This window comes from Pleionea sp. WD8-19 (assembly GCF_055326765.1).
Map to the genome: position 1 here is coordinate 115,344 of NZ_JBUZOU010000004.1, position 187,125 is coordinate 302,468.

General features: G+C 44.2%; 155 protein-coding genes, 1 pseudogene and 1 riboswitch (1 of these 157 cut by a window edge). Of the genes and pseudogenes, 108 read left to right on the forward strand and 48 right to left on the reverse strand.

Annotation, left to right across the window (positions count from 1 at the left end; all coding sequences use genetic code 11):
* Positions 1 to 858: the 3' portion of a GGDEF domain-containing protein gene (locus ACTUJY_RS06440; RefSeq protein ID WP_463615245.1), read on the forward strand. Its footprint begins 159 nt before the window's first position; only the last 858 of its 1,017 coding nucleotides appear in the window; its start codon lies beyond the left edge, outside the window; its stop codon occupies positions 856 to 858.
* Between the two features lie 30 nt (positions 859 to 888).
* Here ACTUJY_RS06440 and ACTUJY_RS06445 read toward each other — a convergent pair whose 3' ends face one another.
* The 5 genes from ACTUJY_RS06445 to dnaA form a co-directional block, all read right to left on the reverse strand.
* Positions 889 to 1,056, reverse strand: a complete 168-nt coding sequence (locus tag ACTUJY_RS06445; RefSeq protein WP_463615246.1) for a hypothetical protein — start codon at positions 1,054 to 1,056, stop codon at positions 889 to 891.
* Positions 1,057 to 1,280: 224 nt separating this feature from the next.
* Positions 1,281 to 3,704, reverse strand: a complete 2,424-nt coding sequence (gene gyrB, locus ACTUJY_RS06450) for a DNA topoisomerase (ATP-hydrolyzing) subunit B (RefSeq protein ID WP_463615247.1) — start codon at positions 3,702 to 3,704, stop codon at positions 1,281 to 1,283.
* A 17-nt stretch (positions 3,705 to 3,721) separates the two neighbouring features.
* Entirely contained in the window at positions 3,722 to 4,825 is a 1,104-nt protein-coding gene (gene recF / locus ACTUJY_RS06455) for a DNA replication/repair protein RecF (RefSeq protein ID WP_463615248.1), read from the reverse strand.
* 9 nt (positions 4,826 to 4,834) lie between these two features.
* Positions 4,835 to 5,941 carry a DNA polymerase III subunit beta gene (gene dnaN, locus ACTUJY_RS06460; RefSeq protein WP_463615249.1) on the reverse strand — a complete coding sequence of 369 codons (1,107 nt, stop codon included), beginning with the start codon at positions 5,939 to 5,941 and terminating at the stop codon, positions 4,835 to 4,837.
* A gap of 15 nt (positions 5,942 to 5,956) precedes the next feature.
* Positions 5,957 to 7,315 (reverse strand): chromosomal replication initiator protein DnaA, encoded by a 1,359-nt coding sequence (gene dnaA / locus ACTUJY_RS06465; protein ID WP_463615250.1) that lies wholly within the window; start codon positions 7,313 to 7,315, stop codon positions 5,957 to 5,959.
* 763 nt (positions 7,316 to 8,078) lie between these two features.
* Here dnaA and rpmH point away from each other — a divergent pair.
* From rpmH to ACTUJY_RS06500, 7 genes are all read left to right on the forward strand, one after another.
* Entirely contained in the window at positions 8,079 to 8,213 is a 135-nt protein-coding gene (gene rpmH / locus ACTUJY_RS06470) for a 50S ribosomal protein L34 (RefSeq protein ID WP_109764645.1), read from the forward strand.
* Between the two features lie 48 nt (positions 8,214 to 8,261).
* The gene (rnpA, locus tag ACTUJY_RS06475) at positions 8,262 to 8,633 is read left to right on the forward strand and encodes a ribonuclease P protein component (protein WP_463615251.1); all 372 of its coding nucleotides are present in this window, start codon (positions 8,262 to 8,264) and stop codon (positions 8,631 to 8,633) included.
* Positions 8,618 to 8,866, forward strand: a complete 249-nt coding sequence (yidD, locus tag ACTUJY_RS06480; RefSeq protein ID WP_463615252.1) for a membrane protein insertion efficiency factor YidD — start codon at positions 8,618 to 8,620, stop codon at positions 8,864 to 8,866. Before rnpA ends, yidD begins: the two co-directional genes overlap by 16 nt.
* A gap of 17 nt (positions 8,867 to 8,883) precedes the next feature.
* Positions 8,884 to 10,566 (forward strand): membrane protein insertase YidC, encoded by a 1,683-nt coding sequence (gene yidC / locus ACTUJY_RS06485; protein WP_463615253.1) that lies wholly within the window; start codon positions 8,884 to 8,886, stop codon positions 10,564 to 10,566.
* Positions 10,567 to 10,593: 27 nt separating this feature from the next.
* Complete coding sequence (gene mnmE, locus ACTUJY_RS06490) at positions 10,594 to 11,964, forward strand: tRNA uridine-5-carboxymethylaminomethyl(34) synthesis GTPase MnmE (RefSeq protein WP_463615254.1); 1,371 nt, start codon at positions 10,594 to 10,596, stop codon at positions 11,962 to 11,964.
* A gap of 138 nt (positions 11,965 to 12,102) precedes the next feature.
* Positions 12,103 to 13,344, forward strand: a complete 1,242-nt coding sequence (locus tag ACTUJY_RS06495; protein WP_463615255.1) for an HD-GYP domain-containing protein — start codon at positions 12,103 to 12,105, stop codon at positions 13,342 to 13,344.
* 16 nt (positions 13,345 to 13,360) lie between these two features.
* On the forward strand, positions 13,361 to 14,674 hold the full coding sequence (locus tag ACTUJY_RS06500; protein ID WP_463615256.1) for a putative bifunctional diguanylate cyclase/phosphodiesterase: 1,314 nt from the start codon (positions 13,361 to 13,363) through the stop codon (positions 14,672 to 14,674).
* A 42-nt stretch (positions 14,675 to 14,716) separates the two neighbouring features.
* Here the strand turns inward: ACTUJY_RS06500 and ACTUJY_RS06505 are convergent, their stop codons facing one another.
* Complete coding sequence (locus ACTUJY_RS06505) at positions 14,717 to 15,949, reverse strand: hypothetical protein (protein WP_463615257.1); 1,233 nt, start codon at positions 15,947 to 15,949, stop codon at positions 14,717 to 14,719.
* 180 nt (positions 15,950 to 16,129) lie between these two features.
* Here ACTUJY_RS06505 and mnmG point away from each other — a divergent pair, with 180 nt between their 5' ends.
* The 25 genes from mnmG to ACTUJY_RS06630 all read left to right on the forward strand — a co-directional run bounded on the left by mnmG (position 16,130) and on the right by ACTUJY_RS06630 (position 48,602).
* Positions 16,130 to 18,019 (forward strand): tRNA uridine-5-carboxymethylaminomethyl(34) synthesis enzyme MnmG, encoded by a 1,890-nt coding sequence (mnmG, locus tag ACTUJY_RS06510; protein ID WP_463615440.1) that lies wholly within the window; start codon positions 16,130 to 16,132, stop codon positions 18,017 to 18,019.
* Positions 18,019 to 18,642: a 16S rRNA (guanine(527)-N(7))-methyltransferase RsmG gene (rsmG, locus tag ACTUJY_RS06515; protein WP_463615258.1), complete on the forward strand. Its 624-nt coding sequence runs from the start codon at positions 18,019 to 18,021 to the stop codon at positions 18,640 to 18,642. Before mnmG ends, rsmG begins: the two co-directional genes overlap by 1 nt.
* 24 nt (positions 18,643 to 18,666) lie before the next feature.
* Positions 18,667 to 19,461 carry a ParA family protein gene (locus ACTUJY_RS06520; protein WP_463615259.1) on the forward strand — a complete coding sequence of 265 codons (795 nt, stop codon included), beginning with the start codon at positions 18,667 to 18,669 and terminating at the stop codon, positions 19,459 to 19,461.
* Positions 19,462 to 19,484: 23 nt separating this feature from the next.
* The gene (locus tag ACTUJY_RS06525; protein ID WP_463615260.1) at positions 19,485 to 20,393 is read left to right on the forward strand and encodes a ParB/RepB/Spo0J family partition protein; all 909 of its coding nucleotides are present in this window, start codon (positions 19,485 to 19,487) and stop codon (positions 20,391 to 20,393) included.
* Positions 20,394 to 20,525: 132 nt separating this feature from the next.
* Entirely contained in the window at positions 20,526 to 22,337 is a 1,812-nt protein-coding gene (locus ACTUJY_RS06530) for a protein kinase domain-containing protein (protein WP_463615261.1), read from the forward strand.
* A gap of 153 nt (positions 22,338 to 22,490) precedes the next feature.
* Complete coding sequence (locus tag ACTUJY_RS06535; protein ID WP_463615262.1) at positions 22,491 to 25,061, forward strand: zinc-dependent metalloprotease; 2,571 nt, start codon at positions 22,491 to 22,493, stop codon at positions 25,059 to 25,061.
* Positions 25,062 to 25,360: 299 nt separating this feature from the next.
* Positions 25,361 to 27,712: a S8 family serine peptidase gene (locus ACTUJY_RS06540; protein ID WP_463615263.1), complete on the forward strand. Its 2,352-nt coding sequence runs from the start codon at positions 25,361 to 25,363 to the stop codon at positions 27,710 to 27,712.
* A gap of 505 nt (positions 27,713 to 28,217) precedes the next feature.
* A complete protein-coding gene (locus ACTUJY_RS06545) occupies positions 28,218 to 30,137 on the forward strand; it encodes a S8 family serine peptidase (protein ID WP_463615264.1) in 1,920 nt (639 codons plus the stop codon).
* A 381-nt stretch (positions 30,138 to 30,518) separates the two neighbouring features.
* Positions 30,519 to 30,899, forward strand: a complete 381-nt coding sequence (locus ACTUJY_RS06550; RefSeq protein ID WP_463615265.1) for an ATP synthase subunit I — start codon at positions 30,519 to 30,521, stop codon at positions 30,897 to 30,899.
* A 28-nt stretch (positions 30,900 to 30,927) separates the two neighbouring features.
* Positions 30,928 to 31,758 (forward strand): F0F1 ATP synthase subunit A, encoded by an 831-nt coding sequence (atpB, locus tag ACTUJY_RS06555; RefSeq protein WP_463615266.1) that lies wholly within the window; start codon positions 30,928 to 30,930, stop codon positions 31,756 to 31,758.
* A 58-nt stretch (positions 31,759 to 31,816) separates the two neighbouring features.
* On the forward strand, positions 31,817 to 32,080 hold the full coding sequence (gene atpE, locus ACTUJY_RS06560) for a F0F1 ATP synthase subunit C (RefSeq protein WP_463615267.1): 264 nt from the start codon (positions 31,817 to 31,819) through the stop codon (positions 32,078 to 32,080).
* Between the two features lie 48 nt (positions 32,081 to 32,128).
* The gene (gene atpF / locus ACTUJY_RS06565) at positions 32,129 to 32,599 is read left to right on the forward strand and encodes a F0F1 ATP synthase subunit B (protein ID WP_463615268.1); all 471 of its coding nucleotides are present in this window, start codon (positions 32,129 to 32,131) and stop codon (positions 32,597 to 32,599) included.
* A 12-nt stretch (positions 32,600 to 32,611) separates the two neighbouring features.
* Complete coding sequence (locus tag ACTUJY_RS06570; protein ID WP_463615269.1) at positions 32,612 to 33,148, forward strand: F0F1 ATP synthase subunit delta; 537 nt, start codon at positions 32,612 to 32,614, stop codon at positions 33,146 to 33,148.
* Between the two features lie 14 nt (positions 33,149 to 33,162).
* Positions 33,163 to 34,710 (forward strand): F0F1 ATP synthase subunit alpha, encoded by a 1,548-nt coding sequence (gene atpA / locus ACTUJY_RS06575; RefSeq protein ID WP_463615270.1) that lies wholly within the window; start codon positions 33,163 to 33,165, stop codon positions 34,708 to 34,710.
* A gap of 58 nt (positions 34,711 to 34,768) precedes the next feature.
* Positions 34,769 to 35,629, forward strand: a complete 861-nt coding sequence (gene atpG / locus ACTUJY_RS06580; RefSeq protein ID WP_463615271.1) for a F0F1 ATP synthase subunit gamma — start codon at positions 34,769 to 34,771, stop codon at positions 35,627 to 35,629.
* A 38-nt stretch (positions 35,630 to 35,667) separates the two neighbouring features.
* Positions 35,668 to 37,044, forward strand: a complete 1,377-nt coding sequence (gene atpD, locus ACTUJY_RS06585; RefSeq protein WP_463615272.1) for a F0F1 ATP synthase subunit beta — start codon at positions 35,668 to 35,670, stop codon at positions 37,042 to 37,044.
* 28 nt (positions 37,045 to 37,072) lie between these two features.
* The gene (locus ACTUJY_RS06590) at positions 37,073 to 37,498 is read left to right on the forward strand and encodes a F0F1 ATP synthase subunit epsilon (protein ID WP_463615273.1); all 426 of its coding nucleotides are present in this window, start codon (positions 37,073 to 37,075) and stop codon (positions 37,496 to 37,498) included.
* Between the two features lie 145 nt (positions 37,499 to 37,643).
* Complete coding sequence (glmU, locus tag ACTUJY_RS06595; protein ID WP_463615274.1) at positions 37,644 to 39,008, forward strand: bifunctional UDP-N-acetylglucosamine diphosphorylase/glucosamine-1-phosphate N-acetyltransferase GlmU; 1,365 nt, start codon at positions 37,644 to 37,646, stop codon at positions 39,006 to 39,008.
* A 25-nt stretch (positions 39,009 to 39,033) separates the two neighbouring features.
* Positions 39,034 to 40,863: a glutamine--fructose-6-phosphate transaminase (isomerizing) gene (gene glmS, locus ACTUJY_RS06600; RefSeq protein ID WP_463615275.1), complete on the forward strand. Its 1,830-nt coding sequence runs from the start codon at positions 39,034 to 39,036 to the stop codon at positions 40,861 to 40,863.
* Between the two features lie 3 nt (positions 40,864 to 40,866).
* Entirely contained in the window at positions 40,867 to 41,472 is a 606-nt protein-coding gene (locus ACTUJY_RS06605) for a thiol:disulfide interchange protein DsbA/DsbL (protein ID WP_463615276.1), read from the forward strand.
* A gap of 141 nt (positions 41,473 to 41,613) precedes the next feature.
* The gene (locus ACTUJY_RS06610) at positions 41,614 to 42,381 is read left to right on the forward strand and encodes a DUF2884 family protein (protein WP_463615277.1); all 768 of its coding nucleotides are present in this window, start codon (positions 41,614 to 41,616) and stop codon (positions 42,379 to 42,381) included.
* Positions 42,382 to 42,481: 100 nt separating this feature from the next.
* Positions 42,482 to 43,393: a lysophospholipid acyltransferase family protein gene (locus ACTUJY_RS06615; protein ID WP_463615278.1), complete on the forward strand. Its 912-nt coding sequence runs from the start codon at positions 42,482 to 42,484 to the stop codon at positions 43,391 to 43,393.
* Entirely contained in the window at positions 43,390 to 44,265 is an 876-nt protein-coding gene (locus tag ACTUJY_RS06620) for a lysophospholipid acyltransferase family protein (protein ID WP_463615279.1), read from the forward strand. The genes ACTUJY_RS06615 and ACTUJY_RS06620 overlap by 4 nt, the downstream gene beginning before the upstream one ends.
* Positions 44,266 to 44,624: 359 nt before the next feature.
* The gene (locus ACTUJY_RS06625) at positions 44,625 to 45,014 is read left to right on the forward strand and encodes a hypothetical protein (protein WP_463615280.1); all 390 of its coding nucleotides are present in this window, start codon (positions 44,625 to 44,627) and stop codon (positions 45,012 to 45,014) included.
* A 3-nt stretch (positions 45,015 to 45,017) separates the two neighbouring features.
* Complete coding sequence (locus ACTUJY_RS06630; protein WP_463615281.1) at positions 45,018 to 48,602, forward strand: hypothetical protein; 3,585 nt, start codon at positions 45,018 to 45,020, stop codon at positions 48,600 to 48,602.
* A 93-nt stretch (positions 48,603 to 48,695) separates the two neighbouring features.
* Here the strand turns inward: ACTUJY_RS06630 and ACTUJY_RS06635 are convergent, their stop codons facing one another.
* From ACTUJY_RS06635 to trkA, 3 genes are all read right to left on the reverse strand, one after another.
* Positions 48,696 to 52,157 (reverse strand): M36 family metallopeptidase, encoded by a 3,462-nt coding sequence (locus tag ACTUJY_RS06635; protein ID WP_463615282.1) that lies wholly within the window; start codon positions 52,155 to 52,157, stop codon positions 48,696 to 48,698.
* Positions 52,158 to 52,401: 244 nt separating this feature from the next.
* Positions 52,402 to 53,850 (reverse strand): TrkH family potassium uptake protein, encoded by a 1,449-nt coding sequence (locus ACTUJY_RS06640; RefSeq protein WP_463615283.1) that lies wholly within the window; start codon positions 53,848 to 53,850, stop codon positions 52,402 to 52,404.
* A 110-nt stretch (positions 53,851 to 53,960) separates the two neighbouring features.
* On the reverse strand, positions 53,961 to 55,334 hold the full coding sequence (trkA, locus tag ACTUJY_RS06645; RefSeq protein ID WP_463615284.1) for a Trk system potassium transporter TrkA: 1,374 nt from the start codon (positions 55,332 to 55,334) through the stop codon (positions 53,961 to 53,963).
* Between the two features lie 168 nt (positions 55,335 to 55,502).
* Between trkA and ACTUJY_RS06650 the strand changes: the two genes are divergently transcribed.
* From ACTUJY_RS06650 to ACTUJY_RS06675, 6 genes and pseudogenes are all read left to right on the forward strand, one after another.
* The gene (locus ACTUJY_RS06650; RefSeq protein WP_463615285.1) at positions 55,503 to 56,549 is read left to right on the forward strand and encodes an efflux RND transporter periplasmic adaptor subunit; all 1,047 of its coding nucleotides are present in this window, start codon (positions 55,503 to 55,505) and stop codon (positions 56,547 to 56,549) included.
* Positions 56,542 to 57,252: an ABC transporter ATP-binding protein gene (locus tag ACTUJY_RS06655; RefSeq protein WP_463615286.1), complete on the forward strand. Its 711-nt coding sequence runs from the start codon at positions 56,542 to 56,544 to the stop codon at positions 57,250 to 57,252. The genes ACTUJY_RS06650 and ACTUJY_RS06655 overlap by 8 nt, the downstream gene beginning before the upstream one ends.
* A complete protein-coding gene (locus tag ACTUJY_RS06660; protein WP_463615287.1) occupies positions 57,249 to 58,406 on the forward strand; it encodes an ABC transporter permease in 1,158 nt (385 codons plus the stop codon). The genes ACTUJY_RS06655 and ACTUJY_RS06660 overlap by 4 nt, the downstream gene beginning before the upstream one ends.
* Positions 58,407 to 58,411: 5 nt before the next feature.
* Positions 58,412 to 59,596: an ABC transporter permease gene (locus ACTUJY_RS06665; protein ID WP_463615288.1), complete on the forward strand. Its 1,185-nt coding sequence runs from the start codon at positions 58,412 to 58,414 to the stop codon at positions 59,594 to 59,596.
* 81 nt (positions 59,597 to 59,677) lie between these two features.
* Entirely contained in the window at positions 59,678 to 59,893 is a 216-nt protein-coding gene (locus ACTUJY_RS06670) for a hypothetical protein (protein WP_463615289.1), read from the forward strand.
* A 43-nt stretch (positions 59,894 to 59,936) separates the two neighbouring features.
* Positions 59,937 to 60,170 (forward strand): annotated as a pseudogene (locus ACTUJY_RS06675) (IS3 family transposase); the annotation flags it as partial.
* 30 nt (positions 60,171 to 60,200) lie between these two features.
* Here the strand turns inward: ACTUJY_RS06675 and ACTUJY_RS06680 are convergent.
* Genes ACTUJY_RS06680 through ACTUJY_RS06690 form a run of 3 tightly spaced genes read right to left on the reverse strand, consistent with a single transcriptional unit; the run spans position 60,201 to position 61,754 of the window.
* Positions 60,201 to 60,443, reverse strand: a complete 243-nt coding sequence (locus ACTUJY_RS06680) for a Fic family protein (protein ID WP_463615441.1) — start codon at positions 60,441 to 60,443, stop codon at positions 60,201 to 60,203.
* Between the two features lie 6 nt (positions 60,444 to 60,449).
* Positions 60,450 to 61,184, reverse strand: coding sequence for a virulence RhuM family protein (locus ACTUJY_RS06685; RefSeq protein ID WP_463615290.1), 735 nt, complete (start codon positions 61,182 to 61,184; stop codon positions 60,450 to 60,452).
* Between the two features lie 3 nt (positions 61,185 to 61,187).
* Positions 61,188 to 61,754 carry a DUF6933 domain-containing protein gene (locus ACTUJY_RS06690; RefSeq protein WP_463615291.1) on the reverse strand — a complete coding sequence of 189 codons (567 nt, stop codon included), beginning with the start codon at positions 61,752 to 61,754 and terminating at the stop codon, positions 61,188 to 61,190.
* A 191-nt stretch (positions 61,755 to 61,945) separates the two neighbouring features.
* Between ACTUJY_RS06690 and ACTUJY_RS06695 the strand changes: the two genes are divergently transcribed.
* Positions 61,946 to 63,130: an IS4 family transposase gene (locus ACTUJY_RS06695; RefSeq protein ID WP_463615292.1), complete on the forward strand. Its 1,185-nt coding sequence runs from the start codon at positions 61,946 to 61,948 to the stop codon at positions 63,128 to 63,130.
* A 332-nt stretch (positions 63,131 to 63,462) separates the two neighbouring features.
* On the opposite strand, the gene ACTUJY_RS06700 is transcribed toward ACTUJY_RS06695, so the two are convergent.
* A complete protein-coding gene (locus tag ACTUJY_RS06700; protein ID WP_463615293.1) occupies positions 63,463 to 66,657 on the reverse strand; it encodes an ATP-binding protein in 3,195 nt (1,064 codons plus the stop codon).
* Between the two features lie 74 nt (positions 66,658 to 66,731).
* Here ACTUJY_RS06700 and ACTUJY_RS06705 point away from each other — a divergent pair, with 74 nt between their 5' ends.
* The 4 genes from ACTUJY_RS06705 to ACTUJY_RS06720 all read left to right on the forward strand — a co-directional run bounded on the left by ACTUJY_RS06705 (position 66,732) and on the right by ACTUJY_RS06720 (position 71,167).
* A complete protein-coding gene (locus ACTUJY_RS06705) occupies positions 66,732 to 67,673 on the forward strand; it encodes a hypothetical protein (RefSeq protein ID WP_463615294.1) in 942 nt (313 codons plus the stop codon).
* Entirely contained in the window at positions 67,673 to 68,323 is a 651-nt protein-coding gene (locus ACTUJY_RS06710; protein WP_463615295.1) for a methylamine utilization protein, read from the forward strand. The genes ACTUJY_RS06705 and ACTUJY_RS06710 overlap by 1 nt, the downstream gene beginning before the upstream one ends.
* 75 nt (positions 68,324 to 68,398) lie before the next feature.
* Positions 68,399 to 70,252, forward strand: a complete 1,854-nt coding sequence (locus tag ACTUJY_RS06715; RefSeq protein WP_463615296.1) for an adenylate/guanylate cyclase domain-containing protein — start codon at positions 68,399 to 68,401, stop codon at positions 70,250 to 70,252.
* Between the two features lie 369 nt (positions 70,253 to 70,621).
* A complete protein-coding gene (locus ACTUJY_RS06720) occupies positions 70,622 to 71,167 on the forward strand; it encodes a hypothetical protein (RefSeq protein WP_463615297.1) in 546 nt (181 codons plus the stop codon).
* A gap of 59 nt (positions 71,168 to 71,226) precedes the next feature.
* On the opposite strand, the gene ACTUJY_RS06725 is transcribed toward ACTUJY_RS06720, so the two are convergent.
* The 4 genes from ACTUJY_RS06725 to def form a co-directional block, all read right to left on the reverse strand.
* A complete protein-coding gene (locus ACTUJY_RS06725; protein WP_463615298.1) occupies positions 71,227 to 72,675 on the reverse strand; it encodes a sensor domain-containing diguanylate cyclase in 1,449 nt (482 codons plus the stop codon).
* An 88-nt stretch (positions 72,676 to 72,763) separates the two neighbouring features.
* Positions 72,764 to 74,083 carry a 16S rRNA (cytosine(967)-C(5))-methyltransferase RsmB gene (rsmB, locus tag ACTUJY_RS06730; RefSeq protein ID WP_463615299.1) on the reverse strand — a complete coding sequence of 440 codons (1,320 nt, stop codon included), beginning with the start codon at positions 74,081 to 74,083 and terminating at the stop codon, positions 72,764 to 72,766.
* Positions 74,080 to 75,033, reverse strand: coding sequence for a methionyl-tRNA formyltransferase (fmt, locus tag ACTUJY_RS06735; protein ID WP_463615300.1), 954 nt, complete (start codon positions 75,031 to 75,033; stop codon positions 74,080 to 74,082). Before fmt ends, rsmB begins: the two co-directional genes overlap by 4 nt.
* 3 nt (positions 75,034 to 75,036) lie before the next feature.
* Complete coding sequence (gene def / locus ACTUJY_RS06740) at positions 75,037 to 75,537, reverse strand: peptide deformylase (protein WP_463615301.1); 501 nt, start codon at positions 75,535 to 75,537, stop codon at positions 75,037 to 75,039.
* 199 nt (positions 75,538 to 75,736) lie between these two features.
* On the opposite strand from def, the gene ACTUJY_RS06745 reads away from it, so the two are divergent.
* The 9 genes from ACTUJY_RS06745 to ACTUJY_RS06785 all read left to right on the forward strand — a co-directional run bounded on the left by ACTUJY_RS06745 (position 75,737) and on the right by ACTUJY_RS06785 (position 85,329).
* Positions 75,737 to 76,831 (forward strand): LysM peptidoglycan-binding domain-containing protein, encoded by a 1,095-nt coding sequence (locus ACTUJY_RS06745; protein WP_463615302.1) that lies wholly within the window; start codon positions 75,737 to 75,739, stop codon positions 76,829 to 76,831.
* 35 nt (positions 76,832 to 76,866) lie between these two features.
* Positions 76,867 to 77,967, forward strand: coding sequence for a DNA-processing protein DprA (dprA, locus tag ACTUJY_RS06750; RefSeq protein ID WP_463615303.1), 1,101 nt, complete (start codon positions 76,867 to 76,869; stop codon positions 77,965 to 77,967).
* Between the two features lie 44 nt (positions 77,968 to 78,011).
* Positions 78,012 to 78,485 carry a Smg family protein gene (locus ACTUJY_RS06755; RefSeq protein ID WP_463615304.1) on the forward strand — a complete coding sequence of 158 codons (474 nt, stop codon included), beginning with the start codon at positions 78,012 to 78,014 and terminating at the stop codon, positions 78,483 to 78,485.
* 149 nt (positions 78,486 to 78,634) lie between these two features.
* Entirely contained in the window at positions 78,635 to 79,141 is a 507-nt protein-coding gene (purE, locus tag ACTUJY_RS06760) for a 5-(carboxyamino)imidazole ribonucleotide mutase (RefSeq protein ID WP_463615305.1), read from the forward strand.
* A 16-nt stretch (positions 79,142 to 79,157) separates the two neighbouring features.
* On the forward strand, positions 79,158 to 79,730 hold the full coding sequence (locus tag ACTUJY_RS06765) for an L-threonylcarbamoyladenylate synthase (protein WP_463615306.1): 573 nt from the start codon (positions 79,158 to 79,160) through the stop codon (positions 79,728 to 79,730).
* Entirely contained in the window at positions 79,723 to 80,631 is a 909-nt protein-coding gene (gene hemF / locus ACTUJY_RS06770) for an oxygen-dependent coproporphyrinogen oxidase (RefSeq protein ID WP_463615307.1), read from the forward strand. Before ACTUJY_RS06765 ends, hemF begins: the two co-directional genes overlap by 8 nt.
* 60 nt (positions 80,632 to 80,691) lie before the next feature.
* Positions 80,692 to 81,699, forward strand: a complete 1,008-nt coding sequence (gene hemB, locus ACTUJY_RS06775; RefSeq protein WP_463615308.1) for a porphobilinogen synthase — start codon at positions 80,692 to 80,694, stop codon at positions 81,697 to 81,699.
* A gap of 62 nt (positions 81,700 to 81,761) precedes the next feature.
* Positions 81,762 to 83,945, forward strand: coding sequence for a polyphosphate kinase 1 (gene ppk1 / locus ACTUJY_RS06780; RefSeq protein WP_463615309.1), 2,184 nt, complete (start codon positions 81,762 to 81,764; stop codon positions 83,943 to 83,945).
* Between the two features lie 73 nt (positions 83,946 to 84,018).
* Positions 84,019 to 85,329: a S41 family peptidase gene (locus ACTUJY_RS06785; protein WP_463615310.1), complete on the forward strand. Its 1,311-nt coding sequence runs from the start codon at positions 84,019 to 84,021 to the stop codon at positions 85,327 to 85,329.
* Between the two features lie 101 nt (positions 85,330 to 85,430).
* On the opposite strand, the gene ppx is transcribed toward ACTUJY_RS06785, so the two are convergent.
* Both ppx and rhlB read right to left on the reverse strand, forming a co-directional pair.
* On the reverse strand, positions 85,431 to 86,930 hold the full coding sequence (gene ppx, locus ACTUJY_RS06790) for an exopolyphosphatase (protein WP_463615311.1): 1,500 nt from the start codon (positions 86,928 to 86,930) through the stop codon (positions 85,431 to 85,433).
* Between the two features lie 13 nt (positions 86,931 to 86,943).
* Positions 86,944 to 88,200, reverse strand: coding sequence for an ATP-dependent RNA helicase RhlB (rhlB, locus tag ACTUJY_RS06795; RefSeq protein ID WP_463615312.1), 1,257 nt, complete (start codon positions 88,198 to 88,200; stop codon positions 86,944 to 86,946).
* 352 nt (positions 88,201 to 88,552) lie between these two features.
* On the opposite strand from rhlB, the gene trxA reads away from it, so the two are divergent.
* From trxA to ACTUJY_RS06815, 4 genes are all read left to right on the forward strand, one after another.
* Complete coding sequence (gene trxA / locus ACTUJY_RS06800) at positions 88,553 to 88,879, forward strand: thioredoxin TrxA (protein WP_463615313.1); 327 nt, start codon at positions 88,553 to 88,555, stop codon at positions 88,877 to 88,879.
* A 245-nt stretch (positions 88,880 to 89,124) separates the two neighbouring features.
* Positions 89,125 to 90,381, forward strand: coding sequence for a transcription termination factor Rho (rho, locus tag ACTUJY_RS06805; RefSeq protein ID WP_463615314.1), 1,257 nt, complete (start codon positions 89,125 to 89,127; stop codon positions 90,379 to 90,381).
* 50 nt (positions 90,382 to 90,431) lie between these two features.
* Positions 90,432 to 91,901: a 4-hydroxy-3-polyprenylbenzoate decarboxylase gene (ubiD, locus tag ACTUJY_RS06810; protein WP_463615315.1), complete on the forward strand. Its 1,470-nt coding sequence runs from the start codon at positions 90,432 to 90,434 to the stop codon at positions 91,899 to 91,901.
* Between the two features lie 2 nt (positions 91,902 to 91,903).
* Positions 91,904 to 92,626 (forward strand): NAD(P)H-flavin reductase, encoded by a 723-nt coding sequence (locus ACTUJY_RS06815; protein WP_463615316.1) that lies wholly within the window; start codon positions 91,904 to 91,906, stop codon positions 92,624 to 92,626.
* Between the two features lie 67 nt (positions 92,627 to 92,693).
* Here the strand turns inward: ACTUJY_RS06815 and ACTUJY_RS06820 are convergent, their stop codons facing one another.
* From ACTUJY_RS06820 to ftsY, 5 genes are all read right to left on the reverse strand, one after another.
* Complete coding sequence (locus ACTUJY_RS06820) at positions 92,694 to 93,512, reverse strand: substrate-binding periplasmic protein (RefSeq protein ID WP_463615317.1); 819 nt, start codon at positions 93,510 to 93,512, stop codon at positions 92,694 to 92,696.
* Between the two features lie 274 nt (positions 93,513 to 93,786).
* A complete protein-coding gene (gene rpoH, locus ACTUJY_RS06825) occupies positions 93,787 to 94,641 on the reverse strand; it encodes an RNA polymerase sigma factor RpoH (protein WP_463615318.1) in 855 nt (284 codons plus the stop codon).
* A gap of 269 nt (positions 94,642 to 94,910) precedes the next feature.
* Positions 94,911 to 95,894 (reverse strand): permease-like cell division protein FtsX, encoded by a 984-nt coding sequence (ftsX, locus tag ACTUJY_RS06830; RefSeq protein WP_463615319.1) that lies wholly within the window; start codon positions 95,892 to 95,894, stop codon positions 94,911 to 94,913.
* Entirely contained in the window at positions 95,894 to 96,586 is a 693-nt protein-coding gene (ftsE, locus tag ACTUJY_RS06835; protein WP_463615320.1) for a cell division ATP-binding protein FtsE, read from the reverse strand. Before ftsE ends, ftsX begins: the two co-directional genes overlap by 1 nt.
* 37 nt (positions 96,587 to 96,623) lie before the next feature.
* Complete coding sequence (gene ftsY / locus ACTUJY_RS06840) at positions 96,624 to 97,781, reverse strand: signal recognition particle-docking protein FtsY (protein WP_463615321.1); 1,158 nt, start codon at positions 97,779 to 97,781, stop codon at positions 96,624 to 96,626.
* Positions 97,782 to 97,856: 75 nt separating this feature from the next.
* On the opposite strand from ftsY, the gene rsmD reads away from it, so the two are divergent.
* The 6 genes from rsmD to ACTUJY_RS06870 all read left to right on the forward strand — a co-directional run bounded on the left by rsmD (position 97,857) and on the right by ACTUJY_RS06870 (position 105,319).
* Positions 97,857 to 98,450 carry a 16S rRNA (guanine(966)-N(2))-methyltransferase RsmD gene (gene rsmD / locus ACTUJY_RS06845; protein WP_463615322.1) on the forward strand — a complete coding sequence of 198 codons (594 nt, stop codon included), beginning with the start codon at positions 97,857 to 97,859 and terminating at the stop codon, positions 98,448 to 98,450.
* Positions 98,451 to 98,648: 198 nt separating this feature from the next.
* Positions 98,649 to 100,487: an ABC transporter ATP-binding protein gene (locus ACTUJY_RS06850; RefSeq protein WP_463615323.1), complete on the forward strand. Its 1,839-nt coding sequence runs from the start codon at positions 98,649 to 98,651 to the stop codon at positions 100,485 to 100,487.
* Positions 100,488 to 100,579: 92 nt separating this feature from the next.
* Positions 100,580 to 101,947 (forward strand): glutamine synthetase family protein, encoded by a 1,368-nt coding sequence (locus tag ACTUJY_RS06855; RefSeq protein ID WP_463615324.1) that lies wholly within the window; start codon positions 100,580 to 100,582, stop codon positions 101,945 to 101,947.
* Between the two features lie 2 nt (positions 101,948 to 101,949).
* Positions 101,950 to 103,341, forward strand: a complete 1,392-nt coding sequence (locus ACTUJY_RS06860; RefSeq protein ID WP_463615325.1) for an aldehyde dehydrogenase family protein — start codon at positions 101,950 to 101,952, stop codon at positions 103,339 to 103,341.
* 80 nt (positions 103,342 to 103,421) lie between these two features.
* Complete coding sequence (locus tag ACTUJY_RS06865) at positions 103,422 to 104,615, forward strand: iron-containing alcohol dehydrogenase (RefSeq protein WP_463615326.1); 1,194 nt, start codon at positions 103,422 to 103,424, stop codon at positions 104,613 to 104,615.
* Positions 104,612 to 105,319 (forward strand): glutamine amidotransferase-related protein, encoded by a 708-nt coding sequence (locus ACTUJY_RS06870; protein WP_463615327.1) that lies wholly within the window; start codon positions 104,612 to 104,614, stop codon positions 105,317 to 105,319. Before ACTUJY_RS06865 ends, ACTUJY_RS06870 begins: the two co-directional genes overlap by 4 nt.
* Positions 105,320 to 105,338: 19 nt before the next feature.
* Here ACTUJY_RS06870 and ACTUJY_RS06875 read toward each other — a convergent pair whose 3' ends face one another.
* The 5 genes from ACTUJY_RS06875 to ACTUJY_RS06895 all read right to left on the reverse strand — a co-directional run bounded on the left by ACTUJY_RS06875 (position 105,339) and on the right by ACTUJY_RS06895 (position 121,437).
* Positions 105,339 to 116,480, reverse strand: coding sequence for a fibronectin type III domain-containing protein (locus ACTUJY_RS06875; RefSeq protein ID WP_463615328.1), 11,142 nt, complete (start codon positions 116,478 to 116,480; stop codon positions 105,339 to 105,341).
* A gap of 76 nt (positions 116,481 to 116,556) precedes the next feature.
* A riboswitch (cyclic di-GMP riboswitch) is annotated at positions 116,557 to 116,645 on the reverse strand.
* A gap of 173 nt (positions 116,646 to 116,818) precedes the next feature.
* Positions 116,819 to 117,970: a carboxypeptidase-like regulatory domain-containing protein gene (locus ACTUJY_RS06880; RefSeq protein ID WP_463615329.1), complete on the reverse strand. Its 1,152-nt coding sequence runs from the start codon at positions 117,968 to 117,970 to the stop codon at positions 116,819 to 116,821.
* Between the two features lie 16 nt (positions 117,971 to 117,986).
* Positions 117,987 to 120,122, reverse strand: a complete 2,136-nt coding sequence (locus ACTUJY_RS06885; RefSeq protein WP_463615330.1) for a TonB-dependent receptor plug domain-containing protein — start codon at positions 120,120 to 120,122, stop codon at positions 117,987 to 117,989.
* A 115-nt stretch (positions 120,123 to 120,237) separates the two neighbouring features.
* Entirely contained in the window at positions 120,238 to 120,999 is a 762-nt protein-coding gene (locus tag ACTUJY_RS06890; RefSeq protein ID WP_463615331.1) for a class I SAM-dependent methyltransferase, read from the reverse strand.
* Positions 121,000 to 121,143: 144 nt separating this feature from the next.
* Positions 121,144 to 121,437, reverse strand: a complete 294-nt coding sequence (locus ACTUJY_RS06895; RefSeq protein ID WP_463615332.1) for a hypothetical protein — start codon at positions 121,435 to 121,437, stop codon at positions 121,144 to 121,146.
* 422 nt (positions 121,438 to 121,859) lie between these two features.
* On the opposite strand from ACTUJY_RS06895, the gene ACTUJY_RS06900 reads away from it, so the two are divergent.
* Genes ACTUJY_RS06900 through ACTUJY_RS06910 form a run of 3 tightly spaced genes read left to right on the forward strand, consistent with a single transcriptional unit; the run spans position 121,860 to position 125,647 of the window.
* Complete coding sequence (locus ACTUJY_RS06900) at positions 121,860 to 124,268, forward strand: efflux RND transporter permease subunit (protein ID WP_463615333.1); 2,409 nt, start codon at positions 121,860 to 121,862, stop codon at positions 124,266 to 124,268.
* A complete protein-coding gene (locus ACTUJY_RS06905) occupies positions 124,219 to 125,001 on the forward strand; it encodes an outer membrane lipoprotein-sorting protein (protein WP_463615334.1) in 783 nt (260 codons plus the stop codon). Before ACTUJY_RS06900 ends, ACTUJY_RS06905 begins: the two co-directional genes overlap by 50 nt.
* Before the next feature lie 19 nt (positions 125,002 to 125,020).
* On the forward strand, positions 125,021 to 125,647 hold the full coding sequence (locus tag ACTUJY_RS06910) for a TetR/AcrR family transcriptional regulator (RefSeq protein WP_463615335.1): 627 nt from the start codon (positions 125,021 to 125,023) through the stop codon (positions 125,645 to 125,647).
* Positions 125,648 to 125,779: 132 nt separating this feature from the next.
* On the opposite strand, the gene ACTUJY_RS06915 is transcribed toward ACTUJY_RS06910, so the two are convergent.
* Positions 125,780 to 125,971: a DUF6316 family protein gene (locus ACTUJY_RS06915; RefSeq protein ID WP_463615336.1), complete on the reverse strand. Its 192-nt coding sequence runs from the start codon at positions 125,969 to 125,971 to the stop codon at positions 125,780 to 125,782.
* A 525-nt stretch (positions 125,972 to 126,496) separates the two neighbouring features.
* On the opposite strand from ACTUJY_RS06915, the gene ACTUJY_RS06920 reads away from it, so the two are divergent.
* The 3 genes from ACTUJY_RS06920 to ACTUJY_RS06930 all read left to right on the forward strand — a co-directional run bounded on the left by ACTUJY_RS06920 (position 126,497) and on the right by ACTUJY_RS06930 (position 128,760).
* Positions 126,497 to 126,823, forward strand: coding sequence for a hypothetical protein (locus tag ACTUJY_RS06920; RefSeq protein ID WP_463615337.1), 327 nt, complete (start codon positions 126,497 to 126,499; stop codon positions 126,821 to 126,823).
* A gap of 257 nt (positions 126,824 to 127,080) precedes the next feature.
* Entirely contained in the window at positions 127,081 to 128,190 is a 1,110-nt protein-coding gene (locus ACTUJY_RS06925) for a diguanylate cyclase (RefSeq protein WP_463615338.1), read from the forward strand.
* Between the two features lie 150 nt (positions 128,191 to 128,340).
* Positions 128,341 to 128,760 carry a DUF1801 domain-containing protein gene (locus ACTUJY_RS06930; RefSeq protein ID WP_463615339.1) on the forward strand — a complete coding sequence of 140 codons (420 nt, stop codon included), beginning with the start codon at positions 128,341 to 128,343 and terminating at the stop codon, positions 128,758 to 128,760.
* A 2-nt stretch (positions 128,761 to 128,762) separates the two neighbouring features.
* Here the strand turns inward: ACTUJY_RS06930 and ACTUJY_RS06935 are convergent, their stop codons facing one another.
* Positions 128,763 to 130,148, reverse strand: coding sequence for a sensor histidine kinase (locus ACTUJY_RS06935; RefSeq protein ID WP_463615340.1), 1,386 nt, complete (start codon positions 130,146 to 130,148; stop codon positions 128,763 to 128,765).
* Entirely contained in the window at positions 130,145 to 131,683 is a 1,539-nt protein-coding gene (locus ACTUJY_RS06940) for a DUF3369 domain-containing protein (protein ID WP_463615341.1), read from the reverse strand. Before ACTUJY_RS06940 ends, ACTUJY_RS06935 begins: the two co-directional genes overlap by 4 nt.
* Positions 131,684 to 131,807: 124 nt before the next feature.
* Here ACTUJY_RS06940 and ACTUJY_RS06945 point away from each other — a divergent pair, with 124 nt between their 5' ends.
* The 6 genes from ACTUJY_RS06945 to ACTUJY_RS06970 all read left to right on the forward strand — a co-directional run bounded on the left by ACTUJY_RS06945 (position 131,808) and on the right by ACTUJY_RS06970 (position 137,128).
* On the forward strand, positions 131,808 to 132,197 hold the full coding sequence (locus tag ACTUJY_RS06945; protein WP_463615342.1) for a hypothetical protein: 390 nt from the start codon (positions 131,808 to 131,810) through the stop codon (positions 132,195 to 132,197).
* 80 nt (positions 132,198 to 132,277) lie between these two features.
* Positions 132,278 to 132,859, forward strand: a complete 582-nt coding sequence (locus ACTUJY_RS06950) for an HAD family hydrolase (RefSeq protein WP_463615343.1) — start codon at positions 132,278 to 132,280, stop codon at positions 132,857 to 132,859.
* Between the two features lie 189 nt (positions 132,860 to 133,048).
* Positions 133,049 to 134,413 (forward strand): HD-GYP domain-containing protein, encoded by a 1,365-nt coding sequence (locus ACTUJY_RS06955; protein WP_463615344.1) that lies wholly within the window; start codon positions 133,049 to 133,051, stop codon positions 134,411 to 134,413.
* A 48-nt stretch (positions 134,414 to 134,461) separates the two neighbouring features.
* Positions 134,462 to 135,373, forward strand: a complete 912-nt coding sequence (locus ACTUJY_RS06960) for an HDOD domain-containing protein (protein ID WP_463615345.1) — start codon at positions 134,462 to 134,464, stop codon at positions 135,371 to 135,373.
* A gap of 31 nt (positions 135,374 to 135,404) precedes the next feature.
* Positions 135,405 to 135,836: an oxidoreductase gene (locus ACTUJY_RS06965; RefSeq protein ID WP_463615346.1), complete on the forward strand. Its 432-nt coding sequence runs from the start codon at positions 135,405 to 135,407 to the stop codon at positions 135,834 to 135,836.
* A 5-nt stretch (positions 135,837 to 135,841) separates the two neighbouring features.
* The gene (locus ACTUJY_RS06970) at positions 135,842 to 137,128 is read left to right on the forward strand and encodes a class I SAM-dependent methyltransferase (RefSeq protein WP_463615347.1); all 1,287 of its coding nucleotides are present in this window, start codon (positions 135,842 to 135,844) and stop codon (positions 137,126 to 137,128) included.
* Between the two features lie 172 nt (positions 137,129 to 137,300).
* Here the strand turns inward: ACTUJY_RS06970 and ACTUJY_RS06975 are convergent, their stop codons facing one another.
* Positions 137,301 to 138,356 carry a DUF6607 family protein gene (locus ACTUJY_RS06975; protein WP_463615348.1) on the reverse strand — a complete coding sequence of 352 codons (1,056 nt, stop codon included), beginning with the start codon at positions 138,354 to 138,356 and terminating at the stop codon, positions 137,301 to 137,303.
* A gap of 226 nt (positions 138,357 to 138,582) precedes the next feature.
* Between ACTUJY_RS06975 and ACTUJY_RS06980 the strand changes: the two genes are divergently transcribed.
* A complete protein-coding gene (locus ACTUJY_RS06980; RefSeq protein ID WP_463615349.1) occupies positions 138,583 to 138,996 on the forward strand; it encodes a helix-turn-helix domain-containing protein in 414 nt (137 codons plus the stop codon).
* A gap of 46 nt (positions 138,997 to 139,042) precedes the next feature.
* On the opposite strand, the gene ACTUJY_RS06985 is transcribed toward ACTUJY_RS06980, so the two are convergent.
* From ACTUJY_RS06985 to ACTUJY_RS07000, 4 genes are all read right to left on the reverse strand, one after another.
* Positions 139,043 to 139,726 carry an aspartate/glutamate racemase family protein gene (locus ACTUJY_RS06985; protein WP_463615350.1) on the reverse strand — a complete coding sequence of 228 codons (684 nt, stop codon included), beginning with the start codon at positions 139,724 to 139,726 and terminating at the stop codon, positions 139,043 to 139,045.
* 11 nt (positions 139,727 to 139,737) lie between these two features.
* Entirely contained in the window at positions 139,738 to 140,205 is a 468-nt protein-coding gene (gene alaE, locus ACTUJY_RS06990; RefSeq protein ID WP_463615351.1) for an L-alanine exporter AlaE, read from the reverse strand.
* 103 nt (positions 140,206 to 140,308) lie between these two features.
* Positions 140,309 to 140,524, reverse strand: a complete 216-nt coding sequence (locus tag ACTUJY_RS06995) for a hypothetical protein (RefSeq protein ID WP_463615352.1) — start codon at positions 140,522 to 140,524, stop codon at positions 140,309 to 140,311.
* Between the two features lie 153 nt (positions 140,525 to 140,677).
* Entirely contained in the window at positions 140,678 to 141,013 is a 336-nt protein-coding gene (locus tag ACTUJY_RS07000; protein WP_463615353.1) for a hypothetical protein, read from the reverse strand.
* Positions 141,014 to 141,019: 6 nt separating this feature from the next.
* Here ACTUJY_RS07000 and ACTUJY_RS07005 point away from each other — a divergent pair, with 6 nt between their 5' ends.
* Genes ACTUJY_RS07005 through ACTUJY_RS07020 form a run of 4 tightly spaced genes read left to right on the forward strand, consistent with a single transcriptional unit; the run spans position 141,020 to position 145,127 of the window.
* A complete protein-coding gene (locus ACTUJY_RS07005) occupies positions 141,020 to 141,334 on the forward strand; it encodes a DUF3820 family protein (protein WP_463615354.1) in 315 nt (104 codons plus the stop codon).
* Complete coding sequence (locus ACTUJY_RS07010) at positions 141,331 to 141,783, forward strand: YaiI/YqxD family protein (protein ID WP_463615355.1); 453 nt, start codon at positions 141,331 to 141,333, stop codon at positions 141,781 to 141,783. The genes ACTUJY_RS07005 and ACTUJY_RS07010 overlap by 4 nt, the downstream gene beginning before the upstream one ends.
* A 56-nt stretch (positions 141,784 to 141,839) precedes the next feature.
* The gene (locus ACTUJY_RS07015; protein ID WP_463615356.1) at positions 141,840 to 143,906 is read left to right on the forward strand and encodes a TonB-dependent receptor plug domain-containing protein; all 2,067 of its coding nucleotides are present in this window, start codon (positions 141,840 to 141,842) and stop codon (positions 143,904 to 143,906) included.
* Positions 143,907 to 143,966: 60 nt separating this feature from the next.
* Positions 143,967 to 145,127: an HmuY family protein gene (locus tag ACTUJY_RS07020; protein ID WP_463615357.1), complete on the forward strand. Its 1,161-nt coding sequence runs from the start codon at positions 143,967 to 143,969 to the stop codon at positions 145,125 to 145,127.
* A 200-nt stretch (positions 145,128 to 145,327) separates the two neighbouring features.
* On the opposite strand, the gene ACTUJY_RS07025 is transcribed toward ACTUJY_RS07020, so the two are convergent.
* Both ACTUJY_RS07025 and ACTUJY_RS07030 read right to left on the reverse strand, forming a co-directional pair.
* Positions 145,328 to 146,470, reverse strand: a complete 1,143-nt coding sequence (locus ACTUJY_RS07025) for an acyltransferase family protein (protein WP_463615358.1) — start codon at positions 146,468 to 146,470, stop codon at positions 145,328 to 145,330.
* 266 nt (positions 146,471 to 146,736) lie between these two features.
* The gene (locus ACTUJY_RS07030; protein ID WP_463615359.1) at positions 146,737 to 146,862 is read right to left on the reverse strand and encodes a hypothetical protein; all 126 of its coding nucleotides are present in this window, start codon (positions 146,860 to 146,862) and stop codon (positions 146,737 to 146,739) included.
* 54 nt (positions 146,863 to 146,916) lie between these two features.
* On the opposite strand from ACTUJY_RS07030, the gene ACTUJY_RS07035 reads away from it, so the two are divergent.
* Positions 146,917 to 147,525, forward strand: a complete 609-nt coding sequence (locus tag ACTUJY_RS07035) for a MarC family protein (protein ID WP_463615360.1) — start codon at positions 146,917 to 146,919, stop codon at positions 147,523 to 147,525.
* Positions 147,526 to 147,623: 98 nt separating this feature from the next.
* Here the strand turns inward: ACTUJY_RS07035 and ACTUJY_RS07040 are convergent, their stop codons facing one another.
* Genes ACTUJY_RS07040 through prlC form a run of 3 tightly spaced genes read right to left on the reverse strand, consistent with a single transcriptional unit; the run spans position 147,624 to position 151,924 of the window.
* Positions 147,624 to 148,298 (reverse strand): hypothetical protein, encoded by a 675-nt coding sequence (locus tag ACTUJY_RS07040; RefSeq protein ID WP_463615361.1) that lies wholly within the window; start codon positions 148,296 to 148,298, stop codon positions 147,624 to 147,626.
* Between the two features lie 27 nt (positions 148,299 to 148,325).
* On the reverse strand, positions 148,326 to 149,876 hold the full coding sequence (locus ACTUJY_RS07045) for an FGGY-family carbohydrate kinase (RefSeq protein WP_463615362.1): 1,551 nt from the start codon (positions 149,874 to 149,876) through the stop codon (positions 148,326 to 148,328).
* Between the two features lie 8 nt (positions 149,877 to 149,884).
* On the reverse strand, positions 149,885 to 151,924 hold the full coding sequence (gene prlC, locus ACTUJY_RS07050) for an oligopeptidase A (RefSeq protein ID WP_463615363.1): 2,040 nt from the start codon (positions 151,922 to 151,924) through the stop codon (positions 149,885 to 149,887).
* A gap of 145 nt (positions 151,925 to 152,069) precedes the next feature.
* Here prlC and gorA point away from each other — a divergent pair, with 145 nt between their 5' ends.
* The 3 genes from gorA (at position 152,070) to ACTUJY_RS07065 (ending at position 154,490) form a co-directional block, all read left to right on the forward strand.
* Positions 152,070 to 153,419: a glutathione-disulfide reductase gene (gene gorA / locus ACTUJY_RS07055; RefSeq protein WP_463615364.1), complete on the forward strand. Its 1,350-nt coding sequence runs from the start codon at positions 152,070 to 152,072 to the stop codon at positions 153,417 to 153,419.
* A gap of 179 nt (positions 153,420 to 153,598) precedes the next feature.
* Positions 153,599 to 153,724, forward strand: a complete 126-nt coding sequence (locus tag ACTUJY_RS07060; RefSeq protein ID WP_463615365.1) for a hypothetical protein — start codon at positions 153,599 to 153,601, stop codon at positions 153,722 to 153,724.
* A 229-nt stretch (positions 153,725 to 153,953) separates the two neighbouring features.
* Positions 153,954 to 154,490 (forward strand): gamma carbonic anhydrase family protein, encoded by a 537-nt coding sequence (locus ACTUJY_RS07065; RefSeq protein WP_463615366.1) that lies wholly within the window; start codon positions 153,954 to 153,956, stop codon positions 154,488 to 154,490.
* Here the strand turns inward: ACTUJY_RS07065 and aroE are convergent.
* Complete coding sequence (gene aroE / locus ACTUJY_RS07070) at positions 154,476 to 155,297, reverse strand: shikimate dehydrogenase (protein ID WP_463615367.1); 822 nt, start codon at positions 155,295 to 155,297, stop codon at positions 154,476 to 154,478. The genes ACTUJY_RS07065 and aroE overlap by 15 nt on opposite strands.
* A gap of 186 nt (positions 155,298 to 155,483) precedes the next feature.
* Between aroE and ACTUJY_RS07075 the strand changes: the two genes are divergently transcribed.
* The 5 genes from ACTUJY_RS07075 to ACTUJY_RS07095 all read left to right on the forward strand — a co-directional run bounded on the left by ACTUJY_RS07075 (position 155,484) and on the right by ACTUJY_RS07095 (position 160,565).
* Positions 155,484 to 155,858, forward strand: a complete 375-nt coding sequence (locus tag ACTUJY_RS07075) for a DUF3192 domain-containing protein (RefSeq protein ID WP_463615368.1) — start codon at positions 155,484 to 155,486, stop codon at positions 155,856 to 155,858.
* 116 nt (positions 155,859 to 155,974) lie between these two features.
* Complete coding sequence (locus ACTUJY_RS07080; protein ID WP_463615442.1) at positions 155,975 to 157,489, forward strand: YifB family Mg chelatase-like AAA ATPase; 1,515 nt, start codon at positions 155,975 to 155,977, stop codon at positions 157,487 to 157,489.
* 183 nt (positions 157,490 to 157,672) lie between these two features.
* Positions 157,673 to 157,882 carry a hypothetical protein gene (locus ACTUJY_RS07085; protein WP_463615369.1) on the forward strand — a complete coding sequence of 70 codons (210 nt, stop codon included), beginning with the start codon at positions 157,673 to 157,675 and terminating at the stop codon, positions 157,880 to 157,882.
* A 181-nt stretch (positions 157,883 to 158,063) separates the two neighbouring features.
* Positions 158,064 to 160,082, forward strand: a complete 2,019-nt coding sequence (rep, locus tag ACTUJY_RS07090) for a DNA helicase Rep (RefSeq protein ID WP_463615370.1) — start codon at positions 158,064 to 158,066, stop codon at positions 160,080 to 160,082.
* Between the two features lie 42 nt (positions 160,083 to 160,124).
* Positions 160,125 to 160,565 (forward strand): GNAT family N-acetyltransferase, encoded by a 441-nt coding sequence (locus ACTUJY_RS07095; protein WP_463615371.1) that lies wholly within the window; start codon positions 160,125 to 160,127, stop codon positions 160,563 to 160,565.
* Positions 160,566 to 160,656: 91 nt separating this feature from the next.
* Here ACTUJY_RS07095 and ACTUJY_RS07100 read toward each other — a convergent pair whose 3' ends face one another.
* From ACTUJY_RS07100 to ACTUJY_RS07115, 4 genes are all read right to left on the reverse strand, one after another.
* Positions 160,657 to 161,310 carry a TorF family putative porin gene (locus ACTUJY_RS07100; protein ID WP_463615372.1) on the reverse strand — a complete coding sequence of 218 codons (654 nt, stop codon included), beginning with the start codon at positions 161,308 to 161,310 and terminating at the stop codon, positions 160,657 to 160,659.
* 268 nt (positions 161,311 to 161,578) lie between these two features.
* A complete protein-coding gene (locus ACTUJY_RS07105; protein ID WP_463615373.1) occupies positions 161,579 to 162,235 on the reverse strand; it encodes a 1-acyl-sn-glycerol-3-phosphate acyltransferase in 657 nt (218 codons plus the stop codon).
* A gap of 65 nt (positions 162,236 to 162,300) precedes the next feature.
* A complete protein-coding gene (locus tag ACTUJY_RS07110) occupies positions 162,301 to 163,095 on the reverse strand; it encodes a crotonase/enoyl-CoA hydratase family protein (RefSeq protein ID WP_463615374.1) in 795 nt (264 codons plus the stop codon).
* 63 nt (positions 163,096 to 163,158) lie between these two features.
* Positions 163,159 to 166,350 (reverse strand): amidohydrolase family protein, encoded by a 3,192-nt coding sequence (locus ACTUJY_RS07115; RefSeq protein WP_463615375.1) that lies wholly within the window; start codon positions 166,348 to 166,350, stop codon positions 163,159 to 163,161.
* Positions 166,351 to 166,540: 190 nt separating this feature from the next.
* Between ACTUJY_RS07115 and pilM the strand changes: the two genes are divergently transcribed.
* The 19 genes from pilM to ACTUJY_RS07210 all read left to right on the forward strand — a co-directional run bounded on the left by pilM (position 166,541) and on the right by ACTUJY_RS07210 (position 185,720).
* Entirely contained in the window at positions 166,541 to 167,506 is a 966-nt protein-coding gene (pilM, locus tag ACTUJY_RS07120; RefSeq protein ID WP_463615376.1) for a type IV pilus biogenesis protein PilM, read from the forward strand.
* Positions 167,493 to 168,092 (forward strand): PilN domain-containing protein, encoded by a 600-nt coding sequence (locus ACTUJY_RS07125; protein WP_463615377.1) that lies wholly within the window; start codon positions 167,493 to 167,495, stop codon positions 168,090 to 168,092. Before pilM ends, ACTUJY_RS07125 begins: the two co-directional genes overlap by 14 nt.
* Positions 168,082 to 168,768 (forward strand): hypothetical protein, encoded by a 687-nt coding sequence (locus tag ACTUJY_RS07130; RefSeq protein WP_463615378.1) that lies wholly within the window; start codon positions 168,082 to 168,084, stop codon positions 168,766 to 168,768. Before ACTUJY_RS07125 ends, ACTUJY_RS07130 begins: the two co-directional genes overlap by 11 nt.
* Position 168,769: 1 nt before the next feature.
* Positions 168,770 to 169,111 carry a hypothetical protein gene (locus tag ACTUJY_RS07135; protein ID WP_463615379.1) on the forward strand — a complete coding sequence of 114 codons (342 nt, stop codon included), beginning with the start codon at positions 168,770 to 168,772 and terminating at the stop codon, positions 169,109 to 169,111.
* A gap of 8 nt (positions 169,112 to 169,119) precedes the next feature.
* Complete coding sequence (gene mshL, locus ACTUJY_RS07140; RefSeq protein WP_463615380.1) at positions 169,120 to 170,766, forward strand: pilus (MSHA type) biogenesis protein MshL; 1,647 nt, start codon at positions 169,120 to 169,122, stop codon at positions 170,764 to 170,766.
* A 13-nt stretch (positions 170,767 to 170,779) separates the two neighbouring features.
* Entirely contained in the window at positions 170,780 to 171,679 is a 900-nt protein-coding gene (locus ACTUJY_RS07145; protein WP_463615381.1) for an ExeA family protein, read from the forward strand.
* The gene (locus ACTUJY_RS07150; protein ID WP_463615382.1) at positions 171,676 to 172,803 is read left to right on the forward strand and encodes a tetratricopeptide repeat protein; all 1,128 of its coding nucleotides are present in this window, start codon (positions 171,676 to 171,678) and stop codon (positions 172,801 to 172,803) included. The genes ACTUJY_RS07145 and ACTUJY_RS07150 overlap by 4 nt, the downstream gene beginning before the upstream one ends.
* Complete coding sequence (locus ACTUJY_RS07155) at positions 172,803 to 174,530, forward strand: GspE/PulE family protein (protein WP_463615383.1); 1,728 nt, start codon at positions 172,803 to 172,805, stop codon at positions 174,528 to 174,530. Before ACTUJY_RS07150 ends, ACTUJY_RS07155 begins: the two co-directional genes overlap by 1 nt.
* Before the next feature lie 65 nt (positions 174,531 to 174,595).
* Positions 174,596 to 175,825 carry a type II secretion system F family protein gene (locus ACTUJY_RS07160; RefSeq protein ID WP_463615384.1) on the forward strand — a complete coding sequence of 410 codons (1,230 nt, stop codon included), beginning with the start codon at positions 174,596 to 174,598 and terminating at the stop codon, positions 175,823 to 175,825.
* Between the two features lie 132 nt (positions 175,826 to 175,957).
* A complete protein-coding gene (locus ACTUJY_RS07165; protein WP_463615385.1) occupies positions 175,958 to 176,353 on the forward strand; it encodes a hypothetical protein in 396 nt (131 codons plus the stop codon).
* Positions 176,354 to 177,158: 805 nt separating this feature from the next.
* The gene (locus ACTUJY_RS07170) at positions 177,159 to 181,466 is read left to right on the forward strand and encodes an RHS repeat-associated core domain-containing protein (RefSeq protein WP_463615386.1); all 4,308 of its coding nucleotides are present in this window, start codon (positions 177,159 to 177,161) and stop codon (positions 181,464 to 181,466) included.
* Between the two features lie 32 nt (positions 181,467 to 181,498).
* Positions 181,499 to 181,894, forward strand: coding sequence for a hypothetical protein (locus ACTUJY_RS07175; RefSeq protein ID WP_463615387.1), 396 nt, complete (start codon positions 181,499 to 181,501; stop codon positions 181,892 to 181,894).
* 138 nt (positions 181,895 to 182,032) lie between these two features.
* On the forward strand, positions 182,033 to 182,458 hold the full coding sequence (locus ACTUJY_RS07180) for a hypothetical protein (protein WP_463615388.1): 426 nt from the start codon (positions 182,033 to 182,035) through the stop codon (positions 182,456 to 182,458).
* A 246-nt stretch (positions 182,459 to 182,704) separates the two neighbouring features.
* Entirely contained in the window at positions 182,705 to 183,187 is a 483-nt protein-coding gene (locus tag ACTUJY_RS07185) for a prepilin-type N-terminal cleavage/methylation domain-containing protein (protein ID WP_463615389.1), read from the forward strand.
* A gap of 18 nt (positions 183,188 to 183,205) precedes the next feature.
* Positions 183,206 to 183,640: a prepilin-type N-terminal cleavage/methylation domain-containing protein gene (locus ACTUJY_RS07190; protein ID WP_463615390.1), complete on the forward strand. Its 435-nt coding sequence runs from the start codon at positions 183,206 to 183,208 to the stop codon at positions 183,638 to 183,640.
* Entirely contained in the window at positions 183,624 to 184,139 is a 516-nt protein-coding gene (locus tag ACTUJY_RS07195; RefSeq protein ID WP_463615391.1) for a type IV pilus modification PilV family protein, read from the forward strand. The genes ACTUJY_RS07190 and ACTUJY_RS07195 overlap by 17 nt, the downstream gene beginning before the upstream one ends.
* A complete protein-coding gene (locus tag ACTUJY_RS07200; protein ID WP_463615392.1) occupies positions 184,139 to 184,948 on the forward strand; it encodes a PilW family protein in 810 nt (269 codons plus the stop codon). Before ACTUJY_RS07195 ends, ACTUJY_RS07200 begins: the two co-directional genes overlap by 1 nt.
* Positions 184,929 to 185,345, forward strand: coding sequence for a hypothetical protein (locus tag ACTUJY_RS07205; RefSeq protein WP_463615393.1), 417 nt, complete (start codon positions 184,929 to 184,931; stop codon positions 185,343 to 185,345). Before ACTUJY_RS07200 ends, ACTUJY_RS07205 begins: the two co-directional genes overlap by 20 nt.
* A gap of 246 nt (positions 185,346 to 185,591) precedes the next feature.
* Positions 185,592 to 185,720: a hypothetical protein gene (locus tag ACTUJY_RS07210; RefSeq protein ID WP_463615394.1), complete on the forward strand. Its 129-nt coding sequence runs from the start codon at positions 185,592 to 185,594 to the stop codon at positions 185,718 to 185,720.
* A 159-nt stretch (positions 185,721 to 185,879) separates the two neighbouring features.
* On the opposite strand, the gene ACTUJY_RS07215 is transcribed toward ACTUJY_RS07210, so the two are convergent.
* The coding region (locus ACTUJY_RS07215) for a hypothetical protein (RefSeq protein ID WP_463615395.1) at positions 185,880 to 187,125 on the reverse strand (1,246 nt) is incomplete at its 5' end.

Consider the following 187,125-nt stretch of genomic DNA (forward strand, 5'->3'; position numbering starts at 1 on the left):
CTCGATCAATTAGAGAAGGATAACGCTCTCAATCTAAAGTTATTTGATCAACTGTTTCGCGAATACATACTTGATAGATTCATCGATTTCGAAGCGTTCAACACGAGTGTTAATGGAATTGTTAATGGCACAGAATCAGCTGTCATAGAAGCTCGAAATCAACTCGATCAATTTCGCCTATTTTTGCAGGAAGCACAAAAGCGGTTAAAAGCATTAACCGAAAGTAATACAAACCATATCGTTCAAGAATTAATTGAAAATACCCAGCACGCTTTTAGTAGTGTCGAAAACCTGGGCGCTCGACTAAACCAAGTAACCGGTGAAATGAAACTGTTACAGAAAAAATACTCGAAAATGGCAAAACAGGTTCAAGAAGATCAATTAACAGGCCTTTTGAATCGAAGTGCTCTTCAAAAGGGGTTCGAGCATCTCACTCAAGAACATGAACAAGTCGTATTAACTATGGTTGTCGCCGATATCGATTTTTTTAAACGGTTCAATGATGAACACGGTCATACGGTTGGTGACAAGGTTATAAAGTTGGTGGCTGATACGTTTAAATCGAATTTAAAAGGGGGTGACCTAATCAGTCGCTACGGAGGAGAAGAGTTTGTGGTGTTGCTACCAGAGACGCGATTAAACGATGCCATGAACCTGATGAATACAATCCGAAAAAAGATCGCTCATTTGACCTTCGTAAATAAACCCAGCGGAAAGACCATTGGTGAAATCACTATGTCGTTTGGATTGGCTGAACGAAAGGAAAACGATAATTTTTACAGCTTGTTCGACCGTGCTGACAAAGCCCTTTACCGCTCCAAACAGAATGGTCGAAATCGAGTGCATTGTGAGTACTGACTAACTCAAACGCGTTATTTTAATAGTAAATTAGCGTCCTTTTCTCGCTTCAGCAATATATACTCGAGCTCGTTTCACTTTATCAAGACAACTGGGGTATCGCTCGATACTTTGCTGAAAGCGAGCCGCCGTTAATAATCCCAGAGCTTTTCCGTAACTGACCGTACCGGCAAACCCTTCGCTTTCAGCTAGATTCAAAGACTTCCAGGCAGAATTCAATTGCTGAGAACAATCGGCACGACCAAGCTGAGTGGCAGCGCAGCTAAACAAAAATAGTGAAAGAATTGAAGTTTGAAGACTTCTTGAAAGTAAGTATTTACTATCTTTAAGTGTCATTATATTGTAACGATTTAAAATTTAAAAAGCTTCAACGAACATCGATTACCTACCGTTGAAGCTTATATTATTAAAGGACGACTTGGTTAAACATCAAGATTAGCGACGGCAAGTGCGTTACTTTCAATAAACTCTCTTCGAGGTTCTACCTGATCGCCCATCAAGCAAGTGAACAACTGATCCGCACCCACCGCATCTTCAATGGTAACCTGAAGCATCCGACGTGTTTCCGGATCCATGGTGGTTTCCCAAAGTTGATCGGGGTTCATTTCTCCCAAGCCTTTGTATCGTTGTATATTAAGTCCGCGTCGAGACTGTTGCATTAGCCATTCTAGAGCTTGTTCGAAACTATCCACTTCTTGCTTTCGTTCGCCGCGCTTAATGTAAGCACCCTCTTCAATTAATCCGGCAACTTTATTGCCTAACGAGGTTATTTTTGAATAATCATTCGATCCAAAAAACTCATGATCAAGAGGATACAAGTTTTCTAAACCATGATGGATCACATTCACCTGGGGTATAAAGATATGACGCTCTTTGTCCTCGACAACGGACACTTCGTAGCGTACCGCTCCCGCGGTTTTATCATGATTGATAGACTCTTGTAACGCATCACTCCAGTTATTCACCTGCTCTAGTTCATTAAGTTGTTCAACATTCAATTTAGGCAAATAAATTAAGGCTTTTAAAACTTCAGCTGGATAGATTCGAGCAAGTCGATTGATCTGACTTTCTACCAATCGAAACTCAGAAACAAGCGATTCCAAAGCGGTTCCCGACAAAGCCGGTGCATTAGCGTTTACATACAAAGAGGAGTCGTCCAGTGCCAGGTTTGTTAAATACTCTTCAAGCGCTAAATCGTCTTTAATGTAGGTTTCTTGTTTGCCCTTTTTAACCTTATATAAAGGAGGCTGAGCAATATAAACGTAGCCATTTTCAATGATTTCCGGCATTTGGCGATAGAAAAAGGTCAATAACAGGGTTCGGATATGCGCACCGTCTACGTCAGCATCGGTCATGATAATAATACGATGGTATCGTATTTTTTCCGGATTAAATTCATCGCGACCGATTCCGCAACCAAGAGCGGTAATTAATGTACCGACCTCTGCAGAGGACAGCATTTTATCGAAGCGCGCTTTTTCAACATTAAGAATTTTACCCTTAAGCGGCAGAATAGCCTGGTTTTTACGGTTTCGACCTTGCTTGGCCGATCCACCCGCTGAATCACCCTCCACGATATAGAGTTCAGAAAGAGCAGGATCTTTTTCCTGACAATCTGCGAGCTTTCCAGGTAAACCGGCAATATCCAGAGCGCCTTTTCGACGTGTCATTTCACGCGCTTTGCGAGCTGCTTCGCGTGCACGTGCCGCATCTACCATTTTATTTACGATCATTTTGGCTTCAGTGGGGTTTTCTAACAAGTACTCGCTAAGCTTTTCTCCCATGGCCTGCTCTACAGCACTTTTCACTTCAGAAGATACCAGTTTATCTTTCGTTTGCGAGGAAAACTTTGGATCCGGCACTTTAACCGATATCACCGCGGTCAACCCTTCTCGAGCATCATCACCAGAAGTGTTAACTTTTCCTTTATTCAATCCTTCTTTTTCGATGAAGGTATTAAGAGTACGCGTTAACGCGGCACGAAAACCCGCTAAGTGTGTTCCGCCATCCCGTTGCGGAATGTTATTAGTAAAACAGTAAATGCTTTCCTGATAACCGTCATTCCATTGCATAGATACTTCTACACCGATGCCATCTTCTTCACGCTCAGTGGTGAAGTGAAAGACTTGATGATGGATGGGCGTTTTATTCTGATTTAGATACTCAACAAACGCTTGGATCCCACCTTCGTATTTAAAATGGTCTTCTTTACCACTTCGCTCATCTTTTAATAGAATCGATACACCAGAGTTAAGAAAAGAGAGCTCTCTTAGTCGTTTGGCCAAAATATCGTAATGAAACTCTATATTCGTGAATATCTCTGTACTGGGTTTAAAACGAATTTCAGTTCCCGTCTGCTGGGAGTCTCCAACGATCTTCAGTTCAGATAAAGGCTCTCCCAAGTGGTATTTTTGTTCGTGAATTTTTCCTTGGCGACGAATGGTCAGCTTAAGCTCATCCGATAAAGCATTAACAACAGAAACACCCACGCCATGTAAACCACCAGAAACTTTATAGGAGTTATCATCAAACTTACCACCCGCATGCAACACCGTCATAATAACTTGTGCGGCTGATACGCCCTCTTCAGGGTGGATATCAACAGGTATACCTCGACCGTCATCGGAAACCGTGATGGAGTTGTCAGTGTGTATGGTTACTTTTATATCATTGCAGTATCCGGCAAGGGCTTCATCGATCGAGTTATCGACCACCTCAAACACCATATGATGCAATCCAGTTCCGTCATCGGTGTCACCAATGTACATCCCAGGACGCTTTCTAACCGCGTCTAAGCCTTTCAAAACTTTAATACTGGATGAGCCGTATTCGGAATTCTCTGACATATAACTACCTTTTTGTTTTAATCGGATAGCACCTGGAAACAACCATGTTCCACGTGAAACATCCGCTTATTATACCCTGAAATAGCCTCGGGAAGTGAGTCTAGATTAATCGCAGTTAACACCAATTGAGCATGCTCTAGCTTCATCAAGGCTTCTAATAAGCGAGCTTGGTTTTCTTTATCCAGCTCAGCAGGCAAATCATCAATACATATTAAACAGCGTGAAGAACGGCTTTTGAGAAACAACCTTAAAACCGACAGAATTATTCGGTTAATGAGCAACTTTTGCTGCCCTCGCGACGCTATGTCTAAAGCGTTGATTGTATCGTGCCGAACTTGAAGATCGGCACGATGTGGGCCACTTTGAGTAGTCCCTCTAATGATGTCGTAATCGCGCTGTTCAACGATTGCTTGTTCTAACCCTTTTGAATCATTAAACCCAGACTTGTAGTCCAAAGTTAAATTGGTTTGGAAGTGAGAAAGAAAATCAATATCCTGTTTAAAATATTGATTTAATGAATCAACGTATTCTTTTCTTATGGCATCAACTTTTAAGGCATTTTCTACTAAAAGTTTGTCCCAATAGCTTAATTGACTTTGACTGGCTTCACGTTGTTTTATCTGCTTCAAAAGCGCATTTCGCTGTTTTAACGTATCCTGATAAGCGCGCCAATGAAGGTAGAATGGATGTTCCACGTGAAACAATCCCCAATCCAATAGCCTTAATCGTCCGCTTCGATTTTTTGCAAACTCTTCGTAAAAGCCTGGATAAACCACAAAGACGGGAAGCATACGACTGATTTCTGCTAAACGATTGCATTTTTCACCGTTAATTTTGGCATTAAAACTTCCATCTTTGTTACGCTTTAGCCCAATATTGATTTGAGTGTCACTGTGGAATGCTCGAGCAAATAAGGTGAGCTCATTTTGTTGAAAAGAAAGTACCGATTTTATATTACGGCTGCGAAAGGATTTTCCGTTTGAAAGTAACGCAAGCGCCTCCAGTAAACTGGATTTTCCCGCACCATTATCACCGGTGACTATGTTGAGTTTTGGATGAAACTCCAGTTCCGAATAAGTAATATTCCGGACATTACTTACTCGAATCAGATCGATGAGCATTCAGCTGCTCTAAAGCCTCATCGGCATAATAACGTAAACACTGGAAGAGCCCTCTAATTCCTCTACCAACAAGCTGCTGTTTGCATCGGAAAAAGTCAGCTTTACATTATCACTGGACACAGTATTGAGAACATCGAGCATGTAATTAACATTAAACCCAATTTCCAACTCTGGCCCGTTATAATCGACCTCCAACTCTAGTTCAGCTTCTTCTTGCTCAGGGTTATTCGAGTGCACTCTTACTAAACCATTTGCAAGATTAAAGCGAACACCGCGAAATTTTTCATTACATAAAATCGCCGCTTTTTGTAAAGCATCCTTAAAGAGGTTTCGACTTGCAACTACAAGTTTATCACCTCCTCGAGGCAGAACTTTGTCGTAGTCAGGGTATTTTCCATCCACAAGCTTTGATGTGAAAGAAAAGTGTTGGCTAGATGCTCTGATATGATTACCACTGATTTGCAGTTGTACTTCTTCATCCACACTGGACAAAAACCGATTCAATTCCAAAACCCCCTTCCTGGGAACTATAGCTTGTTGTCTTTCGCTGACATCGCTGGTGATATCGGTACTGGACATTGCTAAACGATGACCATCCGTCGCTACGGCGATTAATTTCTTTTCCGGAATAATGTCAAATAACATCCCATTTAAATAGTACCGAACATCTTGTTGAGCCATCGCAAACTGGGTATTCGCTATGACACCTCTTAATTCTTCAACATTTAGCTTAATATCGACTAAACCGAGTGATTCATCAAGATTCGGGAATTCAGTGGCTGGTAGTGTCGATAACGTAAAACGACTCTTACCAGCTGACAACTTTACTTTATTTTCAACCAGTTCCAGCCGGATCAACTCATCTGCTTGAATGCTTTTTACTATATCGACCAGCTTTTTTGCTGGCACAGTGACCTCACCGGGTTGTGCGTCTCCGTCCAAAGAGATGCGTGCTACCATTTCTACCTCAAGATCGGTGCCAGTAATTGAAAGTTCACCATTTTCTACTTGTAGTAACACGTTAGCCAAAACGGGCAATGTTTGCCGTCTTTCGACAGCACCACTGATCAATTGCAGTGGCCCATAAAGTGACTGTTGTGTAAGCGCCAGTTTCATATTAAACCTTAATTATCAACTAGTTAGAATCCTAAGAAGATTAGTGAAGTCTTCTTCTATATCAAGATTTTCATCCTTTAACTCTTTGATTTTTCGACAAGCATGCAACACTGTCGTGTGATCCTTTCCGCCAAACGCATCACCAATTTCTGGCAAGCTCTTACTTGTGAGTTCCTTGGCTAGGCTCATTGCCATTTGTCGTGGTCTGGCTACAGAGCGACTACGACGTTTTGAAAGCAAATCAGCAACTTTGATTTTATAGTATTCAGCAACCGTCTTTTGTATATTTTCAATTGAAATCTGTTTATCTTGCGCGGCTATTAGATCCCTTAAAGCTTCTTTTACGAAATCGATAGTGATTGGTTTTCCTGTAAACTGAGCATTGGCGATTACTCGCTTTAAAGCGCCTTCTAGCTCGCGCACGTTTGACCGAATTCTTTTAGCAATAAAAAAAGCGACTTCATTTGGTAATTTAATACCGGACGCTTCGGCCTTCGAAATTAAAATGGCTACCCGAGTTTCAAGTTCTGGAGGCTCTATTGATACCGTTAACCCCCAGCCAAACCTGGATTTTAGCCGCTCTTCGACACCGTCAATTTCCTTTGGATAACGATCGCAGGTTAGAATAACTTGTTGATTTCCTTCGAGCAGAGCATTGAAAGTATGGAAAAACTCTTCTTGTGACCGTTCTTTATTTGCAAAGAATTGAATGTCATCGATGAGTAGAGCATCAACTGAGCGATAATAGCGTTTAAACTCATCAATAGTATTCGTTTGTAACGCTTTAACCATGTCAGCGACAAAGCGTTCGGAATGTAAATAGATCACTTTACCATTAGGCTTATTTTCAAGAATTAGGTTGCCGACGGCGTGCATTAGATGGGTTTTTCCAAGCCCAACACCGCCGTAAATAAATAATGGATTATAAGCTGACCCTGGATTTTCAGAGACCTGCTTAGCAGCAGCTGTTGCTAATTGATTCGATTTCCCTTCTACAAACTTCTGGAAACTAAATTCGGTGTTAAGGTTAGAACGGTGCTCTATTTGAATATTTTTTCTTTCGGTTGGTTGTCTCGCCGCTCTAGGTTCTGGTTTTTTAGAAACAATGTTTTGATTAATTACTTGTGAAGAACCGTTATTTATAACTAATTTAACTCTTTTAGGTGTTTGTTGATCAAATTCTTTAAGTAACTGGTTGATTTTATTTAAATAATTTTCAGTTACCCAATCAAGAACAAAGCGATTAGGTGCTGAGACCAAAATTTCACTTTGATTTTCTTGAATTTTTAATGGACGGATCCAGGTATTAAACTGCGTAGGTGCCAGTTCATCCTTTAATTTTTCAGCACAGTAATGCCAGTGCTTTGCGTCCAAAATCGAGACTCCCCAAAACGGTGTTTTTTATTTTGCTTTTGAAAAAGGAATAAGAGTTTAGATCGAAAATAATGGAGGATCCATCACTTTTCCACAATATTTTTGAAAGTTTAATATTCGCATAAAAACCAGTCTGGCTATATTTTACACTATTTGAAAATTATGTAGGCTCTTTATAGGCACTTTTATACTGTTTAACTGTAGTTTTCTTGTGAGTAATTAGAGTAATCTTATTAAGATTAAATTTACTCAAGTTTTATACCAATCTTTTACCTCGCTTATTCTACCTTTAATGACATACTTATTAAGTGTCTAACTTATTGTTTTTTCGACTTAAATAAATCTTATTCACAGCTTTACATGGTAGTAATAATAGATCTTAATAAGATCTTTTATTTTTATTATTAAAAATAAATAAAATAGCGGTTGTGAATTGTTTGTGAGAAAACTTTGAAATGCTTTTTGAAAAGTTATGCCAAGCTTTCAGTAATTTTTTGTATTTCTACAACATAGAGTTCTAAGATGGATAAAAAGTTTTCCACAGAATCTATTCGACATACCAGATATAGTGCTATATAGAAGATAAGCCTGCACCATCTTGTGTCTCAAGTTTGGTTATTGAAAATTTTATTTACGGGTCTTCGTCTTTCGGGTGATATTTGCTCAATAATCAATTGATCTCTGTGCGCGCTTCAGCTAGAATTCCGCCCCTTTCCCGAATTGGGAAGCCGACATTTAAAACAGTTATCGCGGGTTTTTAACAATGAAACGTACATTTCAACCTAGTAATTTAAAGCGTAAGCGCACTCATGGTTTCAGAGCGCGAATGGCTACCAAAAACGGTCGTGCAGTTTTGGCTCGTCGTCGTGCCAAAGGCCGAAAGGTACTTAGCGCTTAATAGATTCGCATCTATTTAGATTTAAAGTAGGCTCTTGCTGGAACGATGATGGGTTCGAACACCGGATCCTGTACGTTTTCGCGAGAGCTTCGTCTTTTAAGGGCAAAAGACTATTCTTTTGTTTTTGAAAAGCCAGTTCGGATTGGCAATAAAGCATTTACTTTGCTTGCTCGAAAAAACCAATACCAACACCCGCGTTTAGGGCTGGCAATCGCTAAAAAGCAGGTTAAACTAGCGGTCAATCGTAATTTGATTAAACGCAAAATCCGCGAATCCTTCCGGATCCACCAAAAGCAACTTCCTAATTATGATTTCGTTGTTATGGTTCGACGTGATATTAATCAGATGGAACGAGCAGAAATTGACTCGTCTTTGCAACATTTGTGGCGAAAGGTCCTGAAAGTATGCAAAAATTGCTGATTTTCATTGTTCAGTTGTACCAACGAAGTCTCAGTCGACTTTGGGGAAATCATTGTCGTTTTTATCCCAGCTGCTCGGATTATGCCATTCAGGCCCTTTATGAGCACGGTGCGGGAAAAGGTTTTTGGTTGACGATTTGCCGAATTGGGCGTTGCCACCCTTTAAACCCAGGTGGCATTGATCCAGTGCCTGAGAATTTTCATTGGGGTTGTAACCACAAACACAAGCTTTAAAACAGAGAATAAATCTTATGGAATCAGCACGCGGTTTTCTATTGCTGGCACTTGCCTTTATTACTTTCTTGCTTTATCAACAGTGGCAAACCGATTATGCCCCCAAAGTATCTGCTCAACCTTCTGAAGCGGTGGCTCCGAATAAGGAGTATCCGTCTGACTCGTCTTTCGAATCTGACTTTGGAGGAAGTACAACAGAAGCAGACATCCCTACCGAACGTCCTCAAGTCAGCATCAAACAAAATGGCGCTACCGCCACTTCATTAGTGTCTTTTAGTAACGATGTACTTAATCTGGAAATTGACACGCTTGGAGGTGATGTGGTCACTGCGCGTCTGTTGAAATTCAATCAAAAACTCAATCAACCGGAAAACAAAATTCAGCTTTTGGTTCGTGATGCCAATCGAACCTTTGTTGCAAAAAGTGCGCTACTCGGGGAGCAAAGCCCGGACTCTGCGAAAGGCCGAGCGCAATATCAAGTACTGGAAAAGAAAGACACGAAAGATGGTAAGCACTTGATTCTTGGCTGGACCAATGACGAAGGGGTTGAATTTAGGAAGGTTTTTGCCTTGAAGCATGGTCGTTATGGTATCTCTGTCACCTATGAAGTGAGTAATCCAACCGACGAAGCCAAAAGCTATCGTATGATGAGCCAATTTAACCGAGATCGTTTTGTCGCAGGCGAAAGCTCACAAGCTTTTGGCATTCAGGCTTATACCGGCGCTGCTTTTTCATCCCAAGAAACTCGTTACGAAAAATACGAGTTTGATGATATGGATGAAGCCAACCTGAATATTAAAACCAAAGCGGGTTGGGTTGCGTATTTGCAGCATTATTTTGTTTCTGCATGGATACCGGATCAAACAGCGATTAACGAAATTAGCACTCAGGTTCTTAAATCCAGCGGCATTTCCGTGATCCGAATTAAGCAACCTTGGATTGAAGTGGGTCCACATGGTAAGCAAAAAACCAGTGCAACTCTTTATTTGGGACCAAAAGATCAGAAGCAACTTGAAAAACTAGCAGATGGACTGGATTTAACGGTGGACTATGGAATATTTTGGTGGATTGGCCAACCACTATTCTGGATACTGACATTTTTCCAGGGTTTTGTCAGCAACTGGGGTATGGCGATCATTCTGGTCACGGTTACGGTTAAATTGCTGCTTTATCCGCTGGCAAATGCACAGTACCGCTCGTTTGCTAAAATGCGAATGTTGCAACCTAAGTTGCTACAACTAAAAGAGCGTTACGGTGAAGATCGGCAGAAAATGTCGATGGCGATGATGGAACTCTATAAGAAAGAAAAAGTGAATCCGATGGGCGGTTGTTTGCCGCTGATCATTCAAATGCCGGTATTCTTTGCGCTTTACTGGGTGCTGCTGGAGAGTTTCGAGATACGGCATGCGCCCTTTGCGCTCTGGATCCACGATTTATCAGCGGCTGATCCCTATTTCATTTTGCCGATTCTGATGGGGGTGTCCATGTGGGCAATGCAAAAACTGCAACCAACAGCGGCTACCATGGATCCCATGCAGCAAAAAATCATGCAGTTTTTACCCGTCATGATGACTGTGTTTTTCATATTTTTCCCAGCTGGATTGGTGCTGTACTGGTTAGTGAATAACTTATTGTCGATTGCACAGCAGCTGTACATCACAAATAAGATCGAAAAAGAATACAACGCTAAAAAGGCTTAATTTTTATGCGTCGAATTTCTTACAATCATGGGATCTGAACGAGATACTATTGTCGCGTTAGCCACACCTCCTGGTCGTGGAGGTGTGGGTATTATTCGTCTTTCTGGTACGCGAGCACTCACGATCGCTCATTCGGTTGTTCGGCATTCCCTCAAACCCCGACACGCGACTTTTTTAGACTTTCACCTTGAAGATGAAACCGTTATCGATCAAGGTATTGCTCTTTACTTTAAAGCACCCCACTCCTTTACCGGCGAAGATGTTATTGAATTACAAGGGCACGGTGGGCCAGTGGTGCTTGATATATTGATCAAGCGACTGATTGAGAGCGGTGCGCGCATGGCCAATCCTGGCGAATTTTCTGAGCGAGCATTTCTAAACGATAAAATCGATTTGGCACAGGCCGAAGCCATTGCTGATCTGATTAATGCATCGTCTGAGCAAGCAGCAAAAAGTGCTTTAAAGAGTTTACAGGGTGAATTTTCCAATCGTGTGCATCGTTTGGTTGAGTTCTTAATTCAGCTCCGACTGTATGTCGAAGCCGCCATTGACTTTCCAGAGGAAGAAATTGACTTTCTGTCGGACGGTAAAGTTCAAGCTGATTTAGAATTGCTGATTGAAGAGATAACGACTTTGCAGCAAGAGGCACAGCAAGGTGCGATTCTCCGTGATGGTATGAACGTTGTTTTGGCAGGCAAACCTAATGCGGGAAAGTCGAGTTTGCTTAATGCCCTAGCCGGTAAAGAAAGCGCGATAGTCACCGATATTCCCGGAACCACTCGCGATGTGTTGAAAGAATACATTCATATCGATGGCATGCCGCTTCATATTATCGATACTGCCGGATTACGTGAAGCCAGCGATCAGGTCGAACAAATAGGAATTGCGCGCGCTTGGAAAGAAATCGAACAGGCCGATCGCTTGTTGTTAGTGATTGAGATGACGGAACCGGATCCGGCTGCAACCGCAAAACAGGTGTTGCAACAATTATCGAAAAACATTCAGCAGTTACCACCTGTAACCATTTTGAATAACAAGTGCGATTTGGTTAACGTCAATCCGGCATTGATTGAAGAGCCAGACGGTACCACCCAAATTCTGCTCAGTGCCAAAGAGCAAGTCGGCACGGACTTGCTGAAGCAACATCTAAAACATTGTATGGGCTATCAAGCAGGAAACGACAGTGTTTTCATGGCGCGACGCAGGCACATCGTCGCTATCGATACAGCGCTTTCGCAAGTAAAACAAGCGCATCAACAGTTAGTGGAGTTTAATGCCGGTGAACTGGTGGCCGAAGAGCTACGATTAGCGCAAAATGCACTGAATGAAATTACCGGCGAGTTTACCTCCGACGATCTGCTCGGACGTATTTTTTCAAGCTTTTGTATCGGAAAATAATCATACTTATCTCATTAAGAGGTTTTTGATTTTGCTCTTTACCTCTATTCTGGCGATCTTCACCTATACTTATTTATCTGTATATTTTTTAAGTACCATACTTTTTTATTGAAAATTAGTAAGGTGGAGCTGTAGGTAATGCCTCAAACAACATCAAAAACTTTAGAGGTAGCGGTAAGCGATCTAAAAGAAGGTATGTTTGTTGCCTCATTAGACAGGCCTTGGCTAGATACTCCATTTTTAATCCAAGGGTTTACCATACACTCACAAGACGAAATTGATTTGCTTGCTGAGTATTGTAAATTCGTCTTTGTCGATTTTGATACCGTAAGTTCGAATATTAGAAATAACTTAAAAAGCATACCCTCACCTAATAAGGACTCTAAAAAGCTTAGTGAAACCGTAAGGAACTACAAGAGTAAACAATATAACGATGAAGTTTCTATTGAGGAAGAAATCCCCAAAGCAAAATCGATTAAAAAGCACGTAGAAAGCACTTTTGATGAACTTTATAAGTCTGCGAAACACGGAAAGCAAATTGATGCAATTCATGTGAAAGAGTCCGTCGACTCAATGGTGGGCAGTATCATTCGAAATCCTGATGCATTAATTTGGTTAACTCAGTTACGTAAACAAGGCTCTTATGAATACGCTCACGCTTTAGGAACTGCTGTATGGGCAGTCGCGTTAGGACGCCAATTAGGTCTTGCGAGAAAGGACTTACTTTGTATCGGTTTAGGTAGTGTGCTGTGTGATATCGGAAAAGCACAACTTAATCCCAGTTTATTAAAAAAACAACAACGATTAACCCAAGAAGAATTCGAATTGGTAAAAAAACACGTTTATTACGGCGTCGAAACGTTAAAAAAATCACCGGGTATCTCACAAGAAGTGATCGAAATTGTGGAGTGTCATCATGAGCGCTTTTCAGGTAATGGTTACCCTAAAGGTTTGAGTGGCGAAAGTATTCCTGTATTTGCGCGAATTGCTGGCATAGCGGATTGTTACGATGCGATCACAAAAGTAAGGTATTATGCGAATGCATTATCGCCCGCTGAAACCATTAAAAAGCTTTATAGTTGGAGAGATATTTATTTTCAAACAGAAATTGTTGATGAATTTATACAAGCCATCGGGCTGTATCCTGTTGGAAGTATCGTTGAGTTAACCAATGGAGTGGTTGCGGTTGTCATTGCAGAAGGACGAAGGCAGCGTTTGCACCCCAAAGTGATGTGTTTGATCAATAGTGAGAAAAAACACATACGCCAACCGTTTGTTATTGATCTTTCCAAGCAAGATCCTAAAGAGGAGATGGTACATATTAAGCAGTGCGTTGACCCAGATGATTATTGTATTGATTTAGATGATTTCTACTTATGATTTTTAAGGTAGCGCAATGAGTCTTATTCTACCAGATATTAAATCAAGGCTGGTGCTTCAAAAGCTCATTGACGAAAACATTAAGCAAACCATTGAACATAAGAAAGAGCTTGGACTTTTACTGTTGAAAGTAAAAAGACTCAGTAATATTAATGCTGCGCTCGGTTTCGAAAAAGGTGATGCCATATTATTTGAGGTTTATCGATTGCTGCAAGAGCTTTCTCGTTCTGAAAACTTAGTGGTGAGAACCGGAAGTAATGAGTTCGCAGTTATACTGCCGTTTTTACCGAGTACTTTTGTTGGTCACCTTGCAGCAGAAAAAATTGTTGGAGCTTTTAAGGAGCCGCTAACGGTCGATAAAAATAAGATAGCCATTCATCCTGCTATTGGTGTTGGACTGTTAGACTCTAAAAAACCATCGCCGCTTGATTTGTGTTTGCTCGCCGAACTAGCGCTTCAAAAAGCACTCACGGGTTTAGAGGAGTGCGTTGTTTTATATCCAGAAGAGAAATCAAATTTTAATAATCAAACACTCGAAAACGATCTAAATAATGCAATAGAAAACGATGAGTTAAAACTCTACTTACAGCCTAAAATGTCATTAAAAAGTGGCCAGGTAGTCGGTGCGGAAGCTTTGATTCGGTGGGAATTAAATGATCGCGTCGTTCCTCCTGATGTTTTTATACCTTTTGCTGAACAAACTGGCCAAATTATTCCAATGACAAAGTGGATTTTACAAAATGGCCTTCGTCAGTTAAAAGTTATAAATCAAGCTGTTCCTGATTTTAAACTCGCGATCAATATTTCTGGCGCTTGTTTTAGTAAAAACACATTAACCGATGAAGTGAAAAATGCAATTGGTATATGGGGAGTCAAAGCCAGTAATGTTGTTTTGGAAATTACAGAAAGTGTACTTATGGACAACTTAACATTAACGTGTGAGATTTGTGATGAGTTGCGTAATGTTGTTGGTGTGAATATTTCTATCGACGACTTCGGTACTGGATTTTCATCACTGCAATATCTAAAAAACATTCCTGCTGATGAACTAAAAGTCGATCAGTCCTTCACTAAACAAGCAACTCAAAACTTTAAAGATAAACATCTTATACGAATGATAATTTTGTTAGCGCAAGGTCTAGATCTGAGAGTGGTTGCCGAAGGCATCGAAGATGAACACACTCTCTCATTAATCAGTAAGTTGAATTGTGATATTGGTCAAGGTTATTTCATTGGAAAACCTTTTCCAGCCGACGACTTTGAAACTTGGCTTAATATTTGTAAGAACTCCAAAGCAGTCAGCGTCATTCACGATACATTAACTTCGTAAAGGTTAGTCTACATTTAAAGCACGCTCTTTATTCGAGCACCATTACTGTTCAATCACTTTCTTTATTTCGCGGGGTTTGAAATTCAACTCAGCATAACCTCCAGAAGTACGAATCTGTAACCTGACGCGTCTGTCACTTACCGAAAGAATTCGACCTTCGTAACTCTTGTTGTTTTCATCAATTAAAATCACCCATTTATCCGCCCAGCGTTTTAGTTGTGAAACCGAAGGGTTAATCAGTTGGGGTTTCGGGGGATCTTCTTTCTTTAACTGTTGCTGATCAGCTTGTTGTTTGGCGGGTGTTTTACTTTCGTCGACTTTGTCAATAACCTCTGCGACGGCTCGACCGTTTATATTGAAACTTATCCCCAAAGCACTGATCAAGTTATCGAAGCCTAATTCAGACAGTTCATGTTTGCGTATTCCGGTTTGTGGGCTGAACGTTAACGCTATATTTTCGGGCTGCTCAACGAATTTACGATAATGGTTTATAAAGGAAGGTGTTAACGTAACCCCTTTTTCTTCGAGAAATACCAGCATTTTTTTAAGGTGATGTTGCTTGAATTGATCGATAGATTGTTCATTGATTTCTGCGCAATAACTATCGCGTAAACTTAAAAATGTAGGATCAAACATGATCCACTGGCCATAAACTAAGTAGGGTGATTTAGCGCTAGCATGAATTACATCGTTTAGCTCCATTTGCCACTCAAAAGCCGCAAAATCTGTTAAGTAAATACTGCTTTGCATTTTCAAGTTCGCGCCAATAGCATTGAATTGATAGGCGAGATCGAAGTTGCCTGTCAATAAACTTACGTCGTTGTTCATGAGATCAATGAAATTAAAGTCTCGTTTGTCGCCACAACCTTGTGCCAGTAGCTGTAAAAACTTAATACCACTTTCATGTTGTTTGTGTCGTTCAAATGCACTGATCGAAAATGAAAAGTTATCCAGCGTAAATTGACCGTTTTCCGGGTACTTTCCGAGAATTAAGTTGTCCTTCAACGAAAAAAACTCGGTCCAGTCTTCAGGTTGATAAGTAAATTTATCGGCCGATAAAAAAGTGCCGTATTCCGGGTGGCTGAGTTTGGGTTCGGTCAACACTAACACGCCACGATGATCAATATAGCGCTGTTGATAAGAGAGGTTTACGCCAGTAGGTAACTCTCGAGCGGCGGCTTCAATGGCTTCGCCCAGACGGTACCAGCCGAAAAAGCCGACTGTTGCGGTCAGTAATACGAGTAATAAAAAAATACGGAACAGCTTTCGCAGCATGAGAGTTTTCCTGTCAATTTATTGTTGGTGATTTTCGCTGGAATCGCTAATTTAAGGCCATAAATCAATAAGTTACCTTAATTTATAGCAGATATACAGAATAAATGTTTAGACAACGTTCAAAATTTAGGCAAACTCAGGTAAGATCGGCGCCCGTTTTCCTGGAGCTGCAAATATATGATGCGTTTTGCTGAGCATTTTGATGTGATTGTGATTGGTGGTGGTCATGCTGGCACCGAAGCGGCTTTGGCCGCGGCTCGCATGGGGTCCAACACACTGTTGTTAACACACAATATCGAAACTCTGGGTCAGATGAGCTGTAACCCGGCCATTGGTGGTATTGGTAAAGGTCACTTGGTGAAAGAAGTGGATGCATTGGGTGGGATAATGGCTCGTGCTATCGATCTTGGTGGTATTCAGTTTCGTACCTTAAATGCCTCCAAAGGGCCTGCTGTAAGAGCAACACGTGCTCAGGCCGATCGTGCCTTATACAAAGCGGCTGTGCGTGAAGCGCTTGAAAATCAAGCGAATCTAAAAATATTTCAGCAAGCAGCGGATGATTTAATTGTCGAACAAGATCGTGTTGTCGGTGTTAAGACTCAAATGGGACTGGAGTTTCGTTCCAAATCAGTGGTGCTTACCACCGGAACTTTTCTCGGTGGGGTGATCCATATCGGTATGCAAAACCACAGTGGTGGTCGAGCGGGCGATCCGCCTTCCATTGCGTTGGCTCAGCGTCTGCGTGAATTACCTTTTCGTGTCGATCGGCTTAAAACTGGGACTCCCCCACGAATCGATGCCAAGAGCATTAACTTTGATGGTTTGGAGGCTCAACCTGGTGACACCCCGACTCCGGTGTTTTCTTTTATAGGTTCGCGCGAACAACATCCGCAGCAAATCAATTGCTGGATCACCCACACCAATGAACAAACGCACGAACATATTCGCGGCGGCTTGGATCGGTCCCCCATGTATTCCGGTGTAATTGAAGGTGTTGGTCCACGCTATTGCCCTTCCATAGAAGATAAAATCATGCGCTTTGCTGATAAAGCGTCCCATCAAATCTTTATTGAGCCAGAAGGGTTAAATACCCATGAAGTTTACCCTAATGGTATTTCTACTAGCTTACCGTTTGATGTGCAGCTGCAATTTGTTCGCTCGATTAAAGGGTTTGAGAATGCTTTTATCACTCGCCCGGGTTACGCCATTGAGTACGACTTTTTCGATCCTCGTGATTTGAAAAACACCTTGGAAACCAAGTTTGTTCAAGGCTTGTTTTTTGCTGGTCAAATTAATGGTACCACGGGTTATGAAGAAGCGGCCGCCCAAGGATTATTGGCCGGTTTAAATGCGGCACTGCAAGCGCAAGATAAAGAAAGCTGGTCACCACGTCGCGACCAAGCTTATTTAGGTGTTTTGGTGGACGATCTCATCACTTCTGGCACGAAAGAGCCCTATCGAATGTTTACGTCTCGTGCAGAATACCGACTGTTATTGCGCGAAGACAACGCCGACATTCGACTGACCGAGAAAGGTCGAGCGTTAGGGTTGGTTGACGATTATCGCTGGCAAAAATTCAGTGAAAAAATGGAAGCTGTACGCAGTGAAACCGCTCGATTGGAGCGCTCTTTTATTCAGGTCGCATCCGCTCAAGCAAATGCGCTCGACTCTTTTATAGAGCGGCCCATTACGCGTGAAGCTCGTTTGTTGGATTTATTAAAACGCCCTGAGTTGGATTACCAAAAATTGATGAGTATTGAAGGGGTTGGTCCTGGCGTTGGAGACGAACAAGTTGCACTGCAGGTGGAAGTGCAGGCTAAATATGCCGGTTATATCAGCCGCCAACAGGATGAAATTGAGCGCAGCTTGCGTTACGAAAATGCTCCTCTTCCTGAAAACTTCGATTACAGTGAGGTTAAAGGGTTGTCAGCGGAAGTGATGCAAAAGCTGGCATCCACCAAGCCGGAGACGATTGGTCAGGCATCACGAATATCGGGAGTCACGCCGGCTGCGGTTTCTCTGTTATTGGTCCACCTGAAAAAACGCAATCTACTAAGAAAGTCTGCTTAATGAATACCAAGTCGATTATCGCCCAAGGGGTAAACCAACTGGGCCTGACCATCAGCGAGCAGCAACTGGACCAATTTGACCAAATTATAGAAAGACTGATTAAGTGGAATCAGGCGTATAACTTAACGGCGATTCGAGATCCTCAGCAGATGATCATTTTGCATCTACTAGACTCATTATCCATTGCACCTTATTTACGATCGGGTCGCTTGCTCGATGTTGGTACAGGTCCCGGATTTCCGGGTATTCCATTGGCCATACTGGAGCCGGATCGTGAATTCTTTTTGCTCGACAGTAACGGGAAAAAAACACGGTATCTCAAACAGTTAGTTTTTGAGATGCAATTAAAGCAGGTTACGGTGCTAGACACCCGGGTTGAACAGTGGCAACCTGACAAACCCTTTAATGTGATCGTCAGTCGCGCATTTGCAAACTTAGCAAAAATGGTCAAGTTGACCGAACATTTATTGGCCGACTCAGGTGTATGGCAAGCCATGAAGGGTGACAACAGCACTGAAGAACTGGACGAATTGCCGAAAAACATTCGGATTTGCCAAGTGCAACCTTTAAAAGTGCCGAAACTCGACGCAGCACGGCACTTAATTACATTAGAAAAAATTTAACAGCATCGAATATCGAGGTTTATCGTGGGAAGAATTATTGCGATCACCAACCAGAAAGGCGGGGTGGGAAAAACCACCACCAGTATTAATATTGCAGCTTCTTTGGTAGCCACTAAGCGTAAAGTATTATTGGTTGATCTCGATCCACAAGGTAATGCCACCAGTGGTTGTGGGCTCGACAAAAACGAGCAGGAGCAAAATGTTTTAGATGTGCTGCTGGGAGAGTTGCCGGTGGGACAAGTGATACAGCCGGCTGCAAACGGTGGGTTTGATTTACTTGCGGCAAATGGCGATCTTTCTGCTGCAGATGTTCATTTATTAAAGCTGGAAGACAAGGAGTCGCGCCTGAAGTCGGCGCTCGATCAAATTCGCCACAACTACGATTACATTTTTATTGACTGCCCTCCTTCCTTGAATATGTTGACGGTTAACGCTCTGGTTGCCGCCGACTCCGTGTTGATCCCGATGCAATGCGAATATTATGCGCTGGAAGGCATATCTTCCTTGATGGACACCATCAATCAAATTGTCGAGCACGTGAATCCCGAGCTGGAAATCGAAGGCATATTGCGCACCATGTATGACCCTCGTAACCGACTGGCTACGGAAGTATCGGGCCAGCTGCATGAATATTTTGGAGACAAGGTTTATCGCAGTGTGATTCCGCGAAATGTACGCTTAGCCGAAGCGCCTTCTTACGGTATGCCGGCATTACAATATGACCGACTTTCTGCGGGTGCAAAATGTTATTTAGCGCTAGCGGGCGAAATCATTCGTCGACAGGAACAAGAAACCAATACCGCCTTAGCCACTCACTAATTTTCTTTTAGGATACAAGCAGCATGAGCAAACGACTGGGACGCGGACTGGACGCCTTCATTAGCAAAAAAATTGCCGAAAATAAGTCGCAGGACGCAAGCGGCAATCAAGGTCACACTGACACTTCAGAAAAAGCGGACAAAGGCGAGTTACGAAAACTGCCCATTGAGTATTTACAGCCTGGTCAATACCAGCCGCGAAAAATCATGACCGATGAAGCGCTCGAAGAATTGGCCGAGTCCATTAAAGCGCAAGGGATAATCCAACCAATAGTCGTACGTACGGTAGGCAATAATAAATATGAAATCATTGCTGGCGAACGTCGCTGGCGAGCATCGCAAATCGCGCAGTTGTCGGAAGTGCCGGTACTGGTGAAAGAAGTACCCGATGAAGCCGCAATTGCCATGGCTTTGATAGAGAACATTCAACGTGAAGATCTCAATGCCATTGAAGAAGCTACCGCATTACAACGACTGATGGATGAATTTGGGTTAACCCATCAACAAACCGCTGATGCCGTCGGAAAAAGCCGTACCACAGTAACCAATCTGTTGCGGTTATTGCAGCTAGCGGACCCTTGTAAAACCTTATTGGAGCGCGGCGATATTGAGATGGGGCATGCGCGCGCCCTGCTTTCATTGGAAAAGTTAAAACAGTCGGACGTTGCTCGACAGGTTGTTGCCAAAGGGTTAACGGTTCGCGAAACGGAAAAATTGGTGCGTAAAACGTTAAATCCGATTGCGGTAAATAATCCAGAGAAAGAAGTGGATCCTCACATTAGTAAACTGGAACAGCAAATAGCCGAAAAAGTAGGCGCTCCGGTGGCGATTCAACATTCCCCCAAAGGCAAAGGAAAACTGGTGCTCAGTTACAATAATCTTGACGAACTGGATGGTATTTTGTGTCATCTAGGGGTCAAGGAAGACTATTGATTTTAAAATTCAATGGCAAGCCTCTTTAACGGCGCCTAAGCTTGGTATTGGTCTTTCGGTGTTTCCTCTTTAAAACTGAAGCGACACTCTCATTGCGTGTCAGAGCCAAATTTCTGAACGACAAGCGAAATTATGATTGCTGCAAATACCAGGTTAGGCAAGTTTAAAGTCATTCGCCAAATCGGCAAAGGAGGTATGGCCGATGTCTATCTTGCCGAAGATACTGCTTTGCATCGTGAAGTTGCGTTAAAAGTGTTGCCATCGGATATGGCACGTGATCAGGACTGGGTGACTCGTTTTGAGCGCGAAGTCCTTTCGACAGCTAACCTTGTTCATCCTCACATTGTTACTGTTTATGACGTTGGACGTGAAAAGAATATTCATTTTTACGTAATGGAATACTTACCTTGCGGTGATTTGAAGCAAAAAATCGCCGGTGGTCTTTCGGTGCATCAGTCTTTGCTATACCTCAAGCAGATTGCCCAAGCTTTAAAGTATGCTCACGATAAAGGTCTGATTCACCGAGACATCAAACCAGAAAATATTTTGTTTGATGAACACGGTCGCGCCAAACTGACCGACTTAGGAATTGCCACTACGAAAAACCCGCAGAAAAGAGTCACCAAGTCGGGTGAAAGCATCGGTACACCTCGCTATATCAGCCCGGAGCAAGCGCAGGGGTTGGATTTGGATGGGCGTAGCGATTTGTACGGACTGGGTATCGTGTTTTATGAAATGCTTACCGGTGAAGTGCCTTATGATAATGAAAGTCCGGTTGCGATTGCTTTAGCACATATTAACGAACCTGTTCCCGAACTACCTCCCTCTTTGTCCCTGTATCAAGATTTTCTAGAAGCATTATTAGCAAAGTCTAGAGAAGATCGGTTTTCATCTGCTGAAGAGCTCATTGAGGCGATTGAGCTTCTGGAAGAAAATAAACCTTTTGTATTAGAGGAATTTTATCAAAATCGAAGTGCCGTTCAGAGCGATGTTCTTAATTTTGGCGGTATATCCGATTCCTTCGACAACAAAATACCCAAAAAATGGTGGGCGCTTGCGGTTTTGTTGTTAACAACCACGGCTCTTCTTTGGTGGAAAAGCGACGAATTACAAGAGCCTCTGAGTAAGGTAAATGGCTTCGTACAGTCAATGGTTCGCAGTAACACCGTTGATGATGATACGCCGAAAGGCGTGATCAAGGTCGAGTCTGTACCAACAGGAGCAAGGGTTTTTTTGAATGGACAGGAAGTGGGTGTTACCCCTTATTTGGGGCAGTCCATTCGTTCGGGAGAACATCAACTAAAACTCACCCATCCCCTGTTTGCTGATCTCCTGGTAAAAGTTAACGTTGAAAGTGACACTATCATCAGTAAACATTTTGAACTTGCGACCGGTAGCGGTGATCTGTTTATTGACTCACAACCATCCGGTGCGTGGATCGAGTTGAACGGTAAACGTCTTAACGTTCAAACGCCCCATCGCTTTGAAAATCTCCCATCAGGTAAACACCTACTCATGCTCGGTAAAGATCATTTGGCCGCAGAGTTGGAAGTCGAGGTTCATCACGGTAAAGAACGTCAGATTACAACTCAACTAAAAGAGGGACTTATGGCTTATTACCCTCTAGACTGGGTGACCGTTAAATCGCTGTACCAAACCGCTGAAAAACTGATCGCACAAAATCGCTTGAGTGCACCAATGGGCAATAATGCCGAAGAAGCCTACCTCGCGATTCTCAAAGTCGATCCTGAACAAATTAAAGCACAACGACAGTTGACTGAACTTGGAAAACTGCATTGGGAAATTGCCAAAAAAGCGGCAAATGCAGGTGATGTGAAAACAACGGAAAAACATCTCACTCACAGCCGCCGCTTACTGAAAAAGGATTATTCGTCGAGGGCGGCAGACCAACTAATGGCAACGGCCCGAACAAGGAACAAATAGCACGTAACAAAAAACTGTGCCGCACCGGGATTCTGAAGATCCGCTATTGGTGTTTACACTTTGTTACCCTTTCGCCTTGATCCATCCGTTTACCCTTCGATATAAACACGCTCATACTTATTTTTTTGATTACACAACCGGAGGAAGGATCGAATGCATCAATCCAGTCGATTTAAAGGACTGGCCATAGGGGTCATCACTGCCCTAGCATTGAGTAGTAATGCTAGGGCTGCCGAAAACAAAGCCAAAGCGGATAACAAGAAAAAAGACAAAACCGTTGCTCAGCTGATTCAGAATCAAACGGAATACGAAGGCTTTCTTGATTTTTACCAGGATCCGAAAACCGGCTCTATGATGATGGTCATTCACGAGTCTCAGCTTGAAAAACCGTTTTTATATCATACGCATACTGTAAACGGTGTGTTAGATGCTGGCCACTTCAAGGGTGCGTTTCGAACGCATCGGCTGCTCGAGTTTAAAAAGGTGTTCGACAAAATTGAGATCATCTCCAAAACGCCTCGCTATGTGCTGGATGAAGACAGTGCTATTGCTCGCTCGGAAGGCACGAATATCAGTCCGGCTATCCTCGCCAGCGCGTCGATAGAAGCGCATGACGAAAAGAAAGGTCAGTATGTGATCAAACTGGATCCCATCTTGCTTTCCGAAACTCTGGAAAAAGTGTCACCCTGGCCTCGACCACCAGTACCCGGTCAAAAACTTAAGCCAAAATTTAAAGTGGGTGGGCTCAGTAAGGAAAAAACCAAATACTTGGGCGTTCGCAGCTACCCAAAAAACAGTGATGTGGTCGTCGAATACGTATTTGACAATAAGGCGCCCATGGTACGGGGCAGCAAGGCAGTGTCGGATCCACGCACCGTAACCGTTCAACTGCAACACTCGTTTATTGAGCTGCCGGACAATGGTTATACGCCGCGGCGTGATGATCCACGCGTAGGATATTTTCATCAGCAGTTCGACGACTTATCTTCCAACTCTTGGGCGCCGTATCGTGATGTGATCAATCGCTGGAAATTGGTAAAAAAAGATCCGAGTGCAGAGATATCCGAGCCGGTTGAACCGATCGTTTGGTGGATAGAAAATACCACCCCGCACGAATGGCGTGATGTGATCAAAGAAGCCGGCGAAGCCTGGAATATTGCGTTCGAGAAAGCCGGCTTTAAAAATGCTTTGGTGGTAAAAGTACAGCCTGATGATGCGGACTGGGAAGCCGGCGACATACGTTATAACGTTTTACGCTGGACGGCTTCTCCACGCCCGCCTTTTGGTGGTTATGGCCCCAGTGTTCCAAATCCTTTAACCGGGCAAATCATTGCTGCTGACATCATGCTGGAGTACTCCTACTTTCGCAATCGCTGGTTGTACACCTCATTGTTCAGCGATGGCGTTTCTGCTGAAGAAATGATGCCGGAAGCACCTAACGAGCTCTATTGCAGTGCAGGCCATAGCTTACACGACTCCATGATGGCTGGATTAGTAATGTCTGATATTAATGGCTTTGACGTTGATATGAAGCACAAACTCGTGGAACAGGCGATGCGTCGTCTGATATTGCACGAAATTGGCCATACGTTGGGTTTGAATCATAATATGAAAGCCAGTCAGTTGTTTAATGCAACCGATGTGCATGACGCCAGCAAAACGCAGGGCGTTATAACCGGTTCGGTGATGGATTATCCGTCTGCCAACATCGCACCACCCGGAGTGAGCCAAGGCGATTACTACGATACCAAACCCGGACCTTATGATCACTGGGTTATTGAGTATGGTTACTCACCAGCGTTGGAAGATCCGATAGCGGAAGAAGCTCGATTGCAACAAATTCTGGCTCGATCGACGGAGCATGCACTGGCTTTTGGCAACGATGCGGAAGACATGCGTGCACCGGGGCGTCATATTGATCCAAGAGTCATGATTGGTGATATGTCGAATGAAGCCGTTAAGTATGCTCAAGGACGTTTCGAGCTTATTAAGCAAGCCTTTACTAACCTGAAAGACAACACCACGCATGACGGTGGAAACTATCATCAGCTGTTAACATCGGCAAATTATTTGGTTCGTGAGTGGGCCAACCAGGCCGGTGTAGTATCCCGTTATATTGGCGGTATCTATGTCGATCGCAGTTATGTTGGACAGGATGGCACTTCTCAACCCTTTATTCCGGTAGAAGAATCCTTGCAAAAAGAGGCAATGACAACGCTTGGTGAGAACTTGTTTGCCCCAGACATTTTAAGTGATGCGAAGCCACTGTTTGCTTTCTTGCAGCCACAACGACGAGGATTTAACGGATATGGTAAAAACGAAGACCCTAAGCTGCATCAAATGGTAATCAATACTCAGAAGAGTGTACTGAATCACTTAATGCATCCAAAGGTATTGGCGCGCATTTCAGATTCCAGCCTTTATGGTAATGAGTACGAGCTGAACGAGTTTTTAACCGATCTGACCAAAGGTATTTTCCGGGCTGATCTCAATGGTGAAGTGAACAGTTATCGCCAGAACTTACAGGTTGAGTATTTGAACCGTCTACTCGCCGTCAGTGGTATGAAAGGTAACTCCAGTTACGATTATCTGTCACAAGCTGCGGCGACCCATCAATTAAGAAGCATCGCCAAAATGATCAAATACAACAAAGGCAACGACTCAACACGTGTCCATCGTGAATATTTACTTATTCAAATAGATAAAGCATTTCAAGGCGCTTAATCAAGAAAAACACAGGGAGCGTGTGCTTCCTGTGTTTTATTGGTTTTTTAATTTATTGTTTTTCTTGTGTTTTTTCCTATTTGTAGTGTTTTAACTCCACTCTCTCTAGGCACTCATCTATACCCCTAAGCAAAAACTCTACCTGGAAATAATGGTAATAATCACATTGATCCATCTCTGATTGTTATGGCAAGTTCGAAAACCCCTCGATGGGACAGATAAAAAAAACGGGACCACTCGCTTGACCCAGGGACCGAACATCGTCAGGCACCACTATTACAATAAAGAGACGATCAACCATGAAAAGCAGCAAGTTATTTATCACTACGCTGATCGCCGGATCAGTGTCAGGAGTACTGGCGAACAGCTCAGACTTCAACTCGCCCAAGTTTGATACCTGGACCAAAAAGCAAAGCGTTGCTCAACATCAACTGGAAAAGCGCTACATTGTAAAATTTAAAGATGGCTCAGCCGCTACCAAGCAAAATGCACAAGGCAGAATGCAGCTTAATGCGAAAGCGGCACGCAGTATGATGAAAAGCCTTGGGGTGGAAGTACGCAAAGAGTTGCCGTTTGCTCGCGCCATGTCAGTCGTACTTAATGAAAAAGCCAGACGAGCGTTGGAAAATAATGCAATGGTTGATTACGTGGAAGAGGATCAGCGACGTCGAATATTGGCTCAAAACATTACTTGGGGAATTCCTTCCGTTCAAGCGGATCAGGTCAGTGACAGTGCTGCTTCAAACATGAAAGTTTGTATCATTGATTCCGGTTACGACATCAATAATCCGGATTTAGCCGGCAATAATCACAGCGGTACCAATGATTCAGGAACGGGAAATTGGTACACACCCGGCGGCTCACACGGCACTCACGTTGCGGGTACTATTGCGGCCATCAACAATAACGAAGGGGTTACGGGTGTCTTGCCCAACCAAAACGTGGGAATCCATATCATTAAAGTGTTTAATGAAAGCGGTTGGGGATACTCATCCAGCTTAACCCATGCGGTCAATACTTGTGCCAATGCTGGCGCTAAAGTCATTAATATGAGTTTAGGAGGAGCTGGCTCTTCTAATACAGAAAAAAATGCTCTGCAAAGTGTATATGATAGTGGTGTTTTATTAATTGCAGCAGCAGGTAACGATGGCAACTCTTCACACTCATACCCTGCGTCGTACGACTCGGTTGTCTCTGTTGGTGCGGTTGATGAAAACAAACAATGGGCCGAGTTTTCTCAATACACCAGCCAGGTTGAACTATCCGGTCCCGGTGAAGCCATTTTATCCACCGTTGGTGTCGGTGATGGTGCGCAAAGTTACATTACTGTTGGCTCGACCACTCATGGTGACGACAACGTATTGCCTTTGATGCGCTTTATTCCCGTAAGTGGTAATTACCAGATGCAATATTTTGATGGCAGTGCGACCGGAACTTTGGCCAGTTGCAGTGTATCCAGTAGTGGTAGCTATTCTTGCGGCAATATGAGCAACAAGATCTGTCTTGTGGAACGCTATGAAAATCAATCGGGTTCTAATTACCCGGAGTCAAACCCGGTTCAAGCGTGTAAAGATGCAGGTGCTAAAGCCGCAATTGTTTACTCAAACAGCGCTCGTCCTGGTTTACAAAATCCATTCCTGGTCGACTCTAATACCGCCTTCAACTTCCCAACCGTTTCCATCAATCGTGCACTTGGTCAGGCACTACAAGGTTCAACCGGACAAACCGTTACCGTTGAAACTAAAACGGGCACTGATTACGCCTATTATAACGGTACGTCTATGGCTAGCCCACACGTTGCTGGTGTTGCGGCTTTGGTTTGGAGCCAGCATCCTTCATGTACTGCGGCGCAAATTCGTAATGTATTGAAAGTCACTGCAGAAGATCTAGAAACCTCCGGTCGTGATGATAAGACCGGTTATGGTTTGGTACAGTCAAAGGCAGCGGTAGACTACATCACTAATAACGGTTGTGATGGCTCTGGCTCTGGTGGTGGTACTCAACCCCCTGCGGATGGTGAGTTGCAGAACGGCGTTGCCAAAACCAACCTTTCTGCTTCTACGGGTGAAGCGCTTTACTTCACAATGGAAGTACCTGCTGGAGCAACCGATCTGAACTTTGCGATGAGTGGAGGCAGTGGTGATGCAGATCTTTACGTGAAGTTTGGCTCAAAACCGACCACTACGTCTTATGACTGCCGTCCTTACAAAAATGGTAACTCAGAATCCTGTCCTATCTCTAATGCTCAAGCTGGCACCTATCATGTTATGGTTCGCGCCTACTCCAGCTTCACTGGCGTAAGCCTAACGGGCTCGTTCACCGAAAGCAATGGTGGTGGCGGAGTAGTAGGTGGTTCAGCGTCTGCTGATAACCTCTCGGGTAGTCGACGCGCTTGGAGTCACTACACCGTTGATATTCCTGCGGGAATGTCAACAATGACCGTTACAATGTCGGGTGGCTCAGGTGATGCTGATTTGTATGTGAACTTTGGCTCACAACCTTCGTCATCTAACTACGATTGTCGTCCTTATAAAAGCGGAAATAACGAAACGTGTAGCTTTACTAATCCGAGCTCGGGTAAATGGTACATAAGCTTGTACGGTTACTCATCATACTCAGGTGTGAGTTTGAATGTTGAGTGGAACCCGTAAATTAATTTAGGTGTTATAAAAAAAGCGGCTTATCTAGCCGCTTTTTTGTTATTCGAGCATTCAGTCGTTTCTAAAACTTAACTTGCCTAATAAATTTAGAGAGTCAAATCCAGCGAATTATTACCCAGTTCAAGCTTTAAGTGAGATATCTTTTTGATGATTGAGTCATGGATCATTATTTTGTAAAGAAGTGTGAATATTCACATTTTGTTTTCTAAACTTATGTGCCATTTTCTTTCTTGGTCACTAAACGACCAGATAGGACTACCTAAACTGGAGTTCCAAATCTAACCCTAAACTGCGCAATATAAAGGAAGCCATAAACACAAAATCCTTGCGCAATCCGTAGTACGGTGATCCCACCGGTTGTATTCGCAATGCCTCCTTTATGACCGCTCAGATAGCTGATCGGAGTTTCGCTATACCCGCTATGGATTAAAACGGGTGCAGGGAGGATTTGTAAAACTCCACATTCAATCAAACCAAAGATAAACAGAGGCATATCATGAAAAATAAACCCGCCAAGCTGTTTATGACGACTTTGATTGCTGGAAGCATTTCAGCAGTGTTGGCTCAGTCGCCATATGATTTAAATAATCCCGGGAAAAAATCAATCGCTAGCAAAACTGTCGATCAAATGATCGCCGAAACTCAGGGCGAAAAACGCTACATTGTGAAGTTTAAAAACTCTTCACCCTATACCATTCAAAGCAGTGACGGTCAGATGAAGCTTTCATCTTCTGCACACCGTATGATGAATAAACACGGCGCTCGCGTGAAACGCACATTGCCAGAACATGGAGCTATGGCAGTAATGCTGAACCAAAAAGCGGTTCAAGCATTACAAGCGGACTCTGGTGTGGAATACCTTGAGGAGGATCCAAAACGATTCTTAATGGCGGAAAGTACACCTTACGGAATTACAATGGTTGAAGCCTTGCAGGTGAGCGACGCTAACAGTGGTAACCGGAAAGTGTGTATTGTTGATACAGGTTACGATATTAACCACGAAGACCTTATTTCTAATGGTGTTACCGGTGATGATAATGACGGTAACGGCAATGATACCGGTAACTGGTATAACGACGGACATGGTCATGGCACACACGTTGCCGGAACCATTTCGGCACTCAGTGGAAATGGTGTGGGCGTTGTTGGTGTTAATCGCAGCGGCAATCTAGGTCTACACATCGTTAAAGTATTTAATAATTCAGGTAACTGGGCGTACGGCTCTGATTTGGTAGCGGCGGTTAACCAATGTGTTAATGCAGGATCCAATGTGATCAGTATGAGCCTGGGTGGTTCCGGTTCCAGTACAACGGAACGGAATGCCTTTATCAGCGCATTGAACAACAATGTCTTGTCGATTGCTGCTGCTGGAAATGGTGGTAACAGCAGCTTGTCTTATCCAGCATCTTATGACGAAGTTGTTTCAGTAGCCGCGGTGGATTCCAGCGGTAATCGAGCGTCATTCTCGCAATACAACTCTCAAGTAGAAATTGCTGCGCCAGGGGTAAGCGTAAACTCTACGTTACCTGGCAATAGTTATGCAGCCTGGAGCGGGACTTCCATGGCCACACCTCATGTTTCGGGTGTCGCCGCATTGGTATGGAGCCACTACACATCGTGCAGTGCCGCCCAAATCCGTTCGGCATTAAACGCTACCGCTGAAGATCGTGGATCAGCCGGTCGTGATAACTATTACGGTTGGGGTATTGTCAAAGCTAAGGCAGCGTTCGATTATTTAGCTGCTGGTTGTGACGGCGATGGCAACCCTCCACCTCCACCACCCGGCGATACCGAGTTGACCAATGGGGTTGCCCAAACTGGCCTGTCTGGTGCACAAGGCGATGAAGATCACTTCTACCTTGAAGTACCTTCAGGATCTTCCAATCTTAGCTTTGTACTGACCGGCGGATCGGGTGATGCTGATATGTACGTTAAGTTTGGCTCCAAGCCAACCACATCCAGTTACGATTGCCGCCCTTACCGTTGGGGTAATGAAGAAACTTGTAACTTCAGTACTGCGCAAACCGGTACTTATTATGTCATGTTGCGCGGTTATTCCAGCTATTCAGGAACTTCGTTGACTGGTTCATTCTCAACCGGTGGCGGAGGTAATGGTGGTACATTCAACGAAAGTAACCTGTCTGGAAGCACAGGCAACTGGAAGCACTATACGGTGGACATCCCATCGGGAATGAGTACTTTCGATATTAATATGAGTGGTGGTTCTGGCGATGCGGACTTATACGTACGGCGTGGTTCGCAACCGACTACGTCAGCCTACGATTGCCGTCCTTACCGTTGGGGTAACACTGAAAGTTGTAATTTCAGCAACCCACAATCAGGGACTTGGTATATCAGCGTTCGAGCTTACTCCACTTATTCAGGGGTAAACATTGACGCAGAATGGAAACCATAATCGATTACTGATAATAATCGAACCAGCCGGTTGATTTTCAGCCGGCTTTTTTATAATAAAAAACTACTGTCTCAATACGATTCAGGAAAAAACAGGAAAATTAAAATATTACCGAAATGAAATGATTGTCCAGACACCAGGCTTGCGATCGCACATCTGCTCAAACCCTTAACTTATAACACCATATATAGATGATGCAGTACACCATTATTCAAATTCTAAATTAAAGAGTCTTTCTGTCTCGAACAACCCTCCCCACTACCGGGATTTTCTGTTGAATTGGCGCGGTTAAAAACCTATAATTTGCCGGAATTTTTATAAGTAATTGAGAATAATTCTCAATTACATTGAGTGGCTCGAAAAGTAATTAAGGCAGATCGAATGTCGCCATCGTTAACACAACAAGGACGCTCGATCGCCTATAAATCAGTGGCCGTTCAATTCGGTGTGGTGGTACTCGCATCGATAGCAGCTTTAGTTTGGGGTATTCAGGTTTCGTTGTCGGTGTTCTGTGGTGGAATGATCAGCGTGCTCCCCTCTCTATTGTTTGCTTATAAGGTGTTTCAATACGCAGGTGCACAAGCGGCTCGGCAAGTAATGCGGGCTTTTTATTTAGGTGAAGCATTTAAGTTTATCCTCGCCGTTGTGTTGTTCGTAGTGGTTTTAAAGTGGCTGCCAATATCGGCATTCGCTTGTCTTATTGGTTTTGTGGTAGCTGTGTTGGCGCAAGTAATCGCGCCCTTAATCGTCAAACCCAGCTAATCACGGTACGAAAAATCGGAAGAAGAATATGAGCGCAGAAAGCAGTTCAGGTTATATCAAACACCATTTGCAAAATCTCCAAGTGTGCTCCACCGATCAAGGTTGGGTTTGGAACACCATGGAAAACATGGAGTGTTCAGGAAATTTCTGGACAATCAATGTCGACACCCTCTTCTTTTCTTTCTTCCTAGGTGGTTTGTTTTTATGGATTTTCCGCAGCATCGCGAAAAATGCGTCCATTGATAAACCGGGTCGCATGCAAGCGTTCGTTGAAATGGTGTTTGAGTTTGTCGATACCAATGTTAAAGACACCTTTCATGGTCGCAATAAGCTCATCGCGCCACTAGGGCTCACCATTTTCGTTTGGATTTTCCTGATGAACTTTATGGATTTGATTCCTGTAGATTGGTTACCTGCCATCGCTTCATTAATGGGAATCGAGTATCTTAAAGTCGTTCCGACAACCGACATCAATGCAACGTTTGCCATGTCTCTTTCAGTGTTTGCATTAATCATTTATTACAGCATTAAAATTAAGGGCGTCGGTGGTTTTATTAAAGAACTTACCTTACACCCTTTCAGCAGCTCCAATCCATTGGTTCAAATTTTGTTTATCCCTTTAAACTTAGTGTTGGAAGGTGCGGCCTTTATCGCCAAACCCATTTCCTTGTCACTGCGTTTATTCGGAAACCTTTACGCTGGTGAATTAATCTTCATTCTTATTGCACTTATGGGTTACTGGCAGTTGCCATTACATTTCCCATGGGCGCTGTTGCACTTATTGGTTATCTTCCTGCAAGCCTTCATCTTTATGATGTTGACGACTGTTTACCTCAGTATGGCGCACGAAGATCATTAATCGATTTACCCAATTACTTTTAATTTTAAACATCAATACCTTTTAGTAGGAGAAAATAATGGAAACAGTAATCGGCTTTACCGCAATCGCAGTAGCTATCTTGATCGGTCTGGGCGCTCTGGGCGTTGGTATCGGTATGGGTCTTTTGGGTGGTAAGTTCCTTGAGAGCGCTGCTCGTCAACCTGAATTGGCGCCTATGCTGCAAGTTAAAATGTTCATCGTAGTGGGTCTGCTTGATGCGGTTGCCATGATTGGTGTTGGTATTGCCTTGTTCTTCACTTTCGCAAACCCCTTTATCGGTCAACTTACTGCTGGCGCATAAGCAATAACTCCAACGTCCGTTTATTAAGACAATTCAAGGAGTTTTATCGTGGACTTTAATGCAACTTTAATAGGTCAAACCATCGCGATGATCGTATTTGTGATCTTCACGATGAAATACGTTTGGCCGCATTTAGAAAGCGCGATCACCGAGCGACAAAACAAAATCGCTGAAGGTTTGGCAGCAGCGGAAAAAGGCACTCATGATTTGGAACTGGCAAAAGAAAGCGCCTCCAAAACCATGAAAGAAGCCAAAGCGCAAGCGGCTGAATTGATTGAGCAAGCGAAAAAACGTCACAGCGAAATCGTTGACTCTGCCAAAGATGATGCTCGTGCCGAAGCGGATAAAATCCTCAACGGCGCAAGAGCGGAAATTGAGCAAGAAGTGAATCGAGCGCGTGAGCAGCTTCGTGCGCAATTGGCGACTTTAGCCGTTGCTGGCGCGGAGAAGATTCTCGAACGCAACATCGATGCCGCAGCTCAAAACGACATTGTTGAAAAGCTGGTCGCAGAACTTTAATAAGGGTGGACCATGGCTGAATATACAACAGTAGCGAGACCTTATGCCAAAGCGGCATTCGAGCACGCCATGGCAGCAAATGCATTGGCCCCTTGGTCAGAGATGGTTGGCTTTGCCGCCGCTGTCGTTGCCGATGAGCAAATGCAGGAACTGTTGTCGAGCCCACATTTAACGCGGGAACAACAACAGGATGCCATGTTGAAAGTTTGCGAAGGCAAACTGGATGCTCAAGGACAAAACTTCATTAAGTTATTGTCAAACAATCACCGCTTATTGGCGTTGCCGAAAATTGCAGAAATCTTTGAACATCTGAAAGCCGAGTTTGAGAAAACGGTGGATGCAGAAGTCACTTCTGCCGCAGAGCTGACTGCTGAGCAACAAGATAAGTTAAAACAGAAGCTGGCTTCGAAATTAGGGCGACAGGTCAATATCAATGTAACGGTTGATAGTTCTCTACTGGGTGGCCTGGTCGTAGAAGCTGAAGACATGGTCATTGACGGTTCGGTACGCGGTAAGCTTGCCAAGCTGTCAGAGACGCTGAAAGTATAAAAGGAATCCAGAGCATGAGTGTGCAACTGAATCCATCTGAAATCAGCGAGCTGATCAAACAACGTATTCAAGAATTTTCCGTTGTTTCAGAAGCTCGTAATGAAGGCACTATCGTCAGCGTTTCTGACGGTATTTTACGAATTCACGGTCTGGCCGACGTTATGCAAGGTGAGATGATCGAACTTCCGGAAGGTCGTTACGGTCTGGCTCTTAACCTTGAGCGTGACTCGGTTGGTGCCGTAGTATTGGGTGACTACTCAGGAATTGTTGAAGGTCAAAAAGCCAAATGTACTGGCCGTATTCTTGAAGTGCCTACCGGCGAATGCATGTTGGGTCGCGTGGTTGATGCCTTAGGTAACCCAATCGACGGTAAAGGTCCTATCGAAGGTGCAACCTACGCACCGGTAGAAAAAGTAGCGCCTGGTGTTATCTCTCGACAATCGGTTTCACAACCTGTGCAAACCGGTATTAAATCCATCGATGCTATGATCCCGGTAGGTCGTGGTCAGCGTGAGTTGATCATCGGTGACCGTCAAACCGGTAAAACCGCAATCGCTATCGACGCTATCATCAACCAGAAAGGTACCGGCGTTAAATGTATCTACGTAGCGGTTGGGCAAAAAGCATCAACGATTGCGAGCATCGTACGCAAGCTGGAAGAGCATGGTGCCATGGCGCATACCGTTGTGGTAGCGGCTGCGGCGTCTGATTCAGCAGCATTGCAATACATTGCACCTTTCGCTGGTTGTTCGATGGGTGAATACTTCCGTGACCGCGGTGAAGATGCCTTAATCGTATACGATGACTTGACCAAGCAAGCCTGGGCTTATCGTCAAATTTCTTTGTTGTTGCGTCGTCCTCCGGGTCGTGAAGCTTACCCTGGTGACGTATTCTACTTGCATTCACGTTTGCTTGAGCGTGCCGCGCGAATCAATGCTGAACACGTTGAAAAGATCACTGATGGAAAAGTAAAAGGTAAAACCGGTTCATTAACCGCGCTGCCTATCATCGAAACTCAGGCCGGTGACGTATCGGCATTCGTACCGACCAACGTCATTTCCATCACCGATGGTCAGATTTTCCTTGAAACCGATCTGTTCAACTCTGGTATCCGTCCTGCGGTTAACGCCGGTTTGTCGGTTTCTCGTGTGGGCGGTGCCGCACAAACCAAGATCATCAAAAAGCTGGGTGGTGGTATTCGTCTGGCCTTGGCACAGTATCGAGAACTGGCAGCGTTTGCACAGTTCGCATCTGACCTCGACGATGCGACACGCGCACAGTTAGAGCATGGTCAACGTGTTACTGAGTTGATGAAACAGAACCAATACTCACCGATGTCGGTTGCGGAAATGGGGGTTTCTCTTTACGCAGCAGAAAAAGGTCACTTGAAAGACGTCGAGTTAGACAAGATTGGTGATTTTGAATCCGCTTTGATTGATTACATGAACAATCAAGAAAAAGCATTGATGGATAAAATTAACGCATCTGCCGATTACAACGATGAAATCGCGGCTGCGTTAGAAGAAGCCGTCACGAAATTCAAATCAACTCAAACCTGGTAATTTGTTTTGAGGGAAGCTCGCTTCCCTCAAAACTTACTGAGAGTAACAGGAAAAGAATATGGCCGGCGCTAAAGAGATTAGAACCAAAATTGGGAGTATTAAAAACACCCAAAAAATCACCAGTGCCATGGAAATGGTAGCAGCCAGTAAGATGCGTAAAGCTCAAGATCGCATGGCCGCTACTCGTCCCTACGCCAAACGCATTCGAAGTGTTATCGGCCACATTGCGCGTGGTAACACCGAATATCAGCATGCTTTTATGAAAGAGCGAGAAGCAAAGCGTGTTGGCTTTATCATTGTTTCGACCGACCGTGGTCTGTGTGGTGGATTGAACATTAATTTGTTCAAAAAAGCCCTAGGTGAAATGAAACAATGGAGCGAGCAAGGTGCCGAGATCGACTTGTGCTTGATCGGCTCCAAGGCGTTAGCGTTTTTTAAACGTTTTGGCGGAAATGTGGTTGCGCAAGCAAGTCAACTAGGGGATGCTCCGCAGGTTGCCGACTTAATCGGTGCGGTGAAAGTCATGCTTGATGCTTATAACGAAGGTCGCATCGATCGTTTGTTTTTGGCATCCAATGATTTCGTTAACACGATGACTCAATCCCCCACCGTTGAACAAATGTTGCCCATCGTTCCCAGTGAAGATGATGAACTGAAGCACCACTGGGATTATATATATGAGCCTGATGCTAAGTCACTGCTCGAAGTTTTATTCACTCGATACATTGAATCTCAAGTGTATCAAGGTGTGGTGGACAACTTGGCCTGTGAACAGGCCGCTCGTATGGTAGCTATGAAAGCGGCATCGGATAACGCTGGTGAGCTTATCGACGAATTGCAACTGGTATACAACAAAGCCCGTCAGGCGGCGATCACGCAAGAGCTTTCCGAGATCGTTGCAGGCGCGGCTGCGGTATAGCGGCACAAGAATTAAATATTGGTTAAGAGGACTGTGATATGAGCAGTGGTAACATTGTAGAAATTATCGGTGCGGTAATTGACGTGGAATTTCCACGTGACAATGTACCCAAGGTATACGACGCCTTGAACGTGGACAACAGCGAAATTGTCCTGGAAGTTCAGCAACAACTCGGTGACGGAGTTGTGCGTTGTATCGCCATGGGTTCATCCGATGGTATGAAACGCGGTATGTCCGTACAAAACACTGGTAACCCGATTCAGGTTCCAGTCGGTAAAGAAACTCTTGGACGTATTATGGACGTTCTGGGTAACCCGATTGATGAGAAAGGTCCTATCGGTGAACAGGAACGCATGGCGATCCACCGTAAGGCACCTTCTTATGAAGAACAGGCGGCAACTAACGAATTGTTAGAAACAGGCATCAAGGTTATTGACCTGGTTTGTCCGTTCGCCAAGGGGGGTAAGGTTGGTCTGTTTGGTGGTGCCGGTGTTGGTAAAACCGTAAACATGATGGAGCTGATCCGAAACATCGCTATTGAGCACTCGGGTTATTCTGTGTTTGCCGGTGTGGGTGAGCGTACTCGTGAAGGGAACGACTTCTACCACGAAATGACCGACTCCAACGTTATCGACAAAGTATCTCTGGTATACGGTCAGATGAACGAACCACCGGGTAACCGATTACGTGTTGCGTTGACCGGTTTAACCATGGCGGAAAAGTTCCGAGATGAAGGTCGTGACGTTCTGCTGTTTATCGATAACATTTATCGTTACACACTCGCAGGAACCGAAGTATCGGCACTGTTGGGTCGTATGCCATCTGCGGTAGGTTATCAGCCAACTTTGGCAGAAGAGATGGGTGTACTACAAGAGCGTATCACATCCACAAAAACCGGGTCGATTACGTCTATCCAAGCGGTATACGTACCTGCGGATGACTTGACCGATCCTTCACCAGCGACCACCTTTGCTCATTTGGACGCGACCGTTGTATTGTCTCGTCAAATCGCAGAATTGGGTATCTACCCTGCGGTTGATCCACTGGACTCAACGTCTCGTCAGCTTGACCCTCTGGTAATTGGTCAGGAACATTATGAAGTTGCCCGTGGTGTGCAATCGGTATTGCAGCGTTATAAAGAGCTGAAAGATATCATTGCGATTTTGGGTATGGACGAGCTTTCGGAAGAAGACAAGCAAGTGGTCGCTCGTGCACGTAAAATTCAGCGCTTCTTATCTCAGCCATTCTTCGTTGCTGAGGTATTCACCGGATCACCAGGAAAATACGTGCCTTTAAAAGAAACCATCAGTGGTTTTAAAGGTATATTAAATGGTGAATACGATCATCTGCCCGAGCAAGCTTTCTACATGGTAGGTAGCATTGAAGAAGCAGTTGAAAAAGCAAAAAGTCTTTAAGGCTTGTAAACTATAAGGGATGAAGAAAATGCCATATACGTTTCATCTCGATATCGTCAGTGCCGAAGAAGAAATTTTCTCCGGCACGGTAGATATGCTGGTTGCAACAGGCGAGCTGGGTGAACTGGGTATTGCACCTGGTCATGCGCCGCTGCTCACTACCCTAAAACCGGGTCCGGTGAAGGTAACCAAGCATGGTGGCGACGAAGAGTTTTATTATGTATCCGGCGGCATGCTGGAAGTGCAGCCCCATGTGGTAACGGTACTGGCTGACACCGCAGTACGCGCGACTGATGTGGACGAAGCTGCAGCAATGGAAGCGCAAAAAGCTGCAGAGCAGGCATTGAAAGATCAATCCGCTGAGATTGAATACTCGAAAGCCGCTGCGGAACTGGCTGAAGCTGTGGCTCAGCTGAGAACGTTACAGGCTATCCGCAAAAAAGCGGGCAAATAGTCTACCCATCACAGTCCATTTTAAGGGAGGCTCGCCTCCCTTTTTTGCTTTGGTGAGTCCTGCCTATTCCAATTAGTGGGTATATCAGGCAAGATTACTCATTGCTAAATTGGCATGAATATTAAGCGTTAAACAGGGAATCATAATGGGGTTAAGCGTTATTATCCTGGCTGCGGGTCAAGGCACTCGCATGCGTTCATCTCTACCTAAAGTTTTGCATCCTATTGCTGGCAAACCTATGTTGCAGCACGTGATTGATACCAGCAAAAGCATGCGAGCGGATCGCATTTTTGTGGTTTACGGCCACGGTGGTGATAAGGTTAAGCAGGCAATTGACGATCCGTCGATCACTTGGGTTGAGCAGAGTGAGCAATTGGGCACTGGTCATGCTGTGGATCAGGTCAGCCCTCATTTGAATGCTGAAGATGACGTGTTAATTCTTTATGGTGATGTTCCACTGATCCATCAGGATACGCTATTTGAACTGAAAAGCATTCGTGAGCCAAACGGTATTTCTCTCCTTACGGTTACCCTCAATGATCCAACCGGTTACGGTCGGATCATGCGTAACGAACAAGAACAAGTGATAGGTATCGTCGAACAAAAAGACGCTAACGTTGAACAGTTGGCGATTAACGAAGTCAATACGGGAATTTTGTCAGCCAATGGCGGTCAGTTAAGGGACTGGTTGTCTAGACTGGGTAACAACAACGCCCAGGGCGAATATTATTTAACGGACGTAATAGGTTTTGCTGCAAAGGATGGTCAATCGATAGTTACCGCTTCTCCTCACAACTCGAATGAAGTGGAAGGCGTGAATAACCGGCTACAATTGGCGGCGCTTGAGCGGGCATATCAGTTACAATGTGCCGAAGATTTGTTGGCTGGCGGAGTAACTTTAATCGATCCTAATCGATTCGATATTCGAGGCAAATTAACGGTAGATCCCGATGTAACCATCGACGTCAATGTCATCATTGAGGGCCAGGTTACGATCCGCAGTGGCGCGTATATTGGCGCCAACTGTATTTTAAAAGACTGTGAAATTGGCGCCGACTCCTGGATAAAGCCCAACAGCATTGTTGAAGAAAGTCAGGTGGGCGAAGCCTGTACGGTTGGTCCTTTTGCTCGGTTAAGGCCGGGAACTCAGTTAAAAAATGATGCTCATATCGGCAATTTTGTTGAGGTGAAAAAGTCGGTCATCGGAAATGGAAGTAAAGCCAATCACCTCGCTTATATCGGTGACGCTGAAATTGGTGATGCTGTGAATGTGGGTGCTGGTACCATCACCTGTAATTACGACGGTGCGAACAAGCACAAAACCATTATTGAAGATAACGCCTTTATAGGTAGTGATACCCAACTGGTCGCGCCCGTTACTGTAGGCCGTGGTGCTACGATTGGCGCAGGTAGTACTATTACTCGCGATGTCAGTGCGGGTGCCTTGTGTATATCACGAGTGAAACAAAAAGAAGTTGCCGACTGGCAACGTCCGGTTAAAACCAAGTAACAGAGATCTATTGGAGTAAATCAACATGTGTGGAATCGTGGGAGCCGTGGCTCAAAGGGATGTGGTCGAAATCTTGATTGAAGGACTTCGCCGTTTGGAATATCGCGGTTATGACTCTGCCGGCGTTGCCGTTTTAAACAACAATGAAGTTCAACGAATTCGACGTTTGGGTAAGGTGAAAGAACTGTCGGATGCAATCGAAATATCACCGGTACCGGGCAGTACGGGTATTGCTCATACTCGTTGGGCAACCCATGGTGAACCGAGCGAAGTTAATGCTCACCCCCATGTTTCTGGTAGTGATATAGCGGTTGTTCACAATGGCATTATCGAAAATCACGAATCGCTACGTGAACAATTAAAATCCAAAGGCTATCAGTTTGTCAGTGCAACCGATACTGAGGTAATTGCTCACCTGGTTGCTGAAGAATACAAAACCATAAAAGATTTATTAGCCGCGGTGCAAAGCGCCGTTAAGCAACTTGAAGGTGCCTATGGTGCCGTCATCATGCATCGCGAGCTGCCAGATCAACTAATCGTCGCGCGCTCTGGCAGTCCTCTGGTTGTCGGTCGTGGCATTGGAGAAATGTTTGTTGCTTCCGACCAGCTGGCCTTGCTTCCGGTTACTCGTCAATTTCTTTATTTGGAAGAAGGTGAAGTGGCTCGTGTTTCTCGTACATCGCTGGAAATTTTTGATCAAAACGATCAACCCGTTATTCGGGAATTCGAAGAGTCTGCCATTCAACACGATGCGGGTGATAAAGGCCCCTATCGTCATTACATGTTGAAAGAAATTTACGAACAACCCGATGCCGTCAGCAATACACTGGAAGGCAGAGTTCGAAACGGCAGCATCAGCAGTGAAATTTTCGGTGTGAATGCCAAAGAAATATTCCAAAAGTTAGAAGCCGTTCAAATTGTTGCTTGCGGTACGTCGTATCACGCTGCCATGGTAGCTAAATATTGGTGTGAATCATTAGCCAATGTACCGTGTCAGGTGGAAATTGCCAGCGAATACCGCTACCGCAAAAGCTTTACTCCAAATAACGCACTGTTTATCAGTATTTCTCAGTCTGGAGAAACCGCTGATACCTTGGCTGCGTTGCGTTTAGCAAAAGAAAAAGGCTTTATGTCATCGTTGACCATTTGTAATGTACCAGGTTCTTCATTAGTACGTGAATCGGATCTGGCCTTTATGACGCGCGCAGGTGCGGAAATTGGCGTTGCGAGCACTAAAGCATTTACCACGCAATTAGCAAGTTTGCTGATGCTGGTGACCTGCATCGCCAAAGAAAAAGGCATGCCCGACCAACAATTGCAAGCGTTAGTTGCTTCTATCGAAGCAATTCCTAGAGAGATTAGAGAGTGTTTGGCGCACGATGAAGCGATTTCACAGTTAGCCGAAGATTTCTCAGAAAAACATCACAGCTTGTTTTTAGGTCGTGGTGATCAGTACCCTATTGCGATGGAAGGGGCTTTGAAACTGAAAGAAATTTCATACATTCACGCTGAAGCGTATGCGGCGGGCGAATTGAAACACGGTCCTTTAGCGTTGATTGATCATGAAATGCCAATCGTGGTTGTGGCTCCGCAAAACGAACTTTTGGAAAAATTAAAGTCTAACATGGAAGAAGTTCGAGCGCGCGGTGGTCAACTCTATGTTTTCGCCGACTCCAACGCTTCATTTAAAGAAGAAGATGGCGTAAAGTTGGTTCCAATTGCTTCTCAGCATATAGTTACTGCACCTATTATTTTTACCATCCCGCTGCAATTATTAAGCTACCACGTCGCCGTGATCAAAGGCACCGATGTGGATCAGCCACGAAATCTCGCGAAATCTGTCACTGTGGAGTAACGCATGCAAGGCATAAAACAAATATTTACTTCTTTTTTTCTGCTGGTTGTTTTTTCCATTTCGGCTCAGGCTATTGAGCTGGAAGAAGGTGTTCATTACGATGTCGTCACGGCGAAAAAGAGCGACAAAAAGGTTGTATCCAACTATTTTAATTACGGCTGTCCGGGTTGCTTTAAATCTGAGCCATTGGCCAAATCCATTGCCAGCGCCTTGCCAGAAGGCGCCAGCTTTAACCATGTACCTTTTGAAAACCACGCAGGATGGCGCATTTATGTAGAGGCTTTCTATATTGCCGAAATGTTGAACCTTGGCGATGAGGCGCACGATGTCATTTTCCATCAAGTTCATGTTGAAAAAAAAGCAATTGCCAACAAAGCACAATTGAAAGAGCTTTTTGTAAAAATGGGCGCCGACGCCAAAAAGTTTGATCAGGCGGCCAATTCTTTTCAACTTGACTCTAAAATGCGCCTGGCCAAAAAGAAAGCGATTGCACATAAAGTGTTATCAACTCCAACGTATGTAGTTAATGATCACTATCGCGTTAATACTCGTGCTTTTAGAACCAATGAGGATTTAATTGCCGGCATTCTCGATTTAATTCAGCGCTAACGCTATACCTAATCCTCCTCTTATTGAGGAGGATTAACATTCTGTAACACCCCGCCGTAACTTTCTTCAATTCGATTAAAACTAATTTGTCATTCTGTTCGACCAAGTGGTTGAAACCGAGTATTTGGAGGGAGTTTCTTTATGAGTTATTTGAATCGTTATTTTTTGGCTTCACTTATCGTAGTAGCATCAACTTTTGCTAAAGCTGATACTAGTGGCTGTGATTTTGACATTCCGTACGACATTAATATTGATCATCGTGTGATTGAAATTAATGATGACGCAATTGAAGTCATTAAAATTGACCAAGACAATCAACTGTTTATCCGTGGCGAAAAACAATCGCTCAATACGTCGCAACAACGCCTTGTGAATGAGCTGGGCGATCGTTATCGCGCATTGGTGCCTGCAATCGCAGGCATCGTGGGTGAAGCCGCTGAAATAGGCATCAAAGCTGCGGCGCTTACACTCCATTCTCTTTTCATTGACGACCCTAAGTTTGTCGACACATTGTTGGTAAAACTTGAAGGTATCAGTGAAAAAATTAAATTGAAGGTTAATGAACAACATTTCGGTGGAAAAGCATTCAATAAAAATGGAATCGATCCGTTAATTGAACAAGAAATTGAAAGTGTTGTAGAGGAAGCCATCTCCAAAGCCAGTTTTAAAACCATTTTTAACGCCATTGGACAGGTATTAAGCGGTGATGAAGAAGAAATCAGGGATCTGGAGTTTCGTATGGAAATGTTTAGTAAAGACCTGGAAGCAACGATTGAAGCTGAAGCTGACAGTCTTGAACTGGAAGCTGAGCAGTTGTGCAGACAGTTGAAACAATTGGATAAAACAGAAACTCAATTACAACTGCAGATGGCCCGTTTTAGCAATATCAATATTATTCGAATGGAGTAACCGATTAAAGACGAAATAAGCTGGTTTGTGCTGCTCTTGCAATAAATTGTTTATAATAAACGACTGGTGCACTGATTAGTAAGAACACACTCCGTCGTATATGACTGAAAAAAAAGAACGTTCACAACCATTAAAAGCCCGCATATTAACCGGATTAATTCGGCTTATCTCTTGGCTGCCCTTTCCACTTGTACGTGGAATAGGTGCAGTGTTCGGGTTGCTTACCTCTATGGTGGAATCGCGCTCGTTGCAGGTGGCACGTATCAATATTCAAAAGTGTTTTCCCGAACTGAACCCAACGGATCAGGTAAAGCTGTTACGCCGGAGCTGTATCCATTCCGGTATGGTCTTTTTTGAATCTTGTTGGATCTGGTTGCGGGGTAAAAACGATATAAAGCGGCGAGTACACAGTGTTGACGGATTCGAGTTGGTCGAAACAGCTCTGGGAAAGGGTAAAGGGGTTATTTTAACCGGTCCGCATCTTGGAAATTGGGAAGCGCTATTAGCCTGGGGTGGGATGACTCTGCCCTCTTCTTGTATGTATCGTACGCCTAAAATTGTTGAGCTGGATCCTTTGATTCGCAAGGCTCGACAAAAATCGGGAGTCGAATTAATTGTTGGCGAACGCAGCAGCGTAAGGCAAATGTTGAAAACGTTGAAGTCAGGCCATTGTTTTATGTTGCTTTCGGATCAAAATCCAGCAAAAAACAGTGGTGTGTTTGCCCCTTTTTTTCACTACCCTGCCTACACAATGGTGTTAATACAACGACTGATAGAAAAGACTGGCGCGGAACTACTATTCTTTCACGCAGAGCGCGACCGCGACGGCTTTACGATAAAAATACGTCAATTCCCCATCGACAGAAATGAACACGATCCTGTGGCGTTTGCTACACAGTTAAATTTAGGCTTAGCGGAGCAAATTCGCAGCTGCCCAGAGCAATTCGAATGGACTTATCGACGTTATCGCCCGCAACCAGAAGGTGATGGCCCGGTTTATGAAAACCTATGAAAGGAATACTTCAAACTTGTGTAGCGCTTTTTAGTGTTTTACCACTCACTGTAAATCGCTGGTTTGGTCGCCAAATTGGCAAGATTATTTACTACACGAAATCACGTCACTGCCGAACCATTATTCGCAATTTGGAGCATTGCTTTCCTACGATGCCTGAGATTCAGCGAAAGGACATTTGTTATCAAAGCTGTTTGATGTCGGGTATGGTGATCACTGAATCTATCTGGCTTTGGCGACGATCTATTGAAGACATAGCAAAGACGATAGAAGCCGTCAACGGCAAAGAGCTCATGGATGACGCCATGGCTACTGGTCACGGTGTATTATTAACTGGGCCCCACTGTGGTAGTTGGGAACTGATCACTTTCTGGTGCGGGTTGCATTACGACACGGCGGCCATGTATCGCAATGTAAAAATTGATTACCTAGAACAACTGATCCGAAAAGGGCGTGAAAAAACCGGCGCTAGAATGATCAGTGGTGAGCGCAAAAATGCTCGGGCAATTTTACATCATTTAAAACAAGGTAAAGTGTTTATTGTCCTCTCGGATCAGGAACCTGAAAAAGGCAGCGGAGTCTATGCGGGCTTTTTTGGTCGCCCCGCTTATACCATGACTTTGCCACAAAAGCTGGCACAAAAAACATCCGCTAAAATTTTGCTGTTTATTGTCGAGCGAACAAAAAAAGGTTTTATAGTCAATATTCGAGAACCGAAATCCCTGGACTGTATGCAAGAGTCCGTCTATTTCGCTGAGTCGCTCAATGGCAATATCGAAACGATCATTAAAGCAAATATGGCGCAGTTTCAATGGGGTTACAAGCGGTTCCGATCCCCTCCCGATGGCGATTACGATTTCTATCCGGAATAAGGCCAATTAACAATAAATATTCGCTGAAAAGAGATATCGGTCATTGTAAAAACTCGACGGACCAAGTTTTAAAAAAGTCTAACACTTTCCGTACCGAGTTAATCAAATCTAGGTTCTTTACTTAGCTTTATCGACTCCGCTCCACAAAATTACTCGAGCAGTGATCGATTTTATTATGTGAATATTCACAAACTTTTCGCTTATTTGTGTTATTTCCACGAAAGTTTTTAAAATAGTTAATATTCACTTTAGCTATTTCGCGAATTCTCGATAAGTTCACAAAATCAAATACTGAATTTGAAAGATAATTAACCTACGTTACGTTTATTAAGTTTTAGTTTATGCACGCCAAGCATTGTATGAATCAACACGTTATTACCTGGGTTGCTTTTATTCTTTTACTCACCGCTTGCAGCCAGGAACCGGTAGCATCCGAAAAAATACCGAACATTCCAATTAACAATCTTCTTCAAACGACAAATAACGCCATAACTTTAAACGTTTCGCAAAAAGTGATCATTAACGATGGTGAACAAGAAAAGTGGCGGGTCATGTTAGGGCGCATCGATGCCAAATCTGCACATATAGAAATCACTTCCGATAAAGTTCAGCAATGGCTTTATTTTAAACAACCGGGAACTTACCCGTTAACACTTGAGTCTGTGAGCGGCACTTCCTCAGGCGAGCCCAATATACTTCGTCATCAAATATTGGTGACGGTTCAGAACACTCAACCATCAGGTAACTAAATCATGCAAACCAAGCAAAAATACCTTGCTTCCGCCTTGGTCGCTACTTTACCTCTCAGTTATTTTGCTCATCAGCAAAGCTACACCGAGCAATGCGGCTATGTGCTTGATAGCACTCAATTTGAATTGATCAGCACTATTGATGAAGAAACTCAGTCGCGACTGCGCAGAGAACGTTCAGTCGATGCCGCTGACATCTGTGGTATGCCAACTGAATTGTTGGCTAAGTCATTACGACGATTGGAGCAGCCTAAACCGGATCATCCGGGTGAAGCCATTAGCTTCCGTTACCAACAACAGATAAGTGAAGACGGTCAGTTGAACTCAAAAAACTGGCGTCAGGCTCGAGAACAAGTAAAACAGGCTTTGTTGCGTAAAAAGCTGGACGCAGGAATTGACTCGAACAATTGGGAGTCGATAGGACCGGGAAATATCGGCGGTCGCATACGTTCGTTGGCGTTCGATCCAGACAACAATCAACGCATTTACGCTGGTGCGGTAGCTGGCGGTGTTTGGTTGACCGAAAATGGGGGGCAGTCTTGGGCGCCCACCGACGACTTTATGGCGAACCTTTCGGTCAGCACCCTCATTGTCGACCCGAACAACAGTAACGTACTTTACGCGGGTACCGGGGAAGGTACTTTCAATTCGGACCAAGTGCGTGGTTTGGGAATTTTTAAATCGACGGATAAAGGTGAAACTTGGACTCAGTTGGCCTCAACCAATGATGACTTTGATTTTTATTGGGTAAATCGGCTAACCATGATGCCCGATTCCAGTCGATTGGTTGCGGGTACGCATACCGGTATATGGGTCTCTGACAATGGCGGCGTCGATTGGTCACAAGCGTACAATGGAAGAATTTTCGATGTCGATGCCCACCCTACCAATTCGAATCTTTTGGTTGCGGGTGGCCGTGGTGTTGCCCTTTACTCAACCGATGGTGGTGACTCTTGGCAAGCGGCCAGTGGTTTGGTTGCGGGTGAAGGTCGAATAGAAATTGCGTATTCTCGAGGTACACCTTCTGTTGTTTACGCTTCCGTAAACATTAACAGTGGTGAAGTATGGAAGAGTACCGATGGTGGTCAAACGTTTGCTCGGGTGAATACCGGGGAAAACTACCTTGGAAGGCAAGGTTGGTACGATAACGCGCTTTGGGTCGACCCCACCAATAGCGATCACATTATTGTTGGCGGTATTGATCTCTGGCGCAGTACCAATGGCGGCGTAACGCTCAATAAAATCAGTACTTGGTGGGCGGCACCTAACTCAGCTCATGCCGATCACCATTTTATCATCGAGCACCCGGATTATGATGGTGATACGAATCGACAGGTATTTTTTGCCAACGATGGCGGTGTGTATACCGCACCGGACATAACTGTTGCTGAGCACAACCAAGGTTGGCAAGAGCTGAATAATCAACTGGCCATAACCCAGTTTTATGGTATGGGCGTTGCTCCCGATGGCACGGTCGTCGGGGGGACACAGGATAACGGTACGCTGGTTTATAAGGGTGACAGTGAAGGTTGGACCGATACATTTGGTGGTGATGGTGGCTGGTCGGCAGCGGATCCCACCGATTCGGATTACTTGTACGGCGAATACGTTTACCTTCGGATCCACCGCAGTACTAATGGCGGTATTTACAGTGATTACATTTACGATGATCGGATGGACGACAACGCCAATTTTATCGCGCCTTTTATTCTTGATCCGAATAATCCGAATCGATTATTAGGCGGCTCGGACGAGTTATGGGTTAGCGATAATGCTAAGGCTAGCGATCCCAGTTGGCGATCGATCAAAGCACCCATTGCTTCAGGTTCGCGTATCAGTGCAATTGCTGTTGCGCCTGGGAACAGTAATATTATCTACGTGGGGTACAATGACAGCAGCCTTTATAAAACCAGCAATGGTACCGATGCGAACCCGATTTGGGATGATGTGAGCGGGGTATTACCACAACGTTATTTAATGCGGATAGCGATTGATCCGAATGATAACGAGGTCGTTTATGCCTCTTTTGGTGGGTATAACTCGGGTAATCTTTGGAAGTCAGTTGACGGTGGAGCTTCGTGGGAAAACCACTCGACCAATTTACCGCCAGCGCCGATCAGAACCATTGCGATAAAGCCCAATGAAACTCATTTTGTGTATGTGGGAACCGAAGTGGGGATCTTTTCCAGTGAAAATGCTGGTGAAAGCTGGAGTTTGGAAAACGATGGTCCAGCCAATGTGTCTGTCGATGAATTGGTGTGGGGTGATCACGACACGCTTTACGCCGCAACGCATGGCCGTGGTATTTTCCGAATTGTTGTCAGCGGTCTGTCTTTCGACCAATTAACCGACGTACAACTCTCAACGGAACAAATCAGTAACACGCAAACCATCGCGGGGCTCAGTGGTGCAACTAACCTATCAATTTCCGGGGGCGAATACTCTCTTGGTTGTGATGGCAACTTTACCAGTGACAGCACGACCGTAAACAACGACGACACGATTTGTTTACGGCACACCAGCGCCGATGATTATTGGACACAAGTCATTACATCATTGACCATTGGTGGTCGCAGCTACGAGTTTCGATCGCGAACCATTCCAGATACAACGCCCGATGCCGTATCGTTTGATCCCGTTAGCGACGTTGCGCGAGGCAGTCAACAAACTTCCAACAGTGTGACCATCTCGGGTATTACGCAAAGTGCAAATATTTCGGTCGCAAATGGCGAATATTCCATTAACTGTAATTCAAACGGATTTACGGCTGCATCCGGAAGCATCCATCTGGGTCAATCGCTTTGTTTGCGTCACACGGCTTCCAATGAGCATTTTGATGAAGTGACAACCACAGTGACGGTCGGTGAAAGCAGTTTTGAATTTACATCAACCACTTTACCTGACACCACACCAGATAACTTCAGTTTTAATACCATTAACGATGTGTTGATTGAGTCTGAGCAAATTTCTTCGAGCGTTACGGTGAGTGGTATTCAGGTTTCTGTACCGATTTCTGTGGTTAACGGCGAGTACGCACTCAATTGCAACAGCAATAACTTTACTTCTGCCAGTGGAGAAATTGCGCCCAATCAAAGTGTTTGTGTTAAACACACCGCGTCTTCTGATTATTTAACGGATACGGTTACAACATTAAATGTTAATGGTGTGGAAGGTTCTTTTGTTTCGACCACCAGTGCCGATAAAACGCCCGATGATTTCAGCTTTACAGCCATCGAAGACGTGGAAGTCAATACTCCGCAAGTGTCGAATGCGGTAACCATTAACGGCCTCGGTATTGCGGTCGACATTTCGGTGAGTGGCGGCGAGTATAGTATTGGCTGTACGGATATCTTTACGAACGCAATTGGAACCATCACAAATGGTGAAAGTGTGTGTGTGCGACACACGAGTTCTGAGAGTTTTTCGACAGTTACTGAAACCACCGTTAATGTTGGGCGTGGTAGTGCAACTTTTCAGTCTACGACAAAAACGGCACCACCCAGTGATTCTGGCGGCGGGAGTACGAGTATAATCTGGTTACTACTTGGGTTTTCATGGATGATTCGAAACCGCATGGATAAACAGTAAAGCGATGTGTGAAAACGCCAGATTACTATCTGGCGTTTCTATTTTTAGCCCAGTCGTTGCAGAAAATTAAGGCTTCATTCCAAAACGAACGGTTTAGAGTAATGAAATGCTCCCGGTACTGGGATCGACCTCAAACTCCAGTATATTGCTATCGAAAAGTGATTCATTCTGCGCTTGAGCTTCTAACTCCGAAGCATCATTAGGATCAGTGACGACTTGATCGATAACAATATGGAATTGGGTTGGACCATTCGCCCAACCGACCACACGCAGTGTGTAAGTCTGGCCCGGTGTTACCGTACTACCGACTTGTTCATTCGGGCCTAAGTTGCCGGATGTGGATAACACCTGTCCTTCTTCGTTCAATAATTTAAAATCCAAATCAGGATAAGCGCCGCCAATTTCAGGATCGGCAGAAAGTGTTGCGATCACCTGTTTGGCACTATCCAGTGCAGTAAAGTGAACGTCAACATAGTCAACACCGTCGACGAGTTCTAAATCGGTGGTGCCGACTACGACCAAACCACTGCGTCTTTCATAGGCGTGATACACCACTTCTCTATCAGCTCCCGGCGAGGTATCGATCGGTGACTGTTGACCATTGGCCGCAATAGCTTGACCTTCAAGTGCAGCATTAACCCGAGCTTTAAATGTGAAAAGTTGAGCGTTAGGATTATTAAAACTTAAACGACGAGCGGAAGACGGCTCACCTTGCGCCATGGAATCTGTGTAGACAAACAACGCAGGATCTTGGTCGTTACCGACGCCCTCATTGTCCGCGTTAGCGACCGTAACATTGGGATCGCTGATCGAGTAAATTTCAAAGTGAACGGGCCCGTAAATAATTTCGTTGCTGGCGTTTTCTAAGACTTGGTTAAAACTCATCAATCCGTTATCCAGTGAAATATCACTGATACGCGTTTGAATATGTGCCGAGACGTTGCTTGGGTTTAAGACCGTCTTCGCGGTTCCCGATAAATCGGAAAATCCAATTTGTCCGTTGGCATTCACGGAAAAAGCACGCACTATGTATTGATAGTCTAACTCAGATAACCCTTGGCCACTTCCTCGCCCGTATCCTTGTCCGTGGTCAATAAACTCGTTTGCACCATCGACGACAAACTCTACGTGTGTGTAACCGTTAAAGCGTTGGTCGCCGTCGATGTACTCTCTTCCTGTTACCCCTTCGAATAAACGCGCAGGACTGTTCCCTTTTCGCTTCAGAATTTGATAACCCAATGCTTGCGGAACCGGCTGCCAACGGATTGTTATCGAGTCGGTTCCGGTGATATCGGCAATAACGGACTGTGGCGTTTCGGGCCCCGGTTGGTTGGCTGTAAAATCACTCACTGCGGTTGAAATCATTTGAACACCGCCTAAAGGCGCTTCGGCATTTTTACCCAGCTCACGAGCCGCAAACACTCTTTCTATTAACGCATGATGCTGCCCTTTTGAATTTAGGTCGACAGGGTTTTCAGGATAAAGAATGGCATCGGCAAGCAATACGGCATCTCGTGCTTTAACAAACGTGTCGGGTGAAACCGTGCCTAATACGTACATAGAACCAAGGAAAATTCGCTCCCAGGTTTCTTTTCCACGACTCGTCGGATCGGTCGGTTCTCCGGTTACGGCGTCGGGGCGATGAAACTCTAACTGCGGATATTGCACGAGCATAATTTCGCGCAGATCCCACATGGCTCCGGCATAAATTTCGCCGTCGCGATGAACTTCGAATGTGTTATCTCGTGTTCCCAGCTGCGAATAACGCAATTGACTTTGCCCACTGCGTATAAATTCGAAAGAGTCGGGATCGACGTTATTTTCAACCAAGTATTCACGTAATTTACAGGCATTGACCGGATACGTTCCCAAGTCCGGTGTTTCGCCGATCGTGTACGCCCATAAGTCGGCTTGCCCTTCATTCAAAGCTCCGCCTTCGGGTGAACCTTCAAATCCAGCAATGGGCGTAATGGTGGCGTGAGTGCCTTCATGAATCGGTACACTGAAATCAATGGCCAAATTATTCAATAAATACCCATGGCCGTAAAATGTTGGATTCACTACCACCTCCTGGCCGTTAACGGTTTCCGACAATGGGATAGCAAATGCGTTATCCAGTCCCATCAATTTCGCAAGAAACTCCGGGTCATTGACATCTTGTGGTGGCGATAAAACGTTAGGAATATGAACGACACCTAACAGAGGCGCTGCTTCATTTGGGTATTGATTGGGAAAGTCACCCGAACCAATACCACGACTGTGAACTGCATCGCCGTCTTTATGCAGATAGTCCAAATATTCCAATAGATTAGTGATGTAAATAAATTGACTTATTCCATCGAAATGTTCAGCCGGCTCTGCGAGGTGATCGCGCTCATTTGGTCGCGCTTCTATGGGTTGTGAATCTTTTTCAAAATAATAAGTTCCGGCTGCAGCTTGTGCGAAAGGAAGTTTCGTTGGCAATGCATTTTCAATTAATGCGTGTTTTCCTGATAACGAACCTTCAACGCCTGAAACTCGATTGGATTCGTCAAATTTCCGCAATTTGATTCGTTTTAATCCGAGTGGTCGCCCCGTTTCTCCACCATTAGCATCGACAATGGCACAGTCGTTTTGCAACGACGAGGTAATCGGTGGAAAGGTTGGAAAGTAATCAGCAAACTGATCCGTTGGACTGGATTCTTCGGCTGTGCGTACCATATTTTCTCGGTGTATTATATTACCAGAGTTTGCGTCGACCAGCGTTTTGAATACACCGAATGGGTTTGTTGAAAACTGATAAAACTGCCAGGCCAGTTGTGCGTCTGCTCCCTTGGAAAGGTAAGTCAATTTTGGCTGAGGAGTTGCGAAATATCCCAACTTTTCGCGAACTAAGTCAAAAGAAGGTTGCAGCACTGCGAGTGCTTCAGGTGAGAGTGTTCTTTGATAGGAAGAAAGACTCTGAGTTGCAATGTGAATAGCTTGTTGCGGGGTTATCTGAGCGTTGTCTGTCCACCTATCTGTTTTAACGTAAGGTCCAAAAACGGCTCGAATTTGGCTATTATTATCGATGAACATGCCAATGCCACGTTCATGTATTGCTATTCCGTTTGCCAGCTGATCAAATCGTAATAGATGACCACCCATCGCTTCTCGGCTCTGTTGTTGATTTAATTGTAACTGTTGAGAGCTTATACCTTCAAATAATTCGGGATGATCATCGATGAATTTCAAAGCACCGGTAATCGGATCTTGGGTGCTCAATGCCACTGCAATACCGGTAAGTGAATTTAACGTACCGGTGTGTTTATTGAACCGATATTCGGCAGTGGGTTGCGTTAATTTGAGTTTATCTATGCCAATTTGCTGACTCTGAGTCATTGAAAGCAAGGGCATAGTATGTAATTGATTTGAATTTATGTTTGGTACGCTGACAACGTCGGGATTGATCAATCTATCGATGTGTAACTGATGTAGAGCGGAATGATTTTGTAAACGTTCATTGGGTTGAGCGACGCTGGCAATTGGCAAAGACAGTGCCACTGCTATAGCAGAATGCAATAGTTTTGACTTCATGAGTTTTGTCCTTCACAGGTAGGTTTTTATGGTTTTTGTACGCGTCCATCTTGCGTGAAAAGTAAGGATCTAAAAAGAGTGGAATCCCTTGGTGAGTATGGGGGTTTTCCCTTATGAGAAGAGTGGAGTGCTATTGTTAAATGGTCGTTTAACTCGCATTGACGGATACCTTTCTGTTCTTCAAATTAACTGCAGTCGTTAACGGGAATTTTGCTGATATGTATTGGTGAACACGCTGACTTGCTTATCGACGCCAAAAAGCCGGAGTAAATAACACCAGTAAAGTAAATATTTCCAGACGACCAAACAGCATAGCCAAACACAGAAGCCATTTTGCCAGGTCGGAAATATTCGCATAGTTTGCGGCTACATCGCCTAAACCAGGACCCAGGTTATTCATGCAAGCGGCGATGGCGGAAAATGCAGTGACTTGGTCCATACCATCGGCGATTAAAATCAGCATCATAATCACAAAAAGAGCCACATAGGCGGCAAAAAATCCCCATACTGCATCGGACACTTTTTCAGGTAAAATTTGCTTGCCCAGCTTTACCCGGAATACCGCATTGGGATGAATCAGTTTTTGTATTTCCCTCATCCCTTGTTTGAACAACAACAAAAAACGGACGACTTTGATTCCACCGCCTGTTGAACCGGCGCAGCCGCCAACAAAACTTAAAAAGATTAACAGTAATGGGATCATACCGGGCCAATTAGCAAAATCGCTGCTAGCGAAACCGGTAGTGGTGCCAATGGAAATGGTGTGAAAGATGGCTTTATAAATGGAATCTTTAAAATTAAAGTGTTGAGAAGCAAACAAGCCAATAAAACAAATAATAGCAACCGCGATCATCAATGTAATATAAGCACGAAACTCCGGATCACGACTGTAAGGCTCAATACTCAATTGTCGATAGGCAACAAAATGCAGCGAAAAATTGACGCCAGCAATCAGCATAAACACGCTGCATATCAATTCAATGTTACTGTTATTAAACCAACCGATGCTTAAATCGTGAGTGGAAAAACCGCCAATGGCGACGGTGGAAAAACTATGAGCGATGGCATCGAATGGGGTCATACCGGCTAACCAATAGCTCAGTGCGCAGGAAATCGTCAGTCCCAAATAAATAAACCAGAGTGCTTTTGCTGTACCAGCAATTCGAGGTGTCAACTTGGCGTCTTTTACCGGCCCTGGTGTTTCGGCTCGATAAAGCTGCATACCTCCGATCCCAAGCATTGGTAATATTGCTACCGCTAAAACGATGATGCCCATACCACCAAGCCATTGCAATTGTTGCCGATAATACAAAATGGAACGCGGAAGATGATCCAATCCTTGGATGACCGTTGCACCCGTTGTCGTTAACCCAGAAAAAGATTCGAATACGGCGTCGGCAAGATGAATATTCTCAATTTTTGCGAGATAGAGTGGAATGGCTCCAAACAAGCTAAGAACCGTCCAAAACATGACGACTACAAGAAAGCCATCGCGAGTTTTCAGTTCTGCTCGAGCGTTTCGGTTTCGCCAAAATAAAGTTAATCCGGTAATAAGGCTGAGCAATAATGCCATAACAAAATTAGAACCCGCTCCATCGCGATAAAAAATGGAAACCGCGATTGGAGGTAACATGGTTGAGCTGAAGATCATCAGCAAAATACCAAGAATTCTAATAACGACTTTGCGTTGCATTGATTAAGTTATGTCTCTTTTTACGATTTTTTTATTTAAGGCGAATGTAAAAACTTCGTGTTTGCTCTAATTTGTTTAATCAAAACGTGTCAAAAATTAAAGCAATCAACTTAGAAAAACGCGAAGTCCACCTGGAACAATTGCTCTACATCATTCACGTGTTTTTTATCGACTAAAAACAGGATCACATGGTCGTTCGATTGGATCACAATATTGTCGTGTGCGATCAGCACTTGATCGTCTCGCACAATAGCCCCAATGGTGGTACCCGGTGGCAAACTAATTTCTCCTATGGCGCGCCCGACGACTCGCGAGGTTTGCTCGTCGCCGTGCGCGACCGCTTCCAGAGCCTCAGCAGCACCGCGTCGCAAGGAGTAAACGTTGGTGACATCACCGCGACGAATATGAGTCAATAAGCTTCCAATCGTCGCTTGTTGAGGTGATATGGCTATGTCGATTTCGTGCCCTTGCATTAAATCCACATAAGCGGTACGGCTAATCAAAACCATGGTTTTTCGCGCACCCATGCGCTTGGCCAAAATGGCCGATAATATATTGACTTCGTCGTTGTTGGTCACGGCGATAAACACATCAATGTCTTCGATGTTTTCATCGGACAGCATGTCTTGATTTGAGGCGTCGCCTTGCAAAATTAACGTGTCGTCTAACTCTTCTGAAATGGTTTGCGCGCGCCGTGCATTGTGTTCGATCAATTTGACCTGGTAGTCTTTTTCCAATTGCTTTGCTAAGCCGAGACCAACGTTTCCGCCGCCAGCAATCATGATACGCTGATAGGGCTTTTCAAGCCGTTGAAGTTCGCCCATTACGTGTCGAATATGGTGGCGTGCTGCCAAAAAGAAGACTTCATCATCGGCTTCAATGACTGTATCACCCGTCGGCATGATCGCCTGCCCTTGTCTGAAAATCGCGGCTACGCGAGTGTCGATAGTGGGCATATGATCTTTCAGGGCCGACAATGCATTACCGACCAACGGGCCACCATAATAGGCTTTTACCGCAACTAAACGCACCAAGCCTTCGGCGAAATCCATCACTTGCAGAGCACCAGGATTTTCGATCAAACGAAAGATGGACTGCACCACCAGTTGTTCTGGGCTTATCACCACATCCACCGGGATCGAATCCGACTGGAATAATTCAAACTCATCGAGGTAGCTGGGTGCGCGCACACGCGCGATTTTTCGCGGGGTATGGAATAACGAAAAAGCCACCTGACAAGCGATCATATTGGTTTCATCGGAGTTGGTGACGGCAATCAGCATATCGGCGTCGTCGGCACCGGCCTGACGTAATATATGTGGGTATGAGCCACAGCCCACTACGGTACGTAAGTCGAGGTGATCTTGAAGTTCACGCAGGCGTTTGGCGTTGGTATCCACCAAGGTGATGTCGTTGTCTTCACCTGCGAGATTAACGGCTAAGGTGCCGCCTACCTGCCCCGCGCCGAGAATGATGATTTTCATTGTTGTGACAAAGAGTTACGAGAATTTTAATTGCATTATGCGCCATTCACGATGATTTTCCAGTAAAAAAGCCCGGATCATTCAATACGGTTGTTTATTCAGTATTTTCGTGGTTATGATAGTCGGAAAAATAAACAATAATTTTTCTGGTTAAATATGGACGATCGTGTGAAAGATAAAAGCCAATTGCTGCAACAACTGAGCATTGATCGTAGCGAAGCTCCGTCTTCCAATACCTATTCATTGCGCTCGTTTCTGATTGGAATTTCCGTCAGTTTGATTCTCGGCTTTTTACTGGCCTATTGGTGGTTGCCGCAAGCGAAAACTCCGCGAAATACTCAGCCTTCAGCAACCGCTGCGGCAAATTCATCTAAGTCGGCAACCGATACCGCTCCTAAATCTTCAAACACACCACTGACACAAAGCGATTCTGTTCTCAATGCTTCGGGTTATATTGTCGCCCGGCGTATGGCTACCGTTTCTGCAGAAATAATGGGTCTTATCACCGAGGTGAATGTGGAAGAAGGCATGCGGGTAAATGAGGGCCAGGTATTAGCAAGACTCGATGACGCTATTGCACGAGTCAATTTAAACTTGGCTCAAGCACAATTAAACTCAGTCAGTGCCACGGCAGATGTTGCTAAAGTAGTTCTGGCAGAAGCTCGCAGCCATCATCAGCGTATTGTCAATAATCAGTATTCCAGTGATGCTGATCGCACCACAGCTATCTCGCGATTGCAACAAGCGCAGGCAAATTTAATTCGCAGTGAAGCGGACTTGGAGGTAGCACGTTTTAACGTCCAGCAACAACAAGAACGACTAAACGACCATGTTATCCGTGCGCCTTACGCTGGCGTGGTCACTGTAAAAAATGCACAGCCTGGTGAAATCGTTTCACCGGCATCGGCTGGAGGAGGATTCACCCGAACCGGTATATGTACCCTAGTTGATATGGATTCGCTGGAAATTGAGGTGGATGTAAATGAATCTTATATTGGCCGAGTTTTCGAAGCTCAGCCAGTTGAAGCTCGGCTCGATGCTTACCCGGACTGGATCATTCCTGCGCAAGTCGTTGCAATTATTCCTACGGCTGATCGTGCCAAAGCAACAGTGCGCGTGCGTATTCAATTGAATTTGAAAGATCCAAAAATTTTACCCGACATGGGGGTCAAAGTTGCCTTTATGTCAGCAGAAAAGGATAACACTAATGAATGATAAGAATTCCGGTAATGAAAGTTTGTTTCATCTCAGTAAAGTCAGTAAAGGCTTTGTGAAAGGCAAAGAACCCATAGCTGTATTCGATAACCTCAACATGAACATTGAGCGTGGTGATTTTCTGGCGATTATGGGGCCGTCGGGTTCAGGTAAAACCACTTTGCTGAATATGCTGGGTGGCGTCGATCAGCCCAGCTCCGGAGAAATTGTGTTTAATGGCCAGCGCATCGATGCACTTTCTGAAAGCCGGCTGGCGGCTTGGCGTGCTAACAACGTTGGCTTTATTTTTCAGTTTTATAACTTGATGCCAATGCTAAATGCCGCACGCAATGTGGAATTGCCGTTGCTGTTAACCCACTTGAACAAAAGTGAACGCAAGAAAAATGTTGAAACCGCGTTACAACTGGTAGGGCTAGGCGATCGGGCTAACCATATGCCGAGCGAACTTTCCGGTGGGCAACAACAACGGGTGGCCATTGCGCGGGCAATAGTGTCGGATCCAAAATTGCTGCTTTGTGATGAGCCAACCGGTGATCTGGATCGTCACACTGCCGATGAAATTTTGGAAATGCTGCAATTGCTCAATCGGGATTTTGGCAAAACCATAGTGATGGTAACGCACGATCCAGAAGCGGCGAAATTTGCCAAGCGCACGTTGCACTTGGACAAAGGCGAGTTCGTTGAGAAGGAACTGGTGGCATGAACGATCTCTATCTGGTGTTTAAAAACCTGACGCGCAAAAAGTTGCGCTTCTTTTTAACCAGCTTTGCGATCTTTATCGCGTTTTTAATTTTTGGTGCGGTAATGGCGTTAAAAGGGGCGCTCGATTCCGGTGTGGAAATGTCGGCCGACAATCGTTTGGTGGTGGTGCACAAAACCAACTTTACCCTTTCGTTGCCCTACGCTTATGTGAACAAAGTAAAAAGCATTCAAGGTGTAAAAGACGTTACTCACGCCAACTGGTTTGGCGGATTTCAGGGCGAACCCAGTAATCAGGTGATGACCTTCGCGGTGGACCCGGAAACTTATCTCGGTGTTTACAGCGAGTTGGTGGTACAACCCGAGCAAAAGGCCAACTGGATTAAAAATCGCACCGGCGCACTGGTCGGTGAACGGTTAGCGAAAGCCAACGGCTGGAAAGTTGGTGATCGCATTCCCATCTCTTCCAATATTTTTTCTCATAGAGATGGTGGGCACACCTGGGAATTTGTAATTGAAGGTATTTTCAGTGCCGAAGAAGAACAAACCGACACCACTTATATGATGTTCCATTACAAATATTTTATGGAAACGCAAACCTGGGGTGGCGATTACGTTGGCTGGTTAGTACTAACGACTGATGACGCGGCACTCAATGAGCAAGTGGCAAAAGCCATTGATGAAGGTTTTGCTAACTCATCAACCGAAACCGATACCAGTACCGAAAAAGCCTTTAACAAGGCGTTTATTGAACAGGTTGGTAATATTGGCCTGATCATTTTTGGTGTGATCTTTATGGCGTTTTTTACCATCTTAATTTTGGTGGGTAACACAATGGTGCTGGCGATTCGTGAGCGTACTGGCGAAATTGCGATTTTGAAAACTCTGGGCTTTCCGTCGATCCGCATTTTTAAAATGGTGTTAATGGAGTCGCTGTTTTTGTCGTTTACCGGTGGGTTGTTGGGTCTTGCGGTTTCTTACTTTGTGATTGCTGGCGTATCTCAATTTCTGGCACGTTTTTTACCGAATATTGTGCTGTCACCAACTATTGTTTGGCAAGCGCTTGCGTGTATGGCTTTATTGGGATTGATTACCGGTATTGTGCCGGCGCTCAATGCCTTGCGTTTAAACATCATTACAGCTTTTAGTCGGGGGTGATTAAGATGCCTGTGCTCTCTCAAAGTTTGGCAGTGATCGCTATGAATTTGCGATCGATCCCGCGGCGGATCTGGATGTCGTTGGCCATGGTTTTGGCCAGCGCGGTGGTAGTGGCCATTTTGCTGGCGTTTCTAGCGATGGCGCGCGGTTTTGAAGTGACCTTAAGCAGTGCTGGTTCAAACGATGTTGCCATTTTTATGCGAGGCGGCTCCGGTGCCGAGTTAAATTCTACGGTGTCGCGTGATCAGGTCAGTCTGTTGGAAACCGGTCCGGGTTTGTATCATGGAGATAAGGGGCCGGTTATTTCGGCGGAGCTTTATGTGATTGTTGATGGTATTAAAAAGACTTCGCAAACCGAAGCCAATATTCCTTTACGCGGATTGGATTTGGCTGGCACTGAATTGCGTGCCGGATTTCAACTTATTGAAGGCCGTATGTTTGAGCCAGGTACCAATGAGTTAATTGTGGGTGCCGGAATTTTGCGTGAGTTTGACGGTTTCGATTTGAATCAGGAAATGCGTTTTGGTAAATACCGCTGGAAAGTCGTCGGTGTGTTTACAACCGGAGGCAACGTGTTTGAAAGCGAGCTTTGGGCGGACGCCAAAGTGATCCAGAGTTTGTACAACCGCGGCAGTTACTTTCAATCGGTACGTGCTAAATTGGAATCGCCCGAAAGCTTAAGCAAAGTTCAAGAATACATTGATCAGGATCCCAGGTTAAACCTGGATGTGAAAACCGAAAGCGCCTATTTTGCCGAACAAGGCAGCAGTTTGGGTTATATGGCCATATTTGGTCGTGTGATTTCTTCGATTATGGCGTTAGGTGCCATCGCCGGTGCGCTGAATACCATGTACACCTCGGTGGCGGACCGAGCGAAAGAAATTGCGACCCTTCGAGCCATTGGTTTTAGCAATACTTCCGCGTTTATCGGCACAATGTTTGAAGCGTTGGTATTAGCAGCGATTGGTGGCCTGGTTGGTGCGCTGGCAGCTTATTTGTTATTTGATGGACTGAATGCTTCAACTTTGGGTGGTAGTTTTACCCAAGTCGTGTTCAGCTTTAAATTAAGCAGCGACTTGTTTGTTCAAGGGCTGAACATGGCACTGGTAATTGGTTTGATCAGCGGTTTTTTCCCAGCCTGGCGCGCAGCGAAAGTGCCTGTGGTGGTGGCGTTTCAGGGTGGGCAGTGAGCTTTGGTACTTTCCTCTGTTTTCAGTTGGTTAAAAATAGCATTACTTATAAAAATGCCACGCCTTTGAAAGTGCTCCTTTATGTCGGTAATTATTGGTAACTACCGAAAAGGCCGAGGAGTTAGAAATCTTAAAAAAGGCGGCGACCTATTTCGCGAAAAACCAAAAGTAGAGCGATTTTGGTTCATGTTTGAGTATCGCAATCAATTCAAGATGGTCCGAATGATTGCGGTACTCAACGTATCCCGAAGTGGGTATTACGAGTGGTTAAAGAACAAAGACACGCTTAGTGCTTGAGCCTTAGCACGCCAGGAACGATACAAAAAAGTGAAACACGCTTTATAACTTGCTTCAAAGCATGAGTCGAAAAGGCAACTGTTGGGAAAATGCTGTTGCGGAAAGCTTTTTCCATTCACCCAAAGTTGAGGCCATTCAATTTGAGCCAATCAAAGATCGGGAAAGCATGCGACAACATGCTTTTGAGTACATAGAAGTTGATTACAACAGAAAACGAAAGCATAGTTCTCTTGGCTACCTTAGCCCCGAGAATTTTGAGTTGAAAAATGTTGCTTAAGGAAGTGTCCGGTTTCGCTGGTGCAGATCACTAACTCTTTTTTACATCATCACTTGATAGCATATTCATGATCAGTTTGATGATTATTTCTTTTTGTTTTGGATCGGACTCTGCTACCAGTAAGGTTAATGCAGCCAATCCAGTATCATTAATGACAGGTTGATTTTGTGAGTTTAATAAACGTTGATTTCGGTGCAAAAAATCGATAAATAGGAATGCACCACTGCGTTTATTGCCATCAGAAAATGGATGATTCTTGACAACAAAATACAGTAAATGCTAGGCCTTACTCTCTATCGTGGGATAGGCAGGCTCACCGAAAACGGATTGGTCCAAGTTTCCAAGAATAGAATCTAACCCGTGTTTATCTTTAGGGTTAGCAAACAGCGCTGTTGCCTCTCCTCGCGCCATTAATTGTTGTTTTAATTCTTGCAAGGCTGCGTTAGCCTCGCTTAATGATGGTAGTACACCACCAGACTGACCCAATGGCGTTTCTAAAAGCCCTTCATCGTATCGTTGCAACCATAAAAAGGTTTGGGTATAACGACTGACTATTTCAATCAGGCCACGGCCAGCGTCTTTGGTTAGCTCATCGCTTTTAGCTGCCTTTTCGATTAGCTTTAATGCCTGCTGGAGCTCTTTGGCATTCTGATCGAAACGCTGTTGGTTGAGGGTATAGCCCTGAATTAAATACTCTTTTAAGCGTGCCGTTGCCCATCTGCGAAATAATACGCCTTGTTGAGACTTTACTCGATACCCAACAGAAATAACTGTATCCAAGTCATAAAAAGCGACCGGCTTATCGGAATTGGCAATATGCATTTTTTGCATATTGCTTTTCACGTTGATTTCACCTTCTTTGATTGCATTGCGTATATGACGTGAAATAACAGATTGATCTCTGTCAAAAAGCTCTACCATTTGTGCTTGGGTTAACCATGTCGTTTCGCCTTCAAAACGTACATGAATTTCCGTATCACCATTTGCTGATTGATAAATTTCAATTTGCTTCATCATTTATTCCTTTTCGGCTATCACGTCCAGTAGCTGCAACATCGCCTTTTTGGGCCAGATATAATCTTTTTGTCCTTTAATATTACGCGGAGAGTCAGCGAGCCAAGCAGCCGTACGATAAGGAGACAAGTCCTGAATATTAACATTGTCGTGCCATAGCAAGTTTTCTATTTCAAACTTGGCCTGATTCATTGTGCCTTGCACTGAGCGGTCGCACTGGGTATCGATGCAGAGTGGTTCGATTAATTGCGCAACAGCATCCATGTGGGTTTCATCGCAGCCGATCTTCATTAAGGTATTAAAAAACGCATCTTCAAAGTAGACATCGAGGTTGTCGAATTGTTTTTTTGTTAGGCAGATGACCAATAATGGGAAACGGGTTTTATCGTGCATAAAGAATACGCAGTTGCGACGTTGCAGGGTAAGTAAGTTAGCGTGCCAACTACTCAGTAAGCTTTCGTTTTGCTTTATATCAACGTTCACTGGTGGGCGACTTTTATACGGCAAAAAGCCCTGTTCGTCAGGCGACAGTTTGGTGAGCAGCTTTTTTGTACAATGGAGTTTTATCATAATTTTAATTCTTATCTAAACTTTGCTTTCGTTTCCCGTTTTTCCGAATTTATTTAAAATCAATGTCTCTGACCCTGAGCAATCCCCACAAATAATCAAAGAAAAACAATAAGATAATTAATATCTCAGGGAACATTCATGGCATTTGGTGATCTGATCAATCGCCAAACATCACAAATCAAGACAATGCCATGAATGCGACCAATATTGTGAATAAAACACTATCACTTGTCACTCCAAATAGGCATGTTTATAGACGAAATGCTCTTATAAAATGTGTTGAAAGTTTGGTGGCTGGAAATGCAGCAACGGTTACCTCTTTAGGACGAGGAATTAATTCACCTGCAAAAGAAAAACATAATATTAAACGGGCAGATCGACTACTTTCTAATTCAAACCTTCAAAATGAAAGAACGGCTATTTACCGACAGCTGACTCACTCAATTGTCGGAATGAATAAGCAGCCGATAATAGTTGTCGATTGGTCAGATTTAGATGAATACAAACGGCACTTTTTACTGAGGGCTACACTTGTTTCCAATGGACGAGGCTTATGTTTATACGAAGAAATTCACGATATTAAAACAAAAGAGAAAGCCATCACACATGCAAAATTTCTTCATCGACTCGCTGGAGTATTGCCTAAGCACGCTCGTCCAATTATTGTTACTGACGCTGGATTTAAAACCCCTTGGTTTCGATCGGTATTAACACAAGGATGGGATTTTTTAGGACGAACACGCTTACCGAACTTTTATTCTATCGATAATGAACACTGGCAATGTATTACCCATTTGTATCGAAAGGCAACTTCATCAGCTAAGCTGTTTTCCGGCCAAATTGCTCGTCGAAATCCGCTGTCATGTCAGTTAATTATTTATAGGCAGCAAGCTAAAGGAAGAAAAGCCCTCAATCGCTCAGGTATTCCGAGCCGCTCAAAGTATGCCAAGGTTTACAGTAAAACAGCGAAAGATCCTTGGCTCCTAACAACCTCATTATCGCCAGATAGAAAATTAGCGAAAAGAGCTGTAAAAATTCATCAGCTTAGAATGCAAATCGAAGAAGGTTTCAGAGACATGAAAAGTCGGCGTTATGGATTAGGATTCGAATACAATAAAACCACTGATATGAAACGAATGGCGGTATTGATATTACTCACTACTTTAGCACACTGGATTTTAATGCTCTTGGGAATGATGTCGAAACTAACCAATACGCACAGGCAATACCAAGCCAATACGGTAAAATCTAAAAATACATTGTATCTTCACTTTATTGGCTTGAGAGTTGCTGCAAATAAACACTGCAAACTATTAATTAGAGATGCGTTCTCTGCAATTAAAGAACTACAGAGAACGAGCGGTTACTGTTGTTAAAAGTGTGCTTTGAATTTGTGGGGATCGTTCAGAGGCAGCAGCCTGGTATATATGGCCATATTTGGTCGAGTCATTTCTTCGATTATGGCGTTAGGTGCCATCGCTGGCGCGCAGCGAAAGTGCCTGTGGTGGTAGCATTTCAGGGTAGGCAGTGAGCTAGCCGAACTGAATTTTGGATAAGATAAATGAGAGTTTAAAGCCGATAAATATTTTATTTTTTGCCGCCATTGAAGCGCTTCCTGCGCACAATGACTAAAAAATCGTCCCTGATTGAGCCAAAAATAAAATATTTATCGGCTTTTTAGCCATCGGGAGCTAAATCCAATTTCAGATTAATGAATAATCTTAGGCAACGTATACTTTTTCGGTAACCGAATTTCTGTTTTAAAATTACGAAACGCATCGCCTTCTTTGCCGCTGGTGAGCAGAACTTCGATACTGCCGCCGGCTTCTTCCAAAAAGCCCTTTACCGCATCCATGCCGACACCGCGACCGGATATGTCAGTGACTTCGCTCGCGGTCGAGAAACCGGAAGAGAAAATTAAGTTGGCAATGGTTTGATCATCGGGTTTGGGTTGATCGGAGTTGAACAAATGCTTTTCTTGTGCGCTTTTATAAATATTTTGTAGCGCCAGTCCACGGCCGTCATCTGAAACTTCAATTACCACCTGCTCGTCTTTCGGTAGTACACGAATCACTATCTGGCCTGCGTCGGATTTGTTTTTTTCCTTTCGTTCTTTCGGGCCTTCGATGCCGTGATCGATTGCGTTGCGTAGCAGGTGCACAAAAATATTATTCAACATCGAATGCACTTCTTTGCGGATCAGGCAATTGCCATTATCGATATCCAGTAAAGGTTGTGGTTTACCAAGTTGGTGCGCCAACGAGTGCACTGATTCGAGAATAGCATCGATAATCCCGCTAACCGGCTTCGCTTGTGTTTTTGCCAACACTTCAAAGGTTTCGTCGATCCATAATCGAACCGGCGGTGTGGTGTGACTCAAGTCTAACTGCAACGCTTCTTGCACCAAATCGAGAATGCGTTTTTGATCAATCACAATGCCTTTTTCGTTGTTGGAACGCAGGCGCAGTTTTTCTTCGGCAACCACTTCATAACGTTTAATATCCTGCTCGGCTTGCGACAACTCTTCTAAGAGTTGTTGTGGTTGCCATTGCATTTGCTCGTCTTTACGTAATGCATCGTAGGTATGCTCAACGTTGTGTACCGAATCGGTAATGTAGCTGAAGCCGTAAGTACGTGCATTGCCTTTTACCGTATGCATGTTGCGAAACAAGTTGGCCACTAAGTCCGGATCTTTGTCTTTGGCATCTTCAATCAAATGACGGCAACTGCCGATGAACTGATAAGAAGTATTTAAAAACTCATCGAATTTTTCCGAGTCTACCGAAAGTATCTGACCGATAATTTCCAGCTCGCGTTTTTGTTCTTCAGCGGCTTGTTGCAGTGATCGTAATTCGGTCACATCTCGAACGGTTACCATCAGCTTTTCAATTTCATCGGTGTTCTGATTAACAATTGGCACCCAGTCAAATTCTAGAATTTTATCGTCACCGTTATCCATGTGTTTTATCGCTTCATTCACCAGTAGATGAGAATTAAAATCAAACATCATTTCTTCAACGCCGATCAGAGAATCAACGGCTGTGGATATTTGATTGATGACATCTGAACCTAGGTTGGTGTTATTAAACACCACATCCATGAAGTGCCGATTCGCAATGCGATCGGTTTCTAAAATTTGTTCCAGCCAAGCGGAGTATTCACTGTGAATGGTGCCGCTTTCTACAATGGTAAAGAGCCCTTGATGCAAGTTTGCCATCATGGTAGCAATGTCTTTGTTTTTCTGTCTTAGCTCGGCGGTACGCTCTTTGACTTTTTGTTCCAATGTGCGGTTTTGTTCTTCGATCACCTCACGCATGCGAATGTTTTTAATCGTCGTAACTAAGAGACGAGCGATCGACGCAGCAAACTCGTAATCACTGTCAACAAAATTAACTTCATTCACCATTCCTGAAAAATTCATGGCACCGATGAGTACATCTTTATCCACCAGCGGAACGCAGAGTAAGGCTTTGGGTGGTTGATCTGAGTCACTGACAAAGTCGTCGTCTTTCGCCGTATTGGGTACAAACTTAATGCGCTTGGTTTTGGCGACGCGACCCAAAATGCCTTCTCCCAATGAAAACTGTACGGGCTTGCTATCAGGGTCCACTTGTTTTGGGGGATAAGACGCTTTGACTTCCAGTTTTTCTTCTTGGTTCATTAAAAACACTGAACCGTAAGCGACACCGGTTTGTTCATGCATAGCCGCCAATACCGATTCCAATGCCTGATTTTGATCGCGCGTCGCCGCTAAAGCTTCACCGGTAGAGTTAAGTTTCGCCAAATCAGACATTTTCTTTTTGATGGACTTACGCATCGAATTAAAGTTTTGCCAGGCCAACGCCATTAAAATTAACCAAGCGATGATGACACTTTGACTGCTGAAGTGAACGGTTTGTTGGACGTCTTGTTGGCGTTGGTTGAATAATTGATCGGCTTTTAATAGTAAGTCATCAAATTCCGCGACTACTTTTTGTATGGCACTGTCGGACACGTCCAGTTGTTCGCGTGCAGCCAGAGTTTGTTTCACTTGCTGAATTTTAAAATCGACAATTGAGTTTTCGGCTGTGGCCTGTTGATCGATTTGTTCCAGAGCCGATTGATAATCCTTCCAAAGTTTTCGTTCCTTCAAATCAGGAACATTGTTTTCCGCATTTTGATTGCGAACACGAATGCCGTTTACGGCATCGGCAATATCTCTTTTAGCACTTTGAAGCTTTTCCAAATTACTGGTATCGAGAATGTCTTGAAACGTATTGAATAATCCAATAATCAATCCATCGAGACGGCCGGCAATGCCTTCAAGTAAATCTCGGTTTTTATCGTCGTCGGCGTATTCGACCCAGACCACGTCTAATAAAAAAGCACCCGCATCATCAATCAGGTTGCTGAGCTCTTTAAGTGATTCGCCAGCAGCTGCTGTTGCTTGCAAAGTCGCAACCTTGGCGTCGAACATGGCGTTGACTGCGGTAATGTAGTTATCGTAGTTTTGTTTAGCGGTCGACATTTGTTCTGTCATGGCATCGTCGTTACCAACAGTGCGTTTCAATTCGGTAAATTGTTGCTGGAACAACAGATCACCCTGCTTAAAGTCATTGCGCACTTGTTGTATTTGCTCTTCGCTCACGGCGTTGTAGCCAGACGAACTCAATTTGCCAAGCTTTAACAGACTGATTTGCAATTGATTACTTTGCTTGAGCACCGGTACCGCACTTTCGTTAACCTCGGAGGTGGAATCACTGATGTCCATCAGGTTGTAAAGTGCCACCAAACTGGATAACGACAGCAATAAAATGATGATGCCGAAGCCAAGCCATATTTTTTGTGAAAAGTCGAGTCTGAACAATGGATTACCTTTATTTGAATGTTCCCTGCTTAAGTATGGACAAAGAATGAAATTCATCAACTTCGTCGCCTTTAACTTTTGACGTTCGCTTCTATACTTGGATGGAAACGAAAAATTAAACAGGAAGCCCTATGTCTAAACCGCCTAATTTACAACGGCGTGGCTGTTTGTTACTTGTCGGATGTGCTTTGACGAACAGTGTTTTTTCAGCCGAAACCTTCATGAATACCGAGCTCAGTTACAATGATGATGACAATATCGTGCGAGCGGAAAGTGATCAGGAGCCGTTGTCGGAGCATTTTTATCTGGTTACCGCTTCAGTAGGACAGTTTATCGACCTCGATAACGGGTTAAGCATGACGTATTCTGGCAACTTAACATTGACGGATTATTCCAACTGGTCAGGTCTTTCACACACAGACCTGGGCGGACGCATCAAATTACAGAAAAAAATCGGTTTGGGTGCTTTCGTCCCGACGTTTGGAAGTGAGCTGTCTCTGGCGACACAGCGTTACGATGTTTCAGTACGTGATCAGCAACAATGGGATCTGTCACTGTTTTGGCTAAAGCGATTGGATGAGCAGTGGGATGTGCGTATTTATTCCGGCTATTTTGGCTCTAAAGCGGATAAAACAACGCCGGCAGGACATATGGGCACCGATACTCCAGGGCCTGGACCAGCGCCCGCTGCCTGCCCCGACACACAAAAACCCGGCGATGTGTTCGATCAGTCGGCATTTTACCTCGGCAGTGAGTTCGGTGTGGCATATGGCGAAGCACAATTTGTCACGCTGGATTATCAATTTCGAAGTGGCGATATCGCTTCTAGCGCCGTACCTTACGAAAAAATTGTTTGCGCTGCGACTGCCATTACCGCTGATCCGGCCATTGATACAGGCTTTTTTGCTTACAAGCTGGATGCCGATTCCCATCAGTTGACTTTAAACTGGAACTACGCGTTTTCTATTGTCCACTCTGCGTCGTTACAGCTACAGCACTTGAGTGCTTCGGCAACCAATGGCATCGATTACTCAAACAATCGATTTGCCGTGCAATGGTTGATGGCCTTCTGATGCACCGTCCGATACGGCGCTATTTATATGGGTGCTTGGGTATTTTGCTATGCCCGCTTCCGTTTGCTGCTAATTTAACGTTTCAGTTTTCCGATGGTCAGGAAAATGCGGTATCGGATGTGGTGGTAGAGCTGTTACCGAGTCAACCAACTAAGGCGTTAACGACCGACCGCGTGGTCATCGATCAAATTAATAAAGAGTATATTCCCAGAGTGGTGGTGGTGCGTCGTGGTGGGCAGGTGAGCTTTCCCAACAAAGATGATATCAAACATCATGTGTATTCTTTTTCTGAAGCTAAGCAATTTGAGTTGCCTTTGTATGAAGGAACACCAGCAGAACCTGTCGTGTTTGATAAGGCCGGTGTGGTCATACTGGGGTGCAATATTCACGATTGGATGCGTGGGTACATTTATGTAAGTGAGTCGCCACTCACGGCTGTCAGTAATCAACATGGACAAGTTCGCTTTTCCAATTTACCTGCCAGTGGTTATCAGGTGCGGATCTGGCATCCGCAATTAAAAGAGCATTCTGAGCCTAAAAACATTCAACTCTCGGAGCTCGAACAAAAGGAAATTTCCGTCAGTTTGGAGCTGAAGCAGGCGTTAAAAATTCGACGTAATCAGGGCAATCGTCGTCGGCGATACGATTAAACTTTTTCGTAACCAATGTTGCAATTCCGACGCTTTCATACCCGCCTAATAATTTGGTTTTCCTTGTTGCTGCTCGTGTTGCAGGTTTTGATTTTTGTATTGGTCAGTCGCGCTTATTTGGAAAACGCTAAACAAGTGATCGCGCACGATTTACGGTTAGGCGGTGGTGTTTTTCAACGCCTACTCGATGAGCGTCGATTTCAATTGTTGCAATACGCTAGGTTGATGTCGGCGGATTATGCGTTTAAACCGGCCTTTTACTCCGGCGATCACGACACCATCATTTCGGCCATGAACAATCATTTGGCGCGCATTGATGGAGCCGATCAAATGGTGCTGGTGGATCTGAATAATCGCGTGATCGCTGATACCCGCGAATTGTGGCAACCGCAACAAAGCTTTCCCTGGCCCGACTTGCTTGAGCGCGCGTTGGCTGATGAGTACGCTGAGGCAACCGGTGTGTATCAATGGCAAGGTCGTCCTGTTCAATTTGTCACAGTGCCCTATTTGGCACCGGATTTGGAAGCTTGGATATTGATCGGCTTTGCGATCGACGAGCGAATGGCTGAAGAATTAAAACGTCTGGTTGCGAGTGAAGTGTCCTTTTTACTACAGGACGAGAAGCAAAACTGGCGTATGGTGTATTCCAGCTTTCAGCAGCCCATTCAATTCGAATTGCAGCAAGTATTATCGAAAACGGAGTTGAAACAGTTTTCGCAAACGCCGGTATTGCTCAATGAACAGCGCTATATTGGATTGGTTACAAAACTGTCTCGAGACGGAAAAGTGTCTTCATTATTGCAGCGCTCATTGGATGAGGCATTAGCACCTTATCTGGTATTACGAAAAAATTTATTGATATTGTTTGCCATCGCACTGTTGCTGTCTATTGTGGTGGCGGTGTTTATCGCTGGTAAAGTCACGCAACCGGTAAAGCGATTGCAAGCCGGCGCAGAAAAAATAGAAAAGGGAAAATTTCAGACTCGAATTCAAATTCCACAAAAGGACGAGCTTGGTCAGTTAGCACAGGCGTTTAACCGAATGGCTCAAGGACTGGAAGAAAAAGAAAAAGTACGCAACCTACTCGGCAAAGTGGTTTCTGGCGCTATTGCCGAAGAATTGTTACAACGTCGTATTGAGCTTGGCGGTGAAGAAACCACAGCCACCATTTTATTTTCCGATATACGTAATTTTACTCAACTCTGTGAAGGTCGAGCACCGAAAGAAATTCTTAATTTGCTCAACACCTATCTGTCGGCCATGAGCCAGGTGATAGAAGCGCAACAGGGCGTCATTGACAAGTATGTTGGTGATGCCATTATGGCGCTGTTTGGTGTGCCCGTATCGCATGGTAATGATGCCAATTGTGCGGTGGCCGCTGCCTTGACGATGGTGCAACAATTGAAGCAATTACAGCGTGATAATCGTCAGTTTGCTGGTTCAATCGAAATTGGTATCGGTATCAACACCGATCGAGTGGTGGCTGGCAATATGGGGTCACCCAATCGTTTGAATTATACAGTGATAGGCGACGGTGTAAATTTGGCTTCGAGACTGGAAAGCTTAACCAAGTACTATGGACAACGCATTTTAGTCAGTGACGCGACTCGCCAAACCGCCGAAGATTATCTTTATCAAGAAATTGACCGCGTTGTGGTGAAAGGAAAACAGCGTCCAGTGACTTTGTTTACGCCATTAACCAAGAAGGATACGGCGACCGATGAGCATCATCAGCGGGTACTCATTAGTGAAACATTTTTACACCATTATCGGCGCTGCGAGTGGAATGCTTGTGAGCCATTGTTAAAACAGATGGCGCATTGGCATCAAGCCAAACTGATCACCCTGTATCGGCAGAGGATTGCGGCGCTGCAAGCTGAACCTCCAGTTCAAAACTGGAACGGTGTGTTTCATTTTCAGCAAAAGTAACGCTCGAATTCGAGGTATAAGTGAAAGGTAACCGCGCTCTAGAAAATTGCACTGAAAGTCGGTCTTCGAACGTTCTATCGCTACGCCACATTACAGGAAGTGTCCAAGACAAGGTGGTCCTTCGGTTTTAATCGTCAAATTATTTGACCTTGAACTCACTTTAGAGAGTAAATGGTTGACATTCGTTACCAAATCCAGTTAACTGAAAGTATAAAAAATATTCAACTTCTCCGTTTTAATAGCAAAAAAATATGAATGCACCGAAATAACGATTTTTTTGTATAAGTAAAGGTGCAATATTCGTTTTAACGCAATCACCACAGTGTTTTAACTCGAAAGTGTCGAGCGAATGCGCGCGGAGGTAGACTTATGAATAAATTATTGGCTTTTTTTTCTTTAACTGCATTTAGTGGTTTCCTGCTTGCGCAAAATCTGGCGGAAGTAAAAATTGAAATCAAAGAACCCAACTTTGATAGCATACTTTCTAAAAACAGTCGCACTTTACGTAAACTGTCACAGAAAAATGACATTCGCTGCTCACAACCTTCAAACGCGGTTAATCATCGGATCGATGAACTGTTAAAACTTCGGGATACCGATAAGTTGAAGCCTGCGCTAAAAAACTTATATTTGGATACCAGCGACGAAGCAACGGAAATTATTACTCGATTGCAAAGTGTCGACTTGGGGCTTGGGCAGGCAGCGATTAATAATTGCGCTTTATTTTTTCGCAAAAAAAATGCGTTACCTTATTTAAATAATGCTTCATATTGTTTGGATAAATCCATGGTGGCGGATAAGTTTTTGGCGCTGGATTCTGCTGAAGATATTTTTACGCGAAAACAAGAATTGGCAAGTAAAATCAAGAAATCGTCGAAAGATTATTGTGACTTTTACTATCCCTCGATCAATTAAATAAACATCTTGAAACAGAACTTTAAAGTTAATACTGAAATGTAGGTGAAAGCAGATATTTACCCTTCCGGCTGAGCAATTTCAACACAATCTCGCCCGTTTTCTTTGGCGGTATAAAGCGCACTGTCCGCTCGAAAAACGGCCATTTCACAAGTATCATTATTACACAATTCCGTAACGCCAAAGCTTGCGCTGACGGCGATGCGTTGTTGTTGGTAGTTCACGGGTTCACTTTGTAAAGTGTGTCGAATATTTTCAGCAAGTATTTCCGCTTGAGCTAACTCACAATTACTGAGTAATAGTATGAACTCCTCCCCTCCCCACCGACAAAATAAATCGGAAGTCCGACACCGTCTTTTCACGCGTTCCGAAATCGACTTCAGAACGGTGTCACCCGCCATATGACCAAACTCATCGTTTATTTTTTTGAAAAAGTCGATATCAAAAATAATCAAAGAAATTTTGTGTTTGATACGCTTGAGCTCGTCAATTTTTTGTTGAAACAAAAAATTAAACGCATGTCGATTGAGCAGTCCGGTCAAAGCATCGGTGGTTGCCAAATGTTCCAATTGATGTTGATATTTGTTCAAGGTGATATGGGTTAATACAATGATAACACTGGTGATCACTAAGCAAATCATCAGGTTTAAGATCAGGGTAAAGAATGCATCATCAATGATGGCATTTTCTGCCTGTTCAACGACCAGGAACCACTTAAATTGAGGGATATAGCGTGAGTTAAGGTGGTAAGTTTTTTGACCTCTTTTAAAACTTAAGCGCAGGCTTTTTTGATCCATAATTTGATCGACCAGCGATTGCATCAACACAATGTCTTTTAAGGTGTTGAAGGGACGATCAAAACGATTGGTTAACGTAACGGTACCATGAGTATTGATAAAATAGATGTTGCTGTTGTATTTTCGGTGATAGCTTGTGATGATATTTTTCACGTGATTGATGGGTAATCCAACACCCGTTATACCAATGAAGTTTTCATTAAAATCAAAAACCTTGTGATTTATAAAAATAGTGACAGTATCGTGATTAACTTGATCGTAGTCGACGTTAATTTCGTAATCGTCTGAACGATCACGAGCTCGGAAATACCATTGATCACGTGGAGCCGTATCTTCAATTTGGCGATTAACCCCACTCGGGTGATAGTAGTTGCGGGTTTGCTCCGAAATAAAATAGCTGGTAACGGTACCAAATTGCTGTTGAATTTGCGAAAGGTAGCGGATCACTTTTTCTTGTTGTTGTTCGCCCTCCAGAACCCAATCACGTAAAAACGTATCGTTTGCCATTTGTTGGGAAATGAAAATGGGCATGAGCAAGTCACGTTGAATTTCAGAATATATCGTGTCACTGGTTAATGGTAAGTTACTTTCTGTAATTTGTGTTCGTAAGGAAACCAGAGAAACGAAATAGGCGGACAAGCTGGTGATCACAAAGCCCACCAACAAAAGGACACTAATGGCCAATATCAGTTGTTTTTTTCGCGGTAACACGCCTTATACCCAATCCACCATTTCCAAGTTTATTGGGTATCAACCCAATCAAGCTAATTCTCAAAGACTAGCGTATCGGGGGGGAACTTCAAGCCGGTGTCGAAAGTGGTTGTTCTTTTTTCTGCAGCAAACAATAGAAAAAACCGTCGTGCCAGGACTGAGGAAAGATTTGCCCGCCGAAGCCGGTGTCTTCAATATCAAGTCGATATTCTTGTGGCAGTGGCACTATGGATGCGTCGGGTTGGGATTTAACAAACCGTTTGATTTGCTTTTGATTTTCGTCCGGTAACAAAGAGCAGGTTGCATAGAGTAAAAATCCGCCAGGTTTTATCTGAGGCCACAAGTTATCGAGTAATGCACGTTGTAACTTAACCAATGGATAAATATCGTCATCGCGGCGATGGAGCTTGATATCAGGTTGTCGGCGAATAACACCAGTGGCAGAACAAGGTGCATCGAGTAAAACGGCATCGAACGGTTCCGGCGCTTGCCAGCTGCTTGCATCGGCAACGATTAATTGGCAGGGGCGACCAATACGTTTTAGATTTTGTTCTATCTTTAGCGCTCGCTGAGCATCGTTATCAAGTGCGGTAAGCTCAATGTTTGAGAATCGCTCTAACAAATGCGCAGTTTTACCACCGGGTGCTGCACAAGCATCCAGCACTCTGTTGCCAGGCTTTACTGGCAATAGCCAGGCGGCCAATTGTGCCGACAAATCTTGTACCGAAAAGAGCCCTTCTTCAAATAGTGGTAGTTCGGTCACGTTGCGAGGCGTAATTAACTGGCAAGCACTGGTTACTGAGGCATGATTGACTGCTTCACAACCCGCCTGGTTGAGCAAATGCATCGCTTGGCTGCTTTGAGGATGCGACTGATTGATGCGTAACGTCATTGGCGCCTTCAGATTGCTTTGTTCGCAAATGCTCTTCCAGCGTTTGGGCCATGAATTACGCAGTCGTTTCAGTAGCCAACTGGGCATTTCAAAGATAACGTCTTCCGAAGCTTCGTTGAGCTTAATTTGGGTTTTGTTGCGTTGAGCGTTTCGTAATACGCCATTGACTAATCCGGCAGCCCAGGATTTATCCAATTGTCGACAGGCATTGACTGATTCAGAGAGGACAGCGTGTTCTGGAGTATCCAGGTAGAGCAACTGGTAGAGTCCACTGAGTAACAAGGCTTTAAGTCGGAATTCGCGTTTCTTGAGCGGTTTTTGCAGTAATTGCGTCAAATGCCAGTTAAGCACCTCAAAGTGACGAGCACATCCAAACAGACATTCTCGAGCCAGTGCTTGATCGCGCGAGTCGGTAAGTATGTGATTGATTTGCGCGGTCACCGCATTGGCAGAGCGTCCCTGGTCGATGATTTCGGCCAACCAGCAGGCGATCTGGGTTCGCAAATTGAGTTTCACTCGGTAGCCCCAATGGCCTTACCAGGCATAAACCAATGGGCCCGTGAATTTAACAGGTCAGCGGCCATCATTCGGCGACTTCCGGGTGGTTGCAGCTCTTGTAAAGTTAGGGCACCTTCACCACAGGCAACGACGATGCCTTCACGTGATGTTTCAACGACGGTTCCTGGTTCACAAGAGGTTGTTTTTTGTTGTGCGGATGCTCGCCAAACTCTTACAGGTTCCCCTGATCGTTTAAAGAAGGCCACCGGCCAGCTGTTAAAAGCGCGAACTTTCCGTTCTAGCCGATCAGCGGGCAATTGCCAGTCTATTTCGGCTTCCTGTTTCTGTAACTTATGGGCATAGGTAACACCCAGTTCATTTTGCGGTTTTGGTGAACAATTGCCTTCCAAAATTTGGGATAAGGTATCAACTAACGTTTTGGCACCTAACGTTGCAAGGCGATCATGCAGAGAGCTGCCGGTTTCATCAGGATTGATAGTGAGTTTGGCTTCTGCCCAAAGCGCTCCGGTATCCAGCCCTTCGTCCATTTGCATAATGCCGACACCGGTTTCTAGATCACCGGCTTCAATGGCTCGTTGGATAGGGGCGGCACCCCGCCAGCGTGGCAGCAAGGACGCATGGACGTTGATGCACCCAAGTCGAGGGACTTCGAGTACGGATTTAGGCAACAGCAGACCATAGGCTACAACAATCATTAAGTCGGGCTGATAACTGGCGAGCGTTTCGATATCGTCGGTGTTTTTGAAGTTTAGTGGTTGCTCGACCGGGATGTTATGTTGCAATGCCAATTGTTTTACTGGGCTTGCTTGCAGCTGCTTTCCACGGCCGGCTTTACGATCCGGTTGAGTGTATACTGCAGAAACTGTATGCCTCGTAGTCAGCAACTCTTTTAAGCAATGGGCGGCAAAATCCGGTGTACCGGCAAAAACAATATTCAGATTGCTCATCTACTAACGCCCTTTTTGGGCTTTTTTGAGTTTCTTTTTAATGCGTTCGCGCTTAAGCGGTGACAGGTAGTCGACAAAAAGCTTACCTTGAATATGGTCGATTTCATGCTGAATACAAACGGCGAGTAAATCGTGTGCTTCGAGGGAAAAGGTTTTGCCTTTGCGATCTTGTGCTTCGACGGAGACCGAATCGGCACGTTCGATTTTGGCGTAAACACCCGGAAACGACAAGCATCCTTCTTCGCGTTCTTCAACGCCGTGTCGCTCAGTGATTTTTGGGTTAATCAGTACCAATGGATCGTTTTTATCTTCCGAAATATCAATGACAATCAATTGTTTATGATAGTTCACTTGAGTGGCAGCAAGACCGATACCCGGCGCTTCGTACATGGTTTCAAACATGTCATCGATTTGCTTTTGTAACGCTGGGCCAAAATCGCTGATGGGCTCTGCTTTAGTGCGCAGTCGCGGATCGGGGTATTCGAGGATTTCTAATAAAGCCATATATGTGATCTAAGTTCTAGTAAAAAAGTAACTTTTGCTGCTAAGATTATGATCATACTGAATAAGTTTCGTGAAAGATACTTGTTTAGCCGACTCAACCCTGCGAATCATTGTCGTCTGGTTAGGCAGTTACCGGATTCATCTGCTATCACTTATTCAGTAGTACTAACCCGACATTATAAAATAAGGGATATCTGTTATGAAAAAGTTTATTGCCGGATTGGTAGCGACGATAGCGTTCGTCAGCTGCTCATGGGCACAGGCGGCGGAACTGAGACCTGATCATCCTGAGTTTCATATCGTACAGCCGGGCGATACCCTATGGGATATTTCTGCGCAGTTTTTACAAGACCCCTGGTTATGGCCGGAAATCTGGCATGTCAATGAACAAGTTGACAATCCTCATTTGATTTTCCCGGGTGACGTATTGGCTTTAATTTATATTGATGGCAAACCTCGTATTATCAAAAGTGACCGACTTCCCGATGGTACGGTAAAGTTGTCGCCGCAGGTCCGTGAATTATCGCGTGGGCAGGCGATTACCACTATACCGCTCGATGCCGTTCTGCCTTTTCTGGTCAGTGCCCGTGTGGTGAGTGAAGAAGAGTTGGCTGTTGCGCCATATGTGTTGGCCGGTGATGAAGGCCGATTGGCCAATGCTATCGATAACAAGGTATATGTGCGCGGTATTACCACTCCGGAAGCCAGCAAGTTTACTTTTTTCCGTGAAGGTGAAAAGTATGTCGATCCCGATACCGGTGAGCACCTAGGAGTTGAGGCGGTTCATCTCGGTTCCGGTGTTAAAGTACGTACCGGTGATCCGTCGACGATTCGCATTGAAAAGTCAGTTGCTGAAATTTTAAAAGGCGATCGGTTGTGGCCGACCAATGACGAACAGCTGCGACCCTACTATTTTCCTCATGCGCCTTCCAGCGATATTGATGCTTCCATCATCTCAGTGTATAACGGCGTAGTGCAAATTGGTCAGTACGATGTGGTTGTACTTAACCGTGGTGAACGAGATGGTTTGGAGGTGGGGCACGTTCTCACGGTATTCCAACGAGGCAGCGAAGTGGAAGATCCTTACGCGCGTGACAACAAAAACGTGAACAAAGACGGCGCTTTTAAGCAGTTTTTTAAAGATCTGGTTAATAAGAAAGACAAAGTCTTGTTGCCCGATGAAGAAGCGGGTATGTTGATGGTGTTTCGTACTTTTGAAAAAGTCAGTTTGGGGCTTGTTTTGAAAGCACAACGTCCATTGCACGTACTGGATAAAGCCAAAACACCTTATTAAAAGACATTCATCCTAATTTTTCAGGAGGTTCATGGATGAGCCCACACACCTATCGCCATTGGCTGAAGCTCGAAAACATCGAGGGGATCGGTTGGTCAACCGCGCAAAAACTGCTGTCACATTTCAGTGATATTGCCCAGTTGTTTGAAGCATCCTCCGCACAGCTTAACGAAATCGGTGCTTCGCAAAAACTGATTGATGCGTTGCAAGATTCACCGAAAATCGATACCGATCCCATTGAACGATGGTTGGCGACGAGCGCTAATCATCATTTACTTACACCGGATCATCCACAGTATCCACGTCTGTTAAAGCAAATTCCGGGTGCGCCTTTACTGCTTTATTGCAAAGGCAATCTGAAGCTGTTGCAACAACCGCAGTTGGCCATTGTTGGCACTCGTAATCCCAGCGCTGGTGGACGAGAAGCGGTGAAAGACTTCGCGCGTACCCTCGCAGGTCGGGGCATGACCATTACTTCTGGGATGGCGCTTGGTATTGATGGTATTGCTCACCGAGCCGCGCTCGATGTTGGCGGAACAACGATTGCTGTTTGTGGGACTGGGCTTGATCGTGTTTACCCAGCACGACACCAGGCGTTGGCCCGAGCTATAGCTGAACGAGGTCTTTTGATTTCAGAGTTTCCTTTAGGAACCGGTGTGCGTGGTTGCAATTTTCCGCGTCGTAATCGGATCATTAGCGGATTGAGTCTTGGCGTTTTTGTTGTCGAAGCGGCGATAAAGAGTGGCTCTTTAATTACGGCAAATTTAGCGGTGGAGCAAGGTCGTGAAGTGTTCGCCTTACCTGGCTCGATACACAATACGTTGGCCAAAGGTTGCCACGCGTTAATCAAGCAAGGCGCGCACCTAGTGGAAACAGCGGAGGATATATTACAGCATCTTGGCTGGTTGGCTCTGGCGCAACAAGAGTGTGATGTGACGACGGAGGTTCCTGAGAACGAGCGAATGGCTGAAGAGTTTCAGCAGGTGTTGGTTCATATCGATTTTTCCCCTACGCCTTTGGATCTTTTGGTGGAGCGAAGTAAAAAATCGGTGGCCGAACTTTCGTCGATCTTGTTAACATTGGAGCTCGACGGCTGGGTGATGAACACAGCGGGCGGGTATCAGCGACAAAAATAATGGAAAAAGTGCTATAGGGCACTTAACCAAGATTAGGGGAAACCATGAAAAACGACGTACTTGACGTCCTGATGTACATCTTTGAGCGCTTTCAGGATCAGGAGTATGTAATCATCGAAGAAGCCAGCAAGTTGGCCTCGGAACTGACGGAAGTTGGCTTTTCCGATCGTGAAATCGATTCGGCACTGGACTGGATCGATGGCCTTGTCGATATGCGAGAAAAAACGGACAGTCAGTTATCAGAGCAGGCATTGCCAGTTTTCTCTAATCGTATTTTTTGTGAGCAGGAAAGTCGAGTGCTTTCACCCAAATCGCGCGGCTTTCTTTACCACCTTGAACAATTGGGAGTGCTTGATCCCCTATCTCGGGAATTGGTAATTGATCGCGCCATGGCATTGGATATGGTGGATGTTGATCTGGAACAGGTTAAGTGGATTGCTATGATGGTGATGTTTAACTTGCCGGGTCGAGAAAGCGCCTGCGCCTGGTTTGAACATGCTGATCACCATATTCATTAAATTAAGATTGGGTTACGTACCGCATTAACCCGCTTGCAAAATGGGTTGAAGTTTTTTAAATGCTCTTCGACTTACGGAAATATTTTCCCCTGTAAGACTCCTTTGCTAAAATACGGTTTCCGTAGTCAAGTTTAATTACTGGATTGAATATGTCTGATAAATTTGTTGCCATCTTAATGGGTTCCGACTCGGACCTACCTGTCATGCAAACCACCTTTGATACGCTGAAAAAACTGGGTGTATCTGTTGAAATGAAAATCACTTCTGCACATCGCACACCAGCTGCAACACACGCTTATGTGAAAGACGCAGAGCAACGTGGGTGCCAGCTTTTCATTTGTGCAGCAGGTTTAGCCGCGCATCTGGCGGGCTCTGTTGCCGGTTTAACGACTCGCCCGGTTATTGGTGTTCCAATGGAAGGCGGTCCGTTACGTGGTGAAGACGCGTTATTGTCTACCGTTCAAATGCCAGGCGGTATTCCGGTTGCAACGGTTGCGATTGGTAAGGCGGGCGCTAAAAACGCTGCTTACTTGGCAGCACAGATTCTGGCGTTGTCTGATTCAACCATTGATGAAACTGTACGTGCCGATCGTGAGGCCAATACTCAGGCCGTGATCCAAAAAGATAAAGAACTGCAGGCGAAGCTAAACGGCTAATTGTCGGGCGTTTGCCTTGTCATTACCAACCGTTTCGTCTTCTCATTGGCGGCTGAATCAAGCCGCCAATTATTTATCGAAAGGCGCTGTGATTGCTTACCCCACCGAAACGGTGTGGGGCTTCGGTTGTCTGCCGACCTACCCTGGTGCAATCACTCGCATTCTGCAAATAAAGGGTCGCAGTGCGGCGAAGGGATTGATCTTATTGGCCGCGGATCCGCAACAGTTGTCCGATTGGGTACAGCCCCTTTCGAGCAATGAGCAGCAACAATTACTAGCGCCGCAAATACGACCTACTACCTGGATTTTACCTACTCAAACATCGGCACCGGAGTTGATCACTGGAGGTCGAAACACGCTGGCTGCCCGATTTACTCAACATCCTTTATTGCAACAACTGTGTCGATTAGTTGGACCGATTGTATCGACCAGTGCGAATCGTTCTGGTAAACCGGTAGTACGCAACCGGTTGCAGTGTATTCGACAATTTCGCAATGAGTTGGATTGGATCATGCCAGGCTGTTGCGGGGCAAAAGCACAACCTTCTCGAATTATTGATTTTGTAACCGGACAAATATTGCGTGACTGAAATAAACAAGCAGGCGATTAAAAGTTACCTATTGCAACTGCAAGAGCAAATTTGTAGTGCCTTTGAAAAATTGCAACCAACCTCAACTTTTTATCAAGATAAGTGGCAGCGCCCCGAAGGTGGTGGTGGTCGCACGCGCGTTATGGAAGATGGCGAACTGATCGAAAAAGGGGGCGTGAATTTTTCTCATGTTACCGGCACTCAATTGCCGGCATCGGCGACTGCCGTTCGCCCCGAATTAACAGGTCGTGCTTTTGAAGCCATGGGTGTCTCTTTGGTGATTCATCCGCGAAACCCTTATGTACCCACTTCGCACATGAACGTGCGCTTTTTTATTGCAGAGAAGCCCGGTGAAGTACCGGTGTGGTGGTTTGGTGGCGGTTTTGATTTAACACCTTATTACGGATTTGATGAAGATTGTCAACATTGGCATCGTGTAGCGCAACAAGCCTGTGCCCCATTTGGTGAAGACATTTACCCGGAGTTTAAGCGGTGGTGCGATGACTATTTTTATATTAAACATCGCAATGAACCACGCGGAATTGGCGGATTATTTTTCGATGATCTCAATCGCTGGGACTTCGATACTAGTTTTGCTTTTATGCGTGCCGTAGGTGATAGCTATTTACCTGCTTATTTACCCATTGTTGAACGCCGATGTAACCATTCTTTTGGCGAGCGTGAAGTGGCATTTCAGCATTACCGGCGTGGTCGTTATGTCGAGTTCAATCTCGTGTACGACCGAGGAACCCTCTTCGGATTGCAAACAGGTGGCCGAACCGAATCGATTCTCATGTCGTTGCCCTCCAAAGTAAGTTGGCGTTATAACTGGCAGCCAGAAGTTGGGAGCGAAGAAGCCCGGCTTTATGATTATTTCTTACAATCGCGAAATTGGGTTTAGGCTTTTCCATCCCGTTGTCATATATACTGATAAACAGATCTATACGTTCAGGAGTATCTCGTGAGTGGATTTACCTTTGGCTTTTATCCGTCCAGTCGTAAACGTCGCAACCGCAGTGATGAGTTTGTGCGCCGACTGGTGGCTGAACATCGATTAAGCAGCAACGATTTAATTTATCCGGTGTTTGTATTGCCCGGCGAAAAGCAGCGTGAAGTCATTCCTTCGATGCCTGGGATTGAACGCCAATCGGTGGATGTTTTGTTGCAAGAAATTGAGTCTTTGCTGGAGCTCAGCGTTCCTGCCATTGCCTTGTTTCCAGTAATCGACGCCAGTGGGAAATCGCTACAGGCTGAAGAAGCCTACAATGATAAGGGCTTAGTGCAAAGCTGTGTTCGCGCCATCAAGCAACGCTTTCCGGAAATGGGTGTGATTACGGATATTGCACTTGATCCTTACACCAGTCACGGTCAGGACGGTGTGATCGATGAGCGTGGCTATGTATTGAACGATCAAACGGTCGAAATTTTGATCAAGCAGGCGTTATCGCATGCTGAAGCCGGTGCAGATATTGTTGCGCCTTCCGATATGATGGATGGTCGCATCGGGGCGATTCGCGAAGCTTTGGAAGTCGACGGCTGGGTGAATACCAAAATCTTGGCTTACTCGGCCAAATACGCTTCCGCATTTTATGGGCCGTTTCGAGATGCCGTTGGCAGCGCAGCCAACCTTGGAAAAGCGGACAAAAAGTCGTACCAAATGGATCCCGCGAATACCAACGAGGCAATGCATGAAATTGCGTTGGATATTGAGGAAGGAGCCGATATGGTCATGGTAAAACCGGGAATGCCTTACCTTGATATTATTGGTCGGGTAAAAGAGCAGTTTCAAGTGCCTGTGTTTGCCTATCAGGTGAGTGGGGAGTACGCCATGTTAAAAGCGGCCAGTCAGCAAGGATGGCTCGATGAACAAGCGGTAGTGATGGAAGCCATGACCTGTTTCAAGCGCGCAGGTACCGATGCCGTACTCACGTACTATGCCAAAGAAGTGGCGCGATGGCTTAAAAGCTGAACGGTAAAACTCGATTCCAATGCCTTTAACCAAATCTTAAGAGGATGTAACACAGCATTATTATGCCCCAAGAGCCCTCTGCCATTACCGACGAATTGGATTTTGATGCCAGTGCTGAAGAAATGAAAGCATTATCCAGCTATTTGGCAGATATCTCACCAGAGATCAAAAAGGGAGAAGTCGATCTCCACAATCCAGAACTTTACATCAATCGCGAATTGTCCTTTTTACAGTTTAATTGGAGAGTCTTGCAGCAGGCGCTTGACGAAGATTTACCGCTGCTTGAGCGCATTCGATTTATTTTTATATTCAGTAATAATCTTGATGAATTTTTTGAAGTTCGGGCGGCAACTTATGTGCATTGGGCGAATCATCATCCAGAAAGGTGCGGTCCCGACGGCTTATCACCACAACAGGTATTAGCTGAAATCAGCAAGACCTGTCATGAAATGGTGGAAGAACAGTACCGTATTTTCAATGAGGTATTGCTTCCTGAACTTTCTAAACAACACATTCATTTTCTACGTAGACGCCAATGGAATCGAAAACAGTCTGCGTGGATAAAAGATTTTTTTAAGAACGAAGTTGCACCTGTTATCAGCCCTATTGGATTGGATTTGGCACACCCCTTTCCACGTTTGATTAACAAGAGTTTGCATTTTATTGTTGCTCTGGATGGTAAAGATGCGTTTGGACGTGACAGCGGTTACGCCGTTGTACATATGCCACGCTCGTTGCCAAGAATTGTTCGATTACCGGATGAGATCAGTCATCCAGGTGAAAACTTCGTGTTCCTTTCAGCCATTATTCACGCCAACGCCGAAGAACTGTTTCCGGGAATGAAAGTAAAAGGGTGTTATCAATTTCGCTTAACACGAGACAGCGATTTATTTGTCGACGAAGAAGATATCGAAGACCTTGCAAAAGCGTTAAAACAAGAACTGCAAAGTCGCGACTTTGGTACATCGGTTAGGTTGGAGGTGGCCGATAACTGTCCGGATAAAATCGCTGGTTTTTTATTACAAAAATGCAACCTTACTGAGGCTGAACTTTACCGAGTTAATGGGCCAGTAAATTTGAATCGATTGCTTAGTTTGACAGACATGGTTGATCGACCGGACTTAAAATTTAAACCTTTTAAACCGGCAATACCAAAGTTATTGCGAGGAAAATCAGGTGATATATTTGAAGCGATAAAAGCGCAAGACATTGTTTTACACCACCCTTATGAAAGTTTTGAGCCGGTAGTTAATTTTATTCGTTCAGCGGCGAGTGATCCTGATGTGTTAGCAATCAAGCAGACGCTTTATCGAACGGGATCCAGTTCACCCATTGTTGAAGCGTTAATTGATGCTGCACGTTCTGGTAAAGAAGTGACGGCTGTTGTGGAACTGAGGGCTCGCTTCGATGAAAAAGCCAACATCGAATTGGCGAATAAATTACAAGATGCTGGCGCTTTGGTGGTGTACGGTGTGGTCGGTTATAAAACTCACGCCAAACTTTGTGTGGTAACGCGTAGAGAAAGGAAAAAGTTACGTCATTATGCACACTTGGGCACCGGCAATTATCATGCAGGCACGGCAAAATTATACACGGACTTGGGGCTGCTAACCGCAGACAAAAAATTATGTGAAGACGCTCAGCGCGTATTTTTACAATTGACCGGTATGGGGCGTGCGTACGATATGAACGAAATTCTTCAAGCGCCATTTACTTTGCAGAGTCAATTGTTTGAATTGATTGAACAGGAAATTGAAAATCATAAACAGGGCAAGCCTGCTTTTATTATGGCACGTATGAACTCCTTGACCGAAGCGAAGATGATTAAACAGCTTTATCATGCTTCTCAAGCGGGCGTGAAAGTCGAATTGTTGATTCGTGGGATTTGTTGTTTACGACCTGGCATACCGCATATTTCCGAAAACATTCGCGTGCGTTCAATTGTCGGGCGCTTTCTGGAACATTCACGTGTATTTTGCTTTTCTGCAAATGGGAAATTAAAAGTGTTTGCTTCCAGTGCCGATTGGATGGATCGTAATTTATACCATCGTGTCGAAACCTGTTTCCCTATTAAGGACTCGCGTTTGGCCAAACGGATTTATGAAGAAACCATCGAACTATATTTAAAGGACAATGCGCAAAGCTGGGAGTTGCACAGTGATGGCCGTTATATCAAGCTAAAGCCAGAACCCCATTCAACCGCGTTTCGTGCACAGAAACATTTGTTGGATAAAATCGCCGGTTAACAAATACACCAACTTTTTACAATCTCAGCGGTCTATGTTAAACATAGGACGTGTTGAAGTTTTAGGTGATCCAATGAAATTTGTAAAGTTGCTTCTTTTTATAAGCTTTGGTGTTTTGGTGAGTTGTGGCGGAGGTAGTAACAACAATAGTCCGCTGTCAGATGAGTCGGGAACTTGCAGTATTGCCGATCAAAATCAAAATTGGTTTGAATATTTACAAGATTGGTATTTGTGGTACGACGAATTACCGGCTTCCATTAACGCCAGCGCTTATGGTTCGGTCGCCGAAATGCTCAACGCCGTACGTTCAGACCAAGATCGATTTTCCTACGTCATCACTCGTGCTGAATATGAGGCTTTTTTTAGCAGCGGTAGTTTTTTTGGTTACGGCTTTAGCACGGATCGGGAAATGTTTAGTGATAGTTGGGTGATTCGCTATGTATTTAACGGCTCAGGAGCAGAAAATGCGGGTCTGATGCGCGGTGCGAAATTAACGATGATCAATGGCTACACCATTTCTGAAATTGAAAGTCAGAACCTGGATAGTGAAACAATATTCGGGCCAGATGAAGAGGGTTACACCATTGAAGTCACTTTTATAACGCCTTCCGGAGAAACGATTACCACAGATATGGTGAAAGGAACGGTAACCACCAATACTGTATTTGATACTCGAATTTTAGATACATCGGTTGGTAATGTCGGTTATCTTTCATTTCAACACGGATTTATAGAACCCTCTGAAGCTGAATTGAACGCGGCCTTTGCTACTCTGGCAGCCGGTAATCCTTCACAATTGATCCTGGATTTACGCTATAACGGTGGCGGTCGTATCAGTATTGCGACACAACTGGGTTCTTTGATTGGCGGAGACAACACCAATAACCAGGTGTTTGGTACCTTGCAATATAACGATAAGCAACAAGCCAGTAACATCACTTTCAATTTTGACGATTACGTTAATAAACTCGATATCAATCGCCTGATCGTTTTAACCACCGACAGTACTTGTTCTGCCAGTGAAATGATCATCAATGGTATCGATCCTTTTATTGATGTGGTTACCGTAGGCACCACCACTTGTGGTAAACCTATTGGAATGTCCCCGCAGGAGTATTGCGATATGGTTATGGCGGCCATTAATTTTAAAGTCGTGAACGCAGATGGATTTGGTGATTACTTCGATGGTATTAGTAGTCAGTGTGTTGTGAATGATTCAATCGTTGCTGATTGGGCGGATCTCGCTGATCCAATCTTTGCTGAAGGCGTTTATTTTGCGGAAAATGCCAGTTGCAGCATGAAAAGTATGAGCAAATTAGAAGCGTTAACACGACCTTTACACCGCGATGCTTACGATAAGGTACTTTTTGAACACTTACATTAATCTGCAATCGGAGTATTTAAACTTTAGGAAAGTTTGAGTTTATCCCGAATTTGAATCACGTAAAGGTGAACCTAAGTGTTCGCCCTTTTAAGGTTATTAATTCAATAAAACGATAAATCTAGCCCAACTTGTTTCAGGTAGTTTTGTTCCTGTATCAAATCGGCGTTCAATAAACTGTGTTCGTCCAGATAACCTTCTGGGAATGCAATGGTCATCGCTTCATCTTCAACCGTAATATTTAATTTAGGAGGTTGAAAATCGCGTCGACGATGATTCAGCACCACCGCTAATCGTAAGATGCGCGCCAGACGAATTAAGCGCATTTTTAAAAGCGTATCGTCAAAAATTTCGAATCTGTGTATGGGAAATTTACGTCGAAAACTGCGTACCAGCAGCGCGAGAATTTGTTGTTGCTGAACACTAAAACCATTGATGTCGGTGTTCAACAGTAAATACTCGCTATGTTTTTGTTGTTTACTAAAATTAATGCTCAGTCCAATTTCATGGCAGCGGGCAGACCAACTTAGCAACTGTCGGTAGTAATCCTTTTCTATTTCCCAAGACTGACACACTTTTTGCCAAAGCAGTAAAGCGTTTTGGTTTACGCGTCGCGCTTGATCAAAGTCGATATGATAACGAGAGAGCAACCCTTTGATTGCGCGCTCTTTAATATCAAAAGGTTTCTCAACTCCGGTCAATTCGTAAAGCAATCCTTCACGTAGCGCGGCCGGTGAAGTGCGCATGCGTTGAATTTTTAGCGCTTTGAAAATTGCAATTAAAATGGCTAGGCCAGCGGGCAGAATTTCACGCCGACTTTCTGCCAGACCATCGAGATTAATTTTCTCGATGCACTCCATTTCAATCAGTCGCTTTTTCAAACTTTGCAAACATTCGAGAGTGATTTCTTGGCTATCAAATTGGTTTTTCGCACAAATTTCCAATATTGACTCAATGGTTCCGGAAGTCCCTATGGTCAGTTGCCAACCTTCGCGTAAGTACAAATCCTGAATGGAAAACATTTCCAGTCGCGCTGCGGTAATGGCATTTTTAAAATTTTGTCGAGAAAGTTTACCATCGGGAAAATAACGTTTATTGTAAGAAATACAACCCATTTGCAAGCTATCGAGTAACATGGGCTCAAAGGCTTCACCAATGGCAAATTCAGTACTGCCTCCTCCGATATCGATCACCAATTGTTTTAAATTACTGTGTTGAAAATGGGCAACGCCTTCGTAAATTAAACGTGCTTCTTCGCGACCTGAAATGATCTCAATGGGATATCCTAATGCTGCTTGCGCTCGTAATAAAAATGGACGCACATTTTTTGCTTTACGCAAAGTGAAGGTTCCGACAGCGCGTACCTGATCGGCGTGCATCCCTTGAATGCGTTCGCGAAACTGCTGCAAGCACTCAATCGCTCTTAATTGCGATGCTTCATCGAGTTGATCGTTTACATCCAGTCCTTCGGCCAGTTTCACTTTTTCTTTTAGGCGACCAATAATTTGTAGGTTATTGTGTTGCAACCGCGCTAAGGATAAATGAAAGCTATTGGATCCCAAATCCACTGCAGCAATAACAGGCGACTCATTCATTTCTGACATAAAAAATTACGTATCAAAAATTATCTTTGTGCGACGAAGCCGGTTTGTTACGTCGGCTTGGACGATTAGGACGAGGTCGCACTTTGCGGAAGGGCTTTACTTGCGCCAGTAGGTCGCGGGAAATATCCTCCTTTGGGATCTCATGTTCTATGTATTGTTCGATTGCTGGCAAAGAGAAAGCACTGTCCTCACAGGCAAAAGAAATCGCATCTCCATCGGCTCCGGCTCGAGCGGTTCGTCCGATGCGATGAACATAGTCTTCAGCATCGTCAGGTAAGTCGTAATTAAAGACATGGGTGACATTATCGATGTGCAATCCACGGGCAGCTACATCCGTTGCGATCAATGCTGGAATTTCACCCGATTTAAATCGTTCCAGCAGTGCCATGCGTTTTTTCTGTGGTACATCACCCGTTAATAATCCCACTTTCCAATCATTGGCGCGTAACATGGAAAAAATAGTTTCCGCATCGCGCTTGGTATTCACAAAAATCATTGCTTTTTGCGGTTGGTGCTTGTTTAACAAGCCGAGTAACAATGACAACTTATCGGGATTGCTTGGGTAATAGAGTACTTCTCGCACTTTTTTTGCGGTAATTTGCTCTGGTTCAATTTGCACATGTTGCGGATTGTTCATGTGTTCGTACGCCAGCTCCTGGACGCGATGCGATAAGGTGGCAGAAAACAACATATTGAGCCGATCATCCGAAGGTGGCATACGCCGAAACAGGTATCGTATGTCGGCAATGAAGCCGAGATCGAACATCCGGTCGGCTTCGTCCAGTACCACGACATCAATAGCATCAAGACCGTAGACCTTTTGTTTGTAATAGTCGATCAATCGGCCGGTGGTGCCTATCAGGATATCCAAGCCATCAGTGAGCATTTGCCGCTGCTCATCGTAACCGGTGCCTCCGTAAACAGCGCCTACTTTCAAATCCGTGAAGCTGACCAGCTTTCTGGCATCTTCATAAATCTGTACTACCAACTCACGTGTTGGTGCCATTACCAGTACTCGTGGTTCGTTTTTAAGGCGATTCGGATCGGCTGGTAAGGTCAGTAACTCATCCAGTGCTGCCAGTAAGAATGCGATGGTTTTCCCGGTACCGGTTTGTGCTTGTCCTGCCACATCTTTCCCAGCTAGCGATAGGGGTAAACTGAGCGATTGGATTGGCGTACAGTGTGTGTAGTGAATTGCATCGAGTGCTTTGATCAGTCTGGGATCGAGCCCCATTTCTGCAAAAGTAATATCAGTTAAATGTTTGGCCATATATAATTCTTAGTTAGGAAACTCTCTCGAAAATTGCTTTGTGTCATTCGCTTTTCGAGGTAATAATTGAAAAATCAATCAGTTATCGAACGGTCTGAAGACAATAGATCTCAGTTTAATCGCGCTGAACCAATTTGCAAACCGATTGTTTTGATATCTGTCTTGAAATTTGTCAAACTGCCCTCACCTTGGGCATCATTAAGAGTGTCCTGACGAGTACTACAATCGATAATTGGTGTGATGTGAATAGTGTCATACATACCCGCCAGTGAACAGGGTGCAATGCTGGACCGATTACTGGTTATCGATTGTAGTATTCGTATTTCGAAGAATTCATAGGAGAAATTAGCAGATGAGCGACAAAATTGTCCACTTGAGTGACGATAGTTTTGAGTCCGAAGTTTTACAATCCGATGTTCCTGTCCTGGTGGATTATTGGGCAGAGTGGTGCGGCCCTTGCCGAATGATCGCACCGATTCTGGATGAGATCGCTTCTGAGTACGACGGTAAAGTAAAAATTGCTAAACTAAACATCGACGAAAACCGAATGACACCACCCAAATACGGCATTCGTGGCATTCCAACCCTGATGTTATTTAAAAATGGTGCAGCCGAAGCAACTCAGGTGGGTGCGGTTAACAAGTCTCAGCTGGTGGCATTTCTCGACTCCAACATTTGAATGTTATACGTATTTAGATTCTTAAAGCTGGCTTTTCAATCGCCAGCTTTAACCGCAAAGCTGGACAGCGGAAGAATTTAGTGCTAAGTTTTGGCTAGCTTTCCTGTGGGGCCTCCCAAGTACGACAATTCCAGGCTAAAGCATTCACCTTTTTAAACTATTTACAAAAACAATTATGTTCAGTCGCTTATTTTCTGAAATAAGCATCAATCCATTAATCTGTAACCATTCGAACCTATCCAATCATGAATTTAACGGAACTTAAACAAAAATCGGCGACGGAGCTTACCGCGCTCGCAGCCACCATGGGCCTAGATAACATGGCTCGTAATCGTAAACAGGACATCATCTTTTCTATTTTGAAAGCACACGCCAAATCGGGTGAAGACATTTTTGGCGATGGTGTTTTAGAAATCCTTCCTGATGGTTTCGGCTTTTTACGTAGTGCTGACTCCTCTTATCTGGCTGGTCCGGATGATATTTACGTGTCACCAAGTCAAATTCGCCGATTCAGTTTACGTACCGGCGATACGATTTCCGGCAAGATTCGCCCACCCAAAGACGGTGAACGTTATTTTGCGTTGCTAAAAGTCAATGAAATAAATTACGACAGCCCGGAAAACGCGCGTAACAAAATTCTGTTTGAAAACTTGACGCCTTTGCATCCGGAAGAACGCATGCGAATGGAGCGTGGCAACGGAAGCAGCGAAGATATAACCGCGCGAGTTATTGACTTGGCAGCACCGATTGGAAAAGGGCAACGGGCATTGGTTGTTTCTCCACCAAAAGCCGGTAAAACCATGATGCTGCAAAACATTGCGCAATCAATCACTGCCAATCATCCAGAATGTTCTTTGATCGTATTATTGATAGATGAACGTCCAGAAGAAGTAACGGAGATGCAGCGTTCGGTGCGCGGTGAAGTGATTGCCTCGACTTTTGATGAGCCTGCCAGTCGCCACGTACAGGTTGCTGAAATGGTCATTGAAAAAGCGAAGCGTCTGGTAGAGCACAAAAAAGACGTGGTGATTTTGCTTGATTCAATCACTCGCTTGGCTCGAGCCTACAATACGGTGATTCCCTCTTCCGGCAAAGTATTAACCGGTGGTGTTGATGCCAATGCGTTACAACGTCCCAAACGATTCTTTGGTGCGGCGCGTAATATCGAAGAAGGTGGTAGTCTGACCATTATTGCTACCGCTTTGATAGACACCGGCTCGAAAATGGATGAAGTGATTTTTGAAGAATTTAAAGGTACCGGTAACATGGAATTGCACCTGGACCGAAAAATCTCTGAAAAGCGAGTGTTTCCGGCCATCAATATTAACCGCTCCGGCACGCGTAAAGAAGATCTGTTGACTTCGCCCGATGAGCTACAAAAAATGTGGATTTTGCGCAAAATTGTACACCCGATGCAGGAAATTGAAGCCATGGAGTTTTTGGTGGACAAGTTAGCACTGACTAAAACCAACGACGAGTTCTTTGAATCCATGAAGCGCTGATATGCGCTTCCTATTGATTTAAGTCTCGCCAGGTGGATAGCAAGGTGGCGATGAAATACCGCGACTTACGAGATTTTGTGCAGCAACTGGAAAACTTGGGTGAGCTGAAGCGCATTCCTCAGGAAATTGATCCTTACCTAGAAATGACCGAAATCGCCGATCGTACGTTACGTGCTGGCGGCCCTGCTCTGTTGTTTGAAAACCCTAAAGGCAGTGACATTCCTGTACTGGCCAACTTGTTTGGCACCACACGCCGTGTTGCTTTAGGAATGGGACAGGAAAACGTCTCGGCATTAAGAGAAGTTGGCGAACTGCTGGCGTTTTTAAAAGAACCCGAACCGCCTGCCGGATTAAAGGAAGCTTGGTCCCAATTACCTATTTTCAAGCAGGTGCTGAATATGGCGCCGAAAACTATTAAAAAGGCCCCGTGTCAGCAGCGGGTATGGGAAAGCGACGATGTCGATTTGAGCCGACTTCCTATTCAAACTTGCTGGCCAGAGGATGCGGCGCCATTGATCACCTGGGGATTGGTGATCACCAAAGGCCCCAATAAAGCACGACAAAATCTGGGTATTTATCGGCAACAAGTGATTGGTAAAAACCGTTTAATTATGCGATGGCTTTCTCATCGTGGTGGTGCTCTGGATTTCAAAGAGTGGCAACAGCAGCATCCGGGTGAGCCTTTTCCGGTGTCGGTTGCGCTGGGGGCCGATCCGGCGACCATACTTGGTGCGGTAACACCCGTACCGGATACCCTCAGTGAATACGCCTTTGCCGGGCTATTGCGTGGTTCGAAAACCGAGCTGGTTAAATCCATTGGCAATGACTTGCAAGTACCTGCGTCGGCCGAAATCGTTCTTGAAGGCGTGATCCACCCAGACGATACAGCACCGGAAGGTCCATTCGGAGATCATACAGGGTATTATAATGAGGTGGATGAGTTTCCGGTGTTCACTGTGGAGCGCATAACCTTACGTGACAACCCCGTCTACCACAGTACTTACACTGGGCGACCGCCCGATGAGCCGGCAATATTGGGGGTTGCTCTTAATGAAGTTTTTGTGCCTATATTAAAAAAGCAGTTTCCGGAAATTGTCGATTTTTACCTGCCGCCGGAGGGCTGTTCTTATCGCATGGCCATTGTGACCATGAAAAAGCAATATCCGGGTCATGCCAAACGCGTGATGTTGGGGGTATGGTCTTTTTTGCGGCAATTTATGTACACTAAGTTTGTACTTGTGACCGATGATGATGTTAATGCCCGCGATTGGCAGGATGTGATTTGGGCATTGACCACTCGCGTGGATCCGACGCGCGATACGACTCTTATTGACAATACGCCTATCGATTACCTGGACTTTGCATCGCCAGTTTCAGGACTTGGCTCAAAAATGGGCATCGATGCTACCAACAAATGGCCCGGGGAAACGGATCGGGAATGGGGACGTGTCATCACCATGGACGAGGATGTGAAACAACGCGTTGATCAAATCTGGGATCAACTGAAAATTCTGGAGTAATCGTGCAAGAAGTATTTTGTCAGGTCGATGATATCCGTTTGATGGGTAAAGATGTTTATCGGGTGAAGCTGGTTTCAGAACAATTGTCCAAAGTGGACTATCATGGTGGGCAGTATTTAACGCTACAAGTTGAAGGCGGACGCTGGATTCCCTTTTCCATTGGTAATGCGCCCCAGGAGAAGTCGCATCTGGAACTGCACATTCGACTGATTCCGGGTCATCAGTTGGCCGAAGATATACTCAGCAAATTAAAAAATACTGGTAAAGCACACATACAATTACCCATGGGCCATTGTGTTTTACGGGATGGAAATCGACCGGTTGTGTTCATTGTCGGTGGTACTGGGTTTTCTCCCATCAAGGCTATGCTTGAGTCGGCTTTTGCGGAGCACGAAACACGAGACTTACATCTGTTTTGGGGAGCGCAAACCGCAGAAGACTTTTATTTAATTGCGTTACCGGAAAAGTGGCAGAAATTACATAACAACTTTCATTTTTCCCCTGTTGTTTCTGGCGAAGATAAAAAATGGCAAGGCGCAACCGGATTAGTTCATCGAGCGGCGATCGAGCAACTTACCGATCTTTCAAATTGTGATATTTACATTTCCGGCTCAGAAGCTATGGTGATGGCGGTTTATCAGGATTTAATAGCCGTGGGTGTACCTAAGCAGCAGATTTTTTCTGATATGTTGGATATCAAACGAGAGATGGGTGAAGATATTTAATCGGTTTCGGTAAGTAAAAAGGCGCGACTCGCGCCTTTTTTCGCTTAGTAACAGTGATTGTTTCACGTCACAATAGGTAACGCTTCAAAATTTCGTGATACTTCCCATTATTTTTAATCGACTTCAGTGCTTCATTAAAGCGGGTCACAGTTGTGTGATCTACGGACTTCATGCTGAACATCAAGTGTACATCGCCGCTGTGAATGGTGATTGGCAACTGTTCGATTTGATCGCTGATGCCCTTGCGCTTCAAGTTGTAAGCACCGACAAAAGGGTCTTCAATGATCACATCAACATTATGTTGCATAAGATTAAAATAGTTGGCTTCACCCACTGAAGACTGTACAAACTGACCAGCGTATTGATCGGAATCTTGAAGCTCCGAAACCTGATCGCCGTATATATAGTCGGTCGTTACTCCGATTTTTTTGCCACTGTTCAGAATGTCTTTAACGCTGTTTTGAAACTTGTCTTTCTCACCACTGCGAACATAAAGAACGAATGACTCTGATCGATAGGGTTCGGAAAAAAGCGCATACTCTTTTCGTTTTTCCGTGATTGAAGCGCCTGCAACTAAGTCTACCTCACCATTTTCTACTTTACGCAACAAATTCATCCAGTCATCCTGGATAAAATCCAATTTGCAGTTGGCTGCATCGGCTAATGCTTGAATAATTTCAATGTCCAGACCCGAAACCGTATTCCCGGGTGTGAGGTACATGTAAGGCTCCCAAGGATCCCACCCCATATTGACTTGGCAGCTGGGTGCCGCCTTTTCTGCAGCTTGTTTGGTTGGCTTTTGTTGCTGCTGTTGTTGAGGTGGTTCACTGCAAGCGACCAAGATCAGCAAGAGTCCAATCCAACAACTCACGGATGCTTTCATCATCGTACTTTCCTCTTCTGAGAATATCTTTGTTATTCTGTTAAGCGATTAAAAAGGCACTTATCGTTAAGTGTAGTTGATTTTGGAGCAGGGTCATGAGATTTCAGAAAAACAAATCTTCACGTCATCTTCCTATTGAAAGGTTGTTTGAAAGATTGAGCTTTTTTGGATTTTGGGCAAGGTGCTGTTAATTTATAGAAAGGTAAAAAGTGATGGTATGCATCATAAAAAAAGCGCCAGTAGGCGCTTTTTTTTAAAAGACAAGGATAGTAATGGCCTAGGCTAAAATGGAGCTCTTCAATTTTTTAATCGCATTTTTTTCCAGTTGTCGTACTCGCTCAGCAGAAACGGAATACTTGTCGGCCAACTCTTGTAGCGTCGCTTTTTCTTCATCAAGCCAACGACGTTTTAATATGTCTTGACTGCGTTCGTCTAACTGAGCCATGGCATCAACCAGTTTGGCTTCATGGTGGCTCTGCCAGTCGTTGTGTTCATACGCTTGCGCCGGATCCATGGAGTGATCTTCCAGAAACTGCGCTGGAGCAAAGTTGCTCTCATCATCATCGCCAACTGGCGCATCAAAAGCCATGTCGCGGGCATTCAGGCGCCCTTCCATACGGCGCACTTCGGTTTCACTGACGCCCAGATCTTTAGCTACGGCGGCAACCTCATCGTTAGTGAACCAGCCAAGACGATGTTTGGCTCCACGTAAGTTAAAGAAGAGCTTTCGTTGGGCCTTGGTGGTTGCCACTTTTACAATACGCCAGTTGCGCAATACAAACTCGTGAATTTCTGCTTTGATCCAATGAACGGCGAAGGAAATCAATCGTACGCCAACGCTGGGATCGAATCGCTTAACCGCCTTCATCAGCCCGACATTACCTTCCTGAATTAAGTCGGCTTGAGGTAAACCGTAGCCGTTGTAACTCCGGGCTATATGCACCACAAAACGCAAATGAGAAAGGATCAGTTGACGCGCGGCTTCCAGATCTTCGTCTTCGCGGAAACGCCGAGCCAGTTCCTTTTCTTCGTCAGCAGTCAATACCGGAACAGCGTTGACGGCGTGAATGTAGGCGTCAATGCTCCCCTGGGGTACCGAAAGTGTTAATGCTGTTGAAAGCTGTGTGTTCATAAATCTCCTGAAACCTATGTATACCGCTAAATGGACAGGTTTGGCGGCTAATCTTAGCACCCTTCTTGATGGAATGCCATTGTTTAGCAGTCTAGTCTATAGAGTGCTAAATCTATAAAAAGTTTCACTCATCCGAGCAGTTTTGCTGTGTCGCAATGAACTCGCTCATTGATTTGTCGAAGACCGATCCTGCGGGTATTTTCCGTGAGATCAAGGGCTTGAAATACCTGGTAACATTATTAAGTCGAAATTTTGCGAAGAAGTGGCTTTCAGGTGGGTTCAATATCGCGAATATGACGACCGACAGAAAGCCAAGAACCAAGTAACCCGAGTGACGTCGCTATGGCTATAAGTTGAATAACTTCGGATAAACCCAGTCCCGAAAGCTGAAACTGACTTTGGTACAGTCCGGCCAAATTACGCACGGGATCTTTCAGCCAGAATACGCTACTGTTGACCAGAATCCAGGACAATACCCCGGCAAAAATGCCGTACCAAAGCCCACTGTATAGAAATGGACGCCGGATGAAGGCATCGGTAGCCCCCACCAGCTTGATAATTTGGATCTCTTCGCGCTTGTTTTGAATTGCCAGTCGAATCGTATTGCCAATGATTAACAACACAGCTATGCCCAACAATAAGCCCAGCGCTGATACCGCCCGTTCAGCAATCGCCATCATGGAATAAAGTTTACGAACCCATTGCAGATCCAGCTGTGCCAGTTCTACTTCGGGAAGTGCTTGCAATTCGGCCTGGAGTTCGGCGGAAGCTTCCGGCGTGCTGAAGCTGCTGGTCGGCGTAACAACTAAAGTGTCCGGTAATGGATTATCGTCCAGGTAAGAAAGCGCATCGCCAAAGCCCGATAGTTCACGAAATTCGGTCAGTCCTTGTTCTTTGGTGACGAACTCGACTTGGGCAACTTTAGGTGATTTCGTTAATTGATTTTGCAGAGCAAGTGCTTGCTGGCCGTTGATATTAGCGTGTAAGTAAAGCGAAATTTGGGTGGCATTATCCCAGCTACTGGAAACATTTTGCGCATTCTTTAAAAACACATGAAATCCGGCTGGTAATGCCAGTGCAATGGCCAATACGGCGATGGTCATCAGGCTGGATAACGGTGTACGAAAAATTTCACCAATGCCTTTGCGACATTCCACTCCGTGTTGACGCAACCCCATTTTAAGACGAGAACCAAGGGTGCTCCCACGCGATTTTTCTGCGCCTTTGGGAGAGTTAATGTCGGTTTGACTCATCAGACGGGCTCTCCTGTTTGTTCCGGTTGCTGCAATCCATCGTGGATCAACTGGCCCTCTTTCAAGGTCATTACCCGATAGGGTAATCGAGCAATCAAACCCAGATCGTGCGAAGCAATGAGTACACTGACCCCCACTTGATTGAATTGTTCGAACAAAGCCATGATTTCAGCGGATAATTCCGGATCCAAGTTACCGGTAGGCTCATCGGCCAGCAGCAATGGCGGTTTGTTCACCACCGCTCGAGCGATACCAACACGTTGCTGCTCACCCCCAGAAAGCATGATCGGATAGAGTTTTTCTTTTGACAGTAAGCCGACTTTGTCTAACGCGGCGCGTACGCGACGACCGATTTCTTTATGCGGATGCCCAGCAATCACTAATGGTAAAGCGACATTATCGAATACGGTGCGATCAAACAATAACCGGTGATCCTGAAAAATCATGCCGATATTGCGACGAACAAAGGGGATTTTCCGGCGGCCAATTCGACCAACATTGCGGCTATCAATGATCACCTGACCGGAGGTGGGCTTTTCCATTACGCAAATCAGTTTCAGTAAGGTACTTTTACCAGCACCGGAGTGACCGGTGAGGAACGACATTTCACCGCTTCCTAGATTGAAGGTCACGTTGCGCAATGCTTCGTGTCCGTTAGGATAACGCTTCGAAACCTCGTTAAATTGGATCATAGACAGTCGCTGTTATTTTTATTGTTAAAGGTTGGTTTTATTCGTTGCGAGCGAACAGGGCTTCGATAAACTCTTCCGCATCGAAAGGTCGCAAATCGTGCAAACCCTCGCCTACGCCAATAAAGCGAATGGACAGCTTCATTTTTTTGGCTAAGGCAAAGACTACACCACCTTTGGCAGTACCGTCGAGCTTGGTCAGGGTGATGCCGGTTAAACCGACGGCTTGATGGAATTGTTCCGCCTGGTTGAGTGCGTTTTGGCCAGTTCCCGCGTCTACCACTAACATCACTTCGTGCGGTGCACTGGCATCGAGCTTTTGCATGACGCGCTTAACTTTGGTCAATTCGTCCATCAGATTGTTTTTGGTATGCAGTCGACCGGCAGTATCGGCGATCAACACGTCCACATTTTTCGACTGCGCGGACTGCAGGGCATCAAAAATAACGGAAGCGGAATCGGCCCCTTCGTGTTGCGCCACCACCGGAATTTGGTTGCGTTGTCCCCACACCTGCAATTGTTCAACCGCAGCCGCACGGAAGGTATCTCCGGCGGCCAGCATCACCGACAACCCCTGATTTTTCAACTGTTGTGCCAGTTTGCCAATGGTGGTGGTTTTTCCGACACCATTGACGCCAACTATTAAGATCACAAAAGGTTGATGTTTATGGGTATCGATGGTGAGCGGTTCGGCGACTGGGCTGATCATATCGCTGAGCAATTCGCGTAATCGTGCCATTAAGCTGTCGGCGTCTTTCAGCTCTTTGCGTGCCGTGCGTTCGGTTAAATCGTTGATGATTTCAGCGGTGGCTTCAACACCTACATCCGACATGAGCAGTTGTGTTTCGATTTCTTCCAGCAGATCATCATCGATGGTTTTTTGACCCAGTATCAGGCTGGCAATGCCCTCGGCAAAATTACTGCGCGTTTTGCTGAGTCCACTTTTTAAGCGGGTAAAAAAGCCCTTGTTCTCACTCGCTCCAGGTTTGTGCTGAGTCTCTTCGACTTGTGGTGTCTCATCAATTTGCGGTATGGCTTCGGGTTGATCAGCCTTAATTTCAACCTCGCTTTCGCTTTCGCCTTCGATCGATTGAGCAGCTCCACTAGCTTCCGGTTCGGCATCTTGTGGCTTGCGTTTAAACCAGCCGAACAGACCGCCGGATTTCTTGTTTGTGGTAGAATTCTTTTTGTCTGACATCAGGGAATACTTGGTGACTAAAAAGCAGGCGCTATCCTAACATTTTAAGCCTTAAAGCCATAGTGAGATCTTGCCATGATCCATCAAACACAACGTCGACCCAGTCGTGGGTCTAAAATTGGATATGTCCGAATTATTGGTGGGCGTTGGAAGGGTCGCCGCATCAAGTTCACTGAGGTGGCTGGATTGCGTCCGACGTTGGATCGCGTTCGTGAAACCCTGTTTAACTGGTTAATGCACGACATTCATGGCGCGCGTTGCCTCGACTTGTTTGCTGGGAGTGCGGCTTTGGGAATTGAAGCGCTGTCACGTGGCGCGAAAGAAGTGGTGTTTGTTGAGAAGAATAAAAAAGCAGCGGATCACATTCACACGAACCTGGCTGAGCTGCAATTTGATAATTTTAAGGTGTTTAACACCAGCGCCGAAGTGGTGTTTAAAAAAAATGAAAGTCCCTACGATATTATTTTTGTTGATCCGCCTTTTTACCAAGAATACCTGGAATCTACTTTGCAAAGTTTGAATAATGAACGCTTCGTGAAGCCGGGCACATTAGTTTATATAGAACGTGAAAAGCATTCCGATGCTGTTGAGTTTCCCGAAGGGTGGGACAAGTTAAAGGAAAAGCAGGTTGGTGGCTTAGCGTTTTATCTGTTTGAAGTCACGGGATAACATTTACTTCATCTAAATCCATGCTAAATCGCCACTCAAACTTAAACAGTTGAGGATAATTGCAGAAGTTACTCAGAAAGTGTAAGTGGCATTCATGCCACTTACAAACCTCTAGGGATGGATTATCAGCGTCTTTCTGAGTAACTTGTGTGAGTATCAAATTATATGTAAATCAATTAAAAATGATGAAGGACTTTTATGTTTCGCTTTTTTGAAAGGCTCACAAAACCCTTTCCTGAACATCCACCAACTCAACCACCAAAAGGATTGTTTGCGTTTTGCCGTCACTATACGCGTGGGATGGAAGGGCCGTTAATTGTTATGTCAATTTCGACGGCGTTACTTGCGGTACTTGAAGTGTCCTTGTTTGGTTTTATGGGGCAACTAGTGGACTGGTTAGCGGCGAAAGATCCCGTACAGTTTTTTGAAGAGGAGCGTACCACTTTAATCGGCATGAGTGTGCTGCTCTTAATTGTATTACCCTTACTCACTTGGTTTCATGCCAATCTTACTCACCAATCGCTGCTCGGTAATTATCCGATGAGCATTCGCTGGTTGGCGCATCGCTATTTGCTCAGCCAAAGCATCGGCTTTTTTCAAAATGATTTTGCCGGGCGTGTCGCAACCAAAGTCATGCAAACGGCACTGTCGGTTCGAGAAAGTGTTATGAAATTGCTCGATGTGATCATGTACATCGTTGTTTATTTCACCAGCATGTTGATATTGGTTGCTCAAGCTGATTTCCGTTTAACCTTGGTTATACTTGCCTGGTTCGTACTTTACGCTTTTACTCAGTGGTATTTTGTACCACGGCTGAAAAAAATATCCGCCGCGCAAGCGGATGCGCGTTCGTCAATGACTGGTCGAATTGTCGATAGTTATTCCAATATTTCCACCGTCAAGCTTTTTGCTCATACCCATGCCGAAGCCGATTACGCCAAAGACAGCATGGATGAATTTTTAACGACGGTGTATCGACAAATGCGCATGGTGACCGCGCTCAGTGTTTCAGTACAGTCGTTAAATTATCTGCTGGTTTTTTCAATTTCGGCCATGTCCATTTATTTGTGGTCATTAAATGCCATTACGATTGGCGCTATTGCCATCGCAGTGAGTTTAGCGCTGCGATTAAATGGGATGTCGCAATGGGTGATGTGGGAAATCAGCGCCCTATTTGAACATATTGGCACGGTGGCTGATGGTGTCACTACGCTGTCGAAACCACAAACCGTTACCGATGTTAACAACGCAAAGCCCATCGTTGTTGAACGAGGAGCAATCGAGTTTAAAAACGTCACGTTTCATTATGGCAAAGGCAGTGGCGTTATTGACCGGTTAAACCTGTCGATCAAGCCTGGTGAAAAAATTGGATTGGTGGGTCGTAGCGGCGCGGGTAAATCCACACTGGTCAATTTACTGTTGCGATTTTACGATGTGGAATCGGGTGAAATATTAATTGACGGTCAAAACATTCAACAATCGCAACAGGAATCCTTGCGCGCACAAATCGGTATGGTTACGCAAGACACGTCATTATTGCACCGCAGTGTTCGCGAAAATATTTTATACGGTAATCCGAATGCTTCTGAAGAAGAGTTGTTGCAGGCGATAAAAAAAGCCGAAGCTGATGTCTTTATCAACGAGTTAGAAGACCCGCAAGGTAATTGCGGTTTGGATGCACAAGTTGGTGAACGTGGTGTGAAACTTTCTGGTGGCCAACGGCAACGCATCGCTATTGCGCGGGTGTTGTTGAAAGACGCGCCCATTCTGGTGTTGGATGAAGCCACATCAGCACTCGATTCTGAAGTGGAAGCCGCCATTCAACATAGCTTGTATCAATTGATGGAAGGCAAAACCGTGATTGCGATAGCGCATCGACTTTCAACCATCGCGGCAATGGACCGCTTAATTGTTTTGGATGAAGGCAGAATTGTCGAACAGGGCACGCACAATCAACTGATCGAGCAAGGTGGTATTTATGCGCAACTTTGGGCGCATCAAACCGGTGGTTTTTTGGGAATGGAAACGGATGATTAAATGAGAGTATCTTTTACCCGAGTCTCTAATTGAGGTTGTTAGACGGCATAAGCGAACTAAACTTACAGTAAACAACGTCATTTGGTTCAGCTATGGATCCGGTAATCGCTAAAACCACAGAAGATGTAAAACAGCTAATCGCGCGGGAAAATCTCGAATTTGTCAAAGTCGGTGTTTTTGATATCGATGGCGTGATGCGCGGCAAGTATATGTCCGCGAAAAAAGTACTGAGCGCACTGCAAAAGGGTTTTGGCTTTTGCGATGTGGTGATGGGATGGGATATTGCCGATCGTCTGTACGATAACGTTGAGTTTACCGGTTGGCATACCGGCTATCCGGATGCAGATGTTGTACTGATCCCCGAAAGCTGTCGGCGTTTACCGTTGGAAGATAATGGTCTGTTGCTGCTTGGAGAGTTTACTGGGCCTGCTGCGGCTATTTGTCCACGCAATTTATTAAAGCGTGTATTAGCGCGAGCCGAACAAAAAAATCTGCATTTGCAATGCGGATTTGAATACGAATTTTTTGTCTTTAACGAAACGCCTCATAGCTTAAGAGATAAAGGCTTCCAAAACCTCACGCCTATGGCTCCCGCTGAATTCGGTTATTCGGTTATACGCAACAGTGTTGAATCCGATATTTATCGCATGTTGTTGTCGCTATCAAAAACCATGAACTTCGAACTTGAAGGTTTGCACGAAGAAACCGGTCCTGGGGTCATGGAAGCGGCCATTGCTTACGACGGTGCGCTCAACGCAGCCGATAAAGCCGCCTTGTTTAAAACCTTTTGCAAGATCGCCATGCAAAAACACAATAAGTTGGCCACGTTTATGGCGCGTTGGTCACCCGATGTGCCGGGTCAGAGTGGACATATTCATTTATCGATTCTGGATGACGACGGCAACAATGTGTTTTACCAGCCAGACCAGCCTGACGGTATCAGTGAAACCATGCGATTTTTCATTGGTGGCCAGCAAAAACTGATGCCAGAAATGTTAGCGATGATCGCGCCTAACGTGAATTCCTATCGTCGTTTAATTCCTGGCTTTTGGGCGCCTACCGAAGCCAGTGTCGGCGTCGATAATCGCACTTGCGCCATTCGTATTATTCCCGGTAACGCATCATCACAGCGACTGGAATATCGCATTGCTGCGGCCGATGCGAATCCTTATATTATTTTATCGGCCGCAATTGCATCCGGGCTTTGGGGCATTGAACATCGCATTGAACCGGAAGCCATGGTGCAAGGAAACGCCTATCAACAAAATTTTCCCGAGCACTTAAAACTGGCACCGACCTTGTGGCAAGCGACGCAGTTGTTGAAGCAATCGCAAGTGGCGCGCGATTATTTCGGCGATCCTTTTGTTGAACATTTCGCCGCGACTCGTGAATGGGAAGAGCGTCAGTTTCGAAAGCACATTTCGCAATGGGAGCTGGAGCGTTATTTCGAGATCATTTAACCATGAGACATTCTATCGAATTACACTCACCGATTGATGGACGCCTGTTGGCGACTCGTGAGTTGGCGGGTGAAAAAGATATCGCAGTGGCACTTAAAAAAGCCGCTCAAGCGCAGGCTGAATGGTACAGGTTGGAGCTTAGTCAAAGAGCGGACTATTGTCGAAAAGCCATCGATTTTATGCTTGATCAACGAAATGAGCTGGGTGAAGAAATTACCTTACAGATGGGGCGACCCATCCGTTACACAGCGAACGAAATCAAGACCATGGCCGACCGCGGCAACTATATGATTGAGGTGGCGGAAACATCGTTGGCTGACCTTGTGATCGAAGAACAGCAACACGTTTCGCGTCTCATACAGCATTGTCCATTAGGTACAGCCTTAATTGTTGCTCCGTGGAATTATCCGTATCTCACGGCGATTAATGCATTAATTCCGGCATTAATGGCAGGCAATGGCGTGATTCTGAAACATTCAAAACATACCTTGTTGTGTGCAGAACGATTTCAACAAGCGTTTCAACACGCAGGACTGCCCGAAGGTGTCTTTCAGTACTTGCATCTCAGTCACGAACAAACACAACAATTAGCTCAAGCCAATGGTATAGATTTTGTCGCTTTTACCGGCTCAGTGAGTGGTGGGCAGAGCATTGAAGGTGCGCTTGCCGGTCAATTTAAACATTTGGCGCTGGAACTGGGCGGTAAAGACGCGGCCTATGTGATGGCGGATGCTGATTTGTCCTTTAGTGTTGAAAGTTTGGTGGATGGTGCCTTTTTTAATTCCGGACAATCGTGTTGCGCTATTGAACGCATCTATGTAGATCAAAGCATTTATCCTAAATTCGTCGAACAATTTGTTGAACAGGTGAAACGTTATCGGTTGGGCGATCCTTTACAAACCGACACGACATTAGGGCCGATGATCCATGCTTCCGCTGCAAATCGAGTAAGGCAACAGATCCTACAAGCGGTTTCTGCTGGTGCCGATGCGGTAATCGATCCTGTTCATTTTAGCGTCGCCGATGAGAAAGGTGCTTACCTGGCACCACAAGTTTTACTTAACGTGGATCATTCTATGGCAATTATGCGTGAGGAAACGTTTGGTCCGGTGGTTGGCATTATGTCGGTTGAAAACGACCAACAAGCTATTGAATTTATCAATGACTGTCAGTACGGATTAACCAATTCGCTCTGGACAAAAGATAAGTCGCGAGCTTTTGCACTCGGACAACACATTGAAAGTGGCACCGTGTTTATGAATCGTTGTGATTACTTGGATCCCGCATTGGCGTGGGTGGGTATTAAGCAATCGGGTCGTGGTTGCAGTTTGTCGACGCTGGGCTATCAGCAACTGACGCGTCCAAAGTCATTTCACTTTCGACAGGTTCCGTAAAGTTCGTTGAGTTGAATTTGGAATTTAAATTAATGATACAGAGAGCAGAAGCTCACGTATAACTAAACGGCAAATTTCCTATGCACGAACTAACCAACAACTGCGACTTAAAACAACTGAATGCCAACTGGAATTACCCAACATCCATCTGGTTTGGCGTTGGTCGCGTGCGTGAATTAAAAAGTGCGTGCGAACAATTTAATATTCAGCATCCGCTAGTGGTTACCGATAAAGAGTTGGTGCAACTACCACTGTTTAATGAGTTTATTCAATTACTCGACGAGTTAAACATTCGCCACAATGTGTTTGCCGATATTCAGTCGAATCCTACTGGTAGCAACGTAGAGCAAGGACTCACGCGATTAAAACAAGGCAGCCACGATGGCGTAATTGCTCTGGGTGGAGGCAGCGCGCTCGATGTTGGTAAAACACTCGCCTTTATGGCCCATCAATCGCATGCTCTGTGGCATTTTGAAGACATTGGCGAAAATTGGAAGGATGCGAAAATCGAAGGCATATTACCTGTGATTGCCATTCCCACCACGGCCGGTACGGGCTCCGAAGTTGGCCGAGCGGCAGTCATTCTCGATGAACAAAGTGCAACCAAAAAAATAATTTTTCACCCTAAAATGTTGCCACCTCTCGTGATAGCGGATGCGCAATTAACTCAAGCGTTACCGCCAAAATTAACCGCAGCCACGGGCCTTGATGCTTTTGTGCATTGTTTTGAAGCTTATTGTGCGCGTGGGTTTCATCCGATGGCTGACGGCATTGCCATCGAAGGCATGCGATTAATTAAAAATGCCTTACCCTTGGCTTACCATCAAGGTGACAATCTGGTGGCGCGCAGTCAAATGTTGATCGCTTCTACTATGGGAGCTACTGCATTTCAAAAAGGCTTGGGTGCGGTGCATGCATTAGCGCATCCGCTGGGTGCAAAATTTGGTTTGCACCACGGTTTATTAAACGCGGTACTTTTGCCTTATGTGTTGCAACGAAACCGTTCGGCTATCGAAGAAAAAATAATACATTTGGCAACTTATCTACAGCTAAAACAAAGCAGCTTTAATGCATTTGTTGATTGGTTGTTACAACTTCGGAGCGAGCTAAACATTCCTCACTGTTTGACTGAACTCGGGTTATCAACATCAAAAGTCAAAAACATAGGCGCATTGGCAATGAAAGATCCTTCCGCTGCGGGCAACCCTATTGCACTGATTGAGCAGGATTATCAGACGTTGGTAGAGCAGGCCATTGCCGGTAAATTAACATGATCTTGGGCATTCTCGACGCGGATCAATTATTACCGCCTTTAAATAAGGAATTTGGTAATTACGGATTAATGTTCCAGCGTTTGTTTAAAGACGTTAATGCGGCGTTAGAATTTCGTATCTTTAAAGTCATTGAAAACCAGTTTCCGGAAAGTGTTGAAGAATGCGATGCGTATTTGATTACTGGCAGTAAGTTCAGTTGTTATGAGTCGAAGGATTGGATCTTACGTTTACAGCAATGGGTGAAAACGTTACATGCACAAGAAAAAAAATTGATCGGTATTTGTTTTGGCCATCAGTTGATCGCTCATACATTAGGTGGCGAAACAAAGCGTCATTCACAGGGTTGGGGAATTGGCGTAGCGCGAAGTGAGCGAGTGCAGCAGCCTCCATGGTTAACGCCGGCACCGACTTATTTTAACTTGCTGGTCAGTCATCAGGATCAAGTCAGTCGTTTACCAACAGATGCTTTGCTCCTTGCGCGCAATGCGTTTTGTCCGTATTCCGCGTTTACCATTGGACGCCATATTTTATGTTTTCAAGGGCATCCGGAATTCACGAAAGGTTATTTAAAAAAACTATTAACGCTTCGAAAGTCCGTTATTGAACCCGATAAAATTCAGGTGGCATTGCGTTCGATGGAAGATAATACGGACGACAGTCAATTAGTTGCGCAGTGGATGCTCCAATTTATGGAGCATCATTAATATTTTTGTGTGCTCTATGCTACTTTTTCCAGACGATGGCGTGTCGTTTTCTAATCGCATAAAGCACAATCAATAACAGCAACAGTGGGTTGAAGCTACCGCCACCTCCGCCGGAGCTGCTACCCGTATTGGTACTTTGTGCATTCACTACCACACTCACGGAATCCGAAACGCTGCGATTAGAGCCGTCGACAATCGTTAATCGAAACGTCAGAGTTCCAGTAGGCGCATTACTCACACTGGCATTCAATTGATCGGCGTTATTGATTGTGACGCTGGGTCCATCGGTTTGTTCCCAGAGATAGCTGACAATCGTATTACCGTTATCGTTTACATTAGCCGTTAACGAAATTGTGCCGCCTTCAGTGATCGCTGAGATAGCTGGAATGTCTACGGTTGGCTCTGGCAGTTGCACACTCACGCCACCGGGATCAACAATTCGACCATTGGCACTGTCGTCGATGTCGTTTGGACCGCCGTCTTCAATCAACATCATGACACACCAATGACCAGCGGTAAGTTCGCTGGAGTATTCGCTACTACCCGGTGAAGGGCATGCCCCTTCGGATCCTTCGGCTGAATACAGTGCGTTGTTACTGTCGACAACAAAGTTTTGCCAACCATTTGTTGGGTGAAGTTTTCGGTATGTTGCATTGCTTGGTATTGGCTCACGTTGTGGAATGACCACTTGTACACTTTCACCATTATTGGACAGATTGTTAATGGCAAAGTTGAACAGTCCACCGATGGCGTCATAGCCTTCATCGTGACCATGCATGTTATAAGGCGACACGGTATCAATGATTGACTGATCCACCAGTGCCCCACCGGCATCGTCACTGATGGATACATCGCTTAATGTCAGTTCTAATCCATTTTCCGTTTCGATGAGGTAAGCGTGGCTGCTGTCGCTGATTAATTGTTGTAATACATAACGATCATCGAGTGCATCCAGATAATTCGGTACACCGTCTCCATCATCATCGTGATAGCCCTCATCGGCATCATTCAAGCCGTCTCCGTCACTGTCGTCGCTTGTTGATAAAGTGGGTGCGCTACTCAACACTTTTAATGTCAGTACGGAAGTGCGAGCCGCGCTGGGCACGCCGTCGTCGGTTACAGTCACTTTCAGTGTATGAACGCCAACGCTTAAGCCGCTTGGGTCAAAACGGAATGTGTAATCACTGTTATCGGTATCGTTCAGTGTATTGTCGGTTTCGCTCCAATCAAGAACGTGACCATCGTTTATGTTTGGATCATTAACGATAACCGTTGCGGTTACCAAACCCTGATCTCGAACGATGGACGTAACTCTTTGTCCGCCTTGTTCCGCTAAGAGTGTTAAGGTTGGCGCCAAATTACTTTCCGTGATGGAAATCGTGTGCGATGTTTTTTCTCCGAGAATCGCATTGATCGGATTGGCAAAAGACAACACCAATTGTTCATCGGTTTCGCTATTGCCGTCATCAATTAAGTCAATGGATATTTGTCCTTGTGTTCCTTCATTGATCACCAGCACATTGGCATTGCTATTGAATCGGTAATCGCTGGAGCTGACAGAGCCACTGATGGTGAAGGGCAACTGTACCGGGTAGCGCAGTGCAGAACCTGTCAGTGATGCGGTAACTGTCACTCGATTGCCTTCCGCACTCACCTGATCGCGTTGCAATTGCACTCGTGGAATAATGTTCACGATTTGTGTCGCGATTGTTCGGTTTCCAGCAGTGTCTGTGGCTAGCCAGTCGACTAAGTGGCGACCGGAACGACGACTTTTTGCGCCGACAATGTTAACCGCTACCGTGCCATCCAGATTATCCGTAGCAGAAACCCCCGTCGTTGGGATTGGCGTTAACAATCCGGAAGCATTCAGTGTAATTTCATTTGTTAAACTGATTGTCGGTGCGATGGTATCACTTGCGTTTTGATACTCTTCCAGGTTACTGGTGCCATCGCCATCACGATCGGCGGTGGCGTCACTCGGGTCGATCGGATCCAGATCGCGATCCACTTCCCAGCCATCAGGCATGCCATCGTTATCACTGTCGCTGTTGTTGGGATCGGTATTGGCGGCAAACTCTTCGCGGTTGGAAAGTCCGTCGTTATCAGAGTCTAATAAACCATCGCTGGCGTCTTGAGCATTTAATCCATGAGTCAATTCCCAGCTATCGGACATGCCATCGCCATCGCTATCGGTAAAGTTATCCGCCGCCGGTGTGGTAAAGGAGACGATTTCAGAAGTAACCGTTGCTCCGGCCAGGTTATACACAGTAACGTTGGCGAAGTAGGTTGTCGCTGGCATTAAGTCGACCAATGTGACGGTGTGTTGTGTACCTGCGAAACTGTTGGCTTCTTTGTCGTTCAATGATGAGTTGTTAGTACCGTAGTTGACTTGTGCGAAGCTGTGTTCTTCAGTGGTTAACGAAAGCTGTACACGATCGGCGGTTAAATTTGCCAGTTGCGGTTGCTGAATGATCACGGGTGTTGCTAAGTCAGATGCATTGCCCGAGTTAAAATTCAATGTGCCACTTTGCGAGCGGTTGCCTGCGATGTCTGTCACCATGTACTGCCATTCATAACTGCTATTCGTCAGCAGGGATGGAATGATCATCCAATGATTTCGCTGTGCGTTCAGTGAACCGGTTTGCTGCCATGTGGCTGAGCCCAACAAGCGGTATTGCACCATCAGTGACGACAGCTCGTCAGTGGTTAGAGTCAAAAACGCAATGTTTCCGTAGCCTGATATTTCCGGACCGCTGGTCACGACCGGAGGTGTACTGTCGGCAACGAATGCATTTTGGTTTATTGACAACCATTGCTTTGCGGCGCTCCAACTGTCTACTTTCGATGGTTGAACTTCACCCGGTACGGATTGATTGGAGGTATAGCCATTGCGATCACTGGAATAAGCGGTACAGGAGTAACTGACTCCTGAAGTTAAACCCGTCAGAGTGATGGTATGGTTTTTACTGCGTTTGCTGCGATTCGCTTCAAGCGTTTCACCGCCACCTTCGCACACCAATCGAGCGTCGGCATTAACATCGGTTTCCCAGCTCACGGTGACTGAACTTTCGGTTAATGCTTCCACAGTGGGTTCTGTCATAAAGAATGGGTTTCCTTGATGGCCTTGTACTTTGGTACGGAATGAATACACATCACTGACCGCCGTATTACCTGCTTTATCACGCATGTGCACTCGGAAGAAGTAGTCGGTATCGGGTTCTAACTGCGTGACCGCAACATTATGGAAACTGTGCATGCCGCCATGGGATTCGGATTGATCCAAGTTACCCGCACTTAAACCATAAGTGAGTAAAGTAATGGAGCGCTCACAAGTGTTCCAACGGATCACCGCACTTTGATGCGTGATGTTTTGGATCATTGGCGCGCCAACCAGACAGGGTGCTTCAGTGTCTTCTGTGGGTAATGTGGTAAAGCTGATTTCTTCACTAACACTGGGACCATTCCCTTCGGCATCGCGAGAGGACACTCGTAAGTAATAAGTGGTATCAGGTGTGAGATCCAGAAGTTGCATATTGTGCTCTTGAACCAGCGTTTCATCCGTAACGACATGGTATTGGGAGCCATCGTTGTAAGAAACACCACTGGTGGCGACTTCATCGGTGTTCCAAATCACGGTTGCTTGCGTGTCTGTGATGTCTACCACCATGGGCGTCATTAATATTTGAGGTGGTTGAGTATCAGGTGTAGGAAGCGTGGTTACGGTGACGTTGTTGCTCACGGTTGGTCCATTGCCGCTGCCATCAACGATAGATACCTCGCATTGATACTCGGTATTCGCACTTCGGTTGTCGATCACGATGTCGTGGCAAAGTTTTAACGAGTCGAAAGAAATGTTTTCGCCATTCACGGCAATGGAGCCCGTTACCGGCTCATCGGCACAGAAGCTTAAGGTAAATTCCGTTTGAGTAATATGGCTGGCGACCGGCCCTTCAATAAATTCCGGAGCCTTGATATCAGGCGTCGCCAACGTCGTGAATTGGCCACTGACCGTGGGAGAAGCTTGTTCTTCTTTATCGACCGAGTAAACGTCGACACTGTAAAGCGTTTCAGCGGTCAACTCAGTGACCAGTATTTGGTGGAAAGTGACCAACTCAGCGGACTCATAATGTTGACCGTCGGAAAGATCCAACACACTGATAGATGGCTTATCGGTATACCAAGAAACCACAGCTGAACGATCCGTAATATCACTTATGGTTGGTCCAGAAATCACTTGCGGCGTCGCTGCGTCAAAATGCATCAACCAAATGTGTTCGCTGGTGATTTGTGAAATCTCGTGCTGAACATTGGTAATTGCAAAGCCAGAGCCAGCGGGCGGATTGACCGATATATCGGTTTTTTGATTTCGGAAAAGAGCGAATCCGAAGTCTCCGTTGGCGTTGGTCAATGCATTACTTTCGATGATGTCGCCGTAATTTTCTAAATAATAACTGATGCTGTTTTCTGCCAGCGCATGATCGATGCGTAATTTCACGTTAGGGACGGCTACACCATTTTGATCGAGTGCTCGCCCCGATAACAGCGACATCGGTAATGTTGCTTCAATTTCAAGATCGGAGCTGATCTCAATGTTTTTCGGTAAGTAGTAAACTGCCGCGTAATCAGGCACTGGGTAGTTCGGATTCGTTTGTCCTGACTGCATTTGTAAATAAGGACGCAATTTGTAAAGACCCGGAGCAACTTTAAACTCGAAATAACCGTTACTGTCGGTGACTGCTGGTAAGTCGACCGGTTGATGGTTGACTTGGTCGTGAATCGATAAGGTGGTGTTATCGATGGCATTACCATCAGCATCTCGCAAATACCCCGATAACGTCAGTGCACTGTTGAGCACGAAAGTGTCGTTGGTATCCGATGTAATGCTGTACGCACTCCATTGCGTTGTTGCTAAGGTGCGATTAGATGCGGGAGGTTGCAACCTCAGGTCGAACGGCTGATCGGTGAACACCGCGACTGTAAAGTCGCCATTCGAATCGGATTTTGCGTGAGTTACTGCGGAGTTGCCGCGACTTTCCAAATAGTAGCTGACGTTGTTGTTGTGGAACACATGACTGACTTTTAAGCGCGTATTGGCTATTGGCGTATTGTTGCTGTCTACCACGTGTCCGGAAAGTTGAGCGAGCGGTAGTGTGACATTTTGAACGGTATCACTCAGTAAATTGATGCTCTCATGCGCGTAGAGGACTGTCGCAAAATCCGGTAACGGGTAACTGGGTGACGGGCTGCTGCCATCGACACTCGCACCAAAGGGATTCAGGTGCGCTTGTATTTTGTAATCCCCACTTTCTACTCGGAATTGATAGTTTCCGCTAGCATCGGTATAAACGGCTCGTCCTAACTGCAGACCACTGGTTTGATCGTGTAAGGTTAAACGCGTGTAATCGATGGGGCGTGCGGCGGTATCTTGTAAAACGCCAGACAATAGGAAACCCTGACTTAAGGTCATGTTTTGTTGCGTATCGGCGCTAATATTTAAGTCAGCGATGCGTGTAACCGCAAGATCGGTACGATCCGATGGTGGTACTAAAACCACATCAAAAGTCTGGTCGGTAAATACGGCAAAGGCAAAATTTCCATCTGCGTCGGATATCGCATTACTGCCGGAATCGGTACCGTAATTTTGCAAGAAATAGCGAGCACTGCCATCGTCGTGTTGGTGGTCGATGGCTAAGCTTACTCCAGCAACGGGATCACCGAGGCCATCCAGCGTTTGCCCTGATAACCAAGCCAATGGTAGCTGGATGGTAATGTCTGTATCGGCATCAATTTCCAACTGTTGTGGCGTATGAAACACCGCGGCGAAGTCGGGTACTGGGTAGGTGGGTAAGGTGCCGCTTCCACCGTTTGGTTGAGGTCCAAAAACATCAATGAGTGGTCGCAACTTATACGTTCCCGGTGCGACAGGAAATTCAAAGTAACCGTTGGCATCGGTAACCACTCGATTACCGACTTGATCGCCATTCGACTGTAAGTGCAAGCTGATTTGCACTTGGTCAATGGCCCTTCCTTGGGCATCTTGCAGACGACCGGATAAAGTTAATGCGTCACCAATCAGTGTAATCCAGTGCACGATGTCGCGATCACCGACGGTTAATAATTCCAAAGGGGTTGCAGCGAAGCCACTTTCAGCAGGCGGCAATACACTGACATAATAATCACCGGCGGCAACGGCGCTGAAAGCGTAGGAGCCATCGGCAATCGTCAGAACCGTTTCTAACGCTTCACGTTGTTGATTAAACAGAGTGACTGCCGCGCCTTCAATGGGCGATCCTTCACCCGTCACAATGCCTCGCAAATTCACACCAAAAGGACTGGGTGGTTCATTGTCATCCACCGGTAATTCGATTTCATCGTCATCGCACACATCGCCAATTCCATCACCATCGGTATCGGCTTGGTCGGTATTAGGAATGAAAGGGCAATTGTCGAGATCGTTGACAATGCCGTCTTTATCGAAATCGTTATCGGGATGTGTGGTAGTGAAACTCACCAAATCGCTGGTGGTTTTAACGCCTTCGGTATTAAACGCATCAACCTCCAAGTAGTAAGTGGTGTTTTCCTGTAAGCCACTCAAAGTCACTTGATGATCTTTCGCCAAGTTGGCGTCATTCACCGTGTTATCCAGTGTGGATGCCGATAAACCGTATCGAAGTACGGCGGTCGTGACAATTTGAGTTTGCCAGCGCACTTTAGCGCTGTGATCCTGTATATCGAATACAACCGGTTGCACCGTAAATTCTGGTGCGGGTAACACGTCGATCCCGGTTTGGAATGTGCCAGCTTCGCACTCGCTGCTATTACCTGCCAAATCGGTCAACGTCACCTGATGCTCATACTCAGTATTCTCGGTTAATTGAGTGAGTAGCACAGTGGCTGAGGTTTTGGCTTGCGTTAACGCTTGTTGCAGCCAGTTTTCGTCACCAACGGCTCGGTATTGTATCAACGCAGTCGCCAGTTCATCGCTTTCCCAACTCAATTCGGCGTTATCGGTAAAGGCGTTGGCTTGAGGCTGTTGAAGACAGACCGGTGGCGTGGTATCGGGTAAGTCACTGGTGGTAGCGTCAACCGTACCGCTGACCGAGTTGGCTGCAAAGTCCATCGAGTACACGGTGCAGCGATACAGGGTGCTGGCGCTTAATCCGGTTAAGGTGAATCGATGTTGTTTGCGGTATTGGCTGTCGCTGGCTTCGAACGTACCGTCTTGGCTAACGCAAATCAGGCGGCTGTTGGTATTAATGTTGGTTTCCCAACTGATGGTCACCGAACTGATGCTGACCGAGTCCACTCTGGGACCACCAATAATCAGCGGCAATACCGGTTCAACGGTTTCTTCCAACGTTCGGAAGCTGTGCTCGTTGCTGGTTACGCTGTTGCCTGATGCATCACTCGACTCAACAATAAAGTAATACAGCGTATCGGCTTCTAAACCACTGGTGGATACCAAGTGATCGCGAGTAAAACCGCTGCTGGAAAAAGTGAGTGTGTAGTTGCCCGAAGCAATGCCCAAGTAGGCGACAGAAGTTGCATCTTCATCGGTTTGCCACAAGATATTCGCACTGCTGGTGGTGATGTCTTCTACATAAGGTCCGGCAAGAATTTTAGGTGCCGTGGTATCGGGTAATCCCAGCGTTGTGAACTGTACCGGGTTGGAAACGGTCGGCCCGTTACCATGCGCATCGCTGGAAGAAACCGTCAGCGTGTAAGTGGTGCTGGGGGTTAACCCCGTCAATGGTATCTGATGCTCGGTAACTAATTCATCCTGATACGCACTACCGTAAACACTGCCGTCGTTGTAATCCACACCGCTGTCAGCGGGCTCGTTGGTGGTCCATTTTACTAATGCCGAATGGGTTGTGATATTAACGACATACGGGCCGGATATTATTTCGGGTGCCGTAACATCGACATAAGGCAGCGTAGTGGCTTCCATGACGCTTTGTACGGGACCGTTGCCGGCAACGTCATAAATGACACAAAGCACGCTGTACGTTGTGTTGGGTGACAGCCCGGTAACCGTAACATCGTGGCAAACTGCAGCGGAGTTTAGTAGGTAATCCACACCGTCAACCGTAACATAACCGGTGACTGGCTCATTAGCACAAAAAGAAACGATAAAACTGTCGTGGTCGATGGAGTGAACTCTACCACTGACAAATTGTGGCGGTGTGGTATCGGGTAATGGCAATGTCGTAAAGTCCGCATCTGCCGGATCGGACGTTAAACCTTCCGCATTGGTTGACGTTACTGTTGTTGAATAAAAAGTCGCTGGTGTCAATCCGGTCAGTAGAACACTGTGATTGGTGGTCAGCGGATCATTGATAAAGGTATCACCGTCATCAATGGCAACGGAACTGTTCGCGAGTTGATCGGTTGTCCATTCCACTACAGCGGAAACATCGGTGATGTTTTTCACCCAAGGGCCGGCAATGATCTTCGGAGGTGCAGGTTCCGGAATGGCTAATGTGGTGAAACTGACCTCATTACTGGTGGTCATTTGTCCTTCAGAATTAAAGGCATCAACCGCGACGAAATAGGTGGTGTTGCTGTCTAAGCCGTTGAGTGTCACTTGGTGATTGGTTTTAAATTCCGAGACCGACTCAGACCGATCCAGTGCGCCACTGGTTAATCCATAGTGGACAATGGCACTGCTCGGCTTTTCGGTGCTCCAGTTTACTGCAGCGGATGTTTCTGTGATATCCGTGATATACGGCTGCACGGTAAATACGGGCACTGGTGTTGGCTCGGTTCCGGTAGTAAATTCACTCAAAGCACATTGACCACTATTGCCTGATGCGTCGGTTAACGTGATTTGCTGTTCGTAGGTGGTTTCGGCTGCCAGCCCGGTTAACAAAACAAAACCATCTGACTTGAGAGCGTCGCGACTTTTCTGTTGCCAGTTACTGCTGCCCTGCTCTCGATATTGAATCAGCGCACTGCTCAACTCGCTCGCTTGCCAACTGATTTCGGCGCGATCAATATAAGCATCCACTAGGGGCTCGCTGATACACTCTGGTGCCGTGGTATCAACCTCTTCACTGGTGATGGTGGAAATCACTTTACTGACAAAAAAGCCATTGATATCGGTTGAAAAAACGCTGCAACGGTAACCGGTGGCCAGGCTCAACCCCGCCAAGGTTAACCGGTGTTGCTTGGTGAACGCATTGCGACTGACTTCAGCAATGGCATCGGTGGATTCACAAACCAGACGACTGTCGGCGTTGACGTTGGTGTTCCAAGCGATGGTAATGCTGTTAGCTGTGGTTTGTTCCACAACTGGACCCGCAGTGATGGTTGGCAACGTTTGACTGCTTGCGGCTGTGGTGAACGAGAGCTCTTGACTGGTTGTCGTGTTACCACTTAAATCGGTGGACTCGGCTTGGAAAAAGTAGGTTGTACTGGCTGTTAGCTGACTGAGAGAAATCTGGTGGTCGCTGTGCAATTGGTTGTTACTGACCAATTGATCAAGATTGCCTGCACTCAAACCAAATCGAACCACGGTGGTTGCCGCTTCATCGGTTTGCCAGCGAATGGAGGCACTGGAAGCTTGCACATCTTCCACCATAGGCCGACCAATAATCAGTGGAGCCTGGGTGTCGCTTTGGCCGAGTGTTTGAAAAGTGATAACGGCGGATGTTGAAGGTCCATTACCAAAAGCATCGCTGGACGACACGCTCAAACTGTAAGAGCTGTTATTGGTTAACCCGGTTAAAGCAAAGGTGTGATAACGAACCTGACGATTGTCTTCTACCACTCGGTAGCTGCTGCCATTGTTGTAGGAAATACCACTGTCGGCAGCTTCGTCGGTGATCCAGGTGACCAGTGCTGAGGAGCCGGTGATATCGGAGACGACGGGTCCGAAAACAATTTGCGGCGCTTCTGTATCAGAAAATGCTCGTGTGGTGACGGTAAATTGCTGACTGTAAACAGGACCATTACCGGCCAAGTCAGTGATTCGAGCCGAGACCAGATATTCGGTATCGGCGGTGAGGCCATTAAATTCTTGCTCATGGCAATTGCTAGCACTCCCAACAGTATAATCGATACCGGCTACAGTAAAGTAACCACTTACCGACTCGTTGGCACAGAAGCTCAGAGTAAAGCGATCGTGATTGATGGCATTGACCGACAGATGCTGTGTGAAAACAGGGGCCGATGAATCAGGGCTGTTTGTGGTGGTTACGCCCGCATTGATGGGGGTTGAAGGCGTATTGTTTTCATCTTTGGAGCGAATGATCAATGAATAGCTGGTGTTGGCGGTTAGTCCGGTTAACGTGATGCTGTGTCGGCGCGTCAATTGGGTTGAACTGAATGTATTACCGCCAACCACTTCGACTTCGCTGTCAGCGGGTTTATCGGTATACCATTCAACCAGCGCTGAAACATCGGTTATTTGAGAAATGTAGGGGCCTGCAACCAAATTTGCAGGTTCTGGGTCGGCGAAATCCAGCGTTTTATTCAAGGTTTGGGCACTATTCACCGCATAATCAATTTCGTTGCCGCTAATAAAACCACTGCCATCGGGTGCGATAAAGCTAATGTCGTACAGGCAATCAGCGGCTCCGGCGGCTATGCAGTCAGCTGTGGTGAACAGTAACATTTGGTAATGCCCGTTACTGTCAGTAATTGTAGAGCCGTTTTGGTGGATAACCGTGGTTTGTGAAAGGTGGCCGTCGCTACCTTGTTCGGGTCCGCTCCAGGATTTAGAGGTTTGTACTTCAACGCCGGCTACCGGTAAGGCATTGCTATCGGTGACTGTTCCTGAGAGCAATACAAAGTCGTATTCAATATTGCGAACGGTATCGCCGGTTACCGCGAAATCTTCGGTAAATCGCACGGCATGATGTGGTTCGCCGGTTAAATTCACATCGCTCGCAAAAAAGAAACTTCGCAGTAAGTAGTTACCATCGCTTACGGTCCAGCTGAACGCGCCATCCGCCCCTACTTTCTGCAAACTTCCCACTTGTGTCAGATTATTGCCATTCACTTCAAACAAATTGATTGAAGCACCCTCAATGGGGTTGCCGGACTGATCTCGGATCACACCACTGATGGTGGCGGCGTGCGCGATGCCAGCGAGGAGTAAAAAGAGGAATAAACTATTGCGAAAACAATGAGCCAGTTGGAACCTGCAATGTCGCATTACGCGTCTCCTGGATAGGTCCGGGCAGGCTGGGAACGCGCAAGAAGAAAAAGCTTTTTATTAAAAAGCTTTACTGGTTGGCGACCCCGCTGTCTTAGACGTTATTTTGCCCTTAGACCGGTAGTTTTGCGTCCTGCTCTTTCGAGCAGTTTGCCTTTATCAACACATTCCCAAGTGTTATGCACAACAACACTCGGAACATTAATAGTGTTATCGGTTAAGCCTAGAAAAGCTTGAGTGATTATTCAAAGAATGCGATATAGCAATTTGGATTAAATAACGTCATCTAGTGACAATATTAAATTTTCTATCGTTTTTAGCTATATAAAAGAAATCTTTTATAAGTTTAAATTCTTCATATACTGAATCACATTACTGGTCAAACGTGTGGCATTAGGATCCGTTAAGTCGCCAAAACTGGCTTGAAAAAAAGCCGCTTGATTAAGAATAATACGCGCGCCACTGCGTGGGTCGGTGTATTCTGCGATGATCACATCGGTTTCGGCCAAAACCGTACCGGAACCGCTGGTAAAGTCTTCCGCAGGCGTGGTTACTAATATTTGCCAGTTGGCACTGTTTTCAATAGAGCTGGCGAGCGCCGCATCGAACACAACGTTTTGTTTCACTTGCTGTTGCCCGGGTTCAATAAACTCCCAGTTGTTAAAGTCGACACCAGTCAATAACGGATGCGAACTGTCCTGAATCACACCGGTAAAAAAGTCGTTGAAAGGCGCATCTTCGGTATGAAGAGCAAATTGTTGATCACCAGTAAGAAATGGCATGGGTACGCCTTCAACACTAAAGTCGTTCAGTTGCCCGATGAAGATATTGCCACCATCTGCGAGAAATTGATCGATTACTGCCGCATTGTCCACCAGTTCATCGAATTCACTGTAGATAGTTGCTTCAAGTCCTATCACCAGTAGGTTGTAATTGTTGGCGTCCAGTTGATTGAGCTCTCCCACCACCGATTGGTAGCGCATGCCGTATGTGGTGAGCAGTTCGGTCATGCGTTTTTTATCTTCCGGATCGAACAGGGCAACCGCGGGTAAGTCGCCATCGTTCAATGCCGGATAAATCGGCAAAACGGCATTTTTTACGATTCGGTCACTCACCAAATTTTGTTCCTGAAAGTCAATTTCACCGATGGAAATGACTACTCGACTGTAGCCACTGGCTAGGAACAACAAGCGATAACTGCCCTTAGGAAGATCGCTGATCACATACTCGCCGTTGGCATCGGTAACGATCTGATCCACCGCTTTGCGTCCGTTGGCATCCACCGTAAAATCGCGATTGTAAGGAATGGTTGCTACCACCACACCGGGCATGGCGGCACCGGTTCTATCGGTTACTGTGCCAGCAATATTGGCTTCGGTAATGGCGTCACTGATCGCTCCTTCGTTGGTGATTATAAACTGAGTGTCTTTGCAGGCACTTACTATCAAAAAGAAAAAGGCAACGGAGACAAAGTAAATGGGGTTTTTCATGATGGAATCGTCCTCGCTAAAAGCGGTAATTCAGCAGCCAACGCCAACTTCGGCCTTCAATTGGCAAATCATCGCGCAGTCCTAAAGCCTGTTCGGTTGGGTATCGGCCCGATTCATTCAATAAGTTGGTAATGGTCAGCTCCGAATTCAAATCGGGTAAAAATAGGCCCTTTTGATGCCAAGACAGTGATAGTAATGTGTACTCGTCAATGGGCACGCGCCGGTCTGTATTTTCTCTTGTTGGAGAGCCAAACCAGGAGCCATTAAATTGCAGAGCATGATGATCGTTCAACACCCATTGGCCACCCAATTTAATCTGTCGTGGTGAGTGAATATCGGCACCGGCCCCTTGTGCAACACCCGTCACTTGTTGATATGCGTAATTGATATAGAAGTCTTGAAGACCCAAAGCGGCTCCTCGTAATTCTAGCTCCACTCCTTTGCCATCGCGCGCGCCGGTATTTTGCCATTGTTCGATACCAGGCGTGGCGTTAAAGAAAATTTCGTTGCTGGTGTGGTTGTCGTACAGAGTGAACGAAGTGACCAGATCGCGACTGATGATATAGCCGAGTTGAAACTCTGTGGTACGAATTTCCGTGGGCTCTAAGTTTTGGTTACCACGCATGCGCAAGGCCGATTGTGTCGGTGTGGCATCAAACAATTGTGCAAACGCGGGAGGTTTAAAGGCTTCTCCGTAAAGCAGCTTGCTGTAAAAATTATTGTTCCAACGGTACACCCAACTGATCCTCGGTGTGGTTGTTGAGCCAAAGTCGCTGTAATCGCCAAATCGTAACCCAAAAGTAAAACTGCTGTTGTCGCTGTAATACCATTGATCCTGCAAAAAAAGTGCGGTGAATTCTCGCCGAATTCCCGGTGCGATGAATTGAGACGTCATATCTTGCGCTGGAAATACTGCGGTCGGACCTCGATTTGCCAAAGACACATTCGCCACTTTTGAGGCTTTTCGAAGTCGTGTTTCATCAAACACGAACCCTAACAACGTTTCGTGCTTTTTATGGAGTTGTAAGTTGAGGTTAAATTCCAACCCAAGGCTGACGGTTTGGTGGTGAAAGTTTTCGATAATGCCGGACAAAAAGGCCTCGTTGAGCCCATCTTGATCTTCGTCAGAATAGATTTGCGGAGGTTGGCTCTGGCCAAACAATTTCGATTCGTTGGCTACCCAGTACAGGCGCGTGTTGTATTTCGCGATGTTCGAAATGTTATTTTCGAGCTGCAGTGCTAGCCGATCCAACGTCGTTTCTTTAATGGTTTGACCTGGTTCTGTCACGATGCCAAGGTGACTGACCAGCGGTTCACTCAAAATCTGTGAATGATTAAAGCTCAGTGCGATGCCTTTCCATTCTAGATTGGCATGACCATTGAATTTTTCGGTAGCCTCTTGACGTTCAGTAGGGGTTAAGGTTGGGTTATCCAATGGTGGAACATAAATGCCGGGTTGCGGAGTGAAGATTTGATCCTGAGCGATAGGCAGTCGATCACCAGCCTCATTGAAATAACTGAAACTGCCACTGTAGGCCAGATCAGCAGTTTGTCGTTGACTCGTAGAAAAAGAAAAGTATCGCTGTTGAAAAGCGCCAACTCCGGTGCGAAATGCATGACCATGTGAGGCGCGATCCGGCTTTTGGGTGAAAATTTGGATGACGGCGGATACGGCATAACTGCCATAAAGAGCAGAGCCTGGGCCGCGGATCACTTCAATGCGATCAATATCGTCTACCGGGCGTTGATAAAAGTCGAAATGGCCGTCGAAGGCATTATTAACGGGTACTCCATCGATTAATACCAGTACACCGTCCTGTAAAGCCAACCCTCGAACCACTAACAGATAATCACCCTTTACGTATCGAGAAACGGTGATTCCGGGTAGTCGATTAAAAACCTCTAACAAACTGGTCACACCCATCGCACGGATTTGCTCCGCGGTGATCACATCAATAATGGATGGCGCATCTATGACCGCTTGTGTATTTTTAGACGCGGTGGTTACTTTAACACTGAGCAATTGATCCAGTGTTAAAGAAAATAAATCGTCATTACCTCCTGTTGACACACTTTGGCTCAGAGCATTAGTGCCATAAAGAAAGCCAATGATGAGTAGACCTGTTAGCTTAAACCGTTGCGAGTTCAACACTATTTATTCGGTAGTTTTTATTTTTGTAAGAATAGCAGTTCAATATAAATTAAAACCAAAACATAGCAAGCAGGTTTTAATTAATTGAATTAAGTTCCCTTGTAAAGCTTTACCTTTAAGCAAGATAAACATCAAACCGATGCTTTTTCGAAAGGATTTGAAAGGATGGCTTTTGATTTCCGACAAAAGGTGCGTTACCCGGACGTTTAACCACAACGCGCTGAGTCGCCGTTTGACGAGCCACTTCAAGTAGCTTGGCATCATCCAAGTCGGCGCCTGCCAGCATTTTAAAAATACGCATTTCTTTTTTTACCGCAGCACTTTTTTCTCGCTCTGGAAACATGGGATCGATGTAAACGACATCGGGCTTTTGCGTTTGATTTGCCAACTTCTGCAATACAATAATGCTGTCACCTTGAATTAAAGTTAATTGTTTTGGTGGCAGTGGGTTGTCATGAGAGCAACTCAATCGTTTTAATGCGTCTTGGAGTAGTAGGAATATTACCGGATTACGTTCCAACGCCAACACGTTGCATCCGAATGTTGCCAACAAAAACGACTCGCGTCCCATACCGGCTGTTGCGTCGAGCACATAAGGAGTAGCACCCTGTTTAAGTCCAATGGCTTTTGCTAGGGGCTCCTGACGACCTCCACCGTGTAGCCGGCGAAAATTGAGTTGACCCGATAAAAAATCGAAATGAAGCGAAAACTTTTGTTGATTCATAACGCCGAGCAACGTTAGCCGATCATCAACAAACTCCAATGCCCAATGGTGTTCTTCGGGTATGAAATTTTGTTTAATGACAATGGGTAAACGATCGCAAGCGAGCTCCGCAACGGTAGCATCACTCGATGTAAACTGGATACTTGGTTTCATTTAAAACGTAAAACGAGGTAAAACACTATTCTATCGTGATTAATCGAAGAGAAACACGCTTTAGATAAAAACATCCCGGCCAAGTGCCGGGACCAATAGGGTTGGACTGCTTTGGGAGAAACGTCTTGCAATGGAAATGAGAAATTAATTCGTGTTCGCAGTTTGTCGTGTACTTTGGCAGTGCTTGAGCGACTCGCACTCTGGGGTTTTTCCTAATTTGAACCCTTCAAAATAGGCCAGTTCGTCAAATCCTTCTGGTGCACCACCGTTGATAAGATGATAGTTTTTACGCCAATTCGCGGTGTAGCCGCTTTGCGCTTCGATAAAGCCAATTTTTTGCCAATTAACGGTTGAGAGTGGTTTAGGTTGCCAGCTACTGCAGCTGGAAAGAGTTACCAAAGAAGCGACTGATAATGACATGCAAGTTAAAAAACGCATGGCTTGAAACTCCTTAAATTTTATTATTGGTTTTTATCTATTAAAGAGTATTTCTCACAATTTTCAACAAAGAACAGCCGAGATATTCCAGATTGAAATTCGATTTAATCAGCCAATTGATGAAGGTTTCGCTGCCACGGCCTACTTGTATTTCGCTGTTAGCGAGATAAATTTACTCGCCCAACCCTTATATTTCTGCCCTAGAATCACCAAATCGTTGTTTGAACTTATGTTTTATCGATACTTGTATGGTCTAACAAACCGGCTGCTCTCTTTTATTGATAAAGTTGAAATTTTGATCGGATAATTGACAGACCAACTGGTCTGTTTATATACTTCGAAGCCCTTGGGGTAATCCAGGGCTATTAAGGTTTTCCACATGCACGTTCTTTTTTCCTGTACTTATTGGGGAGTAATCACACATGGCAAATAATGCTACGGTTAAATTTGCGAACTGGATTGTTCGCTGGCGCTGGTTGGTGATAGTGCTATCGGTACTGTCCGTTCTGGCGTTGGGCTATGGAATGTCTAAAGCCTATTTTAAAAGCGATTATCGGGTGTTTTTTTCGGGCGATAATCCGCAACTTCTGGCGTTTGAAGATATTCAGGCGACTTACAATAAATCCGATAATGTATTGATGGTGGTTACACCAAAAGACGGCAAAGTTTTTACCCCATCGACTCTGGCATCCATTCATTGGCTAACGGAGCAGGCTTGGGCAACGCCTTACAAATTGCGGGTTGACTCCATCACTAATTTTCAACACACCTGGGCTGAAGGTGAGGATGATCTTATCGTAAAGGACCTTATCTGTTATCCGCTGGCGTTAAAAGAAGGTGTTTACGACACCGATTGTTCACATCAAACCATCACCCCAGAGCAAATTGCACAATACACGGTGTCTGATTTAAACGCTCTGGCAGAAATTGCCACGAATGATCCCATTTTGAAAAATCGTTTAATTTCGCCCACTGGCGAGGTTGCCGCGGTGAATATTACAGTTCAATTACCGGATAATCCGCAAGAAGAAGTGATGGAAGTGGCGAACTTTGTGCGCGATCTGGCCAAACAAGTGGAGGCACGCGATAGTAATTTGGAGGCGCGTTTAACCGGTGTCGTAATGATGAATGTGTCTTTTCCGGAAGCCTCCATGAACGATCTGCAAACGCTGAACTTCTATATGTTTATTGTGGTGCTGATCATCTTGTGGATTATGGTCCGTACCTTAAGCGGTACCATTGCTTCGTTGCTGTTAATCGTTTTTTCTATTATTGGTGCGATTGGTACTTTCTTCTGGTTCGGTGGTTATATGACCGGCCCGGTGATGTCAGCCCCTATCATTATTCTGACTATGGGTGTTGCTGATGCGGTACATATTTTGGTGACGTTCCAGCAACATTTACGTCGCGGAGAGTCAAAACAACAAGCGATGGTGGAATCGTTGCGGATCAATATGCAACCTGTGTTTTTGACCAGTGTAACCACCGTAATTGGTTTCGCCTCAATGAACTTCAGCGATGTACCACCATTGGGCCACTTAGGGACCGTAGTGGCTTTTGGTGTGGTGTTAGCCTTTGTGTATTCGGTCACTTTATTACCAGCATTAGTGATGGTACTGCCAGTAAGAAAGAAAAGTGTCGAGCCTAAAATGTACCATTGGATGGATGGTTTGGCCGATTGGGTGATTGCCAAACGCAAAATTTTATTGCCTACCATGGCAATTCTGTCTGTAGGTATCATTTCATTCATTCCCAATAATGAATTGAATGACGAGTTCGTTAAATACTTCGATACCAGTGTGCCATTTCGGGCGGACACCGATTACACCGAAGAACACCTGACCGGTTTGTACAATATTTTTATTTCGGTGAAATCGGGAGAGCAGCAAGGTATTAATAATCCAGAGTATTTAAAAACACTGGAAGCCTTCACTCAGTTTGCGTATGAGCAACCCGAAGTCATTCATGTGGATACTTTGTCCACTACCATGAAACGACTCAATCGTAACATGCACGCCGATCGCGAACAGTGGTATAAAATTCCCGACAATCAAGAGCTGGCAGCTCAGTATCTCTTGCTCTATGAAATGTCGCTACCACAAGGGTTGGATCTGACCAATCAAATCGATATTGAAAAGTCATCGGTGCGTTTAAGTGTCACCGTTAAAAGTCTTTCATCAAATGAAATGATCAATATTGAAGAGCGATTCGATAACTGGTTTAAAACGAACGCACCTGAAATCGAAATTTTACAAGCGAGTCCCAATTTGATGTTTGCGCACATCGGTGCACGCAACATTAAGAGTTCTTTAACCGGTACCGTAATTGCGCTTATCTTAATTTCCGTAATTCTGATTTTTGCATTACGCTCGTTAAAAATGGGGTTGTTGAGCTTGATCCCCAATTTGGTCCCTGCTGGACTCGCGTTTGGATTGTGGGGATTGTTGGTGAGCCAAGTGGGTATGTCGCTTGCGATTGTTGCGGGTATGACATTGGGGATTGTCGTAGACGACACGGTGCATTTTTTAAGTAAATATTTGCGTGCGCGTCGCGAGAAAAAGATGAACGCCACCGATGCCGTACGCTATGCTTTCCAGACGGTTGGAATGGCGCTGACGGCGACCACAATCATTTTGGTGGTCGGTTTTTACATCATGACTTTTTCAACGTTTACCATGAACAGCGATATGGGCATGCTGACTGCGATGACCATTGCCATCGCTTTAATTGTCGACTTTTTAATGTTGCCACCTTTATTAATGAAATTAGAGGAAAAATCCAATGAAAAAATTGTTGCTCAGTCTGAGCTTGCTGACTCTGCTTCCGTTTAGTGTTTTAGCTGAATCGCCGGAGCAAAAAGGTCTCGCGATCGCAAAAGAAGCCGATCGCCGTAACACCGGATGGGTTAATTCAAAAGCCTCAATGGAAATGGTGTTGCGCAATAAAGATGGCCGCGAAAGTGTACGGAAAATTCGCATCCAAAGCCTGGAGGTTGAGGGTGATGGTGATAAAGGGTTAACCATTTTTGATGAGCCAAAAGATGTGCAAGGCACAGCGTTTTTATCGTTCTCTCATGCGATTGAAGCCGATGAACAATGGTTGTATTTACCGGCGTTAAAGCGTGTTAAGCGAATCGCTTCGAGTAACAAATCCGGGCCTTTTATGGGCAGTGAGTTCTCTTATGAAGATCTGTCATCTTTTGAAATCGAAAAGTATACCTACAAATACTTGCGTGACGATAAGGTCAATGGCATGGATGTTTTTGTGGTCGAAAGTACTCCGCAGTACAAGCATTCTGGCTACACAAGGTTGGTAAACTATATCGACAAGCAGGAATATCGTATGATTAAGGTTGAATACTATGATCGAAACGATCAGTTATTAAAAACTTTAATTAATAACGATTATAAGCAATATTTGAATCAGTTCTGGCGTGCGCATGCGATGTCTATGGAAAATCATCAAACCGGTAAATCTACCCTATTAAAGTGGAGTGATTACCAGTTTAAAACCGAAATGGATGAACAGGATTTCAGCAAAAATGCCTTAAAACGCGCACGTTAATCGCTGAGAGAGGTGATTTATGGTGGTACAAAGAAATCCAGATGAAACCCGTCGCCGCATTCTTGATGCGGCCTTAGAAGAAATCCATTTGCGTGGCTTTCAAGGTATGCGAGTGGAGCATATTCTCAACCGGACTGGTTTAACCAAAGGAGCGTTGTACCACCATTTCGCCAATAAAATGGCCATAGGTTACGCAATTGTTGATGAAATATTAGGGCAAGATGTGATGCAGCGTTGGGTTGAGCCGTTGTCTACCTCGGATAACCCCGTGCTAACCATTATCGATATCTGTGAGCAAGAACGCGAAGGACGCTGTGCCGATGAAATTGAAAAAGGTTGTCCAATCAATAACCTGACTCAGGAAATGTCACCCATCGACGAAGGTTTCCGTGAACGACTCGAAGCCGTTTATCAACGCTGGATCACTGCGATTGCTGAGGCGCTTGAGCGAGGAAAGACGAACGGTGTGATACGCGCAGAAGTGCAGTCTGGAAAAGTCGCTTGTTTTTTGTTGGCGTCTCTCCAAGGGATTATTGGTGTTGCAAAGTGCAGCAAGCAAGATCATTTGCTGGATGATATGGCAGAGTGTTTACAAGAGTATCTATTGCAGCTACAAACGCCTGAAATGTTAAAAAAGACAGGCTGATTTTTAGGCAAAAAAAAGCCCCGACCAGCGGGGCGAAGTTTCTCACTAATTCAACCAAAGAGTACTAACTAAAGGGAACAATTAAATCTGAGTACTCAGACAAAGACCTAGACTGGAAAGTTCAAAAATATTTCAATTATTTTGGAGAAATATGTTTTCGCGAAATTTCTCGCTTATCGAACGTACGTAATTCACCATCTCGAGCTCAGCGCTGGGTTGATCGGGAAACGGACCCATATTGATGCCTTCGCGAGTGGCAAAAAACCAGCCCCGAGCTTGCTTAAAAATGCGATCACGACGAATAATTTGAGCACTAAAGTTCATGGTGATGTCCTTATCTAACTATTCCGACATTGAAGCCAGAATTATAGGTGGATGTTAGGGTTCTCTGTATCAGTAATCTTGCATGACTGTTGTAAGACATTATCCATAACGATTGTATAAATTCTGTGAAACTTGTCGAAATTTGGTTGTGAGATATTTGATTTTAAGCACTAAGCGCTAAGTAAAAAGAGGTTAGGGGTTATACCAATAAATTCGACATAATATTTTTAGAACTTAGAACTTAGAACTTAGAACTTAGAACTTAGAACTTAGAACTTAGAACTTAGAACTTAGAACTTAGAACTTAGAACTTAGAGTCACTAACTGATTGAAAAACAACCATTTGTCGTTATATTGCACCGCAGCGAGCGAAATCTGATCAAATGTTCACTAAGTACTTGAATACTATAAAAATTTTGTTTTTTATAGCGGTAGGATTTTAAACTGTTTGTGATTGACGCCTTTTTTGGTATGTTCGAACACTCAATAATAAAGACAAACTCAACCTTAAGGGGAATTCATTAAATGCTGGAAATTGGGATCGCGATTGTTTTTGCTGCCAGCATTATGGCATTGTACCAAGGCTTTCGAGGTGGATTTGATTACATCAACCAATTGCGGCTAGAAGCCAAAGCCAATGTGATTTTAGCGCCGCGCTGGTTACAATTTATGATGCTGATTGCAGTAAGCAGCTTAGCAGCTGCATTTGTTCTCATTTGGATGACACAAGTATGGCTGGTGGCATTGGCGATGACTTTAGGCACATTAATGGTGTCGGTCTCAATGAAAATGTTATTTATGCCACGCAGTGAAAGTCGTTTCTATCAACGTTGGTTTGAAGGACTGAGTTGAGCTCAAAGTTAATAACAACCAAAATAGCAATAACAAGAAAAATTATAAGGCGGACTTTCCGCCTTTTTCTTTACAAAGATGTAAAAGCCGAACTCGTTAAAGGTAACGGATTGAATGTCTATATATTACCGATATTATACTTGCTAAGCATCAGTAAAGATTAATCTCATTGTTGCATTTCATTTCCCTTCCTATACTGAATTAAGTATTCAAAGCCTGCCTGCCAGTTCATTTCAACTTTTTGTTTTATGAGAACCATGGATATTGAGCAGTTCGAAACATCTCAAGAGTCCCTTAACCAAATTCGACTCCATTTGGTAGATGGTGTTTGGAAAGGTGTTTTCTTTATTGCCATTTTGGGCGCTCCGTTATCGATTATGCGCTATTTCAATACTGGATGGCTTGATATATATACATTTCATGCGGCTTTGGCTGCCATTGCAATTACCCTGTTTACTTTTCGTAGAAAAATGCCTTTTCACTTTAAAGCGATTCTATTGATTCTCATTTTCTTTAGTATTGGCATTGCCGGACTGTTTATTCTAGGGCTACTTGGCGCAGGTGTTTGGTGGCTGGTTGTCAGTAGCTTTTTAGTTAGCACTTTATACAATATTAAGTTAGGTATCGCTTGTGTTTTAACCACGTTATCGCTAGTTATTTTTGCGGCTTATCTTTTTATCAATAGTATCCTCATTTTACCCGTTGATCCGAATACCTATGTAACAAGCATTTTTTCTTGGGCTTCTTTTTTAACTGCAGCAACCATAATGCCAATCGTTGTTTTGCTTTCTATTGCGGTTTATCAACAAGCGATTAAAAAACTTTTACATAAAATCGAAAAACAACGTGAAGAAATTAAAAAAATGGCCATTTATGATCAACTAACAGGGTTATTGCTGCTTAATATGGCGAAAGGACGGTTGGATAATGCGATTTATCGAGCACAACGGGAACAGAAAAAAGTGGGTTTACTGTTCATTGATTTAGACGGCTTTAAAAAAATAAATGATGTTTTTGGGCATGAAGCTGGTGATTGTGTTTTAGTCGAAGTTGCAAACCGAATTAAAGCGATCAATCGCCAAAACGACGCCGCAGCGAGAATAGGTGGAGATGAGTTCGTTGTCATTTTAGAAAATTTAACCGATGTAAAAGAAGCAATCACTATTGCTAAGCGCATATTGGATGAAATCGGAAAAACGATACCGTACTCAAGTCAAAAACTAAACGTGAGCGCTAGTATTGGGATTGCGATCTTTCCAGATCATGCAATAAATGGTGAACAGTTAAGAAAAGTTGCCGATCAAGCTATGTACAACGTCAAAAAGTCGGGTCGGAGTAACATTTGTGTGGCGGAACTAGAAGGTTGACTTGATATTAAAAACGAAATCTATGGTTAATTTGCGGCCGTTATTGAGGCGCTACTTCATAAAAATATCGGAGCTATCTCGAACACTGAGGAAGCGTTAATCATCAAAAGGGTTGTCTGACATAATAAAACCTACCATTAAGAGACGATTATGAGTGAGTTGAAAACGAAAAAAAATGATGCGAGTGTGGATGCGTTTCTAGCGAAAGTTGAACCGCAACAACGTCGTGAGGACGCAATTGAAGTGATGAAAATGATGCGTGAAATCACTCAAGAGTCACCTAAAATGTGGGGCTCTTCAATTATCGGGTTTGGTAGCTATCACTACGTGTACGCCAGTGGTCGAGAAGGTGACTGGATGCGTATCGGTTTTTCGCCCCGAAAAAATGCGTTAACACTTTACATTATGTCGGGCTTTAGTCAATACGATAAATTAATGAAAAAACTGGGAAAGTTTAAAACGGGAAAGTCTTGTTTATACATTAATAAACTTCAAGATATTGATAAAAATGTGTTAGTTCAATTAATGAAGGCGTCGCTAAAGTATATGAAATCCACTTATCCTAACTAAATTTATTGCAGCACCTTTTTAAGTTTGCGAGGTAATGTAATTTTTAAAGACATGCCTTCGCCGAGTTTTGAGCTTAGCTCCAGTGAGCCTTTCAGTTTTTGAGAAACTAAGTTATAAACAATCGCCATTCCAAGTCCTGTTCCTCCTTGATGACGGGCTGTCGTATAAAATGGTTGATAAATTTTGGAAACAACTTCGTCTTTCATGCCTTTGCCATTATCGGTATAGTGAATTAGCGCCTCATTATTTTCCTGATAACATCCAATTCGGATTATTTTTGGCTTATCTTTTAAGTCTTGAAATGCATGATGCAAGCTGTTTGTCACCAGATTTGTCATGATTTGTGCTATTGCGCCAGGATAGGTTTCCACTTGAACCGACTGTAAGTCTTCAAGTTGCAATTTTATGCTTTGTTTATTCAGCATGGGTTTTAAGGAGCTCAGTGTTCTATTGATGTACTGTGCTAAATCCAGAGATTCCATTTCCAGACTGGATTGATCGGCTGCTGTGCGTTTGAAGTTTCGAATCAGTTCCGCGGCTCGCGTCAGATTTTGTTCAGAAATGGTGAGTGCTGTTTGAATGTCGCTGATGAATTCTGCAAATTGCTCTTTACTCAACTGATCTTGTTCAAAATGATTTTTTACGCGCCTCACTTCACCCAGGCAATGACTGACCGAGGTAATGGAGACACCTAATGGTGTGTTAACTTCGTGAGCGACGCCGGCAACCAAGCTGCCCAGCGCTGCCATTTTCTCACTTTCGATTAATTGGTTTTGTGCACTTTTTAACTGTACGAGCGCTTGTTCGAGATTTTGTGTGCGTTGTCGAACTTTATCTTCCAGTTTCAAGTTTAACTGAATGAGTTTGTGTTCCACTTCAGCACGCTGATGTGCGCTAACGGCACGGCCGTACAGATCCGCCATTGCAGCCGCAAATACTTTTTCATCGTCTTTCCAAATACGTTGTCGACCTTGATGCTCGGAACAAATAATGCCTATCATTTTCCCTCGATGGCGGATCGGGCAGTCGAGCATGGAGGTGATGCCTAACGGACTTAGGTATACGTCTTTAAATTCACGGGTATCTGGATCGTTTTCTGCGTCGTGAGCCGCGATGGTCCGCTCGGTATCCAACGCATTAAAATAAGCTGGAAACTGTTCTCGTTTTAAAACCAGAGATTCGTCTGTTAAGTCATTTCCTTTGTCAATCAACATTCGGCAATGTATTGATTCACCATCATTACCGAGTAACCAGATCCCCGCTCGTGTGATGTTTAGACCCTCACAAACGGAACGTAAAATCGTTGCTGCGGCCTCATCAATATTACCATTGTCGATGGCCGATGATTGACTGACATTCAGTAAAATGTTTTCCAGTTCTGCAATCAATGGTTTTTATCCGGAAACGTATTGTGAATGGCGACCAACTCTTGAAAGTGATTGAGTCCGATTGTTGCAACGGCTGGATCAAATTGTGTTCCTGAATGCTCGGCCAAATATTCTTTTACTTCAGCTTCTGGCCAGGCAGATTTATAACAACGTTCGGATAATAAGGTATCCACAACGTCAACCACCGCCATGATACGTCCTTCCAAAGGAATGTCTTCACCGCTGATTCCGTTTGGATAACCTTTTCCATTCCAATGCTCATGATGAGTCAACGCAATTCGAGCACCCATTTTGGCAATAATTCGATTAGAGTGGTGTAACAGATCGTATCCTTGCTGAGCATGCGTTTTCATGAGTGCCCATTCTTTATCGTCTAGTTTTCCGGGTTTATTTAAAATCGACTCAGGGATAACGATTTTTCCTAAATCATGTAAAGGTGCCGCGTGTCGAATGGAGTCGACGAACTCCTCGTTGAGTCCCATTCTTTGCGCAATTAATTCACACATTAAAGCGGCTCGTTTAACGTGCGATCCCGATTCAATAGAACGCGCTTCTATGGCATCACTTAAAACGGTAATGAGTTCTCTTTGTGTCAGTAAAATATCTTCTTTTGCCGTTAATTGGTCGAATATTAAAGCAACGTTAGTCGCGAACAATTTCAAAACTCGTAATTGAAGGTCACTGAGTTGTGTATGGAGCTCCAAGTAAAGAACGCTGCAGTTACCACTACCAGAAGAAAAATAACCCACATAGTAATCGTTAGCATGCATTGATTTTTGGGTCTTAAAAGCGTCTTGAATTCGCTGTCTGGCAGGCTCTGGAATGTCATTCATATTCTTATCCAAACAAAGGTTGACCCAGTCACCGGAAGCGGCTAATACGTTGACATGTTCATCTTGATAGAGATCTTGATAGTGGCTAGTGAGGTAGAGTGCTGATTTCTTTAGGTTCAACAATAACAGTGTTTGTTCAAGAACCGCACTCCCAAAATCACTCATGGACTTACTTTTCAAGACCGATATTGAGGAGCTGATAACGCGCTCCATCCCTTTTTGGCTGCGCTCAATGATTTTTATGTCCCGAAAAGAGCGAATTGCAGAGTATACGCAGGATTTCAGGCGCATCGCTGTTAATTCAGTCTTCGATTTGTAGTCATTGATGTCGTATTCGCGTATCACCTGCTCTTCTGGCGCCATGCCGGGTTGCCCCGTCCTTAATACAATTCTTGTGGAATGGTTGTTTAGTTCTTTCCTAAGTCTTTCTACCAGTACTAATCCGGCATCATCGGTTTCCATTATCACGTCGATAAAAGCAACGGCTGTGTCTGGGTTGCTTTTTAAGAGTTGATAACCTGCCTCTCCGCTGTGTGCCGAAATAAATTCAAGTTTTTTATCGTCTAACACCAGGTGTTTGAGTGCCAGCTTAGTCACTTGATGGATTTCAGGCTCATCGTCAATAATGGCAACCAACCAGGGCTCTTCTTGACTGGTTGTCAGCTCAGGTGAATTGGGGGTGTCTTCTTTGAAAAAATCCATGGTCTATACGAGTTAAGTACATCTTAATTAATTGTAGTCGAACCTTAACAATCTGCAGTGAACTTCACTTTATGAAATTGATTACCTGAAGAGCTAAAAAGTCGTGTTAAAATAACTGTATCGAATGTTAAACGATTATATCGAATTGAAACGAATACTATTGATTGTGGCTTTTTTAGTGCTGATGACTTTTGGCGCCATTGGGCTTTATAGGCTGATTCAGCCAGAAGTACATATTATTAATCAATCCAAATTAAAAATTATAGAGCTCGTTATTCAATTACCCAGCAATCGACTGGTGTTTTCGGAAATACCTTCTCAAGGTACTGAACGTATTTATTATTCCTCGTCTCAAAAAGACGGTGTGTATCTGTACAACGTAACGTTTGAAGATAATGCACAGATTTCAGGAGAATGTGGTTACGTCACTAACTCAGAATATGGAAAACGATTGCGACTGATAATTACCCATTTGAATAAAATCACTTGTGAAGAGACAAATAAGATTTTTTAGATATATGAAACTGTCAGTGATACTAAGTTAGTGTGAGTTAGGGCTTTTATTTGATATTATTTTAAATTAGGAAAACGACTATGATAAAAACCGTGGTTTTCGATATGGATGGTACATTGACTCAAAAAGGAAATGATCTGTGGAAGTCCGTTACAAATGAAATTATGAGTGTCGATTTTGATGTGCTATTAGATGCTTTTAACAAAAATATTCACTTAATGGGTCATGAACCGGCTAGCTTTCAGGCGATGTCTGATGCACTCAAAAAAATGCAAACTTCCGCGGAAAACATTTTTAATACGGCATTAAAGCACTGCATGCGATTAATTGATGAAGAAAAAATAAATCATTCAATCGTAAAGGCACTACGTGACCATATTCAATCCGGTGACGATGTCTATATCAGTTCGACCAACTATCGACAATCAGTCGATGCATTTCTGCAATCGCTTCAACAACATCAAATGCTAACGAAGGAAGAAGTTGCATGTATTACCGTGCATGGCAGTGAAATAAAGTTTCCAAACGACATTCGAATTTTTAATATCGGCCAGACAAAAGTGGAGCGTGTCGCTAAACCCATCCAATTGTGTTACATCGACGATCCCGAAGGAAACGACCGAGCACTTTACACGCATGCTGAGCGGTCAGTTTTAGTGTGACATTTTTATTAAAATATAGAGATATTGTAATAATAAAATGAGATATTTGTATGTGTTTTGTTGAGATGCCACTGCTTTAATAAAAATATTTCGATTTATTAAATAAAGTTATCTTGGTACACGGAAAAAATACAATTTTTAGTCAATAATGTATAAACCTTAGGCATTAAATGCGGCTTGAACTGTATTATGAGTGATCTTCAAAGTTATGATCCCGAAAAAGCGGATTGCTATGTCGATCATCTTGCTAATATTGACGCCATTAAAGAAATTATCGCTTCTGAAGATATTTTTAATCAATTTGGTGTTTTATTGGTACCCAAAGGAACGCGAATAAAAAAAAGCATCGCTGAAAGATTGTTAGGCCACAAAATGGCCAAACCAATGGATGAAGTGGTTACTTTTAATAAATGCTTAAATAAACAAAGCCTTAATAGCGCGTTTCATCACTACCTTTCAAATTACTATGATCTAAAGCAAATTCATACAATGAATGGCTTTGAAAATCATTTGAGTCATTTATGTACCGTGAATGTAATTCCAAGGCCTTTATTACAAAAGTTAACAGTTATGCAAGAGCGCCTGCCGGAAGTATTTGAAAGAACTTTGTTTTCAGCTTGGCTAGGAAGCATGATTGCACGAGAAATGGATTTGCCCTCGGAGCAAATTAGAGAAACGTTTTTTGTTGGACTGTTTCATGACATTGGCCTTTTACATGTCGACCCAAATGTTGTCAATAAAGCGGGTGGCTTTACCGACGAAGAATGGCATGCAATACAGAGTCACGTACTCATCAGTAAGCGAATAGTTGAAAGTTGTGGATTCTATTCAGAAAATATTTGCCGCGGAATTCTTGAGCATCATGAAAGGTGTGATGGTACTGGTTATCCGAAGGAAAAAAGACAAGAGCAATTATGTTTTTGTGGGCAAATTGTTGCGATGGTTGATGCAATTCATCATATTCGGTGTCGTCAGTTTTCTCAAGTTGGCAAAACACTCGCTGATATTCGACCCTACTTACAGATAAACATTCGAACTTTTTTCTTTGAAACCTATCAAGCAATACATGCAATATTGAACCGCTCAGAACTCAGTGTCGCTGTTTTGATTAATCGAGAGCAGTTCGCATCATTACCCAGTCGCCTTATAGAACGCAATCAACGATTGAAGAAAATGGAAGGGATCCTCAATGACATTCATAAGCTTTTGTTACGTGCGGTTGAAAGTGAGCATGCCAAATCCACCAGTGAATCAATTCATTATATTATGAGCACGATTCAACGTTCGGGATTAGTGGGAGACGATGTTTGCACTTGGCTTGATGGATTGAAAGATGACGATTTTGAGCAAACGCATCTTGAATTGCAAGAAATCGAAGCGTTGCAACATGAGCTGTTATGGGTCATAAAGCGAGCTGATCGGTTGCTACCCAATCTTCTTCAAGACTGTCAGAAATTTAAGCAACGTAAAGAGTTACATCAATTAGTTGAAGAACTGGATGAAGATTTACTTCATGCGTGGGAATCCTATGAAGCGACAACCGCAGCCGCTTAGACGAATTAAAAAAATGTTAGAAAATTAAACGTAATGGCTGGGAAAATAATGTCGGAAATATATTCTAATACCGCATTTTACGATTTAATGTTTAGCGATAATTTGTTAGACACGAACGAAATGAATTCAATTGAGAATAAAGTTCATGAAGAAATTCGTAAGGTTGTTACCGAGATTGAGTTATTGTCCGATCAAATTCCGTCGGTACCCGGAGTCATTTCAGAATTATTGGAAGAAATGGCCAATGAAAATTCCGATTTCAATCGAGTATCTGAAATTATCAATCGTGATCCGGTACTTTCTGGAAAAGTAATTAGCATTGCAAACAGCGCGTATTATCGTCGCACCGAACACCCTATTGAAAGCATCGATGCGGCTTTACGTTCAATGGGACTCGAGGGCGTTGCATCAATTACGTCCTCCATTTTGATGGAGCAACTGATGCAAGTCAAACCGATTTACTATCGCATGTTTGGAAAACTTATTTGGACACACTCATTGCAAACCGCTGTCATTTGCAAAGAGCTGGCGAAAGTACAGCAACAAGATGTTTTTCTTGCTTATCTTTTGGGGCTCGTGCATGACTTAGGAAAAGTGATAATTTTTAAATGTTTAGTTACGATATTTAAGCAAGAGTTAGGAGACGAAATGCCCGGAAGTTTGGCTTTTAGAAGGACTATGACAGAAATATCGGAAGATATATCTGCCTTTATCGCTTTGGAATGGCAGTTGCCCGAAACGATTATTAAAGCGTTAAGAGAGCAAAATACTAGAATTAACTCCTCACTCGGGAAAATTTTGTTACAAGCAAATAAGTTCAGTGAAGTGTATTTACTGGCGAAGCACCACAATATGGAAAGCACTTCTTCGTTTTCTTATCTTTCACAGTTCGACTTTTCATCCTCACAATGTGAAACGTTATTCGGAAAGCTCGAACAATTACCCAGTAATATTCAATAGTATTTTATCGTTTGCATTAAGGAGTTTTAATATGGTGGAAAGCTTATTGGAGTCACTGTATGAAGGATTGAATAAACTCGCTTTAGATACTTTTCCAAAAACCTGTTCTAATTGCGGGGCAGTATATCAATCAGCGGATGACTATTTAGAAAAAACGAAAAGCATACGAGATACCAGTGGATTGAAAGAAAGTGAAGATGATGATTACAACCCTCTTGTTGAACTGTACCGTAATTGCAGTTGCGGGTCGACTTTATTGGTTAATTTTAAAGATCGCCGTAGGTCCGGCCCGGATTATGAGAGACGTCGTCAGCAATTTGATGATGTTGTTAAATTGCTGGAGAAGGCCAACTCAGAATATTCCGTAAGCCAATTGAAGTCTGAATTGCGGAAGTTTTTGCGAGGTGAGCCGAGTGAAGTATTAGGAAAATTAGGTATTAACAAAGCCACCAAAAAGGTTTAAAGCATATGATTGCCGATACTTTAACCGCCACTGTTCGTAACCAATACGAACAGCAACCTTATCCTTATCGAAATCCAGAAGATGAACGACAAAGATTGCTTCCCACCGTTGGCGATACATTAGAGGAGTTGAACCACTATTGCTTTAATGGTGAACAAAAATTTGAAGATACCTTTCGTTGCCTGGTTGCCGGCGGTGGTACTGGTGATTCCGTAATTTATCTGGCGGAACAGTTGCGCCAAAAAAATGCGCAAGTGATCTATCTGGATATGTCGAACAGTTCACGCGCTGTGGCGGAAGCAAGAGCAAAGGTTCGAGGATTAACGAACATTCAGTGGATAACTGCAACAATACAACAAATACCGGAGCTGCAATTCGATAAATTTGACTATATCAATTGTTCCGGCGTCTTGCATCACCTAGAAAATCCACTGCTTGGCCTGAAATTACTTAAATCAGTATTAAAGCCCAATGGCGCGATTTTTCTGATGCTTTACGCAAAACATGCTCGCGCCGCTATTTATCAGATGCAGTCCTTATTAAAAATTGCGTGTGCGAAAAGTCACGATTTGAATGAACAAATATCAATCGCGCGACGACTCATCGCTCAGTTGCCGGCATCCAATCTTTTTAAGCGCACATTCGATACATGGCAGGCCGAAATTGATCGAGAAATTAACGGCGATATTGGACTGGTGGATTTGTTGCTCCATGTGTGCGATCGCGCATACGATGTTCCGGAGCTGTATCAGTTTGCAAAGGATGCAGGATTAAGGTTTGTCGATTTTACCGGCCAATACAAACGCAGCTATGAGCCCGAAGCGCTGATCAACGATGAGTCGTTATTAAAAACATTAAAATTGCATTCTCGAGTTGAGCAACAAACCATGTCAGAAATTATTCACGGTGGCATTATTAAACACCAGTTTTATCTGTCAGAAGAAGAAAAAGCACAACCTGTCATAAATGATCTGGAAAACCGTGTGGTGTTAACCTCCGATCTTAAAGGACAACACATGGCATTGCATCAAGCAATTCAACCAGGTGCGGTGTTAAACTTATCGTTTACATTGAACAAAAAAACGGAAAATTTTTCGATTCCCGGTAGTGCAACACTTAAGTCGATGTTTCGGTATTTTGATGGTCGACATACACTGCGTGAAGCCTTCGCAAAAACCCGACAACGTGAAAGAAAAGTAAGCGATAAACAACTGTTGTCCGAACTTCGGCCAGTGTATCGGTTGCTTCATTCTTTAGGGCGAATGTATTTGAGTAAAGTGCCCGTCAATTAAAAGTATGTTTGAAACTAATCAATCAATCGTTTTCTGATTTAGGTCAAACCTTCAACTTAAAAGACAGGCTGCATGCTGTACAGGGTTATCACAGAAAAAGGAGCTCGTTATTTTTCTGCTCAGCCCGCCCGCTAACACAGCTGGCCTATCTTTTCTGTCTGCTTATTCTCAGTTACTGGGTGGAGATGCTTACTGCATTACGAGTTGAAGCGTTTACCCATTGGCTTAAAAAAGTGTTCACTTCCGCTGTTGCAGGAATCGCTTCACCTTTCAATATTTTATCTGCCCGATCAAACGTGGCTTCAATAATGGGCATCCCATCAACTTGGGTAGCCAATTCAAGACGTTGGCTCCTGTTAAAGTGCGTGGTCCAATTGTTTCGAATTAACGCCCAGTAAGGTGCTGTTTTTGTCCAATAGGTGTAGGCTGGATTAAAGTTAAATCCTGAAATATTTCGATAGTTGTTAAAGCCAAACTCCCGAACCAGACGTTTTTCAATTGCTTCGCCGTTTCGTACAACCTTTGTGTTGTCCTGTTCGTGCGTCCAGCCCATAGGTGTTATGGTGTGACGATTGATCACTTGTAACGCATTGTAGTCACTGCGAATGGTGTAGTCTCTGCGAGGCAAAGGGCGCCAGCTGATGTCGCTGGTCCAAGTTGACGCGTTTGTTTCATGCTGCCATATGCCGGTGCCGCAATATCGGGGCGCGTCAGAAACTTCGTACACACATTGGGTCCAAAAGCCTTTTTGGCGTTTGGCGGGTATGGCCTTAATTGTCCAGGTTTGATCGCGGGTAAATTCAAATCGTTGCTCGGCTTCGAACAACCAGTCTTGTCGCCAATGTTTGATCACATGATCGTCACCTACGATAAGCAGGTGCTGTAGTACAATTTTATTCGGGCTGTTTTCCACTACCACAACGGCTTCCTTTGCATCCGTTTTTTTGGGAGCAAAACGTTGATAGTTTTCGTCCAGAATCACGGTTTCTTGAAAATGAAAGTCAACTTTGTATTCGCCCTGCATTGCCAAAATGGCAGCTCTGTCTTTGGCATGTTTGGAGTGAGCATCGGCGATCGCGTTGCTATAAGGATTGCTGACATAGTGATAGTGAGGGTTGGTTTGTTGAGTTGCTTGATGGTCTGCGGTGGTTGGGTCGCTTAAGTGAGCGCAGCCGCCCAAAACAATGAAACCGGTGAGAATCCAGGCAATGTTGGACGGTCTCTTCATGTTCGGTATCCTCGAGGGGTTGATTTGATAATTTATAAATAATAATTATTATCATTCGCATTTGCAAGGAATTGTCCTGATCTTACCTTCTATTAAGCTTGATGAATGAAAAGGACTATTAAACAGTCACTTAACAGGCATTTGTCGGGTGACTGTCGGGGAAAAGTCGTAACCGTCAGCATAGAAAAGTTGACATGATTTCCTTGCAGAGTGATGAGGAGTACTAATGATTGTAAGAAAACTGAGAGATAAAAAAGGTTGGTCTCAGGAACAACTTGCTGAAATGTGTGGATTAAATGTGCGAACGATTCAGCGAGTAGAGCGTGGGAATAAAGCCAGCATAGAAACACTGAACAGCCTTGCCTCTGTATTTGAAATTCACGTCTCAAAACTAACAGAGGAAATTACCGTGATAGACAAAGACTCAAATGACTGGAAGCGATTGCCGTGGTGGTTTAGGTTCAATATGGTCGGGGTTTATCGTCGACGGTCCGTACTTTGGGCAGAGCTCATTATGTTTGTGATAGGGTTATTGGCTTGGTTGGTTTGGAAAAACTCATTTGTAGCCGCTACGTTATTTTTAAGTGCTTATTTAACGGGTTGGATCCTTCGTTACGGCGATGGTAAGCAAGTTTGGTAATTGAAAACTTTTGAGATGGGAAACACCCATCTCATTGGTTTGGGTTTTACCCGACTTCTTGAATCAAAAATTCCAACATTTTTTCCGAAGGTAAAAACAGTCGTATATCGGTGGTGAGTTTATCCAGTTCTTCGTAAATGTAATCGAAATGGGTGCAACCTAGAATGAGTATTTGCACCCCACTTTTTACCAATGCACTGGTTAACTCTTTAAGTGCGTGCAGCTTGATGATCATTTGTGGTGATAGCTGGGCTTCAATATCCTCAACAATTTGCAAGTTGCCGATGCCAATGACCTTAGCGGTGGGATTGAGGGTAAGAATGTTTTTCTCGATATTGGCGCAACTTTGGCAATTAGCTGCAAGCAGACCAAAGTTACGGTAGCGATCGGTCAGTTGGTGGTATACCTCGAGTGGCGTTACCACTGGAACCCGACTTTCGCTTTTAACTCTTGCTAAATCGATGGCTCCGCTTAATGAGTTGCAATACAGCATGGCAGAGTTTGCGCCAGCATCGACTAATTTAGAAATCGTGTCAATGACCATTTGCGTTAACGTATCGCGATCCAGCGCCTGCAAGTTGGTTTGGGCTTGTGGTGTTTCGGAAATCGATAAACCAATCGCTTTGGTTGCTTTCGATTCCAGGTAATTCAGACCAAACCGAGTGTCGGTTAACGTACCGGCGATCACACCGACCACCAGGTCGCTGTTATTAATTGAATTTTGTAACATCAAGTTGACCATTAAGATTGTTCATAGCAGGACGTAAGTCCTGTTTTTGCGCGGAGTTGATCTAAATACCAGCCATAGGGGCGACCAAGACAACCGGCAATTATACTCACGGTTAAAGCGGCTTTGAGTATTTCCGTTAAGTCGGCACCACCCAAAATCATATTGCCGACATACAGTGGCATCTGAAACGATAAAAACACCAGCGTGTCGGCTAAATAGGTTTTCATAAAACCATCGGTTGCACTCACCTTCGCTTTACGAAATAAGTATTGACGCCAAAGGCCAAAAGGTCGAGCGACCAGGGTATTCAGCACCAAAGCAACCAGTCGTACCTGAAAATGTTCCTGCCAGCTCATACCGGCGACCAGTATCTCAATCGGCAGCGAAACGGCGTAAGAAAATGTGTTCAGTGCGAATATATCGATCAATGCTTCGCGCCAAGGGCGAGCCTGTGATGACTGAGTTGAAGGCGACGACATATTAGAAATGCGGGATACTGCGGATTTGGTGGCGCATTATCCCAGAAAAGACCATCTTGTCCAGCAAAAGTGATTGATTTTTAGTCTAAACGTTAAACGCGTATTAAATATCGATACACTTCAAATTCACCTTGGTTGTAAAGGTTTTGGACTCTTTTAAATGACGATCGAGACGACGCTCCAATATGTCTTTTAACTTCTCTACATCGTTCAAAGCTTTTCGAATATCGAACTTTCGAGTCTCCATCATACGCATTTTTAACCACCGGCTGATGGTTTTATCGGAAAGGATGCTTTGTTCGGAAGTTGGAAATGTCATGTCGTTCACCTATTCGGGTCGTTTACTGCTTTTAACGATCACTATAGACACAGGTTGACTCGCACAGAGATGAATATGTGTGACTGGCTTCTAGTTTTGTATAAAATTCATTCGATTTTGGGATGGCGTTGGCACTCTATATCTGCCTTAATTTCAAACGCTTTGGGTATAAAGCACTTGATAGGCGTAAAACGCCAAGGGAGCTGCAACCAGAAAAATCACCCAGTTGATCCAGATCACCGGCTTTTTCCAGTGCTTATAACTGAAATAAGCGACCATTGGCACCATTAAAACCACAGCAATGGTCGATAACAAGTAAAACTTGGCAGCGCGGCCAATACCCGCTAATACAAAAGCGATGATCACCGGAATACCTGCCTTTTTATCGTGCAACATGGAATAAAACACAATGATTCCGAAGGTTAAACAGGCGGTGGCGGTGGTAAGGGCAAATATCAGGCCCCATTGGTTGAACTGTTCAGCGGTCATTTTACGATGGGTTCAGAGAAAATTTCCGTTATTATACGCGAGTCATTCAACGTTGCCGTTGATTCAATCGTTTCATTTGGAAAATTTAAAGTAACTATGCAGGAAAAAGAACTCATCGAAGCCGTGAATCAGATCATGCCTTTTGGTAAATACCAAGGGCGGCGATTACTCGAGCTGCCGGAACCTTATTTGGTTTGGATGCACAAACAAGGTTTTTCAAACAATAAATTGGGAAGACAATTGGCGCTCATGCACGAAGTGAAACTTAATGGCTTGGAAACCCTGTTAAAGCCGTTACTTAATAAGGAGTTTACCCAATGACAACGATTTGGGTGGATGCCGATGCGTGCCCTAAGGTGATTAAGGAAATCATTTTTCGAGCCGCACAGCGAACCAAAACACCTACCGTTTTGGTGGCGAACCAATACATACCCACGCCCGACTCCTTGTTGATCCGTGCCATTCAGGTTCCAGCCGGATTTGATGTGGCGGATAACGAAATAGTGAAGCGTTGTCAAAAGGATGATTTAGTGGTCACTTCGGACATTCCTTTGGCCGCGGAAGTGATCGATAAAAAAGCTTTAGCGCTCAGTCCGCGTGGCGAGCTATTTACCCGAGAAAATATTCGAGGTCGACTGAACATGCGGGACTTTCTTGATACCTTGCGTAGCAGCGGAGTGCAAACCGGTGGCCCGCCTGCACTGAACCATTCTGATCGTATGGCGTTTGCCAATCAGTTGGACAAGTGGTTAGCGAAAATAAAATCTTGATTCAGTAAAAAGAATGAGTTGCATTAGCAAATGATAATGATTATCATTTGCTAATCATGACAACATCCAATTCACATTTAAACTCACACCATTCCACTTCTGGCCAATCAGATGTGCGTGGAAAGTGCGAGAGCCATCACCTCCCCTTTGGTTACAAACCCGTGGGTAAGGCTGTCTTTCAGCAATTATGTCCATTAGTAATCGTCGCCGGCTTGTTGGTGAGTTTGTTACCTGCAACCGCTTCCCTCACCGATCCCATTGAGCAGAAAACCCTAGTTATTACCGGCACGCGCAGTGTTCGAAGCATAGATGATTCTCCGGTTGCTACTCAAGTTATAACACGCCAACAAATTGCCGCATTGCATGCACAAAGCTTATCCGAAGTGTTGCAATATCTGCCCGGTGTTCAATTGAATCACATTCACGGTAAAGCGGGTAAAGAAGTTCAAATGCAGGGCTTCGGTGGCGATCACATCCTGGTGTTGATTGATGGAGAGCCGCTTACCGCAACCAGTGGTTCAACCGTTGATCTGGATGAAATCAGCAGTACACAAATTGAAAGGGTGGAAGTGATTAAAGGCGCGAGCTCAGCACTCTACGGCAGTTCCGCTATGGGCGGTGTGATCAATGTGATCACCCGTTCGGCGCGTAACAAACCGTTTCAAAACTTGCAGCTGCGTTCCGGCAGTTACCGAACCCATAGTGATGAACCCGGTTGGCAGGGCAGTTGGCAAAGTGCCTTGTCCGGAAAAGGATGGCGTTTTAAAAGTTTGGCCGACCATCAACAATTGCAAGGCTATTCATTGTCGGATGACACTCGAAATCAGCAAGAAGCCGCAGGGTATCAAAGGCAACTGGCGTTTGAAGCCGTATTCGAAGGCGATGCAGTAGGAGGTTATTTTAAGCCGAGCCAGCGGGTATCTCGTCTTAGTCGAAATATGCGGGCAACAGGCGGCTCGTTCTCGCAAAAGCGAGAAGAGAACAAAAAAAGTCGTATCACGGCAGGACTGAATGGGCAGCTTGCTGATGGGTACGATTGGCAATGGACCTTGATGCAGGAAGCAAGTGACGAAGCATCCGGACAATTTCAGAACAATAGTGCAACAGCGCAAGTTGCACGAGATTCGCACTTCGACACTTGGCAAACAGAGCTGCAGTGGCGTTACGACGCGCAGGGAAGCTGGAATTGGCTCACCGGGATATTAGCCAAAGAAGAAGATTTGTATCAACTGCAACAAGTCACTGGTGAAATCGAGGTGGATGCCCGAGACAACTCCCAACAGTGGTTTGGTCAGCTCGATTGGAAGCCTCATTCGCGTTTGGACATTCTTCCCGGTTTTCGTTGGCAACAAGACGATGGTTTTGGTGATTATTTTACGCCGAAAATTAATTTTATGTTGTCGGGCGATCCGGTTACGCAATGGCAAAACCGCTGGCGATTGGGTTGGAGTAAAGGCTATCGTGCACCGAACTTGAAAGAACGATTTTATCATTTCGATCATTCGGCGTTGGGATACATTGTCTATGGCAACGCATTATTAGACCCGGAACAGTCGACCAGTCTTCAGCTAGGGTGGACCCTCTTTAACGGACAACGCTGGGAAATTAATGGCAATCTGTTTTACAACGACATTCAATCGTTAATTAATTCTGAAGTTGATCCGGAGCGATCAACGCCGCATGTCTCGGCTTATGTTTACGTTAATGTTGCTGAAGCTCGAACACAAGGCAGCGAATGGACCCTGCGTTATGCTGAAGACGCGACGTCGCTTTCTGTGGGAATAACCTATCTCGATACGCTTGATCGTGAAACGAATCGATCACTGATCTCGCGCCCTCGTTGGAACCTCAAATGGCAATGGCACCAATCATTGGATCGTTTGAGCTTTATTCTTGCGGGGCGTTATCAATCTTGGGAGTGGACGCGCGACAATGAGGGAAACTACATCGTATCACCCAGTTGGTCGCGTTGGGATAGTAAATTGAATTTTCAATGGGATAAAAGCACTCGTCTATTTGTAGGTATCGATAATCTGTTTCATCAACAAGGTAGTGGAGCGAATGAAGATAGGCGACCCGTTAGCGGACGTTTTGTCTATCTTGGTTTTTCATACGACTTTTAAAATAGATGACTTTAAATCCTTAGCTCTTTTAAACAAATCGTTTGTAATCAGGAAATAAAAATGAACGCTAACTTAAAACAAAAACTGTTGACCTCAACTTTGATGATGAGTGTGTTGGTGCTTTCTGGGTGTAAGGATAATAATCCAACCCCGGTTGTGGATGAATCCTCGCTTGATGACTCGTTCAAAACCGTAACCATTGATGCTACTGCGGGTGGCTTAGGTGCACCTGCTGACGATCCGGTAAACAAATACACTTATTTCGATTTGGACGCGGGAGAAGTGATTGAGCTGACCGATGCCGAAGCCGAAAGTAATACTGAATGGGATATTGCGTTTAAACGAACCAACATTAAGTTGAATGGCGGAAGTTCGGGTAGTGGTATGGTGACGGCAGCAATTGCAGCAGAGCAAACTGATTTTTATGATGATAAAGGTGCACCGGTTACCGATCGTTTTACTGCGGCAACGGCAGCATCAGAACTGGATGTTTTTACGAACGTAACCAAAAGCGATGAGTTGGAATTTACAACCGATGTAATAACATCTGCGTTAATGAACGATGGTTCGGAAACCGGTTGGTGGTCCTACGATAGGCAAACTCACCAGATGTCAGCTCGTAGTGATAACTGGTTTTTAATTCGCAATGCTGAAGGCGATAGCTACACCAAATTTCACATCACAACCATTAATGTTAATGGCGGTACGGTCGACCTGGAGTATTTTGTTCAGGCCGGTGGTGAAAATCAATTTGCCGATGCCGCGCAAACGGTATCACTGAACTTTATGCAAGGTGAGCAATGTTTTGATGCTGATGCAGGCAGTGTGGGCGATTGCAGTGGCGATGTTTGGGACTTAAAACTGCAGGTATCGTCCGACTTTCGAACCTGGCAGTTATGGACCAACAATGGTGTGGTACATACTGGGCAAGGTGCGGCGTTTGGTCCGGTAACCGATCCGGAAAACTATTACTCCGGAACCCGTACCACTGCAGATTATGATTATTCCGGTCATTACCAAACAGCGGTTGCTAGTAATATTTTCAGTGACTTTATATGGTACGCCTATAACTTAAATAATGCGCATCAGTTGTGGTCAAACTATCGTGTTTACGTCGTTGATACCACGCAAACCACTTATAAGTTGCAAGTACTTGGGTATTACGATGATGCTGGTACCAGCGGTATGATCACGTTCCGCTTTGAGAGTCTGGGAGAATAATTAGCAAAGGGCTGTTAGTTTTTTAGAGCATCTGTTTGACTAACATTTAATGCCATCAGTTTCAAAAGCCAGGCGCTTTAGCCTACGCGGCGGCAAAAGCGCTTCGACTCCTCAAAAGCCGCGACTTTTACCGGTACTTTGTACCGGTTTTTTTTCATCCGTCAAAGTACAAATATAACAAATGAACTGTTGCATTCGTTTTACTTAAAATCGTTTGTGTTCGCTTCAGTCAGTTTATTCGCTTTCTTCGATAATATCCGGCCGAAATTGATGCTCGGTTTTTCTATATAGACATAAAAATAATGTGCAGAAAAATAAGTAAGCACTACCGCTGATCCAAAGACAAGATAAAACCGTATTAATCCGTTATGTATATTCAGTTGAATGATGAGAATCACACTTAATGCTATAAATATGTTATGTAATAAATAGGTGCTGTAAGAAATTGTTCCGTATTTATCCAAAAGCCGAGTAACGGTTAAGGGTAACTTAAGCTCAGAGTTAAGCATTATAAATATTGTTAATGACCCGCAACCAACGTACCAATGCCATTTGTCGGAAAGTAAAGACCAATCGGAAAAATCTAACCAAGATTGAGAAACCGCCGAAGCGAAAAACAGAGCGAAAAGAAGCGAAATAACCGATAGTGTCGTGTTCAATGTGAAGTGCTTCACTTGGGTAAAGTGCCCTAACAATATACCGGCGCAAAAACTATAAGCAAGGTAGAAAAAAAGAATGTTATCGAATTCAAATAAGTTAAGCTTAGGTATGAGATACAGAGCAATGCCTATGGCAATAGGGCCAAAATAACTGAAGCGTTTTAATGTCAACATGATGATTGGAAATAGTAAGTAGTATTGAAATTCGATAGGCAAACTCCAGTAAGCGTTATTAAACAGACCGCCAGGACCCGAAAAGTTAAATATTAAAGCAAGGTAATTAAGAACATGTTCTAAATTGAAATGGGTTAAGAATTGTTTTTCTATCCAGTGGTCTTGCGGTGAAACATAGAACTGCTTGAAGATCATACCGATTAAAATATAAAGGATAAGAGAGAGCGCAAATGCCGGCCAAATTCGAAAAAAACGTTTGATATAAAAGCCGAATATGTTTTTTTTGCTAAGCTTTTGACCGTTGTTTAAATAAAGTGTGCATCCACTAAGAATAAAAAATAAAACAACGCCAAACGAACCAAGGTCTAGTGCTGAAAAAAAGTAGGGTATCTCTACATGATCATTGGAAGAGTATTGAACTTCAGTCGCTCGAATGGAGTGGGAGATAACCACTAATAAAGCGGCAAAACCTCGCAGCCAGGTTAACTGATTAAAGTAACATTTACTCATTGCCAAATTGTTAACTTGAGAAACGACATTATTGTTTGATAAATATTAAATAACATTAATTAAACTCGGTGTATCGATGTGTTACGTTATGGCATTGATTTTAATAAAAGCTGTGTTAGGATTTTTTTACAAGCCAGTCCTTTATAAAAATGAAAGATAGAACAACAGGCACAGTGATACAGAAAGAAGAGATGTGACTTAACTAAGCGATCACCTGCCCAACCAACAAAGGCTAAAAAAAGTATAGATTGGGAACTGAGAAATTACTATTCAACGGACTTTTTCTCAGTAAATATGGATTGAATTTTAATTAAGTGATTGATTATATTGTCTTTTAAGGAAGGCTGTTGTTTTACTTTAATGGACTTTTGAAAAAGCTTTTCAATTGACATAAAACATCACCTATACTCCACTTTAAAGCAATGAAAAGTCAATAAAAGTATTTAATGGACGAGATAATTCAACAATTCGTATTACTTTGGTCGGTGATCGATCCTATCGGCACAATTCCTGTTTTTATTGCGGTAACACGTTTGCATGCCGATACTGACATGCGAAAAATCGCCGCACAGGCCGTGGGTATTGCAGCGCTTATTTTGTTGTTTTTTATTATTGCCGGTCAGTTTTTACTGGAAGCCATGCATGTCCCATTAACCGCTTTCCAAATTGCTGGCGGATTGATTCTGTTTGCTTTTGGCTTTTCTATGGTGTTTGGCGAAAGTAAGCCAGAAGAGGAGATTAAACTTGTTAAAAGCCATACTGACACCGCAATCTTTCCTTTAGCGGTACCTGCTATTGCATCTCCAGGCGCAATGATGGCTGTCGTTTTACTCACGGACAATCACCGATTTGAAGTAACGCATCAATTAAAAACGACAGCCATAATGTTGGCTGTGTTACTGATTCAATTACTCTTATTATTAGCGGCCAAGTGGATCATCAAAGTAATTGGGCAGTCCGGTGCGAATGTGATCAGTCGAGTGATGGGACTTATCCTGGCATCAATTGCGATAAATAGTATTCTAATTGGTATACGAGGGTTCTTTAATTTTTAACGGATAGTATTCGTTCGCCTGGTTTTATAAGCGTTCTATTAAAATGACGTTAAACCTTGATCTTCAACGATCAAACAGGATTTCAAAATGAATCACTTCTAAGAATCCTTAACGGTAAAGTTCCAGTTGAAACCACTGTGTTTCCACATAATTGCGGTCAATCCAAAATAGAATGTCATATACAAAGCAAAGTGCCATTCGATAGCATTTTCAGATTGATCGGCCCATGCAGGATTAAATCCTTTAATAATGACATTGGTTAAGCCGAGTCCCCAGCATAGAGTAATTAAAACGGTTTGAATTTGAAGATAGCGAAAAAGAGTCGTGCTTAAATCTTTTTTAATTCGATATAAACAACGTACACTTAACATTTGAGCTAGTACTGTAAAAGCAAAATAAAAGGTGATGCCGTAGCTTCTTAACATTCGATACATTTTTCCCTGAGTGCCCAGGTAGTCAGCGTAAAGTAATAAGAATATGGCGGCGATTGTACCTAGCCAAAATATCAACCGATGCGAACGATGTGTCAGTTGTTCTAACCAGATGCGTTGCAAATACCAAAACAAGACGAAAAAGCCCGCCAGCGGCATAACTAAGCCGCGAAATAAAAAAATAGCATCGCCTTCACGAGCGGCGCGACTGATGGATGTACAGCCTTCAAAATAAGGCATGCAGACATGGGCAACGCCTTGCCATAATCCAACAAAGTAAGATCCATGCACGGCAATTAAAGGGATCACACACACCAGCCAGGCGATGTGACGAGGTCGCATGTTTGTCTCCTTTTTTGGGTTTTCAGATTATCCGTGTATTTCTGCCATTTTGCGATACAGAGGTGACAAGCGTTGGTAGAGTTTACGATACACCTGCTGATAAATTTCTCGGTACAACTTTACTTGTTCCGGTATGGGTTCCACCACGTTTCCGGAATGACACATGGCTTTTACTGCACTGTTGTAATCCGGATAAAAACCCATGGCTACAGCAAGAATAATAGCAGCTCCAAGGCCAGAGGTTTCAAAAGTCGCCGGGCGAATTACCGGTAAATCGAATATATTAGCGGTAACCTGCAGTGCGGTTTGACTTTGCGAGCCTCCACCGGAAATAAAAAGCTCTGTAATTGCTTGTTTACTTCGCTTTTCCATCTGCAGTCGACCATGTTGTAGGCCGAAGGCAATGCCTTCTAACAAAGCACGATAAATATGAGCGCGCGTGTGTTGATCATTAAACCCAATGATCGCGCCGCGCGCCTCAGGACCGGGATAACGCACACCCGGACTCCAGTAAGGTTGGAGCACCAGTCCGTCAGCACCGGGCGCTATTTTAGACGCCTTATCATCCAAAAGCTGTTCGGCAGAAGTACCCATTTGATCGGCTTGAATTTGTTCCTTATGTGCAAATTGCTCTTTAAACCAGCTCACCATCCAATAGCCTCGATAAATTTGGTATTCGCAACTGAAGTGATTCGGAATGGCAGCCGGATAAGGCGGTAAATATCGTAGAGGTTCGATATAGTGAGAGTGAATGGTGTTCAGTGTTGCGGTCGTGCCGTAACTGATCTGGCCCTGATGTGGTTTTAGTGCGCCACACCCCAATGTTTCGCAGGCTTTATCTGCGGCCGCTGCAATAAGGGGTAAGCCTTCGGGCAAGCCGGTTTGCTGATGGGCTTGTAAATTGATGTAACCGATGGTTTCGCCAACACGCACCAATTCCGGTAATTGGTTCGGCTCCAATGGGCAGGCCTGCCACTTCCAATCTTTTTGGCTGGCCCATTGATGTTTTTTGTAATCAAAAGGCACATAACCGACCTGGTTACCCACACTGTCTTTATATTCACCACTTAATCGGAAATTAAAATAACCGGATAAAAACAAATATTTATGTGTTTGCTGAATAATCTCCGGTTGATGTTGCTTCAGCCAGTTAACTTCAGCATCGGCCAAAAACTGATTGACCGTGTCTTCCACGCCTGCCAGTTTAAACGCCCAGCGCCACCACCAGGCGATGTCGGGCTTGCGTGTTGCCTGACGTTGATCCATCCAGACGATGGCAGGACGCAATGGACTCCCGTTTTCATCCACACAGACAATCGTGGCACGTTGGGTTGTTAGCGTAACACCGGCAATTTGTTCCGGCTTTATCTCGGTTTCATCCCACAGTTTGTGGCAAACACGGCACAACGAGTCCCAAAAATAATGCACATGTTGTTCAACCCAGCCGGGTTGGTCGGAAAAATAACCGTCAAGTGGTACTTGACGGATCGCAACCAGTTGGCCTTCTAAATCGAAAACTAATGCGCGAATGCTTTGCGTGCCACAATCGATGGCCAGTAAATGTTGAGCAGACTGCAAAACCAAACTCACTCAATACCAGAATGACGTAATAAAGGATCCACTTGTGGTTCACGACCACGAAAAGCTTTAAACAATTCCATTGCCGGTTTGGAGCCACCCATTTCTAAAATATTCTCTTTAAAAGCGCGGCCACTTTCTGGATCAAAAATGCCATCTTCTTCGAATTTACTAAACGCATCAGCGCTAAGAACTTCGGCCCACTTATAACTGTAATAGCCTGCTGAATAACCGCCCGCAAAAATGTGTGAAAAGGCGTTTTGAAAACGATTCCATTCCGGTGGAATCACTACCGATACTTGTTGCCGCACTTCGTTCAATATTTGTTGAATTCGTGCACCACTTTTAGGATTAAATTCACTGTGAATACGAAAATCAAATAAAGCAAACTCCAGTTGGCGGACCATCATCATGGCGGATTGAAAGTTTTTGGCTTTTTGTAGTTTTTCCCGCAATTCGTCGGGCAATTTCTCTCCACTTTCATAGTGTCCGGAAATCACATCTAACCCTTCTTTCTGATAGCAATAGTTTTCCATAAATTGACTGGGCAATTCAACAGCGTCCCATTCAACACCGTGAATACCGCTGGCACTTAGGTATTCCACCTTGGTGAGCATGTGATGCAAGCCATGACCAAATTCATGGAACATCGTAACGACTTCATCGTGTGTCAATAAAGCGGGTTTGTCACCAACCGGCGGATTAAAGTTACAAGTTAAAAAAGCAACCGGTTGCTGCAAGCTGCCATCGTCCATGCGAAATCGAGTACAGTAATCCGCCATCCAAGCGCCACCACGCTTATGCGCACGTGCGTACAAGTCAATGTAAAACCGTGCGATACGTTGCTGTCTATCGTCGAACACTTCAAATAATCGAGCGCTTGGATGCCAGGTATCAAATTGTTCGCTTACTTCTTTAATGTTTACGTTAAACAACGTTTCGGTGATTTGAAACAATCCACTCAAAACTTTGTCGACCGGAAAATAAGGACGTAATTCTTCCTGTGAAACCGCGTATTTGTGTTGCTTCAGCTTTTCACTGGTGTAAAGCACATCCCAGGCATTGAGCTCATCCAGTGCCAGTTCTTTTTCAGCAAAGGCTTTAAGTTCCGCTAATTCTTTTTCTGCTTGCGGTTTTGATTTTTGTGCCAGATGATTAAGAAATTCAAATACCTGTTGGGTGGATTCAGCCATTTTTGAAGCCAGTGATAACTCGGCGTAGTGATTGAAATCGAGCAATTGTGCCAATTCGTGTCGCAGCGCCATGATTTCATCCATTAACGGCGCATTATCCCATTCACTTTTATCGTTGAATTCTGAAGCACGTGTGGCGTAGGCTCGATACATTTCGTGACGTAATGCCTGGTTGTCCGCGTAACTCATTACCGCGTAATAACAAGGAAATTCCAGGTTTAACAGGTAGCCTTCTTTGCTATCGTTTGCAGCATTTTGTTTGGCTAATGCAAGGGTTGATTCGGGTAAACCTTCGAGACCTTTTTCATCGGTAAAATGTTTGCTCCACGCCATAGTCGCATCAAGCAAATTTTGTTCGTATTTCGACGACAGCTCCGATAGCCGTTTTTGAATGTCACCGTAACGTTTTTTCTTATCGTCACTGAGTGATACACCGGCTAACTTAAAGTCACGCAGCTCGTCTTTTAAAATTTTTATTTGAATATCGTTTAATTTGAGTGATTCACGCGCATCAAATACTTTTTGAACGGCTTGATACAAGTCTTGATTCTGTCCGAGCCAGGTGCCGTATTCCGAAAGTAGCGGCAGACAACTGTCGTAAGCCTTACGTAGCGCTTCGGAGTTAACAACAGCGTTCATGTGTGAAACCGGCGACCAGCGCTTGTCCATCAGATTGCTGAGCTGTTCGATGGGTTGCATCAGGTTTTCCCAGTTCGGTTGATCCAGATGCGCGAGCAAATCTTCAATCGCTTGTCGCGATTCACTTAAGGTTTGTTCAATGGCCGGTTTAATGTGATTCGGTTTAATTTGACTAAAAGGGGGTAAATCGTAACTTTCCAGCAATGGGTTGGTCATTGAGATATCCTGTTTCGATTATTTATATGCCAATATCTTATAGGATAAAGTGTATCATTAGTCTCAAATTTTCCAGAGTCTGTTGTGACAAACTTATTTTCAGCAGATGAAGAATGTTAACCGGAACTGTTTTAAAGGAGAGTCCGTGTCTCATTTTGATTACGATTTTCTTGCCATTGGTGGTGGTAGTGGTGGTATCGCATCGGTCAATCGTGCGGCCAGCTATGGCAAAAAATGCGCATTAATAGAAGCCAATGCGCTTGGTGGAACCTGTGTGAATGTCGGTTGTGTACCGAAAAAAGTGATGTGGTTTGGCGCACATGTGGCGGAGGCAATCAAGTTGGCTCCCGACTACGGTTTTGAACTGACGCAAAACAACTTTAACTGGCAGCAACTGGTGTCGAGTCGTGACGCTTACATTCAACGCATTCATCAGTCTTACGAGCGTGGGTTAGGTAACAACAAGGTTGAAGTGATTCATGGTTTTGCTCGGTTTGTTGATGCGCATACGGTGCAAGTCAATGGGCAACAGATAACAGCGGAACATATTCTCATTGCAACCGGTGGTACGCCTACTCTGCCAAACATTCCCGGTGCTGAATTAGGCACCGATTCGGATGGTTTTTTTGCATTGATGGAGCAACCGAAACGAGTGGCCGTCGTAGGTGCAGGTTACATTGCCGTGGAAATTGCGGGCATGTTGCACGAACTTGGTAGTGAAACGCACTTAGTCGTTCGTAAAGAAAAGCCACTGCGTCAATTCGATCCTTTATTGGCCGATTCGCTAACCGAAATTATGCGAAATTCCGGATTAAACCTGCACACCAACAGTGTGCCTATTGCGCTTGAGGAATCTGCAGAAGGGTTGGTGTTGCAATTGGAAAATGGCAACAGCATTGGTCCGGTGGATGACGTCATTTGGGCTGTTGGTCGTGCTCCTATGAATGATAATTTACATCTTTCAAATGCCGGTGTTGAATTGGATGAAAAAGGGTTCATTCCAACCGATGCGTATCAAAATACCAATGTGCCGGGAATCTACGCTGTGGGTGACAATACCGGTCGTATCGCGCTTACGCCGGTTGCGGTGGCGGCCGGTCGTCGATTGGCAGAACGCTTATTCAACAATAAGCCGGAAGAACGATTGGATTATGAAAATGTGCCCACCGTTGTGTTCAGCCATCCCACCATTGGAACGGTTGGGTTAACGGAACCCGAAGCGCGCGAGCGGCACGGCGATGATGTGATCGTTTATCAGTCCCAATTTACGGCCATGTATAAAGCGGTAACGTCGCATCGCCAACCAACGCGGATGAAGCTGATTTGTGTGGGTAAAGAAGAAAAGATTGTGGGTATTCATGTGATTGGTGAAGGTGCGGATGAGATGTTGCAGGGGTTTGCAGTGGCTTTGAAAATGGGAGCTACGAAAAAGGATTTTGATGATACGGTGGCGATTCATCCGACTTCGGCTGAAGAGTTTGTTACTTTGAGGTAACTGATTTTTATTTTTGGGGTTTCGCACCGCTATCGCTTGCGTGCGAGTCACTTTTGTCAGTCGACACAAAAGTGACCAAAAAGTCTTTGACGCTAGCCGCTGTGGCACTTGTTCAGAGTGTTTGGACAATTTGTAAGTATTACTGAAAGGAGTGCGTCTGTTGATGAATGCTGTCGCATATGATCAAACTGGGTTACGAGGACTTTTTAAATGCCGAGTTTTCTGGAAGCGATGAATTTGAATTTTATTGGGATGGAGTCTTAGCCAGTGGCGATAGCAGTCGTCGGTCGATGCTCAATCTTTAAGAGAAATACAAGTATTTCTATTTACGCAGATCTCTTGCCACAGCGGCTAGCGTCGGGGCATTTTTGCCCACTTTTTTTGCTCTTGAAAAAAGTGGGTCGCACACAGCGCAGTGGTGCGAAACCCAAAATAAAAAAAATCAACAATTGAAAATGCCTCCTATTTACACTTGCTGTTTCACAGCAAATCGTTAAAATCGCGCAATGCTGCACATTAACTGGACAGATGTTTATGAATCCGATCCGCTCCTTTGAGCATTACAAGCCGTCGCTCGGTGAGCGAGTATTCGTCGATCCCACTGCGTTGGTGGTTGGACAGGTAACCATTGGTGATGACAGTTCGATTTGGCCAATGGCGGTTTTGCGCGGAGACGTGCATTCCATCTGCGTCGGTGCGCGGTCCAGCATTCAAGACGGTGCCGTATGTCACGTCACCCATGCCAGCCACTACAATCCTGAGGGGCATGATCTGGTGATTGGCGATGATGTTACGGTTGGCCATAAAGCCATGTTGCACGGTTGTCGAATTCATAACGAAGTATTGATCGGTATGGGCTCGGTGGTGATGGACGATGTGGTGATTCATTCAAATGTGGTTTTAGGGGCTAATTCGGTAGTGCCACCTGGGCGCGAGTTGGAAGGTGGTTTTTTATGGGTCGGATCGCCAGCAAGAAAAATACGTGCATTAACGGAAGAAGAAATTTCCTTTTTCAAATACAGTGCCGATAATTACGTTAAATTAAAGAATCGATACTTAGCTTCTGCTTAATTGCCTCAACAACGCTTCCGGGTTATCGACAATTTCGTCGGTATCCGGTTTCACGCCATGCCAAATTTCGAACGACAGTGCCGCTTGTTCCACTAACATCCCCCAACCTTCGCGAAAGCTGCGAGCCTTTTTGGCACGGCACCAACGCACAAACTTTTCAGCGCGTACACCATAGCTGATGTCGTAAACGTGACTTTTCGACAAATGCGTAACATTTAATTTCTGTAACCATTGCTCTCCATCCTGTGGCAAAGTGTTGATGATCAACTGATAAGGAGCAGGTTTGAACTTAGCGATTTGCAATGTGCCCAGATCATGAAATTCAGCAACCAATTTTTCGGCGTTAGCTTTGGTACGGTTAGTAATTTCCAGTTCGCATCCTAACCGCAACAAAACGGGAATAATGGAGCGTGATGCTCCGCCAGCACCGAGAATCAAAACGCGGTATTGTGCATCAATCATTCGGTTTCTCTGCAAATCGCACAATAAACCACGACCATCGGTGGTTTCACCAAACAGTTGCTTTTGCTGATTTAAAAACAGTGTATTAACTGAGCGCGCTCGATGCGCTTCTTCTGACATCTGCTGTACGATATCAAATGCCTGCTGTTTAAAGGGCAAAGTAACATTTAGGCCAACGCCACCTTGGTCGAAAAACTGTCGAACGGAATGTTCAAACGATTCGGGTGTCGACTCCAATCGATCGTATATCAGATCGATACCGGCTTGTTGGGCAAAATATTGATGAATTTGTGGCGAGTAGCTGTGCTTGACCGGTTGTCCGATCACGGCGCAATATTGCGTCATTATCTAAAGCAATCATGTTAGTAGGAACAGTCGAAGAGTGTAGCAAGAAACCATAGCAAGTGTTACAAACGAAAGTTATTGGGGTTAAAGTCGTTCATCGATATGTTTTGTTACTTTTGGCTCACAAAAATAAGTATAAATTTAAATAAAATGGAGTCCTTAAATAATAAAGAGGATGATGAATCAATGACAATCAACGCAATTAAATCGGCTTTGGTAGTGGGTCTTACCGTAGTCAGTCTTTCCGGTTGTGTCATTTCTGTGCACGATGACGGCGTTAGCTCCGATCCGGGCTGGAAAGTGCGTCAATCGGAAAATCGAGAAGCGATCAGTCGCTTGTCCATGGGTACTTCCATTACTTCAGTAACCGATGAACTCGGTGGTGCTGACGATTCTGAAGGGTTCGATAAAGAAGGTAAGAGCTATGTTGTGCTTTATTATCGAACGCGTCATCGCCGCAGTGATGGGGAAACTTCGATCGATGAAACCACACCGTTAGTCTTTGAAAACGGAAAGTTGATCGGCTGGGGTCATCGAGTGTTGGATAAAGTACGTCCGTAAACGTTAAAGGAGTGACTATAGAATATATCTCACAACACAGAAGGTAGATCGCTGCTAGCGCAAGTTTTCCACTTCGATACAATAATCAGCAAATGGACTTAACCATTCAGGGACGAATGAACCTATCACATATCTACTCTCGCGCCGGTGTCGGCATTGAAGCACCTTTGGTAACCATCGAAACGCATCTTTCTAATGGATTGCCCGCATTATCTATTGTTGGTTTGCCAGAGGCTGCCGTAAGAGAAAGTAAAGATCGGGTACGCAGCGCATTAATGAACGCTAATTTAGAGTTCCCCGCGCGTCGGATTACTATCAATTTGGCACCGGCTGACTTACCAAAAGACGGCTGTCGGTTTGATCTCCCCATTGCATTAGGCATTCTTTCCGCCAGTGCGCAAATTCCACAAGATACGTTAAATCAATACGAGTTTATTGGGGAATTGGCGCTTTCCGGTGAACTTCGACCGATTCATGGCGTATTGCCGGTCGCGTTGGAAGCAAAACGAGCTGGGCGTACTTTGGTGTTGCCAAAGGCTAATGCAGAAGAAGCGGCTCTGGCGGGTGGGGAGCAATTGATTGCTGAACATTTACTCGAAGTGGTTGCGCATTTAGTTGGGCAAGAGCGGCTTGGCTTCAATGAATCTTCAACATCCCATTATCGTGCTATTCCAGCTCCGGACTTACAAGACGTGAAAGGCCAGTATGTTGCTAAACGTGCCTTAGAGATTGCAGCTGGGGGTAAACATAATTTATTGTTTATTGGTCCACCTGGAACAGGCAAAACCATGCTTGCCAGTCGCCTGTCGGGTATTTTACCGGAACTGACCGATGACGAAGCCGTTGACTGTGCAGCTATTGCGTCAATCAGTGGAAAGTCGGTCAATCCGGGTAATTGGAAGTTGCGTCCTTTTCGAGTGCCTCATCATACTGCTTCTGCGGTTGCACTGATCGGTGGTGGCAGTAATCCGCGACCAGGCGAAGTGTCATTAGCGCATCATGGCGTATTGTTTTTGGACGAGTTACCCGAGTTCGATCGTAAAGTACTTGAGGTGCTGCGCGAACCATTAGAGTCGGGTACGGTGACGATTTCACGAGCCGCTCGTCAGGCGGAGTACCCGGCACGTTTCCAGTTAATTGCGGCAATGAACCCTTGTCCTTGTGGGCATTTCGGTAACAGTCGAGGGCAATGTCGATGTACACCGGATCAAATTCGTCGTTACTTGTTAAAACTTTCCGGGCCGTTTCTCGATCGAATTGATCTGCACGTGGAAGTACCACTCATGACCAAACATGAGTTTATCGCCGAAGTGGACGACTCAATCGAAACCACGTTTGATGTTCGGGCGCGTGTTGAGCGTGCTCATGAGCGTCAACGTGAACGCCAAGGTAAGTTAAACGGTGAGCTGCAAGCTGCTGAATTAGAAAAGAATTTCACAATTGAAAAAGACGCCAAGCAATTTGTCTTGAACGTCATGGAAAAGCTCGGGCTGTCGGCACGTGCTTACCATCGCATTTTAAGAGTCTCGCGTACAGTCGCCGATCTGGATAGTGCCGATATGATCAATCATGGGCATATTTCAGAAGCCATTGGTTATCGGAAAATAGAGCGCATGATGCAACAAATTTGAAACGGGTTAAAAATGGATAAAAATTCCACTGTGATACTGGAAATCTCAATAGGAGGTATTACAATTAGTAAACCCCTTGGGTATTAAGATGTGAGATCTCATCGCTTGTAATAGTCGTTGTGATATGGTCGGAGCACCAGGCAGTTATCACAGGGGTTTACGGAAACCAATAAGGAGCGTCGTATGAAGGACGAGACTATGAATCAGCCTTTTCCAGGGCAAGCTGGCATTTATCGATTAACGGTCGCATCCTGGCTACCGAAAATTGAAGTGCAAGTGTTTCGAGAATCGCATCGTGAGCAGGAAAGTTGGCGTTGTCGATTCGCTGGAATCATAATAAATCCGGACAGGCTGCTATCCAAGAATCTGTGGGAAGGGCCCCTCAATTCTTAAGATATTAATACCGGAGACAGGCGTTTGCTGCTGTCTCCGGTTATTCTCCTCAATCCCCTTCGTTTTATGTCATTGGCAAAAGTCCTAGGCTGATTTAAAATTCGTCTACCAAAGGATATATAATTTCATTTTTTCAGCGATCTTCCGATCCTGCCCTGTAACCTGACACGAGTACGTACCTGTGGCGCACCAGCTAAACGATCGTCAACAACAAGCGGTTTATACGGTCGATTCTCCATTACTGGTATTAGCGGGTGCTGGAAGTGGCAAAACCAGCGTTATAACCAGTAAAATCGTCCACTTAATTGCTAATTGTGGCTATCGAGCCTCGCAAATTGCAGCCGTAACGTTTACTAACAAAGCTGCACGTGAAATGAAAGAGCGTGTCAGCAAGTTATTGGGTGGACAAAACAGTCGCGGGTTAACCGTTTCAACCTTCCACAATTTGGGCTTGAATATCATTCGGAAAGAGCATCAAGCGCTGGGTTTTAAAAGTAATTTCACGATTTTTGATGATCAGGATACGCTCTCATTATTGCGTGAGTTGTGCCATAAAAATGCGGATGCCGATAAAACCGAACTGCAAGCATTCCAACATAAAATTTCTAACTGGAAGAATGACCTAAAATCACCGCAAGAGGTGATCGCTACTGCAAACGATCAAGATGAACTGGCGGCTGCAAAAATTTATGAAGCTTACGATCGCAGTATGCGCGCTTACAACGCGGTTGACTTTGACGATTTGATCCGCTATCCAGTGGAACTGTATCGCGACCATCCGGATATTTTGCAAAAATGGCAAAATAAAATTCGCTATTTGCTGGTCGATGAATATCAGGACACCAATACTTGCCAGTATGAGTTAGTGAAACAACTTTGCGGTCGATTCGGTTTATTCACCGTAGTCGGTGACGACGATCAATCCATTTATTCTTGGCGAGGTGCACAACCGGAAAATTTGGCGTTGTTAAAAGAAGATTATCCGAACCTAAAAATCGTTAAGTTGGAACAGAACTATCGTTCTTACGGTCGCATTTTAAAAGCAGCCAACGAAGTGATTGCCAACAATCCTCATGTATTTGAAAAGTCACTGTGGTCGGATAAAATATTTGGTGATCCAATTAAAGTTTTGGCAACGGATGATGATCTTAATGAAGCCGAACGTGTTGCCAATGAGCTGCTTGCACACAAAATTAAAAATGCAACACAGTATTCCGATTACGCCATTTTGTATCGTGGTAATCATCAGGCCCGGTTTATTGAAAAAGCGTTGATTGAAAAACAAATTCCTTACAAAGTCAGTGGTAGCACTTCCTTTTTTTCTCGCACCGAAATTAAAGACATCATGGCTTATTTACGTTTGATCGTAAATCAGGACGATGACAATGCGTTTTTACGCATTGTCAATGTACCACGACGCGAAATTGGGCCAACAACCCTGGAAAAGCTAGGGCTTTACGCACAGAAGCGCCACATCAGCTTATTTGATGCATGTTTTGAAATGGGTCTAGCTGAAGAGCTGCATACCAAAGGATTAACCGCTGTACAGCGCTTTGCAAAATTAATTGCCACTACGGCGGACAATGCGCAACGCGGCGATACCATGGGAGTGTTTAGTGAGTTGCTCGCTTATATTGGTTACCATGGCTTTTTGTACGATAACTCCAGCAGCCCAAAAGCAGCTGAATACCGTTGGAGCAATGTGCAACAGTTGCTCGAATGGGTCGAAAGAGAATTGGATAACTTTGCTGGAGAGGATAATCCATTAGCACGAGCCATTAACAAACTAATTTTACGTGAAATGCTCGATCGTAACGAAGAGGATGCGGAAACCAATGAAGTGCAACTCATGACTTTGCACGCTTCGAAAGGGTTGGAGTTTCATCACGTTTATTTGGTCGGGATGGAAGAAGAGTTGCTTCCACATCGTTCCAGTATCGATGACGACAATATTGAAGAGGAAAGGCGCCTAGCCTATGTTGGCATTACGCGCGCACAAAAAACATTAACGCTGTCTTACGCTCGACAGAGAAAGCGTTATGGTGAGCTGGTCGATACCGAGCCCAGTCGATTCCTGTTTGAAATGCCACAAGATGATATGATTTGGGAAGAACAGCAAATGCCGATGTCGGAAGACGAGCGCCAAGAAAAAGGTCGAAAAAATATGGCGCAGTTGCGAGCGCTTTTGTCTGAATCCTGAAGTGCTTAGTGACGACATTAAACTTGATTTAAGGAATATCGAATGGTCCCAGGATACAGCATCAGTGATCAATTATCCGCAATGGATATTCATGCGATACATCAGTATATTGTGCGATCTTACTGGGCTGCGAACATCCCGAAAAAAACGTTGCAGCGCGGCTTGGAAAACTCTGTGTGTTTTGGTGTCTTTACTGACTCAAAGGAACAAGTGGGGTTTGCACGGATGATCACCGATAAAGCGACTTTTGCTTATTTGGCCGATGTGTATATTTTAGAAGAGCATCGAGGTAAAGGACTCAGTAAATGGTTAATGCATGAAATTATGGCGCACCCGGAATTGCAAGGATTACGTCGCATTATGTTGTGTACGCGTGATGCACATGGCCTTTATGAGGCGTTTGGTTTTCATGCACCGGATTTTCCGGAAACGGTAATGGAAATACGAAACTCAGATGTTTACAAAAAATATGAACGTTCATAGCATATTATCTTAATATTGGTAATCCACATCTTAATCAAGCACCGAATTGGCTCAGGTTCAGAATCGGTGCTTTAACGAATTGAAGTGTTATCTATATATCAAACTGTTTTACGACAGATAAAATGAGTGCTTCGCTTTCGGTGGGGTTACCATCTCGATTCATTTGGTCGGAAAGCTCTTTAGAGCTCACGATCATTGAAAATGTAAAGTCGAACCCTTCTAAGTGAGTACCGTAGCCCAACTCTATGTAGTCGCCGTTAAATTCATCACCAAAACGGCCGTATTTGCCGTAAAGTCCGTTGTGACTGAGCGTAAGTGAAACAAAATCATAATCGTCGTTAACGTGAGTACCACCGTCCCACTCTCCTTTCGCGTAGTCTATGCTGATAAAGCGGTACGCGATGCCTGCATTGAGTTCTTTGTAAGTATCGTCGAATTCACCGGTGTAGTAATAATTTGTAAATCCCACACTGGCGGAAATTGTATCGCTAAATTGATAGGAATAACGGCCGTAGAGATCGTACTCGAGTCCGTCACCAACTTCGGCACTCCAAATACCACCACTGAATTCTTCTGCACCAATATCGATGCCAGCGTTAGCCGACGACTCTTTTTGGAGCACACCTCGATAATAATACTCGGAGGCATAACCGATATTGGTCGAGAGCTCTATTGCCTGCAACGTGTTAACAAATAAGAACGAAAAAAAGATCAGTTTATTGATTTGGTTTCGTATTGTTTTCATTAGGAATTCCTCAAGTGTTTAATACCTGAAAACCTAGAATCATAAACTGTGCCATAAGTAATTAACGCTTTAATTACACGAGTTTTATACGTAAATGGATTTTAGAGTTGGAGTGTTTGCTTTAAAATGGTGCGAGAAAAACTTAATAGCATGTCATTTGCACTGAATTCATTCCGTCACCTTTTTTCTAAAAAGGCTTATGTTGTTTGAGGCATGGTAGCCATTCAATGAATTGTTTTAGTCGCGGTTGTTCACGCGGTTAGATGTATTAATTGCTGGGTTGATTATTACAATGAGGGATTTTATTTACTAACCGAGATTGCATATCCTTTAAGACGCTTTCATGAAAACGGTGAGGATTACTTGCCAGTAAATCACGTTTGTATTGCTCAATACCCACCAATTCCATGTTCACTTTAATGGATTGAAACAGTCTTGGAATTTTTTCTCCAGGAATTTGAACGTGATGCAACCCTCCGCTGTAAACGAATAAAATATTTCCAGAGTCCATCCGCTCCAATACTTCGGCTACGCCACCACGAACGGTCATGGGTTTGCCAAATTTATCGAGTCCATCGGCACGCTTCATACGACCTTCCGGTAAAATAATGACCATAGAATCGTGTTTAATTTGATCGAGAAAAAAGCGCCAGGAGTCATCGCGTTTGCGTGAGATAGGGATCAAACCAGGTAATAACGTCCGCAGTAATCGGCCAACAATAGGACGACTGGTTGTTATATCGGCTCCGGGCGCTATAAAGTGACGAGCAAATTGTTTTAAAAGCCAAAAAGGCGCCAGTCGAACAAAAACAGGTTCGTACAAACTGGTATGATTTAATAAAACCAGTAAACGAATGTCGGAAGGCTTGGATAAATTGTGTTGGCTTAGCCAACGAACATCGAAACGAAAAAATATCGACGACAAACCTTTAATCACAAGTAACAGTAATAGACTGAAATAATACGACACAGTAGTATTTTTAATTCAAATTAAAACTTTCTTAATTGCCAGGGAGTATCCGTATTGTGTGTTTGTCTTTTGACGGCTACGGATTGATTTTTACCTGAAAGAATTTTAATTTGGTACAGTGTTTCGTTAGCGAGAGTTGCGGTCGAATGACGATGCCAGGTTTTATGATACAGCTTTTTAATGGCTGCGTTGGTATCGGGCGAACGTTCTGCCAGTTGATGCGCTAACGCTAGTGCGCGCTTTTTTGGGTCTTCGTCCGTTTCACTGACAAGCCCTAACTTGAGTGCTTCATCTCCATTCATTATTTCAGCCGTCATTGCCAAACGCATGGCGTGATCCACCGGGAGTATTTCCGTTAAGGCTAAGGTACCGCCCATATCAGGAATGAGCCCCCATTGGCTTTCCATAATGGAAATGGAGCTGTCCGGACTGGCTATGCGAAAGTCGCTTCCTAACGCGATTTGCATTCCCCCACCCCAGCATCGGCCATGAATGGCCGTAATGACAGGAACGGGCAACTGACGCCACCCCGCGGCGACTTTTTGCGCCAAGTTCATGGCCCCGGGTCGCCATTTCCACAACAATCGTATCGCATTCATTTTGTGGCTCATCACCGATTTAACATCTAAACCGCTGCAGAAATCGCTGCCTTTTCCTTCCAATATAATGGCGCGTAACTGCCGATCTTTTTTTAATTGTTGCTGAGCCTTGTTCAGTGCCAGAAACATTTCCATATCGAGCGCATTCAGTTTATCGGGACGATTAAGAATGACGCGTACGATACCATTTGATGGTTCTATCAAGACTCGAGACATATTTATCGCTTTACATTAAAAAGGAGCGAGCCAGTTTAATCGCTTTCATGTAAAAAATCATACTTAGTATTCTCGATGAAAAAACAAAGGGGCACGTTTTTTGGGGTGATTGCCGATACGATCCATAGTATCGGCTTGATATAAGCGGCCATTTAACATCACCTTATCCACCTGATCTGTGCGTTGAATGTCAAGTAACGGGTTTTCATTTAAGATGACTAAGTCGGCCAGTTTGCCGACTTCGATAGAGCCTAAGTCTTGATCCAATCCAAGATAACGAGCGCTGTCGAGTGTTGCAGCACGCAGTGCTTGATGCGGGCTCATACCACCCTGCACAAACATCCACATTTCCCAATGACTGCCTAAACCTTCTCGCTGGCCATGCGCGCCAAGGTTGATTCCTACTCCTAAATTCTGCAGTTTGGCAGCAACTCGTGCAGCGCGAAAATGATTGTAGTCTTCTTCCGGTGCCATGGTTCGTCGAATGGCTCTTGGCCAAAGCACAAACTTGGGTACAAAACGGCGTAACAACGGGTGTTTCCAAACTTCATAGTGTTGATACCAATAGTTTTCACCCCACAGGCCACCGTAGGCCACTGTTAACGTTGGTGTGTACCCGACTCGCGTTTGTGACCAAAGTTGTTCAATGTCGGCGTAGATTTCAGCGGTTGGGATCGCGTGTTCGATACCAGTATGGCCATCGACGATCATCGTCAAATTATGTTGCAGCAATGAGCCCCCTTCTGGCACGACCATCATGCCGGTTTGGCGCGCCGCGTCTAAAATCATTTGTCGTTGATCGCGTCGTGGCTGGTTGTAACTTTTTACCGAAATTGCTCCCACTGACTTCATGCGTTTTAAATGGGCAAACGCATCTTCACGCTTTTCAACTTCAGCGGTAAAGGCGGTTTCTGCTCCGTAAAGTATGGTTCCGGTACTGAATATTCTAGGCGCTAAGATTTTTCCGGCTTTCGCTAATTCACTGGCCGCAAAAATAGTTGAAGTGTCATTGGAGGGATCGTGCAGTGTCGTAACGCCGAACGCCAAGTTAGCGAGGTTTACCCAGTTTTGTTGTGGAATGATCTCATGAACGCCCTGAAGACCATGCCAGTGAACATCGATGAGTCCTGGAATAATGGTTTTGCCCGCCAGATTAATGGTGTTGACACCTTTTGGAGGGGTTAAGGTGCCTGGCTCACCTATTGCGGTAATACGGTTTCCCTCGATGAGCATATCCGCATGTTCCAGAACTTGAGCGCCAACCATGGTTATCACGCGCGCGTTTTGTAGCAGATAACTGCCCCTTGGTTGGTCATGATCTCCAGAAAATCCCAGCTCGCTATCGTTTGGAGTGGGCGTGCTCTCAGCGCTCAACTCGGCTATGGACTGTGAAAAAAGTTGATCGCCCTGCGACCAGTAAAGTGTTTGACTGTCACCCGACCAACTTAAGTTTTCACCGCTGAAAGGACTGACTTTGTAGACAGGCAATTGCTTACTTTTATGATCAGCCGCGTAGCCCATGCTGGTTTCCACAAAAGGAGCGATAAACACTTGAAAGCGCTCAACATAAGCAATCCATTTGCCATCGGGTGAAACCCGGTATTCGGAAGCCCAAGGCGTGTGCAGTCGCTCTTGAACATCGTTGCCATTAAGGTTCATGTCGACCAGCGTATGGAGCGTTTTATCGCCTTCCCGCCGAGTGCGATTGATAAAAAGGCGATCATTGCGGTTTGCAAAATGAGGCTGATGACCGTCTTTACTGACGAAATCCGCAGAACCGCCGTTGGCGTCGATATGATAAAGGCCGGTATCGCCCGAGTAGTGTGAACTGGTTAGGTAGCCACCGGCTACTTTTCGGAAAACGACGGATTTCCCGTCGGGTGAAAACTGCGGTTCAATGTAAAGCCCTGGCTGCTGCGTCAGTACTTTACTGCTGCCACCGTTGGCGCGTACTTTTTTAACCTGCCCGAGCTTTTGATCATTCCAACTGGTGAATACCACCCATTCTCCATCGCGAGAAAACGCGGGATAAAACTCAAAATCCTCGTGTTGTTGAGTTAAGCGCTCGGGTTTGCCGTTTGGTAAAGTACGCCGGTAAAGGTGACCTAACGCCTGAAACACCACACTGTCCTCTTTCGGGGATATCGTCACCCATCGCAGCATTTTTACCGCGAATTTGTCTTCGGCCACTTTTGTCGGAAATCTAAGCGCTTCACGAATTTCTCGTTGATCCCGAACATGAAACGGTATTTCGGTAACCGCTAATGTGGTGGTATTGAGGCGTTTAATTTTGCCACCAGCCCAAAAAATGAGATCGCGACTGTCAGGAGTCCAGGCAAAGTTAGGGTACACACCATGAATGGCCCAGGTTTCTTGCATGTCACGATCAAGTTGTTGATAAACAGGCGCTAGCGCGCCAGAGTCGAGATCTTTGATAAACAGGCTCGATTGATTTCGAATGCGACGGACAAAGGCTAACTTATTGCCATCCGGAGACGGTGTCGGACGAACGGCACCGCCAGGGCCACTGACTTCGGTATTGATGACACCGTCTTTAAGACGAATGCTGAATATTTCGTAAATCTGTTCATTTGAGTTTTTACTGTATTCAAAGATTTTGCCCGACGTAGAATCGCGACTGAAATAGACTTTATTACCGTCTGCTGAGTAAACCGGCTCACCCAAATCTTTTTGATCATTTGGCCGCTTATTAAGCTGAACGCCTTGCCCGCCATCGCGGTGATAGAGCCAGATCTCACCAGCACCAAGCGAGCGGCTGGAAGTAAAATGTTTACGTGCCACCACAAACCGACCATCGGGTGACCAGGATGGGTTATTCAACAATCGAAAGGATTCATCCGTTATAGCGCGGGCTTCGCTGCCATCGGTGCGAATACGCCAGATATTATCGCCGCCGTTGGCATCGGAAGTGTAGGCGATCCATTGGCCATCGGGACTAAATCTCGGTTGCATGTCCCACGCCATACCGTTGGTGAGCTTTTTGGCTTCACCGCCCTGTATCGCTAACAAATACAGATCGCCCAACAGATCAAACACCAGTTGTTTGCCATCGGGGCTCACATCGACATTCATCCAAGTGCCTTCGCGTACATCGATTTCGATGGTTTTGGCTGGCCCTGGTGGTTGATTAACATTCCAATCCGCTGACCAACTCAATAACGAGATAACCAGTAACCCGATACTTGACGATAGGTGGTGATAGATCGTCTTGAATCGACAGTTTTTGCGGTGCATTGTAATCTCCTAGACTAAATTTCTTGTTGGCAGGTGATGATTTGCGGGTAAAGATCGGCCAAAAGCACTATTTAAGTCTTGTTATTCCGGTTCAGTTGAACAAAAATTAGCTGATTTTTCAGCGATTTGCTGAGAATTTTTAAGAAATATATTAAACTGTGATCAATATCTTAAAAGAGAATCGCTCTAAGTGGATTGGCTAAAAAGAATAACGAGCAAAAATAATAAGCGCATAGGCCTTCAACTTGAAGGCAGTTTGCTCAGTTATTGTTTACTTCAGCCAGCTGCAGAAAAACCTCAATTGGTCGCCATTGATCAGCTTTCAACCGACGAAGTCTCTCCCGAAACTCTACTTAGCTCATTGGTACAGAAGTTGGGGGCAAAAAATGCCGATGCCTACTGGATTTTGCCTTCGGAGCATTATCGCTTGTTAACCATAGAGCGGCCTGCTGTACCGGATACCGAACTCAGTGAGGCCATTCGTTGGCAGATTAAGGACCAAATCGACTTTGCTATTGATCAGGCCGTCATCGAACATTTTCATTATCCCGAAGGTTTACCAGGCGCAAATCGAATTTACGTGGTCGTTGCCCATCGCAAAGCGATTGAAGAAATCATAGCGATAAGTGAAAAGGCCGATCTCAACTTGCAAGCCATCGATATTGCCGAGTTAGCGTTAGGTAATGTGATCAACCCGTTGTTGCAAAGTGGACAAAACATTGCTTTTTTGGCTGAAAACCCTCGTGGATTGTCGGTCAATTGCTTTTTTGGTAACGAATTCGCTTTTACACGTGGTTTACCCGATGTTTATTTGCCCAGACCAAGTGAAAGTGAAGAAACACTAGAGCTTGATGTGGACATTGGCCAAGATCAAGGCAGCGATCGATTGCTGCTTGAAATTCAACGAACGCTCGACTACTACGAAAGTCAAATATCACGACAAGCAATCACCCGCATTATCATTCCTGACTTGGGAGATAAAACCGACGCGTTAAATGAACTGCTGCATTCAAATCTTGGAATAGCAGTGGATACGTTGCAAATGGAAAGTTTTTGCCAGTGGCCCGAAACCATGACCGAAGAGCACATATCACGGCGCCTCTCGGTGTGTGGTGGCCTGTTTCGGCAAGTAGGAGTGACTCATGCAGCAAATTAATCTTTATTTGCCCGAGTTTCGGCCGAAAAAAGAAGTTTTAAGTTTTAACCAGTTGTTAATGGCGTTGGCTGCATTGGTGTTTATATATACGGCTCTCGGACTCTGGATCAACAACAGTACTTTAATATTGAATGATCAACTGGAACAACGTCGCGCCATGTTAGAACCGTTGCAAATACAAAAGCAGGAGTTGGAAAAAATGGTGGCCAATCGCCCAGACAGCGGGCAATTGGATCTGGAGTTGGCTGCGGTTGAGTACGATATTCAAAATAAAATCATTGCGCTGAATACTTTAAAGAACAGCGATATCGCCGCTAGCAAAGGGTTTAGTGATTTGCTGCGTGATTTGGCAAAAATAAAAAGCCGTCGTTTGTGGTTTACGAAAATTGAGTTGAACCAGGATGTTTTGGTTTTAAAAGGGCAAACGTTAAATCCAGAAAAAATTACCGAGTGGATTGAGCAAGCAACGCAACAACAAACCCTGAGTCGACAATTTTCTGCAATAAGTATCCAACAGAACGAGCAGGACAAACGGGTTTACGATTTTGCACTTAATGGTGGAGTCATGGTACGACATGAGCGATAACAATCCATTGCAAAAGGTTAAGGAAAAATATTCAGGATTAGAGTCGCGTCATCGACTCATGATACTCGGCTTATTAGCGGTTGTTATTTTGCTGTTTTTTGATCTTTTTTGGTACCAGCCGCAAGATGAAAAGCAAAAACGATTAAAGCGTGATTTAACCAACATCGAAAAGCAACACCAGGATTTAGCTAAAGCGGTGCAACAACGTCAGCAAGAGTTAATGGGGACCGCACACACCGAGAAACGTAAAAAAATCGAAAGTTTAAAAATGCAAGAGCAACAAATCGATGCGGCACTTTCGGAATATGCGCAATTGGTATCGCCCCGTCAAATGCCGGGTTTATTGAAAGACTTTTTTGATAACAGTAAATCATTAAAGCTGGTAGGACTATCTAAGCACGAAGTAAAACCAGCGTTTAAAAATGTAAAGGCCGAACGCCCCGTTCAGGACAGCTCATCGATGGCGAGTCAACGTATCGAGTTTTATCGCCATGAATTTACCGTCAGTTTGAGAGGCCGGTACTTTGAGTTGGAAAAAAGTTTGAAAGCGTTGGAGGCAATGAACATTAAAATTTATTGGGACAGTCTGCATTACGAAGTGAAAGACTATCCCGTCGCTAACATTAAATTAACCGTTTACACCTTTAGTTATGATAAAAACTGGATTGGCGCATAGTTTGATTTTGATTGTTCTGTTTGCCTTTGGTGCTATGGCTGCCGAACAAACGCCTTTATCGGATCCAACGCGACCCTTAATCGATGTGGGTGCAGTGGGTAAACCGGTTGACACTGCTAAAACCATTGCGGTACGTAAAAAAATCAATCAGTTGAAAGCCATTATTATTCAGAACAAAAGTAAAAAAGCCATAATCGACGAGAAAACGGTTGCTGTTGGCGAATCAATTAATGGGTTCATCGTACATAAAATTAATGATAAAAAAGTCGTTTTGCGCAGAGGTTCAGAGTATAAAACATTAACTTTGATACCAACGGTAAAAGCGGAAAACAAGCAGGGTTAAATATGAGAATGCATAAGTGGCTATATACAGTTCTTACAGCGATGTATTTATCATCCTGTGCGACTTTCGTTGATGATTCAACACCTCATCAAAGCAGAGTTGATACGTTGGCACAAAAAACGTTTAATGACGAGCAACATGAAACCGTATCGGTGCCCGATAGCAACGCCAACGCAATACTTGAAAGCTTATTACCGGAAGTTTCACTGGGAAAAAGCAGCGAACGCACGTCACCTAGGTTTGATGTAAAAGCCGATGGTTTGCCCTTAAACCAGTTTTTAATGGGGTTGGTGGACGATACCCATATGAACATCATGGTGGATCCGGACTTAACGCAAAAAGTGACCTTGCAACTCAATAATGTGACTGTGGAAGATGTACTGGCAATGTTGGAACAAACACACGATATTGATGTTCGTCGTCAGGGTAACATTTATTATATTGGCGGCTCTAAGGTACAAACGGCGGTTTATCCACTCGATTATTTAAACCTAAACCGGAAAGGAAAATCACAAACACAGGTCAGTTCCGGACAAATCTATGCATCAGGTCAAGGCGGCGGTCAAGGTCGTAGTGGTGGCTCGGGTAGTTCATCCGGGAAAGGCGGTGGCCAAAGTGTGAATACCATTAATTCCTCGAAAATAGAAACCGAGTCGGAAACTAATTTATGGCAGGAAGTACAAACCGCTTTAGAGGCAATCGCAGCGCAAGATGAAAACAGTTTTGTTATGGTAAGCCCGCAGACTGGTATTGTTCTTGTTAAAGCACGACCGATGGTGCAACGGCAAGTAGCGGAATACTTAGGCGTCGCGCAAGCGAACCTGGGTCGTCAAGTGATACTGGAAGCAAAAATTCTCGAAGTCCGACTTAATGATGATTTTCAGGCCGGTGTAGACTGGTCGAAAGTTCATGTTAACGGTGCCGGAAATCTCATTGCGCTGGGTCAATTAGGGCAAGTACTGGATGTGCCGGCAGAAGCCAATCCGATCAACGGCGTATTCAATTTACTGTATCAGTCCGATCCGGATGATGCGGATCCTTTTAGTGCTACCATTCAATTGCTTGAGCAACAAGGCAACGTGCAAGTGTTATCGAGCCCACGAATTTCTACCATTAATAATCAAAAAGCCGTGATTAAAGTGGGCACCGATGAATTTTATGTAACCGATGTCAGTACAACAACAACTTCTGGGATCAGTTCTACTACCACACCGGATGTCACATTGACGCCTTTCTTTTCCGGTATCGCGTTGGATGTCATGCCTCAAGTCAGTGCCAATGGTGAAATCATATTGCATGTGCATCCTTCAGTCAGTGAAGTAGTGGATCAAACCAAACGCATTCAAATTGGTGATCAAGATCTGTCGTTGCCTTTGGCTTTAAGCAGTATTCGCGAGTCGGATTCCATTGTGAAGTTAAAAAGCGGTCAGGTGGTGGTTGTCGGTGGTTTGATGCAAAATCAGGTCGTAAAAAGTGAATCCGGTTTTCCCATTATCAGTAGCATTCCTGTGCTTGGTAATTTGTTCAAACAGCAACGAGATAAAGTTGTGAAAAGTGAACTGGTGTTGTTATTAAAAGCGTCAGTGATTGAAAATTACGATTGGAAAATGCATTTACAGGAATCACAAAACCGATTTAAGTCTTTTAGTCAATAATCAGGAAGGCGCTATGTATCTGTATCACTATGGTTTCCGAAAGTTGCCTTTTTCGTTAACACCCGATACGGATTTATTTTGCGCATTACCCAGTCATAAAGCCGCATTAAACACATTAAAATTTGCTCTTTCAAGCGGAGAGGCCTTTTGTAAGATAACCGGAGAAGTCGGCTCCGGTAAAACCATGCTGTGTCGATTGTTAATGAATAAAATTGGTCAACAACGTCAAATCGCCTATATCCCTAACCCCGTACTCTCCCCTCGCGAACTAAAGCTTTCTTTAGCCCATGAATTAAATATGCGAATTCAGCAAAACGTAGGCGAAGAACAGTTAGTTCCAAGAATACAAAAAAAGTTAATTGAAGTGTGTAAAAAGAAAGGCCCGGTGATTTTAATTATTGACGAAGCGCAAACTATGCCGGATGAAACATTAGAAGCCTTGCGGCTATTTACCAATCTCGAAACAGAAACGCATAAATTGCTGCAAATTGTGCTTTTCGCACAACCGGAATTAGACGAAAAGTTAGCTCAACCGCATTTGCGCCAATTACGGCAACGTATTGTTTTCAGTCATCGATTAAAACCATTAACGAAAACTGAAACTCAACATTATATCTTGCACAGAATGCAGCGTGTCTCAAACGTTTCATCAATTGTTTTTACTAAACCGGCATTGAGCGCTTTATTTCATGCCAGTGGTGGCATTCCTCGATTGATCAATGTTTTAGCGCACAAGGCATTAATGCTGGGTTTTGGGCAAGGCTCGAATCGGATCGGTTTTTCACACATTTGGCGCGCAATAATTGATACGGAAGACACTCGAAAGTTTTCTTTAAGAGTTCGGCAGGCGCTGTGGCTAAGTGGGTTAGGCATTTTCAGTAGCAGCGCATTCGCGTTATGGGTATTGCCATGAGTGTCGTCAATCAAATGCTGAAAGACTTGGAGCAACAAAACGCCAATGCACAATTGCAGTTTGATGCGGATATTCAGCAGCTAAATATTAAAGAAAAGCGCTTTAGCGTCTGGCTTTTGTTATTGATCGTAAGTTTTATTGCCATCGCTTTATTATGGCTCAATACGTCGGAGTCATTTTTAATTGCCGATCAGGTTGATGTCGCAAAAACGAGCGTTGAGCAACCAGTAGACATGGTTAAAGCTTCGAAAGCTGTTGTTGAACTGTCGCAACAAGAAACGATAATCACTGTTGAAAAAAAACCGATGTTAGAAGAAGGTTTCGTCGATCTATCGCCAAAAGTTGAACAGGTTGCGCATAAATTAGAGGCGATCCCTAATGATACAAAAGTGAGCACAATAGATAATACTAAAGAACTTGAAAAGCCAGCGGTTACTGAGAAAGCTATCCCAACAACGGCGACTGTGAGTCTTAAAGTTGTCAATAAATCAACCGATGATAAAGCGTTAAAAGCGATAAAACAAAGCCCTATTGTTAAACACGTTTCGGCCGCACAAAGTAAACAGGAACAACTCGACTCCGCCAAACAAAATATTGAACAAAAAAACTATGCTTTGGCTCAAACGCAATTACAAAGTTTAATAACAGAGTTTTCCGATTTTCATGCGGCTAGAGAATTATTGGCTTTTGTTTATTTGCAAACCGGTAATGATCAATATTTGGTTGAACTACTGGAAAAAGCGGTGACTGACTTTCCTGGGTATGTGAACTATCGAGTGCTGCTCGCACGGTATTATGCGGATATTAAAGATTGGCAATCCGTAATTAATATTATTAATGCGCAAACGGGTTTTTCAGGTAATGAAAGCTTGCAGTTGATGCACGCGTTAGCCCTGCAGCAAGTTAATCAGCATAAACAAGCTATCGAAGTTTACATCCCACTGTTGCGTGATAATCCTCAGCGAGGCGATTGGTGGATTGGTATGGCGGTCTCTTTGGAATCGTTAAAGCGTTATCGCGATGCGTATCAAGCGCTTTTGAGGGCACAGCGTGATCCTCGCCTTTCTCTACAACAAAATCAGTACATCAAGGCTAAAACTCAAGAGCTGAAAGGTCATTTTTAATGTTAAGAAAAAAAATTCGACTGGGTGATTTGCTTGTTGAAGGAAAGGTAATTTCCGAACAACAATTGATGGATGCGCTCAAACAACAAAAATCGACTGGACAAAAACTGGGAGCGACGCTGGTCAACTTAGGTTACGTTGGTGAAGAACAGTTACTCCGATTTTTGGCGCAACAGCTAGAGATTGACTACATCGACTTACCTAACTTTAAAATTAATGAAGCAGCAGTTACCTCACTGAATGAAATACAGGCACGTCGATTTCGTACTCTGGTCATTGATGAAAAGGCCGACGGATTTTTAATCGCAATGGCCGATCCAACCGATTTGAATCGCTACGATCAAATTCAAAATATTTTACAAAAACCGGTGAAAGTGAGCGTCGCCAAAGAAGCGGATATTATTCGCAATATCGATTTGTTTTATCGTAAAACCAGCGAGATCAGCTCACTTGCAGAAGAGCTACAAGACGAGCTGGGCACCGAAGAGTTTGAATTACCTACTTTAGCAGAAACCACCGATACGGATGAAGCGCCGGTTGCAAAATTATTACAAAGTGTGTTTGAAGAAGCGGTGCAGTTGGCAGCATCCGATATTCACATAGAACCGGATCAAGACGTATTAAGGATCCGGCTGCGTGTCGACGGCGTACTGCAAGAACAAGTGATGAAAGAAAAACGGATTGCACCAGCCTTGGTATTGCGATTGAAGTTGATGTGTGGACTCGACATTTCGGAAAAACGCAAACCACAAGATGGTCGCTTCAATATCAAAGTTCGAGGCCACAACGTTGATGTGCGTTTGTCTACCATGCCTGTGCAACACGGTGAGTCGGTTGTGATGCGTTTGCTTGATCAAACCAGTGGCATATTGCGACTTGATGAAGTGGGTATGGATGGTGAGGTTCTTAAACAGTTTCGTCAATTATTACGATCTCAGCATGGTATGATTTTGGTTACTGGCCCTACTGGCTCCGGTAAAACCACAACGCTTTATTCAGCGCTTACCGAACTTAATTCCCCAGAGAAGAAAATCATCACCATAGAAGATCCGGTTGAATATTACTTGGCACGTGTGAATCAAGTACAAGTGAATACGAAAATCGGTTTGGATTTTTCGCGCGTGTTGCGAGCTGTATTGCGTCAAGATCCCGATATTGTATTGGTAGGAGAAATGCGCGATCAGGAAACGGCCGAAATCGGTTTGCGCGCTGCAATGACCGGTCACTTAGTATTATCAACGTTACATACTAACGATTCCATTTCTTCCGCATTACGACTTGCCGATATGGGTGCTGAGCCTTACTTGGTGGCCAGTGCTTTACGTGGCATTATCGCTCAACGATTGGTTAAGCGCGTGTGTAGCTATTGCAGTAAAGATCATGTTATTGAAGCGCAAGAGCGTAATTGGTTGCAAGAGCGAGTAAAGATTGACTTAACGCAAGTCACCTTCAAGCAAGGGGAAGGTTGCACGCAATGTAATAACACCGGTTATCGCGGCCGAATCGCAATTCACGAAATGTTAGTGCTCGATGACGCAATGCTGAGTGCACTTAGACGAAATAACGTTGATGAGTTTAATAATGCGGCAAAAGCATCACCACTCTATAAATCATTAATTGATAGTGTGATTCAATTGTCAGTGAAAGGCGTTACTTCACTCGAAGAAGTGTACCGAATCGGCGAAACCGTCGAAGAAACTGACTTACTTCCAGGCGGAGTGGAATAAAGGCTTTGATCATTACTGACTTAGTTCCGACAAACTCTTAGGTAATACACTCATTCGGATTAATCATGCCAATTTTTGAGTATAAAGCAAGACGCAGTAACGGCGCTGCCGTAAATGGCACGTTAGAAGCGAATAATCGAGAAGCGATAGCGGAACGCTTGCAAGGGCAAGGTTTAATCCCTGTTAGTATTACGGAGCAAAAAGACAAATCGAGCGATGCCGTCCAGGCATTAAAAGAACTGCTGAAACCGAAAAAAGTTGAAAGCAAAGACTTGGTGATGTTTTCTCGACAAATGTACAGTTTAACCAAGGCCGGTGTACCGCTTAATCGGGCAATTATTGGTTTAATCGAAACCACCCATAGTATTCCGTTACGGGAAGCGCTCAGAGATATTTTAGATGGACTCACCGCGGGTAATGATTTGGCAACCTGCTTTTCTCGTCACCCTAATATTTTTAATTCTTTTTATGTCAGCTTGATTCATGTGGGGGAAAATTCCGGAAACTTGGAAGAAGCCTTTATGCGGTTGGCTACCTATTTAGAATTGGAAGAAGAAAACAGGAACCGCGTTAAATCAGCAATGCGTTACCCCACCATTGTATTGAGTTTATTAATTTTAGCCTTTGCGGTTATCAACTGGTTTGTTATTCCGAAACTCACGATGTTGTTTCGTAGCCTTTCGAATGAACAACTGCCTATTTTTACGCGTATATTGATAAATACTTCTAATTTTTTTGTTGATTACTGGTATCTCATTGTTGGCGGTGCGGCAGTTGCGGCAATTACCGCCTACCAATACGTGAATACTGAAAATGGTCGACTTAAGTGGGACGAGAAAAAACTGAAAATACCGGTATTTGGCAGCATAATTTATCGAGCATTATTGGCGCGTTTTACGCGCAGTTTTGCGATGATGTCTCGCGCCGGCGTAGCGGTCACCCATGCATTAGGTGTGGTCTCTTTGGTGGTCGATAACAAGTATGTCGGCGGTCATATTCTCGATATGCGAACCGGTGTTGAGCGTGGTGAAAGCATTACGCAGGCCGCGGCAAAAAGTAAAATGTTTTCATCGTTAGTGATGCAAATGCTGAGTGTTGGTGAAAGTACCGGTAATGTTGATGAAATGTTGGAAGAAGTGGCTGATTTTTACGAACGTGAAGTGGACTACGACATCAAAAAAATCGGTGACTATATTGAACCCTTTTTAATTGTTGTGGTGGGTGCCATGATACTAGTACTTGCGCTTGGTGTATTTATGCCGGTGTGGGAGCTGGCCGCTGGTTCTGGCCGATGATTGGGTTACGGACAAGTTAACTTCATGACATTGGCATTCTCACGACAATTTGGCTGGTCGCTTTTTTTACTAATGTTCACTGCTGTTTTGCTGTGGACATGGCTTAATCCGAGCGAACGGCAAGCCGCGCAAATGCACCGTCGAACCATGACTATGACAACCGCAGCCTTTCAAGACGCCGTGATCTATGCACACCTGAAATATCACTCCAATACGCATGGTAAAGGACCGGCCATTGATCTTATCGAGCTTAGTGGTGCGGGGCTGGATTATAACGAACAAGGTTTTCCAGTGGGCATTGAACACACAATCGATTCAGTAAAACTTCCGATAACAATTAAAGATTGCCGGCAACTGTGGGAAACCTTGCTCACGCCTATGCGCCCTTATGTATGGCCGGAACAGAATGCGAGTCTTAGAGTAAGCGTTGTAGATAGTAAGTGTGTATTTACTTCTATATTTTATAGCGAACAAAGTATTGTATATGACCCTGCGAGTGGGCAGGTGAGCCTTAAGATGTTAGAGTGATTTTTCCTTTCATCTAAGCCAGCTTTAGGCTTTTCCGTTAAAACTGCAAAGATAATCTGAAATAATCAAATTATCTTCGTAAAATATCGGTAGGCGACTGATGGAAATCTTACGAAATGTTGCTGTGGGAGTCCCGCTAAATCACACTACCCTTGTTGCTATTCTCTTTGATTACAAAGCTCCAAACGATAAAATCCATAGGTACTTAGCTAGTACATTACTTGGTCTAAAGCGAGGTATATATGTAGTGTCGCCTGAATTTTCCGGCAAGCAGCTATCGTTACCTCAAATCGCTAATTCACTGTACACTCCTTCATAATTTGCTGCTCTGGAAAACTCACCAAAGGCGAACAGTAAACTTCTGAAGGCAGCACGGTGCTACAGGGAGTCGGTAAATTTCGATAACCGTTGGCGAAATAGTCCGAAGTGACAATCGAAAAATTTTGGTTGCGGCATCACCGAACTAAACCAGTTTTTACCGCAACAAGCTTAACAAAAAAAAGAAAAGCACATCGCTAAAACTTATGTTGCCGGTCAAATGCCTGAGCCTTTTGCCTGCTTGTGCTTATATGGAAGTGGTCGGAACTATGTTTAATGGAATCTTATTGAAACGATTGAAAATTGTACTTTCTTCAAAGGCATAAATAAGTGTTAGTAGAATGGGGGGGCAAAGGACTGCTTTCAAAGTATTGCCTAACGAAAGTTTCCTTATTGGCACTCAAAGGACAATAAAAGATTGAAATTCTAAAGTAAAAGATTAAAATTCCGCCGAACATAAAAATTCGACTATTTTAGGAGTTAGTGAGTGCCGAAGCTTTTGTATGGATTGTTTTTTATTTTCTCCCTTATCACCTCAAACCTTCTATTTGCAGTAGAGCGTTGTTCTTCCGTAAAGCCAAATCAAACTACTTATTATCCAACTGGTGGAAGAAATATTCATCACAATCCGCCAGGAAAGGATCCTATCAGTTATGGGCATTATTCTACGCTTGTGGAACTTGTAGACGCAATTATGGATCATACAGGTGTTTCATCCCCTTTTTACTATTATGGAGATGATGAAGGGCTCCGTTCTAAAGGGAGAGTTAACTTTTTAATTGATATAAATGGAAATGCATCTAGACAACATAGATCTAATAAATATTGGACATATCTAGAATGGCGTAAACATGGGGGTCAATGTCCGGGAATTACATTGGAAATAAATCCATTTTCATATCAAGACCCTACTATGTGTAGTCTAAACGAAGGCTTTTCAAACAGTTGCGAAGCTCTTGAGTACGCAAAAGATGAGTCATGCCCAGAAAATCCAGAGCCAACAGCAGGAAACCCAGTAGGGTGTTTAAGCGGAATTAAAAAACAAAGCACAACCATATTCAAGTCAAACGATTTGTCAGGAAATTTATCGCTTAATCTTAAATACAACAGCAGGTCATTGATCAAATTTAATTTGCAAGAAGCAGAAAGTATTGATGTTGGTGTATTTGGTGCTTTGCACTCATCCGAATTAATTCGTTCGGCAAAGTTTATTTATAATAATGGCACCAAAGCCATTGTAAAAATAAAGCGTTCAAACGGTATTAACAATTACTTTTCTGGTGTTATTGCTGATGGCTTGGAGTCTGAAAGGGACGATTTAGGCAGGGTTGTAATAACTGAAAACAACACATTTATCCATACCGATCAAAACAACACTGTATGGACATACGATGGGCAAGGACGGTTATTGTCTAAGGTTGATGTAAATAATATTACTCTAAGTTATGGTTATTACGATATTGGACCCGGTGCGCAAAAAGTCGCGACGATATCCAATAATTTTGGAAGTATTCTTCGATTTGAATACGGTAATCACGGCTTTGTCACTCGTGTTATAGCTAACAATCAATTGACCTACGAGCTAAGTTACGATAGCAATAACAACCTGGTAAAAATCGACTTTCCTGCAGATGCCACTTCTGGGCAAGCGGCAAGCTCAATTGAGTTCCTATATGAAGACTCTAGGCATCCCAATGCACTTACCGGGTTAATCGACGAAACCGGTATTCGTTATTCTACCTGGGCCTATAACGATGATGGTAGGGCCGTTTCCAGCGAACATGCAACAGGAGTGGAAAAATTTGAGTTCGATTTTTCTACAGAAAATCAAACAAAAGTCCGAGAGTATCTTAGTGATACAATATTTAACGAAAAAGTGTATCACTACAAAACCGTTAATGGTAACCGATGGGTTACGCAAATCGATCAAATTCCTTGTGAAGCTTGTCCTGCTGCCTGGTCGGAGGTTTACAAACCAAGTTATAAAGGCATTACCCAAAAAGCAGATAAAAATGGCAATATTACAAAGTACGAATACGACAGTAAAAAACGTGTTATTTCCAAAATTGAGGCGTTTGGAACGGAAAATGAGCGTATAGAATTAACGGAATGGCACGACACCTTAAACAAACCAATAAAAATTACGAAAGGCAATTTAGAACAACTATTGAGTTATGATGAAAGTGGGAATTTGATAACGAAAACGGAGCAAGACACTACTACTCAAGAAACCAGAATAACCACTTTTTCATACAACAATTTCGGTTTAATTGCGTCTATTGATGGCCCAAGAACCGATGTTCAGGATATAACAACTTATCAACACGATTTAACCAGTGGGCGAGTCATCCGCATAACTAATGCCTTGAGTCATGTAAACCAAATTACTGGCTATGATATTTATGGCCGCCCAACTTCTGTAGTAAACCCTAATGGTATTCGAACCGATCTTGTATGGGATGCTAAAGGCAATTTAATATCCGTTTCTACAAGCACAAGAACTACTCGGTTCGAATACAATGCAGTAGGTTTGGTTACCAAAACCACTTCTGTGAATGGCGAAGAGTTAACTTATGGTTATGATGATGCCAGACGACTAACTTCAGTCACCGACAATGCGGGTAATAAAATTAGCTATACCTACGACTTGCAAGGTAACAAGTTATCGTCAACAGTCAGTAACTCTCAGAGCGTTATTACAAAATCTGAATTGCAAACTTACAACTCGTTAGGGCAACTGGTTGAAGTTCTAGGTGCAAATAACCAATCAAATCGGTTTGGTTATGATGTATCTGGAAACGTTTCTTCTAATACGGATGGCGAGCAAAACCAAACGCAAAACACGTATGACTTGTTAAACAGATTGGTTAAAGTAACCGATGCGCTTAATGGTGAAACGAATGTTACTTACGACACTGAAAATAGAGTTACGTCCGTTAATGATGCGGAAAATAGAACGACTTCATACGAGTACAATGCTTTTGGAGACCTAGTAAGGCAGACAAGCCCCGATACTGGTACAACGGCATTTTCCTATGACAGTGCTGGTAATCGTTTAACCAAAACTGACGCCAGGGGTATTACCGAAAGCTATCAATACGATGCATTAAATCGCTTAATTGCAATTACATACGATAATAGTTCAGAGAATATTACATTTACCTACGACGATACAACTAATGGGAACAAAGGCATTGGACGTTTAACTGGAATAAATGATGCGTCGGGAAGCACTCAGTATTTTTATAATGATTTAGGCCAACTGGTTAGAGAAACAAAAACGATTAATGGACTAAGTTATGTAACTCAGTATCATTTCGATTCAAATGGACGCGCTACCGGTGTAACGTATCCATCCGGTGTATCTATTAGTTATAGGTATGATTCCAACGGAAAAATAAACGGTATTAACGCCGATATTAATAGTCAAAACCAGGTGTTGGTTTCTAATATAACCTATCTACCCTTTGGCCCATTAACTACGTTAATTTATGGTAATGGTTTAACACTATCAAATAGTTACGATAATGATTACCGACTGGTTGGTAGTAATATCATTGGGCTAAGAGAACTTAACTATGCTTATAACAATAACAACAATATTACTGTAATAGCACAAAATCAAAGGCCAGAACAAAATCAAACTTTTGTTTATGATCCTTTGAGTCGGCTAGACTTAGCAAGTGGTGGTTATGGTTCCTTGGATTATAGTTACGATCTTATCGGTAACCGATTAACTAAAAATACAGACAATTATAGCTATGAAAATAGTTCACAGTTAACGTCGGTCACTAGTGGTCAAGTCTATACTTTTGAGTATGACGCAAATGGTAATACAACGCGCAAAGGCAATTTATTTTTAGCTTATAACCAGTCGAACAGGCTTAGTTCAGTAGTGAAGGACTCTTTGTCAGCAACTTATACCTATAATGGTAAAGGTGAGCGAACGATAAAGTTAGTAAATGGTACTGAAACGCACTATGTCTACAATACTAATGGACAATTGATCGCTGAAGCTAATGCACAGGGCAGTATACTAAAAGAGTATATTTACTTAAACGGTCAACCTTTTGCGCAAATTATAGAAGGTAATGTTTATTATTACCATAACTCTCATTTGGGCGCTCCTGAAGTTATGACCGGTGCGAGTCAAAATATTGTTTGGCAGGCAAGTTACTCTCCTTTTGGGCTGGCTACAATTGAAGTTGAAACTGTTGCAAATAATATTCGTTATCCAGGACAGTATTTCGATACTGAAAGTGGACTTTATTATAACTATTTTCGAAACTACGACTCAGAAATAGGGCGATACGTTGAGAGTGATCCATTAGGTATTGAAGCTGGAGTTAATACTTATGGATATGTAGAACAAGACCCAATAAATTATATTGATCCTTTTGGACTAAGGAATTATAGGCCTGGCAGTGGTAGAACAACTTATCGGGGAACTCCTTATGCTAGGCATTTAAACCGCATTAATAACATAAACAGAAGAGAGCAAAGTTGGCGAGATCGACTTAATAATATGCAAAATCAACGGAAAGCAAGAGACCAAATGGTTGATGGAGCGGCTAGTGAGTTTGTCGAAGCACTAAAAAAACTTAATAACTATATGAAGCACTTAGATAATGCCATGCATGGAAAAATATGTTTAAGATATAGTTGTCCATGGGATCCGCTAGTCGAAACATGTGGTATTGGAAAGTTTAAGGAACCTCTTAAAGTTTCTGGACTTTCACCAGTTATACCGGGAGAAAACTGTACTTGCAAAGAGTGGGGAATTCCCCTTAAATGATGAAGTTATTTTTTAGTATTTAGAGATAGTTCATGAAGTCGTTAAGAGTATTAATATACGTTTTTCTTGTGATGAATATCGTCACCTACTTTGTGCCAGAGCTTGATAAATACTTATATGACAAAGAAGAACTAGAGCTTTTATCATTTTCTGGAGTAGAAGCTTTAGTTCGATTTCCAAACTATTTCGTTATAATCAATTTAATTTTAACTTGTTTTTTTTCGTTTGGTCTTTTAAAGCAAAAATATTGGGCAAGTTACGGAATTTTAGTTTTAACTGGATTTAACCTTTTAATGTCACCACTACAAGGGTTTTATGTATCAGGTCCAGTTGATAGTTTTCTTGGGTATTTATTAGCTCTTTTGAATGGTGCTGTTGTATACATCGCTTTGGTGAGAATCAAGCAGAAAGGAAGTGTACCACCCTAACACTTGACTGCCATATGGCTAGAGTTTTTGATGCAAAAGCCAGTCATTCTTACAGAGAATATACAAATCGACTTGATTATTCACTTAATGCAATCGGTCCATCCAATTTAGGATACAAATTTGAGTTAATTTAATAGTATGGAAACTTCGAGAGAATTAACTAAACGAATCTTGATTATTGTCTTTATAAGTATTTTTACCTTTACCGGGTGTGTAACACTCGGTAAAAACCAAATGTATGTTAATGAAGATGGCTATCGAGTAATTAAAATTAAGCACCCTAAAGGTTATTACCAGCCATCGCATAATATTTTCTCTCCATATCAGGAAGTTATAGAGATTTATACAATCGTATTTTATTCCGATGAGAATTCTTTAAGTGTTAATGATTTTGAAATATATCGGTTTTCAACAGAACCAATTGGTCGAATTACTGGAGATATTGAGCAGTATTGTAAAAATGGAGAATGGACTATTGTACTCCATTTACTTGATGAAGATGGAAAACATCTCGACATAAATGATATTTATCATTTTAAAGAGCAGAGTTGCGACACCGAATGAGAGAGTTGGTGCTTACTTACCATTAAATGCTACTCTAAATGATAAAAAACAGGGCTCGCTTCGAAAACAAGTGCTTTAAACTAAAGAAAAACTTAAATTAGTCGATATAACCGATTGAATTAAAGCAAGTTTATTGATTTAGTTTTTGCTAAATGCGAGAATATTTGCTAATTTCTAACCAATAGAATGCAGCGGACAGGATTGCCCAAAAGCAGCTTTTCACTTTTAAAACTATCGGAGGAATCCATGAAAGCAGGTGCAAAGGGTTTTACCCTTATAGAATTAGTAGTGGTGATTACCATTATCGGTATTTTGGCGGCTGTGGCAGCGCCACGATTTATAAATGTACAGTCTGACGCGAGAGAATCGGTAATTTCTGGAATTGAGGCTTCATTAAGAAGCGCTGCAAGTTTGGTTTATGCAAAAGCTTTGATTCAAGGCGCAGAGACTGATGCAAATGCGGGTGGTGCTGACAATGTCGATACCACAGGAAATGGTACCGACGATATTGCGACTCGGTACGGTTACCCTTTAGAGTCAGATATCAATGAAGTCGTGACTCTAGATGGTGATATTGCGGAAGATACAACAACAGCTGGTGTATTTGGTTATGATCTTGATGGGGACGGTGATGTAGAGAACGACAACTGCTACATTACTTACGACGACTCTACACTGACTGCTGAAGGTACTCAGCCTACGTTTACTCCGACAATTGGTGGTTGCTAATAAGCAAACAATCAATTAATGATGATAAGTCGTTTAAAGCCGCCCGTAAAACAGGCGGCTTTTTCATTATTAGAGCTCATTGTCGTTATTGTTGTAATAGGCATATTGGCCGCCGTTGCCATTCCTAGATTCGGCTCCGATCAAAGTTTTGATAGCCGAGCCGCTGCCGCTGATGTGGTCAACCATCTCCGTTTCGCTCAACAACTGGCGATGAATAATACCAGCAACATTATTACTGCCAGCCTAAACGCCAATCAAATCGATATTCAATCCAATGGTGTCAGTATTCAAGACTACCCAACGGATTTGACTGCCGACTATTCAGCGTCTTTTACCAACGCCAACTTTACTTATAATAGTTTGGGCGAAACAACTGCGGTGACCATTACCGTTACACCTTCAGCGGGTGTCAGTGTATGTGTGGAGAACTCCGGCTATGCTTGGCTTTGTTAATCGACAAGGTGCTTTTACATTAGTTGAGCTGGTGATTGCGATAGTGGTGTTTGCCGTTGCTATGACGGTGTTAGTCGTCGCATTTAACCCGGCAACAACGCAAAGCGCCAACCCTATATTGCAGATACGCGCCGCCGAAGTTGGGCAAGCATATATGGAAGAAATTCTTGGCAAAAAGTTTGATGAAAACAATGGCACCGGATCACAAACCCGTTGTGGTGATGGTGTGGCACCGGCGTGTAGCGCTATCGGCAGCGATGGTGGAGAAACACGTGCGAATTACGACGATGTTGACGACTATGATGGAATCGCTGAGGTACCGACAGACGCAGAGGGCAATGTTCGCGTGAATTATAACAGTTACCAGGTGTCTATTACCGTAGCTTACGCTGGTGCTGACCTTGGATTAAATGCGAACGATGCCAAACGTATCGATTTAGTCGTTACGGGGCCAAATAATGGTCGTTACGATTTCAGCTTTTACAAAACCAATTTCTAATGCATAAAACCCATCGCCAAAGAGGATTCACATTAATCGAGCTTGTGCTTGTGATGGTTTTGCTCTCGGTATTAGCGGTATCGATGACGACGCTATTTAGAGATACAACCGAAAATTATATGCAGTCGGAAGCGCGGATCAGCATGTCATCAAGTGGTCGGCTGGCATTAGAGCGAATTGGCCGAGAAATTCGAGAGTCAATGCCAAACAGTATTCGAGTCAATGGCAGTAACGAGTGCATTGAATTTGTACCCATTGAAGTAGCGACGCAATACACACAACTCCCAACCACTTCACCTGGAACCAGTATTACGGTTATTGAAGAAGATGCCAGTACCGAAGTCAGTGGGCTAAATACCACCGATTTGTATGTGATGGTTATTCCATTAAATACCAACGAAGTCTATAACTTTGCCACTGGACATGTTGCTTCGGTGAGTGCGTTTGCGAAGCTCGGCGGTAATGAAACTCAAGTGACCATCAGTTCTACACGATTTAATCGAAAGTCGCCACAAAATCGAATTTTCTTTGTTCGACAGCCAGTAAGTTTTTGTGTTGTTGGCAATAATTTAAATCGATACAGTAATTACGGATTTAATGTGTCGCAGCCTGCAGTGGGCAGTATGGGCGCTGCGGATCTGATATTAAATAGAGTTTTGTTGGTGGATAATGGCAATCCGGTAGATGTTTTTACTTACGATCCAGGTACGCTGAATCGCAGTGGTTTATTGGTGATGGATATTCACCTGGATGGACGAAAAGAGTCCATCAATCTGGAGCATGAAGTTCATGTCCGAAACTTTCCTTAAATCAAATTCTTTTTCACGAGCATCTGGTTTCAGCTTAATTGCTGCGCTGTTTATTATTGTGGTTCTGGGGTTGTTAGCCGCAGCGCTTTTTAAAATGAATCAACGATCTAATATTGCGGTTGCTCAGGAAGTGCTATCAATTCGCGCTTTTTTTGCGGCTGAAAGTGGTGCGCAAACAGCGGCCATGCAAATTTTTCCAATTGCAGGTGCCGGAGCTTGTAATAATCAAACCATTAATTTTAATGTTGCTGGGTTAATCGGATGCAGTGCTACCGTTCAGTGTACTTCATTTGTGGCCAATGCCGAGAATTATTATCGAGTGAGCAGTGAAGGCGTTTGTGGATCGGGGGATTTGCAGGCGAGTCGGACGGTTGATACTTTATTGCGGGATTTGTAGTATTTTTTGGTTTTTGGTTTTTGGTTTTTGGTTTTTGGTTTTTGGTTTTTGGTTTTTGGTTTTTGGTTTTTGGTTTTTGGTTTTTGGTTTCGCACCGCTAACGCTTGCGTGCGAGTTACTTTTTCCAAGCGCTGCAAAAGTAACCAAAAAAGCTTTACGCTAGCCGCTGTGGCACTTGTTCTGAGTGTTTGGATGACTCAAGTGTATTACTGAAGAGAGTGAGTCTGTTGATGAATGCTGTCGCGTATGATCAAACTGGGTTTCGAAGTCTTTTTAATTACTGAGTCTTCTGGAAGCTATGAATTTGAGTCTTATTGGGATGAAGTCTTAGCCAGTAGCGACAGCAGTCATCGGGTGGTACTTAATCTTCTGTAGAAATACAAGTATTTCATTACACGCTGATCTCTCGCCAAGCGGCGAGCGTTAAAGACTTTTTGGTTACTTTTGTGTCGACTGACAAAAGTAACTCGCACGCAAGCGTTAGCGGTGCGAAACCAAAAAATCAAACATTCATGAAATTAAAAAAAGAAAAACTCAAAGCCCCATCAACTTAACCTTCAACTCCTCAATCGATCGTCTGTCTTCATCCGAAAGATTAGACTGCAATACTCGCCCTCCCAACATAACCGCAAGTTCCTTAACGGAAAGAGCAGAAATTTTATCCTGAACCTGCATATCCACATAAGAAGCCTGCAACTGTAACTGGCGTTGTCGTTCCGCTTCCTGAGCTTGAAGTTCCGCCATTTTCTCTTCTTTAACCAGCTCCGCTTCTTCTGCTTGTTTAAAAGCAATGGCTTTTTTCTTTTCTTCTTGTGCTTTCAAGCGCGCTTCTTTTTGTTTAATCACTTCCATTTTTTCTTTTTGCAGCTCCGCTTCCGCTTTTTCCTTGGATAGCCGTTTGGCTTCGAGTTTCATTTCATTTTCTTTCAGAGCCTGTTTTTCTCGCTCAATTTTTTTCAGTTCGTCGAGCACACGAGTTAAGTCTTTATACATACGAAATACCTCTTTGCGCGCTTTTTCTAAGCCAAACTTTACGCAAAAGTCTTCTGAGTTGGCAATAAAACGCAATTGGTTTTGCAATTTTTGCAGCGCGACACGGTCAACACTTTTTTGTGTTTTTAAAGATGTTGTGATCTTAATGATTTTGTGGTGGGCATCTTCAAACCATTTCAGTTTTGCTACATCTTCATGTTTTAAAGTGAAGCTGGACAATGAGTCCCAAATTTTATCCAGGGTGAAATTCTCATCGTTCATTTCATAAGACAATTTGTTGATGGCGTTTTGTAAATCTTCATGTTGTTTATTGGTTTTTAACCACCATTTAAAGGCACCTTTTTTATCTTCGTCGTAACACTGCTTAAAGTAACGTGCGCTGGATTCCGCTTTAATTAAAAATGCTTTTAGTTTATCACTCGCAGTGGTTTTTGTTATTTCTTCGACACGCTGAGTGACATTAGGGCTTGACACGGATTTCGATTCGGATGAGTCTTTTTTGACAATAGCCGTTTCTTCCGCCGTTTCTTCCGCCGTTTCTTCCGCCGTTTCTTCCGCCGTTTCTTCCGCCGTTTCTTCCGCCGTTTCTTCCGCCGTTTCTTCCGCCGTTTCTTCCGCCGTTTCTTCCGCCGTTTCTTCCGCCGTTTCTTCCGCCGTTTCTTCCGCCGTTTCTTCCGCCGTTTCTTCCGCCGTTTCTTCCGCCGTTTCTTCCGCCGTTTCTTCCGCCGTTTCTTCCGCCGTTTCTTCCGCCGTTTCTTCCGCCGTTTCTTCCGCCGTTTCTTCCGCC

Bases quoted from the DNA above. Each gene is read 5' to 3' on its own strand.
- trxA (WP_463615313.1), top strand. From the start codon at position 88,553: ATGAGCGACAAAATTGTCCACTTGAGTGACGATAGTTTTGAGTCCGAA.
- ACTUJY_RS07160 (WP_463615384.1), top strand. From the start codon at position 174,596: ATGCCAATTTTTGAGTATAAAGCAAGACGCAGTAACGGCGCTGCCGTA.
- ACTUJY_RS06695 (WP_463615292.1), top strand. From the start codon at position 61,946: ATGAATGCGACCAATATTGTGAATAAAACACTATCACTTGTCACTCCA.
- atpB (WP_463615266.1), top strand. From the start codon at position 30,928: ATGAGCGCAGAAAGCAGTTCAGGTTATATCAAACACCATTTGCAAAAT.
- ppx (WP_463615311.1), bottom strand. From the start codon at position 86,930: ATGTCAGAAATGAATGAGTCGCCTGTTATTGCTGCAGTGGATTTGGGA.
- ACTUJY_RS06970 (WP_463615347.1), top strand. From the start codon at position 135,842: ATGATTGCCGATACTTTAACCGCCACTGTTCGTAACCAATACGAACAG.
- ACTUJY_RS06995 (WP_463615352.1), bottom strand. From the start codon at position 140,524: ATGACATTTCCAACTTCCGAACAAAGCATCCTTTCCGATAAAACCATC.
- ACTUJY_RS06605 (WP_463615276.1), top strand. From the start codon at position 40,867: ATGCAAGGCATAAAACAAATATTTACTTCTTTTTTTCTGCTGGTTGTT.
- ACTUJY_RS06910 (WP_463615335.1), top strand. From the start codon at position 125,021: ATGGTGGTACAAAGAAATCCAGATGAAACCCGTCGCCGCATTCTTGAT.
- ACTUJY_RS06860 (WP_463615325.1), top strand. From the start codon at position 101,950: ATGAGACATTCTATCGAATTACACTCACCGATTGATGGACGCCTGTTG.
- purE (WP_463615305.1), top strand. From the start codon at position 78,635: ATGTCTGATAAATTTGTTGCCATCTTAATGGGTTCCGACTCGGACCTA.
- ACTUJY_RS06620 (WP_463615279.1), top strand. From the start codon at position 43,390: ATGAAAGGAATACTTCAAACTTGTGTAGCGCTTTTTAGTGTTTTACCA.
- ACTUJY_RS06865 (WP_463615326.1), top strand. From the start codon at position 103,422: ATGCACGAACTAACCAACAACTGCGACTTAAAACAACTGAATGCCAAC.
- ACTUJY_RS06610 (WP_463615277.1), top strand. From the start codon at position 41,614: ATGAGTTATTTGAATCGTTATTTTTTGGCTTCACTTATCGTAGTAGCA.
- ACTUJY_RS06720 (WP_463615297.1), top strand. From the start codon at position 70,622: ATGAATAAATTATTGGCTTTTTTTTCTTTAACTGCATTTAGTGGTTTC.
- ACTUJY_RS07155 (WP_463615383.1), top strand. From the start codon at position 172,803: ATGTTAAGAAAAAAAATTCGACTGGGTGATTTGCTTGTTGAAGGAAAG.
- ACTUJY_RS06590 (WP_463615273.1), top strand. From the start codon at position 37,073: ATGCCATATACGTTTCATCTCGATATCGTCAGTGCCGAAGAAGAAATT.
- ACTUJY_RS06850 (WP_463615323.1), top strand. From the start codon at position 98,649: ATGTTTCGCTTTTTTGAAAGGCTCACAAAACCCTTTCCTGAACATCCA.
- rsmG (WP_463615258.1), top strand. From the start codon at position 18,019: ATGAATACCAAGTCGATTATCGCCCAAGGGGTAAACCAACTGGGCCTG.
- ACTUJY_RS06545 (WP_463615264.1), top strand. From the start codon at position 28,218: ATGAAAAATAAACCCGCCAAGCTGTTTATGACGACTTTGATTGCTGGA.
- ACTUJY_RS06660 (WP_463615287.1), top strand. From the start codon at position 57,249: ATGAACGATCTCTATCTGGTGTTTAAAAACCTGACGCGCAAAAAGTTG.
- ACTUJY_RS06890 (WP_463615331.1), bottom strand. From the start codon at position 120,999: ATGAAACCAAGTATCCAGTTTACATCGAGTGATGCTACCGTTGCGGAG.
- prlC (WP_463615363.1), bottom strand. From the start codon at position 151,924: ATGACCAACCCATTGCTGGAAAGTTACGATTTACCCCCTTTTAGTCAA.
- mnmG (WP_463615440.1), top strand. From the start codon at position 16,130: ATGCGTTTTGCTGAGCATTTTGATGTGATTGTGATTGGTGGTGGTCAT.
- ppk1 (WP_463615309.1), top strand. From the start codon at position 81,762: ATGCCCCAAGAGCCCTCTGCCATTACCGACGAATTGGATTTTGATGCC.
- ACTUJY_RS06925 (WP_463615338.1), top strand. From the start codon at position 127,081: ATGGATATTGAGCAGTTCGAAACATCTCAAGAGTCCCTTAACCAAATT.
- ACTUJY_RS07030 (WP_463615359.1), bottom strand. From the start codon at position 146,862: ATGTCAATTGAAAAGCTTTTTCAAAAGTCCATTAAAGTAAAACAACAG.
- mshL (WP_463615380.1), top strand. From the start codon at position 169,120: ATGCATAAGTGGCTATATACAGTTCTTACAGCGATGTATTTATCATCC.
- ftsE (WP_463615320.1), bottom strand. From the start codon at position 96,586: ATGATCCAATTTAACGAGGTTTCGAAGCGTTATCCTAACGGACACGAA.
- ACTUJY_RS07145 (WP_463615381.1), top strand. From the start codon at position 170,780: ATGTATCTGTATCACTATGGTTTCCGAAAGTTGCCTTTTTCGTTAACA.
- mnmE (WP_463615254.1), top strand. From the start codon at position 10,594: ATGGGATCTGAACGAGATACTATTGTCGCGTTAGCCACACCTCCTGGT.
- ACTUJY_RS07025 (WP_463615358.1), bottom strand. From the start codon at position 146,470: ATGAGTAAATGTTACTTTAATCAGTTAACCTGGCTGCGAGGTTTTGCC.
- ACTUJY_RS06900 (WP_463615333.1), top strand. From the start codon at position 121,860: ATGGCAAATAATGCTACGGTTAAATTTGCGAACTGGATTGTTCGCTGG.
- ACTUJY_RS07080 (WP_463615442.1), top strand. From the start codon at position 155,975: ATGAACCTATCACATATCTACTCTCGCGCCGGTGTCGGCATTGAAGCA.
- ACTUJY_RS07060 (WP_463615365.1), top strand. From the start codon at position 153,599: ATGATCAAACTGGGTTACGAGGACTTTTTAAATGCCGAGTTTTCTGGA.
- ACTUJY_RS07100 (WP_463615372.1), bottom strand. From the start codon at position 161,310: ATGAAAACAATACGAAACCAAATCAATAAACTGATCTTTTTTTCGTTC.
- ACTUJY_RS07010 (WP_463615355.1), top strand. From the start codon at position 141,331: ATGACAACGATTTGGGTGGATGCCGATGCGTGCCCTAAGGTGATTAAG.
- ACTUJY_RS06960 (WP_463615345.1), top strand. From the start codon at position 134,462: ATGTCGGAAATATATTCTAATACCGCATTTTACGATTTAATGTTTAGC.
- aroE (WP_463615367.1), bottom strand. From the start codon at position 155,297: ATGACGCAATATTGCGCCGTGATCGGACAACCGGTCAAGCACAGCTAC.
- ACTUJY_RS06685 (WP_463615290.1), bottom strand. From the start codon at position 61,184: ATGAAGCAAATTGAAATTTATCAATCAGCAAATGGTGATACGGAAATT.
- ACTUJY_RS07210 (WP_463615394.1), top strand. From the start codon at position 185,592: ATGATCAAACTGGGTTTCGAAGTCTTTTTAATTACTGAGTCTTCTGGA.
- ACTUJY_RS07095 (WP_463615371.1), top strand. From the start codon at position 160,125: ATGGTCCCAGGATACAGCATCAGTGATCAATTATCCGCAATGGATATT.
- ACTUJY_RS06570 (WP_463615269.1), top strand. From the start codon at position 32,612: ATGGCTGAATATACAACAGTAGCGAGACCTTATGCCAAAGCGGCATTC.
- ACTUJY_RS06710 (WP_463615295.1), top strand. From the start codon at position 67,673: ATGCACCGTCCGATACGGCGCTATTTATATGGGTGCTTGGGTATTTTG.
- def (WP_463615301.1), bottom strand. From the start codon at position 75,537: ATGGCTTTATTAGAAATCCTCGAATACCCCGATCCGCGACTGCGCACT.
- ACTUJY_RS07065 (WP_463615366.1), top strand. From the start codon at position 153,954: ATGAATCCGATCCGCTCCTTTGAGCATTACAAGCCGTCGCTCGGTGAG.
- gyrB (WP_463615247.1), bottom strand. From the start codon at position 3,704: ATGTCAGAGAATTCCGAATACGGCTCATCCAGTATTAAAGTTTTGAAA.
- ACTUJY_RS07165 (WP_463615385.1), top strand. From the start codon at position 175,958: ATGCACCGTCGAACCATGACTATGACAACCGCAGCCTTTCAAGACGCC.
- ACTUJY_RS06955 (WP_463615344.1), top strand. From the start codon at position 133,049: ATGAGTGATCTTCAAAGTTATGATCCCGAAAAAGCGGATTGCTATGTC.
- rsmD (WP_463615322.1), top strand. From the start codon at position 97,857: ATGATCCATCAAACACAACGTCGACCCAGTCGTGGGTCTAAAATTGGA.
- rnpA (WP_463615251.1), top strand. From the start codon at position 8,262: ATGGGTTCGAACACCGGATCCTGTACGTTTTCGCGAGAGCTTCGTCTT.
- ACTUJY_RS06915 (WP_463615336.1), bottom strand. From the start codon at position 125,971: ATGAACTTTAGTGCTCAAATTATTCGTCGTGATCGCATTTTTAAGCAA.
- ACTUJY_RS07150 (WP_463615382.1), top strand. From the start codon at position 171,676: ATGAGTGTCGTCAATCAAATGCTGAAAGACTTGGAGCAACAAAACGCC.
- ACTUJY_RS06820 (WP_463615317.1), bottom strand. From the start codon at position 93,512: ATGATGAAAGCATCCGTGAGTTGTTGGATTGGACTCTTGCTGATCTTG.
- ACTUJY_RS06655 (WP_463615286.1), top strand. From the start codon at position 56,542: ATGAATGATAAGAATTCCGGTAATGAAAGTTTGTTTCATCTCAGTAAA.
- ACTUJY_RS06535 (WP_463615262.1), top strand. From the start codon at position 22,491: ATGCATCAATCCAGTCGATTTAAAGGACTGGCCATAGGGGTCATCACT.
- alaE (WP_463615351.1), bottom strand. From the start codon at position 140,205: ATGTCGTCGCCTTCAACTCAGTCATCACAGGCTCGCCCTTGGCGCGAA.
- ACTUJY_RS06905 (WP_463615334.1), top strand. From the start codon at position 124,219: ATGAAAAAATTGTTGCTCAGTCTGAGCTTGCTGACTCTGCTTCCGTTT.
- ACTUJY_RS06920 (WP_463615337.1), top strand. From the start codon at position 126,497: ATGCTGGAAATTGGGATCGCGATTGTTTTTGCTGCCAGCATTATGGCA.
- ftsY (WP_463615321.1), bottom strand. From the start codon at position 97,781: ATGTCAGACAAAAAGAATTCTACCACAAACAAGAAATCCGGCGGTCTG.
- ACTUJY_RS06855 (WP_463615324.1), top strand. From the start codon at position 100,580: ATGGATCCGGTAATCGCTAAAACCACAGAAGATGTAAAACAGCTAATC.
- ACTUJY_RS06895 (WP_463615332.1), bottom strand. From the start codon at position 121,437: ATGCGTTTTTTAACTTGCATGTCATTATCAGTCGCTTCTTTGGTAACT.
- ACTUJY_RS07185 (WP_463615389.1), top strand. From the start codon at position 182,705: ATGAAAGCAGGTGCAAAGGGTTTTACCCTTATAGAATTAGTAGTGGTG.
- ACTUJY_RS07035 (WP_463615360.1), top strand. From the start codon at position 146,917: ATGGACGAGATAATTCAACAATTCGTATTACTTTGGTCGGTGATCGAT.
- recF (WP_463615248.1), bottom strand. From the start codon at position 4,825: ATGCTCATCGATCTGATTCGAGTAAGTAATGTCCGGAATATTACTTAT.
- ACTUJY_RS06630 (WP_463615281.1), top strand. From the start codon at position 45,018: ATGCAAACCAAGCAAAAATACCTTGCTTCCGCCTTGGTCGCTACTTTA.
- ACTUJY_RS06615 (WP_463615278.1), top strand. From the start codon at position 42,482: ATGACTGAAAAAAAAGAACGTTCACAACCATTAAAAGCCCGCATATTA.
- ACTUJY_RS07005 (WP_463615354.1), top strand. From the start codon at position 141,020: ATGGGTTCAGAGAAAATTTCCGTTATTATACGCGAGTCATTCAACGTT.
- dprA (WP_463615303.1), top strand. From the start codon at position 76,867: ATGAGCCCACACACCTATCGCCATTGGCTGAAGCTCGAAAACATCGAG.
- ACTUJY_RS07085 (WP_463615369.1), top strand. From the start codon at position 157,673: ATGAAGGACGAGACTATGAATCAGCCTTTTCCAGGGCAAGCTGGCATT.
- ACTUJY_RS07110 (WP_463615374.1), bottom strand. From the start codon at position 163,095: ATGTCTCGAGTCTTGATAGAACCATCAAATGGTATCGTACGCGTCATT.
- ACTUJY_RS06880 (WP_463615329.1), bottom strand. From the start codon at position 117,970: ATGAAAAACCCCATTTACTTTGTCTCCGTTGCCTTTTTCTTTTTGATA.
- ACTUJY_RS06550 (WP_463615265.1), top strand. From the start codon at position 30,519: ATGTCGCCATCGTTAACACAACAAGGACGCTCGATCGCCTATAAATCA.
- fmt (WP_463615300.1), bottom strand. From the start codon at position 75,033: ATGAGCAATCTGAATATTGTTTTTGCCGGTACACCGGATTTTGCCGCC.
- ACTUJY_RS07075 (WP_463615368.1), top strand. From the start codon at position 155,484: ATGACAATCAACGCAATTAAATCGGCTTTGGTAGTGGGTCTTACCGTA.
- ACTUJY_RS07190 (WP_463615390.1), top strand. From the start codon at position 183,206: ATGATGATAAGTCGTTTAAAGCCGCCCGTAAAACAGGCGGCTTTTTCA.
- rho (WP_463615314.1), top strand. From the start codon at position 89,125: ATGAATTTAACGGAACTTAAACAAAAATCGGCGACGGAGCTTACCGCG.
- trkA (WP_463615284.1), bottom strand. From the start codon at position 55,334: ATGAAAATCATCATTCTCGGCGCGGGGCAGGTAGGCGGCACCTTAGCC.
- ACTUJY_RS06525 (WP_463615260.1), top strand. From the start codon at position 19,485: ATGAGCAAACGACTGGGACGCGGACTGGACGCCTTCATTAGCAAAAAA.
- ACTUJY_RS06945 (WP_463615342.1), top strand. From the start codon at position 131,808: ATGTTAAACGATTATATCGAATTGAAACGAATACTATTGATTGTGGCT.
- ACTUJY_RS06705 (WP_463615294.1), top strand. From the start codon at position 66,732: ATGTCTAAACCGCCTAATTTACAACGGCGTGGCTGTTTGTTACTTGTC.
- ACTUJY_RS07130 (WP_463615378.1), top strand. From the start codon at position 168,082: ATGAGCGATAACAATCCATTGCAAAAGGTTAAGGAAAAATATTCAGGA.
- yidD (WP_463615252.1), top strand. From the start codon at position 8,618: ATGCAAAAATTGCTGATTTTCATTGTTCAGTTGTACCAACGAAGTCTC.
- atpD (WP_463615272.1), top strand. From the start codon at position 35,668: ATGAGCAGTGGTAACATTGTAGAAATTATCGGTGCGGTAATTGACGTG.
- ACTUJY_RS07175 (WP_463615387.1), top strand. From the start codon at position 181,499: ATGAAGTCGTTAAGAGTATTAATATACGTTTTTCTTGTGATGAATATC.
- ACTUJY_RS06985 (WP_463615350.1), bottom strand. From the start codon at position 139,726: ATGTTACAAAATTCAATTAATAACAGCGACCTGGTGGTCGGTGTGATC.
- ACTUJY_RS06540 (WP_463615263.1), top strand. From the start codon at position 25,361: ATGAAAAGCAGCAAGTTATTTATCACTACGCTGATCGCCGGATCAGTG.
- ACTUJY_RS06745 (WP_463615302.1), top strand. From the start codon at position 75,737: ATGAAAAAGTTTATTGCCGGATTGGTAGCGACGATAGCGTTCGTCAGC.
- rhlB (WP_463615312.1), bottom strand. From the start codon at position 88,200: ATGGCCAAACATTTAACTGATATTACTTTTGCAGAAATGGGGCTCGAT.
- ACTUJY_RS06625 (WP_463615280.1), top strand. From the start codon at position 44,625: ATGAATCAACACGTTATTACCTGGGTTGCTTTTATTCTTTTACTCACC.
- ACTUJY_RS07015 (WP_463615356.1), top strand. From the start codon at position 141,840: ATGACAACATCCAATTCACATTTAAACTCACACCATTCCACTTCTGGC.
- ACTUJY_RS06755 (WP_463615304.1), top strand. From the start codon at position 78,012: ATGAAAAACGACGTACTTGACGTCCTGATGTACATCTTTGAGCGCTTT.
- ACTUJY_RS06530 (WP_463615261.1), top strand. From the start codon at position 20,526: ATGATTGCTGCAAATACCAGGTTAGGCAAGTTTAAAGTCATTCGCCAA.
- ACTUJY_RS06665 (WP_463615288.1), top strand. From the start codon at position 58,412: ATGCCTGTGCTCTCTCAAAGTTTGGCAGTGATCGCTATGAATTTGCGA.
- ACTUJY_RS07000 (WP_463615353.1), bottom strand. From the start codon at position 141,013: ATGACCGCTGAACAGTTCAACCAATGGGGCCTGATATTTGCCCTTACC.
- glmU (WP_463615274.1), top strand. From the start codon at position 37,644: ATGGGGTTAAGCGTTATTATCCTGGCTGCGGGTCAAGGCACTCGCATG.
- yidC (WP_463615253.1), top strand. From the start codon at position 8,884: ATGGAATCAGCACGCGGTTTTCTATTGCTGGCACTTGCCTTTATTACT.
- ACTUJY_RS06980 (WP_463615349.1), top strand. From the start codon at position 138,583: ATGATTGTAAGAAAACTGAGAGATAAAAAAGGTTGGTCTCAGGAACAA.
- ftsX (WP_463615319.1), bottom strand. From the start codon at position 95,894: ATGAGTCAAACCGACATTAACTCTCCCAAAGGCGCAGAAAAATCGCGT.
- ACTUJY_RS06495 (WP_463615255.1), top strand. From the start codon at position 12,103: ATGCCTCAAACAACATCAAAAACTTTAGAGGTAGCGGTAAGCGATCTA.
- ACTUJY_RS06785 (WP_463615310.1), top strand. From the start codon at position 84,019: ATGAAATTTGTAAAGTTGCTTCTTTTTATAAGCTTTGGTGTTTTGGTG.
- ubiD (WP_463615315.1), top strand. From the start codon at position 90,432: ATGAAATACCGCGACTTACGAGATTTTGTGCAGCAACTGGAAAACTTG.
- ACTUJY_RS06640 (WP_463615283.1), bottom strand. From the start codon at position 53,850: ATGCAACGCAAAGTCGTTATTAGAATTCTTGGTATTTTGCTGATGATC.
- atpE (WP_463615267.1), top strand. From the start codon at position 31,817: ATGGAAACAGTAATCGGCTTTACCGCAATCGCAGTAGCTATCTTGATC.
- ACTUJY_RS06635 (WP_463615282.1), bottom strand. From the start codon at position 52,157: ATGAAGTCAAAACTATTGCATTCTGCTATAGCAGTGGCACTGTCTTTG.
- ACTUJY_RS07020 (WP_463615357.1), top strand. From the start codon at position 143,967: ATGAACGCTAACTTAAAACAAAAACTGTTGACCTCAACTTTGATGATG.
- ACTUJY_RS06965 (WP_463615346.1), top strand. From the start codon at position 135,405: ATGGTGGAAAGCTTATTGGAGTCACTGTATGAAGGATTGAATAAACTC.
- atpA (WP_463615270.1), top strand. From the start codon at position 33,163: ATGAGTGTGCAACTGAATCCATCTGAAATCAGCGAGCTGATCAAACAA.
- ACTUJY_RS07200 (WP_463615392.1), top strand. From the start codon at position 184,139: ATGCATAAAACCCATCGCCAAAGAGGATTCACATTAATCGAGCTTGTG.
- ACTUJY_RS06870 (WP_463615327.1), top strand. From the start codon at position 104,612: ATGATCTTGGGCATTCTCGACGCGGATCAATTATTACCGCCTTTAAAT.
- ACTUJY_RS06690 (WP_463615291.1), bottom strand. From the start codon at position 61,754: ATGATAAAACTCCATTGTACAAAAAAGCTGCTCACCAAACTGTCGCCT.
- ACTUJY_RS06950 (WP_463615343.1), top strand. From the start codon at position 132,278: ATGATAAAAACCGTGGTTTTCGATATGGATGGTACATTGACTCAAAAA.
- ACTUJY_RS07180 (WP_463615388.1), top strand. From the start codon at position 182,033: ATGGAAACTTCGAGAGAATTAACTAAACGAATCTTGATTATTGTCTTT.
- ACTUJY_RS07205 (WP_463615393.1), top strand. From the start codon at position 184,929: ATGTCCGAAACTTTCCTTAAATCAAATTCTTTTTCACGAGCATCTGGT.
- atpG (WP_463615271.1), top strand. From the start codon at position 34,769: ATGGCCGGCGCTAAAGAGATTAGAACCAAAATTGGGAGTATTAAAAAC.
- ACTUJY_RS07195 (WP_463615391.1), top strand. From the start codon at position 183,624: ATGCTTGGCTTTGTTAATCGACAAGGTGCTTTTACATTAGTTGAGCTG.
- ACTUJY_RS06670 (WP_463615289.1), top strand. From the start codon at position 59,678: ATGTCGGTAATTATTGGTAACTACCGAAAAGGCCGAGGAGTTAGAAAT.
- ACTUJY_RS07115 (WP_463615375.1), bottom strand. From the start codon at position 166,350: ATGCACCGCAAAAACTGTCGATTCAAGACGATCTATCACCACCTATCG.
- rpmH (WP_109764645.1), top strand. From the start codon at position 8,079: ATGAAACGTACATTTCAACCTAGTAATTTAAAGCGTAAGCGCACTCAT.
- ACTUJY_RS06500 (WP_463615256.1), top strand. From the start codon at position 13,361: ATGAGTCTTATTCTACCAGATATTAAATCAAGGCTGGTGCTTCAAAAG.
- glmS (WP_463615275.1), top strand. From the start codon at position 39,034: ATGTGTGGAATCGTGGGAGCCGTGGCTCAAAGGGATGTGGTCGAAATC.
- ACTUJY_RS06940 (WP_463615341.1), bottom strand. From the start codon at position 131,683: ATGGATTTTTTCAAAGAAGACACCCCCAATTCACCTGAGCTGACAACC.
- ACTUJY_RS06700 (WP_463615293.1), bottom strand. From the start codon at position 66,657: ATGAATTTCATTCTTTGTCCATACTTAAGCAGGGAACATTCAAATAAA.
- rpoH (WP_463615318.1), bottom strand. From the start codon at position 94,641: ATGAACACACAGCTTTCAACAGCATTAACACTTTCGGTACCCCAGGGG.
- ACTUJY_RS06930 (WP_463615339.1), top strand. From the start codon at position 128,341: ATGAGTGAGTTGAAAACGAAAAAAAATGATGCGAGTGTGGATGCGTTT.
- ACTUJY_RS06975 (WP_463615348.1), bottom strand. From the start codon at position 138,356: ATGAAGAGACCGTCCAACATTGCCTGGATTCTCACCGGTTTCATTGTT.
- ACTUJY_RS06505 (WP_463615257.1), bottom strand. From the start codon at position 15,949: ATGCTGCGAAAGCTGTTCCGTATTTTTTTATTACTCGTATTACTGACC.
- dnaN (WP_463615249.1), bottom strand. From the start codon at position 5,941: ATGAAACTGGCGCTTACACAACAGTCACTTTATGGGCCACTGCAATTG.
- ACTUJY_RS06875 (WP_463615328.1), bottom strand. From the start codon at position 116,480: ATGCGACATTGCAGGTTCCAACTGGCTCATTGTTTTCGCAATAGTTTA.
- ACTUJY_RS07040 (WP_463615361.1), bottom strand. From the start codon at position 148,298: ATGCGACCTCGTCACATCGCCTGGCTGGTGTGTGTGATCCCTTTAATT.
- ACTUJY_RS07125 (WP_463615377.1), top strand. From the start codon at position 167,493: ATGCAGCAAATTAATCTTTATTTGCCCGAGTTTCGGCCGAAAAAAGAA.